This is a genomic window from Hymenobacter jeollabukensis (genome assembly GCF_005771675.1).
Taxonomy (GTDB): domain Bacteria; phylum Bacteroidota; class Bacteroidia; order Cytophagales; family Hymenobacteraceae; genus Solirubrum; species Solirubrum jeollabukense.
In genome coordinates, this window is the sequence record NZ_VAJM01000004.1 from 283661 (window position 1) to 498286 (window position 214626).

Sequence of the window (214626 nt, forward strand, 5' to 3'; positions counted from 1 at the left end):
CCGCCAGGAAGAAGGTAATCCAGTGCGCGGCCACCAGCGCGCCCACGCCCAGCAGCCGCAGGGCCTGCCCTGTGGGCACGCGCCAAGGCAGCCCGCGCAGCACCAGCAGCCCGATCAGCCCCACCGAGGCAATGAGCGTGCGGTAAAACACCAGCTCCACCGGCGGCAGCGAAATCAGCTTGCCCAGAATGGCCGTGAAGCCCCACAAAAACACAATGAAGTGGAGGCGGAGGTAGTCTTTGAGCATGTGGTGAGATGGTAAAGTGGTGAACTGGTGAGTTTGATGTTCGGGAGGCCGGAACTGCGCATTTCGCGCAATCAGAACGACGCTCACCAGTTCACCACCTCATCATCTCACCACTTAGCGCGGAACGAAGCGGTAGAGGATCAGCCCGATGGTGCTGAAGACGATGTTGGGCACCCAGGCGGCCAGCATGGGGTTCATGTCGCCCACCAGGGCCAGGTTGCGGCTCAGGATGACGAAGCCGATGTAGATAAACGCCAGCACGAAGCCCAGCGCAATTTGCCCGCCCACGCCGTTGCGCGACTTGCGGGCACTCATAATCACCCCGATGACGGTGAGAATGACGATGGCGAAAGGGTAGGCGTACCGCTCGTACTTCTCCACCAGGTAGATTTCGGTGTCGTCGGCGCCGCGGTTGATTTTCTCCCGGATGAACGCGTTCAGCTCGGGCATGGTCATCGTCTCCTGCAGCTTGAAGGTGCTGGCGAAATCCTTGGGGTAGAGGTTCAGGGTGGTGTCGCGGGCGGGGTAGGTGCGCAGCGTCTCCTTGCCGTTGCGGATGGTACGCACCGTCTGCTGCGTCAGGCGCCACACCTTCCGGGTGGTGTCCCAGCTGATGGCCTCGGCCTGCATGCGCCGCTTCAGCAAGGTGCCCTCGATGGTTTCGATGGCGAAGCGGTAGCCGATGTTGGCCGTGTTGTCGTAGCTCTCCAGGTAGGCGTAGCTGTTCGGCCCGATGCGGATGTGCACGTTGCGCCCCTGAAAGTGGTAGGGGTTCTTCACGTACTTCCGCTCGAAGGCCACGCGCGGCTTGTTGGCCAGCGGAATCACCCAGCCGATCAGCCCGAAAATGGCCCCGCCGATGAGCACGCCGCCCATCACGTAGGGCAGCAGAAAGCGCCGGAAGCTCACCCCGCTGGCCAGAATGGCCACAATTTCGGTGCGCGCCGCCAGCCGGGCCGTCACCAGCACCGTGGCAATGAACACGGTGATGGGGCTGAGCAGGTTGGCGTAGTAGGGGAAGAGGTTCAGGTAGTACTCCGAAATAATCTTCCACGCGCCCAGGTCGTGCTTGATGAAGTCGTCGTTTTTCTCCGTGAAGTCAATCACGCAGATAACCATCACCAGCACCACCACCGTGAAAAAAAAGGTGGTGAGCAGCTTGCCGAGGACGTATTTATCGAGGAGCCGAAGCATCGGGTGGGTTGTCAGTTGATAGTTGTTCGTTGTCAGTAGCAGGTGCCAGAACGTACTGACAACTCAAAACTGACAACCGGCAACTTATAATCGTACCATCAGCTGCTTCACCATCTTTTCTTTCCACTCGCGGAAGGTACCGGCCAGGATTTGCTCCCGGGCGTTGCGCACCAGCCAGAGGTAGAAGGTGAGGTTGTGCACCGAGGCCGCCATGCCCGCCAGGTACTCGCTGGCGTGAAACAGGTGGCGCAGGTAGGACTTGGAGTAGAACGTGCTGGCGTAGCCACCTAGTTCGGCGTCAATGGGCGAAAAGTCCTGCTCCCACTTCTTGTTCTTGATGTTGATGATGCCCTGGGTGGTGAAGAGCATCCCGTTGCGGGCGTTGCGGGTGGGCAGCACGCAGTCGAACATGTCCACGCCCAGCGCAATGTTCTCCAGGATGTTGGCCGGCGTGCCCACGCCCATCAGGTAGCGCGGCTTATCGGCGGGCAGGATGTCGCAGCAGATTTCGGTCATTTCGTACATCAACTCGGCCGGCTCGCCCACGCTCAGGCCCCCGATGGCGTTGCCGGCCCGGCCCTGCTCGGCAATAAACTCCGCCGACTTCACCCGCAGGTCCTTGAAGGTCGAGCCCTGCACGATGGGAAACAGCTGCTGCTCGTAGCCGTAGAGCGGCTCCGTCTCGTCGATGCGCTGAATGCAGCGCTTCAGCCAGCGGTGCGTCATGTCCAAGGACTTGCGGGCGTACTCGTACTCGCAGGGCCAGGGCGTGCACTCGTCGAAGGCCATGATGATGTCGGCCCCGATGACGCGCTGAATGTCCATCACGCCCTCGGGCGTAAACAAATGCTGCGAGCCGTCGATGTGGGAGCGGAACTTGACGCCCTCCTCCTTGATCTTGCGCGTATTGCTCAGCGAGTACACCTGGTAGCCGCCCGAGTCGGTGAGAATGGGCCGGTCCCAGCCGTTGAACTTGTGCAGGCCGCCGGCCTTGCGCAGCGTGTCGAGGCCGGGGCGCAGGTACAGGTGGTAGGTGTTGCCGAGGATGATCTGAGCCTGCACGTCGTCCGTCAGCTCGCGCTGGTGCACGGCCTTTACCGAGCCCGCCGTGCCCACCGGCATAAAGATGGGCGTCTGAATAGTGCCGTGGTCGGTGGTGAGCACGCCCGCGCGGGCTTTGCTCTGCGGGTCGTGGGCGACGAGGTCGAATTTCATCGGGAAAGTAACGTAGCGGCCGCGGCCGCCCCTGAAGCTCAGGAACCGGGCCGCCAAAGAAGCCGCAAAGGTAACTCGCCGCCGCTCACTAGCAGTCATTGCGAGCGAACCGAAGGTCGACGTAGTCAAGCGCGGCAATCCTTCCTCTAGTAGCACCGCCGCTTCAACTGGCAGAAGCCAAAAAACGGCGCCGCCCGAACCGGCAGCTCCGGGTTTCGGGCGGGGCTCATGTTACGGTTAGCCCATTGGCCAGGACCGATTGACTCTCCTTCCTACGGTTGCCGCGCTTGACTACGTCGACCTTCGGTTCGCTCGCAATGACGGACAACGGGGCCGCTAGCATCATATTTCTTCCCGTACCAGTCATACCCAATCCACCGCGGGCTACCTTTGCGGGCTGATAAACAGTTGTACCCGCCTTGCCCTTCCACCTCTCGCCCGTTTCCTGGCTGCTCGTGCTCAGCGTGCTGGTGCAGCTGGTATACGCCGCGTATTACTTCTGGCCCTTCGCCCTGCGCCGCCCGGCCGAAACCGCCGAGCCGGCCCCGCAACACGAGCAGGCGCACCCGGTATCCATCATCGTAGCCGCCCGCAACGCCCTGGAGCAGCTGCGCTACCTCATGCCCGAGTTGCTGCAGCAGGACTACGCCCAGTTCGAAGTCGTGCTCATCGATGACCGCTCCGACGATGACACCGGCCTCTACACCCAGCAGCTGACCCAGTACTACCCCAACGTGCGCCTGGTCACCATCGGCAGCACGCCCGAGGGCATTGCGCCCAAGAAATACGCCCTCACGCTCGGTATTAAAGTCGCCCGCTACCCCTACCTGCTCTTCACCGACGCCGACTGCCAGCCCAGCAGCAACCAGTGGCTGCGCCACATGGCCCGCGGCTTCGACGGCGGGGCGGATATCGTGCTCGGCTACGGCCCCTACGCCGAGGCCGAGGGCCTGCTGAACAAGCTCGTACGCTTCGAAACGCTGCTCACCGGCCTGCAGTACCTCAGCTTCGCCGAGCGCGGTCAGCCTTACATGGGCGTGGGCCGCAACCTGGCCTACACCAAGGCCACGTTCATGGCCACCAAGGGCTTCGCCTCCCACATCCGCCGCCTCAGCGGCGACGACGACCTGCTGGTGCAGGACGCGGTGCAACTGGGCCGCCGGGCCAGCGTCGTTACCGCGGCCGAGGCCCAGACCATCAGCCAGGCCCCCGACAGCTGGGGCCAGTGGTGGCGGCAGAAGCGCCGCCACATGTCGGCCGGCTCGCGCTACCGATTTTCCGACCGGGTTCGGATTGGAACCTTTATCTTAGCTAACGGCTTGTTTTATGTTGGAACTCTGGTGGCATTTGTAGTGCCTGAGCCTGAGTGGGTAGCATTGGCAGCGGTATGGGGCCTCCGAACCTCGACCGTAGTTGCTACGTACGCGCAGGCCAGCCGCCGCCTCCACGACCGGCAACCTTTATGGTTGTTCCCAGTTCTGGATGCGGGGTATTTTTTTGCCTACTCTCTCCTGACAGCCTCGTTAGTGCTTAACCGCAACCCCTCCCGATGGAAGTAAATAATCAGGACCTCCAGAAGCAGTTCTCGGCCAAGGCCAAGCACGACTTCAAGCTTATTCGCTCGGCCGTAGAAAAGGGCGACGAAAAGGCGTACGCCGAACTGATGCAGATCTACAAGAAGCCCGTGTACCACGTGGTGCTGAAGATGGTGCGCAACCCCGACGATGCCGAAGACCTCACCATCGAGGCCTTCGCCAAGGCGTTCCGCAACCTGCACAAGTTCAACCCCGAGTACGCCTTCAGCACCTGGCTGTTCCGCATCGCCACCAACAACTGCATTGACTTTATTCGCAAGAATAAAATCAAGACGATGTCCATCGACTCGGCCATCAAGATTGACAACGGCGACGAAATCACCATTGATTTCCGCGACAACAACCTGAACCCGGCCGAGTCGGCCATCAAAAACCAGAAAATCGAAATCATGCAGCACGTCGTGTCGCGGCTGCCCGATAAGTACCAGCGTCTAGTCACCCTGCGCTACTTCGATGAGCTCAGCTACGAGGAAATTGCCCAGGAGCTGAAAGCCCCACTCGGCACCGTGAAAGCCCAACTGCACCGCGCCCGCGAGCTGCTCTATGACATGGTGAAAAACAAAAAGGAAATCATCTAGTGAATTGCTGAATGGCCAAATTGCTAGATGGCTGCTTACCAACGACGACGCCCCGCCGAACCCGGCGGGGCGTCGTCGTTGGTAGCGCGAAGTTTTACTTCGCGTATCGTTGCTGACGTCCAAGCGGCATCGTTCAGCAATACGCGAAGTAAAACTTCGCGCTACAGTACCTTTGCCCGACGATGGAAATCCTCTTCCGCTACTTCCCTGACCTCACGCCGCGCCAGCGCGAGCAGTTTCAGCAGCTCGACCACGAGTTCCGCGGCTGGAATGAGCGCATCAACCTCATTGCCCGCTCCGACGTCGACAACCTGGCCGAGCGCCACTTCCTGCACTCGGCCGCCATTGCCAAGGTGGTGCAGTTTCCCGCCGGCAGCTCGGTGCTCGACGTAGGTACCGGCGGTGGCCTGCCCGGTTTGCCGCTGGCCATCCTGTTCCCGGAGGTGGAGTTTCACCTCATCGACAGCATCGGCAAGAAGATCAAGGCCGTGCAGGACATGGCGCACGCCCTGAAGCTGCACAACGTGACGGCCGAGCAGATTCGGGCCGAGCAGGTGCGGCAGAAGTTCGACTTCGTGGTAAGCCGCGCCGTGACGCGCCTGGCCAACTTCCACCCCTGGATTGCCCAGCGCTACACCGCCACCGCCTCGGCCAGCCCCACCCACGGCCTCTACTACCTCAAGGGCGGCGACCTGACCGAGGAAATTGCCGAATCCGGCCTCGTGGCCACCGTCACCAACCTCAGCGACTTTTTCAGCGAGGAGTTCTTCGAAACGAAAAAGGTGGTCTTCGTGCCCGCCAACAACGCCCTGGCCCGCGGCAAGCGTACCGGCAACGTATAAAACGACCAACCCGGTCCTAAAACGAGTCCGCCCGCGCAGCACTGCGCGGGCGGACTCGTTTCGGGCTGTTCAGCGCTGCCTCAGGCCGGTACCGACGCTGTCAGAAAGTCCACCGCCCGCCGCTCCGAGTAGTACTGCCCGTCGGAAGGCAGGCCCTCGGCGAAGCCCACGTGGCCGCCTTCCTCGGGCGTTTCCAGAAACACGTAGGGGCTACGCTCGGCTGCCGCGCGCGGAAAGCAGGCCGGCGGCAGAAACGGGTCGTTCTGGGCATTCACGATGAGCGTCGGGATGCGGATGCCGTCGAGGTAGCGGCCGGAGCTGCTGCGCTCGTAGTACTCGTCGGCCGACTTGAAGCCGTGCAGCGGAGCCGTATACCGGTCGTCGAACTGCGGAAAGTCGCTGAGGTCTTCCAAGCCTTCCACGCTCAGCTGCCCGGGCAGCAGTTCGGCCTTCTGGCGGATTTTCTCGCGCAGCGTCTTCAGAAAGCGGTTCAGGTAGATGCGGTTTTCCAGCCGCGAAATGTGCATGGAGCCAGCTTTCAGGTCCGTCGGCACCGAAAACACGGCGGCACGCTCCACTTCCTGCGGCACGCGCTGGGCATCCTCGCCAAGGTACTTCAGCGTCATGTTGCCGCCAGCTGAGAAGCCCGTCAGAAACACCCGGCGGTAGCGGCCGGTGCGCAATGCCTCCTGCACCACGAAGTGCAAATCGTCGGTGTCGCCGAGGTGGTAGGCGCGCAGCAGACGGTTGGGCTCCCCGCTGCAGCTGCGGTAGTTCCAGGCTAGTGCATCGATGCCGGCTTTGTTCAGCGCCCGGGCCATGCCGCGCACGTAGGGGCGCCCGGCGTCGCCTTCCAGCCCGTGCGAGATGATGGCCAGCGTGTCGGTGACGTGCTCGGTGCGGGCCCAGTCGAGGTCGAGGAAGTCACCGTCAGCAGTTTCCACGCGCTGGCGGTGGTAGTGCACCTCGGGCACCTCGCGCAGCAGGCTGGGCACGATGGTTTGCAGGTGGCCGTTGAAGAGGTAGAAGGGCGGCCGGTAGCGGGAGTCGGTGACGAGCGGCATAGCGGCGGAGGGGTTAGGCGGAAGCGAAACGAAGCTAGGAGAAGATACGCATTGTTTTCGGCATGCATACTATCTGCCGAAAAGTACGGGCTCCATTGATAGAACCCGCCCGGAGTGGGCAAAGTTGCCGGGCAGAACGCTTTGGGCGGGCAAATAAATGGCGGGGCACTCGACCCGCTAACAAGCCCGGCCGGAACGGCGTATGTAGCAGCTGACCAACGTCATTGCCACCATGAAAAGGGCCTTCCTCGGACTCCTGACCACCAGCCTGCTGCTCAGCGCCGCCTGCACCAGCACCAACCCCGAAACCGAACAGGCCTCCGCCGCCCGGGCCGAAGCCGCCGTCAACCGCCCGCCCGGCAGCTCCGAGGTGCTCGGCGCCTACGACCCCGGTACGTCCGAAACCATGAGCCCCACCACCGCCGACGCCCTGCGCGGCTTCTCCGACGCGGAATTCCTGCTCACCGTCGCCAGCAGCAACGAGATGGAAGTGCAGCTCGGCACCCTGGCCGCCCAGCAGGGCAGCACCGACGCCGTGAAGCAGTACGGGCAGATGATGGTGGACCAGCACACGGCCGCCGGGCAGGAGCTGAGCGCCGTTAATGCCCAGCTCGACGTGAAGCCCTCGGTGGCCATTATGCCCATGCACCAGCAGCTGATTGATCGGCTCAAGAACCAATCGGGCCGCGCCTTCGACGAGCGGTACTTGGACGTGATGGAAACGGCCCACAAGCTCGACATCGTCATGTTTGAGGCCAAGGAAAAGAAGGCCGAGAATCCGGCGGTGCAGGCCTTCGCCGCCAAAATGCTGCCCGTGCTGCGTACCCACCTTGCTGAGGCCAACGCCTTGGAAAAGCAGGTGGATTAGCGCCGTCGGCGCGGGCAAGGCAATTCTTCGTCAACGGGTTTGCTATTTTCGGAGTGAGTCACTACCTTTGCCAACCCAATTGACTAGGAACCTCGACAGAACCTCTGTTTTCCCGCTTTTCATAACATGGCAAATCATAAGTCGGCTCTGAAGCGCATCCGCTCGAACGAAGCCAAGCGCGTGTTGAACCGTTACCAGCACAAATCGACCCGCACGGCCGTTAAGAAGCTGCGCGCTACCACCGAGGCATCGGAAGCCCAGGAGCTGCTGAAGAAAGTATCTTCGATGCTCGACCGTCTGGCCAAGAAGAACATCATCCACAAGAACAAGGCTGCCAACAACAAGTCCAGCCTGACCAAGTACGTAAACTCGCTGGCCGCCTAAGCAGCCGAGAGTTTAGTCGAGTTCTTGATGAAGGCCCCGCGCTACCGGCGCGGGGCCTTCATGCGTTTGTATCGGGTTGCGGTTTAAGTCTATAGGTATATATTGCTGCCGAATTATTGCTATTGCATCCGATGAAACACCTCTACCGCTTACTGGCCCTGGCGGGCCTTGCTGCCCTTGCCCATTCCGCCGCGCACGGCCAGGATTGGCGCCCCTTCCGCCCAGGATTGATTTACTCCTACAACTGGAGCACCACCAACGCCACGCATACCCTGCGGCTGGATTCGGCCTACGTGGCCGGCACCGACTCGGTGTACACTTTCAACCGGGTGATGCGGCCCACGGGCGTAAATACCTTCCAGTTCAGGCCTTCGCGCAACAACATTCTGGGGGGCCGCCTGATCTGCCGGCCGGCCCAGCGGGAGTACGCACTGGAAACCGTGGCTGAAATCGGCATGGCCGCGCAGACGCTGATACTCCGGCCGCGGGCGGCCGTCGGCAGCAGCTGGGCCGCCACGCCCTTGCTCACTGCTACGCTCACCAGCCGCGGGCAGCGCACCTGGGGAGTGGCGCCGGCCACGTTCACCGATTCGGTGGCCACCATTACGCTCAGCAACGGCCGCGTCTTCGAGCTGAGCCGCTCGTACGGCCTGCTGCGCGGCCCTTCCAACTGGACTTCTACTGCCGTCGACCTGCTGCAAGGTAACACCGTGCCGGTACCGTATCAGCAGTCAATCTACAGCCCGCTGGTACAGCTCGATTTTCAGCCCGGCGACGAGCTTGGGTACGCCGCCGAAGATTATGGGGCTTTCCCGTGTTACCGGGACTATGAGCTGCGGCGTATCCTGACGCGGCAGCAGACAGCGGATAGCTTGATTTATACCTATTTGACACAAACGGAATATAACCGGGCTGGAGGTCCTAACAATAATCCTTGTGGACCCACGGCGTACTACAACCTGACTTCGCCGCGCGTGGAACGCTTGGCCGTGCCGCTGCGCCGCCCGGCTCTCACCCGTCAATCCGACTATTTAAGCCATGCCAGCCTGAGCCTGCTCACGTACGAATATGCCTGGACGACAAATGCGTTGCTGATGGGTGAGGCTGTGCGCAGCGGCAGTGGTTCATGTCAGCTAAATGGCCGGCTGCTGGTAGCATATGCGCGCATGTACGGCGCCGGTGCGGGCATCTATACCTACGGCGTGGATGCTGCCGGCGGTACCCACGAATATGCTGTCGGCGTGGGTGAAACCCGGCGTTTCTACTGGCTGCTGCAATATTACCGCAAATTGCTGCCCAACGGCAGCTACGCCACCTGCGGCACGCGCACCAATTTCAATACCCTGCTGCCCAGCCGCGAAGCCCGGAGTGCCGCCCGACTGCAGCTCTACCCCAATCCTGCCACCCACGAAGCCACGCTGCGCCTGCAGCAGCCCACGCCGGCCGAAACCAGCCTAACGCTGCTCGACGCCCTCGGGCGACAAGTGCGGCAACAGCGCCTTGACCGCGGCGCAACGCAGGCCACGGTGCCGCTGACCGGCTTGTCCGCAGGCCTCTACGTGGTGCAGTTGCAGCTGCCCGGCGAAGCGCCGCTGGTATTGCGCCTGCAACACGTGGAATAGACGAGCAGGAACACAAAAAAGCCCGCGCTGCCGTTGCAGCGCGGGCTTTTTGCTTGGCAAGTCGAGCCGCTTACGCCACGCTCAGCTTGATCATGTTAGTTTTGCCTTTCTCCCCGATGGGCATGGAAGCGGTGTTGATGAACACGTCGCCCTTCTCCAGGTTGCCGGTGGTCGAAAGGATATACTTGATGTCCGACACCGAGCTGTCGGTGCTCACCATGCGGTCGTAGTAGAAGCCGCGCACGCCCCAGATCAGGCTCAGCGTCGTGAGCAGGTTGCGGTTGTCGGTGAAGATGAAGATGTTAGCCTTGGGGCGGTACTTGGCAATCTGGAAGGCCGTGTAGCCGCGGTGCGTCATGCCGGTAATGGCCTTGGCGCCGGTGTTTTTGGCCATGTGGCAGGCCGCCGACAGCACGCTGTCGACCATGAAGGTGGGCGACTCCGGCGTGATGGCGTGCCAGCGGTGGTAGAGCGACTCGCGGCGCGACTCCACGCTCTGAATCGTGCCCACCATCGAGCGAATCACCTCCGCGGGGTAGGCCCCCACGGCGGTTTCGGCCGAGAGCATCACCGCGTCGGCCCCGTCGATGACGGCGTTGGCCACGTCGCTGGTTTCGGCACGCGTCGGGCGTGGGGCCGTAATCATGCTCTCCATCATCTGGGTGGCCACAATCACCGGCTTGCCGGCCTTGTTGCACTTCTCGATGATCATCTTCTGCGCCATCGGCACCTCTTCCATCTTCACCTCCACGCCCAGGTCGCCGCGGGCCACCATGATGGCGTCGGTGAGGGCAATGATGTCGTCGAGGTTCTTCAGGCCTTCCGGCGTCTCGATTTTGGCCACCACCTTGGCGTGCTTACCGCTTTCGGCAATGATCTGCTTGATAAAGCGGATGTCCTCGCCGCGGCGGGCAAACGACAGCGCAATCCAGTCCACGTCGTTTTCCAGGCCGAACTTCAGGTCCTCAATGTCCTTTTCAGTCATCGATGGGGCCGACACGTCCGAGTCGGGCAGGTTGATGCCCTTACGCGGCTTCACCAGCCCGCCGTAAATCACCTCGCACAGCACTTCTTTCTCGCGGTCGGTGCTGATGACGCGCAGCTCGATTTTGCCGTCGTCGATCAGAATCATGTCGCCGGCTTTCACGTCGCGAGCCAGGCCCAGGTAGATGGTGCTGATGCGGCCGGGGCGGCTGATTTCCTTTTCGCCGCATACGAGCAGGAGCTGCTCCCCGGCTTTGATTTCAAACGAGCCGCCTTCCACCTCGCCGAGGCGGATTTTGGGGCCCTGCAAGTCCTGCAGCAGGCCCACGTGGGTGCGCAGGTCCTTGTTGAGGCGGCGCACCAGGTTAATCACGTTCAGGTGTTCTTCGTGGGCGCCGTGGGAGAAGTTGAGGCGAAACACGTCCACGCCTTCGCGGATGAGCATGCCCAGCTTCTCGTACGTGTTGGAAGCCGGCCCGACGGTGGCGACAATCTTGGTTTTGTTGAAAGAGGGACGATTTTCCATGTATTCGATGGGGAATTGTGCTGCGCAGCGGCAAGCAACAAAATTAGTTGCGGAGTTTTTTTATGGGATTGGGCGAGGCGCAGCCGAAGGACCTTATTACGCGGAACGGGCAGTTCCAGCCGTCAATGCGGAGCAGGCAAGGCTTCATCGGCACCACGCGCTTCCCAGCCCAGGTCGGCTCCGTGGGGGAGAAGCCAGCTTGCGCTGATACTGAAGCAGGTACGCGAGAGGCCCCGGCTGCGCGCGAGATGACGGTGGGAAGCGTCGTTCGAGCGTGATAAGGTCCTTCGGCTAAGCCGCGGCCGGAGCCACGGAGGGTTTGCGGCCCTAAAAGAGCAAGTTTTCTTTGAACTTAAGCGTATTTGGGTCGAAGCGGCAGGCGTACTGCACCTCCGGCAGGGCCGTGAGCTGCTCCAGGAGCTGGTCGGCGTCGAGCGCGCCGGTGCCGTTTTGCACCTGAATCAGGTAGTCGTACTCCTTGATATCGGGCGCCAGAAAAGGTTTTTTCAGCGGCGAGGGGTCCACCGAGCGGTTGCGCAGCAGGCGCAGCGTGGCCGTTTCGGTGGCGTGCAGATAGTTGCTGATGACCAGCCGGCCCCGGGTGAGCAAATCGTAAATCAGGTCCTGCTGCTTCACCAAACGCAGGCGCAGGGCCCGATTCAGCGTCCAGGCCAGCTTATGGTCCCGGCTCGACGACACTACGCCGAACAGGTCGAAGTCACAATCGTAGTCGCAATCGAGGGTCAGGGTTTTCATAGCGCAGCACAGAATCAGGTCCAACGGGCGTAAAACTACAGGTTTGCGGGGGCGAAACCAGCGCCCGCGGCAGGGCAAATGCTACCGTCCGGTTTGATAATGTTGAGGAAGATGGTGTTATTTGTGGCCGAGTTTTCTTTAAACCCCACGGAAATGTCTGAAATCGCAGAAAAAGTAAAAAGCATCATCGTTGACAAGCTGGGCGTAGAGCCGTCGGAAGTGACCCCGGAGGCCAGCTTCACCAACGACCTCGGCGCTGACTCGCTGGACACGGTTGAGCTGATTATGGAGTTCGAAAAAGAGTTCAACGTGAGCATCCCCGACGACCAGGCTGAGAACATCGGCACCGTGGGCCAGGCCATTGCTTACCTCGAAGAGCACGCCAAATAAGGCATCTTTACTTAGCTAAAGCAGAACCGCTTTGCCGGCCGGCTCGTGCCGGCCGTTTTCTTTTTCCCCGTTTTTACCCCTTCGCACCTCTTTTATGGCGCTACGGAGAGTTGTTGTTACTGGTCTCGGAGCCATCACCCCGCTCGGCAAAACGGTTGCCGAATACTGGGACGGTTTGTCACGCGGCGTGAGTGGGGCCGCCCCCATCACCCGTTTCGACGCCAGCAAGTTCAAAACCCGCTTTGCCTGCGAAGTGAAGGGCTACAATCCCGACGACTACTTCGAACGCAAGGAAGGCCGCAAGATGGACCTGTTCACGCAGTTCGCCGTCATTGCCAGCGACCAGGCCATTGCCGACGCCGGCCTGCTGGAAGGCGTCGACAAAGACCGCGTGGGCGTTATCTGGGGCTCGGGCATCGGCGGGCTGCGCACCTTCCAGGAGGAGTGCGTGGCCTTCGGGCGGGGCGACGGTACGCCGCGCTTCAACCCGTTCTTCATTCCGAAGATGATTGCCGACTCCTCGTCGGGCAACATCTCGATCAAGCACGGCTTCCGCGGCCCGAACTTCGTCACGACCTCGGCCTGCGCCTCGTCGTCCGACTCCATTATCGCCGCTTTCAACTACATCCGCCTGAACATGGCGGATGTGATTGTGACCGGCGGCTCGGAGGCGGCCATTACCGAAGCGGGCGTGGGTGGCTTCAACGCCATCAAGGCCATGAGCGAGCGGAACGACGCGCCCGAAATGGCCTCGCGCCCCTACGATAAGGAGCGGGACGGTTTCGTGCTGGGGGAAGGCGCTGGCGCGCTGATCCTGGAGGAATACGAGCACGCCAAAGCCCGCGGCGCCAAGATTTACGCCGAGCTGCTCGGCGGCGGTCTGTCGTCGGATGCCTACCATATCACTGCCCCGGACCCCGATGGTAACGGGGTGGTGCTGGTGATGAAGAACGCCCTGCGCGACGCGGGCATTACGCCGGCCGACGTGGACTACATCAACACCCACGGCACCAGCACTCCGCTGGGCGACGGGGCCGAGGTGAAGGCCATTCAGAAGGTGTTCGGCGAGGATGCGTACCGGCTCAACATCAGTTCCACCAAGAGCATGACCGGCCACCTGCTGGGCGGCGCCGGGGCCATCGAAGCCCTGGCCAGCATCCTGGCCATTCAGCACGGCGTGGTGCCCCCGACTATCAACCACTTCACCGACGACCCGGAGCTGGATTCGCGGCTGAACTTCACGTTCAACCAAGCCCAGAAGAGGGAGGTGAACATTGCCATCAGCAATACCTTCGGCTTTGGCGGGCACAACACTTCGGTGGTGTTCGGCAAATTCCGCGACTAACGGCTGGCGCACCGGGCCGGCTGATGAAAACAGAACGTCATGCTGAACCCGGGAGTGTCATTCGAAAAACCAACGTCATGCTGAGCTTGTCGAAGCATCTCTGCCGCTTCGTTTACCCGAAGACGCCCGGTAGAGATGCTTCGACAGGCTCAGCATGACGTTCTTTAAGCCACCTGCCCACGCCCGGGGCTACGTCGGCCGCTTTATTTAGTACCAACTCTTTCGCTTATGCCAACCCGTAGCGGACGTACGCTTCCGCTGTTCGGAATTTTCCGCCGCCTGCTCGGTCACGACCGGCAGTTCCGGCAGGCTATTGCCTCCGTGACGGGCAAGACGCCGGACAACGTGCGCCTGTACCGGCTGGCTTTCACGCACGCCTCCCTGGTGCGTCAGCAGGGCCAGACGCGTCACCTGTCGAACGAGCGGCTGGAGTTTCTGGGCGACGCCGTGCTGGGCGCGGTGGTGGCCGAGTACCTGTTCTTGAAATACCCCTACGAGCCGGAGGGCTTCCTGACGGAAATCCGCTCGCGCATCGTGAACCGGGAAAGCATGAACCAACTGGCCCTGAAGCTGGGGCTCGACGCGCTGGTGCAGCTCGACCCGGGCCAGAGCCGCTCGGCTCGCTCCCGCTCCGTCAACGGCAACGCCCTGGAAGCCCTGGTGGGCGCCATCTACCTCGACCACGGCTACGAGCAGGCCCGGCAGTTCGTGCTCAAGCGCCTGATCCGGCCCTACGTGGACGTGAAGGCGCTGACCTCGACCACGGCCAACTTCAAGAGCAAGCTCATCGAGTGGGCGCAACGCCACGGCAAGGCGGTGCGCTACGAGCTGAACGGGGAGCAGCGCACTGGCGGCGTGATGGAGTTTTCGGCTACGGTGATGATTGATGAGGAGGCCGTGGCCACGGGCATGGGCCTCTCCAAGAAGCAGGCCGAGCAGATGGCCGCGGAGCGGGCACTGGCGGCGCTGGGGGTGTAGCAACTTTCTCGCAGTTGCATGAAATTATAGTTTATTCGAAATTAGAATATGGGTAGATACACTATTTTAAAGATATGCTCTATAATATTAGGTGCCTGTAGCCCTTCAGGTGAAAGGGCTGGTGGCCTTAATATAGTTGAAAAACAAGGTTACTTGGTTACGCATTCGTTGAGGGCTGAAACGATGTACTTTATAGAGTCGTCGTCACCTCTAACGGCGCCGTTGACTCTGCACAACATTGAAGTTGAAAATGCCTTCGCTTTTTCAACCAACGAGCGACTATTCAGTGACTTACTGCGCATTAGTGTTTTGCCAGATACATTCACCTTAAGTTTAAAAGATAAGGGGCTAAGCAAATTCGGTTGGGGTAAACTAATGGTTGTTCCAATTAAAATTATTTATGAGTTAGATTCCACTAACTGCAATTATGCATCACCTTCCTCCGCGAAGAGAAGGTTTTATATTGCTGGCAAACAAGACTCACTAGTATTTGATTATGATAATCCATGTGTTGATGTATTGAAACTGCATCAATAAGTTTGGCCGCGGCCGGCACAACCCGAATCCGCCGTTTGGAGTTACTTGCAGGACGATTTCCAACCACCCCGCTTCCTGCTTATGCGACTTGCCGGCGCCGCCCTCAATCAAACGCCCATCGACTGGGAAAACAACCTGCGCAACATCCGCGAGGCCATCGAGCAGGCCCGCGCCGCGCGGGTGGAGCTGCTGTGCCTGCCCGAGCTGTGCCTGACAGGCTACGGCTGCGAGGACTTGTTTTTGCACGACTGGCTGAGCGAAACCGCCCTGCAGCACTTGCAAACCGTGCGTGGCTACTGCACCGACCCCGGCATGGTGGTGTGTGTGGGCCTGCCCGTGCGCCTCGACGGGCGCACCTACAACACGGCCTGCGTCATCCGCAACCAGCAGATTCTGGGCTTCGCGGCCAAGCAGTGGCTGGCCAACGACGGGGTGCATTACGAGCCGCGCTTTTTCACCTCCTGGAAGGCCGGCAACATCCAGGACTTCAGCTTCGGCGGCGAGGAGTTTATCATCGGCGACCTGACCTTTGAGCATCAGGGCATCACCTTCGGCTTTGAAATCTGCGAGGATGCCTGGCGCTCGGCCCAGGACCGGCCGGCCGGCCGGCTGAAGGCCCGGGGCGTGCAGCTCATCGTGAATCCCTCGGCCTCGCACTTCGCCATGAGCAAGACCGACGTGCGCTACCAACTGGTGCTCAAGGCCTCCCGCGACTACGCGGTGACCTATCTGTACGCCAACCTGCTCGGCAACGAGGCCGGCCGCATCACCTACGACGGCGAAATCCTGATTGCCCGCAACGGGGAGCTGATTAAGCGCAACCAGCTGCTCAGCTACAAGGACGTGGACCTGGAATTCGCCGACGTGGATTTCGCTCAGGAGCCGCCCGTCACCGAGCACATCACGCCGCTGCCCACGCCCGACGAGTACCGCGAGCTGAACCAGGCGTTGAGCCTCGCGCTGTTCGACTACCTGCGCAAAGCCCGCAGCAAAGGCTTCGTGCTCAGCCTGAGCGGCGGGGCCGATTCGTGCATGTGCGCCGTGGGCGTGGCCGAGCTGGTGCGCCTGGGCGTGGCCGAGCTGGGCGTGGAGGGTTTCATGCGCAAGGCCGGGGCCTACTCGGAAGATGAAATTCACTTCGCCCGCGACTACCGGCAGCTGCCCGGCGGCCCGTTGGTGGAGCCGCGCAAGGAAACCGATGCTGGCCGCGTGCAGGGTGCTTCGCACTCGGCCGAGCAAACCACCGGCAACGAGCAGCTCAGCCTGAATCAGCAGCTGACCCGCCGCCTGCTCACCTGCGCCTACCAGGGCACCGTCAACTCCTCCGACGACACGTACCTCTCGGCCAAGGAAGTGGCCGAAAGCATCGGCGCGGTGTTTTTCAGCTGGGACATCGACCAGGAGGTGCAGGGCTACACCGGCAAGATCGAGCACGCGCTGGGCCGGGCGCTCAGCTGGCAGACCGACGACTTGACGCTGCAGAACATCCAGGCCCGGGTGCGCGCGCCCAGCATCTGGATGCTGGCCAACGTGCTCAACTGCCTGCTCATCACCACCTCCAACCGGAGCGAGGCCGCCGTGGGCTACTGCACCATGGACGGCGACACGGCGGGCAGCATTTCGCCCATTGCCGGCGTCGACAAGGCTTTCGTGAAGCAGTGGCTGGTGTGGGCCGAGACGGAGCTGAGCTACCCCGGCCTGCACCGCGTCAACAACCTGCAGCCTACGGCCGAGCTGCGCCCGCTGGAAGACATGCAGACCGACGAGCGGGATTTGATGCCCTACCCGCTGCTCAACCGCATCGAGCGGCTGGCTTTTTACGAGCGGCTGAGCCCGCAGCAGGTGCTGGCCCGGCTGGAAGGCGAGTTAGTCGACGCCGACGCGGAGCAGCTGAAAGTATACGTGAAGCGCTTCTACTCGCTCTGGAGCCGCAACCAGTGGAAGCGCGAGCGGTACGCGCCCTCGTTCCACCTCGACGACTACAACCTCGACCCGCGCTCCTGGCTGCGCTTCCCCATCCTGAGCGGGGGCTTCGCGGCCGAGCTGGCGGCGCTGTAGGCGCGTAAGCTACCTCTTGTTGATGCCGCCCGGTCTGCTGTTTTGTAAATAATTGCGCTGTAAGCCAGTTGTTTGTAGAATGGCCGGCCGGGCGGCGCAAGTTTTGGGCCCGAACGGAGCCTAAGTCACTGCCAGCCCGGTAAGCGCAACCCAGCCCGCCGGCTGCGGCCCTACTTTCACCGCCCTTCAGCCTCTTCGCCCCTTGGTGTGTTCCCTGCCCGTATCCGTTGTTTCGGAGCCCCAGGCCGCTGCCCGTCCCACGTTAGCTACGGCCGAGGCCGAGCTGGTGGCGCAGTTGCAGCAGGGCAGCGAGGCGGCGTTTCGCACCCTGGTCGAGCGGTACCAAAACCGGGTGTACCGCACGGTGCTGGCCTTGCTGCGCTCCGCCGAAGAAGCGGAGGACGTGGCGCAGGAGGTCTTCGTGGAGGTATACCAAACCATCGGGCGCTTTCGGGGCGACGCGGCGCTGAGCACCTGGCTGTACCGGCTGGCTACCTCGCGGGCCCTGAAGCACCGCCGGAGGGCCCGGGCGAAAAAGCGCTTCGCCTACTTCACCAGCTTGCTCGGCTTCGACAACCACGTGCTGCACCACCCGCCCGACCACGCGCACCCGCAGGCCCAGCTGGAAGGGACGCAGCAGCTGCGACTGTTGCTCGACCACATTGCCCGCCTGCCCGACCAGCAGCAGGTGGCCTTTACGCTGCGCCACGAGCAGGAGCTGAGCTACGAGGAAATAGCCGCCGTCCTGCAGACCACCGTCCCGGCCGTGGAATCCCTGCTGTTTCGGGCCCGCCAAACCCTGCGCAAACACCTTCAACCTTCGCTCCTCCATGTCTGATTCGTCACTTCGCCCCGGCGCCGATGAGCAGTGGGAAGACCTGCTGCGGCAGTGGCGCGCCCAACCGTCCGCCCAGCCCCGCCCGTTCTTCTACGGCCGGGTGCGGGCCCGGCTCGACGACGCGGCGGCCGCGCGGCCCCTGCTGCCGGCCGGGCTGCGCCGGCCCGCCTACGCCCTCATGCTGGCCTTGCTGGGCATGGCGCTCAGCGGCGACTGCGCCGCCCTGCCTTCGGCCGCTGGTGCTGCGCCGCCAAGCGAAGCCCCCGGCACTCCGCTGCCGTCGGCGGGGCCCCAGGCCTGAGCCACCCGTGCCGCTGACCTCTGCCGGGCTGATTCCGCCCAAGAACGAGCCCGCCACCCCTGGGCATTCGGCAAGCCGAATGTCTGAGTACCTTTGATTCCTCTCTTAGCGCCCTCGCTTCTATGCTCGCTTACATCACCTGGGACGTTTCGCCCATTCTCGCCCAACTCGGCCCGCTGACGCTGCGCTGGTACGGTCTGCTGTTCGCGGCCGGCTTCATCATCGGTTCGTTTATTCTCACCCACATCTACAAGTCGGAGAAAGTGTCGCCGCGCTGGGTCGATGTGATTACCGTGTACATGCTCATCGGCACGGTGCTGGGCGCCCGCCTGGGCCACGTGCTCTTCTACGACCCGGACTACTACCTCACCTCCGAGCACTTCATCGACATCTTCAAGATCTGGGAGGGCGGCCTGGCCAGCCACGGCGCCACGCTGGGCATCTTGCTGGCCACCTGGCTGTTTGCGCGCAACAACAAGTTCGACTACCTCTGGGTGCTCGACCGCATTGTCATCGTGGTGGCCACCGGGGGCATGTGCATCCGCCTGGGCAACCTGATGAACTCGGAAATCATCGGCAAGCAGACGGACGTGCCGTGGGCGTTCAAATTCGTGCGTTACAACGAGATTCACCACGAAATGACCAACGTGCCCAACGAGCTGCACCACCCCACGCAGATCTACGAGGCGCTGTTTTGCGTGTTCCTGTTCGTGCTGCTATACGGCCTTTGGAACCGCTGGAAGGCCAGCACGCCCCGCGGCTACCTCTTCGGCCTGTTCGTCACCTTGCTCTTCACCTTCCGCTTCCTGGTGGAGTTCCTGAAGGAAAACCAGGAGGGTTTCGAAAGCACCTGGGCGCTGGCCCCGCTGAACATGGGCCAGGTGCTCAGCATTCCGCTGGTGTTCGTAGGCATCTGGGTGCTGCTGACCGCCGGCCGCCGCCCCGGCCGCCCCGAGGATGCCCCCCGCGACCTGGGCCTGGAAGCCACGCCCAAGCAGCCGCTGCCGGTGCAGATGAAACGCTAAGCGTTAGACCACAAAAAAGCCCGCTGGAGTAATCCAGCGGGCTTTTTTGTGGATTTATCAGAACGTCATGTCGAGCGAAGTCGAGACATCTCGCTCGATAGTAATTTCCTCGTTAGACGAGAAGAATACTATCAGAAGTCAGCACGCGAGATTCCTCGGCTTCGCTCGGAATGACGTTCTTTTTGCGTCGGTCCGACTACTCGGCCGAGGGGCGGCGGTTCACGGCGTTCAGGTCTTCGAAGGCCTGCTTCAGGCGCGTGACGAAGGTCTTTTCACCTTCGCGCAGCCACACGCGCGGGTCGTAGTACTTCTTGTTGGGCGAGTCTTCACCGGTGGGGTTGCCGATCTGGCCCTGCAGGAAGCCTTCGTTCTTCTTGTAGAAGTTCTTGATGCCGTCCCAGAACGCCCACTGCAGGTCGGTGTCGATGTTCATCTTGATGGCGCCGTAGCTGATGGCCTCGCGGATTTCCTCCTGCGACGAGCCCGAGCCGCCGTGGAACACGAAGTTGATCGGGCGCTCCGCCTCCAGGTTGTACTTCTCGCGCACGTACTCCTGCGAGTTTTTCAGGATGACGGGCTGCAGCTTCACGTTGCCGGGCTTGTACACGCCGTGCACGTTGCCGAAAGCAGCCGCGATGGTGAAGCGCGGGCTGATCTTCAACAGCTCTTCGTAGGCGTAGGCCACTTCCGAAGGCTGGGTGTAGAGGCGCGAAGAATCCACGTCGGAGTTGTCGACGCCGTCTTCCTCGCCGCCGGTCACGCCCAGCTCGATTTCCAGCGTCATGCCGATTTTGTCCATGCGCGCCAGGTACTCCTTGCAGATTTCGATGTTCTCCTCGATGGGCTCCTCGGAGAGGTCAATCATGTGCGAGCTGTAGAGCGGGCGGCCGTACTGGGCGAAGTGCTTCTCGCCGGCTTCGAGCAGGCCGTCGATCCACGGGAGCAGCTTCTTGGCGGCGTGGTCGGTGTGCAGAATGACGGGCACGCCGTACAGCTCGGCCATCAGGTGCACGTGCTGGGCGCCCGAAATGGCGCCGGCAATGCTGGCCTGCTGCTTGTCGTTCGGCACGCCTTTGCCGGCGAAGAACTGGGCCCCACCGTTCGAGAACTGGATGATGACGGGCGAGTTCAGGTCGCGGGCGGCTTCGAGCACGCCGTTCACCGTGTCGGTGCCGGTGACGTTGACGGCGGGCAGGGCGAAGCCTTGCTCCTTGGCGTAGTCAAACAGTTGTTGTACCTCGTCGCCGAAAAGGACGCCGGCGCGCAGAGTGGAAACGGCAGTGCTGCTCATACTGTGAAAAATGGGGGAAGGACCGCCCGGGGGCGGCGGGGTCAAGGGATTAGCAAAAGTAAGCGGCGAACGGTGCCGGTCCCAATCATTTCGGGCTGCCGTACCATTCGCCGCTTGTAATAGGGGAGGCCGGTGCCAGGAACGGTCATCCTGAGCGTAGCGAAGACCTTTCTCTCACCCTGCACCGCTGCTGCCTACGGAGTGCAGACGCTTTTCTGGTAACGCCGAAGCGCAGCCACCGGGCCCGGACGACAGGGCGTTGGTGGCTGCGCTTTTTGGTTGGTGCGTGGTTCGAGGAAGGTCCTTCCTTCGTCAGGATGACGTTCTAATTACACCTTTTCTTACTGCCCCAGCTGGTAGCGGTACAGGTTGCCCTGCTCGGTGCTGATCATGAGCGTATTGTTATCCTGAAACACGGCACCTTCGGTCTGGCCCGCGCCGGGCAGGCGCACGGCGCGCGGGGTGGTCTGGGTGAAGTTGCCGCCCGACACGGGGCAGAGAAACAGCTCCTCGCGGCCCAGCAGGGCCAGCGTACGGCCGTCGGGGCTCAGCGCGGCGTCGGTGACTTCGCCGGCCACGGCAATCTTGCCCAGCAGCTGCGCCGTTTGCTTGGCCGGGCCGTCGGCCTGCAGGCGGTACACCTTGCAGGTGCTGCCCTGGCCGCGGTCCTTGGTGAATAGGTAAATGCCGCCGTTGTACCAGAGCGAGGCCTCGCAGTCGAAGTTGCGCTCCTTCTTGCCGGGCGGAAACTCCTGTTGGTCGGGGTAGGTGAAGCGGATGCTGCGCACGGCGGCATCGGGCTGGCGCGGGTCGAAGCGGTAGATGGTCAGGTCGCGGCGGTCGTTGTTGTTGTTGCCGCAGTCGCCGATGTAGAGCACGCCCTGGTTGTCCTGGGTCACCGATTCCCAGTCGACCTGATTCACGCCGGGCACGGGCAGGGACTTCACCAGGCTGCCGTCGGTGCGCACGAGGTAGAGCGTGGGCTCGGCCCCGTCGTCGCCGTGGGTGTAGAAGGTGCCGGCCTCGGGGCCCAGGGCTAGGCCCGAGCTTTCTTTGACCTCCGAGCCCATGTGGCCCACCTTAGTCAGGCCGGCAATGGGGTTCATCACCGAGGTTTTCTTTCCGCCTTTTTTGCCGCCGCCTTTCTTGCCCTTGCCGTCCTGGGCTTCGGAGCAGGCGGCCGATGTCAGCAGGGTCAGGCCCAGCAGGCCCGCAACGATTCGATTCATATCAGCCAATACTTCCGTGAACAAAGCCCCGCTGCCGAAACAGTCGAGGTGAACGACGGTATACGGAAGAAGCGGCAAGCGGGGCCGCCGTGCCGCGCGAATTGCGGAGCGGCGGGCGTCCGCAACCGGCCCGGTACCGTTCGGCACGCCGCCAGGCGCCTCCGCAAGCGCCCCGGGAGCGTCCGGCACCCGGCCACGAACGGCAGGAACGCCGCCACGAGCCTCCGACAGCGCCCCGGGTGCGTCCGGAACCTCCCCATGAGCGTCCGGAACGTTCCCAAGAGCAATGTTTGGCCCTGCGGAGGCTCCGGAGGTCGTTTCGGATGCGGGCGGGGGTTAGCCCGTCGAGGGGTGGGCGCTGGCGGCCGGGCAGCCGGCCGAACGGGACGGCCGCGCCGTGGTGGCGGCGCTACTTGTCCGGCACCGGGTCGTAGCCGAAGCCGCCCCAGGGGTGGCAGCGGCCGATGCGGCGCAGGGCCAGCCAGCCGCCGCGCCAGGGGCCGTGGCGGCGCAGGGCCTCGGTGGCGTAGGCCGAGCAGGTGGGCTGGTAGCGGCAGGTGGCCGGCTTGAGCGGCGAAATCAGGTGCCGGTACACCCACACCAGGGCCAGGAAAGAGTACTTGAACAGCGCGGACACGGCAGGCGGGCGGGTAACGACCAAGGGCACGCGCGGCCAGAAGCCGAACGGGCGTTAGGCAAACAACGCCGGCCTTCGTAAGTTTGGTTCGGCGTTGCCGCTGGCAAGTTGCGCCGTTTCACTCACTTATTTCCCCAATCGATGTTCAACCCCAACTGGCTGAAAGGCCTGCTGCTGGCGCTGCTGCTGCCGGTGGTGGCCCGCGCCGACGAAGGCATGTGGCTGCCGCTGCTCGTGAAGCGGCTCAACCAGGCCGACATGCAGAAAAAAGGCCTCAAGCTCACGGCCGAGGAAATCTACGACGTCAACAACGCCTCGCTCAAGGACGCCATCGTGCAGCTTGGCGGCTTCTGCACCGGCGAGTTCGTGTCGGGCCAGGGCCTGCTGCTCACCAACCACCACTGCGGCTACGACGCCATTCAGAGCCACAGCACCACCCAGAACAACATCCTGCAGAACGGCTTCTTCGCCGCCACCAAGACCGACGAGCTGAAGAACCCCGGTTTGTTCGTCGACATCCTGGTGCGCATGGAGGACGTGACGCCCAAGATGCTCGAAGGCATCACGCCCCAGACGCCCGAACTCACCCGCACGGCCACCATTCAGCAGCGGCAGCGCGAGCTGGCCAACGCGGCCAAGGAAAACGGCCAGTACGTGGCCTACGTGCGCGACTTTTTCGGCGGCAACGAGTACTACTTGTTCGTGTACCAGCGCTTCGGCGACGTGCGCCTGGTGGGCGCCCCGCCCGAGGCCGTGGGCAAGTTCGGCGGCGACACCGACAACTGGATGTGGCCCCGCCACACCGGCGACTTCTCGATGTTCCGGGTGTACGCCGATAAAAACAACAAGCCCACCGCCGGCTTTCAGGACGGCAACCAGCCCTACGTGCCCAAAAAGCACCTGCCCGTCAGCCTGCAGGGCGTGAGCGAGGGCGACTTCTCGATGGTGTTCGGCTTCCCCGGCCGCACCCAGCGCTTTTTGCCCGCCGCCGGCCTGCAGATGACCCTGGAGCAGAGCAACCCCGCCCGCATCAAGCTGCGTGACATGCGCCTTAAGCTCTGGAAAGAGGACATGGACCGCGACCCGGCCCTGCGCTTGCAATACGCCTCGAAGTACGCCAACATTGCCAACTACTGGAAGTACTTCATCGGCCAGAACGAGGGCATGAAGCGCCTGAAAACGGTGGACCAGAAGAAAGCCGAGGAAGCCGCCCTGCAGCAGTGGATTGCGGCTGATGCCACCCGCACCGAGCAGTACGGCAAGGTGCTGGAGGACATCAACAAAGCCTACGCCGGCCTGCGCGAGTACAACCTGAGCAGCCAGTACGTGAACGAGGCCGCCTTCGGCACCGAAATCGTGACGCTGGCCGCCCGCATGCAGCCGATTTACATGGCCTTCAAAGGCGCCGGACCCGTGGCTCCCGACCCGGCTGCCGCCAAGAAAGCCGCTGAGGACCTGAAGGAGCCGGTGGAGGAGTTCTTCAAGGACTACAGCGCCCCGACCGACAAGAAAGTGTTTGCCGCGCTGCTGAACCTCTACATGCAGGACGTGCCCAAGGACCAGCAGCCCGAGGTGTTCCAGACCATCCAGACCCAGTACGGCGGCTCGACCCAGAAGTACGCTGACTACGTGTTTGCCAACTCCTTCCTGACCTCGAAGGCCAAGGTTGACGCCTTCCTGGCCGCGCCCACGCAAGCCAAGCTGGAGGCCGACCCCGGCTTCAAGACCTACCTCTCGATCTACGCCAACTACCTGACCAAGATCCTGCCGAAAATGCAGGCCCTGCAGGCCGACCTGGTGCGCGCCAACCGCCTCTACGTGGCCGCGCTGCGCGAGAAAAACACCCAGAAAGTGTACTCGCCCGACGCCAACTCCACCCTGCGCCTGAGCTACGGTACCGTGCGCCCCTACAAGGGCCGCGACGCGGTGAACTACAGCTTCTTCACCACCGCCCAGGGCATTCTGGAAAAGCAGGACAACACGAACCCCGAGTTTGTGGTGCCCCAGAAGGAGGAGCAGCTGCTCACCGGCAAGGACTACGGCCGCTTCGCCGACAAGGACGGCACGCTGCACGTGGGCTTCATCACCGACAACGACATTACGGGCGGCAACAGCGGCTCGCCGGTCATCAACGGCCGCGGCGAGCTGATCGGCCTGGCCTTCGACGGCAACTGGGAAGCCATGACCGGCGACCTAGCCTACGACCCGGAGCTGAAGCGCTGCATCAACGCCGACATCCGCTACGTGCTCTGGTGCATCGAGAAGCTCGGCGGCGCCAAGCACATCGTCGACGAAATGACGCTGGTGAATAACGGCCCGAACCCCAACGCCAGCATGACTGCGGCCGCCCCGGCTGCTGACGGCAAGACGCAGAAAGTGAAGGTGAAAACCAAGAAGAAAGGCAAGGAAGCGGCCTCGGTGGGCCAGTAAGCCCGCCGCCCGTTCTCAGCTGATCAGAAAGCCCCGGTACCGCTTGGTGCCGGGGCTTTTTTGTGGTTCTGACCCGGAAATTCGACGGCCAGATTTTCCCGGCGGCGGGCAGTAGCTAATCCGTTGCGGGCCAATTATCTTGCACCGATTAGCCCGCGCCTATGCCCAAACTCTACGCTGCCCTTGGTTTCTTTCTTCTGGCTGCTTCGGCCGCCCACGCCCAGGGCAACGGCCCCGGCGTGCGCGGCGCCCGGGCCGCCGGCCTCGGCACCGCCGCCACTACGCTCAGCGACGTGTGGGCCATCGGCAACAACGTGGCCGGGCTGGGCCAGCTCACCCGCGCCGAAGTGGGCGTGTACGCCGGCAACCAGTTTTTCATCCGCGAGCTGAGCACCGCCGCCCTGGCCGCCGCCGTGCCGCTGGGCCCCCAGCCCGAGGGCGCCAAAGCGGCCCGCAACGGCGTGGTGGGAGTGGAGCTGCAGCGCTTCGGCGGCAAGCTCTACAGCGAGCAGCGCGTGGGCCTGGGCTACGGCTACCGGCTGGGCCTGGTGAGCATCGGCGCCCGCGCCGACGTGCTGCAGGTGAGCATCGAGGGGCTGGGCAGCCGCCGGGCGGTGGCCATGTCGCTGGGCGGGCAGGCCGAGGTGATTCCGCAGAAGCTGACCTTCGGGGCTTACCTCTACAACCTCAACCAGGCCAAGCTGGCCCGGTACCAGGACGAGCGGGTGCCCACCGTGCTCAAGGCCGGCCTGAGCTACCGCCCCAGCGCCAAGGTGCTGCTGGTGGTGGAAACCGAGAAGGACATCGAGCAATCGGCCGACTTCAAGGCCGGGCTGGAGTACCAGCTCATCGACGCGCTGACGGTGCGCGCCGGCTTTGCCACCCTGGCCGAGCAGGCTACCGGCGGGCTGGGCCTGCGCCTGGGCCGCCTGCGCCTCGACTACGCCGCTGGCTACCACAACGTGCTCGGCCTGAGCCAACACCTGAGCGCCGGCCTGCGCTTCGAGCCCAAAGCCCAACCGCAGCCCCCGACCCAGCCATGACGCCCCGCTTCGACCTTGCTACGCGGCGGCCGAGCGGTGGGGGAGGAGCCCGCGCCGCCGGGCTGCTGACGGCCGCCCTGCTGCTGGCCGGCACCGCCCACGCCCAGGTGCAGGACTACCCGCGCCCGCGCCCCGACCTCGACAAGCTGGTGCAGGAGCTGTTTGCCGAGCCCCAGAGCGACCAGGAAAACTACGAGGACCTCTACGAAAACCTGCTGCAGTACCTGCAGACGCCGCTGAACCTGAACACGGCCAACCGCGAGGAGCTCAGCAGCCTGCTGCTGCTCTCGGAGCCCCAGATTACGGCCCTGCTGGAGCACCGGCAGCTCTACGGCCAGCTGCTGGCGCTGTACGAGCTGCAGAGCATCCGCGGCTTCGATCTGCGCACCATCTACCGGGTGGCGCCCTTCGTGACGGTGGGCAATACCGACCCCAACGCGGCTCGCGGCCCGTTGTGGAAGCGCATCTGGCAGGAAGACAACAACGCGCTGTTCTTGCGCTACGAGCGGGTGCTGCAGGACCGCCGCGGCTACGGCCCCGTCACGGCCAACAGCAACGGCGAGCTGCCCGCGCATTACCTCGGCTCGGCCGACAAAATGCTCGTGCGCTTCCGCACCAGCCACGCCCGCGACTTTTCCATCGGCTTCGCGGCCGAAAAAGACGCCGGCGAGCAGTTCACCTGGGACGCCAAAACCCGCCGCTACGGCTTCGACTACTACTCGGCGCATTTCGCCCTGTTCGACCGCGGCCGGCTGAAGTCCGTGGTTATTGGCGACTACCAGCTGCAGTTCGGGCAGGGGCTGCTGCTGTCCTCGGGCCTGCAGGTGGGCAAGGGGGCCGAAACCATTACCACCCTGCGCCGCTCCAACGTGGGCGTGCGGCCCTACTCATCGGTGCTGGAAACGGCATTTTTCCGGGGTGCGGCGGCTACCGTGGCCCTCACGCCCGCCCTCAAGTTCACCGGCTTTGCCTCGCGCAAGCGCATCGACGCGACCCTGCGCACCAGCAGCGTGGTTGACTCCCTGCGCCAGGCCGACGACTTCAGCGACTTTGCCTCGGGGCTGATCATCACCGGCTTTCACCGCACGCCCTCGGAGCTGGCCAACCGCCAGGCTTTGCAGGAAACCGTCACCGGCGGCGACCTGAGCTTCGCGCCCGGCACCGGCCGGCTGAATGTGGGGCTGACGGCCGTCAACACCCTGTTCGACAAGCCCATTCAGAAGCGCAACGAGCCGTACAACTTCTACGAGTTCAGCGGGCGCCACAACCTGGCCGTGAGCACGCACTACAGCTACGGCTGGCGCAACGTGAGCTTGTTCGGCGAAACGGCCCGCAGCAGCAGCGGCGGCCTGGGCACCATCAACGGCCTGCTGGCCAGCCTGGGGCCGAGCGTCGACGCCTCGGTGCTCTTCCGCCGCTACGACAAGGATTTCCACACGCTCTACGGCAACGCGCTCAGCGAAAACACGCGCAACATCAACGAAAACGGCCTGTACATGGGCCTCAAGCTGCGCCCCATTGCCCGCTGGGAGTTGTCGGCCTACTACGACCAGTTCCGCTTTCCCTGGCTGCGTTACCAAGCTGGCGCCCCCGGCAGCGGCTACGACTGGCTGCTGCGCGTGAGCTTCGCCCCGACCAAAACCAGCCAGCTCTACGCCCAGATCCGCACCCGCGTGAAGGAGTACGACGACGCCAGCAGCACCCGGCCCATGCCCATGCCGGTGCCCGTGATGCGCCGCTCCCTGCTCCTGTTCTACGACACCAGCCCCACGCCCGCGCTCAGCCTGCGCACCCGCGTGCAGGGCGTGCGCTACCGCGAGGCCGACAGCCCCATCAAGACCGGCTACCTGCTGGCCCAGGACGTAACGGTGCAGCCCTGGCAACGCCTGCGCCTCACCGCCCGCTACGCCCTCTTCGACACCGACGACTACGACACCCGGCAGTACGTCTACGAGCAGGACGTGCTCTACGCCTTTTCCATCCCGGTGCTCTACGGCCGCGGCACGCGCTACTACCTGCTGGCCGAGTACAAAATCAACCGCCGCCTCACGCTCTGGCTGCGGTTCGCCAACACCCGCTACCGCCACCAGAGCACCGTCGGTTCCGGCCTCGACGAAATCCGCGGCAACGAGCGCAGCGACGTGAAAGCCCAGCTGCGGGTGGCGCTGTAGCTACTCGACACCAGCATAGGCCTAAGCCAAACAAGTCCACTGAAGCTTTCTGTACCAACCCCTATATCCGCATGAAAAGCGAACAGAACTGTGAGCTGATGAAGATGGTGCTGGCCAACGATAAACTGCCGACCAAGGAAAAGATGGACCTTATCGACGAGCTGCGCAAGAACAATCCCACCAGCAGTGACCGGTGGACCTACCGTTACGCTATCTAGATTTTAGGCGCCGTAGTGGTGGCCAGCATCCTCGCCATCTGTTTTATCAGCTGGCAGGCGCCTAAAGATGCCGCCGCTCCGCAGGCGCTTACCGCCATTGGCTCGGCCGCGCTGGGCGGACTAGCTGGTTTGCTCAGTCCCGGTCGTGGCGGAGACCGGTAAAAGGCGGAACCGCGAATTGCGCCAACAGCCCCATGGCTTTGGAGGGCGTTTAATTACACTGACAATAAAAAAGGCCGCCTTCGTGAGAAGGCGGCCTTTTTTATCTAGGCAGGAGCCGTTGAAGCTTACAGCTTCATCAGCTTTTCGACCGCCGTACCACCGCCGGGCAGCGAGAGGTGCAGCTGGTACATGCCGCGGCTGAGCTTGCTCATGTCGAGACGCTCGTTCAGCTGACCGGCCGTTTTGCGCAGCTCCTTGGTCAGCACCACGCGGCCCAGGGCATCGGTTACCGACACGCTCAGCTGGCCGCTCACGCCGTTGTCCACGTTCAGATAGAAGTCGCCGTTGCTCGGGTTCGGGTACACCGACACGCCTTGCAGCTGCTGGGCGCCTTTCTGGCTCAGCACGGCGTCGCGGGTGGTGCAGATTTCCAGGCCCCAGCCCGTCAGGGTGCCGCCGTTGCCGGGCACGATATCCTGCACCAGCAGTGCCCAGGTACCGAAGGGCGAAGTGCCCAGGTAGCTCGACAGCGGGTTGCTGGGTTGGTAGGAGGCTCCGCTGGTGGTCGGGCAGCTCAGGGCCACGCCGGCATCATCGAAGCTGGCGTTCAGGTTGGCCGAGCCGTAGCAGGGCGAGGTAGCCAGAGTGGCGTTGCGCCCGCTCGGACCGCGCAGCTGAATGATCAGCTCCCCGATATTGGGGTGGGTGATGGCTACGTTGCGCACCCGAATGCCGCTGATAACGTCGCCGGCCACCAGCTGCGTGCTCGGGTCGGTGCCCTGCGCGACGCTAATCGTGGAAAGCACCAGCGAGGAGCCCGTCGACGCCAGGGTCTGGGGGACATCGGTGGCGGTGAACAGGGCCGGAATGCAGAACTGACGACCTACGGCAAACATGCCTTGCGTCGACCACGGGCCGGTGCCGCATTCGGCAATGCCGCGCACGCGCCAGAAGTACTGCGTGTTCTGCGTCAGCGGGGCCGTAACGGCGTACGAGTTGGTCGTCAGGCCGGTCTGGTTGATAACCACGTTGGCGAAAGCCGCATCGGTAGCCACCTGCAGGTCGTAGGAGCTGGCCGAGGCAATAGCCGTCCACTGGAAGGTCGGCGTCGGCAGGGCGCGCAGCGAGCTGGCGGCCGGGGCCGTCAGCGTCGGCGGCACGTTGGCCGCGTTGCGCACCGTCAGGGTAATGTTCTGAGTTTCGCTCTGCGTACCGCTGGTGCCCGTGATGCTCACCGTGTAGGTGCCCGAAGGCGTGGTGCTCGACGACGTCAGCGTCACCGACGAAGCGCTACCGGCGGCCACCGGGTTGGCGCCGAAGCTGGCCGTCATGCCCGTGGGCAGGTTCGTGGCCGCCAGCGTTACCTGGCCCGTGAAGCCGAGCAGCTGGCCTACGCTTACGCTGCAGGTCGTCGCGCTGCCGGGGCAGAACGAGGGCGTCGCATCGGCGCAGCCGCTAGACAGGTAGTAGCCCGGGGTGGTGGGCTGCTGCACGGTGAAGTTGCTGTTCGAAATGTCGAAGAACACGTTGCCGCTGGCCTTGATCTTGATGCGGCACTGGGTGGAAGCCACCGTGGCCGGGATGGTCACCGTCTGGGTGCCATCGTTGGGCGTACCCGCCAGCAGGGTGGTCGGGAAGGTCAGGCCGCCGTCGGTCGAGAGCAGGATGTCCACGTTGGCGGCGCTGATGGGCGCGGCCGTGGTGTTGGCCACGTCCCAGGTCACTTGCTGGGGCACGCCGGCGCGCCACGTGATACCGGTGGCGTTGGGCATCGTCACCAGGAAGGGACCCGCCGTGCCTACTACCGGCACCGACACGGTGTCATAGCTCATGGCGCCGCCGCTCACGCGGTTGTCGCGCACGGTGAGGCGGAAGTGCAGCTGGCGACCGTAGCTGGGCAGGATTTCACCCATGGTCTGGGTGTTGGCCAGGATGTTGCTCAGGCGCGGGAAGGTGCGCGAAGGGCTGGTCGTGGGCGTAAACGAGCGGAAGATGGGCGCGTCGCCGCTGGGCGAGTTGGGCGCTCCGCCGGGGCCGAGGTCGTATTGCTCCCAGCAGTAGGTGAGGGCGTCGCCGTCGGCGTCGGTGCCGCTGCCGGTCAGCTCAAAGGGCGTGCCTTTGGGAATGATGCGGCGGGTGCCGGCGCTAACCGTGGGCGGGGTGTTGTTGGTCGGCGTGAGGGTGGCGCAGTTGCCGGTGCCGGTGATGTGGGCAACGATCTGCTCCAGGCTACGGGCGTGGAAATAAGGGTCGGAATGCGGCTGAACGTCGCTCGGCGAGCAGATGCCGGCGTAGGCCATGATGGTCGTGCCCGAGCCTGGCTCGTAGGCGGCCAGCGCGCTGCGGGTGCCGTTGGTATTAGGACCGGGGCCGGTGCAGTTGCCGTCGGCAATCGAGTTGAACGTGTGGGCGCCGCCGAACTGGTGGCCCACTTCGTGGGCCACGAAGTCGATGTCGAAAGCGTCGCCAACGGGGTTGCCCAGGCCCGTTACGCCGCGGGCCTTGTTGCCCGGTACGCACACCACGCCCAGGCCGGCAATACCGCCGCCACCCGTGCTGAACACGTGGCCGATGTCGTAGTTGTTGGCCCCGATGATGTTGGTCACCGTCGTCTGGTTTTGCGCCAGCATGGCCGCCCCGTCGTTGTTGGTATACGGGTCGGTGGTACCGTTGAGGTACACGAGCTGGTCGTTGTTGGCTACCAGCTGAAAGGCCACCGACAGCTCCGTGGTGTACACCCCGCTCACGCGGTTGACGGAGGTGGTGATGCCGGCCATGGCGCCCGCCACGGTCCCGCCTTTGGTCGTCGCGTACTCCCCGGTGCAGGCCATAGCCAGGCGGTAGAGGCGGCGCTGGGTGCCGTGCGCCCCGATGGCGGCCGGCGACGACGGTACGTTCGGATTAGCGGTAGGAGCCAGGCGCTGGGCAGCCCCGGCCGGCGTGGCTACGCCGCAAACCGAGCGGTTCAGCGCCGCTTGGTTGATGTCGCGCTTGTAGAACACCAGGTGGTTTACCCCGTCGGCCGTGGGGTCCATGTACACCGTGTTACCTGGCGAGAGGATCATGGTGTGCAGGCCGGCCGGCGAAACGTCGAAGTAGGCTACGGCCGTCGGGTCGTCGATGCCCTGGCCGGCGTAGGTCTTGATCAGCGGGAACTTGGCGGCCAGGTCGGGGTGCATCACCTGGGTTTCGACCACGCGGAAGCGGCCGGCCGTGCCGTCGGGCAGGGGCAGGGATACCACCGTGGCCGACTGGCGGGCCCCGGCGCCTTTCTCGGCCGGAGCAGTGGCCAGGGCAGTGCGCAGATTCGCAATCTGCACGCTGACCACCCGGTACCGGTCGAGGGCTTGGGTGGTGCCGCGGGCGGCGGTGGGCAGGCGCTCGGCTTTGGCGTCGGCCCAGAGCACGCGCTGCGCGGAGGCAGCAAAGGGCGAGGCCAGACCCAGCAGCAGCAGGCCCCCCAGCAGTGAGCTTCGCAGCGTACCGGTCGGGGTAGAAGATGTGCGCATAGGCATTAAAAAGGAGTGGGTGTTATGAGAAAGGGAAAAATCCGGTTTGGGAGCCCCAAGTTACAGTATTTCGGCCGCCGCCGGAAGCGGTTCGGGGCAGAATGTTCGCGCCCGTCAGCGCTTTATAGGCCCGGGCTCCGACCACTGCTTACTGCCCGGGGGCAGGGCGGCCTTGTCGAAGCAGATGTAGTGCTGGGTGTCGCCCTGGCGGTAAGGCTCGATGAGCTGGGTGCCGCCGTAGCCAATGATCTGGGCGCGCAGGCCGGCGGGCGTCAGCTCCAGGCGCAGCGAGGCGGTGGCGTCGGCCGCGTCCTGGCCGGCGAAGGTTTGCAGCTCGGGAAACTTGGCGGCCAGCTCGGGCGCCATCACCGAGCTGCGCCGCACCCGAAACTGGTGCTTCGAGCCGTCGGGCAGGGGCAGGGTGAGCAGGGTGGGGGCGTCGCCCTCGGCGGGCACGGCCCGGAGGTAGCGCTGGGCGGCCGGCAGGTTCAGCTTCAGGGTGCGGTAGCGGGTGGGCTGGATGCGCGGCGGTCCCAGCTTGCGCCCGGCCGCGGCCGGTACGTCGGTCCAGTAATCGGCGGGCGGCGGGGTGGCCGAGCCACCGGTGAAGGGCGCGAGCAGCAGGGGCAGCCAAAGGGCGGAAGCAAACATGGCGGTAAGGTAAGGCGGGGCAGCACGTCTCGGCGTGAAGACTGGATGAACCCTGGCAAAGAATAGACCAACGGCCCAGGGAAAGGTTGTTTCGGCCCGGGCGTCGCGGTGGCTGATTTGTCTGCAGGGGTTGGTTGAGATGCGTCATCCTGAGCAGGGCGAACCGAAGGTCGACGTAGTCAAGGACCTTTCTCGCACCCTGCACCGCCACTACCGACGAAGTGTGGGCGCTTTTCGAAGGAGCGTATTAAGATCGAAGCGCGGCCATCGAGCCCGGACGATTGGGCGTTGGTGGCTGCGCTTTTTAGTCAGTGCAGGGTGCGAGGAAGGTCCTTGACTACGTCGACCTTCCGTTCGCCCTGCTCAGGATGACGTTCTGGTTTGTCCGGCAGGCGTATTTTCCTAGCTCTTAACTCCTCCCAGACTCACGACTCCGGGTGGACGAGCACCAGCTGGGCGCGGTCGGCTTTGCTGATGTGCTGGCGGAAGTCCTCTTAGGCTTCATATTCCTTCGCTTCGAAGCGGCCGGCGGGCATCGGCAGGCGGCGGGTGTACTGCACGCTGCCGTCGGGCAGCACCTGGGTCTGGGCTTCGTAGCCGCCGAAGGCGGTGCGCAGCTGCACCGGAGCGGGCACGGCCTCGGGCTTGTAGCCGGCGGGCACGCGGTAGCGGTGGTGTCGGCGTCGACGAAGGGGGTGGCGAACTGCAGCGGGGCCTGCCGGGCGCCCACGCACGGGGCGGGCGGTTCAGGAGGTTGGGGGTCAGGAAGGGGCGGCGGCCGGTGCGCGAGGCGTAGCTGGGCAGGGCCAGGGTGAGGCGCTCCGTCACGGCGGGCTGGGCGCCGCGGTGGTCCTGCTGCCAGCTGCTCTGCTCGATGGTGACGGCCGGCAGGGCCAGGCGCTGGCAGGCCTGCTTGCGCTGCTCGTCGGCCGGCAGCTGGTGCATCGGGCTAGCTCGTCCTGCTGCTCGCCGGTGCTGGTGGTGCGCACGGTGGCGCGGCCGTGGCCCTGCTCGTCGATCTGCACCTCGGCGCGGCGGTACTGGCGGTTGTCGAGGGCGGCGTAGGCGGGCGTGCGCACCAGCTTGCCGCCCTAGGGCGTGAGCAGCAGAGCGTAGCGGGTGCCGGTAAACGAGCCCAGGTAGCCGGAGGACTCGGTCTGCGAGGTGCATTCCAGCCACACGGTATCGGCCTTAGTACCAAGTGGGCTGTATATTCTGAAGATAGGATGAAAAATTTTAATTCCCTTGCTTATCCTTCCACCGGCCGCCGCACCGGCTGCCGGTACAGAAACACCAGCGCCACGAGCACGCAGGCCGCGCTCAGGGCGTACACCCAGGGCAGGCGGGCAGCGTCGTTGGAGTACACCCAGCCGGCCAGCAGTGCCCCGAACATGATGCCCACTTCCAAGGCAATGTACATGGTGCCCACGGCCCGGCCCCGGTGCTCGGGCGAGCTGAGGTCCACCGTCCAGGCGTAGAGCGTGGGCGAGTTCAGCCCCGAGGCCAGCCCGAACAGCGCCGCCCCGCCCAGAAACACCAGCGGCGTGCGCGCCAGCGTGAGCACGGCCAGCGCCAGCACCAGGGCCAGCGTGGAGAGGCGCAGCACCGGCACCCGGCCGTACACGTCGGAGGCGCGGCCGGCCACCAGGCGTACCACCAGCGTGGACACGGTGTAGCAGATAAAGAACGAGCCTTTGGTGAGGCCCGTCAGGCCCAGCAGCTCGCTCTGGTCGGGCACGATGGTGATGATGGCCCCGTAGGGGAACAGGCAGAGCAGCGTCACCAGGGCCGGGCGCAGCACCCGGGGCTCCAGCACCTCGTGCCACTCGATGCGCAGCAGGCCCCAGTGAAACTTCTGCCGCTGGCTCGGGGCCAGGGTTTCCGTCATGGTGCCCTGCACCAGCACCGAGAGCAAAGCCAGTCCCGACGAGACGTAGAACAGCGTGTTGATGGAGAAATACTCGGTGATGGGGCCGCACAGGGCCGGGCCCACGGCCATGCCCAGCGTACCGCACACGCCCAGCAGGCCCATAGCCTCGCCGCGGCGCTCCACCGGGATGATGTCGGCAATGAAGGCGGCCGTGCCGGTGGGCTTGAAGCCGGTGCTGAAGCCGTGCAGCAGGCGTAGCGTCAGGAAGGTGGCTACGGTGGTGGCCCAGGCGTACAGAAAGCCGCACACGAAGCACACCAGCGTGCCGATGACCATCACCGGAATGCGCCCCACCGTATCGGCCAGCTTGCCGCTGAAGGGCCGCGAAATGGCCGCCGTGACGGTAAACAGGGCAATGATGTAGCCCTTGTACTCGCCGCCGCCCATGCGGGTGAGGTGGGCCGGCAGCTCGGGAATGAGCAGGTTGAAACTCAGGAAAAACAGGAAGGACGACAGGCACATCAACCAGAAACCGGTTGTGTAAACCTTCCCCGGGGAAGCAGCAGTGGACATGGGTAAGCGGTGGCGCGGGTGGCGCCACAAAGGTAGCCCGGTATTTCCGGCTGGCTCCGGCAACTGGCGCCGGTTTAGCAACGGAGTTGCGTAACCGGTGCCGGAAATAAAGCAGGTTTTCAACCTGCGTCGACTGCTGCGGTACCAGCCCGGTGGTTTTGTCCGGGCGCCTGACGCAGGCTGAAAGCCTGCCGGATTTTGGGCGCCGGTTACACCGTTGCGCGGCTAAACCGGCGCCAGCCGTGCTGCCTGCCAAAACGGCGCGCCTCGGCCGTTGGCGCGGCGTGTGCGTAAGCTCCTGCACCTATGAGTTTCTGGACCAATCTTTTCGAACGCGTATCGGCCAAGCGCCCGCGCCCCGACGGCAAGCCCGCCGTGAGCGTGCGGGAGCGGTTTTCGGCCCTGCGCAACCTGCCCGAGTTTCTGCGCCTGATCTGGCAGACCTCGCCCGGCCTCACCCTCGGCAACGTGGCCCTGCGCCTGCTGCGCGCCATGCTCCCGGTGGCCATGCTCTACGTCGGCCAGCTCATCCTCGACAGCGTGGTGGGCCTGAGCCGGCAGCCCGCCGCCGAGCGGGTGCTCACGCCGGTGCTGGAGCTGGTGGCCCTGGAGTTCGGCCTGGCCATTCTCTCCGATGCCCTCGGCCGCGGCGTGGCCCTGCTCGATTCCCTGCTCGGCGACCTGTTTGCCAACCAGACGTCCATCCGCCTGATGCAGCACGCGGCCGAGCTGGACCTCGACCAGTTCGAGGACAGCACCTTCTACGACAAGCTGGAGCGCGCCCGCCGCCAGACCCTTTCGCGCACCGTGCTCATGGCCCAGGTGCTTTCGCAGGCCCAGGACTTCATCACCATGGCCTTCCTGGCCGTGGGTTTGGCCGCCTTCAATCCCTGGCTGCTGCTGCTGCTGCTCGTGGCCGTGGTGCCCGCCTTCCTGGGCGAGTCGCACTTCAACGAGCGCAGCTACTCGCTGGTGCACGGCTGGACGCCCGAGCGGCGCGAGCTGGACTACCTGCGCCAGACCGGCGCCTCCGACGAAACGGCCAAGGAAGTGAAGATTTTCGGCCTGTCGGACTTTCTCATCGACCGGTTTCGCCTGCTCTCCGACCAGTTTTACCAGCAGAACCGCAGCCTCGTGATTCGGCGGGCGGGCTGGGGCACGTTCTTCGCTGCCGTGGGCGCGGCCGGCTACTACGCGGCTTACGTGTACATCATCAGCCAGGCCGTGCGCGGGCAAATCAGCATCGGCCAGCTCACGTTTCTGGCCGGCTCCTTCGCCCGGATGCGGGGCCTGCTCGAAGGCATCCTGAGCCGCTTCAGCTCGGTGGCCGACGGCGCCTTGTACCTGCAGGACTTCTTCGACTTCTTCCACCTGCAGCCGCGCATCCGCCGCCCCGAGGCGGGGCAGGCGGTGCGGCCCTTCCCGCGCCCGATTCGCGAAGGATTTACGTTCGATAACGTGGGCTTCAAGTACCGCAATGCCCAGAAATGGGCCCTGCGCAACCTGAGCTTCCACCTGCGCGCCGGCGAAAAGCTGGCCCTGGTGGGCGAAAACGGCGCCGGCAAAACCACCCTCGTCAAGCTGCTGGCCCGCCTCTACGACCCCACGGAAGGCCGCATCTTGCTCGACGGCCACGACTTGCGCGAGTATGATCCGGCCGAGCTGCGCCAGGAAATCGGGGTGATTTTCCAGGATTTCGTGCGCTTTCAGCTGCCGGCCGGCCAGAACCTGGCCGTGGGCCGCATCGAGGAGAAAAACAACCAGCCCCGCATCGAGCAGGCCGCCCAGCAAAGCCTGGCCGATTCCGTCATCAGCAAGCTGCCCCAGGGCTACGAGCAGATGATCGGGCGGCGCTTCAACGGCGGCGTGGACCTCTCGGGGGGCGAGTGGCAGAAAATTGCCCTCGGCCGCGCCTACATGCGCGACGCGCAGCTGCTCATCCTCGACGAGCCCACCGCCGCCCTCGACGCCCGCGCCGAGTACGAGGTATTTCAGCGCTTCAAAGAGCTGACCCAGGGCAAAACGGCCGTGCTCATCTCGCACCGCTTCAGCACCGTGCGCATGGCCGACCGCATCCTGGTTATCGAGCACGGGCAGTTCGTGGAGCTGGGCTCGCACGAGGAGCTGCTGGCCCGCGGCGGCCGCTACGCCGAGCTGTTCCGCCTGCAGGCCGCCGGCTACCAATAAGCTACTTGGGTATGGCCCATGCAACGAGTCCGGTTCTGCAATACTCCTGATCAGTACAAGGCCCGGCGCAGCCCGATGAGGCCGCAACCGCCACCTGCTTATGGACCATACGCCGATGAACCACACGCGCAAAATGCTGCTACTCGGTGGGCTGTTGCTTGGCCTGCCCGCCTGCAACGACTGCGGCCCGTTCAAACAGCAGTACATCGACGTGAACGAAGCCCGGGTCTTGACCGAACGTCACCGGCCGGGCACCAGCGTGGTGGTTGTCGGGGCCGGCGAAACGGTGGCGGCCACCGAACTGCGGCTGCAACTGCTGCTGCTCGGCCCGGCCTACAGCGCGGTTTCTGAGCGAGCGGGCGGGTTTGCTGCCGTAGCCTGCGAGCCAGCCGATCCGCAGTACACCGAAACCGTGGATTCGCTGCGCGTGAGCAGCCGGTATTCTTTCGATGCCACTCACCCCGCCGGGACTTCGCTGAACGACCTCATTCAGACCGATAACGGCATGAGCAGTCTGACCGATCTGCTCCGCACGCCGCAGCCAGTGGGAAGGATCCGTAACGAAAGGCTGCGGCTGGCCCAGGCACCCGCCAGCGCGGGCCCGCAGCAGTTTCGGGTGCGCGTCCACCTGACCAACGGCGAAGTATACATCGTCGAAACGCCAGTGCTAAACGTAACTCCTTGATGACCATGGGTGTGCAGGGGAGATGAGGAAAATTTACAGGTCATTGCAACCTGGCTGGGTAAAATAGGATCATAGGGGGCAGAGGCAGCAGCCACGGGCCATCATTGCCGGTGGCCCGGCCGCTGTCTTCAGCGCTACTATTCTTACCCACCGTGAAGTTGTTTATTACTGCCAGCCTGTTGGTCGTGCTGATCGGCACGAGCTGCCAGCACGATTCGGCCACCGCCCAGCCGGGCGGTGGCACCTATGCTACTGCCGCCAGCCTGACCATCGAGGCCGCTGATTTCGTCGACGAAAGCGCCCGCGAAGCCGCCCGCCTGGCCTACGCCGAAGAAGTGCTGCGGCGCAAAAGCACCCGGCAGCTGCCCAGCCACCTGCGCCGCCGCCGCTACCAGGCCCTGAAAGTGCTGCACAAGTACCGCACCACCGGGCAAGTGGTGGTGCCCGCCGCCGCCCCCGGCCTACTCGACCCGGAGGGCCGCCCCGCCGCCCTGGGCTACCTGATGCAGCAAACCGGCCGCCCCGACCTGCCCGCGCAGCTCGACCGCCAGTACCACGCACCCCTCAGCGCCATCGACGACGCGGCCCTGCGCCATTGGGTACGCATGTCGGGCCTGACGATGGAGGAATGCGCCATGATTCAGGGCGCGCGCTAGAAGTCAGCGGCGGACAGCCGCGCTCAACCTGCGCTGCTAAACCTTGGCAACGGCGGCCTAGCCCCGGGGCGCGTTGCGGGCTCGAATCAGCTCGGCGGCTACGCTGATGGCTATTTCCTCGGGCGTGCGGCTGTGAATGGGCAGGCCGATGGGCGCGTGCACCCGGGCCAGCTGCTCCTCCGAATAGCCTTCGGCCCGCAGCTCTTTGCGCATGGTCGCAATTTTGGCGGCGCTGCCCATCACGCCCAGGTAGGCAAACTGCCGCCCGAGCAGCTGCCGCAGCGCCACTCCATCGGTGCGGTAGCCGAAGATCATGATGACCACGTACTGGTGCAGGCCTTCGGCAATGACCTGATCAAGCGCGGCGTAGTCGACGGTGCGCTTTTCGTGGGCATAGGGATTGAGCTGCAAGGTGTTCAGACCGGTGCGGTCGTCGAGCACGGTGAGGCGGAAGTCGAGGTTGGCCACCACCTGCGACAGGGCTAGTCCCACGTGGCCGCCGCCCACGATGGTCAGCTGCTCGCGGAACCCGAGAATCTCGCGGTACTCCCACGCGTCGTCGGCGCTACGGTGCAGGCCGGCGGGCGTGGGCAGCGGGCCTGCTTCGGCGTGCAGTTCGCCCGCGGCCGTGCAGCGCAGCCAGGCGCGGCGGTTGTGCTGCAGAGCGTCGGCCACGAAGCGCAGCGTGGGCAGGTGGTCGTCGTGCAGCGGCAGCAGCAGCAGCGTCTGCTGCCCCGAGCAAATCATGCCCGAGCGGTTGTGCGGGGCCTCGCCGCGGTGAATCTGCTCGCGCAGCAACACCTCCCGGGGGCCTTCGGCAAGGCCGTGGCGGGCCAGCTCCACGAACTTGTGCTCCATGATGCCGCCCCCGATAGAGCCCACCATGCTGCCCGGCGCTACGCTCATCTTGAAGCCCTGCCGCCCCGGACTGGAGCCGCTGCTGCTCACCACCAGCAGCAAGCTCACCGGAATGCCCGCGCGCAGACACGCAATGGCGTGCTGCCATACCAGCAGGTCGCGTGGAACGGAGGGTGAGGCGTTAAAAAAGTCCAAGGTGGTGGGTGAATCCAACTGCAAGAAAGCATTTTAAAGGCAAAAAATAGGATATCGGCACGGGCATTTTCACATTGCTTAGATTAGTTCAACTCTTCGTGCTACCCATACTTCAGCTAAGACCGCGTTTTGAAGGCAAAAACGCCCGCCCGGTACGTTACCAGACGGGCGTTAGGCGCGTGGCAGTGGGCTGGGGCTACGAAGCCATAGTCGATGCGCGGGAGGCAGTAGCCACCGGCACCTTGGCCGGGGCGTAGAGGCTGGTCAGCACTTTCTCGGGGGTGATGGGGGCGGAGAAGGCCGGGCGCACGTCGGGGCGGAAGGCGCGCACGGCGTTGCGGATGGCGAAGTAGCCGCCCAGACCGTACATCAGCGGCGGCTCGCCCACGGCCTTGGCCCGCAGAATGGCGTTGGGGTGGCCGGGCGTTTCCAGAAATTCCACGTCGAGCACGACGGGCACGCTGTAAAGGTCCGGCACCTTGTAGGTGCTCAGGGCATTGCTGAGCAGGCGGCCGTCGGCGTTGTAAATCAGCTCCTCCATGGTCATCCAGCCCAGGCCCTGCACCAGCCCGCCCTCGATCTGCCCCCGGTCGATGCCCGGGGTGAAGCTCTGGCCGAAGTCGTGCACCAGGCGCACCGCGTCCACGTCGTAGGTGCCGCGCACGGCGTCGACGGTGGCCTGCACCACGGCCGTGCCGTAGACGTGGTAGGCGAAGGGGTGCCCCTTTTCCTGGGTCTGGTCGAACCACAGGTCGGGCGTGGCGTAGTGGGCGTTTTCCGTCAGGCTCACCCGCTTCCAGTAGGCCGTCGACACCAGCTTTTCCCAGTCGGTTTCGGCGGGCGTGCCGGCAGCCAGCACCTGCTCGTCGTGGATGTCGAGGCCCTCGTAGTTCATCTGCAGATCCTCGGCGGCGTGGCGCAGCAGGCGGGTGCGCAGCTCCCGGCAGGCCATTTCCACGGCCTTGCCGTTGAGGTCGGCCGTGGCCGAAGCGGCGGAAGGGGAGGTGTTGGCCACGCGGGTGGTGTTGGTGGCTTCCAGCCGCACACGGTTCGGGTTGATGCCCAGGGTGCGGGCAGCCACCTGAATCATCTTGGTATTCACGCCCTGGCCCATTTCCACCGCGCCGGTGCTGATGCCCACCGAGCCGTCGGTGTAGATGTGCACCAGCGCCCGGGCCTGGTTCATGGCCGTTTTGGTGAACGAAATGCCGAAGCAGATGGGCATCACCGCCAGCCCGCGCTTTTTCGTCGCGTTTTGGTTGTTAAAGGAATCGACTTCATCCTGCCAGCCGGCCAGGTCAAACTTCTGCTCGGCGGCCTGCCAACTCAGCCCGGCGTTGCAGGCTTCCACGCGCTGCCCGTAGGGGAACACCTGCCCGTCCTCGAGCAGGTTGCGGCGCTGAATCTCGTAGGCCGGCACGCCCAGCTGTTCGGCCGCCTGGGCAATGGCCGACTCGATGACGAACATGCCCTGCGGCCCGCCGAAGCCGCGGAAGGCGGTGTTGGGCGGCAGATTGGTGCGGCAGCTGTAGGCCGTGGCCCGCACGTTGGGGATGAAGTAGGTATTGCAGGCGTGAAACAGGGTGCGCTCCAGCACGGCCGGCGAAAGGTCGGCCGCCGCGCCGGCATTCTGGTAGAAGGTCACCTCGTAGGCCAGCAGCTTCAGATCGGCCGAGAGGCCCAGCTTGAAGTCGGAGGAGTACGGGTGGCGCTTGCCGGTCATGCGCAGGTCGTCGTGGCGGGGCAGCACCAGCTTCACGGGCTTCTTCAGCACGTAGGCGGCCAGCGCGGCCATGGCGCCCCAGGTGGTGGCCTGGTCTTCCTTGCCGCCGAAACCGCCGCCCAGGCGCACCACGTCCACTTCCACCTTGTGCATCCCGGTGCCGAGCACCCGCGCCGTGTGGCGCTGCACGGCCGTCGGGCCTTGGGTGGACGAATGCACCCGCACCCCGCCGCCGTCGGTGGGGTAGGCGTAGGCACCCTGCGTTTCGATGTAGAGGTGCTCCTGCCCGCCGTTTTCGGCCGTGCCCTCGATGATGTGGGCGCAGTCGGCCCAAGCGGTAGCCGGGTCGCCGAGGCGGAAGGTGCGCGGCGGCACAATCAGCTCGCCCTGGGCCTGCGCCACCCGCGGGTCGGTAATGACGGGCAGCGGCGTGATGTCGGCCTCGATGAGCCGGACGGCGGCGCGGGCCTGGGCCTCGGTTTCGGCCAGCACCAGAGCCACCGGCTGACTCTGAAAGTGCACGTGGCCCTCGGCCAGCAGCGGCTCGTCGGGCACGATGCCGCCAATCTGGTTTTCGCCCGGAATGTCCTCGGCCGTGAGGATGCGCACCACGCCCGGGGCGCGGCGGGCGGCCTGCAGGTTCAGCCCGTCGAGCACGCCGTGGGCCAGCGGGGAGCCGAACACGGCCGCGTGCAGCGTGCCGCGCTGCACCGGAATGTCGTCGAGGTATTGGGATTCGCCGCGCACGTGGCCGGCTGCATCGAGGTTGTGCATGGGAAGGGAAAGGCGAAAAGCTCCTCTCCTTCTTTGAAGGAGGGGACGCGGCAAGTTTACTGGCCGCTGGGGTGGTTCGGTCGTTGCTGACGTTGTTTAGACCACGGATGACAGTGATGATTCGCGGATGATACTGATTAGCGCTGATGCCAGAAATTGCTATCAGGCATCAGCAACGACCGAACCACCCCAGTCAACGCTAACGCGTTGACGTCCCCTCCTTCAAAAAGGAGGGGAGTTTGGTCGTTCTTAAACCAGCTCCTGCAGGGCCAGCTGCTGCGGGAAATGCTCCAGGAAGTGGGCGTAGAGCAGCTGGCGCAGCAGCAGGCGCTTGTACTCCGAGGTGCCGCGGGCGTCGCTGATGGGGCTGATTTCCTGCTGGGCCAGCTCGTTGGCGGCCCGCAGGGTATCGGGCGTCAGCGGCTGGCCGGCCAGCCACTCGGAGGTGCGGCGCAGGTACAGAGGCGTGGGGCCCACGCCGCCGGCGGCCAGGTGGGCCTCCTGAATCACGCCCTCGTGCACGCGCAGGCGGGCGGCCGAGTTCACGCTGGCAATGTCGAGGTGGGTGCGCTTGCTGACTTTTTCGAAGTTGAACACCTCCTCGGCCGTCGGCGGGCGGAAGCTAATGGCCACCAGCTGCTCGTCGGGCTGGCGGTTGAGCTGCTTGTAGCCGCGGTACAGCTCGCGCAGCGGCAACTGGCGCTGCTGGCCGGCGGCGTTCTGCAGGGTCAGCTCGGCGTCGAGGGCCAGGAAGAAGATGGTCAGGTCGCCGATGGGGGAGGCGTTGACGAAGTTGCCGGCCACGGTGGCCATGTTGCGAATCGGCGTGCTCGACACCAGCTTCAGGTGCCGGCGCAGGCGCGGGAAGCGGCTCAGCAGCAGCTCGGAGCTGCGCAGGTCTTCCACCGTGGTGGCCGCGCCCAGCATGATGCGCCCGTCGGCTTCTGCGCGGATAAAGCAGCGCTCCTGCTGGCCGTAGAGTAATTGCACTTCGGCGGCCAGCACCTCGTCGGCGCGCTGCACCAGCAGGTCGGTGCCGCCGCCGAGCAGGTAGCGGGCCGCGTCGGCGTCGAGCTGCCCGCCGGTGCGGGCGGCCACGTCGGCCACGGTGTCGACGCGCAGCTCGGCCAGGCGTTCGGGCATCCGCTCGAAATAAGCCGGCACGAAGCCCTGCTGCACCAGCCACTGCAGCCGCGCCGGGGCCGCGTCGCGCTCCAGCAGCTGGGCCGTGAGCCGGTCGGTGGCCCGTTCCAGGGACTTGTAGCCCGTGCAGCGGCAGATGTTGCCGTCGATACTGGCGCGGGCGTCCTCGGCGGTGGCCGCGCCGCCCAGGCAGTGCCCGGTCAAGGACATCACGAAGCCCGGCGTGCAGAAGCCGCACTGGGTGCCGCCCTCGGCCACGATGGCCTGCTGCACCGGCGTGAGACTCGGGGCCGCTTGGCTGATGCCCTCCACCGTGACGATGTGCCGGCCATGGGCATTGCCCAGGGGCGTGAGGCAGCTGGTCATGGACTGGTAGCGCACGACGGGTTGGCCGTTGGCATCCGGGCGCAGTTCGCCCACCAGCACGGTGCAGGCGCCGCAGTCGCCCTCGCGGCAGCCGATTTTGGTGCCGGTCAGGTGCTGCTGGTAGCGGATGTAGTCGAGCAGGGTGCTGCCAGCCCGGTGAGTGGGACGCACGAGCTGGTCGTTGAGGTAAAACTGGAGCATAGGGAAAGCGCCGCCGTGGGGCGGACCAGCAATATAGCAATTCCGGGAACGGGTAGTAAACTCGGTCGTTTAAACTTTGAGAATCAAGCGCTATATTTTTTGCGTAAACAGAAATATGCCTAACTTCTAAACCCTAACACCTCATTGCCCGCGCTGCCCCTATGAAACCTACCGCTACTGTTGCAACTGTTGTCCTGGCTCTGCTGCTGAGCAGCTGTTTTACCGCGCGCGAAGGGCGCATTGAGTCCGACTACAGCTACGCGGGCAACTTCCGCCATTACCGCACTTTCGCCTTTTTGCAGGGCGCCGATGGCACCACCCGCGACAGCGCCGCCGTGCTCGACGAAACCGTGCGCGACGCCATTCAGACCCACCTGCGCGCCCAGGGCTACAAGCTCAACCAGCGCCGGCCCGACCTGCTGATTTCCTACCGCGTGTTCGACGGGGCCATGCGCTTCACCGGCTACAACCAGCCCGACCTGATGCAGTGGGTGCGCAAGGAATCGGTGGAAGACGACGAGACGCCCACCGACGAGCGGCAGGGCTACGACCGGGTGCGCTACCTGCTCAACGACGGCACGCTGCTCATTACCCTCATCGACCACAAAAACGGCCGGGCCGTGTGGCAGGGCTACGCCTCCAACGTGACGGCCCGGCAGGGCACCCAGGCCAGCATCATCATGCGCCGCGCCGTGCGCTCCATCTTCGACCGTTACCGCGTGTTGTCGGAAGACTACCAGAACGAGCCGCAGATGCGGTAGGGGCCTCCCCCCCGGCCCCCTCTCCAAGGGGAGAAGGGGAGCCTGGCATCAGTAACGCAAGCGGGAGCCATAAGTATCTTGCTCATGGCTCCCGCTTTTTTACGTCCTATTCAAAATCGTCCCTGATGAGCAGCGTAGGCTGTCTGTAGCTGTCCGATCCGTCTGCTGACGTCAAGCTCCCCCTCTCTTTTGGAGAGGGGGCCGAGGGGTGAGGCCCCTACCGGTTCTTACCGGCCGGAATGCGGAACTGTATGCCCAGCGTTGGCAGGACGGTGAGGCCCTTGAGCTTGGTTTCCTTGTTGTTGAGAATCTTGTAAGTGCCGAAGTTCTGGTAGTAAATGGCCAGCGCGGGCAGGAAATAGGCGTAGCGGTAGCCCACTTTCAGGTTGACGAAGCCGCCAATGGCCCCGTAGCTGCGCCGTTCCAGCAGGTTCGGAATGCGGTCGGTGACGCGGTTGGAGCCGGGAATGTAGTTGAAGATTTTGCCGGGCTGGAAGCCGTATTTCAGGAAGGTGCGGCTGTAAACCAGGCCGTACGACACGTTACCGATCTGCTCCTCGGGCCCAAACGAGTTGCTGAACACCAGCGGCACCAGCAGATCGACGCGGCGGGCGGTGAAGCCCAGCAGCTTCTCGGTGTCTTCGAGGAAGGGAATGTTGGGCAGCTTGGCTTTTTGGGTGGAGAATTGCAGCCCCACGCTGCCGTACATGTCGCCCGACTGGCCCTGCGGTTTTTCGGGCGTACCCAGCGGCCCCATAAACTGGTACATGGCATCGAGGCTGTGCGCCCCGAAGGAGTACTTGTAGCCCACGTCGACGCGGTTGAGCAGGCCGTAGCGCACGTAGAGGTCGGAGGTAGCCACGGTGGGGTCGAGCACGTAGGCCAGCGCGGCGGCCTGCACCCGGTCGAGGCCCTGCTCGTAGCGGATGGTGTCGCGGTTGATGGCCTGCTTCACCACATCTTTGGCCGCCCCGGTGATTTTGCCGATGGAGGCCGTGCCGATGTTGAAGCCCAGGTTGCCGCCGGCCTTGAACTGGCCTTTGGGCGTCACTTTGCCCGACGAAATAATGGAGCGCGGCGCCGAGCAGGCCCCGACGGCCAGCAGCAGCGCGAAGGGCAGCAGGCGGCGAAGAGAAGAAAGCAGCATAGAGAGGGGAGAAAGTCAGCCAGAAGCAAAGCGCGAATATCCAAAAAGCGGGCCGGTCTTGGTGGCGCGTTGGCCCGCGGCGCCGTTTTCGGCACCTTTGCGCCCAATGATACTCGTTGTGCTCGTTTGGTTGGTTGCGGCCGCAATTACCACCGCGCTGGGCGTGGGCGCCTGGCGGCTGGCCGCCCGCCTGGGCTTGCGCGGAGCCGCGCAACTGCCCACGCCCGAGTGGCTGAGCCTGACGGGCTGGGCCCTGCTGACGGCCGCCCTGCAGGTCTGGTCCTTGGCTGCCCCCATTGATGGACGCGCGCAGCTGTTCTTTGGCCTTGGCCTGGCGGCGGTGCTGCTGCTGAACCATCGCACCTGGTGGCAGGCCGTGCGCCGGCCGTGGCCCGCCCGCTGGGGCGCCCCCGAGCGTCTGGGCGCGCTGCTGCTCCTGCTGCTGCTCGGCTGGCTGCTGACCTTCGCCGCCCAGGTACCCATCAACTACGACGTGGGCCTGTACCAGCTGCAGACGCTGCAGTGGGCCGAGCAATTTGCCGCCGTGCCCGGCCTGGGCAACCTGCACGGGCGCCTGGCCTTCAACTCCAGCCTATACCTGCCGCTGGCCTTGTTTCGAGTGCCGACGCCCACTGGCCCGGCCTACGCGCTCAGCGCCTACAGCTACGCCCTGCTGGCCGTGGCGGCGGTGCGGCCCCTGGTGGCCGGCCTGCGCGCTCCGCAGCCCGATGCCCGCCGGGTGTGGGCGCCCCTGCTGCTGCTCTTGCTGCTGGTGTATTCGTTTCAGGTCTGGCTCTCGTCGGTTACCTCCGACTGCACCACGGCCGCGCTACTGGTGCTGCTGTTCTATTATTTCGCCCAGCACCCGCCGCTGCGCGCCACCGAGGCCCAGCGCCTGCTGCTGACCTTGCTGGCCGCCTGGGCCGTCACGCTGAAGCTCTCGGCGGCACCGGTGCTGCTGCTGCCGCTCTACGCCGCCTGGGCCGCGCCGGAGTCGCTGAGCATCGGCCGCCGCTGGGGCGGGCCGCTGGCGCTGGGGCTGCTGCTGGCCCTACCCTGGCTGGCGCGCAACGTGGTCTTGTCGGGCTACTTGATTTACCCGCTGCCGGCCGTCGATTTGTTCAATGTCGACTGGAAGCTGCCGCTGGCCTACGCCCGCATGGAGCACAACATGATTGTGAACCTGGCCCGCAACTCGGCCGAAAGCCCCTACGCCGCGCCCCACCAGACGCTGTGGCAGTGGTGGCCGAACTGGTGGGCCCCGATGGTGGGTTTCCCCGGCGCCGTAGTGGTGGCCGCGCTGGCCTCGCCGCTGGTGGCCGCCTGGCGCTGGCGCCACCCGCGCAGCGCCGCCGAGCAGGGCTGGGCCGGCGGCTGGCTGGTGGCCTGGGTGGGCAGCGTGTTCTGGTTCGTAGCCGCCCCCGACTACCGCTTCGGGGCGGGCTTTCTGCTAGTGGCGGCCCTGTGGCCCTGGCTGGGCCCGCGCTGGCCCGGCCCCGCCCAATCGGACCGCCTGCGCTACCTGCCGGGCCTGCTGCTGTTGCTCTGGGTGCTGCACAACCTGCGCGACCCGCTCTACCAGCTGCGCCACGAGCCGGCGCGCTTTGCCCGGCGCGTGGTGTGGCCCGAGCTGCCCGCCGTGCCCGCCACCGTGGCCGTGCCCGTCGCGCCCGGCCTGTTCGTGCGCGTGCCGCGCGAGGGGTTTCAGTGCTGGGGCGCGCCCCTGCCCTGCGCCCACTGCGCCGAAGCCGGCCTGCGCCTGCGCGGCCGCACGCTAAGCGAAGGTTTTCGCCGCACGGAGTAGGGGGAGCGGTTCACCCCAATGTCATTGCGAGCGAAGCGCGGCAATCGTTCCTCTCGCGGTACAGCGGTACAAATAGCACAAACTGAAAACGGCACCGCCCGAAACCCTACGTCTGCCGGGGCGGGCAGTGCCGTTTTCGTTTTCTGCCAGTTGTGGCGGCGGTGCTACTATAGGAACGATTGCCGCGCTTCGCTCGCAATGACTATAGAGTGCAGCCGTCTGCTGGCTCCGCCATTTCCTTGTTACTTGCTCGTCGTTACCTGATAATTGCCCGCATGAACATCCTCTACGGCGTGCCCGGCGAAGGGCTCGGCCACGCCACCCGCAGCAAAGTCGTCATCCGCCACCTGCTCGACGCCGGCCACGAGGTGCAGGTGGTCAGCAGCAGCCGGGCCTACAAGCTGCTGGCCGACAACTTCCCCGGCCGGGTGCGCGAAATCAAGGGCTTCCACCTCGCCTACAAGGAGCTGACCGTGTCGAAAAGCCGCACGGCCGCCCTCACGCTGCGCGCGGCCCCGGACAACCTGCAGCTGAACTTCCGCCGCTACCGCGACCTGCTGGCCGACTGCTGCCGCTTCGACCTGGTTGTTTCCGACTTCGAGTCGTTCAGCTACTTCTTCGCCAAAACCCAGCGCCTGCCGGTCATCAGCATCGACAACATGCAGATTATCAGTCGCACCCAGCTCGACGTGCCGATTCCGCGGGAGGAACGCGGCAACTTCGAGCTGGCCCGGGGCATCGTGCGCGCCAAGCTGCCCCGCGCGCGGCACTACTTCGTCACCACCTTCTTCCGCCCGCCCGTGGCAAAGCCCGATACCACGCTGGTGCCGCCCATCATCCGCCCCGAAATCGTGGCCCAGCGGCCTACGCGCGGGCAGCACGTGCTGGTGTACCAGTCGAGCACCAACCAGCGCGACCTAGTGAGCCTGCTGCAGCAGCTGCCCGGGCAGCAGTTCCGCGTCTACGGCTTCAACCGCGACGAGGAGCACGGCAACGTGCAGCTGCGCTCCTTCTCCGAAGCGGGCTTCATCGACGACCTGGCCTCGGCCCGCGCCGTGGTGACCAACGGCGGCTTTTCGCTGATTTCCGAAGCGGTGTACCTGCACAAGCCCGTCTGCGCCATTCCGATTCCGGCCCAGTTCGAGCAGTGGCTGAACGCGGCCGAAATCGAGCGGCTGGGCTACGGCCGCCACTTCCCGGCGCTGACGCCGGACAACCTGAAGGCGTTTTTGTACGACCTGACGCCATTTGAGCAGGCGCTGAGCCAGTACCGGCAGGAGGGCAACCAGGAGCTGTTCCGGGCGCTGGATGCGGTGCTGGTGCGGGTGCTGTCGGACCATTAGGTTGCGCCAATGGGAGTCGACATTCGGGTGCTGATACCCTACACGACCGCGCAGCACGAAACCATCCGGCAGTGGGCGGCTGCCGTTGAGCGGGACGAGGTGCCTGCTTTGCAAGAGTATTACCGTCGCCACTTGGCGCTGGGTGGCCCCGACTTCGAACTGGCAGGCAACAACTGGTTTGATGAGCACCAGCAGGTACCCCGCCCCGCCACCCTGCCCGACAACTACGCCTGGCTGGTGTCGCGCAACGGCCTTCGGTTCCGGTTCTGGGACGACTGCCTGGAGCTGACCAACGACTACCGGGTGCTGGCCCTGATTCGCCAGCCCGGGCGGCGGCAGCTCCTGTATTGGTTTATCGGCTCCTTGTTCGAGCTGCTCGGCGCCCGCGAAGCATATCTGCTGGGCGACGACAACGCCGCGTACAACTTCTTTCTCCGGGTCGGTACGCTGGTGGAGGCGCGTCGGCTGATGCCGGCTCCCACCGCCACGCTGGAAGAACTGTACGTCGACCTGGGGCACGACCAGGACCTGAGCTTTGGCGAGGGTTCGGCCGTTGGGGTGTACGACGTGGTGGGCGTCATGCGGCTCACGTCCACCGCCGTGGCCGCTCTGCCGGCTTGGGTGGAGCCGCCGGCGCGGCCAGCCGGGAAAGAGGAGGCGCTGGTGCAGCAAGTGCTATTCAAGCACCGCCGCCGTGGCAAGCGACGACGCGGCGAAACCCCAGGGTAAATCAGCCGCGCTGCTTCACGAACTTGGTAAGTGCTAATGCCAGCCCGTCACAGCTGCGCTACCACCTGCACGGCATCCCGCCCGGTTTGCCTAATTTCCGGGCCTGATGACGCCCCGCCCCGCCACCGCCCTCGCGGCCCTCGGCCTGCTGCTCGCGGCCTGCTCCACCGGCCGCACCCCGCAAGCCGCCGCCCCGCTCAACCAATTCGCCGCCGACAGCACCCTGCGCCGCATCGCCACGGCCCAGGACCAGCGCCAGACCCAGGCGCTGCGCCCCTTCCTGCACCACCCCAAGGCCCGCTACCGGCAAGCCGCCGCAATGGCCTTTGCCTCGGTGCAGGACCGCGCCGCGCTGCCCGACCTGCTCGGCGCCCTTTCCGATGCCAACGTGGAGGTGCGCCAGGCTGCGGCCTTCGCCCTGGGCCAGACGGCCGATAGCGCCGCCGCCGCGCCCCTGGCCAGCCAGCTCGGCACCGAAACCGATGCCCGCGCCCGCCGCTACGAGCTGGAAGCCCTGGGCCGCTGCGTGGGCCGGGGCGGGCTGCCCCTGCTGCTGCAGCTGCCCCGCACCGCCGCGCCTACCGATACCCTGCTCACCATCGGGCAGGCCTGGGGGCTGTACCGCGCCGGCCTGCGTGGGCTGACCTCCGAGGCCGCCGTGCGCCGCACCGTGAGCTTGCTCAGCCGGCAGCAGCCGTTTTCGGCCCGGCTGGCCGCCGCCCACACCCTGGCCCGCACCCCGCGCCTCGACCTGACGACCTATCAGGAGCCAATTACCGCCGCCGCTGTCAACGACCTGAGCTACGCCGTGCGCTCGGCCGCCACCAGTGCCCTGGGCAAGGTGAAGGCCGCGACGCTGGCGCCCGTGCTGGCCGGCATTCTGCGCCGCGACGCCGATTACCGCGTGCGCGTGGCCGCCCTGCGCGCCATGAATGCTGCCATGTACGCCCCGGTGAAGGAAGCCGCCTGGGCCGCCCTCGACGATGCGCAGAACCAGGTGGCCGTCACCGCCGCCGAGTTCTTTCTCGCCCACGCCACCGGCGAAACCGGCCGCCTCTTCCTCGACAAAGCCGCCCGCATGACCGCCTGGCGGCCCCGCGCCGTGGTGCTGGCCGCCGCGCTGCACCACGCCTCCGCCGCCGAGAAGGAGTCCATCCGCACCGCCATTCAGCAGCGCTACACCGCCGCCACCGATGCCTACGAGCGGGCCTTTTTGCTGAAAGCCCTGGGCGAAGACCCGGCCGCGTTTGCCTTCGTCGAGCAAGCTACGTTTGCGCCAAACCAGCCGCCGGTGGTCAGCACCTACGGCATCGAGGCGCTGGTGGCCCTGCGCAGCCGCCCCGACTTTCCCGAAGGGCAGCAGCCGCTGTTCGTGCAAACCCTGGAGCGCGCCATCGGCAGCGACGACGTGGCCCTGATCGGGACGGCGGCCGGGGCGCTGAAGGAGGACAAGCTGAATCTGCGCCGCGACTTCCGCAACCTGGCGCTGCTGCGCACGGCCCAGCAGCGCATCCGCCTGCCCCGCGATGTGGAAGCCTGGCAGGCCCTGCAGCAGGCCCTCGATTACCTGGAAAGCAAAACTGCCCCGACGCCCACGCCCAGCGCCGCCGCCCAGCACCCCATCGACTGGGCGCTGGTGCAGACGATTCCGGCCGGGCAGCGCGTGCGCGTAAGCACGGCGCGCGGGCCGGTGGTGCTGCGCCTGCTGGTGGAAGAGGCGCCCGGCTCGGTGGCCAGCTTCGTGCAGCTCATCCGCCAGGGCTTCTACGACGGCAAGAACTTCCACCGCGTGGTGCCCAATTTCGTGGCCCAGGGCGGCTGCCCCCGCGGCGACGGGTGGGGCGGCACCGATTACACCCTGCGCTCCGAATTTGCGGATCGGGGCTACCTCGAAGGCGCCGTGGGCCTGGCCTCCGCTGGCAAGGACACCGAGAGCTGCCAGTGGTTTATCACCCACAGCCCCACGCCCCACCTCGACGGCCGCTACACCATTTTCGCCGTCGTGGAAAGCGGCATGGACGCGGTGCACCGCCTCGACATCGGGGACCGAATCGACAAGGTGGAGCTGCTGCCCACGGCCGCCGGCGTCCGATAGCGCGGCCCACAAGTAAACGCCTAACGGCCCGCCGAAACACGTTTCGGCGGGCCGTTAGGCGTTGTTGGAGAGTCCGGCGGCTATTCCACCCGCAGCTGCCGGGCGCTGTTCGGCAGGCCTCGGCCGCTCACGCGCACCACGTACAGGCCGGGCTTCACGTGGCCAGCCAGCTGCAGCTCCAGGCGCTGGCCCACCACGGGCGCCGTGGTCGTCCACACCGTGCGGCCCACGGCGTCGAGCACCTGCACCGTGGCCTGCGTGGCGCTGGTAGCGGGCAGCTGAATGGTCAGCTCGTTGCGCGCCGGGTTGGGGTACAGGGCCAACTGGCCCTTGCCGCCGGTCAGCTGCACGGCCACCACCGATGAATATTTCGCTTGGCCGTCGAAGTCGACCTGGCGCAGGCGGTAGTACACCACATCGCTCAGGCCCGAGGCGTCGAGGAAGCTGTACTGCTGGGCGCTGGTGGTGGTGCCGTGCCCGGCCACGAAGCCTACCCGCTGCCACTCGCGGCCGTTGAGGGCGCGCTCCACGTCGAAGCCGCGGTTGTCTTTCTCCTGCGCCGTGGTCCAGTACAGGCGGGCGCGGCCTTCGCCGGCGGCTTCCGCCCGGAACGAGGTCAGCTCCACCGGCAGCGGGTTGATGGGCGAGATGGAGCCGAATGTGAACGGCCCGAAGCCGCTAACCGGCCCGGCCGAGGCTACGGAGCCCGCGGCGGCGCTGCCCGTGGTGCCGCCGTTGCCCTCGTTCTGCCACTGGCTGCCGTCGAAGCGGGCCACGCGCAGCTCAGGCAGGGAGTTGATGCCGCTGCGGCTGCCGTTTTCCCAGTACAGGCGTACGGCCACCGCGCCGCTGCCGGCGGGGCGCTCCAGGTTCCAGTATTCCACCCGGCTGATGTTGGTCAGGCTCGGGTCGGCCGCTTGGGAGCTGTAAGCCTGCGCGAAGTACTCGGCCGTGAAGGTGCTGCTGGCCGTGGGCGCCGAAATACCCAGGCGGGCCCATACGCCGCTCTTGCCCAGCGGAAACACAAAGGCCGTGCTGCCCACCTTGCTCACCGGCCCTTGCACGTAGCTGCCGGCGTTGCCCTCGGTGCTGCTGCTGCCATCGGCCAGGGTGAGCAGGTTTGCGGCCGAGCTGTTGATGAAGCCGGCCGTGAGCGTGAGGCTGCCGCTGAGCGTGAGCGGGGCGCCCAGCGTGAGGGCCTTGCCGCTGCCGTTCAGCGTCAGGTCGCGCAGGGTTAGGGCGGCGTTGGTTTGCAGCAAGGTAATGTTCTTGGTCACCGTCACCGATTCGTTGTAAGTACCGCCCTCGGCCTCGATGGTGCCGCCATCAAGAATAGCCACGGCGGCCTCCTGCATGTTGCCGGCAGGCAGGGCGTCGGGCACGTTGGCGGCCACGCGCAGGTAGCTCAGGTCCGGCTGAAAGCCCGCTTCGGCGGATACGTCGGTCTTGCTGTTGAGGAAGGGGCTGAACTGCAGTCGGCCCGTCGGCGCCAGCGACGATACTTCGGTGAAGCTGCCGGTGAGCGTGCGCACCAGCCCCCCGGTGCCGCTGGCCCCGCGGATGTCGCTGATGACGTTGCTGCCCAGCCAGTTTAGGGCCGCGTTGGCCGGGTTGGTGAGGTTGATGGCCCGGATGCTGACCACGTCGCAGGTATCCACCAGGTTTTCCTGCACCATCACCCCGCTCGATACCAGCAGCTGGTTGCGCGGAATGTCGAAGTAGGGCGTGGCCTGCTCGGAAGTAGTGGCGGGGCGGTCCTGCACCTGAATGCCCAGCTGGCAGCGCGTCACCACGTTGTGGCGCACCTGGTGGTTGCTGCCCTCCAGCACGATGCCGAAGCCGTTGCGGTTCAGCAGCGCAAACGCCGTGGAGCGGTAGCCGCGAATGGTGTTGCTTTCAATCCAAAGGCCGCTGGTGGTCAGATCGTCGTTGTAGCTGGGGCGTCCGGCAATCAGCCGGTCCCGGTCCACCACGGCAATGGCCGCGTTATCCGCCACTAGGTTGGTGGGCTGCGCCAAACCCCGTGTAATGCGGTTGCGCCGCACCACGAAGCTGCCCGGGCCGCTGGCCAGCCCGGTGCCCGTGCACGACTTCAGCTCCAGCCCGTTGTCGGCGTTGTCCTGGATGACGTTGTCTTCGATCAGGGCCCCGATGCTGGTGTAGTTGCCGCCCGCGTCGCGCTGCCCGGCCACTTTCAGCAAGGCCAGAGCCGGGCCCAGGTTGCCGTAGAAGCGGCAGCCGCGCACGATCAGGCCGGAGGTGGCGCGCTCGTTCACGTCGATGCCGGCGCGGCGGTTCTGCTCGAAGGCCGAGTTTTCGATGAGCAGGTTGTTCTTGTCGGCGCCAGCGTCGGCGCCGTTGAAGAACAGGCCCCGGCCGTAGATATTGCCGCTAACGGAAGGCGCCCCGCCCCCGGCCGTCGCGCTCTGAATGCGCGTAAACCGAATGCTTACCCGCCGGAAGGTCAGGTTGCTCACGTTGCCGCCCAGCTCGATGCCCTGGCGGTAGCACTTGAACACGTCCAGGTCCTCAAACACCACGTTGCTGATCTGGCTGCCGGTCAGGTTGCCGTAGATGCCGTAGTCGTAGCGGCGTAAACTCAGGCGGCTGATGCGGATGGGTTGGGCCGTGGTGCCGCTGGCCGCCACCGAAATGGCCGGCACCACGTCGTACACGTTGTCGGCCGTGCGCGGCCCGTCGCTGAAAATGGTGGCGCTGGCCGGGCTGCTGAGCGAGTCACCCGCGCCCTGCAGGCTCACCGGTTTGTCGATGATGACGAGCTGCTGGTAGCGCCCCGCGTCGACAAAGATGGTGGCCCCGGCGGTGGCTGCCGCCACGGCCCGGTTGACGGTGGCAAAAGGCGCCGCTGCCGAGCCGGTGCCGGTGGCGTCGCTGCCGGGGGCCGAGGTATATACGTCGCCGGTGGTGGCCGCGTCGTTGACGTAAAGCGAAGTTTGGGCTACGGTGCTGGTCGATGTCAGGCCCGCCAGCAGCGCCGTTCCCAAGGCAAGTATGATTGGTTTCATAGCGGGAAAGAGTCAGGTTTTGCCCTCCCAAAACGTAACTGCCTATTTCCGGGTTGGTGCCGGAACGGACCGCCGCCGCGGCCGGCGCGCCGATGTAGCCCCTGCGTCCCGCAAAGGGCGTTTTTGCGCGGCCATGCTTCGAAAATTTATTTCTAATAAGTTGATATTAATATAGTTACAGATTTTAATAAACAAAGAAAAAGCTGCCTGTTTTTTCGACGGGCAGCTTCTCAATGGGAATTCCCGGACGCCTTATTCGTCGCGGTGGTGGGCGTGGGCCGGGGGCGTGGTGGCCTCTACGGCCGTAAACGGCTCCAGCACCCGGTAGCGGTGGCTGGCGCCCTTGGGCACCACCCAGGAGTTGCCGGGCTCCAGCAGCACCATCTGGCCTTCCAGATGCAGCTCGGCCCGGCCGCTGATGACGAAGCCCACCGTTTCGTAAGGGCGGCTGACAGCTTCTTTCTGCTCACCGGGCTGCTCGTTTTCCCAGAGGCGCATGGCCACGTGAGTGCCCGAGGCGAGGTATTTCTGGCCTTCCGGGCCGTGCGGCGAAAAGCGCGAGTCTACTTTGGTGATGGTCGTGTCGGGCATGGGATGGGTGTTTGGGGAGGTGAATGCTGCGGACGTACCTTGCCCTAACGCAGCCGGCCCCGCGGCGGTTGTGCCCCGCCCGGGCCAACATTTCGGCCCCGCTGCCGGTTGAATTCCGCTCACCGGGCGCCCCGCCCACTGCCGCCCGCCATGACCGACGCGTTTTTTCGCTCCCTGGCCGATGCCCACCGCACGGCCCCGCCGCCCCTGCCCGGGCCCGCGCTCTGCCAGCTGGCCGAAGACCTGCTCGACCTGCTCTTCCCCGAGCGTACCGGCCAGCGCCTGCCCGAGCCCGCCGCCGTGGCCGCCCGTCTGCACGCCCGGCAGCAGCAGCTCGAAGGTTTGCTGACCACCGTATCGGGCCTGCCGGTGCCGCCCGCCGCCCTGGCTGCCGACCTGTTCGACCGCCTGCCGCTGCTCCACGAGCTGCTGCTGCTCGACGCCCGCGCCATCCTGGCCGCCGACCCCGCCGCTCAGGACCTGGCCGAAGTCATCTGCACCTACCCCGGCTTCTACGCCCTCGGCCTGCACCGCTTCGCCCACGCCCTCTACCAGCGCCGGGTGCCGCTGCTGCCGCGCCTGCTCAGCGAATACGCCCACCAGCGCACCGGCATCGACATTCACCCCGGGGCCCGCATCGGCCGCAGCTGCAGCATCGACCACGGCACGGGCATCGTCATCGGCGAAACGGCCGTGCTCGGCGACCATGTGCGCCTGTTCCAGGGCGTCACGCTGGGGGCGCTGAGCGTGGCCAAGGAGCTGGCCCACCAGAAGCGCCACCCCACCATCGAAGACCACGTGGTCATCTACGCCGGGGCCACTATCTTGGGCGGCAGCACCGTGGTAGGGCGCCACAGCCTCATCGGCGGCAACGTGTGGCTCACCGAGAGCGTGCCCTCGCACTCCCGCGTGTACCACCGCGCCCAGATCCACGTCACCCGCGTCGAAGACCCCTCGGCCGACCTCACGTTTTCCATTTAGTGAGTTGGTGAGATGGTGAAATAGTGAGTGTCGTTCCACTTGCGCATTATGCGCAGTTCGCGCCTCATGATCATCAAACTCGCCATTTCACCACCTCACCAGTTCACCTTTTACATGAAAGCCAACACCATTCTCGACACCATCGGCAACACGCCGCTCGTTCGCATCAACCGCCTGTTTCAGGACACCCGCCCCGACGTGGAGGTGTGGGTGAAGCTGGAGCGCGCCAACCCCGGGGGCAGCATCAAGGACCGCATTGCCCTCTCGATGATCGAGCAGGCCGAAAAGGACGGCCTGCTGACTCCCGACAGCCTTATCGTGGAGCCGACCTCCGGCAACACCGGCGTGGGCCTGGCCATGGTGGCCGCCGTGAAGGGCTACAAGCTCACCCTGGTCATGCCCGAGTCCATGTCCATCGAGCGGCGGCGGCTGATGGCCGCCTACGGCGCCAACCTGGAGCTGACCCCGCGCGAGAAAGGTATGAAGGGCGCCATCGAAAAGGCCCACGAGCTGGTGCAGAACACGCCCGGCGCCTGGATGCCCATGCAGTTCGACAACCCGGCCAACATCCGCGTGCACGCCGAAACCACCGCCCGTGAAATCCAGCAGGACGCGCCCGAGGGCTTCGACTTCCTGATTACCGGCGTGGGCACCGGCGGCCACATCACCGGCGTGGCCGAGGTGCTCAAGCCGCAACAGCCGAACCTGAAAGTCTTCGCCGTGGAGCCCGAACTCTCGCCCGTCATCAGCGGCGGCGCGCCCGGTCCGCATCCCATCCAGGGCATCGGCGCCGGCTTCATCCCCACCAACCTGCACCAGGCCGTGCTCGACGGCGTCATTCAGGTCAGCCAGGCCGAAGCATTCGACTATGCCCGCCGCGCCGCCAAGGAGGAAGGCATCTTCCTCGGCGTATCGTCGGGGGCCTCGCTGGCGGCCGTGGCCAAGAAGCTGGCCGAAGTGCCCCAGGGCGGCCGGGTGCTCACTTTCTGCTACGACACCGGCGAGCGGTACCTCTCCGTCGACGGCCTGTTTGTCTAGCGCCGAGCGTTGATCAGCGGTCCATCATTCATTCGTCCAACAAAAAAGCCCCTGCCAGGTAGCAGGGGCTTTTTCATAACAGTTGAAGCACCAACTGCTACCAAACCTGAATCAAGTAGGTAGCAACAAAAAACCCGACCTGGTGGGTCGGGCTTCTTGGGGCATTTGAAAACAGGAGTGGAGAATATCGGAGTCGAACCGATGACCTCTTGCATGCCATGCAAGCGCTCTAGCCAGCTGAGCTAATCCCCCGTTTTCTTAGAGCCATTCGCCGGTTGCGTTTGGTGATGCAAAAGTACAGCGCGTTTTTGATTGTGCAAGAGCTGAACGAAAAAAAATTGCGAAAAAAAGCAAAAAAAAGTGGGCTGACGAAACGCCAGCCCACTTTTTAAGCGCTAAGCTCTTGGCTTAGTTGAAGATGTAGCGCAGGCCAAGCTGCATGTAGTAGGTCGAGGCCGTCGACAGGGTGTTACGATAGGTGCTGGTAGCGAGGTTGCCCCGATCCAGCTGCAGCTGGAAGGTCGGCTTCGTCGTGCCACCCGGGGTCAGGCTCGATACGTTCGTGGGTACCAGAATCGAGGCGGCGTTGGTTTGCTGCACCAGGCCCCAGTCTTTGTTGAGCAGGTTGCCAACGTTGAACACGTCGAAGCTCAGCTGCAGCGAATTGCGCTTGTCCCCGATGTTAACAAACAGGTCCTGCAGCAAACGTACGTCAATCTGGTTGCGCCAGGGCAGCAGAGCGCCGTTACGCTGAGCGTACTCACCGCGGTGCTTGCGCAGGTATTTGTCCTGCTCGATGAAGGCGAAGAAGGCGTCGCTCTGCTCCTGTGCCGATACCGTACGGGCCGGGTTGCCGCCGCTAGCCGCAATGGTGCGCTGCACGAAGGTGATTTCCGACGGGTTGTTCGGAATGTAGATCAGGTCAGCGTTGGAGCCGTCGCGGTTGATATCAGCCGAGTAGGTGTACGAGAAGCGGCCCTGCTGGCTGCCTTCATAGAACACTGACACCGTGGTACCCAGATGGCCCAGGTACTCTTTCCGGTATGACAGCGAACCAATCACGCGGTCGGGTACGACGTAGCTGGCGTAGCTGAGCGGGGCCGTGTTCGGCCCGTCAACCGTTGCCGTGAGCTGCCAGGCCGACAGAGGCTGGTCGCCACTGCCATCGAAGCGGTTCTTGGCTTCGCTACGCACGTAAGCCGCCGAAGCGCTCAGGCCGTTGCTGAACTGCTTTTCCAGCTTGGTCGTTACCGACCAGTAGTAACCCTTCTTGGCATTATCCAGTACGATAGTGTTGAATGCCGTGGCGCGGGTGTTTACTACGCCGTTCGGAATCGGCTGGCTGTTGGCCTGCGGATTAACGAACTTGTCGTAGATGGCGTTCGGGTAGATCAGGCGGTTATCCGGGTAGCCGGCCACGTTGAGCGGCTGCGGATTCACGAGGTTGGCGTTGCGGAAAACCGTCGTGTTCAGGTCGCGGCTGTAGATGCCTTCCACCGAGCCAATGATGCCCAGGGGCAGTTTCACGTCAACACCCAGGCTGCTTTTCCAGGTCTGCGGGAATTTGAAGTCCTTGTCCAGCGCGGTGAGCTGCGAAGGCAGGCTGGTGCCAGCAGCGGGCGGGGTAGCCGGGCGATAGAAACCCGGGTCTTTCTGGAAGCCCTGGTAGGATACTCCGTTGATGGTGCGGATGGCCGCCGGGGTCTGGAATTGCTGCGTCGTCTGCAGCAGGCCCGCGTCGCTGGCCTGGCTTACAATGTACACGAACGGTACGCGGCCCGAGAAGATACCCGTACCACCACGTACTTGCAGCGTGCTGTTACCCAGCACGTCGTAGTTGAAACCAACGCGTGGCGACCAGAGGATCTTCGGGTCGGGCAGATGGCCGACGTTAATCTTTTCGCCGTTGGCGAAGGTCAGCGAGTTGACGATGGGGTGCTCCGGCAGCGAACCGGGGTAGGTCGTCAGGTCGGCGCGCAGGCCCAGGGTTACGCGCAGGTTGGAGTTAACGGCGTATTCATCCTGGCCGTACAGCGAGTACTGGCTGAACTTAAAGCTGGGGAAGGCCTGCTCGAAGCCCGGCGACAGCGAATACGTGAAGCCGAACTCGGTGGGCAGCGCGTTGTTGCGTACCTGCGGGTCCGTGCTGTTCGCATTCACGAAATCCTGCCACGAGTTGAAGCGGTAGTAGCTGGTGGCGTAGCGCTGGAAGCCGTTGCGGGTGGTGCTGAAGTCCATCTGGCCCCCAACGGTGATGTTGTGCTTGCCCAGCAGCCAAGTGAAGTCGTCGCGCAGCGAGTAGCTTTTCACGTCGCGCACGTTGCCGAGCGTAAACGGCTCGTACCCGAAGGAGGTGAGCGGCGTGGGGGCGGCGCTGCCGTCCGCCTGCAGGATGTCCACAAACGGGAAGATGTCGCTGTCCGAGCTGCGCGAGTCGTCCTGCTTGGTGTAAGTCGCGCGGAACGTGTTACCCATGTTGGAACCGAACGTCGAGTTCAGTTCGGCCGCCAGGGAGTAGAAGTTCGCGTCGGTGTAGTAGTTCGAGTTTTTGAAGGCCAGGGCATTCAAATCCGTACGACCAGCACCCGTCGGGAAAGCCGTGAAGGGCGTGGTCGAGCCGCTCATGAAGCTCGGCGTTTTGCCAGTCGTCTGGCTGTAGCGCACGTTGAAGCGGTGGTTCTGGCTGATGTTCCAGTCGATGCGGCCCAGCAGCTTGGTACGGTCGCTGTCGAAGTTGTAGCCCTGGTAAGGTCCCGGGTCGTAGCCCAGGTTGTTCTGCAGGTAGCTGCGAATATCGTCGAGCTGGGTCGCGGTGGGGCGGGTAACGTTGGTAGCCCCGGCCGTGCCGTAGGGCAGCGCGTCCGTCGAGGCCACGCGGGTCTGGCCCTGCGCGGTGCTCTTTTCCGTCTCGGCGTTGACGAAGAAGAACAGCTTATTCTTGATGATCGGGCCGCCCAGACGGAAGCCGTACTGGTTGAACTTGGTGTCCGAAAGATTCAGCTTCTCGCCAGCAACCTTGGTGCCGGTCAGATCATTGTTCCGGTAAAAGGTGTAGACCGAACCGCTGAAGTTGTTGGTACCCGCACGCGTAACAGCGTTGATGGAGCTACCAATAAAGCCCGATTGACGCACGTCGTAAGGCGTTACGCTAACCGAAATCTGCTCGATTGCGTCCAGCGAGATAGGCGAACCGTTGGCGGGCAGGTTGCTGCCGATACCGAAGTTGTTGTTGAAGTCCGAACCGTCGACCGAGAAGTAGTTCTGGCGCAGGTTGCCGCCGCCGATGGCAGTACCGCTCGACTGGGGCGTCAGGCGGGTGAAGTCGTTCAGGCTACGGTTGATGGTGGGCAGACGCTCAATCTGCTCACGCTGAATGTTAGTTACCGAGCCGGTGCGGTCGGAGTTGATGAGCGCATCGCGGCGGCCCGAAACCTCCACTGTTGCCAGCGTCTGCGTCTGTTCGCTGAGGTTGATGTCCAGGCGCAGGTTCTGCCCCAGGTTCAGGAACACCCCTTCGCGAGTGGTTTCCTGGTAGCCCACAAACGTTACCCGAACCGTGTACGGACCGCCTACACGCATAGCCTGCAGGTTGTAACGCCCTTCGGCGTTGGTAGGCGCTACGTACTGCGTACCAGTAGGCGTATGCACCGCAATAACCGTAGCACCCGGCAGGCCTTGACCAGTTTTGTCGGTAATGATACCGCTCATTGCTGACGTAGACACGCCTTGGCTCCAACCCGGCGTGGCGGCAGCTACCAGCAGCGTCGGGGCGAGGAGATGGTGAATAAACTTGTGTTTCATGAGTGAGTGTGAGAAACGGTGAGCAAGCTATTTTATTCGTTCCAGGAAAGCAGCTGCCCGGGCAAAGCCAGCAGGCCAGGCAACAAAGGCAATTGTAGGGGGCGAGTCCTCAGAAAGGAGGACAGTTCCGGCGGTGCTCAGCATTCAGCCAGCAACATCTTCAGGAGCACGGCGGAGGGGAAGGAGTAAGCGGCAAAAACGCGGCAAAATTACGGCTTCGGGGCGGCAAGTCGGTGTTACAGAATTATTACATTTCAGGAGAGAAGTTAATCCACCAGATAGGGGGGATGCTTCCGACCAAAAACACCGCAAAGCTACGAGGGGATTTCACAACTTCGGCCGCACTGCCTTAATAAATCGGCTTAAGTAATAATCACTTTCCAAAGCGTTTTCTACCACGCCCAGCGAGGTGGAGGAGTGGATAAACTGCACGCCCTCGGAACTTACGTCGGTGACCAGACCCACGTGGGTAATGCTGGTGCTGCCAGGTGAAGCCCCGAAAAATACCAAATCCCCGGTTTGCAGATCCTGCGGCCGTACCGGGTCGCCCCAGGCTGCCTGCTCGTTCGACGACCTTGGAATCTGAATGCCGACGGCCCCGAACGACACGCTCAGCAGCCCCGAGCAGTCCATGCCCAGGCGCGTGGTGCCGCCGAATCGGTAGGGGGTGCCCTGGTACGAGCGGGCTTCCTCGATGACGCTGGCAATCTGCCGGTTGGCCGTGGCCGGGCTGCTGGCCCGCTTGGGGCCTTTGGCCACGATTTTGCGGCCGCCGGGGCTCATGCCGGCCGTTTTGGTTTTCACTTTGGTCTTGCTCGACCCCGCGCCGCGCCGCTCGGCGGCCTTCATGCGGGCTATTTCGGAGGCAGAATAGTAGCGCCCGTTGCGGTAGTTCAGCTTTTTGGTGCCGCCGCAGCTGGCCAGCAGGAGCAACCCGGCAAACAGGGAGGGCGCCAACCAGCGGGTGGGCCACAGTGAATGCCGTACCTTTGGGAACGTTTTCCGCATCGGCTACAAAGATACGTGAATGAGTCATTTACTGGAAGAAACCCACTTCGGGCAGCTCACCGAGGCCCTGGTGGCTGCTTTTGAGGCCCTTATCGGCCCCGAGCACGTGCTCACGCCCGGCCGCCTCGACGACGACGAATACGCCCGCTACGGGCAGGACCACACCGAGGACTTCGTGTTTCGGCCCGACGTGGTGCTGCGCCCCGCTAACGCTGAGCAGATCAGCGGTATTATGCGGCTATGCCACGAGCACCGGCTGCCCGTCACGCCCCGGGGGGCGGGTACGGGCCTGAGCGGCGGCGCGCTGCCCATTCACCACGGCGTGGTGCTAAGTACCGAGCGGCTCAACAAGATTCTGCAGATCGATGAGCGCAACCTGCAGGCCACGGTGGAGCCGGGCGTCGTCAACGAGACGTTTCAGAATGCGGTGAAGGAAGTCGGGCTGTTCTACCCGCCCGACCCGGCCAGCAAGGGCAGCTGCTCATTGGGCGGCAACCTGGCCCACAGCAGCGGCGGCCCCAAAGCTGTGAAATACGGCACTACCAAAGACTACGTGCTGAACCTGGAGGTGGTGCTGCCCAACGGCGACATCATCTGGACGGCCGCCAACACCCTGAAAAACTCCACCGGCTACAACCTCACCCAGCTGATGGTGGGCTCGGAGGGCACGCTGGGCATCATCACCAAAGTGGTGTTCCGCCTTTTGCCCTATCCGCAGCAGAACATCCTGATGCTGGTGCCCTTCCGGCAGGAAGCCCAGGCCGCCGAGGCCGTGGCGGCCGTGTTCCGGGCCGGCATCATTCCCTCGGGCATGGAATTCATGGAGCGCGAGGCCATTGCCTGGTCGTCGGACTACCTGAAGATTCCGCTCACGCTGCCCGAGGACATCCGCGCCCACCTGCTCATCGAGCTGGATGGCAACGACCTGGACCAGCTCTACAAGGAAGCCGAGCAGGTGTACGCCGTGCTGGAAAGCTACGACGTGGGCGAAATCCTGCTGGCCGACAACGCCACCCAGAAAGACGAGCTGTGGAAGATTCGCCGCAACATTGGCAATTCGGTGCGCTACAACTCCGTATATAAGGAGGAAGACACCGTGGTGCCCCGCGCCGAGCTACCCACCCTACTCAAGGGGGTGAAGGAAATCGGGGTGCGCTACGGCTTCAAGAGCGTGTGCTACGGCCACGCTGGCGACGGGAACCTGCACGTGAACATCATCCGCGGCGAGCTGACCGACGAGCAGTGGAACGTGGGCTTGCGCCAGCCGATTACCGAAATCTTCGAGCTGTGCGTCAAGCTCGGCGGCACCATCAGCGGGGAGCACGGCATCGGGCTGGTGCAGAAAGGCTACATCGGCATCGCGCTGAAGGAAGCCAACCTGAACCTGATGCGCGGCATCAAGCAGGTGTTCGACCCGCACGGCATTCTGAACCCGGGCAAGATTTTCTAGACCACGGATTCGACGGATTGTTCGGATTACACGGATTTTGTGGACGATTGTCTACTTGCCAAACCAGCCCGACCGCAAGGTCGGGCTGGTTGCTTTTGGGCTTATTCTCGTCACAGTCGGGCTATAACGAAAAGAACGGAAGCACTCGGGCTTCGGCTCCGTAATCGTCCACGAAATCCGCGTAATCCGAACCGAAGGTCGGCGTAGCCAAAAATCCGTCGAATCCGTGGTCCTTATTGCTCGGTCTTCAGCTTGTCCTCGCCGCCGTAGGGGGCGCCGGCGTTAATGTCGCCGCGCAGGCCACCCATCGACTCGCCCGCGACGGGGCCGGAAGCCGCTTTGGCCGTACCTGGGGCTTCGGAATTCACCTGCGAGGCCGTGGCGGGCTGGCCGTTGCCGGTAATCACCGTCGCCGCTTCGTCCAACGGGCCGGCCAGTTCCCCGACTTTGCTGATATACTGGCGCTTGGCATCGTCCTGGGTCACGCCCTTGAATTTGCTCCACGAGTCCCACTGCGCCTGCGACATACCCTGCGGGCCGTCGGGGTTGTCGGGCTCGTCGTCGCCGATTTCGTCGGGGCGCTGGGTGTCATGGTCGCCTTGGGTAGCCTGTTTGTAGAGGCCGTAGAGGTCGTTCATGTGGGCCGCAGCCGTGTCGCCGGGCAGGCCGTCGACGCGCGATACGGCCGCTTCAAATTGTTCTTGCAGGTTAAGCTGGTCTTGCAGGCTCATCGGAAGGGTAGGGGTTAGTAGAAAAAGAGGATTGACCGTATCGACGGCGCCGATAGGAACTCTACTGCCGCGGGCGGGCTTTGGTTGCGCGGGCCGGCTTGGCCGCCGCGGTGCTATTTTGTCGGCCGCAAGTCCTCAACCTTCGTACCTTTGCCCACCAATTATGTGTGGAATCACCGGACTCTTCGCCTTTTCTGATCAAGGACGTTCCTCGCTGGCGGGGCTGCAAGCGTCCACCGACGCCATTGTGAGCCGCGGGCCGGACTCGCAGGGGCACTTCGTGTACGACCAGTGCGGGCTGGGCTTCCGCCGCCTCGCCATCCTCGACCTCTCGGCCGACGGCAACCAGCCGATGACCGACGAGTCGGGGCGCTACACCATCGTCTTCAACGGGGAAATCTTCAACTTCCGCGAGCTGCGCGCCAAGCTGCAGAAGAAGGGCTACACCTTTAAGTCGCACACCGACACGGAGGTCATTCTGAAGCTCTACATCACCGAAGGCCGCGGCTTTCTGAAAAAGCTCAACGGCTTTTTCGGCCTGGCCATCTTCGACAAGGAGGAAAATACGCTGTTCATCGCGCGGGACCGGATGGGCGTGAAGCCCCTGCTGGTGTACCGCGACGAGGACAAGCTGATGTTTGCCTCGGAGATGAAGTCGCTGCTGGCCCTGGGCGTGCCGCGCAAGCTCGACTACGCCGCGCTCAGTCATTACCTGCAGCTGAACTACATTCCCGGCCCGGCCACCATCTTCAAGGGCGTGAAGAAATTGCTGCCCGGCCATTACCTTTTCATTAAGGCCGATGGCAAGGTGGTGCGCAAGCGCTGGTACAAGATTCCGTACGACCCGAAGAAAGTTGCCAAAAACCGGCTGACCTACGAGCAGCAGCAGGCCAAGCTGGTGGAGTTGATGGACGCCTCCGTGGCGCGCCGCCTCGTGGCCGACGTGCCACTGGGCTCCTTCCTGAGCGGGGGCATCGACTCCTCGGTGGTGACGGCGCTGGCCGCCAAGCACACCCCGCACCTGAACACGTTCAGCATCGGCTTCAAGGACGAGCCCTTCTTCGACGAGACGAAGTACGCCAACCTGGTGGCCAAGATGCACAAGACCGAGCACACGGTCTTCTCGCTGACCAACAACGACATCTACGAGCACCTCTTCGACGTGCTCGACTACCTCGACGAGCCGTTTGCTGACTCCTCGGCCCTGGCCGTGTACATCCTCAGCAAGCGTACCCGCGAGAAAGTCACCGTGGCCCTTTCGGGCGACGGGGCCGACGAGATGTTCGCGGGCTACAACAAGCACATGGGCGAGTGGCAGGTGCGCCACCCCGACTGGAAAGCCGAAGCCGTGACCGGCCTGAACCTGCTGTGGGACGCGCTGCCGAAGTCGCGCAACTCCTTCTTTGGCAACAAGGTGCGGCAGTTTCAGCGCTTCTCGCGCGGGATGCTGGCCGGGCCGAAAGACCGGTACTGGGACTGGGCCACCTTCGTCAACGAGAAGGACGCCCGCAACCTGCTCAGCCCCGATGCCCGCCGCAAGGTGAACAAGAAGCTGGCCGACAAGCGCCGCAAGGACATCTTGGACGACATCCACGCCGATGGCGACCTGAACGAGGTGCTGCTCACGGACATGCACCTGGTACTGCCCTACGACATGAACGCCAAGGTGGACCTGATGAGCATGGCCAACTCCCTGGAGGTGCGCAGCCCGTTCCTGGACTACAACGTGGTGAACTTCGCCTTCTCGCTGCCCGTCGAAAGCAAAGTCAACGGGCAAATCAAGAAGCGCATCGTGCAGGACGCCTTCCGGCCCATGCTGCCCGAGGAGCTGTACAAGCGCCCCAAGCACGGCTTCGAGGTGCCGCTGCTGAAGTGGTTCCGCAACGAGCTGCGACCGCTCATCGAGGACGACCTGCTCTCCGACGGCTTCGTGGAAGCGCAGGGTATCTTCTCCGTCGATGCCGTGCGGGCGCTCAAGCAGCAGCTGTTTTCGCGCAACCCCGGCGACGTGCACGCCCGCATCTGGGCCCTCATCGTGTTCCAGCACTGGTGGAAGCGCCACATGATGCCCGTCAAAACCCCGCTGCACGCCCAGACGGCGCTGTAGTTTGTCCTCCGCTCACTTACTCCCTACCGCCGACCTCATGGCCGCTCCGGTACAATTTCCGCCGCGCAAGCTCAGCATTGTCGTTCCGGCGTACAACGAAGGCCGTACCATTCACCTGATCCTGGATCAGGTGAAAGCCGTGCGGCTGGACGGCAACCTGGAAAAGGAAGTCATCATCGTGAATGACTGCTCCAAGGACGACACGGAGGCCGCGGTGCAGCGCTACATGGCCGCCAACCCCGACCTGCCGATTCAGTACCTGGCTCATCCGGTCAACCAAGGCAAAGGCGCCGCCCTGCACACGGGCATCCGCCACGCCACCGGCGACTACGTCATCATTCAGGACGCCGACCTGGAGTACGACCCGGAGGAATACAACGTGCTGCTGCGCCCCGTGCTGCGCGGCGTGGCCGACGTGGTGTACGGCTCGCGCTTCATGGGCGGGCGGCCCCACCGTATCCTGTTCTTCTGGCACAGCATCGGCAACAAGTGGCTGACCATGGCCTCCAACATGTTCACCAACCTGAACCTGACCGACATGGAAACCTGCTACAAGCTGTTCCGGCGCGACATCATTCAGGGCCTGCAGCTGGAGGAAAAGCGCTTCGGCTTCGAGCCGGAGGTGACGGCTAAGATGGCCCGCTTCCCCGACGTGCGGGTGTACGAGGTGGGCATCAGCTACTACGGCCGCACTTACGCCGAAGGCAAGAAAATCGGGTGGCGCGACGGATTCCGCGCCATTTACTGCATCATCAAATACGGCCTCTTCAGCTAGGGGCAAGCGGGGTGCGCGCTATGTGCCCGCAAACTCCGACCTTTGCAGCCCTTGAAGGCACGCCATTTACTAAGCTCCTCACTCTATGAAAATTGCAGTCGTTGGCACGGGATACGTCGGGTTGGTAACCGGAACCTGCTTCGCCGAAGTCGGTATTGATGTAACCTGCATCGACATCGACCAGCGCAAGATTGACAACCTCAAGCAGGGCATCCTGCCCATCTACGAGCCGGGCCTGGAGGAAATGGTGACGCGCAACGTGGAAGCGGGGCGCCTGCACTTCTCCACCTCGCTGGCCGAAGGCATCGTGGACGCCGACGTGGCGTTCATCGCCGTGGGCACCCCTCCCGGCGAAGACGGCTCGGCCGACCTGAAGTACGTGCTGGCCGTGGCCCGCGGCATCGGGGAGCATATGAACAGCTACGGCGTCATCGTGACCAAGAGCACCGTGCCGGTGGGCACCGCCGCCAAGGTGCGCAAGGAGCTGGCCGACGCGCTGGCCAAGCGCGGCGCCGCCATCGACTTCGACGTGGCTTCCAACCCCGAGTTCCTGAAGGAAGGCGCCGCTATCGACGACTTCCTGAAGCCCGACCGCATCGTGGTGGGCGTGGCCTCGGAGCGCGCCGAGGAGGTGATGCGCCGCCTCTACAAGCCCTTTTTGATGAACGGTCACCCGATCATCTTCATGGACATTCCGTCGGCTGAAATGACGAAATACGCCGCCAACTCCATGCTGGCGACCAAGATTTCGTTTATGAACGACATTGCCAACCTCTGCGAAATCATGGGTGCCGACGTGAACAAGGTGCGCCTGGGCATCGGCTCCGACGCCCGCATCGGCAACAAGTTCATCTACCCCGGCATCGGCTACGGCGGCTCCTGCTTCCCCAAGGATGTGAAGGCGCTCATCAAAACGGCCGCCGAAAACGGCTACGACATGCAGGTGCTCAAGGCCGTGGAAAGCGTGAACGAGGACCAGAAGTCGGTGCTCTTCAACAAGGTGCAGCAGCACTTCGGCGGCGACCTGCAGGGCAAGAAATTCGCCGTGTGGGGCCTCTCCTTCAAGCCCAAGACCGACGACATGCGCGAGGCCCCCTCGCTGGTCATCATCGACAAGCTGCTCGACGCGGGCTGCACGGTGACGGCCTACGACCCGGTGGCCATGACCGAAGCCAAGCACACGCTCGGGGACCGAATCAGCTACGCCAAGGACCAGTTCGAGGCCCTCATCGACGCCGACGCCCTGCTCATCGTGACGGAGTGGCCGCAGTTCCGCGCCCCCAACTTCGAGGTGGTGGCCCGCCTGCTCAAGCAGCGCGTGGTGTTCGATGGCCGCAACATCTACGACGCGAAGGAAATGGAAGCCGCCGGCTTCGCCTACCACTGCATCGGCATCCGCACGCGTCACCCCGAGCCGGCAGTGCAATAACAACCGGGCCGCTCATTCATCCTACACTTCGCTGACCGTCAATGGCTACCAGCTCCGATAAGAAACGCATCCTGATTACCGGCGGCGCCGGTTTCCTCGGCTCGCACCTGTGCGACCGGTTCCTGGCCGAAGGCTACCACGTCATTGCCATGGACAACCTGGTGACGGGCAACCTGGCCAACATCGAGCACCTGTTCGGCAAAAAGGACTTCGAGTTCTACCACCACGACGTGTCGAAGTTCGTGCACGTGCCCGGCGAGCTGGACTACATCCTGCACTTCGCCTCGCCGGCCTCGCCCATCGACTACCTCAAGATTCCGATTCAGACCCTGAAAGTGGGCGCCCTGGGCACCCACAACCTGCTGGGCCTGGCCCGGGTGAAAAAGGCCCGCGTGCTGATTGCCAGCACCTCGGAGGTGTACGGCGACCCGGACATTCACCCGCAGGTGGAGGAGTACCACGGCAACGTGAACCCGGTGGGCCCGCGCGGCTGTTACGACGAGGCCAAGCGTTTCCAGGAAGCCATGACCATGGCCTACCACAACGTGCACAACGTGGAGACGCGCATCATCCGCATCTTCAACACCTACGGCCCGCGCATGCGCCTCGACGACGGCCGCGTGCTGCCGGCCTTCCTGAGCCAGGCCCTGAAAGGGGAGTCGCTGACGGTATTCGGCGACGGGTCGCAGACGCGCTCCTTCTGCTACGTCGACGACCTGGTGGAGGGCATTTACCGCCTGCTGCTGTCGGATTACCACATGCCGGTCAACATCGGCAACCCGGCCGAAATTACCATCCGCGAGTTCGGCGAGGAAATTGCCCGCCTGACCGGCGTGGAATTTAAGCCCTCGTACCACCCGCTGCCGGAAAACGACCCGATGAAGCGCCGCCCGGACATCACCAAGGCCCGCGAAATCCTGGGCTGGGAGCCGAAAGTGGACCGCGCCGAAGGCCTGCGCCGCACGCTGGAGTACTTCAAGGAGCACGTAAGCCGAGCTGAATAAGGATGGGTTGAAAAGCAGGTTGACCGGGCCCTATTGTATTGGCCTCTAGCGAGAAACTTCCGCCTGTACGCAAGCGGATAGTTGCGCAAAGCACAGGCATAGAGCTTGTCCACCTCGATTTCAGACTACGGTACATTGCCTGTAAAGGCATAAATTTGTTCGGCCCCACCCTTGGGGACCCATTCCAATGAAGTCGCGCCTGCTTTTCGGGCGCGCAAGCATTTCACTCCTCTGAGAATCCGGAACTTGGCGCCCGTGACGAATCCTTTTCTGATTGAATTTCCCAAGCTCGGCGCACCAGGCATCGGCTACATTTCAGTGTCCGAACAGCAAAAGCTGGTCCCCTTTGAGGTGCAGCGCGTGTTTTGGACGTACTACACGCCCGAAAGCATCGTGCGTGGCCGGCATGCGCACCACCGTACTGAACAGGTGCTTGTTGCTGCGGCCGGCCGCATCATCGTCACCACCGAGTTGCCCGACGGCACCATTCAGACGTTCCGATTGGAAGACCCACACGTAGGGCTGTATGTGCCGCCGCACGCGTGGCATACCATGCAGTACTCGCACTCGGCAGTACAACTAGTGCTGGCATCGGCGCCCTACGACGAACAAGACTACATTCGCGACTACGAGCAGTTCCGGCATATATGGCAAGCCCAACCGTGAGCGACGTAACTGGTTTGGTTGATGCCGGGCTGGTAGCCGCGCGCGCCACCGCTCTGGCGCTGCATTCCCCTTATTCCTTTTTACGGGAGCTGCCGCTGGTGGCGCAGCAGGAGCAATTTGGTACTGGCGTCGCCTTACGCTTCGGCTCGGGGGCCAATGACGAGGTAATGCCGATGGAAGGCGCCGCTGGCCAGTGGCTGTTGCAGCGCCTGCCGTGGGATTCTGATTATTTCGGCACGCCTACCTACCGGCTGTTCAGCGGCCTGTTTAGGCCCGAGGCCGCGCCGGGCGGTCTGCGCGCCGCAGCCGCCAAGCTGCGCGACAAGCTGCATGCCCGTGGGGACTACTACGCTTTCAGCGTGGTGCCGGCAGAAGATACGGCTCTATTGCAGGCCTTGACGGGCGGCGGCTGGCAGCTCATCGAAACGCGCCTCAACTTTTACTGCCCGGTGGCCGAGGCCCGGTTGCCGGCGCCGGCGCCGGTGCGGTTGGCCCGGCCTGAAGAGGCGGAACACATTGGCCGCATTTCGGCTGCAGCCCGCAATGTGTACGACCGGTTTCATGCCGACCCGTGGTTTGGCGACGACAAAGCCGATGCCTTTCTGGCCCGTTACGCGGAAGCCGCCACCGTCGGCACCTACGCCGACGCCGTGCTGGTGCCTGACGCACTGGATTTGCCCGTCGATTCATTTCTCGCCATCGGCGACACCCCCGCTACCGACGCATTGCCCGGTAGCGGTAACTCGCGCGTGCTACTGACGGCGGTAGGCCCGGCCAACCGTGGCTGGCATATGAAATTGGTAGCCGAAACGGTACGTCGCGCGGCGAACTTGTCGTTGCCCTATGTGCTGATGACCACCCAAGCTACCAACCGCGCCGTGTTTCGCACTTGCGAAAAACTAGGTTTTCGCCTGGGCAGCACCACGCATGTGCTGGCCTGCCACAACCGCTGGTAGTCCTTTTTACTTTTTTTTCCTTCAGCATTCGATATCCGCGCATGAGCACCCCCGTCGTTCCTTTCCTCTCGTTTCAACCCCAGCACGCGCCCATTCGCGAAGAAGTACTGGCCGCCGTGGCCCGCGTGTACGACTCCTACTGGTACGTTCTGGGTGAGGAAGTGAAGCAGTTTGAGCAGGAGTACGCTGCCTTTAATGAGGTGGCCCACGTAGTCGGTGTGGCCAACGGCCTCGACGCGTTGGTGCTGGCCCTGCGTGCCCTCGGCATCGGCCCCGGCGACGAGGTTATCGTGCCTTCGAACACGTACATTGCCACGTGGCTGGCCGTCACGCAAGTGGGCGCCACGCCGGTGCCCGTGGAACCTGACCCGGCTACCAGCAACATCGACCCGGCACTGATTCCGGCCGCTCTTACCCCGCGCACCAAGGCCATTATGCCGGTGCACCTCTACGGGCAGGCTTGCCGCATGACGGAAATCATGGCCTTGGCTCAACAGCACAACCTCTACATCGTGGAAGATAACGCCCAGTCGCAAGGTGCTACCTTCGACGGTAAGCAGACGGGCAGCTTCGGCCACATCAACGGCACAAGCTTCTACCCGGGCAAGAACGTGGGGGCCCTTGGCGACGCTGGCGCGGTGACGACCAACGACGAGCAGCTGGCCCACAAAATCCGGGTGCTGCGCAACTACGGCTCGCAGCAGAAATACTACAACGAGGTAGTCGGCTACAACTCCCGCCTCGACGAGCTACAGGCCGCTGTGCTGCGCGCCAAGCTGCCTTACCTGCCCGAGTGGACTCGGCAGCGCCAGCAAGTGGCCGCTTGGTACGACCAGCACCTGGCGGGCATTGCCGACCTGCGCCTTCCCCACACCGCGCCCGGCGCCACCCACGTGTACCACCTCTACGTGGTGCAGCACCCGCGCCGCGACGCTCTGCAGCAGCACCTCACTGCCCAAGGCATCGGCACGCTGATTCATTATCCGGTGCCGCCGCACCGCCAGCAGGCTTACGCTGACCTGCAGATGCCGGTGGGGTCGTTCCCGATAGCCGAAGAACTGGCTACCACCTGCCTGAGCCTGCCCATGTGGCCGGGGATGACCGAGGAGCAGGTCAAAGCCGTTGCCGAGGGAATCAAAAGCTTCAAATAAAGTAATTGTCGTTGCCGGGACCTGTCTATCTAGGGTCTCGGCAATATCTTTTACACAACCTTGGCGGCAGTTTGTCCTGCCGCTACCTGTGAGCACCTGCGCCATTTATGCCCAAGCTTTCCGTCATCATTCCTTGTTACTTCAACGAGGATAATATCCCCGTAACATCCCGCGAATTGGTCGCCAACGAAGTGAACTTCCCGCCGGAAGTAACCTTCGAGTATGTGTTCGTGAACGACGGATCGGGCGATGATACGCTGGGGGCACTGCAGCGTGCGCAGCAAGCTTATCCGGGCAAAGTGCGCATCGTCGACTTGGCGGCTAACGTGGGTTCGTACAACGCTATTGTGGCCGGAATGGCCCACGCAACCGGGGACTGCATGGCCATCATCACGGCCGACATGCAGGATCCGCCCGAGCTGATGGTGCAGATGTACGAGTACTGGAAGAAGGGCTTCAAACTGGTTATCGGCAACCGGAAAGACCGCGAAGAAAAGGGCCTCTCGGAAGTATTTGCCAAAACGTTTCACTGGCTGATGAAGCACCTGGCGTTGCGCAATATTCCCGAAGGCGGCTTCGACTTCGTGTTCTTCGATCAGCAGGTGGCCAAGGAAGTGTTGAAGCTGCACGAACGCAACTCCAACGTGTTTTACCTGATGGTATGGCTGGGGTTTGCCTACGTGAACATTCCCTACGTGCGGCGCAAGCGCGAAATCGGAAAGTCGCGCTGGACGTTGAGCAAAAAGATCAAGCTGCTGATTGATTCGCTTCTGGCGTTTTCCTTTGTCCCGATCCGTGCTATATCGGTGGTGGGACTGGGGCTGGGGCTAATTGCCCTGCTCTACGGCCTGTACATCATCGTCCTGAAATTTGTCAGCCCCTCAGAACCCGCCGGCTGGACCGCGCTGATGGTGGTGTTGCTGTTCGTGTCGGCTTTCCAGATGGTCGCCTTGGGCATCATCGGCGAATACGTGTGGCGCGGCCTCGACGCGGCCCGTTCGCGGCCGCTTTACGTGGTGCGGCAGGTATACGAATAGCCCGCGTGCTTCAGTCCGGCAGGCGGTGCCGTTTAGGCCGCCCCGAGGCCACGTTGCTCAGTGCAAGCCCCTACATCTACCCCGTCACTTCCCTGCATGGCTTCGATCAGTACCCGTTCCGGCTCCCCTTCCTACTTCACGCTGGTCTACCAAAATCCGCTGTGGGTTTTCTTGGGCTTGTCGGTTACGCTGTCGATTTGGTACATCCTGTTTCCCGACGTTGTACCGCTGCACAACGGGTTTGCCTGGGAAGGTGACACCTACTACAAGCCGGTGGCCATTAACCTGCCGCACGAGCTGCTGGAAACGCACATCAACAGCTACACCATCCAGCGCATCTTTCCATTCGTTCTGCTACACGGCTTTTTCCGTCTGTTTGACATACCGTTTCGCGACGAATACCTGATCCTGTGGATGCAGATATTCAACCTGGGCGTGGGCGTATTGATGATTGTGCTCTGGCATAAAACGGCCAAGCTGCTGAACCTCTCCCTGGAGGCGGCCTGGGTTGGCTTCCTGGCCTTCTTCGTCAACTTTTCCTTTCTCAAGTACGACCTCTACATCCCGTTCACCACCGACCGGCTGGCCGCCGCTGCTGGGCTGATGAGCTTGTATTTCTACTTGCGCCGCAGCACTCTGGGGCTCTGGCTTACGGCCTTGGTATCGTTGAATATCTGGCCAACCGCGCTGGCGTATAATCTGTTGCTGCTGCTCATTCCCGCCGACGAGCCGCTGCCCAAGACCTCGAACCGGCCACTAAGCCTGCTCTGGGCGGCAGGCGTCAGCTTGCTGATAATGCTGCTGTTCGTCGGCGTGCTGTACGTGCGCGACGTGCCCTTGCCTCCGCGTATGGCTCCCGAAGTGCGGCCCTTGCTGCCACTGGGAATCGTGCTTACCGGGATTTACGTGTTTTATACGCAATGGACGCTGGGGCGGCGGCTGATTCCAGGATGGGCTGAGCTGGGGAATTTGCTATTGCGCACCTTGCGCCCGAGCATCAAGTGGCTGTATATCCTGGCCTTGCTGGCCGCTTATATCGAGCTAACCCGAGTCATCGGTGACCCGTCGCGCTCCTACCTGCCCTTCAAGACGTTCCTGATCAACACCACCTACGCCGTACTGCAGCGGCCGCTGCAGTTTGTCGTGGCGCACGGAGTCTACTATGGTCTGGCCGCGCTGATACCGATGCTGTTCTGGCGTCGGCTGCTGGCCGTGCTCGACCGGTTGGGGCTGGGGCTGGGCCTGATGCTGATGGTCGTGATGCTGCAGGCCATCAACAGTGAAACGCGGCAGCTAGCCAACGTGCTGCCGTTGCTGGCCCTGATAGCCGCGCTGGTAGCCGATACGTTTTCGCTGAACCGGGCCGCCGTGTGGACCGTCGCCGTGCTGCTGGTGCTCATCTCCAAAGCTTGGCTGCCTTTCAACTGGTTCGATCCAACGTTTGGGCAGCCCGCCGACCGGTTCCCGTCTTTTTCCTTTGTCCACAACGGCATCATGCTGGAATGGCCGTTCCAGGTGTATTTCATGAACCAGGGTCCTTGGATCAGTAATTTTTACCTGCTTCTGCAGGGAGGCATTCTGGCCGTGGTAGGATTCGTTGTGTACAAAGCCTTCACCAGAAGCCGGCTCGGTGATAACGCCGCCGCTGGCCGCTCACATTAGCGGCGAAGCAGCTGCGTCATTATCCCTCTATGAGCTTGTCGAAGACAGATCTGCCCCAAAAAAACACTCTGTTCACTCCTCATTCCTGGTCGTTGGAACGTCCTTGGCCAGTGCTGCGGTGCGTGTTACTGGTATTTGGGCTGTACCTAGTGTATCTACCGTTCAGCGGCTATGATGTGCTGCCCTGGGACGCCGAGCAGTACTGGCAACTGGTGTCGCGGTTCTTCATCAAGAAGAAGAACTTCTCGCTGCTTAACTACGACGCAAACCTGCGTGGCTACGTGGGCCCGCTGTTGATCCTGCCCGTGCGGGCGGTTTGCATGATCATGGGGTGGGCGCCTCTCCACGGGTCCCGCTTTATCGGCATGGTATGGGCGGCCCTTCTGTTCGGGTACACGCTGCCCGAATTCTGGAAGCGCGTCACGGGACACGCCTTGTTAGGTAAGCATTGGCTGTTGTTGGTGGCGCTGAGCTTCGTGTTCTGGAGGGATTATTTCAATTTCTGCATCCAGGATTTTCCCGCCCTTACGGTGCTGCTCCTGGCGCTTATTGCTTTTTCGCAGCCGGGCTGGCAGTGGGTAGCGGTTGGCGGTGCCCTGCTGGCTGTAGCGCTCAATATGCGTCCTATTTATCTGGCCAGCCTGCCGGGTGCTCTGGGCTGGCTATGGTGGCAGCACGGGCAAATGGCCCGCCGCGCCAACCAGCGCCTTGGCCTAGGTAGAGCCACGCTGGCGCTGCTGCCGCTAGCCGGTGGCGCGGCGCTGGTACTTCTGCCGCAAGTGCTGATCAACCTGCGCCATTTCGGGCAGTTGTCGCCTCTGGTACTAGCTACCGATAACGGGCACATGCCATTCTACCTGAAACAGCTCAACTGGGGCACGGCCTACCCGCGCTACGATTCCAGCATCGATCCGAGCCACTACGGCGGTGTGTTGTACGCTGACCGCAGCGGCCTGCAGGTGTTGGCGGCGCAAGCCAAAGGGTATTTTGAGAGCTATCAGGCGCTGCTGCAGTATTATCTGCTGCACCCGCTGGAAGGCATCGGCCGCTACCTGCGCCACCTCTTCAACGGGCTAGACCTGTGGTACGCCACGCCTTACCCAATGCAGGTCAGCAAGAGCGGCCTTACGGGGCTGCAATTGCTCAACTACGTGGTGCTGGGCTTAGGGCTCAGTTATATCGGGTTTTCGCTGAAAAACGCAGCAACGAAGCCCCACCCGTCTATTTATGGGATTGGCTGGGCGCTGTTAGCCGTGATGCTGCCCGTCTGCGTAGCCATTCCGACTGCCGTAGAGTGTCGCTTCCTGCTGCCCTTGCACCTGCTGCTGCTGAGCATGGTGGCCTATTACAGCCCGAACCGTCTGACAAATTTAGGGTTGAAGAAATCCTTGCTTGCCGCGGCGGTAGTGGTCTTGACGGTGTGGGGCGGCGTTACGCTGTCAGCAGAACTGAAGCCAAACCTGTTGCCGGTCGGGACGCTGCCGCCGGGCTACTAAGGTCGGTGGACAGCAACCGGACAAGCGAGCTTTGCTGCTTTTCGGCCATTATGCGTCCGCTTGGCGAAGCATGACGTTTCGTTTTGCTGTTCGCACAGCCCGGCACCCTGACCCCGCTGCTAAAACTCGTGTGAACGGGGCTCCTCAAGCGGCGCGCAAGAGGTGATTTTAGCCGCGGCGCGTCAGCCTGCGCTTGGTGTGGTAGAGCACGTCCTTTAGGAATTTTCGGTCGGCGGGCACTTTCAGCAGGTAGGCCAGGGCGGCGCGGTAGGCCGGCCAGAAGTGGTCGGCGTTGAAAGCCGTAATGGCGTCCTGCTTCAGCCCGATTTCGCGGTGCGCGGCCAGGTAAGCCGGAATGGCCGCGGGCAGGCGCCCCACCAGCTGCCGCACCTGGGCCAGCTTTTCGGGGTAGGGCAGGGCGGCGAAACGGGCGTCGATGACCTCGGTGAGCAGCGCGTCGGCGGCTACTTTCTTGTCGCCTTCCCAGTAGTGGTACACGTAGTCGATGGCCGGCAGAATCTGGTCGCGCGTCTGGAGCACCAGCGAAAAGGCAATCTGCTCGATGATGTGCCAGTGCGAGTGGGCGTAGAGGTGGTCGATGAGCTGGTACACATCGGGCAGGTAGGCCGCCACCGAGGGCGCGAGGCCCAGCACGCCCGAGTTCCAGCACTGCTGGGTGCCGGAGAACCGCTCGGCGCCGCGCGTGGTCTGAAACGGCTCCTGCTCCATCATCCGCACGAAGTCGGCCACCGTCTTGTCGTGGGGCAGGGGCTGGGTGGCAATGTCGTTGAAGGTAAACTCCACGGTGTGCATCACGTCGACGCCGGGGCGGATGCTGGCCAGCAGCGGGCCGGGGTGCTTGATAAAGAACGTGTCGGAGTCGAAAAACAGCAGGTTGTCCTGCGGGTGCTGCACCAGGGTGTCGCCCACTACCACGGCCTTGATGCGGTGCCGGTAGCCCACGGTGCCCATCATGGCCGTTTGCTGCTCGGGGGTGAGGATGACGTACTGCACCGGCACGTCGCCCAGGAACTGCTCGAAGTAATCCGAACGGTCGGTGTAGATGATGACCTTGACCTCGGGCCGGGCGGCTTGGGCGTCGTAGAAGCTGAAAAAGCTGAGCACGGCCAGTACTGCGCGTCGGTACTCTTTCGGGCTGCCGTAGGAAAGCACTACGAGGTTCGTCATGGCAAGGCGAAGGCGCTACCGCACCGGCGGCAGCGGAAAATGGGTGGACCCGGCAAAAGTACCCGTCTTTCGGCAGACTCGCCGACGGGACCCAACCCCGGGAGCCGTGCGCAACCGTTTGTTTCACTGGTTCAGGGCATAATTTGGGGACGGGGCGGGGCCGTACCTTGGTCGGCCACTGAAAAAGGCAGAACTTTGTCACCATTTGCCGGCTGCCTGCTAGGGCGTCGGCTGCGCATCGCGCGCGGCCGGTAGCCCCCTGGCTGCCCGGTAATTATATTCATTCAGCCCAACGCCCGACGTTTTGAGCACCGTAAGCACCCCGGAAATCCGCCTCTCCTATTACATCACGACCTTCAACAAGCTGCCCTACCTGAAAGTGGCGCTGCAGGACCTGATCGACAACCGAAAGCCCGACGAGGAAATCGTGGTGGCCGACGGCGGGAGCAAGGACGGAACGCCCGAGTGGCTGGCCGAGCTGCTGGCCGCCGGCAAGATTCAGCACTTCATCACCGCTCCCGACCGCGGCGAAGCCCACGGCGTGAACCGCGCCCTGATGGCCTGCCGCGGCACCGTGCTGAAGTGGATCAACGACGACGACGTGTTCTGCTACCCGGCCATCGAGGAGTGCAAGCAGTTTCTGCTCGACAACCCCGAGTACGACGTTATCGGCGCCGACGGCTACGACAACTACACCGGCCAGGAGCTGGAGCTGGTGACCCACCTGCCGCACTTCAACAAGTGGAAGGCTGACAAGGAGCCCTTCGGCTTCTACGGCCCGGGCCTGATGCTGCGCCGCTCGGCCCTCACGCTCATCGGCCTCACGCACGCCCTGAGCCGCTTCGTCGACAACGAGTACACCTACCGCATCACCTCGCTGCCCATCAAGATGGCCTGGTACCGCAAGCCGGTGTTCGTGCGCATCATCAACCCCGACAGCAACACGTTGAAGTTCCTCAACATCAAGCGCGTGGAGCAGGGCCTCAACGACGTGTACCGCGAAATTGCCACCGGCCGCCCCGTGTCGCAGGCCAAGCGCGAGCGGATGATCAACGCCGTGAAGCGCAAGGTATACGATTTGCTGTACCGCCGCTCGTCCACCATCGCGCCGGAGAAGTACGAAATGACGGCCGACAGCTTCGCCAAGCTCTACCAGCAGCACCGCGACACGCTCTACAAGGGCTTTGCCGACGCCAAAGGCGAATCGTTCCTCCGCTAATCTAAACGGCCCGCGCCGCGTGGTCTGCTTCGGCGGGCCGGGCGGCGCGGCTGCTTACTGCCCGTGAAAACCACTTCTATTATCAACGTTGGCCTGCTGGGTTTCGGCAGCGCCGGCCGGATCTATCATGCCCCCTTCCTGAACGCCTACGCTGGCTACCGGCTCAGCAAGGTGCGCACGGCCCAGACCAGCCCCGAAATCTGCGCCCGGGAGCTGAAAGGCCATACCCAGGTAGTGTCGACCAGCGAATCTATCTTCGAAGACCCCGCCATCGACCTAGTGGTGGTGGCCGCGCCCAATCACCTGCACCACTCCCTGGCCAAGCAGGCCCTGGAAGCCGGCAAGCACGTGGTGGTCGACAAGCCCTTCACGCTGACCACGGCCGAGGCCGACGAGCTGATCGAAGTGGCCCGGCAGCAGCAGCGCGTGCTGACGGTGTACCACAACCGCCGCTTCACCAGCGACTTCCGCACCGTGAAGAAAGTGTGCCAAAGCGGCCTGCTGGGGCGCATCGTGGAATATGAAGCCCACTTCGACCGGTTCCGCAACAGCATCCGCGCCGGCTCGTGGAAGGAAGACAACGGCCCCGGCGGCGGCATCTTCTACGACATGGGCACCCACCTCATCGACCAGGCCCTGGAGCTGTTTGGCCTGCCCGAGGCCGTGCGCGCCGATCTGCGCATTCAGCGCACCGGCGGGCAGTCCATCGACAGCTTCGAGGTGGTGCTGGAATATCCGAACCTGAAGGCCACGCTCAAGGGCAGCATGCTGGCCAAGGAGCCGTTTCCGCAGTTCACCGTGTTCGGGGACCACGGCACCTTCATGAAGTACGGCCGCGACGTGCAGGACGACGCGCTGCGCATCGGCACGGTGCCCCACAACGGCCCCGACTGGGGCCTGGAGCCGGAGAACTTCTGGGGCCGCCTGCATACCGCGCACCAAGGGCTGGAAATCAACGGCATCGTGCGCAGCGAGCTGGGCAACTTCGGCGAGTTCTACCACAACCTGCACGACGTTATTACGGCCGGTAAGGAGTTGATTGTGAAGCCCGAGGAAGCGCGAAACGTCATCCGCGTCATCGAGCTGGCCGAACAGAGCAGCCGCGAAAAGCGCACCATTCCCTTCACGCTGTAGCCCGGCTGCCTTCCCCGCGCACGCCGTATCTTCGCGTGTCCTCACTTCGCGCAACCTGAGCCGCATGGCCACCGACTCTTCGGCCCCGCATTCCGCCGGCCGGCCCTCCGCCGGCATTCCGCTGTTTTCGACCTACGTGCACCCGCGCGCGGCCGAGCAGGTGGCGGCGGTGCTGGCCACGACCATGCTCAGCGAAGGCCGGCTGGTGAAGCAGTTCGAGCAGCAGCTCACGGCCGAGTGTGGGCTGCGGCACCCGGCGGCCGTCAACAGCGGCACCAGTGCCTTGCACCTGGCCCTGGAAGTGGCCGGCGTGGGCCCCGGCGACGAGGTGATTCTGCCCGCGCAGACCTTTGTGGCCTCGGGCACCAGCATCCTGCAGACCGGCGCCGTGCCCATTTTCGCCGACATCTGCTACTCGGATGGCAACCTCGACCCGGCCGATATCGAACACCGCATCACCCGACGCACCAAGGCCATCATGCCGGTGCACTGGGGCGGCTACCCCTGCGACCTGGCCGAAATCGGGGCCGTGGCCGCGCGGCATGGGTTGGTGGTGGTGGAAGACGCGGCCCACGCCCTCGGGGCCACGTACCGCGGGCAGCCCATCGGCGCCATTTCCGATTACACCTGCTTCAGCTTTCAGGCCATCAAGCACCTGACCACCGGCGACGGCGGCGCCGTGTGCGCGCTGGACCCGGCCAAAGCCGAAGAAGTGCTGCACCGCCGCTGGTTTGGCATCGACCGGGCCCACTCGCCCATGTCGGAGCTGGGCGAGCGGGAATACGACCTGCGCCAGCTGGGCTACAAGTACCACCTCTCGGACTACGCCGCCGCCCTCGGCTTGGCCAACATGGCCGGCCTCCACGAGCGGATGCAGCGCCGCCGCGCCATTGCCCGGCGCTACCGGGCGGAGCTGCGGGACGTGCCCGGTCTAACGCATTTTGAGTACCGGGCCGACCGTGAAAGCGCCTACTGGCTGTTCGGCTTCCACGTGGAGCGGCGGCTCGATTTTATCCGAAGCCTGAAGGCGGCCGGCATTACGGCCTCCGTCGTGCACGTGGGCATCGACCACAACACCCTCTTCGGCGGCAGGCGCCCGGCCCTGAGCAACCAGCGCCGCTTCGACGACACCCAGGTTCACATTCCCCTCCACGATGCCCTGACCGATGGCGACGTGGACCACATCATAGCCGTTATTAAACAAGGATGGTAACTCCCAAAATGAAGATTGTCCTGTTCGGCGCCACCGGCTTTGCCGGCCGCAACGTCGCCGACGAGCTGCGCAGCCACGGCGTGGAGCCCGTAGAAGCCTCGCTGAGCACCGGCCTCGACCTGCGCGACGCCGCCGCCACCGAGGCCTTCCTGCGCCAGCACCGCCCCACGCACATCATCAACTGCGCCGCCCACGTGGGCAGCCTGAACTACGTGACCGAGCAGGCCGCCACCGTGGTGGCCGACAACATGCGCATGATTGTGGGCATGTACGAGGCCATTGCCAAGGCCTGCCCGCGCGCGTTGGTTATCAACCCCATTGCCAACTGCGCCTACCCGGCCAAGGCCGACATGTTCCGCGAGGAAGAGTGGTGGGACGGCCACCTGCACCGCTCGGTGCTCAGCTACGGCGCTACCCGCCGCCTGCTGTGGGTGACGGCCGAGTGCTTTCAGATGCAGCACGCCGTGCACAGCATCAACCTGCTCACGCCCAACATGTACGGCCCCTACGACTCGACCGATCCGAACAAGGCGCACGCCCTGAACGCATTGATTTCCAAGTTTGTGAAGGCCGAGCAGATCAACCAGACCGAGCTGCCCATCTGGGGTACCGGCGTGGCCATCCGCGAGTGGCTCTACGCCCCCGACTTCGCCCGCATCGTGTGGCAGGTGCTGCTGCAACCCGACCGCCACGGCCTGGAGCAGCCCCTGAACCTGGCCCAGAACGACGGCCTGAGCGTGAAGGAGCTGGTCGACATCATTCAATCGAAGTTCGACTACAAGGGCAAAGTGGTGTGGGACCACACCAAGCCCGACGGCGCGCCCAAGAAGGTGATGGACGACAAGCACTTCCGCGAGGTATTCCCGGAGTTCCAGTTCACCGACTTCCAGGAAGGCATTGCCAAGACCATCGAGTACTACGAATCGGTATTCCCTTACTAAGCTGCCGGCCGCGCGAGCGGGGGCTCGGGCTGCTGCGGCGGCTCCGGGCCCCCGCTCCGTTGCGTCTGGCGGCATAGTCGGCTGAATTTGTACCTTCCCGCCATGGCTTCTCCCGCGTTGTCTTCGGCCCAATACGACTACTCCCTGCTCCAAAGCTGCGGCGAGGACGTGTTCATCAGCGCCAACGTCGAAATCCGCCGGCCCCACCTCGTCACGGTGGGCAGCCATGTGGCCATCGACTCGGGCGTGTACCTGACCACCGCCGCCCGCATCGGCGACTACATTCACCTCTCGCCTTACCTGACCATCATCGGCGGGGCCCAGAGCACGCTCCTCGTGGAGGACTTCGTGACCATTGCCGCCGGCAGCCGCCTGATTTGCGGCTCCGACCGGTTTATGGGTGACGGCTTCACCAGCGTGACGGTGCCCGAGGAGTTCCGCGACACGGTGGATTTCGGCACCATCCGCTGCCAGCGCTTCGCCGGCATCGGCACCAACGCCGTCATCATGCCCGACGTGACCATCGCCGAGGGCAGCGTGGTGGGGGCCTGCGCCCTCGTCACGCACGACACCGAACCCTGGACGGTGTACGTGGGTATACCGGCGCGGCCGGTGAAGGTGCGCCCCCGCGAGAAAATGCTGGAATACGCCAAACGCCTCGGCTACGAATAACTTCGCGCCTCACCTGCCGGCCGCATGTACACGCTGTCCTACGTTCTGACCACCTACAACAAGCTGCCCTACCTGAAGCAGGTGGTGGAGCGCCTCGTGGCCGCCCGGCAGCCCGACGAGGAAATCGTGGTGTGCGACGGGGGCAGCAAGGACGGCACGCCCGAGTACCTGCGCGGGCTCTACGAAGCCGGCCAGATTCAGCAGTTCGTCTCGGAGCGCGACAAGGGCGAGGCCCACGGCTTCAACAAGGCCATGCTGCGGGCCCGCGGCGAGCTGATCAAGCTCATCACCGACGACGACGCGTTCTGCTACTCGGCCATCCGCGAAGCCAAGGACTTTATGCTGGCCAACCCCGACATCGAGGTGCTGACCGGCAACACCGGCCTGATTCACCTGGAGCACCTCGAATCGGTGAGCTTCTACGACGACGTGGCCGACAACTTCCGCCGCTGGCTCGACAAAAAGGAAGTGGTCTGGATGATCGGGCTGCCGCTCCTCATCCGCCGCGAAGCCCTAGCCCTGACCGGCCTGCTGCACACCGGCGCCGTGCAGGTAGATACCGAATTCACCTACCGCATCACCAGCCTGAACGTGAACCTGGCCTGGAGCACCGCCGTGATGAGCGTGCGCCTGGAAAACCCGCAGAGCAACTTCCGGGTGATGAACCAAGGCCCGAAGTGGCGCCGCGCCAGCGACGAGGAGGCCGACCGCATGCGCTACTACTACGACAAGCGCTACGGCAGCTTCAAGAATATGCTGAGCCAGCGCCTGCCCTTCGAGTGGGTGAAAAAGCCCCTGCGTCCGCTCAAACGGGCCGTGTTTCAGCTGCTCAAGCGCCCCATGTACGAAGGCAATACCGCCCAGCCTAGCGGATACGTGGCTGATGGACAGGTGATTGACGATGTCGAGCGGCTCAATACGGCTTTTCGGGTGGCCGACGAGTTCATGCGCACGTATAACGCCGCGCACCCAACCGAATTCCTCTTCAAGGGCAACCCGCTGACCAAGGTCGGACTCGCCCCATAGCGCGGCTGGTATGGCCGACTGCTACCTCCTGGTTGGAATTTAGCAGGGGCTAGTTTGCAATATGGCGGGAGCAAGTAGTAGCAGACGGTAGGCAGTTGGTGTCCAAGCCCCTGATTTGAGTTACCTTTGCTGCGCCTGCTCCCACCGGATTTTAAAAGCGCCCATGGCCAACCCGTTTCCTAGACTGTTTTGGCTGACCACCGCTGGCTTTCGGGGCAAGCCGGGCCCACTGCTTCCGAACTTGGCTCTGGGTACCTGCCGGCCCGAATAGGCGCACTGGCTATTACTCCTCTTCTTCTACGACACCTCAACCTTGGCCACTTCCGGCCACTAACGCGTTTCGCAATTTGCACCACATGAAAGTAGCTCTTATCACTGGAATCACCGGTCAGGACGGGGCTTATTTGGCCGAGTTGCTACTAGAAAAAGGCTACGAAGTCCATGGAATCAAGCGTCGTACGTCGCTGTTCAACACCGACCGTATCGACCACCTCATTACGGACGACCGCGGCGCGAAAAACCCGCGGTTTACCAACCACTACGGTGACCTGACGGACTCGACCAACCTGATCCGCATCATTCAGGAGGTGCAGCCCGACGAGATTTACAACCTCGGCGCCATGTCGCACGTGAAAGTTTCCTTCGATTCGCCCGAGTACGTGGCCGACGTCGACGGCATCGGCACGCTGCGTATTCTGGAAGCCGTGCGCATCCTGGGCCTGACCCAGAAAACCCGCATCTACCAGGCGTCGACGTCGGAGCTGTACGGGCTGGTGCAGGAAGTGCCGCAATCGGAGACGACGCCGTTCTATCCCCGTTCGCCCTACGCCGTGGCCAAAATGTACGGCTACTGGATTACGGTGAACTACCGCGAGGCCTACGGCATGTACGCCTGCAACGGCATTCTGTTCAACCACGAAAGCCCGCTGCGCGGCGAAACCTTCGTGACCCGCAAAATCACCCGCGGCGTCGCGCAGATTGCCCTGGGCATGCGCGAGAATATCAAGCTGGGCAACCTGGACGCCAAGCGCGACTGGGGCCACGCCAAGGACTACGTGGAAGCCATGTGGCGCATCCTGCAGCAGGACACGCCCGAGGACTTCGTCATTGCCACCGGCGTGACGACCACCGTGCGCGACTTCGTGAAAATGGCCTTTGCCGAAGTCGGCGTGGAGGTAGCTTTCGAAGGCGAGGGCGTAGAGGAAATCGGCCGGGTAGTGGCTTCCAATGGGGAGTACGACCTGCCGGTAGGCCAAGTGGTGGTGAAGGTCGACCCGACCTACTTCCGCCCGACCGAAGTAGATCTGCTGATCGGCGACCCGACCAAATCGAAGACCAAGCTCGGCTGGGAGCCCAAGTACGACCTGGCCGCCCTGGTGAAAGACATGATGGAAGCCGACGTGTCGCTGTTCAAGCGCGACGCGTACCTGCTGAAGGGAGGCCACAAAGTATTGTGGCAGCACGAGTAAGCTTTACCGGCAACAACTTGGAAGCCTTCCCGCTGCCGCCCTGGCAGTGGGAAGGCTTTTTGAAATCACCAAACACGCGGGGTATTCCGTTCGCTTTTGATTAACCGGTTACGCAGCACTGTGCGCACCAGTGCCCAGGCCATGCGGCAGCGTGGGTCGTTTGCCCAGAACTTTGCCGTTACTCTTTCGGGAACCACCATCGTGGCGGCCATCGGCTTTGCCCTTACGCCGATCATGTCCCGCATCTACCCGCCTGCCAGCTACGGGCAGTTTGCAGTGTTCGGCTCGGTGGTGGGCAACCTGAACCTGCTCACTACCCTGGGCTACCCCGGTGCCATGCTGATGCCCAAGCTGCGCGAACGGTTTCTGGCGCTGGTGCACCTGAGCCTGCTGCTGACCATGACGGCCATTGTGGTGCTAAGCGGCCTGCTGGTGTTTGCGGCCGAACCCTTGCGGCAGCTGCTGCATTTGGAGGGCGTGGGCGGCTGGCTGTACACGGTGCCGCTGCTGCTATTGCTCTTCAACCTGAACGCCATCATGTTTACTTGGTACACGCGCGACAAGGCGTTTACCAAGCGTGCCGGCGTCGACATAGCCACCACGCTCTCCGGCCGAGCCTTTACCATTGGCTATGGCTGGTGGTTCGGGGGGCCGGTAACGGGGCTGATTCTGGGCGAGTTCTTCAACCGCATCACGGCCATGACCGGACTGCTGGTCGGCGGTATCTGGCGGCAGACGGGCGAGCTGTGGCGTAGCTTCAACTGGCAGACCATCAAGAGCGTAGCCCGCGAATACAAGGACTTTCCGCTCTACATTCTGCCGGCGGGCTACGTGAACACCGTTTCCTCGCAGCTGCCCATTTTTGCGCTGACCACGGGCTTCGGTTCAACGGTTGTGGGGCTCTACTCATTTTCCGTTAGCCTGCTCGAAATACCGATCAACCTGATTGGCAATGCCATTTCGCCGGTATTCGCCCAGAAGGCCATCGAAACGCACCAAAACCAGCCGGAGCGCCTGCCGGTCATCACGCTGGACCTGTACTACAAGCTGCTCTACCTCGGCATCCTGCCTTTCGGAGGCATTACCGTATTTGGCGACTGGATTTTCAAGATTGTGTTTGGGGCCCGCTGGGAGGCGGCGGGCATGTTCACGGCCTTTTTGGGGTATTACTACGTGTTCAAGCTCACCTCCCTGGCCACTTCGGGCATTTACACCGTGTACGAAAAGCAGCGCTACCAGCTGATTGCCAACGCCGGTATCCTGGTCGCCCGGGCGGTGGGGCTGGGCATCGGCTTGTACTTGCACAACGTCAAACTGGCAATGCTGCTCTTTGGCCTGGCCAGCATGCTCGGCAGCTTTATCACCGACCTGCACATTCTGTCGCTGCTGCGCCTGCCGGTGGGCCGCATTGCGCTGCGCTCCATCGCGCTGACGGTGGGCGTGACGGCGGTGCTCTACGTGCTGCGCCTCGGCATCGAGAGCCTGCACTTGTCTTTCCTGCAATAGGGCCGGCGCCGGGCCGCGCCCGGTTTGCCTTTTTTCTCGATACATAGGGGCTCCGGCCCGTAGCCACACTTCATATGCCAACCATCAAAGGGGCGCGGTACCGGCTATCGGAACTGCTCAAAAAGGCGGCTGACGTTACGTTTCGGCCGCCCGGCGGCGAAATCCACGACATTGGCCTGGACCGTCTGGGGCCCAAGGCCAAGCGGGCATTTATCAAGTATTCGATTTACTCGATTCCCTATTACATCAAGGGGGACCCCATGCAGTGCCCGCAGATCAACGAGCACACCATGTACTGGGAATCGGCCGAGATGGTGCGCCAGCTCAACGAGCGGGGCTACGTGGTGGACTACCACCACGTGCATAGCCGGGTGCCCATCGACTGGGAAAAATACGACCTGATCATCGACGAGGGCGGCAGCCTCATCAACATGCCCGCGCACCTGCGCGCTGGCCGCACAACGGTGTTTTATGCCTCGAGCAACTACTGGCTGTTTCAGAACATGGCCGAGCTCAAGCGCATCGAGGACTTCCACCGGCGTCATGGCCTCTTCATCTCGCCGGAGCGGCAGGCCCCGCCCAACTACGCCAACGAGGCCGCCGACTACATGACCTACCTCGGGACCGACTTCCAGCTGCGCCTCTTCGACCGGCCAGCCCTGAAACACCAGCTGAATATTTCGGCGGTGTACGAGCCCGACTACCAGCGCCGCAACATGGACGAGGCCCGCACCAAGTTTGTGTGGCTGGGCAGCGGGGGCTTGCTGTTGAAGGGGCTCGACCTGGTAGTGGAAGCCTTTGCACAAATGCCCGAGCTGACGCTCTACATCGGCGGGCACGCCGAGCGGGAGCCGCGGTTCTGGTCGTGGCTGCAGCCCATGCTGGCCAAGCACCCCAACCTGAAATATATGGGTTGGGTGGACGTGGGCAGCCGCAAGTTTGCCGACCTGGCCCAGCAGTGCATTGGCACGGTGTACCTGAGCGGCAGCGAGGGCGGCGGCGGCGCCGTGGTGCAGCTGGCGCACTTTGGCCTGATTCCCATCACCACCGAAACCAGCACCGTGCGCGAGGAGCTGACCACCGTCATTCGCTCGCAGGAGCCCAGCGAGATTATTGCCCAGACCATCAAGGCCGTGCGCGAACTGGTGGCCCTGCCCGAGGCCGACCTGCACGCCCGCTCGGAAGCGGCCTTCGCGTTTGCGCGGGAACACCACACCCGTACGGCCTACGCCCGCTCCTTCGCCGCGCTGCTCGACCGCATCGAGCAGGGGCGCTAGCCGCGGCGGGGCCGTGGCCGTACCGGTGGTAGCGGGCAGAAACCGGGTCTGGGCTAGAGCTGCCCCGCGCCATTCGTCCCCCAGTGGTATGAGTCAATCTGTACTTCTGCGCTTACGTCGTGCCTGGGAAGGCGTGCGCCGGCCCGGGTCGTTTGCTCGGAACTTGGTCATCATGCTCTCGGGCTCGACGCTGAGCACCCTGGTGGGGGTACTGCTCACGCCGGTGGTGTCGCGCATTTATCCGCCGGCGGCGTACGGGCAGTTTGCCGTCTACAACGCCCTGATCAGCAACCTGAACTTGCTCAGCACGCTGGCCTACCCGGGCGCGCTGCTGCTGGCGCGGCGCCGCTCGCAGTTTCTGGCCCTGGTGCAGCTCTCGGTGCTGGTGTCGGTGGCGTCGAGCGCGCTGCTGGTCCTGGTCCTGGTGTGGCTCGGGCCCTGGCTGATGCGGCACCTGCACGTGGAGGCGCTGGGCAACTGGCTCTACACCCTGCCGGTAATGCTGCTGGTGTTCAACCTGAACCACGTAATGAGCACCTGGTACATGCGCGACAAGCTCTTTGGCAAGCGCGTGGGCGTGGAAATGGCCACCAACCTGGGCGGGCGGGCCTTCACCATCGGGTACGGCCTGCTCAGCAACGGACACGTAGCGGGCCTGCTGCTGGCAGACTTTCTCAACCGGGTAGTGGCTACGGTAACGTTGATGGCCGGTAGCATCCGGCACGAGTTTGGGGCGTTGCGGCGGCAGTTTTCCGGGCGTTGGCTGCGGCTGGTAGCGCACCGCTACCGCAATTTTCCATTGCTGTACCTGCCCGGGGGCTACGTCTACATTCTGTCCACCCAGTTGCCCGTGTTTTTGCTGGCGCCGGCCTTCGGCACTACCGCCGTCGGCCTGTATTCTTTTTCCTTGGGCCTGCTGGAAATGCCCGTCAACGTGCTCGGCGCCGCCATTGCGCCGGTGTTTCAGCAGAAGGCGGCCGAAACCTACCAGACCGAGCCGGAGCGTCTGCCGGGCATCACCCTGCGCCTGTACAACCAGCTGCTCTACCTCGGTGTACTGCCCTTCAGCATCGTCACGGTGTACGGCGACGTGCTGTTTCGCGTGGCGTTTGGCGCACGCTGGGAGCCGGCGGGCGTTTTTACGGGCTACTTGGGCTTTTACGCCCTCTTCAAGCTCCTCTCGTTGGCCACCACGGGCATTTACACCGTTACCGGGCGGCAGAAGTATTACCTCTACGCCAATTTGCTGCTGCTGCTCGTGCGCACCCTGTGCCTGGGCGTCGGCATTAGCCAGCACAACCTCGACCTGACCCTGCTGCTGTTCGGCGTTGGCTCGTTGCTGGCCACGTTCGCCGTCGATTTGCACGTGCTGCACCTGCTGCGGCTGCCGGTGTTGCGCATTGCCCTGCGCATGCTGGGCCTGATCGGGCTAGCCTGGCTGCTGACCTGGCTGTCCCGCCTGGGGCTGGCGCATTACCTGCCGTTTTTTCGCTAGCCCGCCCGGCTGGCGCTGACTCACAGCGTGGCGCGGGCCCGGCGCCGGCATTTGTACTAATTTCGCGGCTGCTTCCGCCGGGGCCCTGGCCGCCGGTTTCACTGCCCAGCCCGCTCCGTGGCGCCGGGCGCAAGTTATTCGGCCTCCATGCCCACCGACGTTTCCATCCTGGTCAAGTCATTCAACCGCCCGTACTACCTGGACCGCTGCCTGCGCAGCATCTACGACCACGTGACGGGCAGCTATACCATCACGGTGCTCGACGACGGCACCCCCGGCCGCTACCTCGACGAAATCCAGCGCCGCTACCCCGAGGTGCGTATCGTGCGCTCGGAGCTCTACGACGCCAAAGTAGCCCAGCTCGACGCCCACGCGGCGGGCGGCGCGCCCTTCTCGCTGCGCATCATCCCCACCAAGCTCTGGATTGAGGGCGTGGAGCAGGCCACCCCGAAGTTCTGCCTGCTCGAAGACGACATCTGGATGACCCGGCCCGTGAATTTGAGCCAGATGGCCGACTACATGCAGGAGCGGCAGGTGGTGATGACCAAGTTCTACTGGGGCGGCAACATCAACACCTTCGAGGCGCGCATGGGCGGGCGCGGGCCGCAGGTGCAGGAATACGAGCTGGCCCTGCCCGCCGGCCCCGAGTGGTGGCTGCGCATGCTGCTGCTCAACAAGTTCAAGTCGCACTCCATCCTGCACCGCCTCGGGCTGGCCAAGGAGGGCATCTACTTCCAGCTGCCGTTCTACAGCATGTACTCGGTGGCCTCGGCCGTGTTCGACAAGGCCTACTGGCTGCACCTCTGGCAGGCCGGGCAGAAGCAGGCCGATGAAGTGCACCAACTCTCGCGGGCCCTGCACTGGACCAAAAGCCAGCCTACGCGCTTCGCCAAAACCGAGCAGGAAGTGACGCAGACCTCGTTCACGTCGTCGGCCACCAACATGTTCAAGGGCGTGGAATTCGACGTGGTGGCGGCCAACTACCACCTCAACGAAGCCTGGCTGCAGGGCCGCCTCGACGCCATGCACGACTACCCGCTGGACTTCTCGACCGAGTACCTGAAGCCCATCTTCGACCAGGCCAACGACCCGCGCTGCACCTACCCGAACTGGCTGCGCTGGATTGAGCGCTTCAAGGGCGTGTACGCCAGCATGGGCGTGGTCGTCGACTAACCCCGGCGGCCCCGGTCCGTACTCAGTCCGCCGCTGCGGCGGCTCACCTTTTTCCGCTTTTCCGTGGCTGTCTACTTCAGCATCGTCATTCCGACCTACAACCGCGCCGGCTTCATCAAGGCCACGCTGCAGTCCGTGCTAGCCCAGCAGTTCACCGACTGGGAAGTGCTGGTGGTGGACGACGGCAGCACCGACAACACGGCCGAAGTCGTGGCCTCGCTGCCCGACGCGCGCATTCAGTACCTGCCCAAGGTCAACGGAGAGCGGGGCGCGGCCCGCAACTACGGCCTGGCCCGCGCCCAAGGGGAGTACGTGCTGTTTCTGGACTCCGACGACCTGTTTCACCCCAACCACCTTTCGGGGCTCTACGCCAAGATTCAGGAACTGAAGCAGCCCAACTTCATTGCCGCCAAGTACGACTTCGACCGCGACGGAGTGCGCGCCGACAGCGACATGGCCGGGCTGGCCGAGGGCTGGTACGGGCTCGACACCTTCGTGCGCGGCAATGCCCTGGCCTGCAACATCTGCGTGCGCCGCCAGAACCCCGGACTGCATCCTTTCGAGGAGGACCGCCGCTACTCGGCCGTGGAAGACTGGATGTTCATGCTCGAAAACACCCAGCAGGACCGCATTTACGTGGTTGATCAGGTGAGCATCACCATGAACGACCACGACACCCGCTCCATGCGCTCCGACAACTCGGCCCTGGTGCGCCGCCTGCAGCTGGCTTTGGAGTGGATGCTGGCCCGCCTTCAGCTCACCCCCGAGCAGCGCCGGACGCTGACCGGGCGGGTGTATTACCTTTGCGCTATCCACGCCTACGCCGACGACCACCGCGCCGAGGCCGTGCGCTACGCCCAGCTGGCCCGCCCGCACCTGCCCACGGCCCAGGGCCTCATTTTGCTGGTGCGCTGCCTGCTCGGCGTGCAGTTCGTGGACCGACTCAAGAAAATCCGGGGCTAAGGCACCGTCCGGCCGCCTCTCGTTGTTATTGCCATCATGCGCATTCTGTTTCTGAGCTACTGGGGGCTGGACGACCCGCTGACCGTCTCCACCGTTTTCCCGCACCTGCAGCTGCTGCAGCAGCGCCCCGACGTGGAGAGCGTGCTGCTCGTCACCATCGAGCGTAACGGCAAGGCGCCGGCTTTCCGGCTGCCCTTCGCGGCCGATAAAGTCGAGTTTGCCCCGCTGATTTCCGAGCCGGGCCGCAACGTGCTCGTCACCAAGACCGACGACTTCCTGCGCTTCCCGAAGCAGCTGGTGCAGCTGGCCGCCGCCCACCGCAGCGACTTTCTGCTGGCCCGTGGCGCCCCGGCCGGGGCGCTGGCCTACCTGGTGTGGAAGCAGAACAAGCTGCCCTTCTACGTGGAGTCCTTCGAGCCGCACGCCGACTACATGCTCGAATCGGGCGTGTGGCGGCGCTACGACCCGCGCTACCTCTTTCAGCGCCACTGGGAGCGGAAGCAGAAGCAGCTGGCCCGTGGCCTGATGCCGGTGGCCGAAAACTACCGCCGCCAGCTCATCAGCGAAGGCGTGCCCGCCGACCAGATTGTGACGGTGCCCTGCTCGGTGAACCTGGCCGCCTTCGGCTACGACGCGGCCCGCGGCGCCGACGTGCGCCAGCGGCTCGGCCTGCCCGCCGACGCCATCGTGGGCATCTACGTGGGCAAGTTCGGCGACATCTATTACGACCAGGAAGCCTACGACCTGTTTGCCGCCACGGCTCAGCACTTCGGGGAGAAATTCCGGCTGATCGTGCTGACGCCCAACGCTATTCCGGAGGTGCAGGCCCGCCTGGCCGCCGTGGGGCTGGGCCCGGAGCGCAGCTTCGTGACCAGGGCCCAGCACCACGAGGTGCCCGGCTACCTCTCGGCCGCCGATTTTGCCTTCGCGCCCATCAAGCCCGCCGACTGCCGGCAGTTCTGCTCGCCCATCAAGGTGGGGGAGTACTGGGCCAACGGCCTGCCCGTCATCCTCACCGAAGGCGTGGGCGACGACAGCGACATCATCAAGGCCGAGGGTGGGGGAGCGGTGTTCAACCTCGACCACCCCGAAACCGTGCCCGCCGCCGTGCGGCGCATTGCCGAGCTGGTGCAGCAGCCCGATTACCGCCAGCAGACCCGCCAGCTGGCCGAGCGGTACCGCTCGCCCGAGCGCGCCCGCCAGGCCTACGCCACCTTCTTCGGCGCCTAATTACTGCCTGATCGAGCCGCGCGTTATGCCCGTCGTCACCCGCCACCGCCCCGCCCGTGCTGCCCGCCGCTGATTCCGGCGCGCCGCTGCTGTCGGTGGTGAGCCCGGTGTACGGGGCCGCCGCGCTGCTGCCCGAGCTGGTGCGGCGCATCGTGGCGGCCGTCGACGGGCCGACGGGCGGGCGCTTTGAAATCATCCTCGTCGATGACCGCAGCCCCGACCAGGCCTGGCCCCGCATCGAAGCGGCCAGCCGGGCCGATGCGCGGGTGCGCGGGGTGCGCCTTTCGCGCAATTTCGGGCAGCACCGGGCCCTGGCCGCCGGCCTGGCCCAGAGCCGCGGCACCTGGGTGGCGGTGCTCGACTGCGACCTGGAAGACGCCCCCGAAGCCATTCCGGCGCTCTGGGCCGCCGCGCAGCAGCCCGGCTGCGACTACGCCGTGGCCCGCCGCGAAGCCCGGCAGCACGGTTGGGGCGTTCGGCTGACCTCGAAAGTGTTCTACCGCGTGCTGTCGACCCTCACCGGCGTGCCGCAGGACGACGCGGTGGCCAATTTCGGGGTGTACCACCGGCGCGTCATCGAGGCGGTGGGGCAGCTGCCCGAGCGCGGGCGGTTTTTCCCGGTTCTGGTGCGCTGGGTGGGCTTCGAGGGCACGACGCTGGCAGTGCCTCATGGCACCCGGCCGGCGGGTGGCAGCAGCTACTCCTTCGGGCGGCGCCTGCAGCTGGCGCTGGACGTGCTGCTGGCCTGGTCCGATAAGCCCTTGCGGCTGGCTATTCTGTTCGGCGCGTTCATCTCGGCCGCCGCCACCGCGCTGGGGCTGATTACGCTGGTGCGCTACTTCATCGGCAGCATCACCGTGCCCGGCTACACCAGCCTGACGCTGCTGCTGTGCTTCTTTTTCGGCCTCGTCATTGCCCTGATCGGGCTGGTGGGCCTCTACGTGGGCCGCACCTTCGAGGAAGCCCGGCAGCGCCCGCTCTACCTCATCGACCAGCTGACCCCGCCGGCGCCCCCGACCGGCCCGCCGCATGAGCAGTCCTGATTCAGCCCTGGAAAAGCTGGCCTGGGACAGCGCCTTTTTCGGTTTCCCAGTCGGCCGCCTGCAAACTCCCGTAGCCGATGCCGCCGGGCTGCGGCGCTGGCTGGCCGCAGCCCGGCAGCAGGGCTACCGCCTGCTTTATTGGTTTGTCGAACCCGCCAACATGGCCGCTCAGCAAGCTGCTGCCGCGCTTGCCTTGCGCCCTATCGACCACCGCATCAGCCTCGGGCTGCCGCTGGCCGGGCAGACTATCCTCGCCCCGGTGCCGGACGTGCGGCCGGTATTCACGGCTACGCCGGCCCTGCGGGCGCTGGCGCAGGCTAGCAGCGGCTGGTCGCGCTTCCGCCGCGACGCGCATTTCGCGCCGGGCAGCTGGCAGCGGCTCTACAACCAATGGCTGCAGGAGTCGCTGCGCGGGCGGCTGGCGCGGGAAGTGCTGGTACACGACGACGCGGCGGGGCAGCCGCTCGGGCTGCTGACGTTGGCGCACCAGGGCACCGAGGCCACCATCGGACTGCTGGCGGTGGCCCCCACGGCCCGGCGCCAAGGCGTGGGCGGCAGTCTGCTCGACGCGGCCGCGCAACGGGCCCAAGCCTGGGGCTGCCAACGCCTGACGGTGGTAACGCAACGCGAAAATCAGCCCGCTGTGGCGTTGTACCAGGCCCGCGGCTTCCGCGTCAAAAGCGAGGCGCTGATTTACCACCTGTGGCTGTAAGCTGACGGGAATGCGGCGGTAAGCCAAGCTGGCGGCCGTCGGCTATCTTTGCCGCACCGTTTTTTCTCCTGACTGTCGCCGCTTGATACCCTACAACAAGCCTTTTCTGGCCGGACCCGAGCTGGGCTGCATCGAGCAGGCCATTCGGGCGGGGCATTTGTCCGGCGACGGGGAGTTTACGCGGCGCTGCCACCGGTTTTTCGCCGACACCTTCGGCTTCGGCCACCCGCTGCTGACGACCTCCTGCACGGCGGCGCTGGAAATGGCGGCCCTGCTGCTCGACATCGGGCCCGGCGACGAGGTCATCATGCCCAGCTACACCTTCGTGTCGACGGCCAATGCCTTCGTGCTGCGCGGCGCCCGCGTCGTGTTTGCCGACAGCAACCCGCTCAACCCCAACCTCGATACCACGCAGCTGGAGGCCCTGGTGACGCCGCGCACCCGCGCCATCGTGCCCATTCACTACGCCGGCATTGCCTGCGACCTGGACCCGCTGCTGGCCACCGCCCAACGGCACAACCTGGTGGTGGTGGAAGACGGCGCCCCGGCCTTCGACAGCTACTACCGCGGCCGGGCGCTGGGCTCGTTCGGACAGCTGGCCGCGTTCTCCTTCCACGAGACGAAGAACATCCAGGCCGGGGAGGGCGGCATGCTTGTCATCAACGACGCGCAGTACGCGCTGCGGGCCGAAATCATTCGCGAGAAGGGCACCAACCGCACCGCCTTCTTCCGCGGCGACGTGGCCCGCTACAGCTGGGTCGACGTGGGCTCGTCGTACCTGCCCTCCGAACTGACGGCGGCCTTCCTGTGGGGGCAGCTGGAGCACTGGCAGTCGATTCAGCACGCGCGCCGCCGCCTGTGGCACACCTACAACGACGCGCTGGCCGGCCTCCGGGCGCTGGGCGTGGGCCTGCCCGTGGTGCCCGACTACGCCACCGTCAACGGTCATCTGTTCTACCTCGTGTGCCGCGACGAGGCCGAGCGCACCGCGCTGATTGCCCGGCTGCGGGAGCGGGGCATCATGGCCGTATTTCACTACCTGCCCCTGCACGCCAGCCCCTACTACACCCCCCAGCACGACGGCCGCGCCCTGCCCTGGGCCGAGCACTACGGCGCCCGCCTCGTGCGCCTGCCGCTGTTCTGCGAGCTGACCGCCGAGCAGCAGCAGTACATCATCGACGAGGTCCTGACCTTTTACCAAACCCGCTGAGCCGGCTTCCGAACCGGCCTCTTTCCTGTGCGCATCCTCTTTATCATTCCGTATCCGCCCGGCAAGGCGCCCTCGCAGCGCTTCCGCTTCGAGCAGTACCTGCCGCTGCTGGCCGAGCACGGCCACCAGTACCAGCTGGCCCCCTTCCTCGACGATGCCACCTGGGCCATTCTCTACAAACCCGGCCTGGCCGCAAAGAAGGCGTTGGGCATCCTGGCGGGCTTTCTGCGCCGCCTGCTGCTGGTGCTGACGGCCGTGGGCAAGTACGACTTCGTGTTTATTCACCGCGAGGCGGCGCCCATCGGCCCGCCGGTGTTCGAGTGGATGATTGCCAAGCTGCTGCGCAAGCCCATCATCTACGACTTTGACGACGCCATCTGGATTCCGAACACCTCGGAGGCCAACAAAATCGTGGCGGGGGTGAAGTGGCACCACAAAGTGGACAGCATCTGCCGCTGGGCCTACAAGGTGAGCTGCGGCAATAGCTACCTACGCAACTACGCGGCGCAGTTCAACCCGCGCGCCGTCGTCAACCCCACCACCATCGACACCGAGCACCTGCACAACCAGGTGCGCGACCAGGCCGTGCCGGGGCCGCTGGTCATCGGCTGGACGGGCACGCACTCCACCCTGAAGTACATCGAGCAGGTGGTGCCGGTGCTGGCCGAGCTGGAGCAGCGCTACGACTTCGAGTTCCGCGTTATTTCCAACCAGCCGCCCGAGCTGCCGCTGCGCTCCTTGCGCTACCAGCCCTGGCGCAAAGACACCGAAATTGCTGACCTGCTGCAGTTTCACGTGGGCCTGATGCCGCTGGAAGATGACCCCTGGGCCAAGGGCAAGTGCGCCTTCAAAGCCCTGCAGTACATGGCCCTGGGCGAGCCGGCCCTGGTGTCGCCGGTGGGCATGAACACCGAGGTGGTGGAAGACGGCGTGAACGGCTACGTGTGCGCCACGCCCGAGGAATGGCGCACCGCCCTGGAGCGGCTGCTGCAGAACCCCGGCCTGCGCCAGACGCTGGGCAAGGCCGCCCGCGCCACCGTCGTCGACCGGTACTCGGTGGTGTCGAACACGCAGAACTTCCTGAATCTGTTCACGCGCTAGCCCGCCGCCCGACTCCCGGACGTTCATCAAAAAAGCCCCGACCTGCAGCAGGTCGGGGCTTTTTTGATAAGTCACCGTTAGGCGCTGAGGGCGGTGCGCCGGGTGCGGGTCGGGCGCTTGAGCTTGTTGGCTTCGGCCTGGAGCACGTAAAGGCCGGCGGCGTAGAAGGGCATTAGCGGAATCTTGTAGCGCACCAGCGTGCCGAAGTTGCCGCTGTTGGTGCCCACCCCGATGGCGAAGATGATGCTGAAGATAAAGCACAGCGTGACCAGGGGCTGACTGGCAATGAGCCGCAGCGTGCGGATAAACCCAGTGCGCGCGAAAATGCGCACCGTCACGACGGTAAACCACAGCGCCTCCAGGGCCGACAGCATCATCACCGGGTTGCGCGCTTCCCACAGAAACGGCCGGTACAGCGACACGACCACCGCCTGCGGGGCCACGCGCAGAATGCTGCCCACGCTGCCGTCGATGGTGCCGACATTGTACCCCGAGCCTTTGTCGCGGGCCCGCTCGTACAGGGCCGTCTGGTTGATTTTGGTCCGTTCACCGATGTTTTCCACGTCGAACCGCTCGTCGCCGGCCGTCAGGTTGGTGGCGCCCACCACGCCCACCACCACGCCAATGCCCAGAAAAATCGGCTTGAGCAGCATGCGCGTGGTGGCATTCTTGATGCGGCGGTTGTTTTCGTTGAACACCCACAAAAGCCCCGGCGCCAGAAACGACATCAGGATATACACCTTCACCATCACCAGCAGGTACATGCCCAGCCCGCCCATCACCACCGACAGCACTATGCTGCGCCGCTCGATGAAAAGGTGGTAGAAGCCGTAAAAAACCCAGCCCAACGCGCCCATGCACAGGGAGTCCTTCATCAGCCCCGAACCCCAGAAAAACACCGAGGGCAGGAAAAATACCGCAATGGCCAGCTCCTTATAAGCCGCCGGGTAGATGCGCGCGAACGTGATGTACATGGCCCAGATGCCGCTGAAGCTGATCAGCGCGAAGGTCAGGGCCATCACGGAGTAGTTGTTGAAGCAAAACAGGCCGATAAAGGCCGCAATGCGCACTACGAAGTACTCCGTCTTGGCGTAGAACCAGAACATGCGCGCGATGTAGCGCCCAACGGCCGGGTCGTAATCGGTGGCGGTGAGGAGCTTCCAGCCCAGCGAGGGCGACTCCGAAAAGGCCTGGTTGATGACCTTCGTGTGCACGAAGTAGTTGAACGTGTCGCCGCCGCCGTAGTAGAACTGGTAGATCAGCCCCAGGGAAATGGCGCCGACAAACTTCAGCGTCAGGGCCGGGATAAAGTAGGGCTTGGTGTAGACGTTGGTGACCATCGGGCGCACCCACAGCGCCAGCCCGTAGTACAGGGCCAGGTACAGCGGGGCGAGAAAAAGGTCGGTTAATTCCATGGAAAACGGGTTAGGCAAACGGGCTGCCGGGCCCGGGCCGCCTTAGCGAAAGGCTAAAATACGCCATTTAGGTCGGATATTGGGCCCGATACCCCTTCTGCCTATGCACCTGCTGCGCACCCTCTGCGAAATTGCCGCCCCCTCGGGCCACGAAGCCCCGCTCACCGAATTCCTCCTCAACTACATTCACCAGCACGCCCCGGCGTGGCGGGCGCAGCCCCAGGTGCTGGCCGGCGACGACCTGCAGGACTGCATCATGCTGGTGTTCGGGCAGCCGCGCACGGCCGTCTTCGCGCATATCGATTCCATTGGGTACACGGTGCGCTACGGCCGGCAGCTGGTGCGCATCGGCGGGCCGGCGGCCGAGCATGGGGCCCGCCTCGTCGGCCGCGACGGGCAGGGCAACATCGAATGCACCCTCACCGTCGACGAGGAAACCGGCGCGCTGGGCTACGAGTTTACCCGCGAAATCGAGCGGGGCACCGAGCTGACCTACCAGTGCGACTTCCGCGAGACGGACGAGTCGGTGCAGAGCTGCTACCTCGACAACCGCCTGGGCGTGTGGACGGCCCTGCGCCTGTGCGAAACCTTGGAGCACGGCATCGTGGTGTTCAGCTGCTGGGAAGAGCACGGCGGCGGCTCGGTGAAGTACCTGGCCAAGCGCATCTACGAGCAGTACCAGGTGCGCCAGGCCCTGGTCTGCGACATCACCTGGGTTACGGAGGGCGTACACGCCGGCCAGGGCTGCGCCATTTCCCTGCGCGACTCGCTTATCCCGCGCCGCAGCTACGTGGAGCGCATCCGCCGCATTGCCGCGGCCTCGGGCATTCCGCACCAGCTGGAAGTGGAGGGCAGCGGCGGCTCCGACGGCAAGGAGCTGCAGCACGGCGCCCAGCCCTGGGACTGGTGCTTCGTGGGCGCCCCCGAAGACCACGTGCACACCCCCGACGAGCTGGTGCACAAGGCCGACATCGACAGCATGTTGCGGCTCTATGAGGTGCTGATGCGGGAGCTGTAAGCGAGCAGGAGGCAGAGAATAGTCGGCAAGGCGAGTAAAAAGCTTGGCGCCGCGTGTAAAACCTCTATTTTACACGCACCAAACTGCGTCTACTCTCCCCAAAAACTTTCCTCAACCTCCTAACACCGCTTTATGACCATTCTCTACCTCGCGCCCGGGCTGGGCGTGCTGGCCCTGCTCTACACGGCCTTGCGCGCTGGCTGGGTTTCCCGCCAGGACGCCGGTGACGACCGTATGCGCACCATCGCCGGCCACATTGCCGACGGGGCCATTGCCTTCCTGAAGGCCGAATACCGCGTGCTGACCATTTTTGCCCTCATTGCCTGCGCCTTTCTGGGCTTCCTGAGCTACGGCAACGAGCGGTCCAGCCCCGTTATCATCGTGGCCTTCCTCATCGGCGCCGTCTTCTCAGCCGTGGCCGGGTTTATCGGGATGAAAATTGCCACCAAGGCCAACGTGCGCACGGCCCAGGCCGCCCGCACCAGCCTCTCGAAGGCCCTGAACGTGTCCTTCGCCGGCGGCTCGGTGATGGGCATGGGCGTAGCCGGCCTGGCCGTGCTCGGCCTCGGCGGCCTCTTCATCGTGTTCTATAATATGTTCGTGGGCGGCGCCTCGGCCAACGGCCCCGAAATGGAGCGCGCCCTGGAAGTGCTGACGGGCTTCTCGCTCGGCGCCGAAAGCATTGCCCTCTTCGCCCGCGTGGGCGGCGGCATCTACACCAAAGCCGCCGACGTGGGCGCCGACCTCGTGGGCAAGGTGGAAGCCGGCATCCCCGAGGACGACCCCCGCAACCCCGCCACCATTGCCGACAACGTGGGCGACAACGTGGGCGACGTAGCCGGCATGGGCGCCGACCTCTTCGGCTCCTACGTGGCCACCATCCTGGCGACCATGGTGCTCGGCCGCGAAGTCATTGCCGCCGGCGACGCTTACAACGGCATGTCGCCCATCATTCTGCCCATGGTCATTGCCGGCCTGGGCATCGTGTTTTCGCTGATCGGCATTATGGCCGTGCGCGTGAAGGAGGGCGGCAACGTGCAGGCCGCGCTGAACATCGGCAACTGGATTTCGGTGGCCCTGACGGCCGTGGCTTCCTGGTTTATCATTCACTACATCCTGCCCTCGGGCACGCTGAGCATGGCCCGCCTGGGCTCGGCACCCTTCACCGCCACCGACGTGTTTTGGGCCGTGGCCGTGGGCCTGGTGGTGGGCACCCTGATGAGCATCATCACCGAGTACTACACGGCCATGGGCAAGCGCCCGGTGCTTAGCATCGTGCGCCAGAGCAGCACCGGCCACGCCACCACCGTCATCGGCGGGCTGGCCGTGGGCATGGAAAGCACCGTGCTGCCCATCATCGTGCTGGCGGCCGGCATCGTGCTCAGCTACGAGTTTGCGGGCCTCTACGGCGTGGCTATTGCCGCCGCCGGCATGATGGCCACCACCGCCATGCAACTGGCCATCGATGCCTTCGGCCCCATTGCCGACAACGCCGGCGGCATTGCTGAAATGAGCAACCTGCCCAAGGAAGTGCGCGAGCGGACCGACATTCTCGACGCGGTGGGCAACACCACCGCCGCCACCGGCAAAGGCTTCGCCATTGCCTCGGCCGCCCTCACTTCACTGGCGCTGTTTGCCGCCTTCATGGGCACGGCCGGTATTTCGGCCATCGACATCAGCAACGCCCGCGTGCTGGCCGGCCTGTTCATCGGCGCCATGATTCCGTTCATCTTCTCGGCCCTGGCTATTTCGGCCGTGGGCCGCGCGGCCATGGCCATGGTGCAGGAAGTGCGCCGGCAGTTCCGCGAAATTCCGGGCATCATGGAGGGCACCGGTCAGCCCGAGTACGAGAAGTGCGTGGCTATTTCGACGCAGGCCGCCATCCGTGAGATGCTGCTGCCCGGCGCCATTGCCCTGATTACGCCCATCATCATCGGCTACGCCTTCGGGCCCGAGGTGCTGGGCGGCACGCTGGCCGGCGTCACCGTGTCGGGCGTGCTGATGGCTATGTTCCAGAGCAACGCCGGCGGCGCCTGGGACAACGCCAAGAAGTCGTTCGAGAAAGGCGTGATGGTCAATGGCAAGATGGAGTACAAAGGCTCGGAGGCCCACAAGGCGTCCGTCACCGGCGACACCGTGGGCGACCCGTTCAAGGACACCTCCGGCCCGTCGATGAACATCCTCATCAAGCTGATGAGCATCGTCTCGCTGGTCATTGCCCCGCACATTGCCCGCCAGGGCGCGGTTATCGACCGCGGCGTGGCCCCGCTGCCCCAGCGCCCGGCCGTGGAACAGGTACTGCCAAAAGCAGAACCCAAGGTGCGCTACGCCGAGTTGGGCTCCGAAGCCGCCCGCATCGTGCTGACTACCTTGCTGAAGCACGCCGACTAAACGCGCACGGGACGCGTTGCCGGAGGCTGAGGTTGCTACATTTAAGCTGCAAATATTGGCACTTTAACGTGCTGTTAGTCAGCCCGGCACTCAGCCACGTTACCACCCGAGCCCGACTGTTCGCCACGAGCAGCCCTTCCGCCCGCCGGGAGGGCTGCTCTTTTTTGTCGTACCTTCGCCGCACTTTCGCCCCGGTCCACCTTTTCCCGGCATGTCTCAGGCTACTATCTCGCTTCACCACAAAGAGTTTACTCCTTACCTGACCGAAGCCGAGCTGGCCGCCGCCGTGCGCCGCGTGGCCCAGCAGCTCAGCGCCGACTACGCCGGCAAAATCCCGCTCTTCGTGGCCGTGCTCAACGGCTCCTTCATGTTCGCTTCGGACCTGATGAAGGAAGTCAGCATCGACTGCGAAATCAGCTTTATCCGGGTGGCCTCGTACCAGGGCAGCAGCAGCACCGGGCAGGTCAAGGAAATCCTGGGGCTGCAGGACGCCGTAGAAGGACGCCACGTGGTTATTGTGGAGGATATCGTCGACACGGGCCACACCATGCAGATGCTGCTCCAGCAGCTCGGCGCCCGGAATCCGGCTTCGCTGGAAGTGGCCACGTTCTTGATTAAGCCCGATGCCCTGGAAGTGCCCCTGAGCATCAAATACCAGGGCATAGCCATTCCCAACAAGTTCGTGGTGGGCTACGGCCTCGACTACGACGGCCTCGGCCGCAACTACCGCGACCTGTACCAGGCCGTGTAAGAACGGAATGCGGCTTGTCCGATTCTTTCTTACCTTTCTACAGTTCCCCCCGCTTCACTCACTCCCCGCTTACCTCTCCTCATGCTGAATATCGTGTTGTTCGGCCCGCCCGGCGCCGGCAAAGGAACCCAAAGCCAAAAGCTGATCCAGCGCTACGGGCTGGTGCACCTGTCGACGGGCGACCTGCTCCGCTCGCAGATTGCCCAGGGCACCGAGCTGGGCCTGAAAGCCAAAAAACTCATGGATGCCGGCGAGCTGGTGCCCGATGCCGTGGTTATCGGCATGATTGAGTCGCAGCTGGCCGGCAACAAGCAGGCCGCCGGCTTCATCTTCGACGGCTTCCCGCGCACCATTCCGCAGGCCCAGGCCCTCGACGAGCTGATGCAGCGCTACGACACGGGTATCTCGTGCATGATTGCCCTGGAAGTAACCGAGGACGAGCTGGTGACCCGCCTGCTGGAGCGCGGCAAAACCTCCGGCCGCCCCGATGACCAGAACGAGGAGAAAATCCGCAAGCGCGTGACGGTGTACAACACCGAAACCGCCCAGGTGGCCGGCTACTACGCTCAGCAGGACAAGTTCCACTCCATCTACGGCATCGGCCCCATCGACGACATCTTCGGCCAGCTCTGCGGCATCATCGACCGGCACCAGCCCGCCACCGTCATCGACGGCTCCAAAGCCGCTGACGAAGTAAAAGCGTAACTTTGCAGAGTCAGCGGGTTTGAGCTGCTGGCATCTGACATTGACTGTCATCCTGAGCGAAGCGAAGGACCTTATCAATTTTGAACGAATCGTTCAGGCGTGATGAGGTCCTTCGCTTCGCTCAGGATGACGGCTTTTTTCGGGATGAGTGGATTAGCAGATGAGTAAATGAGCGGATAAGCCGCCGGTTACTCATCCTGTCATCTGCTCATCTACTAATCCACTCATTCACACCCCTCGTGGCTTCCAATAACTTCATCGACTACGTCAAAATCTGCTGCCGCTCGGGCCGGGGCGGGGCTGGTTCGCACCACATGTTCCGCGCCAAGGGCCGGCCGATGGGCGGCCCCGACGGCGGCGACGGCGGCCGCGGCGGCCACGTCATCCTGCGCGGCAACAAGCAGCTCTGGACCTTGCTGCACCTGCGGTACCAGAAGCACATCATTGCCGGGCACGGCGAAGGCGGCGGCGAAAACCTGCGCTCCGGGGCTCAGGGCGAAGACATCATCATCGACGTACCGCTGGGCACCATCGCCCGCGACGCCGAGACGGGCGAAATTCGGGCGGAAATCACCGAGGACGGCCAGAAAATCATCCTGACGCCCGGCGGCCGCGGCGGCTGGGGCAACGACCACTTCAAGTCCAGCACCAACCAGGCCCCGACCTACGCCCAGCCCGGCGAGCCGGGCCAGGAAGTGTGGAACGTGCTGGAGCTGAAGCTGCTGGCCGACGTGGGCCTCGTGGGCTTCCCCAACGCGGGCAAGAGCACCTTGCTGTCGGTAGTATCGGCCGCGACGCCCAAGATTGCCGACTACGCCTTCACCACCCTGGTGCCGCACCTGGGCGTGGTGGGCTACCGCGACTACCAGAGCTTCGTGATGGCCGACATTCCGGGCATCATCGAGGGCGCAGCCGAGGGCAAGGGCCTGGGGCTGCGCTTTTTGCGCCACATCGAGCGCAACGCCACGCTGCTGTTCATGATTGCCGCCGACTCGCCCGACATTGCCGCCGAGTATCAGGTGCTGCTGAGCGAGCTGGAGCAGTTCAACCCCGACCTGCTCGATAAGCGCCGGGTGCTGGCCATTACCAAGTCGGACATGCTGGACGAGGAGCTGGAAGCGGAAATCACCGCCACGCTGCCGGCCGACGTGCCGCACGTGTTCATTTCCAGCATCACCCAGAAGAACATCCAGAAGCTGAAAGACCTGCTCTGGCAGCAGATCCAGGACGCCCGCCGCGACGACCCCAAGCCCCTGCGCCACAGCATCTGGGTGCAGAAAGGCAGCCACGACGAAGTAGACGAGGAGGAGTTCGACGGTGAGGAACCGTCGGAGGATCAGTTCGACTAAGCACGATTGTCATCGAACGTCATTCTGAGCGAAGCGAAGAATCTCGCGTGCTGACGTCGGATAGTAACTTTTTCTTCCAACGAGAAGAATGCTATCTGGCTAAACACGTGAGATTCTTCGCTTCGCTCTGAATGACGTTCTGCTTCATGTTCAGCGGCACATTCTATTTTTGTCATTCGACCCGGCCGTTACTTCTGCCTAAGCGGCTGAACTAAACGGCTCATTGCGGCGGTTTTCGTGCCACTGTGTCACCCCGCAAGGCTTTGGCAGAACCTTTGAGTTGCCCGAGTTTCCGAATCTGAACTTCCATACCCTGAAATACTTACCGCTTAGGAATGGCTGACGCGACTTTCCCGAACCCCGACGAGCTGCAGGACCCGAACACTGCCGCCACCAACAATAGCGCCGACCACGTAGCCGGCGAAATGTTTGACGAGCAAGGCGCTACGAGCTCCGCCCCCGACGGCGGCGCCCCCCGGGCCGAAGCCTCCCGCACCGACCAGGAAGTGGCTGATCTGAAAGATAAATACCTGCGCCTCGCCGCCGAGTTTGAGAACTACAAGCGCCGCACCACCAAGGAGCGCGCCGACCTCTTCAAAACCGCCAACCAGGAGCTGATGACCGTGCTGCTGCCCGTGCTCGACGACTTCGAGCGCGCCCGCCAGCACACCCAGAACTCCGATGATGCCAACGTGGTGCGCGAGAGCATCGACATCGTGTACAACAAGCTCGCCAAGGCCCTGCAGCAGAAAGGCCTGCAGACCATGGATGCCAAGGGCGGCGCCTTCGACCCGGAGCTGCACGAGGCCATTGCCCAGATTCCGGCCCCCTCGGAAGACCTGAAGGGCAAGGTGGTGGACGAAGTGGAGAAAGGCTACTACCTCGGCGACAAGGTAATCCGCCACGCCAAGGTGGTGCTGGGCCAGTAGGGAAGAACGAACACAACAGAACGAACGTCATGCTGAGCCCCGCGAAGCATCTCTACCGCTTCGTCTGATTACTAATCTCAAGAGTAGGTTACTATCAGTAGAGATGCTTCGACTTCGCTCAGCCTGACGGCCAAGTACAGTACCGACCATGTCGACCAAGCGAGATTATTACGAAATCCTGGGCGTAGCTAAAAACGCGTCGGGTGACGAGATTAAGAAGGCTTACCGCAAGGTGGCCATCAAGTTTCACCCCGATAAAAACCCCGACGACCCCACGGCCGAGGACAAGTTCAAGGAAGCCGCCGAGGCCTACGAAGTGCTGTCGGACGAGCAGAAGCGCGCCCGCTACGACCGGTTTGGCCACCAGGGCGTGGGCGGTGCCGGCGGCAACGGCCACGGCCCGAGCATGGAGGACATCTTCTCGCAGTTCGGCGACATCTTCGGCGGCGGGGGCGGCGGCTTCGAAAGCTTCTTCGGGGGTGGGGCCCGCAGCCAGGGCCGGCGCGTACGCAAGGGCTCCAACCTGCGCATCAAGCTCAAGCTCGACCTGGAGGAAGTGGCCAACGGCGTCGAGAAGAAAATCAAGGTGAAGCGCTACACGGCCTGCAACACCTGCTCGGGCACCGGCGCCAAAAACGGCACCGAACAGCGCGACTGCGCCACCTGCCACGGCCAGGGCCAGGTGAAGCGCGTGGTGCAGACCATGCTCGGCCAGATGGTCAGCTCCTCGACCTGCCCCACCTGCCACGGCGAGGGCAAAGTGGTGACCAGCAAGTGCGACGTGTGCCACGGCGAAGGCCGCCAGCTGACCGAGGAAATCATTCCGATCAACATTCCGGCCGGCGTGGCCGAGGGCATGCAACTCTCCATGTCGGGCAAGGGCAACTACCCCGAGCGCGGCGGCGTGCCCGGCGACCTGCTCATCCAGATCGAGGAGGAGCCGCACGAGGTGCTCAAGCGCGACGGCAACAACGTGGTGCTCGACCAGTACATTTCCATCGTCGACGCCGCTTTGGGGGCCTCGCTGGAAGTACCGACGATTGAGGGCAAGGTGAAGGTGAAAATCGACCCGGGCACCCAGGCCGGCAAGATTCTGCGCCTGCGCGGCAAGGGTATTCCGGACCTGAACGGCTACGGCAAGGGCGACCAGCTCATCCACATCAACGTGTGGACGCCGAAGAACGTGACCTCGGAAGAACGCGCCGCGCTGGAGAAGCTGCGCACTTCGCCCAACTTCACGCCCAGCCCCGGCAAGAACGAGAAGGGCTTCTTCGAGAAAGTGAAGGAGTACTTCCAATAAGCGCCGCGGAGCCGTTTCACTGCGCGGCGTTTTCGCCGGATTCGCAGATTTTCTGAACAAGAGAAAAGCCCTTTCCAGCCTTTGGAAAGGGTTTTTTTGTGGCCGTCAATGCGCGTTTGAAAAAACTTTGCGGCCGGCTGTAATGCGGCGCCGGGTTCGGCGATTAATTCGCTGACTCCACCACCATGAGCCCTGCCACCGCCCCGCTGTCCGCCGATTTTACCGCCCTCATCGGCGACAACCAGCCCCTGCTGCAGCGCGTGTGCCGCATGTACTGCGCCGATGCCGACGACCGGCAGGACCTCTACCAGGAAATCGTGCTGCAGCTGTGGCGGGCCTGGCCGCAGTACCGGCCGGGCGCGGCCAAGGTGAGTACCTGGTTGTACCGAGTGGCGCTGAACGTGGCCGTGTCGGACCTGCGGCGGCGCACCCGGCACCCCGCGCCCGGCGCCCTCGACCCGGAGGCGCCCTACGCCGCCCCGCCGCCCGAGGGCCCCGATGCCGACGACCTGGCCCAGCTCTACCGGGCCATCGAGCAGCTCAGCAGCGTGGAAAAGGCCTTCGTGCTGCTCTACCTCGAAGACCGCAGCTACGAGGAAATGGCCGACATCCTAGGCCTCACCCAAAACAACGTGCGCGTGAAAATGCACCGCGTGCAAGACAAGCTTCGCCAACTACTGACCCAGCCCGCCTGATGGAACTCGACGACCTCCGCCGCCAGTGGCAGACGCAGCCCGTCGGCCCCGCTACTTCTCCTGAATCCACCGAACAAACCCTCCGAGCCATGCTTGCCCAAACCCCCGATACCCCGCTGAGCCACCTGAAACGCAACGCCCGCCGCAACCTGAGCGTGGCCGTGCTGATCCTGGTCATCAACCTGCGCGCCGTGCTGGGGCAGGGCAGCGCCCACGGCGTGATGAACGAGCCGCTGATGCGCGGCCTGCTGCTGACGGGCTTCCTGCTCCTGTTTGCTTCGCTCATCTGGCAGCTGTGGCTGTTTCGGCAGATGGAGCGCACCGGCGACAACCTGCGCCAGCAGCTCAGCCGCCTCACCGGGCAGGTAAAGCAGGTGCTGCAGCTGCGCCAGGTCTACGGCGTGGGCTGGTACGGGCTGATGCTGCTGGCCGCGCTCTACCTGAAGCGCCACGCGCTGCTCAGCTACCTGCAGGCCGACGGGCAGCAGCTCAACCACGCCCTGATAGTGGGGGCGGGGCTACTGGCTGCGGTAGGAATGGGCGCGTGGCTGTACCGGGCCGGCCAAAAGCAGCGCCAGCGCCGCTACGGGCAGTATCTGGATCAGTTGGAAGCTACGCTGCGCGAACTGGAGTAAAACAAGAGGCGCCGGCCCGGCCGTTGGGGCCACGTTTTCGCCGGTTCAGGCCCTTGGAACGACCGTTGGTCTAAGATTAGCCGCGGGCCTGAACCGGCGTGCCCCGGAACTCTCTACCTTGGCAGCCACAATCAGCTCTTCGACAGCTATGAAACCAATCTTACAGGCCATTGACGTACGCAAGCAGTACGCCAACCATACCGCCCTCGACGGGGTGAGCCTGGAGGTACCCGAAGGCTCCATCTTCGGGCTGCTGGGCCCCAACGGCGCCGGCAAAACCTCGCTCATCCGCATCATCACCCAGATTACCGGCGCCGATTCGGGCCAGATTCTGTTTCGCGGCGAGAAGCTGAACCCCTCGCACATCGGGCAGATCGGCTACCTGCCCGAGGAGCGCGGCCTCTACAAAAAGATGAAAGTGGGCGAGCAGCTCATGTACCTGGCTCAGCTCAAAGGCATCAAGAAGGAGGTGGCCCGCCAGAAAATCAAGCACTGGCTGGAGCGCTTCGACATCAAAAGCTGGGCCGATAAGAACATCGAGGACCTCTCGAAAGGCATGCAGCAGAAGGTGCAGTTCATTGCCACCGTGGTGCACGACCCGCAGCTGGTCATCCTCGATGAGCCGTTCTCGGGCTTCGACCCCATCAACGCCAACCTGCTCAAGGACGAAATCCTGGCCATGCGCGACCGGGGCGCCAGCATCATCTTCTCGACGCACCGCATGGAGTCGGTGGAGGAAATGTGCGACTACATTGCCCTGATCAACCGCTCGAAGAAGGTACTCGACGGCCCGGTGCGCCAGGTGCGCGACGCTTACCGCTCACAGACCTACGAGGTGGAAGGCCGGGGCCAGCTGATGGTGATGCACCCCGATTTTGAGGTGGTGGAGCACAAGGAGCGCGAAAATGGCCACTTCTACGACCGGATTCGCATCATCCACGGCACGCCCAACGACCTGCTGCGCTACCTCATCGGGCCGGCCAACGTGGAGGTGCACACCTTCCGCGAGCGGGTGCCGAGCATCAACGAAATCTTCATTCAGCGCGTGCGCGAAACCCAGCCCGACTACGTGCCCGATACCGACTCGGTATTGGCCTAGCGGCAGCGGAATTGCCTGACCACCGAGAACTGACAACTGTCAACCCACACCATGTCTAAAATCTGGCTTATCGCGCAGCGCGAATATCTCACGCGGGTACGCAAGAAGAGCTTTATCATTATGTCGCTGATCGGGCCGCTGCTGACGGTGGCCTTGTTCGCGGTACCCGTGCTCATCGCCAAAATGTCGGACAACGGCAAGGTGGTGGCCGTGGCCGACGCCGGCGGCCTCTTCACCGACAAGCTGCCCGAGCCCAAGGACGACATCAGCTTCACCCGCGTGTCGCCCGACCTGGCTACGGCCAAAACCGAGTTCAAAAAGAGCAAGTACGACGCGCTGCTCTACGTGCCCAAGCTCGACATCAGCAACCCCGCCGGCTTCCAGGTCTTCTCGCGCAAGGGCCTGGGCATGTCGCTGGAAAACGACATCAACCGGGCCGTCAACAACGCCATTGAAAGCCAGCGCATGCAGAAGGCCGGCATCGACCGCGCCCTGCTCGACAACATGAAGGTCGACGTGGACCTGCAGACGGTGAGCCTGAGCGACGACGGCGAGAAAAGCTCGAGCACCGGCATCAGCACGGTGGTGGCCTACGTGTTTGGCTTCCTGATCTACATTTTCATCTTCATCTACGGCGTGCAGATCATGCGCGGGGTGATGGAGGAAAAGACCAACCGCATCGTGGAAGTGGTCATTTCCTCGGTCAAGCCCTTCCAGCTGATGATGGGCAAGGTGCTCGGCATTGCGGGCGTGGGCTTCACGCAGCTGGCCCTCTGGGTCATCCTCTCGATGGGCATCAGCTCGGTCATGGCCGGCTCCATCAGCCCCGATAAGATTGCCGAGGACCGCGCCGCCCGCACCACCGCCGTGATGCGCCCGACGACCGGCAAGGACGAAGCCGCCAAAAAGGAAAACGTGGCCGTCAAGTTCACCCAGGCCCTGAAAAGCGCCGACCTGAACGTGCCGCTGCTCGTCGGCTGCTTCCTGTTCTACTTCCTCGGCGGCTACCTGTTCTACGGCGCCCTGTTCGGGGCCATCGGCTCGGCCGTCGACAGCGAAACCGACACCCAGCAGTTTATGATGCCCGTCACGATGCCGCTGGTGCTGACGTTTGTGGTGTCGCAGGCCATCCTGACCACCAACCCCAACGGGCAGGTGGCCTTCTGGATGTCCATCTTCCCGCTAACCTCGCCCATTGCCATGATGATGCGCCTGCCCTTCGGCGGGGTGCCGATGTGGCAGCTCGGCCTCTCGATGTTCCTGCTCATTGCCGGCTTCGTGGGCGCCATCTGGATTGCCGGCCGCATCTACCGCGTGGGCATCCTGATGTACGGCAAGAAAGTCACCTACGGTGAGCTGTCGAAGTGGCTGTTTTACAAAGGCTAAGCGCCTGACGGCAGCGCCGGCCGTCATTGCGAGGCGCAGCCGAAGCAATCGGTCCTGGCCAGTGTGCAGCCGGCAAAATGAGCACCGCCCGAAACTAGCATCTGCAGTTTCGGGCGGTGCTGTTTTCGGTTAGCAAGTATTGATGCGGCAGTGTCGCGAAAGATTGGCTACGCCTTCCTGCGGTTGCTTTGTCCTTCGTCCTCGCAATGACGGCGGGGTGAACCGTTTTACCTTTACCGCCATGCGCCTCCTGCTTTCCGCCCTGCTTGTCCTGCTGCTGACCATGACCACCCAAGCTGCTTCACCCCCCGACGACCGGCCGGCCTACCGGCTGTTCACCGCCGAGGGCAAGCCCGTGAGCTTCGGCAAGATGGCCAAGGCGCTGGCGGCGGCCGACGTGGTCTTGTTCGGGGAGCAGCACAACGACCCGCTGGCGCACTGGCTGGAGCTGCAGGTGGCGCGGGAGCTGGCCGAGCGCAAAGCCGGACAGCTGGTGCTCGGCCTGGAAATGTTTGAGCGCGACGTGCAGCCCCTGGTGGAGCAGTACAACGTGGGCGAGCTGGACGCCAAAGCCTTCGAAGAGCAAAGCCGCCCCTGGCCCAACTACCAAACCGACTACAAGCCCCTGCTCGAGCTGGCCCGGCAGCAGAAGCTGCGCGTGGTGGGCACCAACGTGCCGCGCCGCTACGCCCAGCAGGTCGCCAAAGGCAGCCTGACCGCCCTCGATGCGCTGCCCGCCGAGGAAAAAAACTGGCTGGCCCCACTGCCCATCCGGGTCGACTACACGCTGCCCGGCTATCAAGGCATGGCCCAGATGTTCGGCGGTGACGCCGCGCACGCGGCCGGGGTGCAGAATATTATTCAGGCCCAGGCCCTCAAGGACGCCACCATGGCCCACTTCATCCGCCAGAGCCGGCAGCCCGGCCAGCTGCTGCTGCACGTCAACGGTGCCTACCACTCCGACAACCACGACGGCATCGTCTGGTACCTGCGCCAGGCCGAGCCCCAGCTGCGCATCCTCACTATCAGCACCGTCACGCAGGCGCAGCTTGGCAAGCTGGACAAGGAGAACCTGAAGAAGGCCGACTACATGCTGGTGGTGCCGGAGGACATGACCAAGACGTACTGATCTGGGCTTCCTGATAACGTCGACCGCGCTGTTGGTAAGCTGCGGTCAGACTGGCTGATAATCTTCCCCACAAATATGATTTCCACGAAAAACTACGCCGCCCTTCCCGAGCCCGCCACCCTGCAGCCGATCTGCCGGGCCATGGCCGTGCTCGACGCCATCAACTCGCCGGATTGGGAGTACCGCTACCACTCCTACGACCCGGCCTGGGGCGAGAACGAAGCCGTGTTTCAGCTCAACACCGGCGAAGGCGACGAAATGCTGATTCTGTTCCGTCCCGAGGGCTGCTGCATCAACGGCTACGTGGACACCTACGCCCAGCCCGACAAGGCGCAGGTGACGCAGGGCCTGCCCGCCGTCTTCGAGGAATTCGTGTTCGGCGAGCCGGTGTCGTCCATTGGCACCACGTTCTGCCTGTGGTACACGCCCGCGCAGGGCTGGCAGACGGGCGCCATCGACCAGGCCGCCGACGACGGCTCGGAGGAAATGCTCTACCTGCTCGACGCCCGCCCCGAATCCTACGCCGAGTGGGCCAACGAGTACTTCGTGGAGGACACCGGCCGCCCACTCCTCAGCGTAGCCGACGTGACCCGCGTGTACCAGGGCGAAGCACTGACCCGCGACGTGGTGCAGCGCCTCAACCCGGAGCTGGAGCAGGAAGACCTGGAGGCACTGGCCGCGGAGCTGCAGGAAATCGGCTACCCGTACAGCTTCAGCGCGTAAAGCTTTCTATTGTCAGGCCGCGGGCGCAAAAGCCGGCGGGTAGTAACTGATTCGTATTCGTTGCCGCTATGCCCACTACCTTCCTCACGGCCGAATGGCGCAACCTGCTCATGGCCAACTACGCCGTGGACCCCGCCATCCTGCAACCGTATCTGCCCTTCGGCACCGAGCTGGACGACTGGCAGGGCACGCATTACGTGAGCATGGTGGGCTTCATGTTCGAGCACACGCGGGTGCGGGGCTTTAGTGTGCCCTGGCACCGGCACTTCGAGGAGGTGAACCTGCGCTTCTACGTGCGCCACCGCCACCCCGAGCACGGCTGGCGGCGCGGGGTAGTGTTCGTCCGGGAAATTGTGCCGCGTGCCATGATTGCGGCCGTGGCCAACACCTTCTACGGCGAGAAATACCTGGCCCTGCCCATGCGCCACCACTGGAGGCCGGCAGGGGAGGGCCAGCTCGAAATCGGCTACGGCTGGCAGGTAGACGGACAATGGAACGAGCTGCGGGCCACCGTCGAAAAAGCCAACGCGCCCATTGCCGAGGGCAGCGAAGCCGAATTCATCACCGAGCACTACTGGGGCTACACCCGCCTCGGGGAGCGGCGCGCCGGGCAGTACGAAGTGGTGCACCCGCGCTGGAACGCCCACCGGGTGCTCGACTACCAGATGCAGTGCAGCGTGGCCCGGCTCTACGGCCCGGCCTTCGTGGAGGCGCTCAGCCAGCCACCCCGCTCCGTGTTCATGGCCGACGGCTCGGCGGTGAAAGTGATGGGCGGGGAGCGAATCGGGTAGCCGAAAGTCAACCTGAGCGCCGCCCGCTTACCCGCCGGAAACCGCCCGGACGCAAAAAGCCCCGGTAACTTCGGAGTTACCGGGGCTTTTTTTATGCTGAAAAGGAGCCGGCGCTACGCCGAGAACGAGGAGCCGCAGCCGCAGGTGCTCTTGGCCTGGGGGTTGTTGAAGATGAAGCCGCGGGCGTTCAGACCGTCCTGGAAGTCGACTTCCATGCCCATTACGTACATCGCGTGCTTCTTGTCCATGATCAGCTTCACCCCGTCGAGGTCGAAGGTTTCGTCCTGATCCTTGGCCTTGTCGAAGCCGAGCAGGTAGCTCAGGCCCGAACAGCCGCCGCCCTGCACGCCCACGCGCAGGCCGTATTCGGCCGGCACGTTCTTCTCGCGCAGGATATTTCTTACTTCCTCCAGGGCACGGGGCGTAAGTGCGATGGGGGCCAGTTTGGTGGAAGCCGTGGCAGTTGCCATAGTTGAAAAAGAGGTTGCGTAGAGACTCCGAAAGGAAGGGCTTGGCGGCCCGGACGACAAAGATACTGCCCGGTTGCCATTCGCCGTATCATTCGCGTAACAGTAGCCCGGCGCGTCCGGTTCACGTATATCTTTGCCGGCCGCGCGGCGTTGGGTGTACTACCCGCCGGCGCCGCTTTTGTTTTACTGCCGCGCGCCGATTGTTGCGGCGCGCCCTAGCCCGCTGCATGGATTCTGCCCTGCTCATCGACCTGCTCAAAATCACCCTGCCCGCCCTCATCGTGGCCGGCACCGTCTACTACCTCATCCAGCAGTATTTGGAAAAAGACCGGCAGCGCCGCCTGATCGAGCTGCGCCTGGAAAGCTCCAAAACCACCCTGCCGCTGCGCCTGCAGGCCTACGAGCGGATTATTCTGCTGCTGGAGCGCATCACGCCCAACAATCTGCTCGTGCGCCTCAGCTCCGCCGGCCAGACCGCCCCCGAGTACCACCGCCTGCTCATCCAGGAAATCCGGGCTGAGTACGAGCACAACCTTTCCCAGCAGCTTTACATGAGTCCCGAAGCCTGGGCCCAGGTGCGCCAGGCCAAGGAAGGCATCGTCACGCTCATCAATAAGGCTTACCAGAGCCTGCCCAACCAGCAGCAGGCCCGCGGCACCGAGCTGGCCAAGCGCGTGCTCGAAGCCCTGCTCACCGACGAAGCCGACCCGACCACCGCCGCCATCGACGCCGTGAAGCGCGAAGCCGTGGGGCTATTCTAGGGCGGTTCACCCCGCTGTCATTGCGAGCGAAGCGAAGCAATCTTTCCCCTCGCGGCACGACGGTAACACAAGCGCCGCCCGAACCTGTTGTCTGCAGATTCGGGCGGCGCTGTTTTCGGTATGTGGGTATTGGATCGGCGGTGCTCCTGGAGGAACGATTGCTTCGTCGTGCCTCCTCGCAATGACAGCGGGTGCTACCGCTGTTTCCAGTAATTATACCCCTGCCATGACCGCCTCAATGGCGCGCTGGTAGCAGGCTTCGTAGAGCGGCACGATCTTGTCGACGGCAAACTCTTCGGCGCGGGCGCGGGCTGCGGCTTTGAAGCGCGGCAGGTTCGCGTCGTCGAGCACGGTGAGGGCATTCTTGACCATTTCCTCCACGTCGCCCACGTTGCTCACAAAGCCGGTGACGCCGTCCACGTTCAGCTCCGGAATGCCGCCAGCGTTGGTGCTGATGACGGGCACCTCGCAGGACATGGCCTCCAGCGCCGCCAGGCCGAAGCTTTCCTTCTCGGAAGGCATCAGGAACAGGTCCGATACGCTCAGCACTTCTTCCACGGCTTCCAGCTTGCCCAGGAAGCGCACGTCGTGGCTAAGCAAGCCCAGCTCCCGGCACAGCTTCTCGATGCGCGGGCGGTCGGGTCCGTCGCCGACGAGCAGCAGCTTGGCCGGCATCTGCTTGCGCACCCCGTCGAAGATGTGCACCACGTCGTCGACGCGCTTGACGGAGCGAAAGTTGGAGGTGTGGATGAGCAGCTTCTCGCCGTCCGGGGCAATGGCGGCCCGGAAATGCTCCTTGGGCTGCTTTTTGAAGCGCTCCAGGTTGATGAAGTTCGGAATGACTTCGATGTCCTTTTCGACGGCGAAGTACTCGTAGGTTTCCTTTTTCAGATCGGCCGACACGGAGGTAACCGCGTCCGACTGGTTGATGCTGAACGTCACGACCGGCTCAAACGAGGCGTCCTTGCCCACCAGCGTGATGTCGGTGCCGTGCAGGGTGGTGATGACCGGGATGTTGATGCCCTTGGTGCGCAGAATCTGTTTGGCCATGTAGGCCGCCGAGGCGTGCGGAATGGCGTAGTGTACGTGCAGCACGTCGAGCTTCTCGTTCTGCACGATGTCGACCATTTTCGAGGCCAGCGCCAGCTCGTAGGGCGGAAACTGGAACAGCGGGTAGGAGGGCACGAACACCTCGTGGTAGAAGAGGTTTTCGTTGACGAAGCTGAGCCGCACCGGCTGGCTGTAGGTGATGAAGTGGACGCGGTGGCCCTTCTCGGCCAGGGCTTTGCCGAGCTCGGTGGCCACGACGCCCGAGCCGCCGAAGGTGGGGTAACAGACAATACCGATGTTCATACGGGTGGGGCGGCTGGGAGAGGAGAGAGGAGGATTTGCAGCTAAACCGGACAAGGGGCGGCAAGTTGGGGAAAGCCGCAAAAAATATATCAGGCTTAATGGATACGTAATCCGGCGGCTGTGCGGGTAGGAGTTGGTGGCTTGGCCGATTCGCCGAGGCCCAGGAAGCCGCCCTTTTTTCCAGCCGACACCAAAAAAGAACGCCCCGTCCGGGTCAGGGACGGGGCGTCGGTCAAGGGGTTGCTTGTTCCACACCACATAGAAATGCTTCCCCTCAAGTCAACCCAAGGGCTTGGGCGCTATTCCTGGTTTTTCGCCTGGGCGTCGGTCTGGATGGCTTTGTAGATAACGTCGTGGATGCGCGTGCGGATGTTGTACTGGCGCAGCTTGTTGTTGCCGGCATCCGGGTACACGCGGTTGGAGAGGAACACGTAGAGAATCTTGTTGTCCGGGTCCATCCACACGCAGGTGCCGGTGAAGCCGGTATGGCCGAAGGTCGCGGCCGGCGAGAGGTTGCTGGTCGGTCCTTCGGGCTTGCTCGGGTCGCCGTGGTCCCAGCCGAGGCCGCGGCGGTTGGTGGCGCTCTGCTGGCGGGCAAACTCGGCCACCACCGGCGTGGTGAAGAAGCGCCGCCCGCCGTAGCGGCCGTTCTGCAGGTTCATCTGCATCAGCACGGCCAAGTCGTTGGCGTTCGAAAACAGCCCGGCGTGGCCGGCAATACCGCCCATCAGTGCCGCCGCCTGATCGTGCACGGTGCCCTGCAGCTGCGCGTGGCGGAAGTAGGTGTCATTCTCGGTGGGCGCGATGCACGACTTCGGGAACCGCTGCAGCGGGTTGTAGGTCATCGTGTTCAGGCCCAGCGGCGCGTAGAAATTCTGCTGCAAAAAGGCTTCCAGCGGCTGGTTCAGCGTCTTTTCCGCCAGGCGCTTCAGGATGATGAAGCTCAGGTCGGAGTACTCGGTAGGGTAGCCGCTCTTGGTCTTGGGCAGCAGGCTGCTGCGCTTGATCCAGGTCCACACCGAGTCTTCGGCGGTGCGGGCCACGTAAGTGCCGGGAATGACCTCGCGCTGGAAGTCGTCGGTCTGGGTGCTGGCGTAGAAGGTGGGCTTCAGGCCGCCGGTGCGCGTCACCGTCCGCTCCCAGGTCGGGATGCCCGCTTTCAGCCCGGCCTGGTGCAGCAGCACGTCGCGCACGGTCATGTCCTTCTTGTTGGTCGTCTTCAGGTCGGTCAGGTAGTCCGATACCTTGCTGTCGAGGTTGATTTTGCCCTCATCCTTCAGCCACATGATGGCCTGCAGCGTGCCGGCCACCTTCGACACCGACGCCAGGTCGTAAATCGTCTCGTCCGTTATCGGCTGCGACTTGTCGTAGGTGGCATAGCCGTAGCTCTTGTCGAAAATCACGGCGCCGTCCTTGGCCACCAGCACCTGGCAGCCGGGCGTAGCCGCGTAGGCAATGGCCTCGGTGGCAATGTTGTCGATCTGGGCCAGCACCTTGGAGTCCATGCCCACAGCTTCGGGCGTGGCGTAGCGCAGGCGGCGGAAATCCGGCGTGGGCAGGCCGGTGCCGGCCACCATTTTCTCCGACACGGTAATGGGCAGGCGGCCCTTGGCGGGCAAGGCGCCGAAGAGCACCTGCGGCACCACGGCCTGCGAGGCGTAGTTGTCCTCGTAGCCGCACACCAGGGTGCGGGCGTCCTCCACGTACTTCAGGGCGTAGGCGTTGCCCATCACCACCACCACGGTCTTCAGGCGGGTGTTGGCCTGCAGCTGCTTGATAAACTTCAGCGCCCCGTCGCCGATACCGTAGTTGTGGGCGGGGGTGTTATTCATGTTGTGCAGGCTCACCACCACCGTGTTGTAGCCGTCGAGCTTGGTCAGCAGGCGGGTGAAAGTAGAGTCCGGCGCGTAGCGGTTCGTGACGGCGTAGGTGGAGCAGGGCATGTAGCGCTGCATGGTGCCCGCAAACTCGTTGTCGTTGGGCGCGCCGATGGTAATCGAGGCCAGCTTGAGCGTGTCGAGGTGGGCGAAGGGCAGCAGGTCGTCCTCGTTGCGCACGACGGTGGTAGCGTGCTCGTAGATGCCCTGCTGCACCACCCGGCTCAGCGGGCGGTTCAGGTTGGCCATCAGGTTGGGCACGTCCACCGGCTTCAGGTGGTTCAGGCCCGCCCAGTACTTGGCGCGCAGAATCTTGCGCACCCGGTAGTCGATGTCTTCCTGGGCAATCTTGTTGTCGGCAATCAGCTGCTTGATTTTCTGGATGGCCATGGGCACATCCTCCGAAAATAGCAGCACGTCGTTGCCGGCCAGCAGCGCCAGCGCGTCTAGCTCCCCGGGCTTGTAGAGGTTCGACACGCTCTTCATGTTGAGCGCATCGGTGAACACGAGGCCGCGGTAGTCCATCTTCTCCTTCAGCAGCCCCGTCACGAGGTTGCGCGAGATGGTGGCCGACTGCGTGCGCACCGTGTCGAACAGCGGCATGTAGAGGTGGCCCACCATCACGCCCATCACCCCGGCCTCGAAGGACTTCTGGAAGGGGTAGAGGTCCACGTTGGTGAGCCGGGCCATGTCGGTGTTGATGACCGGCAGGGCAATGTGCGAGTCGATGTCGGTGTCGCCGTGGCCGGGGAAGTGCTTGGCTACGGCCACCACGCCGTGGTCCTGCAGACCGCGGATGTAGTTGAGGCCGAACTTGGTAACCTGCTCCTTGTTCTCGCCGAACGAGCGGTTGCCGATAACCGGGTTGTTGGGGTTGGAGTTGACGTCCATCACCGGCGAAAAGCTGACCTGCACGCCCAGGGTGCGCAGCTTCAGGGCAATTTCGCGGCCCATCTGGTACACCAGCTGCGGGTCGTCCATGGCGCCCAGCGTCATCTGCTTGGCGAAGTGCATGCTGGAGTCGAGGCGCATGTTCAGGCCCCACTCGGCGTCCATGGCCACCAGCAGCGGGGTGCGGGCGGCGGCCTGATAGCGGTTGGTCAGAATGGCCTGGCGGCGCGGACCGCCCTGCAAGAACATCAGCCCGCCGATGTTGTACTCGCGAACGAGAAACTCGGTGTAGTTGACGTGCTTCTGCGTTTTGTTGGAGTAGGCGGCCACCATGAACAGCTGCCCCAGCCGGTGGTCCGGCGAGAGGGAGTTGAACACCGAGTCGACCCAGTGCTGCTCGGCCACGGTGGCCGGGCGCAGGCCGTCCTTGGAGGGCGCCGACGATGACACGATCAGACCCGTAATGGCCACTATCAGCAGTACCAGTCCAATCCGAATATCCTTGCCCATTGGCCTCTGAGTCGTGTCGCGTATGAGTGATTTGGTCAGGTCCGCTTTCTGCGCCGACGCCCTTCGGCGGGGCCGAAGCCACGGGGAAGGGCGCTGACACGCGGGGCGGAAATAACCGGCCGAAGCCCGGAAGACGGCGGCCGGCTCAGCCACGGGCAACAGCCCGCAAGCAAAAGCTGACCACAAACTTACGCATTATTTCGCGCGCAGGATTAGCGTCAAGCTCATTCCAACTACAGTCGGCGCCGTGGATGGGTTCCGCCCGCGGGCAGGTTCCGGAAATGTTTGAAGCTGGTTATAGGCAAAGTGCTATGTAGCGCAGGGCTTTTGAATCCCGAACGTCATGTCGAGCTGATCCGCGCGTCATGTCGAGCGAAGTCGAGACATCTCGCGTGCTGACTTCCACAAGTAACTTCGGTTCAACGAGTGAAATTGCTATCGAGCGAGATGTCTCGGCTGCGCTCGACATGACGTTCAATATTTGCGCAGCTTGAAGACCGGCATCCGGCGCCTATATAGCAGCAAGGCCCGGCCGGCTGCTGTACCTTTGCGGGGCTTGAAAACAAACGCCGCTACCCACGCGGTTCGTGTGCTGCTATGGCCGATATTATTCAACTGCTGCCCGAATACCTCGCCAACCAGATTGCCGCCGGCGAGGTCGTCCAACGCCCGGCTTCGGTGGTGAAGGAGCTGCTGGAAAACGCCGTCGACGCGGGCGCCACCCAGATTCAGCTGATTGTGAAGGACGCCGGCAAGCAGCTCGTGCAGGTCGTCGACAATGGCTCGGGCATGTCGGCCACCGACGCGCGCATGAGCCTGGAGCGCCACGCCACCAGCAAAATCCGCACGACCGAAGACCTGTTCCGGATTCGCACCCTGGGCTTCCGCGGCGAGGCGCTGGCCAGCATTGCGGCCGTGGCCCAGGTGGAAATACGCACCAAGCTGCGCCAGCAGGACACCGGCACGCAGATTCTGGTGGAAGGCTCGCAGGTGGTGAAGCAGCAGCCCACCGCCGCCCCCGACGGCACCAGCATCAGCGTCAAGAACCTGTTCTACAATGTGCCCGCTCGCCGCAACTTCCTCAAGAGCAACGCGGTGGAAATGCGCCACATCCTCGACGAGTTTCAGCACGTAGCGTTGTCGAAGTCGAACGTGAGCTTCTCGCTGTACCAGAACGATTTGGAGGTGTTCAACCTGCCCGCCGGCAAGCTCAGCCAGCGGGTGGTGCAACTGCTCGGCAACTCCTACAAGGAGCAGCTGGCCCTGGTGGAGGAAGTCACGCCGTTCATTTCGGTGAAGGGCTACATCGGCAAGCCCGCTTCGGCCAAGAAAAGCCGGGGCGACCAGTTTTTCTTCGTCAACGGCCGCTTTATCCGCTCGGCTTACCTCAACCACGCCGTGCTGGCGGCCTACGAGGGACTGCTGCCCAAGGAGACGCACCCGTTCTACGTGCTCTTCCTGGAGCTGGACCCCAAGACCATCGACATCAACGTGCACCCGACGAAGACGGAAATCAAGTTTGAGGACGAGAAAACCGTGTACGCCATCATGCGCGCCGCCGTGAAGCAGGCGCTGGGGCTGCACAACATGGCGCCCTCGCTGGATTTTGAAAGCGACGTGAACTTCGCCCCGCTGGCCGGCCTGCGCACCAGCGCCCGCTCCGACTTCGACGACGACCCCAACAGCAGCCGCGCTGATCAGCTGGACCGCGGCCGGGAAGGTGGGGCTCTGGCCGCCGCTATGGCCGCTGCCGCCACGCCCGCCCGCCCGTCTCGCACCGGCGACTCCAGCCGCCTGCCAGCCGACGAAAAGCCCCTCACGCCACGCCCCACCGAGCAGGCCCGCCGTGCTCTGGAGGATTTCTACCGCACGCTCAGCCAGCCCGGCGCCCTCGACGACCTCGAAGCCGAAGCCCCCGACGCCAGGCCCGAGCCGCTGCCCGCGCTGCCGGAGCTGCCCGCCGCTACGGCCGGCTTCGAAATCGACCTGAGCGGAATAACCGGGGCCGTGCCGGCCCTGCCCACGCCGCCTCCGGTAGCCGCGGCCCCGGCGCCCGCGCCGGAGCTGCCGCTCACCCACGCCGGTTCCGCCGCGTCGGCCGGGGCCGAGGCCGCTGTGCCGGGCCGCCGCGCCGTGCAGGTGCAGCAGTTCGTGCTGGTGCCGGTGAAGTCGGGCCTGATGCTCATCGACCACGTGGCGGCCCGGGAGCGGATTCTCTACGAGCAGTATCAGCGCACCGGCAGCCAGGAAATCAGCACCGCGCAGACGCTATTGTTTCCGCGCACCGTGTCGTTCACGCCCGCCGATTTTGCGGTGCTGCGCGAAGTCACCGCCGAGCTGCACGCGCTGGGCTTCCACTTCGAGGAATTCGGGCCGAACACCATCGTGGTGCAGGGCCTGCCCGCCGACGTGCCGCACCGCAGCAACGAAAAAGAGCTGCTGGAGGGCCTGTTGGAGCAGTTTCGCGTGCCCGGTGGCCGCGCCCGCCTCGACCGCCGCGAGCAGCTGGCCCGGGCCCTGGCCCGGCGCGTGGCCGCCGGCGTGCCCGCCCGCCTCAGCGAACTGGAAATGACGGCGCTGGTTGACCGGCTCTTCGCCTGCCAGACGCCCGGCTACACCCCCGACGGCCAGCGCACCCTGGTGATGCTGGAGCTGGATCAGCTGCAGGCCTTCTTCCGCTAGGGGCTGCTCACGCGGCTTATGTTCCCGGGCCGTGGGCGCCGCCCGATTCGCGGGCGGCGTTTACCTTCGTTGCCGCGTACACGGTAGCATTTGCCGTGACGGGCGGCTCAAGCGTTGCCCACGGCGGCCAGGGCAGACTGTTTTCCGCGCAAGCCGTAGCGGGCTACGGCGGGTTTGCCGAACCCGCTCAGCCAACCCGACGCAATTCACGAAATCCGCTTAATCCGAGACCTATGCTCAATGTCACCCCGATGGTGCGCAACCTGCTGCTCATCAACGTTGCCCTGCTGCTGCTGGAAGCCACGGGCGCGTTGGGCAACGTGGCGCGGCTGTTGGCCCTACACCCCTGGACGTCGGCGCTGTTTCTGCCCACTCAGCACCTGACGTATATGTTCATGCACGCCGGCTTGGGGCACCTGTTTGGCAACATGTTCGGTCTGTTTTCCTTCGGGCCGATGCTGGAAATGCGTTGGGGCCCGCAGCGGTTTCTGGCGTTCTGGCTGATTTGCGGCGTCGGGGCGGGGCTGCTCTACTCGGGCATCCGGCAGTACGAGCTGACCAAGATGCGCGCCGACCGCAACGCCTTCGTGGAGCACCCGACGGGCGTGGCTTACAGCGACTATTTTCGCGACTATTTTCCGAACGCTCGGGGCTACGAAATGGTAGCCAGTGCTTTGCAGAAAGACCCCGGCAACACTCAGCTGGTGCAGGGAGCCGTTCGCACCGTCGATGATATCTACGACGGGGCCAACAACGCGCCGATGGTGGGCGCCTCGGGCGCGCTGTTCGGGATTCTATTGGCTTTTGCCTATCTTTTCCCCAATACCGAGCTGATGCTGCTCTTCTTCCCGGTTCCCATCAAGGCGAAGTACTTTGTCGCCTTATATGGGCTGTATGAACTGTATGCTGGCGTTCAGCGTGCCCCCGGCGACACGGTGGCCCACTTTGCCCACCTCGGCGGAATGTTGTTCGGGTTCCTGCTGTTGAAATACTGGGAGCGAAACAGCTCGCGTTTCTATTAAGTCCACCCGCCCCCATGAGCATTTTCGCCGATATCCAGGCCACCTTCAGCCGCCGCGACAACGTCCTGAACCAGCTGCTGGTCATCAACGTGCTGGTGTTCGTGGTGCTGCTGGTGGTGGAGGCCATCCTGACGTTCACCGGCGCCGGCGTCGCCTACGAGGTGCTGATGCGGCAGCTGGCCCTGCCCTCGGATTTGCCCGGCCTGCTGCGCCACCCCTGGACGCTGCTGACCTACGCCTTTACCCACCAGCAATTTCTGCACATTCTCTTCAACATGCTGAACCTGTACTGGTTCGGTATGCTGGTGCGCGAGTACCTCGGCGACCGGCGCCTCGTGAGCATCTACATCCTCGGCGCCCTGGCCGGCGCGCTGTTGTTCGTGCTCAGCTACAACCTGCTGCCCCGCCTGCAAGTGCACCTGGGCATCCCGATGGTGGGCGCCTCGGCGGCCGTCACGGCGGCCATCGTGGCGGCGGCCACCCTGCTGCCCGACTACACCTTCAGCCTGTTCCTGATCGGGCCGGTGCGCATCAAGTACATAGCGGCGGCCGTGGTGCTGATTTCCATTGCCGGCATCAACGGCGCTAACCCCGGCGGGCAGATTGCCCACCTGGGCGGCGCCCTGCTCGGCTTTGTCTACATCCGCCAGCTGCAGCGTGGCCGCGACCTGGGCCGCCCCGTGGTGGCCACGGGCGAGTGGATCAGCGCGCTGCTGCACGGCCGGCCGCGGCTGCGCGTGTCGCACCGCAGCCCGCAGGCCACGCCGGCCGGCGGCAAGCGCGGCCCGCTGGCCCAGCCCGCCCAGGAGGAAATCGACCGGATTCTGGAGAAGATTTCGCGCTCGGGCTACGAAAGCCTCTCGAAAGAGGAAAAGCAGAAGCTGTTCAAGGCCAGCCAGCAGTAAGCCAGAACGACCAAGCAAAACGGCCCGCCGGAGCAATCCGGCGGGCCGTTGTCATTTCTGCAGGTAGGCCTGGCGCTGGGCCGGGGCAAATTTCTCGATGGCGTAGCGCAGGGTGGTGCGGGGCATGTGCGCGGCGTGGTCGGCCAGAAATTCTTCCAAGGCTTCCTTGTTGCGCTTGCCCACTTCCCGTAGCATCCAGCCCACGGCCTTATGGATCAAATCGTGGCGGTGGGGGAGGAGCAGCTCGGCCAGGGCGAAGGTGTCGGCAAACTGGTTTTTGCGGATAAACGTCAGCGTACTCACGATGCTCATGCGCTGGCTCCAGAGGTGGTCCGCAGCGGCCAGCTCGTAGAGCAAGCTTCGGTCACGTTTCAGCAAATAGCCGCCCACGATGGCCGGGCAGGTCACGTCCACCAGGTCCCAGTTGTTGACGTAGGCGCGGTTGGCCAGATACCGCTCGTAGATTTCCTGCTGCCCGGCGGGGCCGGCCTTGGCAAACTGCAGCGTCCAGATGATGAGGCCGATGGAGCGGCAGTCGTGCCAGGGGCTGCGCACCAGCTGCTGCTCCACCTCGTCGAGGGGCAGCTGACGAAACTCGCGGGCCAGCTCCCGCTGCCGGGGCATGGGCAGGCCCAGGAACTGGTCCCCTTCGCCGTACTGGCCGGGGCCGGTTTTGAAGAAGCGCGCCACCAGCACGGCCCGCTCGGGGTCGGCCAAGGCGTGGATGCGGGCCAGCAAGTCGGTAGCAGTAGGGGCGGCAGCGGGCATGGCTAGGGAATGTCGTAGGTAATGTGCTGCGGGTCGTGGGTGTAGAAGTAGGCGTAGTTGGAGCGCAACTCTTCCCAGCCCTGCTTGGTGGCGTGCTGCTCCCGCGTCACGTCTTCCCAGGCTAGGCGCATCTGCCGGGCGCACACCAGCGGCGCCACCTGTCCCACGCCGGTACCCAGGCCCGGAATGGCCACCGTCCGCACTTTTTCGGCCACTGGCTCGCCGGTGCTCAGGCGGCCGTGGCGCAGCAGCAGCAGGATGGCTTTCATGGCCAGGTACACGTTCGGCCCGCGCGTAATGGTCATGGGCGTGCGCATGGTGGGGGCCGAAATCAGGTAGGGAAACAGCGTGCTGCCGGTTTCGATGATTTCGGCCTGGCCGACCAGCAGCTCCCCGTAGTATTTCGCGCGGATGACACGCTGCAGGTCTTTTTCGAGGTGCCAGCCCAGGTGCTTGGAAATGGCGAAGTCGATACCGCCGTTCATGAAGCCGAAGCTGTTGGCGGGGCTGACAAGGGCGTCGGCCGGGTGCTCGAAGATGGAGGCGTGCAGAACGCTGACCTGCGGCACATCGGCAAACACGCGTTGCCAGGCGGCCACCACCTCGGGGTTGGTGTCGATTAAGGTTAAGTGCATGAAATGGGTTTCGGCGGCAAGGTACTGTCTTTCAGCTTACGCCAAAACAAACCGGGCCGCCCCGCGAAGGTGCGGAGCGGCCCGGTTTCAGGCAGTTGCAAACGGAAATTAAGCGTTGGCGGGCTGGGCCATCTTGTCCAGCGCGTCCATCACTTCTTTCACGTGGCCGCGCGAGGTTTCCAGCAGGGCCTTCTCCTCGTCGTTGAGCTGCAGCTCGATAACCTTCTCGATGCCGTTCTTGCCCAGGATAACCGGAGCGCCCAGGTACACGCCGTCGATGCCGTACTCGCCTTCCAGCTTCAGGCAGACGGGGAACACGCGGCGCTGGTCGCGCACGATGGCTTCCACCATCTGGGCCGCAGCGGCGCCGGGGGCGTACCAGGCCGAGGTGCCCATCAGCTTCACCAGCTCGCCGCCGCCTACGGCGGTGCGCTGCACGATGGCGTCCAGCTCCTCTTTACCAATCAGCTCGGTGACGGGGATGCCGCCCACGGTGGTATAGCGGGGCAGCGGCACCATCGTGTCGCCGTGGCCGCCCATCAGCACCGCCTGGATGTCCTTGGGGCTCACGTTTAGGGCCTCGGCCAGGAAGGCGCGGTAACGGGCCGTATCGAGGATACCGGCCATGCCGAATACCTTGGTGCGGTCCAGGCCCGAGGTCAGGTGCGCCTGGTAGGTCATCACGTCGAGCGGGTTCGACACGACGATGATGATGGCGTTGGGCGAGTGTTTTACCACGTTTTCGGTCACCGATTTCACGATGCCGGCGTTGGTGGCGATAAGGTCGTCGCGGCTCATGCCGGGCTTGCGGGGCAGGCCCGAGGTGATGACCACCACGTCGGAGCCGGCGGTGCGGGCGTAGTCGTTGGTGACGCCCACCGTGCGCGTGTCGTAGCCGATGATGGGAGCCTTCTGCCAGATGTCGAGGGCTTTGCCTTCGGCAATACCTTCCTTGATGTCAACCAGGACTACTTCGTTGGCAATTTCGCGGGTGGCGAGTACGTCGGCGCAAGTGGCGCCCACGTTACCGGCCCCTACTACGGTTACTTTCATGGGGTGGTCGTTGGGAATTGATGATGGGGTTCTGGCCCGCAAGGTAAGCACGAGTGCTTAGAGGGTGGTGCTTAGCGGGTAGTTTTTAGCGTGGGCAGCGGCTGGGCGCCGGGAAAGCCGATTCGGGGGGCGCGCCATGACACCGGAAGGTTTGCGTGACAACGCTAGGTTCGCGTGACAATGGTCGGTTGGCCCTTACAACGGAGCGGGCACGGCTCACAACGCCGACGATACGCCTCACAATGTGCCGCGCACGACTGACAATGCGGTCCGCAGGCCTTACAATGGCACCGGCACGGCTCACAACGCCCAGGTTACCCGTCACAACGCGGCAGGTAGGGCTCACAACGCGGCGGCCATGCTTTGCAATGCGGCGCGCATGCCCAACAACCCGTCGAACAGGAGGCAAAACACCGTCGGCCACGTGGTCGGTGGCCTACCGCTTCCGGAATTGCAGCGTGCCGATGTTCACCCCACGCGGCCCGCTGAACAGGTCGCGGCCGTTGAAGAAGATGCGGATGCCGTCCAGGTCGGGATTCTGGCAGTCGTCCTTGAACAGGCGGTAGCGAAACGTAATCGTGTCCTGGTCGGCGCGGTTCAGGTACAGCAGGTAGGTGTCTTCGTGGTCGACGTCGTACACCGGCGGCCCGTCGCGGCGGATAACCGGAATCTGGCTGCTGAACGGCTGCGCCACCCGGCCCGTGGGGCCGAGGTAGTACAGCTTCACCGTATCGGGGTGGTAGCGGGGCGGCGTCAGCGGAATCAGGGCGCCGCTGACATCCACCAGCTCGAAGCTGGCAATGCGGCCGCTGCCGTTGTCGCCCTCGCACTCGTCGAACATGCCCGACCAGCTCCCGCAGCCGGTCAATAGCAGCGCGCACAGCGCGCCGCTTAGCGAGGCAACAAGTTTCGGCATAGCATCGAGGTAGATAAGGCGTTAGGTGTAGTAGAGTGAGTGGTCTTAGCCCGGTTTGGTTGCCAGCTGCCGGCGCAGCTGCAGTACCCGCTGGGTTTCCTCGGTCACCTTGAACCGGTCGTCGGGGCGCATGCCCACCACCCACACCACCTTGCCGTCGGCGGCGGTGAGCAGCAGCACCTGGTCCTTGAGGTTGAGCGGCACTTTCTGGTCGATGAGGAAGTCGCTGATTTTCTTCTTGCCCTTCAGGCCGATGGGCATAAACCAGTCGCCCTCGCGCCAGCGCCGCAGCGTCAGGGGAAATTTCAGCTTGTCGAGGTCCAGCGCCGCCACGTCCTTGGCCTTGGGCACCTGGAAGCCCTCGGCGGCGTGCTCCTTGGCCGTCAGCCGCAGCCCGTCGACCACCAGCTCGCTTTGCCCCTCCGGCCACGAGTAGGTGCCGAAGCCGCTCAGGTTCTTCGGCGTGATGACCAGCTGGTCGCGGTCCTTCACCAGCCGGTGCGTGGGCGACTCGAACTGCTTGCCCGACACGGCCCGGAACGACTCCACGATGTCCTTGGTCACCAGCCAGCTGAAGTGGAAGGGGCGTAGCAGCTCGTGCAGCATCACGGCCGTGGCGGGTGTGGCCTGCAGCACGCCGATATTGATATAGGTGGCCTCGGCCTCGTCGCGGCGGGCCTGCTGGGCGGTTTGGTCGACCAAGTGCTGCACCAGCAGCTCGGCCCCGCGCACCCGCTCGGCGGTGTGCTGCAGGGTCTGGTCGAGGGCGGGGTTCAGCTCGCGCAGCACCGGCAGCACGTCGTGGCGCAGGCGGTTGCGCTGGTAGAGGGTGCTGTCGTTCGAGGAATCCTCGCGCCAGACGAGGTGCTTTTCCACCACGTAGTCGTACAAATCGTCTTTGGCCGCGCCCAGCAGCGGGCGCACCACCCGGCCCTGGCGCACCGGAATGCCGTGCAGGCCCGAGAGGCCGGTGCCGTGGGTGAGGTTGAGCAGCATGGTTTCGGCCGCGTCGCGCTGGTGGTGGGCGGTGGCCACGTAATCGAGCCCCTGGCTGCGGCGCACTTGCTCAAACCACTGGTAGCGCAGCACCCGGGCGGCCATCTGCGTGGAGAGGCCCTCCTGCTCGGCGAAGCCCTTGGTGTCGAAGAACTCGGCGAAGTAGGGCACCGCATACTTCTTGGCCAGCTTGCGCACGAACTCCTCGTCGGCATCCGACTCCTCGCCGCGCAGCCCGAAGTGGCAGTGCGCCACCGCTACCTGCACATCCAGCTTATGCAGCACGTCGAGCAGCACCACCGAATCGAGCCCGCCGCTGACGGCGACGAGCACCTGGGCGGTAGCCGGGTCGAAGAGTTGATGATCGAGGATAAAGCGGCGGACGAGGTCGGGGAGCATAGTAGGAAAGCACAAAAAGCACCGCAAAGGTAGGAGGGAAGCGTCCGCAATGCTGGTGCCGATTTGGCCGCCGCGTAGCTATGCCGACGCCAGCCGCGCCCCGCTGCTTTCCCACCGGAAACCTCATTGCCCAAACCCGCGGCCCCCGTAGGGAGTATTAGACCGGAGCAGCGGTTGATGCTGCGGTTGAGGGTTTTTTTCGCAGGGAGGACAATGCACAAAACCATACTCCGAGGGTGTTACCTGCTGGTGCTGCTGATTCTGGCTGCCTGTGCGCGCCCGGCCGTACCCGATTCTGCGCTGGGCGTCCGGCGCGGGCCGCAGGTTATCGGCCACGCAGGCTCTGGTTTTTTTACGCCCATCAGTCCCTTCAATGCCCTGCCGCCGAGCAGCCTGGGCGGCATCCGGCAGGCCCTGAGCCGCGGGGCCGACGGCGTCGAAATCGACCTGCAGCTCAGCCGGGACAGCGTGCCCATCCTTTTTCACGACGAGGACCTGACCAACCGTACCCGCGCTCAGGGCTACATCAGCCAGCACACCGCCGCCGAGCTGACGCGGCTGGAATACACCGGCGGCTGGCCCTACGACTGGCTGCAGCACGAGCGGGTGGCCACCCTCGACGAGCTGCTGACCGAGCTGGCCGAGCGCCCCAGCTTCCCCTACCTGCACCTCGACCTGCACGAGCACGACGACGCCAACTTTGCCCAGCCCTACGTCCGCTCCCCCGCGCTGGTACGAGCCATCGGGCGGGTGATGCGTCGCCACCAGGTGCCGCCCGAGCGCCTGCTCATCCTCACCCAGTACGAGCCTTCGCTGCGCCAGCTGCGGCGCGAGTTGCCCGGGGCCGCTCTGGGCCTGGAAATCACCGATCAGTTTGAGGAGCGGCTGCAGCAGGCCGTGGCGGCGCAGGTCGAGGCCGTGGTGCTGTCGAAGTACGTCATCACGCCCGAGCGGGTGGCCCGGGCCCACGCCCGGGGGCTGCAGGTGGTGGTGTTCGGCGGGCGCTCCAAAAAGGCCATTCAGCGCCTGCTCGGCTGCCGCCCCGATGGCATTGAGGTCGACAACGTGCCCCAGCTGCTGAGCCTGCTGGGCCGGCGCGGCCGCCCGGCCGAAGCGGTGCCGCAGGCCCACGCGGGCGCACCAAAAGGCGGACCGCTGCGTTAGGGCTGCGGGTTCCGTACTTTTGCGCCGCATGCGCCTCCGACTACTCGTCTGTTTCTTCTTTCTGCTGCTGACCGCGCCGCTGGCGTGGGCCCAGCGCCCGGGTGCCCAGCCGGCGCGCCCCGCCCCCAAAGGCCAGCCCACGCCCAAAGGCTCGAAGGTGGAGCTGCTGCCCGGGGCCCGCGAGCTGGTGGGCGGCTCGTTCAACGGCCAGCAGATCCGCAAAATCATCGGCAACGTTAGCTTCCGGCAGGACGACGCGCTGCTGTTCTGCGACTCGGCCTACCAGTACGTCGACCGCAACGCCATTGAGGCCTTCAGCAACGTGCGCGTGGTGCAGAACGACACCATCACCATCACCGGCGACCGGGGCACCTACAACGGCGACACCCGCACGGCCCGCATGACCGGCAACGTGGTGATGCGCGACCCGCGCATGACGCTGACCACCCAGACGCTGGACTACGACCTGAACCGCAAAACCGCCTTCTACAGCACCGGCGGCCACCTCACTGACCCCGAAAACACGCTGGACTCGCAGCGCGGCTACTACAACACGGAGACGCAGGTGTTCAGCTTCCGCACCAACGTGAAGCTGGTCACCCGCGACTACACCATCACCAACGACACGCTGCAGTACAACACGCAGACGAAGGTGGCCTACTTCTTCGGCCCGACGCGCATCGTGGGCAAGCAGGGCAACATCTACGCCGAGAAGGGCACCTACAACACCCGGACGCGGGTATCGGACTTCCAGCGCAACGCCAAGATCGAGACGCCCAACTACCTGCTCGGCGGCGACAAGCTGGTGTACGACGAGACGCGGCAGTACGGCGTGGCCACCGGCAACGTGTCGATGACGGCCAAGAAGGACAACGTGGTCATCCGCGGCGACGTGGGACGCTACTGGCGCGGCACCGGCCGGGCCAAGGTGTACGGCTCGCCGGTGATGCGCAACATCACCGACCGCGACACGATGTACCTGGCCGCCGATACGCTGGTGAACGTGGAAAGCAAGTCGGAAACCGACCCAGGCATCGTGTACGCCTACCGCAAAGTGAAGATATGGCGCGGCGACCTGCAGGGCCGCTGCGATTCGCTGACCTACAACCGCCGCGACTCCATCATCTACCTGAACCGGAGCCCGGTGCTCTGGAGCAAGCAGAACCAGCTCACCGCCGACTCGATGGAAATCCGGCTGCGGCGCCAGAAGATTGACCAGATGCGGCTCTACGCCAACTCGTTTATCATCGGGCAGGACACCTTGCTGAACTTCAACCAGGTGAAAGGCCGCAACATGGTGGCTTACTTCGTCGACAGCAAGCTGCGCAAGGTGAACGTGCTCGGCAACGCCGAAAGTCTCTATTACGCCCTCGACAACGACACGGCCACCACTGGCCTGAACAAGGCCGTGTCGGCCAACATGGTCATGCGCTTCGCCGACAACAAGCTGCAAACCATCAGCTTCCTCAACGAGCCCGACGCCAGCTTCATTCCGCCCCACGAGTTCAAGCCCGAGGACGAGAAGCTCAAGGGCTTTCAGTGGCTGATCGAGCAGAAGCCCACCCGTCGGCAGGTGCTCGGCAAGCACTTCGCGCCGGTGAAGAAAGCCGCGCCGAAGAAGAAGCCAGTGAAGACCAAGGGCAAAACCACCAAGCCCGCCCCGAAGAAAGCCGCGCCGAAAAAGCCAATGCCGGCCAAGCCCGCGCCCAAACCCGCCGCCAAGCCGGTGGCCGGCGCGACGAAGAAGTAAAAGCGGGCATCTGATTGGCCCATTTGCCGAGGTAAAACCTGCCTCACTGAATAGCTTTGAGCCGCTGCTTCTGCTTGGTTTTTAGGTAGGTAGCGGCCGGCGTCAGCTGATAGGCCGGATTGGCGGCCAGTAGCTCCTGCAGCACGCCCACGTGGGCCACACCGAATATCACCAGCACGCGCTTGGCCTGGGTTTGCTGCTGCGCCCGCAGGATGTTGGAATAGATTTTCAGGTTCCGATTGTAGAACAGGCTGATGTAGTGCGCCCCGATGTAGGCCGTATCCACCGGGCCCAGGTCGACGGTATTCTTGCCCTGGGGCGAAAAGGAGCCGTTCGTCACCATGGCCGGCGTATTGAAGATGGTGCGGTGTACCAGGTTGATCATGGCTGGCTGATTGGCCAGGGCTATGTAGTCGTACACCGAAAGGCTGTCGTGCTGCACCAGGGCCTTCAGCGGCCGGGCAGTGGTCTGCAGCAGGCGCAGGTCCCGGGCAAAGGCCTCGTAGTTGGTGCCCGACTGCAGCAGCGACTGCGACGTGGACGCGTAGTAGTCCACGGCCCGCACGCCGGGCAGCTGCAGCTCCCTGGCCAGCGCAAACCCAATCTGATACTGCTCGCTGCGCCCGTCGGGCAGGGTTGCCAGATCGAGCTGACTGGCCTGGTAGCGCGCAAACAGGCTGTCCAGCTGCCCCTGCTCCGCAAGCGAAGCCTCTACCATGATGGCATCGGGCCGAAAGCGGCGCAGCTGCTGCCGCAGCTTGGCCAGCTCGGCTTGCTTTTTGGCGCCGAGCACGTCGGATTGGGGCTGTTTGTTGTAAAGCTGGGCCAGATGATCGAAGCCCACCACCATGACGGCGGTACGGCCGGCCGGCTGCGCCCGACTGATTTGGGCGCTGCCGACGAAAGTCAGCGCAAACAGGAGAAGCGCGCGTTGCGCAGCGCGGAGGCCGTCGAGTGAAATCATACGCAGCAATGATAAGCGGGGGAAAGATAGCGGCAGCGTCCACATTCGGGCAGGAGCCGATGGGCGCTGGCGGTAACGGGTCAATCGACGTGCCGGTTTTTATATCTGCTGATTGCCAGGTTGTTGCTTGGATATGGCGCGTGGTGGTTGCCACGGAAAGCGTCCGATAATGAACGGGTGTCCGGTTTTCGGCTGAGCACCGTGCCTGGCGACAACAGTGCCTTGCCGGAGGTAGTGGCCGATTGGTTAGCGGCCGGCGCGTTACTTTGTCAACGGACCCCGGCCGCGAGTGGGCGCACTAAACGGCGCGTTTCCGTGTTAGCGGGTCCGGGCGCAACCTTTCCACCGGCCCCGGCCTCTCTGACGATGAGCGGCTTTGCGCCGCCCGCGCCAAATCCTTACCTTTGCCCCCCTTATGCCCGCATTCCGTCTCCGCATCGTTGCCCTGCTTGTCTGCATCCTATCGTTGGGTGCGTGCAGCCCCTACCAGAAGCTGCTCAAGAGCACCGATGTCACCAAGAAGTACAACGCGGCCATCGACTACTACGAGAACAAGCACGACTACTACCGGGCCGGCACCCTGCTGGAACCGCTGATTCCGTTGCTGAAGGGCCGCCCCGAGGCGGAAAAGGCCGAATTCTACTTCGCTCACACCAACTTTCGCCAGCGCAACTATACCCTCGCGGCCTACTACTTCGACCAGTTTGCCACCACCTACGGCGCCTCGCCGCTGGTAGAAGAGGCCGAGTTCATGCACGCCAAGTCGCTGTTTAAGGACTCGCCCGAGTTCGAGCTGGACCAGACCAACACGGTGCAGGCCATTGCCGCCATTCAGGACTTTCTGAACCGCCACCCCGAAAGCAAGTTCCGGGCGGAAACGGAGAGCATGTCGAACGAGCTGCAGAAGAAAATGGAGGTGAAGGCCTTCGAAGGCGCCAAGCTCTACTACTCGTTGCGCTATTACCAGTCGGCCGTGGTGGCCCTGCAGACCTTCCAGCAGCAGTACCCGGCCTCGGTGTACGGTGAGGAAGCGGCTTACCTGCGCATCGTGTCGCAGTACGAACTGGCCCGCGAATCGGTGGAGGAAAAGCAGCGCGACCGGTACCTGGAAACCGTAGCCATCTACCAGAACTTCGTCGACACCTTTCCGCAGAGCAAGAGCCTGAAGCAGGCCGAAACGTACTACGACGGCGCGCAGAAATTCCTGAAAGACCACCCGGCCCCGACCGGCGCCCCCAACGCCGCCGCGGCCACGAACTGAAATTGAATGGCTAAATTGCTGAATTGCTAAATTGTTGGTCGTTCGACGAAACGCCACCAGAACATTCAACAATTTAACCATTTAGCCATTTAACAATTTGACCTTTTAAGCCATGAAAGTACCGAGCAACGTTCCTGCTTCCATCGTTACGCGCAACCTGTCGGATTTCGTGAAGGAAACCGGCAACGTGTACGAGTCGATTGCCATCATTTCGAAGCGCGCCAACCAGATTTCGGTGAAGCTCAAGGAAGAGCTGAACGGCAAGCTGTCGGAGTTTGCCACCACCGTCGACAACCTCGAAGAGGTGTTCGAAAACCGCGAGCAGATCGAAATCAGCAAGCACTACGAGCGCCTGCCCAAGCCCACGAACCTGGCTATCGAGGAGTTTCTGGAAGGCAAAGTGACCTTCCGCACGCCCGAGCCGGAGGAGCCCACGGCCGAGAAAGCCGAGTAGTCAGTTCGAGCCCGTTATGCTGGCTTCCCGCCGCATCGTGTTGGGCGTAAGCGGCAGCATTGCCGCCTACAAGTCGGCCGCCCTGGTGCGGCTGCTCATCAAAGCCGAAGCCGAGGTGCAGGTTATCCTGACGCCCTCGGCTTCGGCTTTTGTGACGCCCCTGACCCTGGCCACGCTCTCCAAACGGGCGGTGCTGCAGGGCTTCATCAAGGACGAAGCCGGCGGCGTGTGGCACAACCACGTCGACCTCGGCCTCTGGGCCGACGCGCTGCTCATCGCGCCGGCCAGCGCCAATACGCTGGCCAGTCTGGCGCAGGGCCTGTGCCCCAACCTGCTCACGGCCGTCTACCTCTCGGCCCGCTGCCCCACGCTGGTGGCCCCGGCTATGGACCTGGATATGTACCAGCATCCGGCCACCCAGCGCAACCTGCAGCAGCTGCGCCACGACGGCGTGCGCGTGCTCGACTCGCCCGCCGGCGAGCTGGCCAGCGGCCTGACGGGACCGGGCCGGATGCTGGAGCCGGAAGACATTGTACAGGAATTGGAGCAGTTTTTTGCTGACGTTCCGCCGCGGTCAAGTTAAACGCTATGCATAGCGCAGCGAAGCATCTCGCGTGCTGGTGCCCGATAATAATTCCTTCGTTTAACGAAGCGGTTACTATCAAGCGAGATGCTTCGCTGCGCTCTGCATGACATTCTTGCTTCCTTAACCCTCCTTCTTCCTTCCGAAAGAATGCATGTTCTGCTCACGGCCGGCCCCACCTACGAGCCCATCGACCCGGTGCGCTTTATCGGCAACCACTCCACCGGCAAGATGGGCTACGCGCTGGCGGCCGAGTTTGCCGCCCAGGGCTGGCAGGTGACGTTGGTGAGCGGGCCCACCAGCCAGACCATCACGCACCCGCTGGTGACGGTGGTGCCAGTGCAGACGGCCCAACAGATGTACGAAGCCGCCGCCGCCGTGGCGCCGCGGGCCGACGTGTGGGTGTTTGCCGCCGCCGTAGCCGATTACCGCCCGCGCACCGTGGCCGCCGAGAAAATCAAGAAGCGCGACGACGGCTCGGACGAAACGCTGACCATCGAGCTGGTGAAGAACGTGGACATTGCCGCTACGCTGAGCCAGACCAAGCGGCCTGAACAATTTTCGGTGGGTTTTGCGTTGGAGACGCATGACGAGCTGCTGAACGCCCAGTCCAAGCTGCGGCGCAAGGGCTTCGACATGGTGGTGCTGAATTCCCTGCGCGACGCCGGGGCCGGCTTCCGCCACGACACCAACAAGATTACCCTCGTGGAAGCCTCCGGCGTGACTACCTTTGAGTTGAAGCCCAAAACCGACGTGGCCCGCGACATTGTTTCTGCCATTCTTGCCCGCCTCCAGCCCCATGTTGCGTAACTACTCCGCCCTCTGCCTCAGCCTGCTGCTCACCGCGCTGCTGGCCCTGCCGGCCCGCCGCGCGGCGGCCCAGGAGCTATTGGCCGAGGTGACGGTGAAGGCCGAAAACGTGACCATCACCGATCCGCAGCTGCTGAACTCGATGAAAAACGACGTGACGCAGTTTCTCAACAACCGGCGCTGGACCAACGACGTGTACAAGCCGGATGAGCGCATCAAGTGCAGCGTATACATTGGCATCACCAGCATTCCGTCGAACGGCCAGTACATTGCCACGGCCCGCATCTTCAGCCGCCGCCCGGTGTACGGCACCAGCTACGAAACCACGCTGATGAGCTACGCCGAGTCGTGGAAGTTCAACTACCTGCCCGGCCAGCCGCTCGACTTTTCCGAGAACAGCTACGTCAACAACCTCTCCTCGCTGCTGAGCTTCTACGCCCTGACCATCATCGGCATGGACCAGGACAGCTTCGCCCCGCTGGGCGGCTCGCGCACCTTTGACCGCGCCCGCAACATCCTGCAGACGGCCGCCTCGCAAAACCAAGACGGCGACGAAGGCTGGAAGGATACTGGCAAGCGCGACCAGCGCAGCCGCTACTGGCTGCTCTCGGGCCTGCAGGATCCGCAGCTGCAGTCCCTGCGCTCGGCCTCGTACTCCTACTACCGCCAGGGCCTCGACATCTTCATTCAGAAGCCCGACGATGCCCGTACGTCCATTTTTACGGCCTTGCAGGGCGTGAAGGAATCGGCGGAGCGCCGGCCCGGCTCCACGCTGATCAAGGCATTCTTCGAAACCAAGGCCGACGAAATTGCCAACCTCTACCGCAGCAGCACCTCGGCCGAGCTCAAGCAGAGCGTGGTGGCCCTGCTGCAGGAAGTCGACCCGACCAGCTCCGCCAAGTACCAGGCGATTCTGCAGCCGAAATAGACGGCGGGCTCTTTCGGATTTGGCTACGCCTTCCCGCGGTTCACGAATTTACTAGCTGCCTGACGTTCTGGTGGTGCCCCGACTCGGCCGAATCGGGGCACCATTATTTTTAGCCGAAGGCGTGGTAGCGGCTTGCCGGGTCGCTGGAATGGCGCGCGGGAAGCAGTTGATTGAAAAAAGTGCCTGAACTGAAATTTTTATTAGCGCAGCACGGCGTTGGAATGCGGTTTTACTTAGCAAGCTGCTAAGTTGGTTGGATGGTGGGCTTGCGCGGGTGCTAACTCATTTAGTAGGTTTGCAACCCGCCCTTGCCGCCGCCAGCCCTTGGCGCGCGGATACGGCTTCTTGTCCAAGTATCACGCAACCAAGGCGTTTTATGCTGGTTGACCTTCGTATTCAAAACTACGCCCTGATTGAGTCGCTGGAGCTTCGGCCCTCGGCTCAGCTCAACATCATCACGGGCGAAACCGGCGCCGGCAAGTCCATCATGCTGGGCGCCATCGGGCTGCTGCTCGGCAACCGCGCCGACTCCAAGCTGCTCTTCAACACCACCAAAAAGTGCGTGATTGAGGGGCAGTTCGACATTTCAAGCTATCAACTGCAGGATATCTTCGAGGCCGAAGACCTGGACTACGACGCGCAGTGCATCCTGCGCCGCGAAATAGCGCCGACGGGCAAGTCCCGGGCCTTCGTCAACGACACGCCGGTGACGGTGGAGACGCTGCGCAAGATAGGGGCGAACCTGATGGACATCCACTCCCAGCACGACACGCTGCTGCTCGGCGACCCGGTGTTTCAGCTCAACCTCATCGACCTCTACGCCGGCCTGGTGCCCACGCGCACGCAGTATGGCACGGCTTTCCGCCAGTACCGCAAGCTGGCCGCCGACCTCAAAACGCTGGAAGACCAGGTGGTGCAGGCCAACAAGGAGCTGGATTACCACAGCTTTCTGCTCAATGAACTGGAAGAAGCCCGCCTCGACGGCGAAGACCAGGAAACGCTGGAGCAGGAGCTGAAGGAGCTGGAGCACGCCGAAGAAATCAAGCTCAAGCTCGGCTACGCCCTGCAAAGCCTCTCGGAAGGGGAGTACTGCGCCACCGCCGCGCTCAAGGAAACCAGCATCATGCTGGGCCAGATTGCGGCCTACTCCGAAGGCGCGCGCCAGCTCAAGGAGCGCGTCGACAGCTGCCTGATCGAGCTGCGCGACGTGGCCGACGAGGCCGAGCAGGCCCAGCAGCGCACCGAAGCCGACCCCTTGCGCCTCGACGAAATCCAGCAGCGCCTGACCTTGCTCTACAACCTGCAGCGCAAGCATCAGGTGCGCGACCTGCCGGCCCTGCTGCTGGTGCGCGAGGAGCTGCGCCAGAAAGTGGGCTCGGTGCTGAACCTCGACAAGGAAATCAGTCGCCTGCGCCGCGACGCGGAAGGCGCTCTGGCCACCGTGAACAAGCGCGCCGCCCACCTCTCGGAGCAGCGCCGCCGGGCCTTCCCGCAGTTCGAGAAGGAGCTGGCCGGCCTGCTCTTCGACCTGGGCATGCCCAATGCCCGCCTGCTGGTGCAGCACAGCACCGGCCAGCCCGCCACCTCCGGCACCGACGTCATCAGCCTGCTCTTCACGGCCAACCGCGGCGCCCAGCCGCAGACGCTGAGCAAGGCCGCTTCGGGCGGGGAATTCTCGCGCCTGATGCTGTGCGTGAAGTACCTGCTGGCCGACAAAACCGCCCTGCCCACGATAGTCTTCGACGAAATCGACACGGGCATCAGTGGCGAAATAGCGGTGAAGGTGGGCCGCATGATGCAGCAGATGGCCAAAAAACACCAGCTGGTGGCCATTTCGCACCTGCCGCAGATGGCCGCCGCTGGCGACGCGCACTTCTACGTGTTCAAGGAAGACCGCGCCGACCGCACCATCAGCCGCATCCGCCGCCTGACGGAGGAGGAGCGCATCCGCGAAATTGCCCAGATGATTTCGGGCGCCCGCGTGAGCGAAAACGCGGTGCAGAGTGCCCGCGAGCTGCTGGCCCTGCGCGGCGAAAGTGACCTGGTGGCGGCGTAAAAGCTAGTTCCGCTGATACAGAACGTCATTCCGAGCGAAGTCGAGGAATCTCGCGTGTTTAGCCAGATAGTAGAATCCTCGTTGAACGAGAAGAATTCTATCCAGCGTCAGCACGCGAGATTCCTCGACTTCGCTCGAAATGACGTTCTTTTTATTTCCTCAGCCTCGCCGACCGCCGCACTTCCGCCCGAACCCCTATTTTTGCCCGTCCCTTTTTCCCGACTTCGACTCAACTCCGTTTTTATGGCCAACAACCTCCTTGCCGGCAAGCGCGGCATCATCTTCGGCGCCCTCAACGAGCAATCCATTGCCTGGAAAGTGGCGCAACGCTGCCACGAAGAAGGCGCCACGTTTGTGCTGAGCAACGCCCCGCTGGCCATGCGCATGGGCGAAATCAACAAGCTGTCGGAAGAGTGCAACGCCCCGATCATCGCGGCTGATGCCACGGTGGTGGAAGACCTGGAAAAGGTGTTCAGCGGCGCCGTGGAGCAGCTTGGCGGCAAGATTGATTTCGTGCTGCACAGCATCGGCATGAGCCCCAACATCCGCAAGGGCAAGGGCTACGGCGAGCTGAACTACGACTGGTTCCAGAAGACGCTCGACATCTCGGCCCTGTCGTTCCACAAGATGCTGCACGTGGCCGAAAAGCAGGACGCGCTCAACGAGTGGGGCTCGGTGGTAGCCCTGTCGTACATCGCCGCCCAGCGCGCCTTCCTCGACTACACCGACATGTCGCAGGCCAAGGCCGTGCTCGAAAGCATTGCCCGCAGCTACGGCCAGCGCCTGGGCCACCTGAAAAAAGTGCGCGTGAACACCGTGTCGCAGTCGCCCACCAAGACCACGGCCGGCGCCGGCATCACGGGCTTCAACGCCTTCTACGAGTACGCCGAGCGCATGTCGCCCCTGGGCAATGCCCCGGCCGAGGCCTGCGCCGACTACTGCGTGTCGCTGTTCTCGGACCTGACGCGCTACGTGACCATGCAGAACCTGATGCACGACGGCGGCTTCAGCACCACGGGCATTTCGGAGGGCATCGTCGACGCCATTACCAAGGCTTCGCAGGAAGCTTAATAAGCAGACACCACTAATGAAAAGCCCGGTCTGGTTAACCAAACCGGGCTTTTTTGTTGCAATAGGAGTGAAGGAGCCGGGGCTAGATGTCGCCGCCCCCGCCGCCGCAGGCGCCACGGGTGTAGCTGGTCACGCCGGCCCGCTGGGCGTAGCAGGCGTTGCTGTAGGTTTGGCCGTCGCTACCACAGACCGGGTCGTACACGTCGAGGCACTCGTAGCCGGGGCCTTTGGCGTTGCTGGTGGTGGTAACGGCGGTCGGCTTCGCGGCGGGAACCGCCTGCTCTTTGCCGCAGGCCGTGGCCAGGGCCAGCACCGCCAGCAGGGCGAAGGATTTCAGTGTTTTCATAGGGCTTTGGTTGGAAGAGGTGAAAAATGTGACGTTGACAAGGTAATAGGAATTTGATCGGGAATATTGCAAAATATCAATTTTCATTCCCTCGCTCAATCCCGCCCGCTTCGCGCAGGTTCCTCGCGCCTGAGCCGGACGATGAGCATGATTACGTGATGGATGCGGCGCGGCGTGCTATTTAGCTTTGCCGCGGCGAAGCTGCTGGGAAGACTTGGGGCCATTGTTTATTTTCCGCTGATGATTGCAGTAACGGACTACCTCACGCGCATCGGCTTGCCCATGCCGGCACCCCGACCCGGCGCGGCGTTGCTGCGGGCGGTACACGCGGCCCATGCCCGCACCATCCCGTTCGAAAACCTGGACATTCACCTGGGGCGGCCCATCAGCAACGACCCCGATGCCATTTTCGAGAAGCTGGTGCGGCGGCGGCGCGGCGGCTACTGCTTCGAGCAGAATGCCCTGCTGGCGGCCATGCTCACCGAATTGGGGTTTCGGACGCGGCTGGTGCTGGGCCGGGTGACCTTCGGTGCCAAAACGCCCCGGCCGCGCGGCCACCTGGCGGTGCTGGTGGAGCAGGGCGGGCAGCGCTGGCTGGCCGACGTGGGTTTCGGCGGCTACGGCCTGATCGAGCCGGTGCCGTTCGTGCCGGAGCAGGCGCAGCACGTCGGCGGCGAAGCCTACCGGCTGAGCGCCGGTCCGGCGGACGGCTGGGAGCTGCACATGCGGGCCAGCGCCGACTGGAAGTCGCTGTATTGTTTCGACGAAGCGCCCTGCTACCCCGTCGACATTGCGGTGCTGAACTTCTACCACGGGCACTGCCGGGAATCGGTGTTCAACCAGAACCGCATCGTGGCCTTGGCCGAGCTGGGCTGCCGGCGGCTGCTGACCAACGAGGAATTCAAGACCATCCGCCCCGGCGGGGTGACCACCCGGCGCCTGGCCGACGAGGACGAGTACCGGCTGGTGCTGCGCCAGGAGTTTGGCATTGCGCTGACGGCTGACGAGCAGCTGCGGCCCCGGCTGGTGCTGGCGGAATAGGGGGCTACGTCCGGGCTTCCTGCTGCCGGATCAGTTCCAGGTTGCGCTTCTCGATTTCGGTGAGAAACCCGCTTATGTCGCGGTGTTGCGGGCGGTACCAGTCGAAGCGGCGGAAGTGCTGGTCCATGGCCCCGCCCTTGGCGAAGATAAAGCCGTAGCGGGCAAACAGTTCGTTGCGCATCAGCGCAAGCTCGGCCGGGCTGCGGGCCTGTAGCTCTGCGGGCTTAAGCAGGCGGTACGAAACGAACCCAAACGGGTAGTCGAAATAGGTGGGCAGATCGGACGAGCGGCTGCCGACTTCCCACTGGCCCTTCCCGACGGAGCCGCTCCACGGCTGCCGTATCCGCAGCCCGAACGTCCGTTGACCCTCTTCGTCGACGTAGCTGATGAACTCGCCGCTGAGGCCCTCCGCCGCGAATTTGTTGCCCGTCACGCGCACGTTGCGCAGGTTTTGGTAGTCGGCAATCCACTGGCTCTTGGCCGACCAATGGCCCGAAACAATCTGGGCCGTGATTAGCCCGGCGTCCACACACAGAATCAGGTTGGATTCGGCTTCGGAAACCCCGAAGTGATACACGCCCGCGTAGCTCCCGGCATCCTTGACCGTCCAGGCGCGGACGGTTTTAGCGTCGACCAATTCGGTGGCGGCAACGGTGGATTGGGCCGAGCCGGGGCGCCACGCAAGGCCAAGCAACAGCAACAGGCAGAAAAACGGCCGCATAGAGGGTGGGAGTACGGAGCGGCAATATAAAGCTGACAGCCGCTAATACCCCCGCGCCAGCTCCACCAGATTCTCGGGCTGCTCGCCGCGCTGCAGCCGCGCTAGGTTGCTGAGCAGGATGTCGACCTTACCTTCGTCCTCGTGGGGCTGGCCGCCGGCGGTGTGCTGGGTGAGCAACACCTGGGGCAGAGCCCAGAGCGGGTGCTCGGGCGGCAGCGGCTCCTGGGCCGTCACGTCGAGCACGGCGCCGCCGAGCTGGCCCGCCTGCAGGGCCCGGATCAGCGCGGGCTCGTCGGTGGTGGTGCCGCGGCCCACGCTGGCGTACACGCTGCCGGGGCGCATGGCCTGTATGAGGTCGGCCGAAAAAAAGCGCTTGGCGCTGCCGGGCAGGCAGTTTATCACCAGGTCGGTATCGGGCAAAGCCGCGCGCAGCTCGTCTTTGGAGTGGAGCTGAGCCCGCGCATCGGTGCGGGCCAGCAGCCGCACCTGGCACCGAAAGCCGCTGAGCTGCTCCTGCACCGCCAGGCCGATGGCGCCGGCCCCGAGGATGATGACGCGCTGCCCGCGCAGCAGCCGCAGCTGCCGGCGCAGCGGTGCGCCCACCCATTTTTTCTGGTGCTGCAATACGGCCAGCTCATCGAGGTGGCGGTAATGCGCCAAAATGCCGGCCACGATGGTTTCGGCGCAGGGCCAGGCAAAAAAGTCGCCGACGTTGGCCACCGGAAACGGCACCTGCAAGCCGGCATATTGGTCGAAGCCGGCCGAATCAATCTGCCAGAAGCGCAGGCCGGGCGGCGGACCCGGGGCCAGCCAGGCCGGCGGCGGATTGCCCATCAGCAGCTCGGCCGACTGGAAAGCGGCTCCCTGCTCGGCGGCGGACAGCTCGGTGCGAAACAGGACTTCGGTAGCCGGCGGCAGTTGCTGTCGCAGGTAGGTGCGGGCCGAGTCGCTGAGGGTGGAGTAAACAAACAGGCGCATAAGCGGAACGGAAGAAAAACGAGCAACGGGCGGCGGGCGACACCACGGCCTCCAGCGGCCGGGAAGGCCATGGCAAGGCTACTACGGCAGAAACCGGCCCGCCGCCATTGGAAGCGCCCACAAAGGCCCCGGCCAGGTATACGCGCCTGGATCTACGGCCTGCCGCACAAGGTCTTATATAGAATGCTTGTTATTGCCTAATTTTCAAGCATGAAGTGTTGCCGCGCGCTGTTACTTGGGTTACTGTTCTGGGGTGGTCTGATGCTCTCGGGCCACGCCCAAAGCCCGCAGACGCCTGCCCTGCGCCGCGCCCTGGCCCGCACCACGGCCGATACTACCCGGGTGCTGCTGCTGGCCGACCTGAGCGCCACCTTCCGCTACTCGCGCTACGATTCGGTGCGCTACTACGCCAGCCAGGGCCTGGCGCTGGCCCGGCGCATTGGCTACGCCAAGGGAGAAGGGCGCTGCCTCTCGCGCCTGGCTTTGCTGCAGGCCGAGCGCGGCAACCTGCCCCAGGCCCTGCGCACCGACCTGCGGGCCCTGGACCTGCACCAGCTGGCCCGCGACGCCGACGGCACGGCCCGCACCCTCAACCAGGCCGGCCTGCTCTACCAGGCCCTCGACGATTACCGCCCCGCGCTGGCTTACTACTTCCGCGCCAAGGCCATTTACGACCACAGCCCTCACCTCGACGACTCGCAACTGGTGAGCGTACTCACCAACTTGGGCTCCACCTACGTCGGCCGCGGGCAGCTCGATTCGGCCGCGTATTTCCTGAACCAAGCCTACGCGCTGACCACCCGCTCGCGCACCATTGCCCAAAGCTACTGGGGTAACCCGCTGCCCTACGTGCTGCGCGAAATGGGGCTGTTGGAGGCTGCCGAAGGCCGCATCAGCTCCGCCATCGACTATTACCGGCGCAGCGCCCGCGCCGCCCTGCCCGAAAATGACCGGCGCAGCGCCTGCCGGGCCTACCAGTACCTGGCCGAGCTGTACCACGAGCGGGGGCAGGCCGATTCGAGCATCTTTTACGCCCGCCGGGCCCTGCAAACCGGCCAGACCTTGCCCTACGTGGTGGGCGTGGTGCGCACCAGCCGCCTGCTGGCCGATGTCTTTGCCACCCGCCGCCAGCGCGACAGTACGCTCAAGTACCTGCTGATTCGCCAAACCGCCGAGGACAGCCTCTACAACCCCCAGCGCATCAAGCAGCTCGACGCCATCGGCTTTGCCGAGCAGCAGCGCCTGCAGCAACTGGAGAATGAGCGGGCCGACTACGCCGCCCGCCTGCGCAACTACGCCCTGTGGGGCGGCCTGGGGGTGCTGGTGCTGCTGGTGCTCGGCCTGAGCTACCACAACCGCCGTCAGCGCCTGGCCAACGCCGAGCTGCAGCGCCTCAACGCCCAGGTGACCCACCAGAGCCAGGAGCTGACCGCCCAGCGCGACCGGCTGGCCGAAATGCTGCAGGGGCTGCGCACCGCCCAGCAGCAGCTGATGCTGCGCGAAAAAATGGCGTCCCTGGGCGAGCTGATGGCCGGCGTGGCCCACGAGATTCAGCAGCCCGCGCAGGCTATCCGCAACCTGGCCGGCGTGAGCGAGCAGCTGTGCCAGGAGCTGCGGCAGGAGCTGGTGAAGGGCGAAGAGCTGCAGCCCGCCGACCTGGAGCTGCTCGATGAAATGCTGCTGACTCTGGCCCGGCACCAGGCCAAAATCAGCCAGCACAGCCAGCGGGCGGGCAGCATCGTGCGCGGCATGCTGGAGTACGGCGGCTCGCAGCCGGCCGCCAGGCAGCCCACCGACCTCAACGCCCTGGCCGAAGACTACCTGCGCCTGACCTACCACGACATGCGCGCCAAGCAGCGCAACTTCCACGCGGCCCTGTTGCCCCGCCTCGATCCGGCCGTGGGCACCGTGGAAGTGGTGCGCCACGACCTGGGGCGCGTGCTCATCAGCCTGTTCGCCAACGCCTTCTACGCCGTGCAGGAGCGCCGCCAGCAGACCGACGCCGCCACCGACGACGCCTCGGAATACGTGCCGCAGGTGATGCTGACCACCGAGCGTACCGGCCCGCAGCAGGTGCGTATCTGTGTGCGCGACAACGGCCTGGGCATCCCGGCCGAAGCCCAGCCACATGTGTTTGAGCGGTTTTTCAGCACCAAGCCCGCCGACGAAGGCCCCGGCCTGGGCCTGCCCCTGAGCCGCGACATCGTGCACAGCCTCGGCGGCACGCTCACCTTGCACACCGAGCCCGGCGCTTTCACCGAGCTGGTGGTGACGCTGCCCGTGCCCGCCGTAGCGCCGATAATGGCGTAAGGCCGCGGCCGTAGCTGGCCCAGGCAGCCAGATAGGTCGGATTAACTGGCGCCGCCCGCCGCCCGGCCGGCCGCACGGCCCGAGAAGATGCAGCCGCCCAGGAAGGTGCCTTCCAGCGCCCGGTAGCCGTGCATGCCGCCGCCGCCAAAGCCGGCCACTTCGCCGGCGGCGTAGAGGCCCGGCACCGGCTGACCATCGAGGCCGAGCACGCGGCTACTGAGGTCGGTTTGCAGGCCGCCGAGGGTTTTGCGCGTGAGAATGTTCAGGCGCACGGCAATGAGCGGGCCCGCTTTGGGGTCGAGCAGGCGGTGAGGCGGGGCGGTGCGGACGAGCCGGTCGCCGAGGTAGGCACGGGCCCCGCGGATGGCCGTAATCTGCCCGTCTTTGCCGAATGGGTTGGTCAGCTGCGAGTCGCGGCCGCGAATTTCCCGCTCCAGCGCGGCCAGCTCAATCAGCGGCTCGCCGCCTGTCAGCGCGTTCATACCCTCGACCAGCGCCGGCAGGGTGTCGCGCACCACAAAATCGGCGCCGTGCTGCATGAAGGAGGCTACCGGCCCGGGCACCCCGCCGCGCACCCGCCCGAAGGTCTGCAGCACGCTCTTGTTGGTCAGGTCGGGGTTTTGCTCCGAGCCCGAAAGGGCAAACTCTTTGCGGATAATCTTCTGCGTCAGCACAAACCACGAGTAGTCGTAGCCAGTGTGCATGAGGTGCTGTAGGGTGCCCAGCGTGTCGAAGCCGGGGTAGAGCGGGCCGGGCAGGCGGCGGCCCCGTGCATCGAGCCAAAGCGAGGAGGGTCCGGGCAGGATGCGGATGCCGTGTTGCGGCCAGATCGGTGCCCAGTTCGCTATGCCCTCGGTGTAGTGCCACATCCGGTCGGGGTTGATGATGCGCCCGCCGGCCCGCTCGGTGATGCCGAGCATGCGCCCATCCACGTGCGCGGGCACGCCCGAGAGCAGGCGGCGCGGCGGCTCGCCGAGGCGGGCGGGCCAATTCTGGCGCACCAGCTCGTGGTTGGCCCCGATGCCCCCGGCCGTGACGATAACCGCCTGCGCCCGAAACGTGAAGTCGCCCACCACTTCGCGCGAGGTGGGCTGCCCGCGCTCCGCCTCGCTGGGGGCCAGCACTTCGCCGCCGGCGCCCACCACCGCGCCGCCCTGCACCAGCAACTCACTCACGCGGTGCCGAAATTTGAAGGTGAGCAGGCCGCGCCGGGCCGCTTCGCGCACGCGCTCCGCGAAGGGCGCCACCACGGCCGGGCCGGTGCCCCAGGTCACGTGGAAGCGCGGCACCGAGTTGCCGGGGCCCAGGGCGCCGTAGCCGCCGCGCTCGGCCCAGCCCACCACCGGAAAGAAGCGGATGCCGCGCTGCCGCAGCCAGCTGCGCTTTTCGCCGGCCGCAAATTGCACGTAGGCCTCGGCCCAGCGCCGCGGCCAATGGTCCTCTTCCCGGTCGAAGCCGGCGGTGCCCAGCCAGTCCTGCCAAGCCAGCTCGTAGGAGTCGCGGATGCCAAGGCGGCGCTGCTCGGGCGAGTCGACCAGCAGCAGGCCGCCGAACGACCAGAACGCCTGCCCGCCGAGGTTTTGCTCGGGTTCCTGGTCGAGCAGCAGCACGCGGCGGCCGGCGTCGGTCAGCTCGCAGGCAGCCACTAGGCCCGCCAGCCCGGCCCCGATGATGAGCACGTCGGCTTCGGCGGTAGAAGTGGGGGAAGTCATGGGAATGCGCGGTAGGAGTGAGGCCGCCAACTTACACACTTCTCCGCACCGACGCTTCAGTAAAGCGAGTAGCCCAGACTGGCGCTTAGCTGCGCGTATTGGTCCACCGCGTTAAGCAGTAGCGCAACGCGCAGCCGCTGGACGTTGCGACTAATTTCGCCCTGCCATTGCCAGTAGCCCGGCCACCGCGTAGCCGTAAGCTGCAACGTGAGACGGGAAGGTTGAAAATAATGCCGGATACCACCTTCATAACCGAAACCCGTGCTCCGTTCATCGATGATCCGGGCACGTCCGACGCCCAGCAGCAATACGGGTAGACGGTGGTAGAAATCGGCCTCCACCGTTAGGCTATGGCTTCTGAATTGGAGCGCTGAGGGGGTATTGCGCACAGCTTGCTGACGGATGCCTATATCGAAAGTACCTAAGCGGCTAACGTGCAGACCGAGCCATTCAAGCTGGAGGTGCTGTTGGAAATTACGCCGAAAATCAGTCTGATAGCCAATGGTAGCCCGCATCGGCAAAGAAAACCGGTAGCCATATACTTGGAGCCGTCCGCCAAACGGTGTGTGACGTAATCCGCTGACCAACTCAATAATTGCATCGGGAGCTAGGTTGCACCGTGTGCCGCCGCTGAGAGCTACACGGACTGAATCAGTAGTGACTACCAGCTGCTCGGCGGTTATGTAGCCGATAGATGAGAAACTCAATGAAATGCTCGTACTGTCAGCGGGCATGCACTTTAGTGAAAACGTGCCGTCGGTAGCAGTGCTGGTGGCGTTGTCACTGCGGCACTGCATCACCGTAACGCCAGGTATTCCTTCACCAGTAAAACGGTCCGTCACCCGCCCGACGATGGTGCGTTGCGCTAGCAGGGGCATACTCAGCAGTAAGCTGAGGCATAAGACAAAAAGCAGCTGCATGGGAATAGCCAACAAGGTTCGGCTATTGGATGCCGCCATCTACGCAATTACACAAGCCAGTACTCCCGAAAACGGTCGGCAAGGCAAATAACGAACGGCCCTGGCGCCCAAAACGCTCCGTGAGCAAACCTGTAAGGCTGCACAATCTACGGCGGCGCCTCCCGGCTACTCATGAAGCCCTTTGTGCGCCGTAGTTGGGTGTCACGAGTACTCACGAGACATATTTCCAATCAGCAAAAGCTGTCACGAGTACTCATGACAGTCTAATCAAATCAACAAACCCCTCCACGAGTACTCATGAAGCCCTTGGCAATCTGCAAGAGCCCGTCGTGAGTAGGCGGGGCGGGGTTGCGGCTAATGCAACAACGGCCCGCGAGTACTCGCGGGCCGCTACGCACAACCAAACAAGAGCTCCAGCTTAGGCGGCCGAGGCGCGGGCTACCGGGGCAGAGGACTTGAGGCTGTACTTGCGCACCTTGCCGAAGTCGAAAAAGCGGTACACGGCGGCCGGCTCGTCGAAGTGCAGCTCCAGTTGGGCCTTCACGCGGCGCAGGGCGCGGGCCAGCCGCAGCCAGTCGCCCGAAATGGACACGCGGGCCGCGTCGATGATGGCCTCGGTGATGGTGCGGGCGTTGTCGGCCTGGGTTAGCTGCTGGTACACGGCGCGGGCGTCGGCGGGCAGGGCGGGGTAGTGCAGAGCCTCGTAGTGGGCTTCGTAGAGGGCCAGCAGGCTTTTCGACTGCTGCAGCAGGTTGACCTGATCGAGCCGGGCCAAGCGGCTCTTCTGGTACTGCCGAAAGTCGGCGTACACCGGCAGCTTGCGCAGGCGGGGCGTCACGTAGTCCTTCATCGTGTCGTCGACGAAGGTGAGCCAGTCTTTGCGGGCTGCCCGGAAGGCCTCGGTGCTACCGGCCGTGGCCCCACCGGCCTCGGTCAGGCTCACCTCGAAGGCATCGAGGGCGGCGGCCAGCTCCGTGAGGTGGGGGGCGAAAACGGCCGGCAGCTCGGCCTCGCGCAGGGCCGTGAGCACTGCCGTGCCCAGGGCCTTGAAGTTGACGCGGGAGATGGGCAGCGTCGTGAAGAAATTGTCGAAATACAGCTGGTAGGCAGGCATATGCAATAACCTTAACCGGTGAACAAACAGGCCCGACCAAGGGCGGGGCCAACCGGGTGCAAGGTATCAGCCCGCCCAACGCGGGGGTACCCGTGCCAGCGCGGTATTTATACTAGTGCCAGCCCGGATTTTTAGGCCTCAAGGCTGGTTCTCCGCGCGGCCAGGCGCTGCCGGTACAGCGCCGCGGCCAGCAGCGCCAGCACCGGCAGCGTCAGCAGCCATTGCCCGCCGAGGGTGAGCAGCACGCGGCGCCGGTGCCCGCCGGCTGGCTCGTGCACCAGCTGATAAAACAGATAAAGGTGAAAAACCGAGTAGGCCAGGTTGGCCACCAGCAGCAACACCGTACTGCTGCGCACCGCCCAGCCGGGGCGGGGCAGGTCCTTCGGGCGGGGCCGCAGCAGCCCCAGCGCGACGACAAACAGGTAGGCTGCGTTCAGGCCGTGCAGCGCCAACAACGCCCGCTCGCTGGGCTCGGGGCGGGAAAGCCCGGCGGCCTCGCCGAAGGTGTGCGACACGAGGTAGTGCAGCAGGGCCAGCACGGCCTGCACAAAGGCCAGCGCGACGACGCCCAGGAGTCGGAGCAGCCGCATCTTAGGCGCCGAGCTGCTTGCGCACCTTCAGGGGCAGCTTTTCCACCACCAGCCGGTACGATTCGCGGATGAGCTGCGCCCAGCGCGTCGGGTTCAGGCGGGCTACGTCGTCGAGGTGCACCCAGTGGTAGCGGGCCAGGTGCGAGGCCGGCGCAAACCCGGGCTGCCCGATCAGCTGCTCGAACTGCTCGGGCGTGGCCTTGAACGAGGCCGTGGGCGGCACCTCGTCGGGGGAGGTGATAAGGAACATCTTCCCGCCCACGTTGAAGCACAGGTGATGGTCCCACTTGATGTCTTCGGTGACGCCGGGCAGCTGGTGGCAGAGGGTTTGCAGGTCTTCGATGGTCATGAGCAGGCACGAAAGTTCAAAGCTACCTCGCACCGCCCAATCAGTAGGCAGCGCTACCGGCCCTGAATGCCGGGGTAGAGCTCCGGCACCGGGTCGCTCTGCACGTACTGCTTGGTGCGCACGTTGAGCAGGGTGAGGCGGCCACCGTAGCCCGCGCCCTGGTCCACGTTCCACACGTTCTGGTGCTGCTCGGGCGCGGGGTGGGCGGGCCAGGTGGGCGTGTGGCCGATAAAGCACTCGTGGTAGGCCGCGGCGCGCTGGTGCTGCTGCCACAGCTCGCGCGTCCAGAACAAATCGAAGGGGTCCTGCTCGGCTATGGGTAGGGTGGGGTCGTAGCCGGCGTGCACGTAGAGGTTGCCCAGCTCGTCCTCGTGGTAGGTTTGCTGCTGGCCGAAAAACGCGTTGAAGTGGCGGTCGAGGCGTTCGGGCGGGCCGGTGCGGTAGGCGTCGTAGGTGGCGCGCCCGCCCTGGCTGAGCCAGCTCGGGCTGACGTCTGCGGCGGCGGGCTGGGTGGCCATCCACGCGGCCGTCCACCAGTCGTGGTTGCCGGCCAGCCAGATGCTGTTCGGAATGGCCAGCAGCAGCTCTACGCAGCGCGGCGTTTCGGGCCAGCCGTCGGCCACGTCGCCGAGCTGAATAAGCCGGTCGAGGCCCGGGCGGAAGGGGCTGCGCTCCAGCACCTGCGCCAGGGCGCGGGCCGCGCCGTGGATGTCGCCGAGGACGTAGGTTTCCATGGGTGGCTTTTACGCGGCTTCAGCAGCCGGGGCTGAGGCGGATGGTGCGCAGCAGGCGTAACGGCAAAAGCATCAGATGCGGCCCAATTGAAAGTCCTGGATCAGGCGCTGGGTTACGGCATGCAAGTGCGCCCGCCCGAGTTGCTCGTAAGGCAGCAGCATGGCTTGCAAAAGCTCGACGGCTCGTTCGTGGCTCGTGGCCCAGGTGTGCCAGAATGCCTCTTTCAGGTAATACAACTGCGAGCCATACAAGGCCTCGTTGCGGCAGTCATCGGCGAGTTGTTGAAAATCGGCGGCTTCATCAGCAGCACTCGGATTGTAAGAGCGGTGCCGGGTCCTGAAGTATTGGTCGGGCGCAAATACGCCGACGCCATCCGAAGTCGGTTGCCAGTGCCAGCCCGCGCGAGCCGCTGGCTGCGCACGAAACTTAGCCTCAAAATACCGCCAGCGCTGCTTTTGAGTGGCAATGGCTTCGAGCCCGAGCGTTTGCAGCAAACCAGCATACCGGGCACGAACGTCTGCATCTTCCTCAAGCAAATTTTGCCACAGCTCCTGTGGGTTGTGGGCTAGCAAGATGGCGCCGTCGCTATCCATTGGGCAGATTTCCGCAGCCGGGTAGGATGGGTGGCCTTCCTCGTGCATCACGAAACCGTAGTGAATTCCGTCGCCACCGGTGCGGGCGAAAGGAAACAGCTCCGGCGGCGTCTGCGAGTACCGTAGCGAGTAACCACCAAGCTCTACTACGCCAAACAGGTCCCAGGCAATATCCTCCAGTGTGGTGCCGTACGTGGATGCAGCAGCCTGAAGCTGGTACACGCCCGCCAGGAATTGGGCCGGCATTTCAGCGCCGAAATACGAGCGGGCATTTTGGGGAGTAATAAACATAGAGCGGAAAAATAGCCGGTAAGAATTACGCGCCGAAGCCACGGCAGCAACTGCCGCGCCGCCCGCGCCCGGCAGCTCAGCCAGAAACCGAGCAGAACACCTATAACATGATCATGCGAGGGGTGCAACCCGCTCCTGCAACGCGTGTCTAGATGAAGTGAGTTATATTGGAGCTAAGTTGCGCCACTCCGGGCCGGCCGGTTTGCCTCCGGCCCGCGCATACTTACGGTTCTCCCGCCCGCATCCTCGTTTCCGCTTTTTCCCGCCCACCGCATGGCGCCTTTTCGCTCTTCCCTCGGTTTCTTCTCGGTGCTGCTGCCGGGCTTTCTGCTGACCATTCCCGGCTCCTTCACCCCGCACGCGGCAGCCCCGGCCGACGGCGTGCCGCCCCAAAAAAAGCAGGTGCTGCTCGGCACCGTGGCCCAGGGCATGACGGTGGCCCACGTACAGCCCGAGCAAATCGACGACGCCTTCTCGCGCCGCGTGTACGCGCTCTACCTCAAGCGCCTCGACGCGGGCAAGAAATTCCTGCTGCAGAGCGACATCAAGCAGCTGCAGCGCTACGAAACCGGCATCGACAACGAGGTGAAGCAGGGCAAGAGCGAGTTTCTGGACCTGAGCACCAAGCTCATCAACCAGCGCCAGCGCGAGGCCCAGACCATCTACCGCGAGCTGCTGGCCCAGCCCTTCGACTTCACGGTCCAGGAAACCTTCGAAACCGACACCGACAAGCTCAGCTACCCCGCCGACGAGGCCGGACGCCGTGACCTGTGGCGCCGCCTGCTCAAGTACCAGACCATGACGCGCCTCTCGGAGCTGATGGACGAGCAGGAGCGGCAGCAGACCAAGGCCCTGGCCGCCGCCGGCGCCAAGCCCTCCGACGCCACCATGTCGGCCCCGGTGCGCACCGCCGCCCAGCTGGAGGTCGATGCCCGCAAGCAGGTGCTGAAGTACTACGACGAGTACTTCAACGACCTGCTGCAGACCGACGAGGCCGACCGCCTGACCGCCTTTGCCAACACCATTGCTAATACCTTCGACCCGCACTCGGAGTACTTCGCGCCCAAGGACAAAACCAACTTCGACATTGCCGTGACCGGCCGCCTCGAGGGCACCGGCGCCCAGATGGGGGAGAAGGACGGCCAGATCCTCGTCACCTACATCGTGCCGGGCTCGGCCTCGCACCGCCAGGGCGAGCTGAAGGCCGGCGACGTGGTGCAGCGCGTGGGCCAGGGCGCCGCCGAGCCGGTAGCCGTGGAGGGCATGCGCCTCGATAAAGTGGTGCAGATGATCCGGGGCAAGAAGGGCACGGAGGTGCGCCTGACGGTGAAAAAGCCCGACGGCAGCGTCAAGGTCATTCCCATTATCCGCGACATCGTGGTCATCGAGGAAACCTACGCGCAGTCGGCCGTCATCAACGAGGGCGGCAAGAAAATCGGTTACATCCTGCTGCCCAGCTTCTACGCCGACTTCAACCGCAACGGCGGGCGCAACTCGGCCCAGGACGTGCGCCAGGAGCTGGAAAAGCTCAAGGCCCAGAACGTGCAGGGCGTGGTGCTCGATCTGCGCTTCAACGGCGGCGGCTCCCTCTACGACGCGGCCGAAATGGCCGGCCTCTTCGTGCCCGGCGGGCCCATGGTGCAGGTGAAAAGCCGGCAGCGCGCCGCCGAACTGGTGAGCGACCCGGACGGCAGCACCCAGTACGACGGCCCGCTGGTGGTGCTGGTGAACCGCTACAGCGCCTCGGCCTCCGAAATCCTGGCCGGGGCCATTCAGGACTACCAGCGCGGCGTCATCATGGGCAACACCACTTACGGCAAGGCCACGGTGCAGCGCGTGTTCGAGCTCGACGACATGATGAACCCCGAGCTGGCGGCCTACAAGCCCTTCGGCTCGCTGAAAATGACCATCCAGAAGTACTACCGCGTGACGGGCTCCAGCCCCCAGTTCAAGGGCGTCACGCCCGACATCATGGTGCCCGACGCCTACAGCACCCTGGCCGACGGCGAGCAGGACACCGACTACCCGCTGCCCTGGGACGAAATCACGCCGGCCAAGTTCCAGCCCTGGACCGCCGCCCCGCCTGTGGCCAAGCTCAAAGCCGCCAGCAACGCCCGCGTGGCCGCCAACCCCTCGTTCCGCCTGCTCACCGACGCGGTGCAGACCATGGCCAAGCGCCGCGAGGAAACCCGCGAGTCGCTGAGCCTAGCCAGCTACCGCGCCCAGCAGAAGGAAGGCCGCGCCCTGAACGAGAAGTTCAAAACCATTCAGCAGCAGACCGCCGCCCTGAACGTGACGGCCCTGACCGCCGCCCCGGCCGATAGTGTGCAGAATGGCCGCTCCCAGCGCTTCATCGCCCCGCTGCGCAAGGACCTGACGCTGCGCGAAGCCGTAGCCGTGCTGCAGGACGAGTTGTAGCCGCTGCTACCCATTCATGAAAAACGCCCCGCCGCGAAGCTTCGCGGCGGGGCGTTTGACGTTTGTGGGAAAGCGAATCGACTACGCCTCCTGCTCCACACGCGGGCGTTCCTCCACGCGGCGCGGCTCCTTGTCGTCGCCGGGGCGGTGGTTGTCGCGGGTGTTTTTCTGCACGGCAATGGCGGCAAACAAACTCAGGGTAAACGACATGGCGTAGAAGCCCTTTTCGCTGAGCGTGAGGGTGGCATTCCACAGGCCTACTATCAGCAGCACCACGCACAGCACCGTGGAAAACCAGCTGATGGCGTAGTACAGGTTGGTCACCGGAATGCCTTCCAGCCGGTCGCGCACGCTCTTCTGCACCGAAATGGCGGCGAACAGCCCGTACATGAGCACGGCGAAGTAGTAGCCCTTCTCATTCAGAGCCATCTGGGCATTCCACAGCCCGACGATGTAGGCCAGCATACCGATGAGCAGGGCGGCCCAGGAGGCACCGACGAAAGCGGAAGAGGGTTGTTGGTTCATGGCAGCGCAGTTGCGGCGGAAACAGGATTACGTCCGCCAGTTGACATTAGTACGGGCTAATATACTGGCTCAGACGCGCCGACGCTTCGCCAAAAGCCCGGTGTATCTGACTTTTGGCGAGGCGCCTACGAGGACTGCCGCCTGCTAGCGCAGCAGCGGAATTTCGCGCTCCTGCACCACCACCGTGTCGCCGGTGCCGAGCAGGCTTGGCAGGGTTTCGCTCAGCATATTCCACTCGCCCGTGTAGGCCGTCTGGCAGCCGCCCGACTGCACCAGGTAGCTGAACAGCGGAATCGACAGATCCTTCGCCCGGGCCTTGAGCACGCGCACGCGGCGCACCTGGCAGTACTGCGAATAGCCCGTCACCGGCGGCATGGCCTGGCAGGTTTTGTCGTGGCGGGCCTGGAGCACCGCCTCGGCCAGCTGGTTGACGCGCGTCATGCAGCCCGTGGTGATAGGCATCATCACGCGGGCCGTGTCCAGCTGCCTGAGCAGGAGGGCACCGGGCGTCCGGTCGGTTATTTCGGTGCGGATGCTGTCGACGGAGGTGGGCGTGGTGGTGGTGAGCGTGGCGCGGTTGGCGCTGCGGAACGTCAGCGTGAGCGTGGTGTTGCCGACGGGCACGTCGGTGTGCGAGAAGTAGCCGGCCGCCCAGGGCCGGCGGGCCAGGAATCGGTCCACCTGAGCCTTGTTGTTGATGACCCCGTTCTGGGTATATATCAGGATGGGGCTGGAGGCATAGATGGTGGGCCCGGTGTGGTAGCGGCCCGTCGCGTCGTACCGGATTACCAGGTCATCGAAGCTCTCGTTGGGAACGTCGTGGCAGTTGGTCAGCAGCAGGGCCGTGGCCGCCAGGGTGAGGGAGGTGAGTAAGCGCATTTCGCGGATAGTAATGAGTACGGCAGCAATGGAGGCTGTAAAGATAGCACCGCCCGCGCCCGGGCAACGCCTGGTAAGTCGGTTGGATCGGTAGGCGCTTTTGAGGGTGGAGCCGCTAAAAAAGCCCGCCCGTATCGTACGGGCGGGCTTTTCTGTATGAGTTGCGTGCCGCCTACTTGGCGCTTTCGTCGCCGTCGACGGGCTTGCTCTCGGTGTGCACCTTGGCCGCCACCAGCTCGTCGGGAATCACGTTGCTGGCCGTCACCTGCACCTTGTTCATCAGGCCCGAAATGACGCGGTTCTGGCCGGCCATCAGGGCCTTGTAGCCGTCCTTGGCCACGTCGGCGGGCTGCATCATGCCTTTCTTCTCGGCCACGTTTTCGGCGCGGGTCATGTCGGCCTTGTTGAAGAAGTCGGTGTCGGTCAGGCCGGGCAGCAGGTTGGTGATGGTGACCTTGCTGTCCTTGTTTTCCTCCTGGATAGAAGTCGCGAAGGAGTTGACGAAGGCCTTGGTGGCGTGGTAGACGGCCTGCAGCGGGCCGGGCAGCTGCCCGGCAATGCTGCCCACCAGCAAAATCTTGCCCTCCTGGCGAGCCAGCATTTCCTGCAGGTAGAGCTTGGTCAGGGCCACGTAGGCGCCGCAGTTGAGCTGAATGATGTCCAGCTCGCGCTGAATGTCGGTGGTGTCGAAGGTGCCGTACTGGCCCTGCCCGGCGTCGTTCACCAGGATGTCGACCCGCAGGCCCTGGCCCTTGACTTCGTCGTAGAGCTCGAACGGGGCCTCGCGCCGGAACAGGTCCTTGGCAATGGTGGTGACCTGCACGCCGTACTGCTGCTTGATTTCCTGGGCCGTCTGGGCCAGCTCCTGCTCGTTGCGGGCGACCAGGATGAGGTTGTGCTTGTCCTGCGCGAAGCAGTTGGCCAGCTCGCGGCCGATGCCGCTGGTGCCGCCCGTAATCAGGGCCGTTTGGGTGGTTGCCATGATGGAATAAGGACGTTTGGTTGTAGCTACAGCCTAACGCACCAGTTCGCACCCCGGTTATGGTCGGGCTTGGCCGAAGTTCAGCCCGCTGCTACTTCTTCTGCAGGTACACCAGCGTCGACTGGTTGGAGGGGCCGTATTTGTCGTTGATCAGGAAGTAGCCCTCCTTGTAGCCCGCCAGGCCTTCCCAGTTGTAGGTCATGTATTCGGCGGGCAGCTCCATCAGCGGCTTCCAGCTCAGCTTGCCGCCCTTGTAGCGCACGCTGATGAGGCGGCAGTAGTTTTTGTAGCCGCTGCCTTCCTGCACGAGGCGGGCGTTGGCATCCCCGGCGGCGGGGCGGTACACGGCGTCGTCGTCGCCCTTGTAGAAGTAGTTGATGGCCGTGAAGCGGTCCGGGCCCACGCTCACCATGTCCGTCACGCGGAAGGGCAGGCGGGCCACCGGCACGTAGCGCGGCACCTCGCCCGAGGCCGTGGTGGGCACCTCGAAGGCGTAGTTGTCGCGGGCGAAGTAGTTGTACTCAAATAGGGCCAGCACCTGCTGGTGGTAGCCGACCAGCGACTCGAAGCCCGCGTTGTGCACGTGGGTGCCGTTGGTGGGCGCGGGCTTGGGCAGCGGCACCAGGTAGCCCGGGTCGAGGCTGATGCGGGTGGCGGCGTCGTCCACCGTGCCCCGGATCAGGTAGCAGTAGGCCGAGGGCGTGGTGGTTTCGATGGACATGTAGGCCACGTCGCCGAGCATAGTCAGGCCCTCCAGCCCCTCGTAGGTTTGCCCGGCGCTGTCGAGTCGGGCGCGCACCTGCTCCAGGCCCTGAATGGCGTACTTCTTATAGGCCAGCTCCCGGGTCTTGTCGGTGAGCTGCTGGTCGACGCTGGCCAGGTCCACGGCGTACACCTTGGCCTCGGCCCGCTCCTGCAGTCGGCTTTCGGAGAGTAGCAGCAGCTGCGCGCCGCGCAGGTACAGGCCCGAAAACTGGTTGTTCTTGTCGGCCAGCTCGCGGGGCAGCGTGAGGGTGCGGAGGTTGAACGGGGTCTTCTGGGCCAGGGCCAGGGTGGCGGGCAAGCTCAGAAGGAGGAGAAGAACGAGGCGCTTCAGGGGCGACATACGGCAAACGGATAGGTAACACGCCCGCGACGAGGGGCGGCGCAACACAAAGATGGGCAGGGAAGGGCGTTGTCGAGTGCGGCAACGGTCCTTGTCTCGCCTAACCGCCCCGCCGGCCATGCGAAGGCGGCATCTGCGTGGCTGGTGGTTGCTCGGCCCCGGTTGGTACGGAATCAGACCGGCCCGCTGGGGTGCTTTCTGGCCGGTAAGACGTGGGACCGGCTAAAAATAAACGCCGCTCCTGACTGCTCGCGCAGGAGCACTCAGGAGCGGCGCACGGGCAGCCGAGCAGTCGGCTACGGAATCAGGCGGTCGGCGCGCAGCTGCTCGAACAGGTCGAAAAACGAGTCCTCCGTGGACTGGTACAACAGGAAGCCCCGCTTCCGGCTTTTCGTCATGTCGGTCATCACCTCCAGCGGCCGGCCCAGGTCCAGGTCGGTGTGCCAGGGCGAGGTCAGGCGGTTCAGGTCGGGCTCGGCCAGGCCGTGGCGCTCGGCAATGGCGCGCCACAAATCGGCGTCATTGGCCAGCTCGGCTTCCAGGGGGCGCACGGCGCCGTCGAAGCCCGCCGCCTCCACGCCGAACCAGGCGGCCAGCCGCGGCCACAGCCAGCTCCAGCGGAACACGTCCCCGTTGACGATGTTGAAGGCTTCGTTGCGAGCGGCGTCGGTGGTGGCGGCCCACACCAGCTGCTTGGCCAGCACGCGGGCGTCGGTCACGTCGGAGAGGCCGTTCCACTGGGCTTCGGAGCCCGGAAACTGAAACTTGCGCCCAGTCTCCTTGCAGATGGTGGCGTACACGGCCAGCGTGGTGCCCATGTTCATCTGGTTGCCCACGGCCTTGCCGATGACGGTGTGCGGGCGGTGGATGCTCCACGTAAACCCGTCGCGGGCCGCCGCGGCGTACACCTCGTCTTCCTGGGCGTAGTAGAAGTTGTCGAGGGCCAGGCGGGGCTGCTCCTCGCGCAGGGGCGTGAGCGGCAGCGTGCCGCTTTTGGCGTAGGCATCGAAGGGCCCGAGGTAGTGCTTCAGCCCGGTCACCAGCGCCACGTGCTGCACCGTGCCCTTCGGCGAGAGGGCCGCGAGCAGGTTGCGCACCATGCCGGCGTTGACGCGGATGTTCTCGGCCTCCGTGTCCTGGCGCAGCCAGCTGGTGATAAACACGTGGGTGGGCTGCACCTCGGCCAGGGCCGCGGCCAGGCCGGCCGGGTCCAGCAAATCGGCCGCTACCGGGCGCAGGCCGGCCACGTCGGTGCCGGGGTTGCGGGCCAGGCCGTAGGTAATCCAGCCGCCCCGCAGCAGCTCCTGGGCCAGGTTGCTGCCGATGATGCCGCTTGCGCCCACGACCAAGGCAATATTATTGGAGTCAGAAGTCATGATGCTGTTCGAGGCTGTACCGGCACGGAATTGCGCGGTAGAAGCCTTGGGAACAGCTGAAGCCGGGAATGGTTGCCGGTGGGTGGCTACCGAACGCCGCTCAACGGGCCATCGAAGGCCGGTACGCCGCGGGCCGCCGCCTGCGGATTGCCCGGCATGTCAGGCCAGCACGATGCGCTTCGGGGCCATTTCCACCGCGTAATCCTGGATTACCTGCCGCAGAATCTGCATGTCGCGGGGGCAGCAGCGGGCAAACTCCTCCCAGTTGGTCAGGGTAAGCTGCTCCGGCATTTCCACGATGGCCACAACGGAGTCCCAGAAAGCGTCCCAGCTCGGGCCGTACCAGTCTTCAAAGCCCAGCTGCTCCTTGAACAGTTGGTGAATGGCGGCTTTGCTGGTGATGCCGGTCAGGTCGAGAGTCATGGCAGATGAAGGAACATTGGGTCAGCTAGTACGGTTGCAGCCGCTTCGGAGTCGGGTGCCGCCCCCGTTTCGGCGGCGTACCGGATGCAACGCCCCCTGCGCCGCCTGGGCGGCAAGGCCGGCAGCCTTGCCAATAGCCGCTCCCGCCTGGGCGGCAGGCGCTGAGGCAGTACAAAAAACCAGTCCCGCCTAGGCGGAATGCCCTTTCAAGCGCTAAAAACATCTTGCCGCCTAGGCGGCGACAATTCTTTATCCGCTGAAAGCTGCCCCCGCCTAGGCGGGGGGGCATTTCGGCCCTTTGGGAAGACCCCTCCGCCTAGGCGGGGGCACTACCATAAACGGAATCAGCCGCCCCCGCCTAGGCGGAAACGGCTGATAGTACTGTGGAACGGGCGTGGCGGCTTACCCGGCCATCGGAGCGGCTGCTTGTTTGGCAGCTTTGCGAACGGAAGCGCCCTTGTTCACCCGCCCGAAATCAAAGAACCGGTACACCTCGGCCGGCTCCTCGAAGCGCAGCTCCAGCTGGGCCTTGAGGCGGCGCAGCGCCCGGGCCAGGGCCAGCCAGTCGCCCGACAAGGCCACGCGGGCCTTGCCGATGGTGGCCTCGTTGGTGTCGCGCTCCGCGTGGGCCTGGGCTAGCTGCTGATACACGGCGTCGGCCTCGGCGGGCAGCTCGGGATACTTCATGGTGGCGGCATACGCCTGGTATAGCTCCAGCAGCTGCTTGGATTGCTGCAGCAGCTCCACCTGCGGCAGCTGGCTGAGCTTGGTCTTCTGGTATTTCTTGAAATCAGCGTACACCGGCAGCTTGCGCAGCTTCGGCGTCACGTAGTCCTTCATGGTATCGTCCACGAACGTGAGCCACTGCCGGCGCGCCGTCCGGAAGGCCTCCGTGTCGCCCGTAGTCGATTCGTCGGCGTCGAGCAGGCTCCCGTCGAAGCCGTTGAGGGCCGCCTGCAGCGCGTCTTCGTGCGGGTCAAAGGCGGCACCCAACTTGGCCTCGCGCAGGGTGCGCAGGGTGGAGGCGCCCAGCTCCTTGAAGTTGGCCCGCGAAATGGGCAGCGAGGCAAAAAAATTGTCGAAATAACTCTGGTAAGCAGGCATGCGGGTAACGGATTGATGTGGAAAACATAGCCCGACCCGGCGAGGCCGGACCGGGCGTAAGTTATTGGGTTTTAGAAGTTGGGCAAATGGGCCGGGCAGGAATATTTTTAGTGGTTAGCTGGCGCGCGTTTAGGGCAGCGTAACTCGTGCCGGAATAGGCCGCGAGTTTCCAACTCGCCCGCCAGCACGATGACGCCCGTCCGGAACGGTACCGGCTTGCCGCTGGCGCGGCAGGGGAGGCGCAGCCTCCCCGTCAAGGCTGGTCACGAATTATACTGTGCTAAACGCGCGTTAAGTGGGGAGTAAACTACTTTTTTTCTTGTAAATTGCCTATATATAGATATAGGTTGTTTAAATCTTTGGATATGTTTTTTATACTATCGCGGAGGATGGTTATTCTCTTGTCTTTGTAATGCATGTCAATGGTATTCTTTGATATAATTTTGTTTAGTCCCTTTTGATTTGCCTTTAAATTTTTTATTTCATCATAATAGTCGCTCTTTTCCTTGTCGAATTTGGCGCCTCCAAAAAGCTGTCCTATAAAGAAAGCTGCTACAATACAACCAGAAAATAGTGTCCAAAACAGCTCTGCAGACATTCCCAAAGGCAACTGAGTTTTAGTTACAGTGTTAGTTGTTGTTTTTATATCAGGAATATTTGTGGGTTTTACCTTAGAATTTGCTTCTGTGTTTTTTATATAAAGTAGTTTTTCTCGTTCGCGCTGTTTTGCTTCATTTAAGTAACTGATGTTATTTTCTATATACTCTAGTGCTTTATTTTTGAATATAACAATATCTTTTGGTTCTATGCCTGTTATTTTTTTGATTTGATAGTCATGGACTAGATCTGCGAAATTACGAGCTCTAGGTGCTAATGGGCCGAAGTGTTCAATGATAAAAGAGTGTGTAGTTTTTAACCACACCTCAGTGTCTCCATTGTCTACATTCCTGTATTGTTGTTCAAGTTTTCTGACTGTATAATCAAAATCCATTACTTCCTTCCGGTAAGATGAGGGTTGGTGAAGAATAATACGAAGTTAATTGATAGTCATTGATAAGGTTCCTAGGTTCTCACGCCGCCGTATCCTCCACCTCGTCCCCGTCATCCACCAGCACCCGGGCCAGCTTCTCGATGTTGAGGCTGCGCGCCGAGGCGTCGAATATCTCGCGGTAGGTGCCGCGCATATCGTAGAGCTGCTCGTGGGTGCCGCTTTCCACCATGCGGCCCTGCTTCATCACGTAGATGACGTCGGAGTCGACAATCTGGGCCAGCGAGTGGGAGATGATGACCACCGTGCGGCCCTTTTTAATAGCGTCGAGCGAGTTTTTGATCTGCTCGGTGGCAATGGCGTCGAGGGAGGCGGTGGGCTCGTCGAGGAAGATGATGGGCGGGTTTTTCAGGAACAGCCGGGCAATGGCAATGCGCTGCTGCTGCCCGCCCGAGAGTTGCTGGGCGTCCGACTGGTAGCCCTTGGGTAGGTCCATGATCTGCTCGTGCAGATACGCCTGCCGGGCCGCGTGCTGAATCTGCTCCAGCGTCGCATCCATCAGCCCGTAGCGGATGTTTTCCTCGATGGTACCCTTGAAAATGTGGTTTTTCTGCAGCACCAGCCCGATTTGCTGGCGCAGGGCGTGGGTATCGTAGTCGGCCAGGGGCTGGCCGTCGAGCAGCATCTGGCCGCGCTGGGGCTCGTAGAACTTGCAGAGCAGATTGATGATGGTGCTCTTTCCTGCTCCCGATAGCCCCACCAGCGCAGTGGTTTTGCCCGCTTCGATGCGCAGGCACACGTCGTGCAGGGCCTGGGTGCCGCTGGGGTAGGTGAAGTCCACGTTGCAGATGTCGAAGGTGCCTTGCAGGTGCGTGGGCTGCAGCGGGCCGGTGGGCTCCTGGGCGTCCTGGGCGTCGAGGATGTCGAAGAAGCCCTCGGAGTAGGTCAGCGCGTCGTTCATCTCGTCGTAGATGCGGTGCAGCTGCCGGATCGGGGCCGACACGTTGTTGAACAGCAGGATGTGGAACATGATGGCCCCGATGCTGATCTGCCGGTCGAGCACCAGGTAGGCCGTCAGGATGATGATGAGCACCACCCCGATCTGCTCGGTAAAGGTTTTGAGGCCGTCGTAGAGGAAGTTGGTTTTGCGCGTCTGCAGCTGGGCTTCCTGCAGGGCGTCCTGCTGCCGGTTTTGCTTCTCGGCCTCGTAGTCCTCGCGCACGAAGCTCTTGATGACCACGGCCGAATCGATGAGGTTCACGAGGCCCTGGCTGCGGGCCTCGCGCAGGCCGCGCAGGGCCCGGCGGGTGCCGTTGAGCTTGTCGGCCTGCCGGTAGCTGAGCCAGAAGTACACCGGCAGCACCGCCACGGCCACCAGCCCCACGTACACGTTGGCCATAAACATGACTACCAAGGCCACGATGGAATTGGCGAACAAGGGCAGAATGTCGATAAAGAAGTTCTGCACCAGCTTCATCAGGCTTTCCACGCCCCGGTCGATGCGGGTCTGCAGCTTGCCAGTCTGGTTGCCGGTGTCGGCGTAGAAGCCGAGCTGGTAGTTCACCACCCGCGCCACCGCGTCGTGCATCAGGTTGCTCGACACGTTGATGCGGATTTTCTCGCCGTAGAACTTCTGCCCGAACTGGATCAGGGTGTTGATGATTTCCTTGCCCAGCAGCAGCCCGCTCACCGCCAGCAGCAGGGGCATGCCCTGGGCCAGCGTGGCGTTCTGGCCGAGCAGCCGCTGCACCGTATCCACCGTGTAGCGCAGCACGAAAGGATTCACCTGCGCCGCCAACGAGCCCACCAGCGTGAGCAGCAAAGTGGCAATGATGAGCCCGCGGTAGGGCCGCACGTACGGAAACAGGCGCTTGATAATTTCCCAGAGACTCATAAAACGGCTACGCGGTAGGTGGTGTAGCCGGTTTAGACGAGTGGTAGGGGAGTGGGGTTATGATAGCAGTTTCTCTGCACGCATGATTGATACGGCCTTTTCAGTTTCAGCTTTGCCGTCAGACAAAGAGCCAGGTAACATGATGAGCCGCTTTTTCTGCTTGCCCCGCGCATCCAAAAAGGTCACTTCAAAGTGCGCTCTGGTCAGGCCAGGCAGCCCGGGGCGAAAGGAAACTCTCTGGATATGTTTCCGATCCAGTACTGGCTGCGCAGAATTATTCAGGCTGCGTAGAATCCCGTAAGCAAGCAGTACTACCAGCAAACTGAAGAAGCCGGTAAGCCCATAGTTGGCTTGTAAGTAGTAGTCATAAGCTAAGTATGCCAAGCCCGCAGTGAACAAGCCATACAAGGCGAGTGGACGAGCTATGTTATTTCCAGCAACAGCCTCAGCGGCTTGGCCGATGGCGCCTTCCCGGGTCAGTACAATATTGTCGGGCAGGACGTGGCAGTAACCCGTTTTGGTTTTAAAAACGCTGTTGTCTTCCATAAGAATACTCTATCAAACATGGCCCGCAGATGTAATGGGGCTAATTGCTCACGCCACCACCGCGTAGTGCTGCATCTCCTCAATACCCTCGTAAAACGGCTTCACCAGCTGAAAAAACGCCGGGAACTCCGCACTCTTTCGGAAGCCCTGCAGGTGCCGCTCCACCGAAATCCACTCGATGCGCCAGACAAACCGCGCAGGGTCTTCCTCGCAGTGGGTCAGCTCGTAGCGCAGGCAATCGGGCGCGGCGTCCAGCATTTCGTTGGCGGCGCGGATGGCTTCGACAAAGGCCGGCTGCTGCTCGGCGCTGATGCGGTAGCGGATGTATTCGACGGTCATGGCGCGGGCGGGAATGGATGCGGCAAAGTAGGCTTTTCCGCGCTGGTTCAGGCCGCCATGTACGCCTCCATAGCGGCCAGCGTCTCGCGCGGGGCACTCACGTGCGGGCAGTGCCCGCTCACCGGCAGCGTCACCAGCTTGGAGTCGGGAAGGACCGTGTGCAGGTAGTCACCGACTTCCAGCGGGGCAATCAGGTCTTCGGCGCACTGCACCAGCAGGCAGGGCGTGTGCAGCCGGGCCAGGTCGGAGCGGTTGTCGGAGAGAAAGGTGACGCGGGCAAACTGCTTGGCAATGACCGGGTCGTTCTGGCAGAAGCTGTGGATGAGCTCAGCCGAGAGGGTAGGGCGGTCGGGGTTGCCCATGATGAGCGGGGCAAACGTATCGGCCCACTCCACGAAGTCGCGCTCCATGAAGCTGAGCATGTTGTCGATATCGACCCGGTCGAAGCCGCCGTGGTAATCGGCCTCGTTGAGGTAGCAGGGCGAGGGGCAGAGCAGCAGCAGGCGCTGAAATCGGGCGGGCTCCTGAATGGCCGCCAGCGCCCCGATCATGGCCCCGACGGAATGGCCCACCAGCGTCACGTCGGTCAGGGCCAGCTCGGCGCACACGTCGAGCACGTCCTGGGCGTAGCCCTGCAGCGAGGCGTACTTGGTCGGGTCATAAGCCTTGGCATCGGAAAGGCCCGCCCCCACGTGGTCGAAGAGCACCAAGCGGTACTGCTCGGCCAGCGCCGGCAGAATGTAGCGCCAGATGGTCTGGTCGCAGCCGAAGCCGTTGACGAACAGCAAGGTTTGCTGCCCCCGACCGGCTACGTGCACGTTGTTGCGTTTCAATACACTCATGGCCAGTTGCAGTTGACATCTCCTGCCTATGATATTAGGAAGCTTTGGTGGTTGATGCAAGTCAATTTCATATTGGGAAAGTATCAACTTGCCGCAATCCATTTGCTGCCCCTTGTCCGTTTTTTCGGCCCAAATCGGGAGAAGAGCACGCCGCGCAACGCCGCCGTGGAAACCTCGTCCCTTTCGCGTTTCTTCGGTCCTTACACGACCGAAACCCATTCGCTGCCCCCATGCAAAAACTCCTTTACCTGGCCGTCGCCTACGGCCTCAGCGCCACGGCGCCCGCGTTGGCCCAGCAGGCCGCCGAAAAAGTCGATGCGGCCACCCTGGCCAAAATCCGCGACGAGGGCCTGAACCGCTCCAAGGTCATGGAAACGGCCTTTTACCTGACCGACGTGTGCGGCCCGCGCCTCGCCAACTCCGAGGGCCTGAAGCGCGCCAACGAGTGGACGCAGAAGCAAATGGCGCTGTGGGGCCTTTCCAACGCGAAAATTGAGCCCTGGGGCGACTTCGGCCGCGGCTGGGACATCGAGAAGTCCTACGTGGCCATGACGGCGCCCTACTACCACGCCATGATCGGGGCGCCGAAAGCCTGGACGCCCGGCACCAACGGCGTGCTGAAAAAGCAGGTGGTGCTGGTGAAAGCCGCCACCGAGGCCGACCTCGACAAGTACAAAGGCCAGCTGCGCGACAAAATCGTGCTGACGGAAGTAGCCAACGAGCCCAAAACCACCTTCACGGCCGACGCCAAGCGCTATACCGACGAGGAGCTGCAGAAAATGACCGCGCCCGCCGAGCCTCGCCCCGCCCGCGAAGGCGGCGACGAGGCGGCCCGCACGGCCTTCCGCGCCCGCGCCGCCCTGCGCACCAAAATGACGGAAATGTTCATGCAGGAAGGCGCCGCGGCCGTGCTCAGCACCCGGGGTGGCTCGCACGGCACTTTCTTCACCAGCAACGGCGCCCCCTACGCCGCCGACGCCAAGCCCGTGCTGCCCGAAATCGAAATGGCGCCCGAAGACCAGCTGCGGCTGATTCGGCTGGTGGAAGCCGGCATCCCGGTGGAGCTGGAAATGGACACCAAAACCAAATTCCAGACCCAGGACCTGAAGGGCTACAACGTGGTGGCCGAAATTCCCGGCACCGACCGCAAACTCAAGAGCGAAGTAGTGATGCTCGGCGCCCACCTCGACTCCTGGCACGCCGCCACCGGCGCCACCGACAACGCCGCCGGCTGCGCCGTGATGATGGAAGCCGTACGCATTCTGAAGACCTTGAGCGTGAAGCCGCGCCGCACCATCCGCGTGGCCCTGTGGGGTGAGGAGGAGCAGGGCCTGCACGGCTCGCGCAACTACGTGAAGAACCACTTCGGCGACCCCGCCACCATGAAGCTGCTGCCCGAGCACGAAAAGCTGGCCGCCTACTTCAACCTCGACAACGGCTCGGGCAAAATCCGCGGCATCTACGCCCAGGGCAACGAGCAGGTGCAGCCCATCTTCGCCGAGTGGCTCCGGCCCTTCGCCGACCTCGGCGCCACCACCGTCACGCCCCGCACCACCGGCGGCACCGACCACCTCGCCTTCGACGCGGTGGGCCTGCCCGGCTTCCAGTTCATCCAGGACGGCCTCGACTACAACACCCGCACCCACCACACCAACATGGACACCTACGAGCGGCTGCAGCCCGATGACCTGAAGCAGGCGTCGGTGCTAGTAGCCTCGTTCGTGTATAACGCCGCCATGCGCGACCAGAAGCTGCCGCGCAAGCCGCTGCCCGCGGCGCCGACGGCGTCCCCAACCAAGTCATAAGGCTGATCAAACCTGCATGCGCAACGCCCCGCCGGTCAACGTGACTGGTGGGGCGTTGTTTATTGCATCTGACTGCGCAAAGCCTGTACAATGCGAATTCGGGCTTGTGCGCGACTTTCCGGTTCGGGCCCGAATTGGATCTGGCTGCGGTCGATGCGCCGCAACAAGTCTAACGCTTCACCCTGCGTCGTGAACCAGAAAGGTGAGCAGCCGAGGGCCGCCTGTGTTCCGGGTTGGGCTGACCACCAAGTCAGGTCTACCTCTGTGGTTTCGGAAACCAGCGCCGCTTTAGCTGCTGGGAAATCCGTTTGTGCCAGCGCATGTGCGACGAAGCAGGCTGGTAGCCGCACATGATGATGCTCCACGTAATGCGTCAGTCCTGCGGGCCAGCAGTAAGTGCCATCGGTCATGTCCGCCGCCCCTATGTTGCTGTCGGGTATTCCGCAGTGAAAACGACACCAGCTATAACCCATCCAGCAGCGCAACTCCTGGCCCTGGCGTAGGTAATCCACAACCCCTTGCCGTTCGGCAGCATCCCATTGCTGGTCGATAAAAGCCGAGGGAGCCGGTAGCTCTGGCTCGTAAAAGCTGTACCAGAAACCCAGGCCGATTAGTACAGATGCTGGAGAATCAGCCACGCTTAGCCCAGTTGCTCCCTGAACAGTCGCAGCGTCCGCTCCCAGGCCAGCTTAGCCGCCGCCTCGTTGTAGCGCGCCGGCGAGGAGTCGTTGTTGAAGGCGTGCTGCACGTCGGGGTACACGAACTGCTCGTACTTCACCCCGTACTTTTTCAGGGCTTCCTCCCAGGCGGCCATACCGGCATTCACGCGCTCATCCAGCCCGGCGTAGTGCATCATCAGGTGGGCTTTGATGTTGGCTGCTTCCGCGGCTTCGGGCTGCCGGCCATAATACGCCACTGCGGCGTTTAGCCTGGCGTCGTGGGTTGCCAGCTGATTGGCCATGGCCCCGCCCCAGCAGAAGCCCACGCAGCCGGTTTTGCCGTTCGAGTCGGGGCGGCCGCGCTGGTAGTCCAGGGCGCTGAGGTAGTTGCGCAGGGTCTGCGGCGCCTCCAGCTTGCCAATCAGCTCCCGGCCTTTTTCCTCATCGGCCGGTGTGCCCCCGAACACCGACAGCGCGTCGACGCCCAGGGCCAGGTAGCCGGCTTTGGCTACGCGCCGCGTCACGTCCTTGATGTGGGGCGTCAGGCCGCGGTTTTCGTGAATGACCACCACGGCCCCGCGCTTCTTCTTGCCCTTCGGATGCACCAGGTAGCCCTTCATGGTGGTGCCGTCGCCGGGCCAGCTCACGTCCTCCGCCACCAGATCCTTGTCGTCCTCGGGCACGGTGGCGGCTTCGGCGTAGCCCGGGTCGAGCAGGCCCAGGGCAGTGGTGGCCAGCGCGAGGCTGCCGGTGAGCTGCACCAGCCGCCGCATAAACTCCTGGCGGGTGAGCGGGCGGTGGGTATACTCGTCGAAGAGGTTGATGATGCGCTGATCCACGGGGAAGCAGGGAATAGGTGACAACGAAAAAGGCGCCTGAATATAGGCGCCTTTGCCGGGCATTGAGCCGCCGCTTACTCGTCTTCGCGGTGCACCGTGGCCGGGCTGAACGCCGGCACGCACACCGACCAGTACTCGCACTCCTCTGCGAAGGGGTTGGAGTAGCGCACCCGCGCCCCGCCCTTGATGAGCAGGGCCTGCCCGGCCGCCAGCTCCACCACCTCCCCGTCGATTTCGAAGCGCTTCCGTCCGCGCACCACGATGGTAATTTCGTCGAATTCCGGGCGCTGGGGCGGTTCGCTCCACTCGGGCGGCGCCACCATGTGCGCCAGGCTGTACTGCCCGGTGCCGGTGCTGGCCAGCCCCACGTGCTCCTCGATGAGCTTGCCGTCGGTGGTGGGCACCACGAAGGGCGCCGGGTTCAGGATGTAGCGTTTCTCCGCCATGTCGTAGGGTTAGTTTTGGGTGCCGGGGCAGGCGCCCTGGGTGAAGCTGGTCACGCCGGCGTTGGTGGCCTGGCAGGGGTTGCTGTAGGTTTTGTTGTCGCAGCCGCACACCGGGTTGTACTCCATGGTGCACATGGCGTCCTTGCGAATCTTGCTCGGATCGATGCAGTCGGCAGCCGTTTCAGTAGGCGAGGCCGTGCGCTGGCAGGCGCCGGTCAGCAACAGGGCCAGTAGGGGCGCGGCCAGTAGCAGGCGGGTTGGCATGGGAAAAAGAGCTTGGTCAGCCGAAAAATACGTGGAAAGCCGGGCCTGCGGCCATATCCAGAGGTAAATGCCACGACCTCAGCGCGGAGCCGGCAAGGTGAATATATTTTTAAAACTATATTTTCGCCGCCCGGTATTGCTTTTCGCCAGGCCGCCTACAACCCGACGGTAGGCCTTTCGTATAGGCAGGTCAAATCGACTGTCGGATATATAGGCAGCGCGGTTTATCAACCCTGAACCTTTCTTTCAACCACATTCTCCTTCACCATGTCTTACAACGAAGACAACAACACGGGCAAAGTCCTGCTGGCCCTGCTGGCCGGCGCCAGCGCTGGTATCGTAGCCGGCCTGCTCATCGCTCCCGATAAAGGCAGCGCCACCCGCGACAGCCTGAAAAACTACGCCGGCAAATACGGCGACCAGCTCGGCGACCAGCTGTCGAAGTTCGGCACCCAGCTCGACGGCTCCTTCAAAAACCTCGTGGAGAAACTGGAAGACCTCGGCGTAACCGGCGCCGGCTCCAGCCTGAACCTGAAAGGCAACTGGGACGAAGCTAAAGGCAAGCTGAAGCAGCAGTATGCCCAGCTCACCGACGAAGACCTGGAGTACGCCGAAGGCAAGGGCGACGAGCTCGTGGGCCGTCTGCAGGACAAGCTCGGCAAAGGCAAGCGCGAAATCGTGAAGCTGCTCAACGACCTGTAGGCCGGAGCCCTTTCTGCTTCCCCAAACGCCCCGTACCAGCCCGGTACGGGGCGTTTTTTGTGATAACCTTCGCTGCACATTATCGTTAGCAACTACCGGCCCCGGCGGCCAGCTGCATTCTTCCCCCACATCCAAACTCATCTGGTTTTTTATGAAAGACAACGGCGGTAAAGTAATCCTCGCCCTGCTGGCCGGTGCCAGCGCCGGCATTGTGGCCGGCCTGCTGATGGCCCCCGAAACCGGCACGGCTACCCGCGAAAACTGGGGTAAGTCGCTCGGCAAATTCGGCGACGACCTCAACAAGCTCCTGCAGGATGGTTTGTCCAAGCTCGATGCCCTGAAAGGCGGCGCCAGCGACCAGGAAGGCGATGCGGACCGCTCCGGGGCCGAAGACGCACTGGCCGGCCTGGGCGACACCAGCAAGACCAGCGGCAGCAAGGTCGGCAACGGCCGCAAGCCTTCCGCTGGCTCAGGCACCGTCGACGGCCCCGACTCCGCTTCCACGGCTACCTACTCGCAGGGCGCCGGCGGCTCCAACGCGGGTGGTACCACCGGCGGCAGCGGCGTAGGCAGCTAACGAAAAAAATCTGTGGCCGTGTAACCTTTCGGTAACACGGCCGTTAGAGAAGGTAGAAATTGACTTAGAGAAGTCACTGCACTTACATTCTGAAGCAAAATTGCCAACAAGTTGAGCTTCTGCGCGGATTGGTCAAACAACCGTATCAGCAAAATCAGCCTGGATTTTACCGGTAAGCTTCTTCAGATCTTTTAAGCAGCTGAGTTAGCTACAGACAGTTTCAAAAAGAAAGGCCTCGTACCCGTTGAGACTGGTGCGAGGCCTTTCGATTTTTGGGCCGCTTCAAAAAAAGTGAACCTGTCGTAACCTTCTCGTAACGTAGTCGTTAAAGCTAGTGTAGTCAGTTTATTGAGAAGGTCGGATAAACCTTCGAAGTAAAATTGCCGACAGTGGAGCTTCTGCCAGGAGCTGGTCAAACAACCTCGCAGCAAAATCGCACTTGTCCATCGCACATTTCTTCGATGCGTACCGACTGGAATGGTTAACTGATTAACAAAAGAAAGCCCCCCGTGCACCTTACTAGCACGAGGGGCTTTCGACGTTTTACCGCTACTCGCCGCAGTACGTGTTGCACTGCTGCGTTTCATTTGGTTGGCGGTAGCCGTTATTCCACTGGCTTCTCCGATTTCTCGGTTTTCTTCTCGGCCTGCTCCGGCTTCATCTGCGGGAAGAACAGCACGTCCTGAATGGAGTTGGAGTTGGTCATAATCATCGAGAGGCGGTCGATGCCGATGCCCAGGCCGGCCGTGGGCGGCATGCCGTACTCCAGGGCGCGCAGGAAGTCCTCGTCGAGCACCATGGCCTCAGTGTCGCCGCGCTTGCCCAGCTCCAGCTGGTCCTCGAAGCGCTGGCGCTGGTCGATGGGGTCGTTTAGCTCGCTGAAGGCGTTGCAGATTTCCTTGCCGTTGCAGATGGCCTCGAACCGTTCTACCAGGCCCGGCTTCGAGCGGTGCTTCTTGGCCAGCGGCGACATTTCCACCGGGTAGTCGGTGATGAACGTGGGCTGAATCAGCTTCGGCTCCACGTGCTCCCCGAAGATTTCGTCGATGATCTTGGCCTTGCCCATGGTCGGGTCGAGGCCCACTTTCAGGTCCTTGGCGGCGGCGCGTAGCTCATCTTCGCTCTTGCCGTCGATGTTGAAGCCGGTGTAGTGCTCAATGGCTTCGGCCATCGTGAAGCGCTTCCAGGGGCGCTGGAAGTTGATGACGTTGGAGCCCACCTGCACTTCGGTCTGCCCGTGCAGGGCCAGAGCTACGCGCTCCACCATTTCCTCCACCAGGTCCATCATCCAGTAGTAGTCCTTATAGGCTACGTACAGCTCCATCTGGGTGAATTCCGGGTTGTGGAACCGGCTCATGCCCTCGTTGCGGAAGTCCTTGCTGAACTCGTACACCCCGTCGAAGCCGCCCACGATGAGGCGCTTTAGGTACAGCTCGTTGGCAATGCGCAGGTACAGCGTCATGTCCAGCGTGTTGTGGTGCGTTTTGAAGGGCCGGGCTGCCGCGCCACCGTACAAGGGCTGCAGGATGGGCGTTTCCACCTCCAGGTAGCCTTTGTCGTTGAGGTAGTTGCGCATGGCCTGCACCAGCTGGGTGCGCTTCACGAAAGCGTCGCGCACGTGCGGATTCACCACTAGGTCCACGTAGCGCTGCCGGTAGCGCAGTTCCGGGTCGGTGAGGCCGTCGTACACCACTTCTTCGCCCGTGGCTTCGTCGCGGCGCGTTTTCACCACCGGCAGGGGGCGCAGGCTCTTGCTCAGCAGCGTGAAACCGGTGACGTGGATGGACGTTTCGCCCACCTGCGTCTTGAACACGTGGCCTTTCACGCCCACGAAGTCTCCCAGGTCCACCAGTTTCTTGAACACGGTGTTGTAGAGCGTCTTGTCTTCGCCGGGGCAGATTTCGTCGCGGTTGATGTAGAGTTGAATCCGGCCCGAAGCGTCCATCAGTTCCGCAAACGAAGCCTTGCCCATCACCCGCACCGACATCAGTCGGCCGGCCAGGCTCACGTCCTGGAAGTTGTTCAGCTCGGGGTGGTAGTTGTCGTGAATTTCCTGGGCGTAGAAGTTCACGTCGAACAGCTCCGACGGATACGGCTCGATGCCGAGCTTCTGCAGCTCGTCGAGCTTGTTGCGGCGAATGATTTCCTGTTCGCTAAGGTGGTGCATGGCACGAGGCGTAAAAACAAGGCCCACAGCGGGCCGCGAAAGTCAAGCCGCAAAGATAGAATCCACGGACCACGGATTCGACGGATTTTTCGGATGACACGGATTTTGTGGACGGTTTGGGTATGTAGTGCGCATGTGCATACTTACTCGTAGGCTGGTTTTCTGGGTAAGCGCGGGGCGCACCCAAACAAGCATCAACAAGCTTTGGGTCTACCGTAAAAAAGAAAGGCCCAAAAACAAAACGGCCCGCCTAACTGGCGGGCCGTTGCTGCATAGTCAATCGTCCACAAAATCCGTGTCATCCGAAAAATCCGTCGAATCCGTGGTCCGTGGATTCTAGGCGGCCATTCCCATCTGCGGCTCCTGGCCCGTCAGCGTCGGGGCTACGCGGGTGCGCAGGCGGTCCTCCACGAAGCCGTGCTGCAGATGCTTGGGCAGGTTGTCCACTATTGCCTGGTACTGCTCCAGGCCCAGCGCCTTGGCCACGTAGGTTTCGTGGATGCCGTTGAGGTAGCTCACGATGTCGAGCAGGGACTGGTGAAACAGGCGGAAGTCGATTTCGGCTTCCACGTAGCGCTCAATCTCGCGGCTGGTCTGCGAGATGCGCAGGCGGCCCAGCAAGTCGAAGATGGTGGTGTAGCCCAGGCGCCAGGTAATCTGCTGCCAGTGCTGCGCCGTCCACTTCTCCAGCGGCTGGCCCGTCTTCTGACTGCGGATGGCGGTGGTGGGGTTGGCCTGCACCTGCTGCCGCACGCCCACGGCCTTCTGCTTGCGGGTCGTGCGCAGAAACTGCCCGATCTGGGCCTGCGCATCAATGGCCTTGCCGGCAATCTGCAGCCCGGCCTTGTAGCCGGCCAGCGGCAGGCGGTGGATGCTGAAGTCGCCGTAGGAGCCAGCGGCGTAGAAGGCCACCGGGCGCGGATAGGCGTTGCGCACCACCAGGCGGCCCACCTCCCGGCGAATCAGCGAGGGGTTGTTGCTGCGGACGCCGGCCGTGTGCAGAAAGGCCTGCAGCCCGGCCATAATGGCGTGGTAGGCCTGCGGGAAGGTCCAGTGCAGGGCGTTGCGCAGGTAGTCGTCGTCGCCCAGGTCGGCGGTGGCCCGCAGGGCGTACTCCGTGCTCCAGCAGCTGTGCAGGTACTTCTCCACGGCGGCGCGGTCGGCGTCGGTCAGCTCGGCCTGGTGGGCGCGGAAGAAGGGGAGATGCTGCAGCCCGCCCGTAGCATCATCCGCTTCGCGGATGTGGTAGCTTAGGGCGAAAAAGTAGTTCAGGAACACCTGCGCCGGGATGGACTTGCGCCATGCCTCATCATGCTGAAGCTGCGCGTCGTCGGACACCGGCAATTGCAGGACGTTGTCGGTCAGTTGTTCTTGGTTCGTCATCATATCTGCTCAACGCAAGTTAGCTGGATATGGTGCCTTTTTGCTAATAATTTTGGTAAAAATGATAGCAAATTTTATGGCTGATAATCAGGTGTTTGTATGGTTGATTGTCAAACGTGTTGGCTGTGATAATCGACACTGATTTCCTGCCGGTTCGTGCCAGCCGATGGGAGGCTGAACCGGCTACCCGCCGCAACGAAAAACGCCCCCGGCGCCTCGAAGGCACCGGGGGCGTTTGCTAAACTTCGTAGCAGGCAGCGCTTAACGCTTGGTCACCTGCGGGGCGTCGATCTGGTCTTTCACCACCGCTACGGCTTCGCGCAGGTTGATGTCTTTCACCAGATTCTTCGACATGCGGCTGCGGCGGTTCACCTGCACCGAGTCGTTCTGCACCGTGCGCAGGTCGGCGGCCAGCGGGGCGATGCTCAGGGCCGGAGCGGCCTTCTGCAGGTCGTCGTACTTCTTCGACTCGGCCTTGGCCTGCGCCTGCTCGGCGCGGTAGGTGGCCAGCTTCAGGGATACGTTGGTGTCGTCCTTGCGCTTGCGCATACGCTCCACCACGTCGGTAACCAGCTTGAAGCTCGGGCTGGCGGCCACGCGGGCCGTGCTGGCGGCTTTCAGCTTGTCGAGCTGCGGGGCCTGCTGCCAGGCGCGGTAGCGGGCCGGGTTGATTTCGTCCCACTTCAGCGGGTAGTCCGAGTCCTTCTCACCCTGATCAAGGTAGCTGTAAGCGTCGGGCAGGATGATGTCCGGCACCACGCCTTTGAACTGCGTCGAGCCACCGTTGATGCGGTAGAACTTCTGCGTGGTAAGCTTCAGCGAGCCGAAGGGCTTGATGGCGTTGAACTCAGCCGGCAGCGCGTCATCGAGGTTGAAGATGCGCTGCACCGTGCCTTTGCCGTAGGTGCTGGTCGAGCCCATAATCACGCCGCGCTTGTAGTCCTGAATGGCAGCGGCGAGGATTTCGGAGGCCGAGGCGCTGTACTTGTTCACCATCAGCACCAGCGGGCCGTCGTACTGCACGCGCGGGTCACGGTCGTTGAGCACCTGGGCCGAGCCCTGGCCCGAGCGCACCTGCACCACGGGGCCGCTGTCGATGAAGAGGCCGGCCATTTCCACCGCATCGGTGAGGGAGCCGCCGCCGTTGGTGCGCAGGTCAAACACGATGCCCTGCACGTTTTCGGCTTTCAGCTTCTCCAGCTCCTTCTTCACGTCTTCGGCCGAGCTGCGGCCGCCTTTCTCGTCGTTGAAGTTGGCGTAGAAGGTCGGCAGACGCAGGTAGCCGATTTTCTTGCCACCCTCGTTGATGACGGCCGACTGCGCGTAGGTTTCCTCCACAATAACCACGTCGCGGATGATCGGGATGATCTGGGTGCTGCCGTCGGGCTTTTTCACCGTCAAGCGCACCTCGGTGCCCTTGGCGCCGCGGATAAAGCTGATGGCTTTGTCGAGGCGCATGCCCTCAATGGTTACCGGTTCGGCCGGGCCCTGGGCTACGCGCTGAATGATGTCACCAGTTTTGAGCTGGCCCTGGCGGTACGAGGCCGAGCCCGGGATGATGTCGGCGACTTTGATCTGGCCGTCTTTTTCCGACAGCGTGGCGCCAATGCCTTCGAAACGGCCCGTCATGGCAATGTCAAACGACTCCTTGTCCTTCGGGGCGAAGTACTCGGTGTGCGGGTCGTAGGTGTTAGCAATAGTGTTGGCCCACAGCGCCAGCCGGTCGTTGGCGTCGTTCTGCATCATGTCGCTGAACTGCTCGTCGAAGTACTTCAGCACGCGCTTGCGGGCTTCGGCTTCCATTTGCGGCGCAGTCATAGCGGCTTCGGTAGCCTTTTTCGGGTCACGCTTGGCCTGCTCGTCCTGGATTTCGGCCAAGCGCGTCATGGTGTGGTACTTCACGTAGCGGCGCCACTCGTCGCGTTGCGCAGCTTTGTCGGCCGGAAACTGAGCCTTGTCGAAATCGGTCTGGAAGGTTTCTTCCGTAGTGAAATCGAGAGGCTTGCTCAGCAACTCGCGGTAGAGGCTTTGCACCTCTTTTGTGCGCTGATCCATCAGCTGTGTCGACAGCTCCAGGAACTCGTGCGACCCACGTTTTACCTCGTCGTCGATGTCGGTCTGGTACTTGCGCAGCTGGGCCACGTCCGACTGTAGCAAGAACTTCTTGGAGTAGTCGATGCGCTTCAGGTACAGGTCGAACACCCGCTTCGAGAAGTTGTCGTCGATTTGCTCGGGCTGGTAGTGGGCCTGGCTCAGGCCCTGCAGCATGGCCTTGATCAGGACTTCTTCTTTTTCGGGCGCCGGGGCGTCGTTGCCGCGGTAAAGCTTGTAGGAAGCCAGCACGAACACTGCCATCACGACAGCGGCGTACAGACCTATTTTCAGGCGGATGAATGACATGGGCAGGGACGCGGTAAAAAGTGGTGTTGAGATGTACGTAAGGCTGCACCGAATGGGTATGGTCAAAAACCGGCCCATTCATCTTGCTAAACCAGCCTCGCTGGGCAATAGTGCCCAAGGAATAGCTTCCGGACTATAGAAACAAAAAAGACCTCCCCGGTTGCGGGGAGGTCTTGATAGCCAGCCTTAAAAAGTTGGCTGGAGGTCGGTACTAGCTCCGGGGCTAGTAGTAGATACGGTCGCCGTTGTTACGACGGAACTCTTCCTGGAAGTGACGGGCGTCTTCATCGTTACGGGGTTTCACGCCCATCACGATGCCACCGTTCTTGATGTCGTGCTCATACTCAGCAGCACGCTCTTCGGGGATACCCGAGCCTACCAGGGCGCCTACCAGGCCACCCGTCAGGCCACCAGCACCGGCACCGGCCAGCGCCGCGGCCAGCGGACCGGCGATGATCAGGCCCAAGCCCGGCAGGGCTACCGAAGTGCCAATGGCGGCAATGGCGCCGATAACGGCACCAGCCGTGCCACCGATAGCCGAGCCTACGCCGGCACCTTCCATGGCTTTGCTGCCCAGTTCGGTATCGGCAGTGTTATCACCGAAGTGCGTCTTGCGGGTGTCGTCCGACATCAGCAGGTTCACGTCGTCCTTGGTATAGCCGCGCGAAGACAGCGAGTCGTAAGCGCGCTCGGCCGAGGCACGGTCGCGGAAGGTCGAAGTCAGGTAGCGGTTCGACGACTGATAGTTGTCGCCGTAGGTCTTGTTTTCACCGGATACGGCGCGGGCGGCGTCGCCGGCGGCGTTCTGCACGGCATCCACGCCACGGCCTACTACGGCCCCGGGGGTACCGGCGATGTTGGCGCCTTTTTCGGTGGCGCTGAAGTCGTGGTGCGGGTTAGAGCTAGTTTCGTCGATGCCGGCACGGTTTACCGGGGTGGTCGACGATACGTTGCTGCTGGCATTGATGTCCGAGGCGCCCATGGAGCTGCTGCCCGTGTGGCCGGTGGTACCGTAGCCGGCACCTGCGCCGGTGCCCGTGTTGGCAGGATTCTGGTCGTTATTCATCTTTGCTTAGGTTTTGGTTGGATGGTAGGGAAGGAGTTTAAGCGAGCTGCAAGTCGAGGGGTCGAGCTTACACTCGTTTGGCTACCTTAACGCGGGCCTTTCCATCCGGGTTACGTTGGCGCGCACAAAACGCCGCTTGGCTTAGCCACCGCCACGCCGGAAAATGCACCTGACACAGATAGTAGCGGGAATTAAAAAAGCGGAGCCGCATCCAGTGCGGCTCCGCTTCTACTTCTATATTATTCCGACCAGCCCAGGCGCGCTATTCCACCATTGCGCCCGAAAACTGCGCGTAGTTCTTTTCGTCGCGCCAAAACTCGCGGCATTCGGTACGCAGGCCCGAGAGGAAGTCGGGGTTTTGCTTCAGCTCGCGCCAGGGCCCCAGGCCCAGCCGTTCGCAGAGCTTGAAAAAGTTGTCCCCCTGGCCCTTCGAGCCTTCCACTTTCACCAGGCAGCTCAGGATGGGGCGGCCGGCCGTGTATTCGGTTTCCGAAATTTCGGCCAGCAACTCGTTCAGACGCGATTTTTCGTGTGAGATGTCGAGGTTGAGGCCCAGTTCCGCTTCTTGGACCACCGTCAGGTAGCTGACGGTGCCGGTCTGGTTCCGGGAGTAGTTGATGAGAAAGCGGCGGACGCGAGTTATCATGTGGGTGGTAAGGGGAGTTGAGAGGGGTTAAAATACAAAAAAAGCCCGTGGCGTAGGATAATTCCAACGCCGCGGGCCGCGTTTCAACAACTATGCCATTGATTGTTAGCGCACTTTATTTTTGCGCCGCTCCATTTCGCGCTTAATAAGGAGGAATTCCCGGCTGCTTTGGCCTGAAATAGCGGTGTTTTCGTCGGCGCGGCGCAGCAGGTAGGGCATCACCGCTTCCACCGGGCCGTAGGGCACGTACTTGGCCGTATTGTAGCCGGCGTGGGCGAGGTTGTAGCTTAGGTTGTCGCTCATGCCGTAGAGCTGGGCAAACCACACCCGTTCGTCGCCGGGGGCGAGGCCGGCATCGGCCAGTAGCTCGGTGAGCAGGCGCGAGGAGGCTTCGTTGTGGGTACCGGCGCAGATGGCGAGGCGGTCGAGATGGGCCACCGAAAAGCGCAGGGCTTCATCGTAGAGGTCATCGGTAGCCTGCTTCGTGGGGTTGATGGGGTTCCGGTACCCGCGCTGCTGGGCCACGCGGGCTTCTTTTTCCATATAGGCGCCGCGCACCAGCTTGGCCCCCACGAAGTAGCCCTCCTGGACGCCCCGCTCGTAGTCGGCCTGCAGGGCCTCCAGCCGGTCGTGGCGGTAGAGCTGGTAGGTATTCCACACGATGGGGCGCTGCTGGTTGTAGCGGCGCATCATGTCGCGGGCTAGATCATCGATAGTAGCCTGAAACCAGCTTTCCTCCGCATCAACGAAGATACGCACGCCCTTGTCGTGGGCGCGGCGGCAGAGCGCGTCGATGCGCTGCTGGGCGCGCTCGTAGGCCTGCTGCTCCAGAATAGTGAGCGACTGGCCGGCCTGCACTTTCTCCAGCAGGGCGCTGTCGGCCACGCCCGTCACCTTAAACACCGAAAACGGAATGTGCGGGTTGCCAGCGGCCAAATCAATAGTGCGCAGCAGCTCGTCGCGGGTCTTATCGAAGCTGGCTTCGCTGCCTTCGCCCTCCACCGAGTAATCGAGGATGGTGCCGATGTGGTATTTGCCCAGCTCGGCAATGACGGGCTTGCACTCGGCAATGGTTTCGCCGCCGCAGAACTGCTGGAAGATGGTGTGCTTGATAATGCCCTTGGTGCCCGGAATGCCCCAACTGAGCGCCTTCTTCATTACGCCGCCGCCGAAACTCACCAGGGAGTTGTTGTTCATGGCGGCGAACAGGGCGTACATCTGGCGCAGCTCCGCGTTGGATTTGCTGGCGAAGGCAACGGCCGTATTGTCGAAGGAAACAGCAGGGTGGGTTTGGGGCTCGGGCATGCGGGGCGGGGAAAGAGTGGGGGCGCGAAGATAGCCACGAAACATCGGACGAAGGGCCGTAGTTTAGCAGCTGAACGCGCCGGTGGCGCCCTTACAACGCTTACGCGCAAGCAGGAGTTCGGCCCCGGACGGGCGGCCCGGCTTGCCGCCGCTTTTCATGCAAATCGACACGTATTTCACCCGCCGCCTGGCCCAGAAAGGCCAGCCGCTGCTACTGGCCGGCCCCTGCTCGGCCGAAACCGAAGAACAGGTAATGGCCACGGCCCGCGGCCTGCAGGGCCTGGGCGTCGACCTGTTCCGGGCCGGCATCTGGAAGCCGCGTACCCGACCGGGCTCCTTCGAGGGCATTGGCACGGAGGGGCTGCGCTGGCTGCAGCGCGTGCAGCAGGAAACCGGCCTCGCGGTGACGGTGGAGGTAGCCACGCCGCGCCACGTGGAGGAAGCCCTGGCCCACGGCGTCGATGTGGTCTGGATCGGGGCGCGCACCACGGTGAACCCCTTCGCGGTGCAGGAACTGGCCGAGGCGCTGGGCGGCACGGGCGTGCCGGTGATGGTGAAAAACCCCGTCAACCCCGACCTAGCCCTGTGGGCCGGGGCCTTGGAGCGGCTGGACCGCGCCGGCGTCACGGACCTGGCGGCCATTCACCGGGGCTTCAGCACCGGCGCGCCCAGCAAGTACCGCAACGCGCCCACCTGGGGCATTGCCATCGAGTTGAAAACGCGCTTTCCGGAAATTCCGCTGATCTGCGACCCGAGCCACATCACCGGCCGCCGCGACCTGCTGCTGCCCGTGGCCCAGAAAGCCCTCGACCTCGACTACGACGGGCTGATGCTGGAAACCCACCCCGACCCCGACCACGCCTGGAGCGACGCCGCCCAGCAGGTAACGCCCGAACGCCTGGGCGAAATCCTGCGCGAGCTGAAGCACCGCTACCGCAGCACCGACAACGCCGACTACCTCAACAAAGCCGAGGAACTGCGCCAGAAAATGGACGTGGCCGACCAGGAAATCATCGAGGCCCTGGCCCGGCGCATGGCCCTGGTGGAAGAGCTAGCCGAGTATAAGAAGCAGAACAACGTGAAGATTCTGCAGCTGGACCGCTGGAACGATATCTTCAAAAGCCGCCCGGAATGGGCCGCCCGCCTCGGCGTGAACGATAAGTTCGTGGCCGAGCTCTACAAGCTCATCCACATCGAGAGCATCCGTAAGCAGACGGAAATCATGCAGCGGCCGGAGTAGCGGCTACTGGCCCGCGCGGCGCGGCGCGAGGGTGTAGGTCTTGCGCGGCGCGTCGTGGCACAGGCCCTGGTCGATGGTGAGCTTGCCGTCGACCAGGGTATAGGAGGCCGGCGAGTTATTGGACCAGCTGAAGGTCATCAGCTGCGCGTTGGCGGCGCAATCGGTCGAGCCGGAGCTGAGCTGGTAGGTGCCCGTCTGCACGGCTTGCCCGTTTTGGTACTCGGTCACGTTGCCGTTGCCGTCGAATTCAACCGCCTCGTCGGGCGTGGGCGTGCCGGGCGGACAGAAGCATTCCTGCCGGCTGAGCTGCCAGTATCCGGTCAGGCCGTTGGATTTGAGGGCGTCTTTATCGGTTTTGCAGCCGGTGAAAGCAGCTGTACTCAACAACAGGCAAAGCGTAGCGCGCAACAGCATGATCTGGAAAATATAGGTTTGAATAGGTGATACGCAGCGGGGCGGTTTAGTTGCAGGCGCCCGGCATTTCGCGTATACAGACTCCAACCCCCGAACTTAGCGCCCCATGACCGACTACCTCCACCTTGGCTCCGCGGCCCTGCCCGCCCTCACGGCCCTGCTCACGCGGCCCGGCACCACGCAGGTGGCCGTGCTGGCCGACGGCAACACCGCCCGCCTGTGCTACCCTGCCCTGCAACCGCACCTGCCCGCCGGCCACCGCCTCATCGAAATACCGGCCGGTGAAGACTACAAAACGCTGGAAACCTGCCAGCGGGTGTGGGACGAGCTGACCGAGCACGGCTTCGACCGGCACAGCGTGCTGGTGTGCCTGGGCGGCGGCGTCGTTACCGATCTGGGCGGCTTCTGCGCGGCCCTCTACAAGCGCGGCCTGCGCTGCGTACTGGTGCCTACTACCCTGCTGGCCCAGGTTGATGCGGCCATTGGTGGGAAGACGGGCGTGGATTACCACGGCTACAAAAACCACCTCGGCGTGTTTCAGCTGCCCGAAGCCGTGTGCATCGATACGCAGTTTCTGGCCACGCTGGATCCGCGCGAGTTGCGCGCCGGCTACGCCGAAATTGTGAAGCACTGGCTGATTGCCGACGCCGACGCGTTTGCCCAGGGGCGGCAGCAGGGTTTGTTTGTGGACGACTGGCTGCCGGTGGTGGAGCAGTCGGTGGCGGTGAAGCAGGGCATTGTGCGGCAGGACCCCACGGAGCGGGGGCCGCGCAAGCTGCTCAACTTCGGCCACACCGTGGGCCACGCCCTCGAAAGCTACCTGCTGCTGCAGGGCCGCGCCATTTTGCACGGCGAGGCCGTGGCGGCGGGCATGATCTGCGAGGCCTGGCTGTCGGTGCAGAAAGGCCTGCTCGACGCCGAGGCGCTGGACAAAATCGAAACCTTCCTCTTCACCGTGTTCGAGAAGGTGCAGTTCGTCTTGCTCGAAACCGAAGCCATTGCCGAGCTGGCCCGCCAGGACAAGAAAAACCAGGGCGAAATCATCAACTGCACCCTGCTGCGCGGCATTGGAGAGGGCGTGTACGACCAGCCCGTGACCCTGGCCGAGCTGGCGGCTAGCCTGCGCTACTACCACCGGTTGTAAGTTCGCCGGCTCAACATCCATCACCCGCGCGGCTCCGTGCTGCGCTACCCGTTGCCTACGTGCTGTCCCCTCAGTTTCCCGATTCCCTGACGCTGCACTGGTCCGGCGGCCCCCTGCGGGGCACGGCCCTGCTGCCCGCCTCCAAAAGTGAAAGCAACCGCGCCCTCATCATCCAGGCCCTGGCCGGCGCGGGCACGCTGCACAACCTCTCCGAAGCCAACGACACCCAGCTGATGCGCCGCCTGCTGGCGCACCCCGAGGCCCCCGAGTTCGACGCCGAGGATGCCGGCACCGTCATGCGCTTTCTGACCGCCTACCTCGCCGCCACCGACCGCCATGCCCTGCTCACCGGCACCGCCCGCATGCAGGAGCGTCCCATCGGCGTGCTGGTAGATGCCCTGCGCCAGCTCGGCGCCCATATCAGCTACGAGGCCCGCGAGGGATACCCGCCGCTGCGCCTGCGGGGCTGGCAGCCCACCAGCGGCGCCCCGCTGAGCGTGCGCGGCGACATCAGCAGTCAGTTTATTTCGGCCCTGATGATGATTGGCCCGCTGCTGCCCACGGGCCTGCACCTGCAGCTCACCGGCGCCATCGGCTCGCGGCCCTACATCCTGATGACGGCCGCGCTGATGCGCCATTTCGGCGCCGAAGTCGACGTGCAGGAGCGCGAGGTGCGCGTGGCCCCCAAGCCCTACCAGCCCGCCGACTACACCGTGGAAGCTGATTGGTCGGCGGCCAGTTACTGGTACAGCCTGGTGGCGCTGGCGCCCGAAGGCTCGCAGCTGCACCTGCCCGGCCTGCGCCGCCACTCCTGGCAGGGCGACCAAGCTATTGCCCGCCTGATGGAGCCGCTGGGCGTGCGCACCGAGTTCGTGGCCGACGGCGTGGTGCTGCGCCAGGTCCCTGAGCGTGCTGCCCGCGTGGCCATGAACTTTACCGACTGCCCCGATCTGGCCCAGACTATTGCCGTAGCAGCCGCTGCCACCGGCGTGGTGGTCGAGATGACCGGCCTGGAAAGCCTGCGCATCAAGGAAACCGACCGTATTACCGCCCTGCAGCGCGAACTGGCCAAGTTTGGCGCCCTGCTGGCCCCCGCCGGCCGCGACATATTTCAGGCCTCGGCTCCGAATCTGCACGTGGGCGGCCAGACCGTGCATACCTACCACGACCACCGCATGGCCATGGCCTTTGCCCCCCTGGCTCTGCGCGGCGCCGTAACCGTGGAAACGCCCGCCGTGGTGCGCAAATCCTACCCGTTTTTCTGGGAAGAGCTGCGACAGGCCGGCTTCGAGCTGGGAGAGTTGGGTGAAAAGTAGGACCCGGGCTACCGGGCCATTTGGCTGCGCAGCTCCTGGAAGTACGCCGCCGACTGCCGCAGCCGGCTGCCGTACCAGCTGAACAGCTCCCCGTCGACCACCAGCACCCGGGCCTGGGGGCACAGCGCCTGAAACTCGGCCACGTGCTTGTCCTGGAAGGGGTAGGGCTCGGAGGATAGCAGAATTACCGCCGGATTGGCCGCCGCCAGCTGTTCCGGGCTGATTTCGGGGTAGCGCGTCAGGTCGGCAAACACGTTGCGGAAACCCGCCAGCGGCAGCATTTCGTGGATGAACGTGCCCGCGGCGGCCACCATGTAGGGCTGGCGCCAGATAAAATAGGCCGCCGATACCAGCTCGTCGACCGGTGGCAGGGCGGCCAGTGAGGCGCTGATTTCGGCGGTCAGCTGCTCGGCGCGCGTTTTGGTGCCCGTTATCAGGCCCACGCGCCGCATCATGTCCAGCGCGTCGTCCAGGGTCACGATGTCGCTCATCCACACCGGGTACTGCGCGGCCAGCTGCTCGATGCCCTCCTGGTAGTTTTCCTCCTTGTTGCCGATGATGAGGTCGGGCTTCAGCGCGGCAATCCGGTCGAAATGGAAGTTTTTGGTGCCGCCGATGACGGTGGACTGCTGCCGCGCTTCGGCCGGGTGAAGGCAGAACTTCGTCACGCCCACCACCCGCGCGCCCAGGCCCAGATCAAACAGCAGCTCCGTCTGCGAGGGCACCAGCGACACGATGCGCTGCGGCGGAAACGGCACGGCCACGCGCCGGTTCATCTGGTCGGTGACGGTGAGGGGCGGAAAGATGGGTGGCAGGTTGAGCACGGATTCGGCGTAGGGCGGCAAGATACGGCAGCAGGGCGGAGCTCCTGGGGTTGTACCACCGGAGAGGCAGCCGGCGCGTTGGCGAAGCCCCAGCAACAGCCCGGCCGGCGCGGCAGAAGTATGAGCTTCTGCCGCGCCGGCCGGATGGTATCACGCAGGTAGCTGCTCAGCGGTTACGCAAGGCGCTGTTTCAGCGCGCCATTGGAGGTGTCGGCGCGCTGAAACAGCCAGGCCGAACCGAGCCAGAAGGCAGCGAATACCACGCTGATGCCCCATTCCTGCGGCTTTACCTCCAGGTGCGAAACGAGCAGCGCCAGCACCGGCACCAACAGTTGCAGCAGGGCTGCGGCTACCATGGCGTAGGCCATGCCGTGGGCCTGAAAACGCACCATAAACGCCCCGCCCAGGGCCAGCAGCGGCACGGCGCCGCAGAGCAGGTTGGCGGCGTTAGGCCCACTGCCGATAAAGCCCACGGCCAAGTTCGACCACACCAGCAGCAGCGTCGTCAGGATGGCCCCGGCGGCCGCCAGCCGGTACACCACCGGACCCCGCTGGCTGGCTACCAGCTCCAGCGCCATGCCCACACTAAACAGCAGCGCGCCCATCACCACGAAATCGAACGGGCTCCAGTTGACTTCGGCCGTGAACTGCATGGCCAGCAGGGGCACCAGCAGCAGGGCGCCGGTGATAAGCGAAACACGGGTCAGGCTTTTGGTCAGGTTCATGGCTTCGGGCGTTTTCTGAGGGCGGAAAGGGTGAATTTCTGAGCCCGGCGAACAGACGTATCGACAGGCGAGGCTACGGATAAGCGGCTGGTAACAAAGAGGAAATAGGCGCTTGGCCTGTTCCGGCGGCCGCTGACGAAGGCTAGCTGGCCAGCGACATTGTAAAGGAAATAAAGAACTTTGAAATTCAAAGTAAGCGGCGCCGATTTTATTTTCAGCCGGGGATTCCAGCCTCGCGGTGGTTTACACCAGCCGGTAGTTGCGGTACTCAAACAGCCGCTTGCCCGTCAGCTGTTCAATCCAGTGGAGCACGCGGTTTTTCAGCTTGAAGTGCTTGCGGGTCACGTCGATTTCGACCTGCCAGTTCTGACGGTGCACGCGCGCCTGCATCACCGCCGGGTGCGTGCCCTCGAAGCGGCGCAGCGAGTCGTAGTCGTCGAAGTTGAAGGCTTCAGCCGCCGCCAGCGGGTGCTGCTCGGGCGCCCGGCCCTCGTCCCAAAGCGAGTCGAGGTTTTTGATTTTGGTGAGCATCTGCTGCGGACTTTTCACCCAGCCGTAGTGGTACACGCTGGCGTGGGCCGGCTTCACGCGCAGCTTTTCGCCCTCGCGCCGGAAGCCCTGGGCGTCGCGGTAGGAGCGGATGGCCTTGTCATTCCGCACGATGCGCACCTCGCGCCGGTACCAGCGCCGACTGTCGCCCACGTAATCATAGGTACCATAGAAGTGGGTATAGTCGAACAGCAGCCCGTCCACTTCTGGGTCGTGCAGGTGCTGCTTGCAGGCCTTGCGGATGGCCGCGTGGTACTGCTCGTGCACCACCTCGTCGGCCTGGATGTAGAAGGCCCAATCGGCCTCGGGGCTGATCTGGGCAAAGGCTTTGTCCGTTTCGGCGGCCAGCACCGCGCCGCCCTTGCGCAGGGCCGGATCCCAGGTGGAATGCACGATGCGAATCTTGGGCGAGTCGATGCTGCGAATCAGCCCCTCGGTGTCGTCGTCGCTGTCGCCCACGCTTACCACCATCTCATCGACCACCGGCAGAATGGAACGAATAGCCTCCACGATGGGGTAGTCGTTGATGACCGCGTTGCGGATGATGGTGAAGCCGGAAATGAACATGCGGGCGGTGGTGAAATAGAACTGCGGGTAACAAAAGAACGTCATTCCGAGCGAAGCCGAGGAATCTCGCGTGCTGATGTCGGATAGCATTTTTCTCGTTCAACGAGGATTTTACTACCTGGAGTCAGCATGCGAGATTCCTCGACAAGCTCGGAATGACGTTCTACTTGTTCAGTGCCGGCTTACTTGAAGTACCGGAAGTCGTGGCCGTCCTCGATGCGCAGCAGCGACTCGTAGATCAGGTTGATGACGTTCTGCACGTCGTCGTGGCTGACGGTTTCGACGGTGGTGTGCATGTACTTCAGCGGCAGCGAAATCAGGGCCGAGGCCACGCCGGCGCCGGCGTAGGCAAAGGCGTCGGTATCGGTGCCGGTGGCGCGGGTGGCGGCGGCGCGCTGGAACGGAATTTCCTTTTGCTCAGCTGCCTCGATAATCAGGTCGCGCAGGTTGTTCTGCACCGCCGGGCCGTAGGTGATGACTGGGCCTTTGCCGCAGTGCAGGTCGCCAGAAGTCTTCTTCTCGTACATCGGCGACTGGGTATCGTGGGTCACGTCCGTCACGATGGCCACGTCGGGCATGATGCGATGGGCAATCATTTCGGCTCCGCGCAGCCCGATTTCCTCCTGTACCGCATTCACGATGTAGAGGCCGAAGGGCAGGGTATTGCCTTCTTCCTTGAGGCGGCGGGCCACCTCGGCAATCATAAAGCCGCCGATGCGGTTGTCCAGCGCCCGGCCCACCAGGTACTTGCCGTTCAGCTCCATCAGCTCGTCCTCGAAGGTGACGACCGAGCCGACGTGGATGCCCATTTCCTCCACTTCCTTCTGCGAGGCGGCGCCGCAGTCCAGGAAAATGGTTTCGATGGTCGGGGCCTTGTCCTGCTCCACCTTGCGCACGTGGATGGCCGGCCAGCCGAACACGGCCCGCACCGGCCCGTTCTTGGTGTGAATCAGCACCCGCTTGGAGGGCGCAATCAGCGCGTCGGAGCCGCCGTTGCGGCGCAGGTAGATGTAGCCCTCCTTCGTGATGTAGTTCACGAACCAGCTGATTTCGTCGGCGTGAGCTTCGATGACCACCTTGTACTTCGCCTCCGGATTCACGACGCCGACCACGGTGCCGTAAGTATCCACGAAGTACTCGTCGATGTAGGGCTTGATGTACTCCAGCCACACCTTTTGGCCTTCCTTTTCGAAGCCGGTGGGGGAGTGAGTGTTCAGATATTTCTGGAGGAAGTCGAAGCTTTCTGGGCGCATAGTTTGGAAAAGGAGCAATTAGCTCACGGGTTGGTTAAGACTGTAAATGAATAAGGAAAATACCAAAAAGCTACCTTGAATTGGTATTAAAAAGTGACTAAGCCGGGGAGCCGCAACCCGCCAATGGCCAGACGACACGTTCGGCCCATTGGCAGCAGGTGCTTTCATTCGCCAGCCGATTGACGCCTAACATCTTAGCTAACGGGTTGCGGCACTGATACCCCAGCCAATCAGCAGACAGAAGCCACCGATAATCAGAAACCAGCGGCTGGTCTTGAGCGGGTCGGAGTCGAGCCCGGAGCCGGGGTCCGACCAGTCGCCGCTGAACAGCGACGCCAGCGTGAAGACGACCAGCAGCGCCCCCAGAAACCAGCGCCCGACCTTGAACCGCAGCAGCAGCCCGATAACGACCAGCACGATGCCCAGGCCGCCAATGATACTCCCAGTCAGCTGCCAATCCATGCGGCCGTCGTCAGGTTACAGGGGAATATTCCCGTGCTTCTTACGCGGCAGCTGGTCTACTTTGTTTTCGAGCATCTTGAAAGCGCGCATCAGCTTCTGCCGGGTCTGCGAGGGTAGAATCACCTCGTCCACGAAGCCGCGGTGGGCGGCGCGGTAGGGGGTGGCAAACTTGCGCTGGTACTCGTCCACCTTCTCCTGCAGCTTGGCTTCGGGGTCATCGGCAGCGGCTATTTCACGCTTGAAGATGATTTCGGCCGCGCCCTTGGCGCCCATCACCGCAATTTCGGCCGTGGGCCAGGCGTAGTTCATGTCCGCCCCGATGTGCTTGCTGTTCATCACGTCGTAGGCCCCACCGTAGGCTTTACGGGTAATCACGGTGATGCGCGGCACGGTGGCTTCGCAGAAAGCGTAGAGCAGCTTGGCGCCGTTGGTGATGATGCCGCGCCACTCCTGGTCGGTGCCGGGCAGGAAGCCGGGCACGTCCTCCAGCACCAGCAGCGGGATGTTGAACGAGTCGCAGAAGCGCACGAAGCGGGCCGCCTTGGTCGAGGCGTTGATGTCGAGCACACCGGCCAGCACCGCCGGCTGGTTGCCCACGATGCCGATGCTGCGCCCGCCCAGCCGCGCGAAGCCCACCACGATGTTCTCGGCGAAGTTCTGGTGCACCTCCATAAACGAGTCCGCATCAATAATACCGCTGATGACCTCGCGGATGTCGTAGGGCTGGTTGGGGTTTTCGGGGATGATGCTGTCCAGTTCGGGGCGCAGCTCGTCGCCCTGGGCCTCGTAGGGGTACACCGGGGCGGTATCCTCGCAGTTCTGCGGCATGTAGCTCAGCAGCTGCTTGAGCTGCTGAATGATGGCCACCTCGTTGGGCGCCGTGAAGTGCGTCACGCCGCTCTTGCTGCTGTGGGTGCTGGCGCCGCCCAGTTCCTCGCTGGTCACCGTTTCGTGGGTAACCGTCTTCACCACGTTCGGGCCGGTCACGAACATGTAGCTCGTGTCCTCCACCATCAGGATGAAGTCGGTAATGGCCGGCGAGTACACCGCGCCGCCCGCGCACGGCCCCATGATGGCCGACAGCTGCGGCACTACGCCCGAGGCCAGGGTATTCTTGTAGAAGATATCGGCGTAGCCGCCCAGGCTCACCACGCCCTCCTGAATGCGGGCCCCGCCCGAGTCGTTCAGGCCAATGACCGGGGCCCCGTTCTTCATGGCCAGGTCCATGATCTTCACGATTTTCTCGGCGTGGGTTTCGCTCAGGGAGCCGCCCAGCACCGTGAAATCCTGCGAAAACACGTAGGTCAGGCGGCCGTTGATGGTGCCGTAGCCGGTCACCACGCCGTCGCCCAGGTAGTATTCCTTGTCGAGGCCGAAGTCCTTGGAGCGGTGCATCACAAACTTGCCGATTTCCTCGAAGGAGCCGGGGTCCATCAGCAGGTCCAGCCGTTCGCGGGCCGTCAGCTTGCCCTTCTTGTGTTGGGCCTCGATGCGGGCCTGGCCGCCGCCCAGCAGGGCCTCGGCGTTTTTCTTATCCAGGATTTCAAGGGCGCTCAGCGTCGGGTCGGCGTGCGGATCGGACATGGGGTGGGAGAGAGGATGCGGAAAGTCAGTGGGGAAAGGAGGCCAAAGGTAAGTTGTGGAGGCAAGATAGCCGAATGGGGAATCCATGAGAGGTTACTATATCGACCGGACGCTGACTAATCACCACGTCTCAGCTTTTCGATGGTGTACCACCAATCGGCTACGCGCAGGGTCCGTTTGTGCAGCAACACCATAATGGGCACGTTATCGGGGGTACTACAATGAGCGCTGCAGGCCACTACCAGGCCCACCAGCACGTAGCGCCGGCCGACCAGGGGCCGATGCACGGTCAGGTAGTAGGGGGGGGCGAGGGGGGGCCTTCGCGGGGCATGACCAGGGCGCGCTGGTACGCGGCGCTGGGCACGCGCCGCAGCGGGGCGCGCACGGGCAGGGCCTCGGCCGCCAGCGAGTCGCGCTGGCGCAGGTCGTGCCGCCTGTCGTCGCCGACATACGTGGCGGAATCGAAGTCTTGTCTGAGGGCGCTGGAACGGACCTTAACTCAGTTTGTGATTCGTATACGCCTAGCAACGGATCGATACACGCTGAAATCACGCATCTGCGGATGAAATCGGGACCGGCCCCGCACGTCCTTATACCAGGTCGGGTCGAGCCACCAGTCCCCGACGCACTGGGGGGCCACGGTGCCGTCGTAGCAAATCGGGGCCGCCCGGTGGTGGGGGTAGAAGTGCTCCGCGTTGACGTTGGGCAGGATGCGGTGGCAGAACACGCGCAGGGCCTTGCGCTCAGCCCGCCGTTGGGCGTGGGCGTTCTGACTCGCACTCCACAAGATGACAAGGATGATAAATAGCTTGCGTAACATGGCGGCATGATAACAAAAAAACGGCCGGCTCCCCTGTGGGAACCGGCCGTTCTTCATTTACTCCAGACTACTTACTCGCCTTTCTTGCCTTCCGGCGCAGCCAATCATAACTCCACATCCTCGTACAAATCCGTCACCTTTAGCGTCACGCCCAAGCTCGGCAACGTAACCGCGCCCTGAGCATCCAGAATTTCCGTCAGCGTCCACTGCCCGGTTTCGGTGCGCGAGTACAGTTCCACCCGCAAGCTGCGCGAGTCAATCAGCAGATAGTCCCGCACCGATTCGATGCTGCGGTAGCGCATGAATTTGCCGCTACGGTCGTAATCGGCCGTGGAATCCGAAAGTACTTCGATAATGACGACCGGGTTAGTCAGCAAATCCAGCTTGCCGTTTTGCTGAATTTCCGGCTTGCCGCATACCACCAGCGCGTCGGGGTACAGGTATGTGCCGGTCAGCGGCACGTACACCCGCATGTCGCTGCCGAAGGTTCGGCAGCCCTTGCCGCGCAGGGCATTCTGGAGTACGCCGGAAACGTTGCCCGTAATGATGTTGTGTGCCAACGACGCCCCCGACATAGCCTGCACGTCGTACATGCCCAGCATATCCGGGTGGCCCCACGGGTAAATCTGCCCGTCCACGAATTCGTGCTTGAACTCGGAGGCGTACTCCATAGCCGCGTATTCTTCCTCGGTGTAGCGACGCTTTCGGGGTGACTCCATAACGGTTTTGGCTCTAGCTCAAAGGTAAATACAAAAACGGCCGGCTCCCTCGCGGGAACCGGCCGTTCTTCATTTACTCCGGGCTACTTACTCGCCCTTCTTACCATCCGGCGACTCCGGCGCTTCGGCCGGCCGCTCGTCGCTGGCGAGGTTCGGGGCTTCGTCGCTCTTGTGCGAGCTGAACGTGAGTTCCTCCTTGCCTTCCTCGAAGTCGGCGGTGATGACGTCGCCCTGGGTCAGCTGGGCCTTCAGGATTTCCTCCGCAATCGGGTCTTCGATGTACTTCTGGATGGCCCGGTTCAGCGGACGCGCGCCGTACTTGGGGTCGTAGCCTTTCTCGGCCACGTAGGTCTTCGCGGCCTCGGTCAGCTCCAGGCGGTAGCCCAGGGCCTGTACGCGCTGGCGCAGCTTGGAGAGGGAGATGTCGATGATCTTGAAGATATCCTCCTTCTGCAGGCCGTTGAACACGATAACGTCGTCCAAGCGGTTCAGGAACTCCGGTGCGAAGGTCTTGCGCAGCGCGCTGGCAATGGTGCCCTTCATCATATCGTCCACGCCTTCCGTGCGGGCCTTCGTGCCAAACCCGATACCCACGCCGAAGTCGGCCAAATCACGCGCCCCGATGTTCGAGGTCATGATGATGATGGTGTTGCGGAAGTCCACCTTGCGGCCCAGGCCATCGGTCAGGATACCGTCGTCGAGCACCTGCAGCAGCAGGTTGTACACGTCCGGGTGCGCCTTTTCGATTTCGTCGAGCAGGATAACCGAGTACGGCTTGCGGCGGATTTTCTCCGTCAGCTGACCGCCCTCTTCGTAGCCCACGTAGCCGGGAGGGGCGCCCACCAGGCGCGACACGCTGAATTTCTCCATGTACTCCGACATGTCGATGCGCACCAGCGAATCTTCCTTGTCGAATAGGTAGGTAGCCAGCACCTTGGCCAGCTCCGTCTTACCCACGCCCGTCGGGCCGAGGAACACGAACGAGCCGATGGGCTTCTTCGGGTCTTTCAGGCCGACGCGGGTGCGCTGGATGGCCTTCACGAGCTGGGCAATGGCCTTGTCCTGGCCGATTACCTTGCCCTTCAGCTCCTCACCCATGTTGAGCAGCTTGGCGCTTTCGTTCTGGGCCACGCGGCTTACCGGGATGCCGGTCATCATGGCAATAACCTCGGCCACGTTTTCCTCCTTCACGGTGTAGCGCTTCTTCTTGGTCTCCTCTTCCCAGTTCTTCTTGGCCTGGTCGAGTTGCTCAATCAGCTTCTTCTCCGTGTCGCGCAGGCGGGCGGCTTCCTCGTATTTCTGCGACTTCACCACCGCGTTTTTCTCGCCCTTGATGTTCTCGATCTGCTCTTCGAGCTTCACGATATCGTCGGGCACCACGATGTTGTTGATGTGCACGCGGGCACCAGCCTCATCGAGGATGTCGATGGCCTTGTCCGGCAGGAAGCGGTCCGACATGTAGCGGTCCGACAGCTTCACGCACGCCTCAATGGCCTTATCGGTGTACACCACGTGGTGGTGGTCCTGATACTTGTCCTTGATGTTGTGCAGAATTTCGATGGTTTCCTCCGGCGTGGTCGGGTCCACCATCACCATCTGGAAACGACGGGCTAGGGCGCCGTCCTTCTCGATGTACTGGCGGTACTCATCCAGCGTGGTGGCGCCGATGCATTGAATTTCGCCGCGGGCCAGGGCCGGCTTGAACATGTTCGAAGCGTCGAGCGAACCGGAAGCGCCGCCGGCGCCTACGATGGTGTGCAGCTCGTCGATGAACAGAATCACGTCGGGCGACTTCTCCAGCTCGTTCATCACGGCCTTCATGCGCTCTTCGAACTGGCCGCGGTACTTGGTACCGGCTACCAGCGAGGCGAGGTCCAGCGTCACCACGCGCTTGTTGAAGAGCACGCGCGACACTTTCTTCTGTACGATGCGCAGGGCGAGGCCTTCGGCAATAGCCGTTTTGCCTACACCAGGCTCACCGATGAGAATCGGGTTGTTCTTTTTGCGACGCGACAGGATTTGGGCAACGCGCTCAATCTCCTTTTCGCGGCCCACGATGGGGTCGAGCTTGTCGTCTTCGGCCAGCTTGGTCAGGTCGCGGCCGAAGTTATCGAGCACCGGGGTGCGCGACTTTTCGCCGGGCTTCTTGGAAGCAGCGGCGCCGGAGCCTTTCGAGGAGCCAAACAACTTGTCGTTGTCGTCGTCGTCGGTATCGGAGGGGCCGGCGGTGGGGTTTTGGTTGGTATTACCAGTGCCGTGGTAATCCAGCGAGTCGCGTACGGATTCGTAGTTCACGTTGAACTTGCTCAGGATTTGGGAAGAAATGTTGTCTTCATCGCGCAGAATCGAGAGCAGCAGGTGTTCGGTGCCGATGATTTCGCTCTTGAAGATTTTGGCTTCGAGATACGTAATCTTCAGGACCTTTTCCGTCTGCTTCGTCAGCGGGATACTGCCCGTTATACTGATACCCTGGGTGGCAGTGTTACGGGTGGCTTGTTCGAGGGCGTATTTCAGCTCCTCCACGGAGACGCCGAGCTTCTTCAACAGAGCAATGGCCGTGCCTTCGCCCTCCCGAATCATGCCTAGCAACAGGTGCTCGGTGCCTATATAGTCATGGCCAAGTCGGATGGCTTCCTCCCGACTCAGGGAGATGACCTCCTTGACTCTATTTGAGAATTTCGCTTCCATGCAGATAAGGTGAGAAAGAATCCGGATACGCGCAAATCAGTGGCACCGGACATCAAATACTTAAACCGGGTCTGGGGGCAGAAGGTTCGCCGCCGGTTTGGGGGGCCGGGAGCAGCAGCTGGCCGGCCGCCGGACCCAGGGCAAACAGCAGGTCCAGCACGCTCAGCCCGGGTACAAACGCCGCGCCAAAGCACTGCCGGTACGCCCCGCGCAGCCCGGCACCTGACGCAGTGTCAGGCAGCTCTTTGGGACTGAGCCAGTCGCGCCGGTCGAGCAGCTGCGCGGCGGGGTAGTGCGCGTGCCACTCCGGGGTAAACTCCACCGGCAAGGTCAGGCGCAGGCAGCGCAGGATCAGTTGGAGCAGGGCCAGGTTCAGGTCGAAGAGACGGTCGGGCTTGCTAACGAAGACGTCGTGAAAATAGTCGGCGTAGTAGGCGAAAAAAGAGCTGTTGCCGTAGGCTGTCTGCAGGGTGCGCCAGTGGCGGTGCACCCAGTTCTGGCGGTAATCTATTTCCAGCGCGTCGATGCGCACCTTCTCGCTGCGGTTGCCGTCGATGACGGGCACGGTGAGGGGCTGCACGCCCTGGGCGGTTAGCACAAGGCAGCGGTTGCGGTAGGTTTGCTTGTGGTAATGCTCATGGCGCTCCAGCAGCAGGCGGTCGGCCGTCAGCAGCTCGGCGAAGAAAGCGGCTGGTGGGCAGTAGGGCAGCTCGAAGAGGACGGTGGACATTGTGGCAGGTTTGGCTACTCGGGCGGAAGTGGTTCTACGACGCAAAGTCGTAGGCCCCCTTCCGTAGAATGACGGCAAAGGTGGGAAATGCAGGGTGCTTATTGGATGGCGAATAGATGAGCCGCACCCATTGAGCGTTCAACTTCAGCAACGGCGGTAGTAGCACGACTTGGAGCCGTACTGCCATTTAGGGCACTTCGGCGGCATTTTTGCGTTGTAGGCGCAGTACCTTTCCGCACCACTGCATTTCTATGCCCATACGTCCGCGCTTCCTGCTGCCCCTGCTGCTGTTATTGCTGACTGCCCTGTCAGTTTCCGCCGCCACGCCCACGCTGTTGCTCGATGTGGCCCGCTTCCGTCCGCTGGCAGCTGGCAACAGCTACGAGGTGGAACTGTACGTGACCGTGCCGGGCAACGGCCTGACCTATATCAAGCGCACCCGCGACACCTACCAGGCCGGCGCCACCGTGGCGCTGCAGGTGCTCGGGGCTGATGGGCGGGCGGTGCATTCGGAGACGATTACGCTGAAGCCGCCGGTCATCAGCGACACCACTATCGGTATTAAGAACCCGCAGAGCTTTCTGCGCCGCCTGACCCTGCGCGGCGGGCAGTACACCATCAAGGCCGAGCTGAAGGACATGTACCGCAAAACGGCGGGCACCTTCAAGGTGGAGGAGCCGCTGGCGTTGGATATGTCGGCCACGGCGCCGGTGCTCAGCGACATCGTGTTTCTGGCCAAGGCAGCCGGCAAAACCACCGAACAGAACAACTTCACCCGCGGCGGCTACTCGTTGGTACGCACGCCGGCCGGCAACTACGGCCGCGGCGCCGACCAGCTCTACTTCTACCTGGAGCTGTACAACGCCCCGGCCGGGCAGCCCCTGACGCTGCACTACCACGTGGAGTCGGCCGAGGGCTTCGCGGCGGATGCCGACGCGCCGCTGGGCCAGGCCAAGGCCGGGCGGCCGACGACGGTGGCGGGCGAGCTGCCGCTGGGCGGGCTCAGCCAGCTGGGCGTGGAAACCGACGGCACCTACGCGCTGACGGTGGAGGTGCGCAGCGGCAAGAAAGTGCTGGCCTCGCGCAAGGGGCAGTTTGTGCGCACCCGGCAGGAGTACGCGCCGGCGGGTGCATCTTTGCCGCGATGAATACCGCCGCAAAACCGGCCGTAAGGCCTTTTTCCTGGTATTACCTGCCCTTGCAGTGGCTGCTGCTGGGGCTGGCCCGACTGCCGCTGCCGGTGCTGCACCGCCTGGCCGACGGGCTGTATCTGCTGATGCGCTTCGTGCTGAACTACCGGCAGCGGGTGGTGCTGGAAAACCTGCGCAACTCGTTTCCGGAAAAGCCAGAGGCCGAAATCCGGCGGCTGCAGCATGGCTTCTACCGCCACTTCGCCGACGTCATCGTGGAAATTCTAAAGCTGGCGGCCATCAGTCCGGCCGAGATGCGGCGGCGCGTGCAGATTCGCAACCTGGAGCTGTTTGAGCGGCATTTCGCGGCCGGGCGCACCGTATTGGCGCTGGGCTCGCACATCGGCAACTGGGAATGGATTCTGCCGGCAGGCGCGGTGTACTTCCCCGGCAAGGCCGACGGCGTGTACAAACCCCTGCACAACCCGTTTTTCGAGGACTTCATGCTGCGGCTGCGGACCCACACCGGCGCCCGGCTCATCCCCATGCGCGACACCCTGCGCGACATGCTGCGCCTGCGCGGGCAGCCCCGCAGCCTCTCCATGCTCTCGGACCAAAGCCCCGGCGGCCTGGAGCAAACCTACTGGACCGATTTCCTGCACCAGGACACGCCCTTCTACACCGGCGCCGATAAACTGGCGGCCCAATTCGGCTGCCCGGTGCTCTACGTGAACATCGTGCGCCTGCGCCGCGGCTACTACGAAATCGTGGTGGAGGAACTGCACGACGGGCAGACCCCGCTCGACAAGCAGGCCCACGTCGTCACCGAGCAGTTTGCCCGCCGCGTGGAGCGCGACATCCGCGCCCAGCCCGCCGACTACCTCTGGTCGCACCGGCGGTGGAAGCACAAGCGGTGAAATAGGGAGGTGGTGAACTGGTGAGTTTGACGTTCAGGCAATTCGAACGTCAAACTCACCAGTTCACCACCTCCCTATTTCACCAACTCACAGATACTGCTCGATGTCCCCGGCGCCCTGGCGGATGACTTCGAAGTCCTCGGTGGTGCAGTCGATGACGGTGCTGGCTACGTTGTTGCCGTAGCCGCCGTCGATGACCAGGTCCACGAGCGGGCGGTACTTCTCGAAAATCAGCTCCGGGTCGGTGCTGTACTCAATCAGCGTGTCGTCGTCGTGAATGGATGTGCTGACGATGGGGTTGCCCAGCTCCCGCACCAGGGCCAGGCTGATGGCGTTGTCGGGCACGCGGATGCCGACAGTTTTGCGCTTCACGCCGCCGTACTTGGGTGCCTTGGCGCTGGCTTCGAAGATGAAGGTGAAGGGCCCGGGCAGCGCCTTCTTGAGCAGCTTATACACCGGCGTGCTGATGCCGTGGGCGTAGTCGCTGATGTGGGAGAGGTCGGAGCAGATAAAGGACAGGTTGGCCTTTTCGGGCTTCAGGCCGCGGATGCGGCAGAGCTTTTCGACGGCGCGCTGGTTGGTGATGTCGCAGCCCAGGCCGTAAATCGTGTCGGTGGGGTAGATGATGATGCCACCTTGCCGCAGCACGTCCACGGCTTGCTGAATCTTGTTCTGGGGCGGATTGTCGGGGTGAATGCGCAGCAGGGTAGCGGCCATAGGATGTCGGCGGGCAAAGGTGAATGAAAGGGCGGCTTAGTTACACAATCTAGGTATGACGCGCAAGCGGGCCGCAGAGTTGCCAATGATTGACGGAGGGAACGAGCGAATGATTGAATCCAGACCGGAAATCAATCATTCGCTCGTTCCCTCCGTCAATCATTGCGGCGGGTTGTATTTTTGAGCGAACGAGCCAGCCAGATAAAGTCTGCCGCCCGCCCGTTTGTTTGTCATTCGCCCCATTTTATGCCAACTCCTGACGAGTACCGCGCCCGCGCCACCCGCCGCCGAAACCGCTTTGCCTACCCGCTGGGCATCTTCGGCATCCTGCTGATTACCTTTTCCTACTACGCCTACCAGATCATCTACACGCCGAACGTGGAAACCCACGGCCGGCCCACCTACGTGGTGGTGCGCCCCGGCGAGTCGGCCAAGGCCGTGCTCGACAGCCTCGACCATTCGGGTGCCATCATCGACAAGCTCAGCCTGCACTTCGTGGCCCGGCTGATGAAGTACGACAAGCTGGTGAAGCCCGGCCGCTACGAGCTGAAAGACGGCTACACCAACCGCCAGCTCATCAACGACCTGCGCCGCGGCATTCAGGCCCCAGTGAAGCTCACCTTCCAGAACATCCGCCTGCGTCAGGATTTGGCCCGCAAGCTCAGCCAGAGCTTCGCCGCCCGGCCCCAGGAATTTGACTCCCTGCTCCGCAGCAACGCCTACGCCGCATCCTTGGGCTTCAAGGACACCACCCAGCTGCTGACGATGTTCATCCCGAACACCTACGAGCTGTACTACACCACTGCCCCTCGGAAGGTGCTCAGCCGCATGAAGGAGGAGTACGAGAAGTTCTGGACGCCCGCCCGCGACGCCAAGGCCAAGGCCCAGGGTCTGAGCCGCGCCGAAGTGAGCACCCTGGCCAGCATCGTGGAGGCCGAGCAGCAGCAGCACCCCGACGAGCGGCCCCGCGTAGCCGGCGTGTACCTGAACCGCCTCAAGCGCGGCCAGAAGCTGCAGGCCGACCCGACGGTGGTGTACGCCAACGGGGACTTCGGCATCCGCCGGGTGCTCAACGTACATCTGCAGAAGGACTCGCCCTACAACACCTACAAGTACGCCGGCCTGCCGCCCGGCCCCATCAACCTGCCCAGCATTGCCAGCATCGACGCGGTGCTCAACCCCGAGCAGCACAACTACTACTACTTCTGCGCCCGCGAAGACTTCAGCGGCTACCACGCCTTTGCCAGCACCGAGCGAGAGCATATCCTGAACGCCCGTCGCTACCAGGCCGCCCTGAACCGTAGCGGAATCATGAAATAAATGTGCTTCGCTTCGCTAATGTGGGAAATGTGCTGATGTGCTAAGAGGTCAATGCACCTACTACCCCAGCCTCTGTTTCCCTGTTCATTAGCACATCAGCACATTCAACCACATCAGCACATTAATTAAAATGTATCAATCCGACGTCCACATCCGCGTCCGCTACGCCGAAACCGACCAGATGGGCTACGTGTACCACGGCAACTTTGCCGCGTACTTTGAAGTGGCCCGCACCGAAGCCTTCCGCCAGCTCGGCATCAGCTACAAGGAAATGGAGGCCGAAGGCGTGGGCATGCCGGTGGGCGAGCTGCGCATCAAGTTCAAGCGCCCCGCCCGCTACGACGACCTGCTGCGCGTGCGCATGATGCTGCGCGAAATGCCGCAGGGCTCCCGGGTGCTCTTCGAGTACGAAATCTACAACGAGGCTGACGAGCTGCTCACCGAAGGCAGCACGCTGATGGTGTTCGTGAACGGCGCCACCGGCCGGCCCACCGCCATTCCCGGCCACGTACTCGACAGCATCCGGCCGTATTTTGGTTGATAGTGTTTGAGTTGTCAGCTGTCAGTTACGAGTTGTTAGTTCGTGCTGACGTTGCTACCTGACAACTGATAACCTGCAACTGACAACTCGCTCCCATGGACCTGCCCGACCGTTACCGCAAAGCCCTGATTCTGCGGCGCCGCCGCACCTATCGCCGCTTCATTCAGTGGCTGGAAGGGTTCCGGCTGCGCGGCGGGGCGTCGGTGTACGATGTGGTCGACCGGGTGCTCTACGAGCTGCGCTTCGACTCGCTGACCAAGCGCAGCTCTTACATGGCCTTCAACTTCACGGTGGCCGTGTTTCCCACGATTATCTTCCTGTTCACGCTCATTCCGTACATCCCGGTGCCGGGCCTGAACATTGACATCCTGCAGTTTCTGGGCGACATCATGCCCCGGGAAATGTACGCCGCCACCCGCGACACCATCGACGACATCGTCAACATTCCGCACGGTGGGCTGCTCTCGTTCGGTTTTGCTACCGCCCTGGTGCTCAGCTCCAACGGCATCATGGCCCTGCTCGATGCCTTCGACAAAAAGCACGGCATCTTCAAGCGGCGTAGCTACCTGCACAAGCGCCTTATTGCCACGGTGCTGACGGTGGTGCTGTCCCTGGCCCTACTGGTGGCCGTGGCCAGCCTGTTCTTCGGTACTTACATCATCGACGCGCTGGTGTACTACGAAATCGTGCCCGAGCGCCTCACCGAATTCATGATTACGGTGCTGCGCTACGGCTCCGTCATCGGGCTGTTTCTGTTCGTCACCTGCCTGATTTATTACTACGTGCCGGCCGTGCAGGACCGGTGGCCCTTCCTCTCGGCCGGGGCCGTGGTGGCCACCATTCTCATCCTGCTGGTGTCCCTGCTGTTCGTGCTCTACATCAAGATTTTCGACAGCTACAACCACTTCTACGGCTCCATCGGCACGCTCGTGGGTTTCATGGTGTGGCTGGACTTCGTGTGCATGACGCTGATTCTGGGCTTCGAAGTCAACGTGAGCGTGGATGCCGTGACCGGGCGCGGCAAAATGCGGCCGGAAGAAGCCGCGGCCCCGAAATCCTGAAAAAAATAGTGGCCTGAAAGCCAAAGTGCTGCGCTCCTTGAGCGCCATGTCGCGAAAAAAAGTTGGGCGGCGGGCTTGCATCAGCTGATTCGGCCTTCTACTTTTGCCATCCCAAACCACTCGATTTGGGCTACAGAGAGGTGGCAGAGTGGTCGAATGCGACGGATTCGAAATCCGTTATACCTGCAAGGGTATCGGGGGTTCGAATCCCCCCCTCTCTGCGAAAAGGCTTTTCCGGGTCACCGAAAAAGCCTTTTTTTGTGAATACCGCCACAGAGGAGTGGCAGAGTGGTCGATTGCGGCGGTCTTGAAAACCGTTGAGGGTAACACCTCCGGGGGTTCGAATCCCTCCTCCTCTGCACCAAAAAAGCCCGTTCCTGCCGCAGGAACGGGCTTTTTATTTTGTCTATGGCGTCGATATTATTTATCTGCCCATAGGCTTTTCGGCTACTCCTGGGCTTCCGGATGTAGCTCCTCCCGGCCCCGGCGGCACCTGCTGATACATTGCGCGAGGCCGTCGGGGCGACTGGCGGATCAGGGCGGAACGGCCGCAAGCCCCGGCCGGCCAACCCGGAAAGCGGATTCAACGGTAAACAATGCGGCTATTCGCCAATTTCCTACTCCGATGAAGAACTTCCTGATGCTCCCGTTGGCCGCCAGCCTGCTCGTTGGCTGCCAGCAGACGCCCACTACCGAAAATCCGCCCGTGGTGCAGAACGCGCCCGCCCCGACCAGCACCGGCGCCGCCACCGAAGCCGACGCCCACGTGGCGCTGGCCCGCTACCTGCAGCAGCAGCCTGAAGCCAATCTGTACGTGGTCGACTCGGCCCGTTTCGTGGAAGTCGATGCGCTGTGGCAGGCCCTGGTACCGCGCACCGACTGGGCCAAGCGCATGCCCAACCGCGCCGCCTTCGAAATCGACAAGCTCACGGGCGAGGTGCGCCCGCTGCCGGTGCGCTAGCTGGTGGGGCCCGCGTCGGTGCGGGCTTCCAGGCTGGCCTGCACGCTGGCTTTCACGGCCGAGAGCAGGTCGAGGCCGGTAGCGGCTTCGATGGCGTCGACGGATGTGCGGTAAGTGCCCCAGCTGCTGCTCAGGCCGTTGTCGTTGGGCGTATCGATGGCAATGACGCGGGTGCCGGCCTCGACGCGGGCGGCGTCGTTGCTGCCTGCGGGCAGTACCACCACCACTTTCCAGAAGCGGGCGGGCACCGCCACGCGGCCCTGGTCGGTGGTGGTGGCGTAGCCGTTGGAGCCGGTGCCGCCCGCGCCGTAGGAGCCGCAGACGACGTACAACTCGTTGCCCTGCCCGACGAGCGTGCGGCAGTATTCCTCCAGCGCGGCCCAGGTGCGCTGGTTGTTGTTGGGGGCCTGCGGGGCCATGTTGGTCATCAGGAAAGTCACCGAGTTATCGGCCACCGACTTGGTGCGGTCGGCCGAGGGGCAGTGGTGGCCGCGGTCGAAGCCCGAGCCCTGGTAGCTGCTGGCCGTGGGCTGATACCAGCCGGCGGGCAGCGCGGCGTCGGCCCGAAAGTCGTCCTGCCGGGCGGCGGTGCCCAGCCAGTCGGCGCTCAGGTGCCAGCTCACCCAGTTCGGAATGCCCCGGTCGCGGTGGTAGCTGAGGGCGTACTGGGGCTTGTCGAGCAGGTAGTTGCGCGTATTCGCGGCGTCAGCGGTGGCGCCGCTGGGGTTGCCCAGGGTCAGATGCTCGCCAAACACCGGGGAGGGTGTGGGCTTGTCGTCGGCGCAGGCGCCGAGCAGTAGCAGCGGCAGGGCCGCGGCTGCGAAACGAGGAAAGGCAATAGGCATGAGGATGGTAGGAGCGGTGTGGCACAAAGGTCGACAGCCGGGCAGCAAGGCCGCCGCGCAACGGCGTGGTAAAGCGGCCAGTTACGGGTTTACCCGGATAGATTCCGTAGATGTACGGACAAGAATCGTCCCACTTTGAAACTTTCTGCGCCGCCGCGCGGTATCTTTGCCAGCCCATTTATTCCGCCGTCCACCGTTTGCGCATGTCCGATCTGCTCTTCGACGTCAACCTGCAGCAGTTGCCGGATGATTTCCTGACCGGCGCCTGGCACGTCGCCGATCGGGTGCTGAACCGCACGGACCCCGGCAGCGCGCTGGCCCAGGCCACCCAGCTGCGGCTGGAGCCCGGCCACCTGCAGGTGCAGACCCCCGACGCCTCGGCCCAGAACGGGCAGTGGTCGGTGCAGCGCGACGCGCTGCTGCAGCGGCCTTACCTGGAGATTCAACTGGCCGAAGAACGCACGCGTGCCCTGATTACGCGCCTGCGCCGCTCGGCCGACGGCCTCACCAGCCAGCTTAACCTATATTTCCTCTCGGGCATGGAAGTTCTCCTGACCCAGCCCTGAGCGTGCCCGTTTCTGCCTTACCACCCATGCTAACGCCCGACAACCCGACCCTCCCGACCAGCTATGAGCGCCTGCAAGCCGCCGTTGAAGCCGCCGGCGTGGGCACCTGGGACTTCAATCCCCTCACCGGCGAGCTGCTGTGGTCGGCCCGCTGCAAGGAGCTGTTTGGCCTGCCGGTTACCGAAGACGTGGATTACCCGCGCTTCCTGGCCGGCCTGCACCCCGACGACCGCGCCCGCACCGATGCCGTGGTGCAGCAGGCCCTGGACCCGCGCGGCTCGGGCGAGTATGACATCGAATACCGCACCGTGGCGCCCGACGGGCAGGTGCGCTGGCTGCGCGCCACCGGCCGCGCCTACTTCGACGCGAGCCGCACCCAGGCCGTGCGCTTTATCGGCACCATCAGCGACATCAGCCAGGCCAAGCGCCGCGACGAGGAGTACCGCTTCGTGGTGGAGTTTATTCCGCAGATGGTGTGGCTGACCGACCCGGCTGGTTTTCACACTTTCTTCAACCAGCGCTGGATCGACTACACGGGCTACACCGTGGAGCAGAGCCGGGGCACCGAAATGTGGAACAACCTGCTGCACCCCGACGACCAGGAGCGCGCCCGGCAGGTGTGGGGCCACTCGCTGGCCACCGGCGACGACTACGAAATCGAGTACCGCTTCAAAGGGCGCGACGGGCAGTACCGCTGGTTTCTGGGGCTAGCCAAGCCCATCCGCGACGAGCAAGGCCAGATTGTGCAGTGGTTTGGCACCTGCACCGACATTGCCGAGCAGAAAGAAATGCAGGAGCGCATCGAGCGCGCCTACGCCGACCTGGAAGCCAAAGTGACCTTCCGCACGCTGGACCTGGAGCATCAAGTGCAGGAGCTGAAGCAGCAGCTCGGTCAGGCCTGAGCACTGCCATTTAATAAGGATAACCAACCGGCCGGCGCCTCACCTGGGGCGCCGGCTTCGTTTTGTAGCTTGCCGCCGACCATTACGCGCCTTGCTATGACTACCCCCGACATTTCGACCCCGACCCCGCAGGATACGGCCGCGGCGCGGCAGCAGGAGCGGAAGTTTCTGGAAGGGCCGCGGGCGCGCACCAACGAGCTGAAGTTCCTGCTGGTGGTGCTCTGGGAGTTTTTCCGCGGCATCCGCACCCTGCACTTCGTCGGGCCGTGCGTGTCGGTGTTCGGCTCGGCGCGGGTGGCGCCGGGCACGCCCTTCTACGAGCAGGCCCGGGCGCTGGGCGCGGGTCTGAGCCGGCTGGGCTTCACCATCCTGACGGGCGGCGGGCCGGGGCTGATGGAAGCCGCCAACCGCGGCGCCCGCGAAGCCGGCGGCCTTTCGGTGGGCCTGAACATTCTGCTGCCCCAGGAACAGGCGCCCAATCCCTACCTCGATAAGTGGCTGACCTGCCGCTATTTTTTCGTGCGCAAGGTGCTGCTGGTCAAGTATTCCTACGCCTTCGTCATTATGCCCGGCGGCATCGGCACCATGGACGAGTTCTTCGAGGCGCTGACGCTGATTCAGACCGGCAAAATCCAGGACTTTCCGGTGGTGGTGGTAGGCCGGGCGTACTGGGCGCCGCTGACCGCGCTGCTCGAGCAAATGGCCCAGCACCACACCATCTCGGCCCGCGACCTGAACCTGCTCACCTACACCGACTCGGTGGAAGAGGCCCTGGCCCACATCGAACGGCACGCCGTGGAGCGGTACAAGCTGCGCACGCGCGCCAAGCCCCGGCGGCGCTGGTGGCTCGGCGAGTGAGGGCGCTTGCAGCCCCGGCGCGGCCGGCGGTGTCAGTAGCGCACTGAACCCTGCCGGCCTGGGCCGGTTTGCCAGGTATGAACAAGCTCCTCCGACTCCTCGCGTTGCTTCTGCTGCTGGCCGTGGCCCCCGTCGCCTGGGCCCAGCAGGTGCGCGTGGTGAAGCTGCCCGCCCTGCAACAGCTGCTGCAGCGCCCCACCGATACCACCTACGTGGTGAACTTCTGGGCCACCTGGTGCAAGCCCTGCATCGAGGAGCTGCCGCACTTCGAGCAGCTGCGCGCGAGGTACGCCCGCCAGAAGGTGCAGGTGCTGCTGGTGAGCCTGGATTTCCCCTCGAAGCTCGACGCCAAGGTGCGGCCCTTCGTGCAAAAGCAGGGGCTGAAGTCGCGGGTGTGGCTGCTGAATGAGACGGACCAGAACGCGTACATTGACGCCATCGACCGGCAGTGGTCGGGGGCCTTGCCCTTCACGCTGGTGCTGAATAACGCCCGGCAGCGGCGGCAGCGCTTCGAGCAGCCGCTCACCCTGGCCGAGCTGGAAAAGGCCGTCGTGGCCGCGCAGGCGCCATAGTGTTTCTGATGTTCACCTTTTTCCTCGTCTACGCATGAAAAAGTCCCTTTTCCTCCTGTTTGCGCTGCTGGCCGTGGTTCTCACCGTCGGCACCGCGTTCCGTTTCGCCCCGGCCGAGGGCGGCTACCAGGTCGGCGACAAAGTCGCGGACTTCAAGCTCAAGAACGTCGACGGCAAGCTGGTGTCGCTGAGCGGCAACGCGGCCGCGAAGGGCTACATCGTGGTGTTTACCTGCAACACCTGCCCCTACGCCAAGGCCTACGAGGACCGCGTCATGGCCCTGAACCAGAAGTACGCCGCCCAGGGTTACCCGGTGCTGGCCATCAACCCCAACGACCCGCAGGTGGCCCCCGGCGACTCCTACGCCGACATGCAGAAGCGCGCCAAGGACAAGCAGTACGCCTTCCCGTACCTGCTGGACGAAACGCAGGACGTGGCCCGCAGCTTCGGCGCCACCCGCACCCCGCACGTGTACGTGCTGCAGCGCGCCGGCCAGGACTTCAAGGTGGCCTACATCGGGGCCATCGACAACAACACCGAGGACGCCAAAGCCGCCACCCAGCGCTACGTGGAGGACGCCATGACCCAGCTGCTGGCCGGCCAGGCCGTGCAGACCAGCTCGACCAAGGCCATCGGCTGCACCATCAAGTGGAAGAAGAAGGCGTAACGGCCTGCACCCTGAAACGCAAAGAGGGGCCGATGAAGCAGTAGTTCGTCGGCCCCGCTTTTTTGCGTGCCAATCGGCTTATTTCACCACCAGCGCACCGCGCAGCATGCCCATTCCGCAGGTAAACTCGAAGCGGCCGGGCTGCCGGGGCAGCAGCTCGATGCGGGTGGTCTGGAAGGCCGGCAGCGCGCGGCGCAGGTTGAAATCGGGGAAGACGACCTCCTCGGAGCAGTCGGCGTCTTCGTCGCGGTAGAAGCTGAGCTGCACCGGCCGCCCGTGCTGCACCTCGATGACGGCCGGGGAGTAGCCGCCCTTCACCGTTACGGCCACTTCCTGCACCCCGCCCGCCGTGGCAACGGCGCTGACGGCGTCTTCGCGGGATGAAAAGAAGAAGTACCAGACGACCAGCGCGGCCAAGATCAGTCCGCCGGCGGTGACGATGATTTCGATGAAGTCCATAGAGCGGTGCGAAGGGCGCGGGATTGTCGAATGAGCAGCAAAGAACAACGCCGGCTTAGCGCGGCCGGAAGCTGCGCAGCCGCAGCGAGTTGGTGAGCACCGATACCGAGCTGAGGGCCATGGCCCCGGCGGCCAGCATCGGCGAGAGGGTGAGGCCGAAAAGCGGGTAGAGCAGCCCGGCCGCAATCGGAATGCCCAGGGTGTTGTAGACGAAGGCGAAAAACAGGTTCTGGCGGATGACGCCGATGGTGCGCCGCGACAGTTCGATGGCCGTAACTACGCCTTGCAGATCGGAACGCATGAGGGTGATGCCGGCGGCTTCCATAGCCACGTCGGTGCCCGAGCCGATGGCCAGGCCCAGGTCGGCCCGGGCCAGCGCGGGCGCGTCGTTAATACCGTCGCCGACCATGGCCACCACCCGGCCCTCGGCCTGTAGCTCCTGAACCTTGGCGGCTTTGTCCTGGGGCAGCACCTCGGCGAAAAAGCGCCGGATGCCCACCTGCGCGGCCACGCGGGCAGCCGTGTGCTGGTTGTCGCCGGTCAGCATCACCACTTCCAACCCCAGCTGCTGCAGCCGCCGCACCGCCGCCACCGATGACTCGCGCAGGGTATCGGCCACGGCCAGCAGCGCCACGGCCCGCCCGTCGACGGCGGCGTAGAGCACCGTGTTGGCCTCGGCCTGCAGCTGCTCGGCTTGCCGGCTCAGCTCCGGGCTCAGTTCGATTCCATGTTCCTGCAACAGGCGCCGATTGCCGATGAGCACCTGGGCCCCGGCCACCGTGGCGCCGGCCCCGCGGCCCTCGTAGGCCCGAAAATCGGTCACGGCCGGCAGGGGCTGCGCGTCGGTTTGCGCGGCGGCGTAGCGCACCACGGCGTCGGCCAGCGGGTGCTCCGACTGCCGCTCCACGGCGGCCAGCTGCCGGAGCAGGGCGGTTGGATCCGCTACGTCGGCAGCGGGCAGGTAGGTCGTTACGCTGGGCTCCCCGCGGGTGAGGGTGCCGGTTTTGTCGAGCAGCACGGTGGTGACCTGGTGGGCTTTTTCTAGGGCTTCGGCGTTGCGCACCAGCACGCCGTATTCGGCGCCCTTGCCGGTGCCCACCATAATGGCCGTGGGCGTGGCCAGGCCCAGCGCGCAGGGGCAGGCAATGATGAGCACGGCCACGAAATTGCTCAGGGCCAGCGGCAGGCGGGTGGCCACCGGCGCCAGATCAAACCAGAGCACGAAGGTGAGCAGGGCAATGACCACCACCGTGGGCACGAAGATGGCGCTGACGCGGTCGGCCAGGCGTTGAATGGGGGCGCGGGAGCCCTGCGCGTCCTCCACCAGCCGGATGATGTGGGCCAGCATGGTATCGGCGCCTACCTGCGTGACGCGGAAGCGGAAGGCGCCGGTTTTGTTGAGCGTGGCCCCGTACACCGCCGCGCCGGCTCGTTTTTCCACCGGCAGACTCTCGCCCGTCAGCATGCTTTCGTCGACGGCGGAATGACCGTCGACGACCACACCGTCGGTGGCCACTTTCTCGCCGGGGCGCACCAGCACTACGTCGCCAGGCTGCACCTGCTCGATGGGCACGTCGGCCTCGGTGCCGTCGGGGCGGAGCAGGCGGGCGGTGCGGGCCTGCAGGCCGATGAGCTGGCGAATGGCGGCCGAGGTGCGCGTTTTGGCGCGCTGCTCCAGCACCTTGCCCAGCAAAATCAGCGTGATGATGGTGGCGGTGGTGTCGTAGTAGACCTCGGCCGCGAGGCCCCGGGCGGTGAACAGGCCCGGCGCCACGGTGGCGGCCAGGCTGTAGAGAAAGGCCGCGCCGGTGCCCACGGCCACCAGCGTATCCATGTTGGCGGCGCGGTGGCGGAAGGCGTTCCAGGCCGAGGTGTAAAACTCCCGCCCGCTGTAGAGGAGCACCGGCAGGGTGAGCAGCAGCAGCGCGTAGTTGGCCGCCGTCATGGGCACGCGCATCATCACTGCCGGCAGCATCAGCAGCATGGAAGCGGGCATAATGACGAGCGTCAGGCCCAGCGCTACCTGAAAGCGGCGCTTCAGGCGGGCGTAAGCGGCGGCTTTCTGCGCATCCAGCTCGGCCGTGCGCTCAGCAGCCGATACCGTGGGCGCGGGCAGCGCGGCCACGCCGTAGCCGGCATTGACCACCGCGGCGGTGAGGCCGGCCCGGTCAACCTGCGCGGGCTGGTAGTCGACGGTGGCTTTTTCGGTGGCCAGATTCACCACGGCGCGCTGCACGCCGGGCGTACGCGTCAGGGCCTTTTCCACGAAACGGGCGCAGGAGGCGCAGGTCATGCCCTCGATGTCGAGGGTGGCGGTTTGGGTGGGCGAAGTGAGGGTGTGCGGTTCCATAAAATCAGGCGGGAAACCGGCCCGGTGGGGCGGGCAAGCAAAGCATCAGCGCGGCGGCGTGGAGAGCCGGCGGCGGACAATACAAAGTACGGCCCGATGTCAGCGGGCGGCGGTACGAAATCAGGCCCGGCGGCGTACGGGATTTGGCCCGCTGGGCGCCGTGGGTGCAGAATCCGGGCCCGGGCCGTACGCAATTCGGGGGCGCGGCGGTGCTGGGCCGGCGCGCCCTACCTTTGCCGGGCGGGAATCAACCGGCCCGCCGCATTGTCTCTGCCGATATGAACAAGCTCTTCACCCTGCTGGTTGCGGCCAGCCTGCTCACCGCCTGCAACAGCAAGCCCACCAACGAAGCCGAAACGCCCGCCGCGCCCACCGCTGCTACCGCCGATTCGGCCACCATCCAGCAGCCCACCGACGAAGTGGCCCGCCCCGAAACCGAAGGCGGCACCGGCGACCAGACCAACCTCGGCACCACCACCTACGTGTGCCCCATGGGCTGCGAGGGCAGCACCAGCACCAAGCCCGGCAAGTGCCCGGTGTGCGAAATGGACCTGGAAAAGAAAGGCTAAGCCGGCATCTGGCACGGGCTCGGGTTGAATCTTGTACCAACCCAAGGCGCGGTACGGGGGTAAAACGGGACAAGCGTCATTTTTCGCTTGCCTAACCCCCACAACCCATGCACCAGCAAAATCAAACCCTCCTGCAGGCCCTCAACGCCTGCGTGGCCGCCTGCGAACATTGCGCCTCCGCCTGCCTGCAGGAAGCCGACGTGCAGATGATGGTGCGCTGCATCTCGCTCGACCGCGACTGCAGCGACATCTGCGCCCTGACGGCCCGCCTCGTGGCCCGCGGCTCGGCGCACGCCGCCCACCTGCTGCGCGAGTGCGCCGAAGTGTGCCGCCTCTGCGCCGCGGAGTGCGGCCAGCACCAGCACGAGCACTGCCAGCAGTGCGCCGAGGCCTGCCGCCGCTGCGAAGAAGCCTGCCGCGCGGGCCTGGCCGCGTAAGCAGTAACGCCCGTCATCCTGAGCAACGCGAAGGACCTTCTTCGCACCCCGCACCGCCGCTGCCTACGAAGTGCAGATGCTTTCTGGGAAACGCAGCAACAGTAAAAGCGCAGCCACTTTGCCCTTACGATTGGGTGTTGGTGGCTGCGCTTCTTAGTTGGTGCAGGGTTCGAGCAAGGTCCTTCGCGTTGCTCAGGATGACAGTCCTTCCCGTTTAGCACCAGCCAAACCAACGCCGCCCGGCGCTACCGGAGTAACCAAGAAACTCTCTCACCAATATCCTGAACACTGCTGAGCGAGCCACCGGGCTGCGCGGTTTGAGGCGGGTTAGTTGAACGACACCTGGTACTGGGCCACCACGACGCCCCGGTCGCTGGTGCGGTTGAATTTTCCGTCGCCGGCGGGGGTGAAGATGGGGCGGTTCTGGTAGGCCACGGTGAGCTTGGAGGTGTGGCCGGCCAGCAGCCAGTTCACGCCCACGTCGTAGTAGTTCATCGGGTCGTGCAGGCGCTGGTAGCGGGCGTGCTCCAGGCTCAGGTAGGGCATGAAGGTGGTCGAGCCCAGCAGGTTGTCGGGCAGCTTGTAGCCGAGCTGCGCGTACACCACGTTGCCGGTGCCGTAGGCGGGCCAGCCGTTGCCACCGTTGTTGAGGGTGCTGGTGCCCGGGGCTATGCCGTTGGTCGGGCTCAGCGGGGCCGTGTTGCGGATGTAGTTCGGGCCGTAGTCGAGGTGGTAGAAGGCGGCGTAGGCGTTCAGGGCCTGCCCTTTATCAGCTGCCCCAATGGGCGCGTCGTAATAGGCATCGACGGCCCACTGCCTCATGGCCACCTGCACCGTGTCGGGGCCGGTGGCGGCGCCGCCAATGGCGCCCGGGCGGTACCACATGGCCCGGGGCTGCACGATAAAGCCGGCGCCGAGGTTGAGCACCCGCTTTTTGCCCAGGTAGGTGCCAGCGTTGTAAGGCGTCAGGTTGCTTTCTTGGTCCAGAAACTGCCACTGCAGGTAGCCCTGGTACTGGGCCCGCGGCGCGAGGCTGGAAAACGCGGCCACGCCCACGGCCGGAGCGTTGACGGGCACGATGAGCGGCTTGCTGATGGCCAGGCGGTAGTCCAGCTTGCTGAGCTTGCCCTTGGCGTAGATGCTCAGCTTGCGCCCGAACTGGTCGTTCACGTCGTTGGTGGTTTCGGCTACCAGCGGCAGGTCGAGGCCCATGATGGAGCCGGTGGACGAGGCCGTGAAACGCGACAAGCCGTTCCAGGCGCCCAGGCCGGTGCCCAGCACAAGCTTGGTTTTCACCACGGCGTACTCGCCCACCGCGTCGTGCAGGAAGAAGAACTGCTTCCGCTCGGAGAGGTAGCCGAAGTTGTTGATACCGATCTGCGAGTAGATGAACACGCGGTCGGTGAGCTGCCCGTAGAACTGGATGCGGAAGCGGCGGATGGCCGCGTCGAGGGTGTGCGGCTCGTTGCGGCCGTTGATGCGTGAGCCAGGGTTGTTCTGGTTGTAGCGCACCCAGGCCTGGTTGAGCAGGGTCAGCTTCACGTAGCGGCTGGCGTCCTCGTTCAGCGGCAGCTTGCCCTCCTTCAGCGGCACGATGGCGGGCGTGGTGGGGGCCTGCGGCGTGGGCGAGGCCTGGGCAGTTTGGGTATCGGAGGAGGGTGGGGGAGTGGTCTGGGCTTGGGCGCCAACCGGGCCGGCCAGCGAAACCGCGGCCAGGGCGGCGGCGCGCCACCAATTCTGCGACATGCAAAACGGGATAAGGTGAGAAGAATCAAACGCCGGCAGCGGCGTCGTCGAACGGGCGGGCAGGGCCCAAACCGGCCGCTGGGCACGCCCCGGCCGCGTGAGCGGCTGCTGAACGTACGGCGAAGCGGCCGTTGCCGCCACGAAAATATTGTAAGTAGCGCCCACGAATCCTGTACCGGCCGCCCGGCACCCGGCCGCTAGCTTTGTTGTTACCCCGGCAGCCCCGCGTTCGGGCTGATTTCAAGCGGATTCCCTTTTTTATGAAAACCCTGCGTTTTACCACCACCATCAACTGCCAGAACTGCGTGCGCGCCGTCACGCCCGTGCTCAACGAGCTGGCCGGCCCCGGCCACTGGCAGGTCGACACCGCCAACCCGGAGAAAGTCCTGACCGTGCAGTCCGACACGCTCACGCCCCGGCAGGTCGTGGCCGCCGTCGAGGAAGAAGGCTTCGAGATAAAGGAGGCGTAGGCTCGGACTCTGAGAAGTGACGTCAATCCAGAACGTCGACCTCCGGTTCGGCTGCGCCTCGGGATGACGGGCAACTTATCCCCTTTTACTTGTTGCCTGTCATCTCTTTCCGCCGGCTGGCCGGCCGCGGGTGGCGCTTGTTGTCCCACGAGATGTAACCGCCGAACCGCAGCGCGCCCGGCATACCCAGGGTGATGTAGCGTGGCAGGTGCGTGGCTTGGGGCGGGCAGTCAGGCGGGAGCGGGGAGGGTATTGCCCGGCGGTACGGCAACGCCCCGGCCCGGTTTGCCGTTTGGGCCCCTGAGGGCGCCGCTGCCGCCGCCCGTTCCGCCTATGTTGCTCCGCCTTCTGCTGGTGCTGCTGCTCGCCGCGCCGCTGCCCGCCACCGCCTATTCCGTGCTCACGCACCAGGCCAACGTCGATACCTGCTGGCGCCGCTGCCTGCGCCCGCTGCTCGATCAGCGCTACCCCGGCGCCACCCCCGAGCAGTGGAAGGAGGCCAAAAGCTACGCCTACGGCGGGGCCATCGTGCAGGATATGGGCTACTACCCCTTCGGCTCCAAGCTCTTCACCAACCTCACCCACTACGTGCGCTCCGGCGACTTCGTGCGCAACCTGCTGCTCGAAGCCAAGGACCGCAACGAGTACGCCTTTGCCCTCGGGGCCATGGCCCACTACGCGGCCGACATCAAGGGCCACTCCGAGGGCACCAACCGCGCCATGGCCTCGGTGTACCCCGAGCTGGGCGCCAAATTCGGCCCGTCCGTGACCTACTTCGAAGCGCCCATTCAGCACACCCAGCTGGAGTTTGCCTTCGACGTGGTGCAGCTGGCCGCCGGCCGCTACCGCTCCGATACCTACCACGACTTCATCGGCTTCCGCGTGAGCAAGGACGTGCTGGAGCGGGCCTTTCTCAAGACCTACGGCCTGGAGCTCAAGCAGATTGTGGTAAACCTGGACGTGAGCGTGGCCACCTTCCGCTTCGCCGTCAGCCAGCTGATTCCGACCGCTGCCCGCGCCGCCTGGCACGCCGAGCGCGACAACATTCGCAAGCTGGACCCGCGCGCCCGCCGCCGCGACTACCTCTACCGCCACAACGAGCACCGCTTCCGCCAGCAGTACGGTACCGGCTACGACAAGCCCGGCTTCGGGGCCCGCGTCATGGCCAAGTTCATCAAGGTGCTGCCCAAAATCGGCCCGCTGCGGCCCTTTGCCTTCAAGCTGCCCACGCCCGAGGCCCAGCGGCTCTTCAAGCAGAGCTTCAGCGACGTAATGACCGAGTACTGCCGCCTGCTCACCGAAACGCGCGCGGCCCAGGCCACGTACCCGGCCGCCCTGCCCAACTTCGACTTCGACACCGGCAAGCCCACCAAAGTGGGCGAATACGGCTTGGCCGACGAAACCTACGGCGAGTGGGTACGCAAGCTGGAAAAGGACAAGTTCTCGAACGTGACGGCCCCGGTGCAGGCCAACATCCTGGCCTTCTTCGGTGGGGCCGACAAACCTCCGCAGGCCGAGGAAGAAAAGGAGAAGAAAACCCTGAAGGAAACCCAGGACGCGCTGCAACAGCTGCGGACGCTGGCACCGCCGAAGCCGTAGCCGAAAGGGAACGGGCGGCTAAGCCAGCACAAGCGTGGGTAGCCATGAACCTGTCGCGCTGCATACGCCGCACAGCAGGCGTGTTTATCGGAGCGCTTCAGTCCTGCCGTAGCAGCCACTGCACGGCCGGGCCCTCGTCGATGAAGGTGCTGAGGCGGTAGGGCTGCGCGGGGGCCTGGGCCGCGGCGGTAGCGTCGCGCAGGCCCGCGTCGCGGCGCAGCTCGTGGGCCCGCATGGGCGAGAGCAGGTAGGCCACGTGCAGCGTAGCCGGCGCCAGGGCCGCGGCGGCTTCGGGCAGCAGGTGCTGCGCCACCCAGCCGGAAGAGGCCGCATCCAGCTCGGTGCGGCGGCGCACATCTACCAGCCAGCGGGTGGCCTGCCGGGCCACGCCCAGGGCCAGCGCCGCCCGGAAGCCCTGCTGCAGTTCCTCAAACGTGACGGCCCGCAGCCAGCGCACGGCCAGCGTCTGCAGGTCGGGGCGGTAGGAGAGGTCGAGGAAGTCGAAATCGGGGCTGGGCGCGACGGAGCTCATGCCACAAACTTACAACGTCGGGGGCCTTCGGGCCCGCCCCGGCCGCCGTGGCCTACCCGCCGCGCGACACCCGGGCGTCGCGCGGCCCAAAAAACGCGCGCAGCGGCGGATCAGGCTTGCATCGGCGCGCTTTTCTGCTAATATTTCTGCCCCTTACCCCGCTCTATCCGCTTGGCCCGAGCCCCTTTACACACCGCGCTTACCCCGCCCCGGCCGCCTGTCTTTTTCCCACCATTCTTACCCCTACTGCCGTGTACGACGAACGGTACGACAACCATTTCCGGCGCATTTAGGCCTCGCGCGACGCTTTCGCGGACTTCGCCGATTTCACTCTGGAGGCCCTGGTGCTCAGCGCCACGCCCAAGCTGCTGCGCGACGAGCGCGCCGCCCTGCAAGCCGCCCTCGACCGGTTTCGCGGCGGGCTGAGCGGGCGCGCCTCCGGCAGCGGCCAGCGCCAGAGCGGCACCCAAACCGAGGACCAGGCCTTTGCCGCCCTCAAAGCCCAGGTGCAGGCCACCGACCAGAAGCTGCTCGGGCCGCGCTTCTACGACCACCCGGCCGAGAAGGCCCGGTTCTACCCCGACAAGCTGAGCGGCCTCACCCAGGCCCCCAAGGCCAAGCGCCTCACCCGCTTCACCGCCTACGTGAAGCAGCTGGAGGGTCACGACGAGGCCGCCATCCAGGCCGCCGGGCAGCAGACCCGCGCCCTGCTCGCGGCCTACACCGCCGCCACTGCCGCCAAAAACCAGGGCGCCAAGGCCGTGAAGGACACCATCAGCGCCCTCGGCCCCGACGCGCTGGCCCTGGCCGACGCGCTGTGGAGCGTGCATTGCACCGCGCTGTACGTGCACCGCCAGGAGCCCGCCAAAGCCCCCACCTACTTCGACTACACCAAGCTGGGTAAGCGCAACGCACGGCGGCCCGCAAGCCCACGTCTCCCGCTAGGCCGCTGGCCAACTAGCCCCTGCACCGGTGCAGGATGCTTCGGAAGCCCTTCGGATACCTCTTGTACTGGTGCAGGACCAATTTAACCCTTCTAGGTGTATAGTCCCAGGGTGTCGTGGTGTACCTTTTGACGCTACTTACCGCACGGCCCTATGGGACAAATACTCCACGGC

The 214626-nt window shown here is 63.8% G+C and carries 192 protein-coding genes and 3 tRNA genes (1 of these 195 running past the window's edge); 110 read left to right on the forward strand and 85 right to left on the reverse strand.

Going from position 1 to position 214626, the window contains the following annotated elements:
* From FDY95_RS11260 to tgt, 3 genes are all read right to left on the reverse strand, one after another.
* Positions 1-247, reverse strand: the 5' portion of a protein-coding gene (locus tag FDY95_RS11260) for a DMT family transporter (protein ID WP_138077810.1). 689 nt of this gene lie to the left of the window's left edge; only the first 247 of its 936 coding nucleotides appear in the window; it begins with the start codon at positions 245-247; its stop codon lies beyond the left edge, outside the window.
* Between the two features lie 114 nt (positions 248-361).
* Positions 362-1441: an LptF/LptG family permease gene (locus tag FDY95_RS11265; protein ID WP_138077812.1), complete on the reverse strand. Its 1080-nt coding sequence runs from the start codon at positions 1439-1441 to the stop codon at positions 362-364.
* Positions 1442-1525: 84 nt separating this feature from the next.
* Positions 1526-2656: a tRNA guanosine(34) transglycosylase Tgt gene (gene tgt, locus FDY95_RS11270; protein WP_138077814.1), complete on the reverse strand. Its 1131-nt coding sequence runs from the start codon at positions 2654-2656 to the stop codon at positions 1526-1528.
* Positions 2657-3075: 419 nt separating this feature from the next.
* On the opposite strand from tgt, the gene FDY95_RS11275 reads away from it, so the two are divergent.
* The 3 genes from FDY95_RS11275 to rsmG all read left to right on the forward strand — a co-directional run bounded on the left by FDY95_RS11275 (position 3076) and on the right by rsmG (position 5671).
* The gene (locus tag FDY95_RS11275) at positions 3076-4215 is read left to right on the forward strand and encodes a glycosyltransferase (RefSeq protein ID WP_138077816.1); all 1140 of its coding nucleotides are present in this window, start codon (positions 3076-3078) and stop codon (positions 4213-4215) included.
* A complete protein-coding gene (locus tag FDY95_RS11280) occupies positions 4206-4829 on the forward strand; it encodes an RNA polymerase sigma factor (RefSeq protein WP_078013685.1) in 624 nt (207 codons plus the stop codon). The genes FDY95_RS11275 and FDY95_RS11280 overlap by 10 nt, the downstream gene beginning before the upstream one ends.
* Before the next feature lie 182 nt (positions 4830-5011).
* Positions 5012-5671, forward strand: a complete 660-nt coding sequence (gene rsmG / locus FDY95_RS11285; RefSeq protein ID WP_138077818.1) for a 16S rRNA (guanine(527)-N(7))-methyltransferase RsmG — start codon at positions 5012-5014, stop codon at positions 5669-5671.
* A gap of 80 nt (positions 5672-5751) precedes the next feature.
* Here the strand turns inward: rsmG and FDY95_RS11290 are convergent, their stop codons facing one another.
* Positions 5752-6735, reverse strand: a complete 984-nt coding sequence (locus FDY95_RS11290; protein ID WP_138077820.1) for a YheT family hydrolase — start codon at positions 6733-6735, stop codon at positions 5752-5754.
* Between the two features lie 232 nt (positions 6736-6967).
* Here FDY95_RS11290 and FDY95_RS11295 point away from each other — a divergent pair, with 232 nt between their 5' ends.
* The 3 genes from FDY95_RS11295 (at position 6968) to FDY95_RS11305 (ending at position 9609) form a co-directional block, all read left to right on the forward strand.
* A complete protein-coding gene (locus tag FDY95_RS11295; RefSeq protein ID WP_138077822.1) occupies positions 6968-7603 on the forward strand; it encodes a DUF4142 domain-containing protein in 636 nt (211 codons plus the stop codon).
* A 126-nt stretch (positions 7604-7729) separates the two neighbouring features.
* Positions 7730-7987 carry a 30S ribosomal protein S20 gene (gene rpsT / locus FDY95_RS11300; RefSeq protein WP_138077824.1) on the forward strand — a complete coding sequence of 86 codons (258 nt, stop codon included), beginning with the start codon at positions 7730-7732 and terminating at the stop codon, positions 7985-7987.
* A 131-nt stretch (positions 7988-8118) separates the two neighbouring features.
* Positions 8119-9609, forward strand: coding sequence for a T9SS type A sorting domain-containing protein (locus FDY95_RS11305; protein ID WP_138077826.1), 1491 nt, complete (start codon positions 8119-8121; stop codon positions 9607-9609).
* A gap of 70 nt (positions 9610-9679) precedes the next feature.
* On the opposite strand, the gene pyk is transcribed toward FDY95_RS11305, so the two are convergent.
* Positions 9680-11119 carry a pyruvate kinase gene (pyk, locus tag FDY95_RS11310; RefSeq protein WP_138077828.1) on the reverse strand — a complete coding sequence of 480 codons (1440 nt, stop codon included), beginning with the start codon at positions 11117-11119 and terminating at the stop codon, positions 9680-9682.
* 327 nt (positions 11120-11446) lie between these two features.
* Positions 11447-11875, reverse strand: coding sequence for an IPExxxVDY family protein (locus FDY95_RS11315; protein WP_111478636.1), 429 nt, complete (start codon positions 11873-11875; stop codon positions 11447-11449).
* A 153-nt stretch (positions 11876-12028) separates the two neighbouring features.
* Between FDY95_RS11315 and FDY95_RS11320 the strand changes: the two genes are divergently transcribed.
* The 8 genes from FDY95_RS11320 to lgt all read left to right on the forward strand — a co-directional run bounded on the left by FDY95_RS11320 (position 12029) and on the right by lgt (position 19347).
* On the forward strand, positions 12029-12265 hold the full coding sequence (locus tag FDY95_RS11320; RefSeq protein WP_059067513.1) for an acyl carrier protein: 237 nt from the start codon (positions 12029-12031) through the stop codon (positions 12263-12265).
* A gap of 94 nt (positions 12266-12359) precedes the next feature.
* A complete protein-coding gene (gene fabF, locus FDY95_RS11325; protein ID WP_138077830.1) occupies positions 12360-13610 on the forward strand; it encodes a beta-ketoacyl-ACP synthase II in 1251 nt (416 codons plus the stop codon).
* A 228-nt stretch (positions 13611-13838) separates the two neighbouring features.
* Complete coding sequence (rnc, locus tag FDY95_RS11330; protein ID WP_138077832.1) at positions 13839-14588, forward strand: ribonuclease III; 750 nt, start codon at positions 13839-13841, stop codon at positions 14586-14588.
* A 48-nt stretch (positions 14589-14636) separates the two neighbouring features.
* Entirely contained in the window at positions 14637-15125 is a 489-nt protein-coding gene (locus FDY95_RS11335) for a hypothetical protein (RefSeq protein WP_138077834.1), read from the forward strand.
* An 81-nt stretch (positions 15126-15206) separates the two neighbouring features.
* Positions 15207-17183 (forward strand): NAD(+) synthase, encoded by a 1977-nt coding sequence (gene nadE / locus FDY95_RS11340; protein WP_138077836.1) that lies wholly within the window; start codon positions 15207-15209, stop codon positions 17181-17183.
* A gap of 205 nt (positions 17184-17388) precedes the next feature.
* Complete coding sequence (locus tag FDY95_RS11345) at positions 17389-18021, forward strand: RNA polymerase sigma factor (RefSeq protein ID WP_246074010.1); 633 nt, start codon at positions 17389-17391, stop codon at positions 18019-18021.
* The gene (locus FDY95_RS11350) at positions 18014-18322 is read left to right on the forward strand and encodes a hypothetical protein (protein ID WP_138077838.1); all 309 of its coding nucleotides are present in this window, start codon (positions 18014-18016) and stop codon (positions 18320-18322) included. The genes FDY95_RS11345 and FDY95_RS11350 overlap by 8 nt, the downstream gene beginning before the upstream one ends.
* Positions 18323-18444: 122 nt before the next feature.
* On the forward strand, positions 18445-19347 hold the full coding sequence (gene lgt, locus FDY95_RS11355; RefSeq protein ID WP_138077840.1) for a prolipoprotein diacylglyceryl transferase: 903 nt from the start codon (positions 18445-18447) through the stop codon (positions 19345-19347).
* A 196-nt stretch (positions 19348-19543) separates the two neighbouring features.
* Here the strand turns inward: lgt and fbaA are convergent, their stop codons facing one another.
* From fbaA to yidD, 3 genes are all read right to left on the reverse strand, one after another.
* A complete protein-coding gene (gene fbaA, locus FDY95_RS11360) occupies positions 19544-20638 on the reverse strand; it encodes a class II fructose-bisphosphate aldolase (protein ID WP_138077842.1) in 1095 nt (364 codons plus the stop codon).
* Between the two features lie 341 nt (positions 20639-20979).
* Positions 20980-21867 (reverse strand): hypothetical protein, encoded by an 888-nt coding sequence (locus tag FDY95_RS11365; RefSeq protein WP_138077844.1) that lies wholly within the window; start codon positions 21865-21867, stop codon positions 20980-20982.
* 409 nt (positions 21868-22276) lie between these two features.
* A complete protein-coding gene (yidD, locus tag FDY95_RS11370; RefSeq protein WP_138077846.1) occupies positions 22277-22504 on the reverse strand; it encodes a membrane protein insertion efficiency factor YidD in 228 nt (75 codons plus the stop codon).
* 141 nt (positions 22505-22645) lie between these two features.
* On the opposite strand from yidD, the gene FDY95_RS11375 reads away from it, so the two are divergent.
* From FDY95_RS11375 to FDY95_RS26315, 4 genes are all read left to right on the forward strand, one after another.
* Positions 22646-24934 carry a S46 family peptidase gene (locus FDY95_RS11375; RefSeq protein ID WP_138077848.1) on the forward strand — a complete coding sequence of 763 codons (2289 nt, stop codon included), beginning with the start codon at positions 22646-22648 and terminating at the stop codon, positions 24932-24934.
* Between the two features lie 161 nt (positions 24935-25095).
* On the forward strand, positions 25096-25977 hold the full coding sequence (locus FDY95_RS11380) for a hypothetical protein (protein ID WP_138077850.1): 882 nt from the start codon (positions 25096-25098) through the stop codon (positions 25975-25977).
* Positions 25974-28148: a helix-hairpin-helix domain-containing protein gene (locus tag FDY95_RS11385; protein WP_138077852.1), complete on the forward strand. Its 2175-nt coding sequence runs from the start codon at positions 25974-25976 to the stop codon at positions 28146-28148. The genes FDY95_RS11380 and FDY95_RS11385 overlap by 4 nt, the downstream gene beginning before the upstream one ends.
* A gap of 71 nt (positions 28149-28219) precedes the next feature.
* Complete coding sequence (locus tag FDY95_RS26315) at positions 28220-28366, forward strand: hypothetical protein (protein WP_171025645.1); 147 nt, start codon at positions 28220-28222, stop codon at positions 28364-28366.
* 287 nt (positions 28367-28653) lie between these two features.
* On the opposite strand, the gene FDY95_RS11390 is transcribed toward FDY95_RS26315, so the two are convergent.
* From FDY95_RS11390 to FDY95_RS11405, 5 genes are all read right to left on the reverse strand, one after another.
* Positions 28654-32037, reverse strand: a complete 3384-nt coding sequence (locus FDY95_RS11390; protein WP_171025646.1) for a reprolysin-like metallopeptidase — start codon at positions 32035-32037, stop codon at positions 28654-28656.
* 114 nt (positions 32038-32151) lie between these two features.
* Entirely contained in the window at positions 32152-32688 is a 537-nt protein-coding gene (locus FDY95_RS11395; RefSeq protein ID WP_138077856.1) for a hypothetical protein, read from the reverse strand.
* 494 nt (positions 32689-33182) lie between these two features.
* Positions 33183-33350, reverse strand: coding sequence for a hypothetical protein (locus tag FDY95_RS26320; protein ID WP_171025647.1), 168 nt, complete (start codon positions 33348-33350; stop codon positions 33183-33185).
* 162 nt (positions 33351-33512) lie between these two features.
* The gene (locus FDY95_RS11400) at positions 33513-33767 is read right to left on the reverse strand and encodes a hypothetical protein (RefSeq protein WP_138077858.1); all 255 of its coding nucleotides are present in this window, start codon (positions 33765-33767) and stop codon (positions 33513-33515) included.
* Positions 33768-33937: 170 nt separating this feature from the next.
* Entirely contained in the window at positions 33938-35080 is a 1143-nt protein-coding gene (locus tag FDY95_RS11405; RefSeq protein WP_246074000.1) for an MFS transporter, read from the reverse strand.
* A 357-nt stretch (positions 35081-35437) separates the two neighbouring features.
* On the opposite strand from FDY95_RS11405, the gene FDY95_RS11410 reads away from it, so the two are divergent.
* The 3 genes from FDY95_RS11410 (at position 35438) to FDY95_RS11420 (ending at position 38659) form a co-directional block, all read left to right on the forward strand.
* A complete protein-coding gene (locus FDY95_RS11410) occupies positions 35438-37318 on the forward strand; it encodes an ABC transporter ATP-binding protein (protein ID WP_138077862.1) in 1881 nt (626 codons plus the stop codon).
* Positions 37319-37418: 100 nt separating this feature from the next.
* Positions 37419-38003, forward strand: a complete 585-nt coding sequence (locus FDY95_RS11415; RefSeq protein WP_138077864.1) for a hypothetical protein — start codon at positions 37419-37421, stop codon at positions 38001-38003.
* A gap of 152 nt (positions 38004-38155) precedes the next feature.
* Complete coding sequence (locus tag FDY95_RS11420) at positions 38156-38659, forward strand: hypothetical protein (protein ID WP_138077866.1); 504 nt, start codon at positions 38156-38158, stop codon at positions 38657-38659.
* A 57-nt stretch (positions 38660-38716) separates the two neighbouring features.
* Here FDY95_RS11420 and FDY95_RS11425 read toward each other — a convergent pair whose 3' ends face one another.
* The 3 genes from FDY95_RS11425 to FDY95_RS11435 all read right to left on the reverse strand — a co-directional run bounded on the left by FDY95_RS11425 (position 38717) and on the right by FDY95_RS11435 (position 43919).
* Entirely contained in the window at positions 38717-39712 is a 996-nt protein-coding gene (locus FDY95_RS11425) for an XdhC family protein (RefSeq protein ID WP_171025648.1), read from the reverse strand.
* 196 nt (positions 39713-39908) lie between these two features.
* Positions 39909-42209 (reverse strand): xanthine dehydrogenase molybdopterin binding subunit, encoded by a 2301-nt coding sequence (locus FDY95_RS11430; protein WP_138077870.1) that lies wholly within the window; start codon positions 42207-42209, stop codon positions 39909-39911.
* Between the two features lie 249 nt (positions 42210-42458).
* A complete protein-coding gene (locus FDY95_RS11435; protein ID WP_138077872.1) occupies positions 42459-43919 on the reverse strand; it encodes an FAD binding domain-containing protein in 1461 nt (486 codons plus the stop codon).
* Positions 43920-44080: 161 nt separating this feature from the next.
* On the opposite strand from FDY95_RS11435, the gene FDY95_RS11440 reads away from it, so the two are divergent.
* On the forward strand, positions 44081-44680 hold the full coding sequence (locus tag FDY95_RS11440; RefSeq protein ID WP_138077874.1) for a DUF4136 domain-containing protein: 600 nt from the start codon (positions 44081-44083) through the stop codon (positions 44678-44680).
* Between the two features lie 217 nt (positions 44681-44897).
* On the opposite strand, the gene FDY95_RS11445 is transcribed toward FDY95_RS11440, so the two are convergent.
* Positions 44898-45827: a hypothetical protein gene (locus FDY95_RS11445; RefSeq protein ID WP_138077876.1), complete on the reverse strand. Its 930-nt coding sequence runs from the start codon at positions 45825-45827 to the stop codon at positions 44898-44900.
* A gap of 106 nt (positions 45828-45933) precedes the next feature.
* On the opposite strand from FDY95_RS11445, the gene FDY95_RS11450 reads away from it, so the two are divergent.
* The 4 genes from FDY95_RS11450 (at position 45934) to FDY95_RS11465 (ending at position 51798) form a co-directional block, all read left to right on the forward strand.
* The gene (locus FDY95_RS11450) at positions 45934-47631 is read left to right on the forward strand and encodes an LIC_10190 family membrane protein (protein ID WP_138077878.1); all 1698 of its coding nucleotides are present in this window, start codon (positions 45934-45936) and stop codon (positions 47629-47631) included.
* Positions 47632-47906: 275 nt separating this feature from the next.
* Complete coding sequence (locus FDY95_RS11455) at positions 47907-48974, forward strand: MJ1255/VC2487 family glycosyltransferase (RefSeq protein WP_138077880.1); 1068 nt, start codon at positions 47907-47909, stop codon at positions 48972-48974.
* Positions 48975-48983: 9 nt separating this feature from the next.
* Positions 48984-49703 carry a hypothetical protein gene (locus FDY95_RS11460; RefSeq protein WP_138077882.1) on the forward strand — a complete coding sequence of 240 codons (720 nt, stop codon included), beginning with the start codon at positions 48984-48986 and terminating at the stop codon, positions 49701-49703.
* Positions 49704-49809: 106 nt separating this feature from the next.
* Positions 49810-51798, forward strand: coding sequence for a peptidylprolyl isomerase (locus FDY95_RS11465; protein WP_138077884.1), 1989 nt, complete (start codon positions 49810-49812; stop codon positions 51796-51798).
* 80 nt (positions 51799-51878) lie between these two features.
* On the opposite strand, the gene FDY95_RS11470 is transcribed toward FDY95_RS11465, so the two are convergent.
* Together FDY95_RS11470 and FDY95_RS11475 are read right to left on the reverse strand one after the other, a co-directional pair.
* Positions 51879-54824, reverse strand: a complete 2946-nt coding sequence (locus FDY95_RS11470) for a right-handed parallel beta-helix repeat-containing protein (protein WP_138077886.1) — start codon at positions 54822-54824, stop codon at positions 51879-51881.
* A gap of 252 nt (positions 54825-55076) precedes the next feature.
* Positions 55077-55415: a cupin domain-containing protein gene (locus tag FDY95_RS11475; RefSeq protein WP_138077888.1), complete on the reverse strand. Its 339-nt coding sequence runs from the start codon at positions 55413-55415 to the stop codon at positions 55077-55079.
* Between the two features lie 150 nt (positions 55416-55565).
* Here FDY95_RS11475 and epsC point away from each other — a divergent pair, with 150 nt between their 5' ends.
* Together epsC and cysK are read left to right on the forward strand one after the other, a co-directional pair.
* Positions 55566-56396 carry a serine O-acetyltransferase EpsC gene (epsC, locus tag FDY95_RS11480; RefSeq protein WP_138077890.1) on the forward strand — a complete coding sequence of 277 codons (831 nt, stop codon included), beginning with the start codon at positions 55566-55568 and terminating at the stop codon, positions 56394-56396.
* 114 nt (positions 56397-56510) lie between these two features.
* A complete protein-coding gene (cysK, locus tag FDY95_RS11485; protein WP_138077892.1) occupies positions 56511-57434 on the forward strand; it encodes a cysteine synthase A in 924 nt (307 codons plus the stop codon).
* Positions 57435-57612: 178 nt separating this feature from the next.
* On the opposite strand, the gene FDY95_RS11490 is transcribed toward cysK, so the two are convergent.
* The 3 genes from FDY95_RS11490 to FDY95_RS11500 all read right to left on the reverse strand — a co-directional run bounded on the left by FDY95_RS11490 (position 57613) and on the right by FDY95_RS11500 (position 62168).
* Positions 57613-57686: transfer RNA gene (locus FDY95_RS11490), tRNA-Ala, on the reverse strand.
* 156 nt (positions 57687-57842) lie between these two features.
* Complete coding sequence (locus FDY95_RS11495; protein WP_138077894.1) at positions 57843-61235, reverse strand: TonB-dependent receptor; 3393 nt, start codon at positions 61233-61235, stop codon at positions 57843-57845.
* Between the two features lie 327 nt (positions 61236-61562).
* Positions 61563-62168, reverse strand: coding sequence for a C40 family peptidase (locus tag FDY95_RS11500; RefSeq protein ID WP_246074001.1), 606 nt, complete (start codon positions 62166-62168; stop codon positions 61563-61565).
* 94 nt (positions 62169-62262) lie between these two features.
* On the opposite strand from FDY95_RS11500, the gene FDY95_RS11505 reads away from it, so the two are divergent.
* Complete coding sequence (locus FDY95_RS11505; protein WP_138077896.1) at positions 62263-63693, forward strand: FAD-binding oxidoreductase; 1431 nt, start codon at positions 62263-62265, stop codon at positions 63691-63693.
* A gap of 233 nt (positions 63694-63926) precedes the next feature.
* On the opposite strand, the gene FDY95_RS11510 is transcribed toward FDY95_RS11505, so the two are convergent.
* Positions 63927-64424 carry an acyl-CoA-binding protein gene (locus FDY95_RS11510; protein ID WP_138077898.1) on the reverse strand — a complete coding sequence of 166 codons (498 nt, stop codon included), beginning with the start codon at positions 64422-64424 and terminating at the stop codon, positions 63927-63929.
* Between the two features lie 163 nt (positions 64425-64587).
* On the opposite strand from FDY95_RS11510, the gene asnB reads away from it, so the two are divergent.
* The 10 genes from asnB (at position 64588) to FDY95_RS11560 (ending at position 76707) form a co-directional block, all read left to right on the forward strand.
* Positions 64588-66531: an asparagine synthase (glutamine-hydrolyzing) gene (gene asnB, locus FDY95_RS11515; protein ID WP_138077900.1), complete on the forward strand. Its 1944-nt coding sequence runs from the start codon at positions 64588-64590 to the stop codon at positions 66529-66531.
* A gap of 37 nt (positions 66532-66568) precedes the next feature.
* Entirely contained in the window at positions 66569-67306 is a 738-nt protein-coding gene (locus tag FDY95_RS11520) for a glycosyltransferase family 2 protein (RefSeq protein WP_138077902.1), read from the forward strand.
* 85 nt (positions 67307-67391) lie between these two features.
* Positions 67392-68735, forward strand: a complete 1344-nt coding sequence (locus tag FDY95_RS11525) for a UDP-glucose dehydrogenase family protein (RefSeq protein ID WP_138077904.1) — start codon at positions 67392-67394, stop codon at positions 68733-68735.
* A gap of 41 nt (positions 68736-68776) precedes the next feature.
* On the forward strand, positions 68777-69739 hold the full coding sequence (locus FDY95_RS11530; protein WP_138077906.1) for a UDP-glucuronic acid decarboxylase family protein: 963 nt from the start codon (positions 68777-68779) through the stop codon (positions 69737-69739).
* Positions 69740-69994: 255 nt separating this feature from the next.
* Positions 69995-70405, forward strand: coding sequence for a sugar 3,4-ketoisomerase (locus tag FDY95_RS11535; protein WP_212744890.1), 411 nt, complete (start codon positions 69995-69997; stop codon positions 70403-70405).
* 98 nt (positions 70406-70503) lie between these two features.
* Positions 70504-71361 (forward strand): GNAT family protein, encoded by an 858-nt coding sequence (locus tag FDY95_RS11540; RefSeq protein ID WP_138077908.1) that lies wholly within the window; start codon positions 70504-70506, stop codon positions 71359-71361.
* A gap of 41 nt (positions 71362-71402) precedes the next feature.
* Positions 71403-72512 (forward strand): DegT/DnrJ/EryC1/StrS family aminotransferase, encoded by a 1110-nt coding sequence (locus FDY95_RS11545; protein WP_138077910.1) that lies wholly within the window; start codon positions 71403-71405, stop codon positions 72510-72512.
* Between the two features lie 107 nt (positions 72513-72619).
* A complete protein-coding gene (locus tag FDY95_RS11550; protein WP_138077912.1) occupies positions 72620-73549 on the forward strand; it encodes a glycosyltransferase family 2 protein in 930 nt (309 codons plus the stop codon).
* A 96-nt stretch (positions 73550-73645) separates the two neighbouring features.
* Positions 73646-75211 carry a hypothetical protein gene (locus FDY95_RS11555; protein WP_138077914.1) on the forward strand — a complete coding sequence of 522 codons (1566 nt, stop codon included), beginning with the start codon at positions 73646-73648 and terminating at the stop codon, positions 75209-75211.
* 29 nt (positions 75212-75240) lie between these two features.
* Positions 75241-76707: a hypothetical protein gene (locus tag FDY95_RS11560; protein WP_138077916.1), complete on the forward strand. Its 1467-nt coding sequence runs from the start codon at positions 75241-75243 to the stop codon at positions 76705-76707.
* A 168-nt stretch (positions 76708-76875) separates the two neighbouring features.
* Here the strand turns inward: FDY95_RS11560 and FDY95_RS11565 are convergent, their stop codons facing one another.
* Positions 76876-77895 carry a hypothetical protein gene (locus FDY95_RS11565; protein WP_138077918.1) on the reverse strand — a complete coding sequence of 340 codons (1020 nt, stop codon included), beginning with the start codon at positions 77893-77895 and terminating at the stop codon, positions 76876-76878.
* Between the two features lie 304 nt (positions 77896-78199).
* On the opposite strand from FDY95_RS11565, the gene FDY95_RS11570 reads away from it, so the two are divergent.
* The 17 genes from FDY95_RS11570 (at position 78200) to FDY95_RS11650 (ending at position 97279) form a co-directional block, all read left to right on the forward strand.
* On the forward strand, positions 78200-79114 hold the full coding sequence (locus tag FDY95_RS11570; protein ID WP_138077920.1) for a glycosyltransferase family 2 protein: 915 nt from the start codon (positions 78200-78202) through the stop codon (positions 79112-79114).
* 63 nt (positions 79115-79177) lie between these two features.
* A complete protein-coding gene (locus tag FDY95_RS11575) occupies positions 79178-80248 on the forward strand; it encodes a Gfo/Idh/MocA family oxidoreductase (RefSeq protein WP_138077921.1) in 1071 nt (356 codons plus the stop codon).
* 64 nt (positions 80249-80312) lie between these two features.
* Positions 80313-81461: a DegT/DnrJ/EryC1/StrS family aminotransferase gene (locus FDY95_RS11580; RefSeq protein ID WP_138077922.1), complete on the forward strand. Its 1149-nt coding sequence runs from the start codon at positions 80313-80315 to the stop codon at positions 81459-81461.
* Between the two features lie 8 nt (positions 81462-81469).
* The gene (locus FDY95_RS11585) at positions 81470-82402 is read left to right on the forward strand and encodes an NAD-dependent epimerase/dehydratase family protein (RefSeq protein ID WP_171025649.1); all 933 of its coding nucleotides are present in this window, start codon (positions 81470-81472) and stop codon (positions 82400-82402) included.
* A 102-nt stretch (positions 82403-82504) separates the two neighbouring features.
* Entirely contained in the window at positions 82505-83074 is a 570-nt protein-coding gene (locus tag FDY95_RS11590; RefSeq protein ID WP_138077924.1) for an acyltransferase, read from the forward strand.
* A gap of 24 nt (positions 83075-83098) precedes the next feature.
* A complete protein-coding gene (locus tag FDY95_RS11595) occupies positions 83099-84100 on the forward strand; it encodes a glycosyltransferase family A protein (RefSeq protein ID WP_138077925.1) in 1002 nt (333 codons plus the stop codon).
* A gap of 356 nt (positions 84101-84456) precedes the next feature.
* A complete protein-coding gene (gmd, locus tag FDY95_RS11600) occupies positions 84457-85569 on the forward strand; it encodes a GDP-mannose 4,6-dehydratase (RefSeq protein ID WP_138077926.1) in 1113 nt (370 codons plus the stop codon).
* A gap of 96 nt (positions 85570-85665) precedes the next feature.
* Positions 85666-87075, forward strand: coding sequence for a lipopolysaccharide biosynthesis protein (locus FDY95_RS11605; protein ID WP_138077927.1), 1410 nt, complete (start codon positions 85666-85668; stop codon positions 87073-87075).
* A gap of 74 nt (positions 87076-87149) precedes the next feature.
* Complete coding sequence (locus FDY95_RS11610) at positions 87150-88352, forward strand: glycosyltransferase (RefSeq protein ID WP_138077928.1); 1203 nt, start codon at positions 87150-87152, stop codon at positions 88350-88352.
* An 88-nt stretch (positions 88353-88440) separates the two neighbouring features.
* Positions 88441-89847: a lipopolysaccharide biosynthesis protein gene (locus FDY95_RS11615; RefSeq protein WP_138077929.1), complete on the forward strand. Its 1407-nt coding sequence runs from the start codon at positions 88441-88443 to the stop codon at positions 89845-89847.
* A 147-nt stretch (positions 89848-89994) separates the two neighbouring features.
* Positions 89995-91020 carry a glycosyltransferase family 2 protein gene (locus FDY95_RS11620; RefSeq protein WP_138077930.1) on the forward strand — a complete coding sequence of 342 codons (1026 nt, stop codon included), beginning with the start codon at positions 89995-89997 and terminating at the stop codon, positions 91018-91020.
* Between the two features lie 63 nt (positions 91021-91083).
* The gene (locus FDY95_RS11625; RefSeq protein WP_171025650.1) at positions 91084-91983 is read left to right on the forward strand and encodes a glycosyltransferase family 2 protein; all 900 of its coding nucleotides are present in this window, start codon (positions 91084-91086) and stop codon (positions 91981-91983) included.
* Between the two features lie 36 nt (positions 91984-92019).
* Positions 92020-93213 (forward strand): glycosyltransferase, encoded by a 1194-nt coding sequence (locus FDY95_RS11630; RefSeq protein ID WP_138077932.1) that lies wholly within the window; start codon positions 92020-92022, stop codon positions 93211-93213.
* Between the two features lie 56 nt (positions 93214-93269).
* Positions 93270-94256 (forward strand): glycosyltransferase family 2 protein, encoded by a 987-nt coding sequence (locus tag FDY95_RS11635; protein WP_246074002.1) that lies wholly within the window; start codon positions 93270-93272, stop codon positions 94254-94256.
* Positions 94243-94968 carry a GNAT family N-acetyltransferase gene (locus FDY95_RS11640; RefSeq protein ID WP_138077933.1) on the forward strand — a complete coding sequence of 242 codons (726 nt, stop codon included), beginning with the start codon at positions 94243-94245 and terminating at the stop codon, positions 94966-94968. Before FDY95_RS11635 ends, FDY95_RS11640 begins: the two co-directional genes overlap by 14 nt.
* A gap of 82 nt (positions 94969-95050) precedes the next feature.
* Positions 95051-96178 (forward strand): dTDP-4-amino-4,6-dideoxygalactose transaminase, encoded by a 1128-nt coding sequence (gene rffA, locus FDY95_RS11645; RefSeq protein ID WP_138077934.1) that lies wholly within the window; start codon positions 95051-95053, stop codon positions 96176-96178.
* 27 nt (positions 96179-96205) lie between these two features.
* A complete protein-coding gene (locus tag FDY95_RS11650) occupies positions 96206-97279 on the forward strand; it encodes a glycosyltransferase family 4 protein (RefSeq protein ID WP_138077935.1) in 1074 nt (357 codons plus the stop codon).
* A 77-nt stretch (positions 97280-97356) separates the two neighbouring features.
* On the opposite strand, the gene FDY95_RS11655 is transcribed toward FDY95_RS11650, so the two are convergent.
* Positions 97357-98694, reverse strand: coding sequence for a hypothetical protein (locus FDY95_RS11655; protein WP_138077936.1), 1338 nt, complete (start codon positions 98692-98694; stop codon positions 97357-97359).
* 103 nt (positions 98695-98797) lie between these two features.
* On the opposite strand from FDY95_RS11655, the gene FDY95_RS11660 reads away from it, so the two are divergent.
* From FDY95_RS11660 to FDY95_RS11725, 14 genes are all read left to right on the forward strand, one after another.
* Positions 98798-99712: a M20/M25/M40 family metallo-hydrolase gene (locus FDY95_RS11660; protein ID WP_138077937.1), complete on the forward strand. Its 915-nt coding sequence runs from the start codon at positions 98798-98800 to the stop codon at positions 99710-99712.
* Between the two features lie 132 nt (positions 99713-99844).
* Positions 99845-102103, forward strand: coding sequence for a sodium-translocating pyrophosphatase (locus tag FDY95_RS11665; protein ID WP_138077938.1), 2259 nt, complete (start codon positions 99845-99847; stop codon positions 102101-102103).
* 211 nt (positions 102104-102314) lie between these two features.
* Positions 102315-102854: a hypoxanthine phosphoribosyltransferase gene (gene hpt / locus FDY95_RS11670; RefSeq protein ID WP_138077939.1), complete on the forward strand. Its 540-nt coding sequence runs from the start codon at positions 102315-102317 to the stop codon at positions 102852-102854.
* An 81-nt stretch (positions 102855-102935) separates the two neighbouring features.
* Positions 102936-103559 carry an adenylate kinase gene (locus FDY95_RS11675; RefSeq protein WP_138077940.1) on the forward strand — a complete coding sequence of 208 codons (624 nt, stop codon included), beginning with the start codon at positions 102936-102938 and terminating at the stop codon, positions 103557-103559.
* Between the two features lie 239 nt (positions 103560-103798).
* Positions 103799-104908, forward strand: a complete 1110-nt coding sequence (gene obgE / locus FDY95_RS11680; RefSeq protein ID WP_138077941.1) for a GTPase ObgE — start codon at positions 103799-103801, stop codon at positions 104906-104908.
* A gap of 335 nt (positions 104909-105243) precedes the next feature.
* Positions 105244-105837, forward strand: a complete 594-nt coding sequence (locus FDY95_RS11685; protein WP_212744891.1) for a nucleotide exchange factor GrpE — start codon at positions 105244-105246, stop codon at positions 105835-105837.
* Positions 105838-105985: 148 nt separating this feature from the next.
* Positions 105986-107137 carry a molecular chaperone DnaJ gene (dnaJ, locus tag FDY95_RS11690; protein WP_138077942.1) on the forward strand — a complete coding sequence of 384 codons (1152 nt, stop codon included), beginning with the start codon at positions 105986-105988 and terminating at the stop codon, positions 107135-107137.
* 185 nt (positions 107138-107322) lie between these two features.
* A complete protein-coding gene (locus FDY95_RS11695; RefSeq protein ID WP_138077943.1) occupies positions 107323-107832 on the forward strand; it encodes an RNA polymerase sigma factor in 510 nt (169 codons plus the stop codon).
* Complete coding sequence (locus FDY95_RS11700; protein ID WP_138077944.1) at positions 107832-108467, forward strand: hypothetical protein; 636 nt, start codon at positions 107832-107834, stop codon at positions 108465-108467. Before FDY95_RS11695 ends, FDY95_RS11700 begins: the two co-directional genes overlap by 1 nt.
* Before the next feature lie 148 nt (positions 108468-108615).
* Positions 108616-109566: an ABC transporter ATP-binding protein gene (locus tag FDY95_RS11705; RefSeq protein WP_138077945.1), complete on the forward strand. Its 951-nt coding sequence runs from the start codon at positions 108616-108618 to the stop codon at positions 109564-109566.
* 51 nt (positions 109567-109617) lie between these two features.
* Positions 109618-110952 (forward strand): ABC transporter permease, encoded by a 1335-nt coding sequence (locus FDY95_RS11710; protein WP_138077946.1) that lies wholly within the window; start codon positions 109618-109620, stop codon positions 110950-110952.
* Between the two features lie 241 nt (positions 110953-111193).
* The gene (locus tag FDY95_RS11715) at positions 111194-112081 is read left to right on the forward strand and encodes a ChaN family lipoprotein (protein WP_138077947.1); all 888 of its coding nucleotides are present in this window, start codon (positions 111194-111196) and stop codon (positions 112079-112081) included.
* A 75-nt stretch (positions 112082-112156) separates the two neighbouring features.
* Positions 112157-112804 (forward strand): hypothetical protein, encoded by a 648-nt coding sequence (locus FDY95_RS11720; RefSeq protein ID WP_138077948.1) that lies wholly within the window; start codon positions 112157-112159, stop codon positions 112802-112804.
* Between the two features lie 68 nt (positions 112805-112872).
* Entirely contained in the window at positions 112873-113595 is a 723-nt protein-coding gene (locus FDY95_RS11725) for a YqjF family protein (protein ID WP_138077949.1), read from the forward strand.
* Between the two features lie 113 nt (positions 113596-113708).
* Here FDY95_RS11725 and FDY95_RS11730 read toward each other — a convergent pair whose 3' ends face one another.
* Positions 113709-114065, reverse strand: a complete 357-nt coding sequence (locus FDY95_RS11730) for a HesB/IscA family protein (protein ID WP_138077950.1) — start codon at positions 114063-114065, stop codon at positions 113709-113711.
* A gap of 227 nt (positions 114066-114292) precedes the next feature.
* On the opposite strand from FDY95_RS11730, the gene FDY95_RS11735 reads away from it, so the two are divergent.
* Positions 114293-114826: a DUF7935 family protein gene (locus tag FDY95_RS11735; protein ID WP_138077951.1), complete on the forward strand. Its 534-nt coding sequence runs from the start codon at positions 114293-114295 to the stop codon at positions 114824-114826.
* A gap of 213 nt (positions 114827-115039) precedes the next feature.
* On the opposite strand, the gene bshA is transcribed toward FDY95_RS11735, so the two are convergent.
* Positions 115040-116179: an N-acetyl-alpha-D-glucosaminyl L-malate synthase BshA gene (gene bshA, locus FDY95_RS11740; RefSeq protein ID WP_138077952.1), complete on the reverse strand. Its 1140-nt coding sequence runs from the start codon at positions 116177-116179 to the stop codon at positions 115040-115042.
* Positions 116180-116478: 299 nt separating this feature from the next.
* Positions 116479-119457, reverse strand: a complete 2979-nt coding sequence (locus FDY95_RS11745; RefSeq protein WP_138077953.1) for a glycoside hydrolase family 3 N-terminal domain-containing protein — start codon at positions 119455-119457, stop codon at positions 116479-116481.
* A 597-nt stretch (positions 119458-120054) separates the two neighbouring features.
* On the opposite strand from FDY95_RS11745, the gene mutL reads away from it, so the two are divergent.
* From mutL to FDY95_RS11760, 3 genes are all read left to right on the forward strand, one after another.
* The gene (mutL, locus tag FDY95_RS11750) at positions 120055-122139 is read left to right on the forward strand and encodes a DNA mismatch repair endonuclease MutL (RefSeq protein ID WP_138077954.1); all 2085 of its coding nucleotides are present in this window, start codon (positions 120055-120057) and stop codon (positions 122137-122139) included.
* A 233-nt stretch (positions 122140-122372) separates the two neighbouring features.
* Positions 122373-123161, forward strand: a complete 789-nt coding sequence (locus FDY95_RS11755; RefSeq protein WP_138077955.1) for a rhomboid family intramembrane serine protease — start codon at positions 122373-122375, stop codon at positions 123159-123161.
* A 14-nt stretch (positions 123162-123175) separates the two neighbouring features.
* Complete coding sequence (locus FDY95_RS11760) at positions 123176-124066, forward strand: rhomboid family intramembrane serine protease (RefSeq protein ID WP_138077956.1); 891 nt, start codon at positions 123176-123178, stop codon at positions 124064-124066.
* Between the two features lie 51 nt (positions 124067-124117).
* Here the strand turns inward: FDY95_RS11760 and FDY95_RS11765 are convergent, their stop codons facing one another.
* The 5 genes from FDY95_RS11765 to tilS form a co-directional block, all read right to left on the reverse strand.
* Positions 124118-124834, reverse strand: a complete 717-nt coding sequence (locus FDY95_RS11765) for a DNA alkylation repair protein (protein WP_138077957.1) — start codon at positions 124832-124834, stop codon at positions 124118-124120.
* A gap of 2 nt (positions 124835-124836) precedes the next feature.
* Positions 124837-125469 carry a macro domain-containing protein gene (locus tag FDY95_RS11770; protein ID WP_138077958.1) on the reverse strand — a complete coding sequence of 211 codons (633 nt, stop codon included), beginning with the start codon at positions 125467-125469 and terminating at the stop codon, positions 124837-124839.
* A 108-nt stretch (positions 125470-125577) separates the two neighbouring features.
* Entirely contained in the window at positions 125578-126522 is a 945-nt protein-coding gene (gene mdh, locus FDY95_RS11775; protein WP_138077959.1) for a malate dehydrogenase, read from the reverse strand.
* A 436-nt stretch (positions 126523-126958) separates the two neighbouring features.
* Positions 126959-127438: a hypothetical protein gene (locus tag FDY95_RS11780; RefSeq protein ID WP_138077960.1), complete on the reverse strand. Its 480-nt coding sequence runs from the start codon at positions 127436-127438 to the stop codon at positions 126959-126961.
* 45 nt (positions 127439-127483) lie between these two features.
* Positions 127484-128833 (reverse strand): tRNA lysidine(34) synthetase TilS, encoded by a 1350-nt coding sequence (gene tilS / locus FDY95_RS11785; protein ID WP_138077961.1) that lies wholly within the window; start codon positions 128831-128833, stop codon positions 127484-127486.
* A 213-nt stretch (positions 128834-129046) separates the two neighbouring features.
* Between tilS and FDY95_RS11790 the strand changes: the two genes are divergently transcribed.
* Positions 129047-129997: a glycerophosphodiester phosphodiesterase gene (locus FDY95_RS11790; protein WP_171025651.1), complete on the forward strand. Its 951-nt coding sequence runs from the start codon at positions 129047-129049 to the stop codon at positions 129995-129997.
* 28 nt (positions 129998-130025) lie between these two features.
* On the forward strand, positions 130026-131747 hold the full coding sequence (locus tag FDY95_RS11795) for an OstA-like protein (protein WP_138077963.1): 1722 nt from the start codon (positions 130026-130028) through the stop codon (positions 131745-131747).
* A gap of 43 nt (positions 131748-131790) precedes the next feature.
* On the opposite strand, the gene FDY95_RS11800 is transcribed toward FDY95_RS11795, so the two are convergent.
* On the reverse strand, positions 131791-132711 hold the full coding sequence (locus FDY95_RS11800; protein ID WP_246074003.1) for a DUF5694 domain-containing protein: 921 nt from the start codon (positions 132709-132711) through the stop codon (positions 131791-131793).
* A 415-nt stretch (positions 132712-133126) separates the two neighbouring features.
* On the opposite strand from FDY95_RS11800, the gene FDY95_RS11805 reads away from it, so the two are divergent.
* The 7 genes from FDY95_RS11805 (at position 133127) to FDY95_RS11835 (ending at position 139874) form a co-directional block, all read left to right on the forward strand.
* Positions 133127-133972 carry an outer membrane protein assembly factor BamD gene (locus tag FDY95_RS11805; RefSeq protein WP_138077964.1) on the forward strand — a complete coding sequence of 282 codons (846 nt, stop codon included), beginning with the start codon at positions 133127-133129 and terminating at the stop codon, positions 133970-133972.
* A 112-nt stretch (positions 133973-134084) separates the two neighbouring features.
* The gene (locus tag FDY95_RS11810; RefSeq protein WP_138077965.1) at positions 134085-134426 is read left to right on the forward strand and encodes a DNA-directed RNA polymerase subunit omega; all 342 of its coding nucleotides are present in this window, start codon (positions 134085-134087) and stop codon (positions 134424-134426) included.
* A 16-nt stretch (positions 134427-134442) separates the two neighbouring features.
* The gene (locus FDY95_RS11815) at positions 134443-135009 is read left to right on the forward strand and encodes a flavoprotein (protein ID WP_138077966.1); all 567 of its coding nucleotides are present in this window, start codon (positions 134443-134445) and stop codon (positions 135007-135009) included.
* A 150-nt stretch (positions 135010-135159) separates the two neighbouring features.
* Positions 135160-135819 carry a phosphopantothenoylcysteine decarboxylase domain-containing protein gene (locus tag FDY95_RS11820; RefSeq protein WP_138077967.1) on the forward strand — a complete coding sequence of 220 codons (660 nt, stop codon included), beginning with the start codon at positions 135160-135162 and terminating at the stop codon, positions 135817-135819.
* Positions 135809-136747, forward strand: coding sequence for a type IX secretion system protein PorD (gene porD / locus FDY95_RS11825; protein ID WP_138077968.1), 939 nt, complete (start codon positions 135809-135811; stop codon positions 136745-136747). The genes FDY95_RS11820 and porD overlap by 11 nt, the downstream gene beginning before the upstream one ends.
* A gap of 376 nt (positions 136748-137123) precedes the next feature.
* Positions 137124-138803 (forward strand): DNA repair protein RecN, encoded by a 1680-nt coding sequence (gene recN / locus FDY95_RS11830; RefSeq protein WP_138077969.1) that lies wholly within the window; start codon positions 137124-137126, stop codon positions 138801-138803.
* 243 nt (positions 138804-139046) lie between these two features.
* Entirely contained in the window at positions 139047-139874 is an 828-nt protein-coding gene (locus FDY95_RS11835; protein WP_138077970.1) for an enoyl-ACP reductase FabI, read from the forward strand.
* Between the two features lie 82 nt (positions 139875-139956).
* Here FDY95_RS11835 and FDY95_RS11840 read toward each other — a convergent pair whose 3' ends face one another.
* Positions 139957-140220 (reverse strand): Kazal-type serine protease inhibitor family protein, encoded by a 264-nt coding sequence (locus FDY95_RS11840; RefSeq protein ID WP_138077971.1) that lies wholly within the window; start codon positions 140218-140220, stop codon positions 139957-139959.
* 240 nt (positions 140221-140460) lie between these two features.
* On the opposite strand from FDY95_RS11840, the gene FDY95_RS11845 reads away from it, so the two are divergent.
* Positions 140461-141261 carry an arylamine N-acetyltransferase family protein gene (locus FDY95_RS11845; protein WP_171025652.1) on the forward strand — a complete coding sequence of 267 codons (801 nt, stop codon included), beginning with the start codon at positions 140461-140463 and terminating at the stop codon, positions 141259-141261.
* 4 nt (positions 141262-141265) lie between these two features.
* On the opposite strand, the gene FDY95_RS11850 is transcribed toward FDY95_RS11845, so the two are convergent.
* Together FDY95_RS11850 and FDY95_RS11855 are read right to left on the reverse strand one after the other, a co-directional pair.
* Positions 141266-141982, reverse strand: a complete 717-nt coding sequence (locus tag FDY95_RS11850) for a YARHG domain-containing protein (protein WP_138077973.1) — start codon at positions 141980-141982, stop codon at positions 141266-141268.
* A 42-nt stretch (positions 141983-142024) separates the two neighbouring features.
* Positions 142025-142960, reverse strand: a complete 936-nt coding sequence (locus FDY95_RS11855; protein WP_138077974.1) for a D-2-hydroxyacid dehydrogenase — start codon at positions 142958-142960, stop codon at positions 142025-142027.
* A gap of 210 nt (positions 142961-143170) precedes the next feature.
* Between FDY95_RS11855 and FDY95_RS11860 the strand changes: the two genes are divergently transcribed.
* Entirely contained in the window at positions 143171-145270 is a 2100-nt protein-coding gene (locus FDY95_RS11860; RefSeq protein ID WP_138077975.1) for a tetratricopeptide repeat-containing sensor histidine kinase, read from the forward strand.
* Positions 145271-145311: 41 nt separating this feature from the next.
* Here the strand turns inward: FDY95_RS11860 and FDY95_RS11865 are convergent, their stop codons facing one another.
* The 7 genes from FDY95_RS11865 to FDY95_RS11895 form a co-directional block, all read right to left on the reverse strand.
* On the reverse strand, positions 145312-146982 hold the full coding sequence (locus tag FDY95_RS11865) for an FAD-binding dehydrogenase (protein ID WP_138077976.1): 1671 nt from the start codon (positions 146980-146982) through the stop codon (positions 145312-145314).
* A gap of 56 nt (positions 146983-147038) precedes the next feature.
* Positions 147039-147902, reverse strand: a complete 864-nt coding sequence (locus FDY95_RS11870; RefSeq protein ID WP_171025653.1) for a carboxypeptidase-like regulatory domain-containing protein — start codon at positions 147900-147902, stop codon at positions 147039-147041.
* Positions 147903-148320: 418 nt separating this feature from the next.
* Positions 148321-149016 carry a hypothetical protein gene (locus FDY95_RS11875; protein WP_138077978.1) on the reverse strand — a complete coding sequence of 232 codons (696 nt, stop codon included), beginning with the start codon at positions 149014-149016 and terminating at the stop codon, positions 148321-148323.
* Positions 149017-149147: 131 nt separating this feature from the next.
* Positions 149148-149606, reverse strand: coding sequence for a hypothetical protein (locus tag FDY95_RS11880; RefSeq protein ID WP_138077979.1), 459 nt, complete (start codon positions 149604-149606; stop codon positions 149148-149150).
* Between the two features lies 1 nt (position 149607).
* A complete protein-coding gene (locus tag FDY95_RS11885) occupies positions 149608-149955 on the reverse strand; it encodes an MmcQ/YjbR family DNA-binding protein (protein WP_138077980.1) in 348 nt (115 codons plus the stop codon).
* A gap of 53 nt (positions 149956-150008) precedes the next feature.
* Positions 150009-150689, reverse strand: a complete 681-nt coding sequence (locus tag FDY95_RS11890; RefSeq protein WP_138077981.1) for a metallophosphoesterase — start codon at positions 150687-150689, stop codon at positions 150009-150011.
* A gap of 72 nt (positions 150690-150761) precedes the next feature.
* Positions 150762-151574, reverse strand: coding sequence for a hypothetical protein (locus tag FDY95_RS11895; RefSeq protein ID WP_138077982.1), 813 nt, complete (start codon positions 151572-151574; stop codon positions 150762-150764).
* A 273-nt stretch (positions 151575-151847) separates the two neighbouring features.
* Between FDY95_RS11895 and FDY95_RS11900 the strand changes: the two genes are divergently transcribed.
* A complete protein-coding gene (locus tag FDY95_RS11900) occupies positions 151848-153992 on the forward strand; it encodes a carboxy terminal-processing peptidase (protein ID WP_138077983.1) in 2145 nt (714 codons plus the stop codon).
* Between the two features lie 81 nt (positions 153993-154073).
* Here the strand turns inward: FDY95_RS11900 and yiaA are convergent, their stop codons facing one another.
* From yiaA to FDY95_RS11960, 12 genes are all read right to left on the reverse strand, one after another.
* Positions 154074-154517, reverse strand: a complete 444-nt coding sequence (gene yiaA / locus FDY95_RS11905) for an inner membrane protein YiaA (protein ID WP_138077984.1) — start codon at positions 154515-154517, stop codon at positions 154074-154076.
* 144 nt (positions 154518-154661) lie between these two features.
* Positions 154662-155396: a hypothetical protein gene (locus tag FDY95_RS11910; protein WP_138077985.1), complete on the reverse strand. Its 735-nt coding sequence runs from the start codon at positions 155394-155396 to the stop codon at positions 154662-154664.
* 172 nt (positions 155397-155568) lie between these two features.
* Positions 155569-156378: an SDR family NAD(P)-dependent oxidoreductase gene (locus tag FDY95_RS11915; protein WP_138077986.1), complete on the reverse strand. Its 810-nt coding sequence runs from the start codon at positions 156376-156378 to the stop codon at positions 155569-155571.
* Positions 156379-156469: 91 nt separating this feature from the next.
* The gene (locus tag FDY95_RS11920; protein WP_138077987.1) at positions 156470-157441 is read right to left on the reverse strand and encodes a hypothetical protein; all 972 of its coding nucleotides are present in this window, start codon (positions 157439-157441) and stop codon (positions 156470-156472) included.
* 338 nt (positions 157442-157779) lie between these two features.
* Positions 157780-158859 (reverse strand): SDR family oxidoreductase, encoded by a 1080-nt coding sequence (locus tag FDY95_RS11925; protein ID WP_138077988.1) that lies wholly within the window; start codon positions 158857-158859, stop codon positions 157780-157782.
* Between the two features lie 159 nt (positions 158860-159018).
* Positions 159019-159282, reverse strand: a complete 264-nt coding sequence (locus FDY95_RS11930; RefSeq protein WP_138077989.1) for a barstar family protein — start codon at positions 159280-159282, stop codon at positions 159019-159021.
* A 402-nt stretch (positions 159283-159684) separates the two neighbouring features.
* Positions 159685-160386, reverse strand: a complete 702-nt coding sequence (locus tag FDY95_RS11935; protein ID WP_138077990.1) for a hypothetical protein — start codon at positions 160384-160386, stop codon at positions 159685-159687.
* A gap of 307 nt (positions 160387-160693) precedes the next feature.
* Positions 160694-161377 carry a hypothetical protein gene (locus tag FDY95_RS11940; protein WP_138077991.1) on the reverse strand — a complete coding sequence of 228 codons (684 nt, stop codon included), beginning with the start codon at positions 161375-161377 and terminating at the stop codon, positions 160694-160696.
* 79 nt (positions 161378-161456) lie between these two features.
* A complete protein-coding gene (locus tag FDY95_RS11945) occupies positions 161457-163268 on the reverse strand; it encodes an ABC transporter ATP-binding protein (RefSeq protein ID WP_138077992.1) in 1812 nt (603 codons plus the stop codon).
* Positions 163269-163325: 57 nt separating this feature from the next.
* Positions 163326-163814, reverse strand: coding sequence for a phosphoribosylaminoimidazolesuccinocarboxamide synthase (locus tag FDY95_RS11950; RefSeq protein ID WP_138077993.1), 489 nt, complete (start codon positions 163812-163814; stop codon positions 163326-163328).
* 48 nt (positions 163815-163862) lie between these two features.
* A complete protein-coding gene (locus FDY95_RS11955; protein WP_138077994.1) occupies positions 163863-164153 on the reverse strand; it encodes a putative quinol monooxygenase in 291 nt (96 codons plus the stop codon).
* Between the two features lie 47 nt (positions 164154-164200).
* Complete coding sequence (locus FDY95_RS11960; protein WP_138077995.1) at positions 164201-164995, reverse strand: alpha/beta fold hydrolase; 795 nt, start codon at positions 164993-164995, stop codon at positions 164201-164203.
* A gap of 230 nt (positions 164996-165225) precedes the next feature.
* Here FDY95_RS11960 and FDY95_RS11965 point away from each other — a divergent pair, with 230 nt between their 5' ends.
* Positions 165226-166800, forward strand: a complete 1575-nt coding sequence (locus tag FDY95_RS11965) for a M28 family metallopeptidase (protein WP_138077996.1) — start codon at positions 165226-165228, stop codon at positions 166798-166800.
* Between the two features lie 59 nt (positions 166801-166859).
* On the opposite strand, the gene FDY95_RS26585 is transcribed toward FDY95_RS11965, so the two are convergent.
* From FDY95_RS26585 to FDY95_RS11985, 4 genes are all read right to left on the reverse strand, one after another.
* Positions 166860-167438: a hypothetical protein gene (locus tag FDY95_RS26585; RefSeq protein ID WP_212744892.1), complete on the reverse strand. Its 579-nt coding sequence runs from the start codon at positions 167436-167438 to the stop codon at positions 166860-166862.
* Positions 167439-167440: 2 nt separating this feature from the next.
* Entirely contained in the window at positions 167441-168298 is an 858-nt protein-coding gene (locus tag FDY95_RS11975) for a dienelactone hydrolase family protein (protein ID WP_138077997.1), read from the reverse strand.
* A gap of 74 nt (positions 168299-168372) precedes the next feature.
* A complete protein-coding gene (locus FDY95_RS11980) occupies positions 168373-168744 on the reverse strand; it encodes a cupin domain-containing protein (protein ID WP_138077998.1) in 372 nt (123 codons plus the stop codon).
* Positions 168745-168753: 9 nt separating this feature from the next.
* Positions 168754-169008: a Kazal-type serine protease inhibitor domain-containing protein gene (locus FDY95_RS11985; RefSeq protein WP_138077999.1), complete on the reverse strand. Its 255-nt coding sequence runs from the start codon at positions 169006-169008 to the stop codon at positions 168754-168756.
* Between the two features lie 267 nt (positions 169009-169275).
* Here FDY95_RS11985 and FDY95_RS26955 point away from each other — a divergent pair, with 267 nt between their 5' ends.
* Entirely contained in the window at positions 169276-169710 is a 435-nt protein-coding gene (locus tag FDY95_RS26955) for a YtxH domain-containing protein (RefSeq protein WP_138078000.1), read from the forward strand.
* Between the two features lie 151 nt (positions 169711-169861).
* Positions 169862-170287 carry a YtxH domain-containing protein gene (locus FDY95_RS11995; protein ID WP_138078001.1) on the forward strand — a complete coding sequence of 142 codons (426 nt, stop codon included), beginning with the start codon at positions 169862-169864 and terminating at the stop codon, positions 170285-170287.
* 604 nt (positions 170288-170891) lie between these two features.
* Here FDY95_RS11995 and lysS read toward each other — a convergent pair.
* From lysS to FDY95_RS12025, 6 genes are all read right to left on the reverse strand, one after another.
* Positions 170892-172454: a lysine--tRNA ligase gene (gene lysS, locus FDY95_RS12000; protein ID WP_138078002.1), complete on the reverse strand. Its 1563-nt coding sequence runs from the start codon at positions 172452-172454 to the stop codon at positions 170892-170894.
* Between the two features lie 336 nt (positions 172455-172790).
* Complete coding sequence (locus tag FDY95_RS12005; protein ID WP_246074004.1) at positions 172791-173840, reverse strand: hypothetical protein; 1050 nt, start codon at positions 173838-173840, stop codon at positions 172791-172793.
* A gap of 258 nt (positions 173841-174098) precedes the next feature.
* Positions 174099-176237 (reverse strand): carboxy terminal-processing peptidase, encoded by a 2139-nt coding sequence (locus FDY95_RS12010; protein ID WP_138078003.1) that lies wholly within the window; start codon positions 176235-176237, stop codon positions 174099-174101.
* A 223-nt stretch (positions 176238-176460) separates the two neighbouring features.
* Positions 176461-177303 carry a hypothetical protein gene (locus FDY95_RS27075; protein ID WP_317129487.1) on the reverse strand — a complete coding sequence of 281 codons (843 nt, stop codon included), beginning with the start codon at positions 177301-177303 and terminating at the stop codon, positions 176461-176463.
* Positions 177304-177565: 262 nt separating this feature from the next.
* The gene (locus FDY95_RS12020; RefSeq protein ID WP_111478777.1) at positions 177566-177949 is read right to left on the reverse strand and encodes a hypothetical protein; all 384 of its coding nucleotides are present in this window, start codon (positions 177947-177949) and stop codon (positions 177566-177568) included.
* Between the two features lie 105 nt (positions 177950-178054).
* Entirely contained in the window at positions 178055-179254 is a 1200-nt protein-coding gene (locus FDY95_RS12025; protein WP_138078004.1) for a proline dehydrogenase family protein, read from the reverse strand.
* Between the two features lie 157 nt (positions 179255-179411).
* On the opposite strand from FDY95_RS12025, the gene FDY95_RS12030 reads away from it, so the two are divergent.
* Complete coding sequence (locus FDY95_RS12030) at positions 179412-180494, forward strand: bifunctional 3-deoxy-7-phosphoheptulonate synthase/chorismate mutase type II (RefSeq protein WP_138078005.1); 1083 nt, start codon at positions 179412-179414, stop codon at positions 180492-180494.
* 3 nt (positions 180495-180497) lie between these two features.
* On the opposite strand, the gene FDY95_RS12035 is transcribed toward FDY95_RS12030, so the two are convergent.
* The gene (locus tag FDY95_RS12035; protein ID WP_138078006.1) at positions 180498-180908 is read right to left on the reverse strand and encodes a hypothetical protein; all 411 of its coding nucleotides are present in this window, start codon (positions 180906-180908) and stop codon (positions 180498-180500) included.
* A gap of 106 nt (positions 180909-181014) precedes the next feature.
* On the opposite strand from FDY95_RS12035, the gene aroB reads away from it, so the two are divergent.
* Together aroB and FDY95_RS12045 are read left to right on the forward strand one after the other, a co-directional pair.
* Positions 181015-182052, forward strand: coding sequence for a 3-dehydroquinate synthase (gene aroB / locus FDY95_RS12040; protein WP_138078007.1), 1038 nt, complete (start codon positions 181015-181017; stop codon positions 182050-182052).
* Between the two features lie 59 nt (positions 182053-182111).
* A complete protein-coding gene (locus FDY95_RS12045) occupies positions 182112-183368 on the forward strand; it encodes a 3-phosphoshikimate 1-carboxyvinyltransferase (RefSeq protein ID WP_246074005.1) in 1257 nt (418 codons plus the stop codon).
* A gap of 8 nt (positions 183369-183376) precedes the next feature.
* Here FDY95_RS12045 and FDY95_RS12050 read toward each other — a convergent pair whose 3' ends face one another.
* The 11 genes from FDY95_RS12050 to FDY95_RS12095 form a co-directional block, all read right to left on the reverse strand.
* On the reverse strand, positions 183377-184192 hold the full coding sequence (locus FDY95_RS12050) for an ABC transporter substrate-binding protein (protein ID WP_246074006.1): 816 nt from the start codon (positions 184190-184192) through the stop codon (positions 183377-183379).
* Between the two features lie 173 nt (positions 184193-184365).
* Positions 184366-184917, reverse strand: coding sequence for a hypothetical protein (locus tag FDY95_RS12055; RefSeq protein ID WP_138078008.1), 552 nt, complete (start codon positions 184915-184917; stop codon positions 184366-184368).
* 243 nt (positions 184918-185160) lie between these two features.
* Positions 185161-186078: a glycosyltransferase family protein gene (locus FDY95_RS12060; RefSeq protein WP_246074007.1), complete on the reverse strand. Its 918-nt coding sequence runs from the start codon at positions 186076-186078 to the stop codon at positions 185161-185163.
* 137 nt (positions 186079-186215) lie between these two features.
* The gene (locus FDY95_RS12065) at positions 186216-187286 is read right to left on the reverse strand and encodes a M42 family metallopeptidase (RefSeq protein WP_138078009.1); all 1071 of its coding nucleotides are present in this window, start codon (positions 187284-187286) and stop codon (positions 186216-186218) included.
* 198 nt (positions 187287-187484) lie between these two features.
* A complete protein-coding gene (locus FDY95_RS12070; protein ID WP_138078010.1) occupies positions 187485-187748 on the reverse strand; it encodes a hypothetical protein in 264 nt (87 codons plus the stop codon).
* Between the two features lie 15 nt (positions 187749-187763).
* Positions 187764-189332 carry an acyl-CoA carboxylase subunit beta gene (locus tag FDY95_RS12075; RefSeq protein WP_138078011.1) on the reverse strand — a complete coding sequence of 523 codons (1569 nt, stop codon included), beginning with the start codon at positions 189330-189332 and terminating at the stop codon, positions 187764-187766.
* A 116-nt stretch (positions 189333-189448) separates the two neighbouring features.
* A complete protein-coding gene (locus tag FDY95_RS26325) occupies positions 189449-189619 on the reverse strand; it encodes a hypothetical protein (RefSeq protein ID WP_171025654.1) in 171 nt (56 codons plus the stop codon).
* 212 nt (positions 189620-189831) lie between these two features.
* A complete protein-coding gene (locus FDY95_RS12080) occupies positions 189832-190152 on the reverse strand; it encodes a hypothetical protein (protein WP_138078012.1) in 321 nt (106 codons plus the stop codon).
* A gap of 104 nt (positions 190153-190256) precedes the next feature.
* Positions 190257-190871 carry a Uma2 family endonuclease gene (locus FDY95_RS12085; protein ID WP_138078013.1) on the reverse strand — a complete coding sequence of 205 codons (615 nt, stop codon included), beginning with the start codon at positions 190869-190871 and terminating at the stop codon, positions 190257-190259.
* Between the two features lie 87 nt (positions 190872-190958).
* Complete coding sequence (locus FDY95_RS12090; RefSeq protein ID WP_138078014.1) at positions 190959-193559, reverse strand: ATP-dependent Clp protease ATP-binding subunit; 2601 nt, start codon at positions 193557-193559, stop codon at positions 190959-190961.
* 52 nt (positions 193560-193611) lie between these two features.
* Positions 193612-194289 (reverse strand): WbqC family protein, encoded by a 678-nt coding sequence (locus tag FDY95_RS12095; protein WP_138078015.1) that lies wholly within the window; start codon positions 194287-194289, stop codon positions 193612-193614.
* A gap of 251 nt (positions 194290-194540) precedes the next feature.
* Between FDY95_RS12095 and FDY95_RS12100 the strand changes: the two genes are divergently transcribed.
* Positions 194541-195437, forward strand: a complete 897-nt coding sequence (locus FDY95_RS12100; protein WP_138078016.1) for a hypothetical protein — start codon at positions 194541-194543, stop codon at positions 195435-195437.
* Between the two features lie 50 nt (positions 195438-195487).
* Complete coding sequence (locus tag FDY95_RS12105; RefSeq protein WP_246074008.1) at positions 195488-196336, forward strand: lysophospholipid acyltransferase family protein; 849 nt, start codon at positions 195488-195490, stop codon at positions 196334-196336.
* An 87-nt stretch (positions 196337-196423) separates the two neighbouring features.
* On the opposite strand, the gene FDY95_RS12110 is transcribed toward FDY95_RS12105, so the two are convergent.
* Positions 196424-197053, reverse strand: coding sequence for an L-threonylcarbamoyladenylate synthase (locus tag FDY95_RS12110; protein ID WP_111478793.1), 630 nt, complete (start codon positions 197051-197053; stop codon positions 196424-196426).
* Between the two features lie 246 nt (positions 197054-197299).
* Here FDY95_RS12110 and mltG point away from each other — a divergent pair, with 246 nt between their 5' ends.
* The 6 genes from mltG (at position 197300) to FDY95_RS12140 (ending at position 200936) form a co-directional block, all read left to right on the forward strand.
* Positions 197300-198373, forward strand: a complete 1074-nt coding sequence (mltG, locus tag FDY95_RS12115; protein ID WP_138078017.1) for an endolytic transglycosylase MltG — start codon at positions 197300-197302, stop codon at positions 198371-198373.
* 130 nt (positions 198374-198503) lie between these two features.
* Positions 198504-198914 (forward strand): acyl-CoA thioesterase, encoded by a 411-nt coding sequence (locus FDY95_RS12120; protein ID WP_138078018.1) that lies wholly within the window; start codon positions 198504-198506, stop codon positions 198912-198914.
* Between the two features lie 95 nt (positions 198915-199009).
* Entirely contained in the window at positions 199010-199975 is a 966-nt protein-coding gene (locus FDY95_RS12125) for a YihY/virulence factor BrkB family protein (RefSeq protein ID WP_138078019.1), read from the forward strand.
* 134 nt (positions 199976-200109) lie between these two features.
* Positions 200110-200196 (forward strand) — tRNA-Ser (locus FDY95_RS12130).
* Between the two features lie 53 nt (positions 200197-200249).
* Positions 200250-200334, forward strand: a tRNA-Ser gene (locus FDY95_RS12135).
* A gap of 266 nt (positions 200335-200600) precedes the next feature.
* Entirely contained in the window at positions 200601-200936 is a 336-nt protein-coding gene (locus tag FDY95_RS12140; RefSeq protein ID WP_138078020.1) for a hypothetical protein, read from the forward strand.
* Here the strand turns inward: FDY95_RS12140 and FDY95_RS12145 are convergent.
* Positions 200933-201781 carry a DNA/RNA non-specific endonuclease gene (locus tag FDY95_RS12145; RefSeq protein ID WP_138078021.1) on the reverse strand — a complete coding sequence of 283 codons (849 nt, stop codon included), beginning with the start codon at positions 201779-201781 and terminating at the stop codon, positions 200933-200935. The genes FDY95_RS12140 and FDY95_RS12145 overlap by 4 nt on opposite strands.
* Positions 201782-201984: 203 nt before the next feature.
* On the opposite strand from FDY95_RS12145, the gene FDY95_RS12150 reads away from it, so the two are divergent.
* The 5 genes from FDY95_RS12150 (at position 201985) to FDY95_RS12170 (ending at position 205346) form a co-directional block, all read left to right on the forward strand.
* Positions 201985-202347, forward strand: coding sequence for a hypothetical protein (locus tag FDY95_RS12150; protein ID WP_138078022.1), 363 nt, complete (start codon positions 201985-201987; stop codon positions 202345-202347).
* Between the two features lie 26 nt (positions 202348-202373).
* Positions 202374-203249, forward strand: a complete 876-nt coding sequence (locus tag FDY95_RS12155; protein WP_138078023.1) for a PAS domain-containing protein — start codon at positions 202374-202376, stop codon at positions 203247-203249.
* A gap of 96 nt (positions 203250-203345) precedes the next feature.
* Positions 203346-204107, forward strand: coding sequence for an LOG family protein (locus FDY95_RS12160; protein WP_138078024.1), 762 nt, complete (start codon positions 203346-203348; stop codon positions 204105-204107).
* A gap of 77 nt (positions 204108-204184) precedes the next feature.
* Positions 204185-204679, forward strand: coding sequence for a TlpA disulfide reductase family protein (locus FDY95_RS12165; protein ID WP_138078025.1), 495 nt, complete (start codon positions 204185-204187; stop codon positions 204677-204679).
* Between the two features lie 34 nt (positions 204680-204713).
* Positions 204714-205346 carry a thioredoxin family protein gene (locus tag FDY95_RS12170; RefSeq protein ID WP_138078026.1) on the forward strand — a complete coding sequence of 211 codons (633 nt, stop codon included), beginning with the start codon at positions 204714-204716 and terminating at the stop codon, positions 205344-205346.
* A 78-nt stretch (positions 205347-205424) separates the two neighbouring features.
* On the opposite strand, the gene FDY95_RS12175 is transcribed toward FDY95_RS12170, so the two are convergent.
* Complete coding sequence (locus FDY95_RS12175; protein ID WP_138078027.1) at positions 205425-205805, reverse strand: cupredoxin domain-containing protein; 381 nt, start codon at positions 205803-205805, stop codon at positions 205425-205427.
* Between the two features lie 55 nt (positions 205806-205860).
* The gene (locus FDY95_RS12180) at positions 205861-208155 is read right to left on the reverse strand and encodes a heavy metal translocating P-type ATPase (RefSeq protein WP_138078028.1); all 2295 of its coding nucleotides are present in this window, start codon (positions 208153-208155) and stop codon (positions 205861-205863) included.
* A 278-nt stretch (positions 208156-208433) separates the two neighbouring features.
* Here FDY95_RS12180 and FDY95_RS12185 point away from each other — a divergent pair, with 278 nt between their 5' ends.
* Both FDY95_RS12185 and FDY95_RS12190 read left to right on the forward strand, forming a co-directional pair.
* A complete protein-coding gene (locus FDY95_RS12185) occupies positions 208434-208724 on the forward strand; it encodes a heavy metal-binding domain-containing protein (protein WP_138078029.1) in 291 nt (96 codons plus the stop codon).
* A 107-nt stretch (positions 208725-208831) separates the two neighbouring features.
* A complete protein-coding gene (locus FDY95_RS12190) occupies positions 208832-209161 on the forward strand; it encodes a four-helix bundle copper-binding protein (protein WP_138078030.1) in 330 nt (109 codons plus the stop codon).
* Positions 209162-209488: 327 nt separating this feature from the next.
* Here the strand turns inward: FDY95_RS12190 and FDY95_RS12195 are convergent, their stop codons facing one another.
* Positions 209489-210907 (reverse strand): hypothetical protein, encoded by a 1419-nt coding sequence (locus FDY95_RS12195; protein WP_138078031.1) that lies wholly within the window; start codon positions 210905-210907, stop codon positions 209489-209491.
* 260 nt (positions 210908-211167) lie between these two features.
* Between FDY95_RS12195 and FDY95_RS12200 the strand changes: the two genes are divergently transcribed.
* On the forward strand, positions 211168-211377 hold the full coding sequence (locus FDY95_RS12200) for a heavy-metal-associated domain-containing protein (protein WP_138078032.1): 210 nt from the start codon (positions 211168-211170) through the stop codon (positions 211375-211377).
* 333 nt (positions 211378-211710) lie between these two features.
* Positions 211711-212976 (forward strand): zinc dependent phospholipase C family protein, encoded by a 1266-nt coding sequence (locus FDY95_RS12205; protein ID WP_138078033.1) that lies wholly within the window; start codon positions 211711-211713, stop codon positions 212974-212976.
* Between the two features lie 97 nt (positions 212977-213073).
* Here FDY95_RS12205 and FDY95_RS12210 read toward each other — a convergent pair whose 3' ends face one another.
* Positions 213074-213508, reverse strand: coding sequence for a hypothetical protein (locus FDY95_RS12210; RefSeq protein ID WP_138078034.1), 435 nt, complete (start codon positions 213506-213508; stop codon positions 213074-213076).
* 344 nt (positions 213509-213852) lie between these two features.
* On the opposite strand from FDY95_RS12210, the gene FDY95_RS12215 reads away from it, so the two are divergent.
* Entirely contained in the window at positions 213853-214539 is a 687-nt protein-coding gene (locus FDY95_RS12215) for a hypothetical protein (RefSeq protein ID WP_138078035.1), read from the forward strand.
* Positions 214540-214626 lie beyond the last annotated feature (87 nt).

Coding starts and splice junctions, on each gene's coding strand:
- FDY95_RS11265 (WP_138077812.1), bottom strand. CDS start 1,441: ATGCTTCGGCTCCTCGATAAATACGTCCTCGGCAAGCTGCTCACCACC.
- tgt (WP_138077814.1), bottom strand. CDS start 2,656: ATGAAATTCGACCTCGTCGCCCACGACCCGCAGAGCAAAGCCCGCGCG.
- FDY95_RS11280 (WP_078013685.1), top strand. CDS start 4,206: ATGGAAGTAAATAATCAGGACCTCCAGAAGCAGTTCTCGGCCAAGGCC.
- rsmG (WP_138077818.1), top strand. CDS start 5,012: ATGGAAATCCTCTTCCGCTACTTCCCTGACCTCACGCCGCGCCAGCGC.
- FDY95_RS11290 (WP_138077820.1), bottom strand. CDS start 6,735: ATGCCGCTCGTCACCGACTCCCGCTACCGGCCGCCCTTCTACCTCTTC.
- FDY95_RS11295 (WP_138077822.1), top strand. CDS start 6,968: ATGAAAAGGGCCTTCCTCGGACTCCTGACCACCAGCCTGCTGCTCAGC.
- rpsT (WP_138077824.1), top strand. CDS start 7,730: ATGGCAAATCATAAGTCGGCTCTGAAGCGCATCCGCTCGAACGAAGCC.
- FDY95_RS11305 (WP_138077826.1), top strand. CDS start 8,119: ATGAAACACCTCTACCGCTTACTGGCCCTGGCGGGCCTTGCTGCCCTT.
- pyk (WP_138077828.1), bottom strand. CDS start 11,119: ATGGAAAATCGTCCCTCTTTCAACAAAACCAAGATTGTCGCCACCGTC.
- FDY95_RS11315 (WP_111478636.1), bottom strand. CDS start 11,875: ATGAAAACCCTGACCCTCGATTGCGACTACGATTGTGACTTCGACCTG.
- FDY95_RS11320 (WP_059067513.1), top strand. CDS start 12,029: ATGTCTGAAATCGCAGAAAAAGTAAAAAGCATCATCGTTGACAAGCTG.
- fabF (WP_138077830.1), top strand. CDS start 12,360: ATGGCGCTACGGAGAGTTGTTGTTACTGGTCTCGGAGCCATCACCCCG.
- rnc (WP_138077832.1), top strand. CDS start 13,839: ATGCCAACCCGTAGCGGACGTACGCTTCCGCTGTTCGGAATTTTCCGC.
- FDY95_RS11335 (WP_138077834.1), top strand. CDS start 14,637: ATGGGTAGATACACTATTTTAAAGATATGCTCTATAATATTAGGTGCC.
- nadE (WP_138077836.1), top strand. CDS start 15,207: ATGCGACTTGCCGGCGCCGCCCTCAATCAAACGCCCATCGACTGGGAA.
- FDY95_RS11350 (WP_138077838.1), top strand. CDS start 18,014: ATGTCTGATTCGTCACTTCGCCCCGGCGCCGATGAGCAGTGGGAAGAC.
- lgt (WP_138077840.1), top strand. CDS start 18,445: ATGCTCGCTTACATCACCTGGGACGTTTCGCCCATTCTCGCCCAACTC.
- fbaA (WP_138077842.1), bottom strand. CDS start 20,638: ATGAGCAGCACTGCCGTTTCCACTCTGCGCGCCGGCGTCCTTTTCGGC.
- FDY95_RS11365 (WP_138077844.1), bottom strand. CDS start 21,867: ATGAATCGAATCGTTGCGGGCCTGCTGGGCCTGACCCTGCTGACATCG.
- FDY95_RS11375 (WP_138077848.1), top strand. CDS start 22,646: ATGTTCAACCCCAACTGGCTGAAAGGCCTGCTGCTGGCGCTGCTGCTG.
- FDY95_RS11380 (WP_138077850.1), top strand. CDS start 25,096: ATGCCCAAACTCTACGCTGCCCTTGGTTTCTTTCTTCTGGCTGCTTCG.
- FDY95_RS11385 (WP_138077852.1), top strand. CDS start 25,974: ATGACGCCCCGCTTCGACCTTGCTACGCGGCGGCCGAGCGGTGGGGGA.
- FDY95_RS26315 (WP_171025645.1), top strand. CDS start 28,220: ATGAAAAGCGAACAGAACTGTGAGCTGATGAAGATGGTGCTGGCCAAC.
- FDY95_RS11390 (WP_171025646.1), bottom strand. CDS start 32,037: ATGCGCACATCTTCTACCCCGACCGGTACGCTGCGAAGCTCACTGCTG.
- FDY95_RS11395 (WP_138077856.1), bottom strand. CDS start 32,688: ATGTTTGCTTCCGCCCTTTGGCTGCCCCTGCTGCTCGCGCCCTTCACC.
- FDY95_RS11405 (WP_246074000.1), bottom strand. CDS start 35,080: ATGTGCCTGTCGTCCTTCCTGTTTTTCCTGAGTTTCAACCTGCTCATT.
- FDY95_RS11410 (WP_138077862.1), top strand. CDS start 35,438: ATGAGTTTCTGGACCAATCTTTTCGAACGCGTATCGGCCAAGCGCCCG.
- FDY95_RS11415 (WP_138077864.1), top strand. CDS start 37,419: ATGGACCATACGCCGATGAACCACACGCGCAAAATGCTGCTACTCGGT.
- FDY95_RS11430 (WP_138077870.1), bottom strand. CDS start 42,209: ATGCACAACCTCGATGCAGCCGGCCACGTGCGCGGCGAATCCCAATAC.
- FDY95_RS11435 (WP_138077872.1), bottom strand. CDS start 43,919: ATGCTCCAGTTTTACCTCAACGACCAGCTCGTGCGTCCCACTCACCGG.
- FDY95_RS11440 (WP_138077874.1), top strand. CDS start 44,081: ATGAAACCTACCGCTACTGTTGCAACTGTTGTCCTGGCTCTGCTGCTG.
- FDY95_RS11445 (WP_138077876.1), bottom strand. CDS start 45,827: ATGCTGCTTTCTTCTCTTCGCCGCCTGCTGCCCTTCGCGCTGCTGCTG.
- FDY95_RS11450 (WP_138077878.1), top strand. CDS start 45,934: ATGATACTCGTTGTGCTCGTTTGGTTGGTTGCGGCCGCAATTACCACC.
- FDY95_RS11455 (WP_138077880.1), top strand. CDS start 47,907: ATGAACATCCTCTACGGCGTGCCCGGCGAAGGGCTCGGCCACGCCACC.
- FDY95_RS11460 (WP_138077882.1), top strand. CDS start 48,984: ATGGGAGTCGACATTCGGGTGCTGATACCCTACACGACCGCGCAGCAC.
- FDY95_RS11465 (WP_138077884.1), top strand. CDS start 49,810: ATGACGCCCCGCCCCGCCACCGCCCTCGCGGCCCTCGGCCTGCTGCTC.
- FDY95_RS11470 (WP_138077886.1), bottom strand. CDS start 54,824: ATGAAACCAATCATACTTGCCTTGGGAACGGCGCTGCTGGCGGGCCTG.
- FDY95_RS11475 (WP_138077888.1), bottom strand. CDS start 55,415: ATGCCCGACACGACCATCACCAAAGTAGACTCGCGCTTTTCGCCGCAC.
- epsC (WP_138077890.1), top strand. CDS start 55,566: ATGACCGACGCGTTTTTTCGCTCCCTGGCCGATGCCCACCGCACGGCC.
- cysK (WP_138077892.1), top strand. CDS start 56,511: ATGAAAGCCAACACCATTCTCGACACCATCGGCAACACGCCGCTCGTT.
- FDY95_RS11495 (WP_138077894.1), bottom strand. CDS start 61,235: ATGAAACACAAGTTTATTCACCATCTCCTCGCCCCGACGCTGCTGGTA.
- FDY95_RS11505 (WP_138077896.1), top strand. CDS start 62,263: ATGAGTCATTTACTGGAAGAAACCCACTTCGGGCAGCTCACCGAGGCC.
- FDY95_RS11510 (WP_138077898.1), bottom strand. CDS start 64,424: ATGAGCCTGCAAGACCAGCTTAACCTGCAAGAACAATTTGAAGCGGCC.
- asnB (WP_138077900.1), top strand. CDS start 64,588: ATGTGTGGAATCACCGGACTCTTCGCCTTTTCTGATCAAGGACGTTCC.
- FDY95_RS11520 (WP_138077902.1), top strand. CDS start 66,569: ATGGCCGCTCCGGTACAATTTCCGCCGCGCAAGCTCAGCATTGTCGTT.
- FDY95_RS11525 (WP_138077904.1), top strand. CDS start 67,392: ATGAAAATTGCAGTCGTTGGCACGGGATACGTCGGGTTGGTAACCGGA.
- FDY95_RS11530 (WP_138077906.1), top strand. CDS start 68,777: ATGGCTACCAGCTCCGATAAGAAACGCATCCTGATTACCGGCGGCGCC.
- FDY95_RS11545 (WP_138077910.1), top strand. CDS start 71,403: ATGAGCACCCCCGTCGTTCCTTTCCTCTCGTTTCAACCCCAGCACGCG.
- FDY95_RS11550 (WP_138077912.1), top strand. CDS start 72,620: ATGCCCAAGCTTTCCGTCATCATTCCTTGTTACTTCAACGAGGATAAT.
- FDY95_RS11555 (WP_138077914.1), top strand. CDS start 73,646: ATGGCTTCGATCAGTACCCGTTCCGGCTCCCCTTCCTACTTCACGCTG.
- FDY95_RS11560 (WP_138077916.1), top strand. CDS start 75,241: ATGAGCTTGTCGAAGACAGATCTGCCCCAAAAAAACACTCTGTTCACT.
- FDY95_RS11565 (WP_138077918.1), bottom strand. CDS start 77,895: ATGACGAACCTCGTAGTGCTTTCCTACGGCAGCCCGAAAGAGTACCGA.
- FDY95_RS11580 (WP_138077922.1), top strand. CDS start 80,313: ATGGCCACCGACTCTTCGGCCCCGCATTCCGCCGGCCGGCCCTCCGCC.
- FDY95_RS11585 (WP_171025649.1), top strand. CDS start 81,470: ATGAAGATTGTCCTGTTCGGCGCCACCGGCTTTGCCGGCCGCAACGTC.
- FDY95_RS11590 (WP_138077924.1), top strand. CDS start 82,505: ATGGCTTCTCCCGCGTTGTCTTCGGCCCAATACGACTACTCCCTGCTC.
- FDY95_RS11595 (WP_138077925.1), top strand. CDS start 83,099: ATGTACACGCTGTCCTACGTTCTGACCACCTACAACAAGCTGCCCTAC.
- gmd (WP_138077926.1), top strand. CDS start 84,457: ATGAAAGTAGCTCTTATCACTGGAATCACCGGTCAGGACGGGGCTTAT.
- FDY95_RS11610 (WP_138077928.1), top strand. CDS start 87,150: ATGCCAACCATCAAAGGGGCGCGGTACCGGCTATCGGAACTGCTCAAA.
- FDY95_RS11615 (WP_138077929.1), top strand. CDS start 88,441: ATGAGTCAATCTGTACTTCTGCGCTTACGTCGTGCCTGGGAAGGCGTG.
- FDY95_RS11620 (WP_138077930.1), top strand. CDS start 89,995: ATGCCCACCGACGTTTCCATCCTGGTCAAGTCATTCAACCGCCCGTAC.
- FDY95_RS11630 (WP_138077932.1), top strand. CDS start 92,020: ATGCGCATTCTGTTTCTGAGCTACTGGGGGCTGGACGACCCGCTGACC.
- FDY95_RS11640 (WP_138077933.1), top strand. CDS start 94,243: ATGAGCAGTCCTGATTCAGCCCTGGAAAAGCTGGCCTGGGACAGCGCC.
- FDY95_RS11655 (WP_138077936.1), bottom strand. CDS start 98,694: ATGGAATTAACCGACCTTTTTCTCGCCCCGCTGTACCTGGCCCTGTAC.
- FDY95_RS11660 (WP_138077937.1), top strand. CDS start 98,798: ATGCACCTGCTGCGCACCCTCTGCGAAATTGCCGCCCCCTCGGGCCAC.
- FDY95_RS11665 (WP_138077938.1), top strand. CDS start 99,845: ATGACCATTCTCTACCTCGCGCCCGGGCTGGGCGTGCTGGCCCTGCTC.
- hpt (WP_138077939.1), top strand. CDS start 102,315: ATGTCTCAGGCTACTATCTCGCTTCACCACAAAGAGTTTACTCCTTAC.
- FDY95_RS11675 (WP_138077940.1), top strand. CDS start 102,936: ATGCTGAATATCGTGTTGTTCGGCCCGCCCGGCGCCGGCAAAGGAACC.
- FDY95_RS11685 (WP_212744891.1), top strand. CDS start 105,244: ATGGCTGACGCGACTTTCCCGAACCCCGACGAGCTGCAGGACCCGAAC.
- dnaJ (WP_138077942.1), top strand. CDS start 105,986: ATGTCGACCAAGCGAGATTATTACGAAATCCTGGGCGTAGCTAAAAAC.
- FDY95_RS11695 (WP_138077943.1), top strand. CDS start 107,323: ATGAGCCCTGCCACCGCCCCGCTGTCCGCCGATTTTACCGCCCTCATC.
- FDY95_RS11700 (WP_138077944.1), top strand. CDS start 107,832: ATGGAACTCGACGACCTCCGCCGCCAGTGGCAGACGCAGCCCGTCGGC.
- FDY95_RS11705 (WP_138077945.1), top strand. CDS start 108,616: ATGAAACCAATCTTACAGGCCATTGACGTACGCAAGCAGTACGCCAAC.
- FDY95_RS11710 (WP_138077946.1), top strand. CDS start 109,618: ATGTCTAAAATCTGGCTTATCGCGCAGCGCGAATATCTCACGCGGGTA.
- FDY95_RS11715 (WP_138077947.1), top strand. CDS start 111,194: ATGCGCCTCCTGCTTTCCGCCCTGCTTGTCCTGCTGCTGACCATGACC.
- FDY95_RS11720 (WP_138077948.1), top strand. CDS start 112,157: ATGATTTCCACGAAAAACTACGCCGCCCTTCCCGAGCCCGCCACCCTG.
- FDY95_RS11725 (WP_138077949.1), top strand. CDS start 112,873: ATGCCCACTACCTTCCTCACGGCCGAATGGCGCAACCTGCTCATGGCC.
- FDY95_RS11730 (WP_138077950.1), bottom strand. CDS start 114,065: ATGGCAACTGCCACGGCTTCCACCAAACTGGCCCCCATCGCACTTACG.
- FDY95_RS11735 (WP_138077951.1), top strand. CDS start 114,293: ATGGATTCTGCCCTGCTCATCGACCTGCTCAAAATCACCCTGCCCGCC.
- bshA (WP_138077952.1), bottom strand. CDS start 116,179: ATGAACATCGGTATTGTCTGTTACCCCACCTTCGGCGGCTCGGGCGTC.
- FDY95_RS11745 (WP_138077953.1), bottom strand. CDS start 119,457: ATGGGCAAGGATATTCGGATTGGACTGGTACTGCTGATAGTGGCCATT.
- mutL (WP_138077954.1), top strand. CDS start 120,055: ATGGCCGATATTATTCAACTGCTGCCCGAATACCTCGCCAACCAGATT.
- FDY95_RS11755 (WP_138077955.1), top strand. CDS start 122,373: ATGCTCAATGTCACCCCGATGGTGCGCAACCTGCTGCTCATCAACGTT.
- FDY95_RS11760 (WP_138077956.1), top strand. CDS start 123,176: ATGAGCATTTTCGCCGATATCCAGGCCACCTTCAGCCGCCGCGACAAC.
- FDY95_RS11765 (WP_138077957.1), bottom strand. CDS start 124,834: ATGCCCGCTGCCGCCCCTACTGCTACCGACTTGCTGGCCCGCATCCAC.
- FDY95_RS11770 (WP_138077958.1), bottom strand. CDS start 125,469: ATGCACTTAACCTTAATCGACACCAACCCCGAGGTGGTGGCCGCCTGG.
- mdh (WP_138077959.1), bottom strand. CDS start 126,522: ATGAAAGTAACCGTAGTAGGGGCCGGTAACGTGGGCGCCACTTGCGCC.
- FDY95_RS11780 (WP_138077960.1), bottom strand. CDS start 127,438: ATGCCGAAACTTGTTGCCTCGCTAAGCGGCGCGCTGTGCGCGCTGCTA.
- tilS (WP_138077961.1), bottom strand. CDS start 128,833: ATGCTCCCCGACCTCGTCCGCCGCTTTATCCTCGATCATCAACTCTTC.
- FDY95_RS11790 (WP_171025651.1), top strand. CDS start 129,047: ATGCACAAAACCATACTCCGAGGGTGTTACCTGCTGGTGCTGCTGATT.
- FDY95_RS11795 (WP_138077963.1), top strand. CDS start 130,026: ATGCGCCTCCGACTACTCGTCTGTTTCTTCTTTCTGCTGCTGACCGCG.
- FDY95_RS11800 (WP_246074003.1), bottom strand. CDS start 132,711: ATGATTTCACTCGACGGCCTCCGCGCTGCGCAACGCGCGCTTCTCCTG.
- FDY95_RS11805 (WP_138077964.1), top strand. CDS start 133,127: ATGCCCGCATTCCGTCTCCGCATCGTTGCCCTGCTTGTCTGCATCCTA.
- FDY95_RS11810 (WP_138077965.1), top strand. CDS start 134,085: ATGAAAGTACCGAGCAACGTTCCTGCTTCCATCGTTACGCGCAACCTG.
- FDY95_RS11815 (WP_138077966.1), top strand. CDS start 134,443: ATGCTGGCTTCCCGCCGCATCGTGTTGGGCGTAAGCGGCAGCATTGCC.
- FDY95_RS11820 (WP_138077967.1), top strand. CDS start 135,160: ATGCATGTTCTGCTCACGGCCGGCCCCACCTACGAGCCCATCGACCCG.
- porD (WP_138077968.1), top strand. CDS start 135,809: ATGTTGCGTAACTACTCCGCCCTCTGCCTCAGCCTGCTGCTCACCGCG.
- recN (WP_138077969.1), top strand. CDS start 137,124: ATGCTGGTTGACCTTCGTATTCAAAACTACGCCCTGATTGAGTCGCTG.
- FDY95_RS11835 (WP_138077970.1), top strand. CDS start 139,047: ATGGCCAACAACCTCCTTGCCGGCAAGCGCGGCATCATCTTCGGCGCC.
- FDY95_RS11840 (WP_138077971.1), bottom strand. CDS start 140,220: ATGAAAACACTGAAATCCTTCGCCCTGCTGGCGGTGCTGGCCCTGGCC.
- FDY95_RS11845 (WP_171025652.1), top strand. CDS start 140,461: ATGATTGCAGTAACGGACTACCTCACGCGCATCGGCTTGCCCATGCCG.
- FDY95_RS11850 (WP_138077973.1), bottom strand. CDS start 141,982: ATGCGGCCGTTTTTCTGCCTGTTGCTGTTGCTTGGCCTTGCGTGGCGC.
- FDY95_RS11855 (WP_138077974.1), bottom strand. CDS start 142,960: ATGCGCCTGTTTGTTTACTCCACCCTCAGCGACTCGGCCCGCACCTAC.
- FDY95_RS11860 (WP_138077975.1), top strand. CDS start 143,171: ATGAAGTGTTGCCGCGCGCTGTTACTTGGGTTACTGTTCTGGGGTGGT.
- FDY95_RS11865 (WP_138077976.1), bottom strand. CDS start 146,982: ATGACTTCCCCCACTTCTACCGCCGAAGCCGACGTGCTCATCATCGGG.
- FDY95_RS11870 (WP_171025653.1), bottom strand. CDS start 147,902: ATGCAGCTGCTTTTTGTCTTATGCCTCAGCTTACTGCTGAGTATGCCC.
- FDY95_RS11875 (WP_138077978.1), bottom strand. CDS start 149,016: ATGCCTGCCTACCAGCTGTATTTCGACAATTTCTTCACGACGCTGCCC.
- FDY95_RS11880 (WP_138077979.1), bottom strand. CDS start 149,606: ATGCGGCTGCTCCGACTCCTGGGCGTCGTCGCGCTGGCCTTTGTGCAG.
- FDY95_RS11885 (WP_138077980.1), bottom strand. CDS start 149,955: ATGACCATCGAAGACCTGCAAACCCTCTGCCACCAGCTGCCCGGCGTC.
- FDY95_RS11890 (WP_138077981.1), bottom strand. CDS start 150,689: ATGGAAACCTACGTCCTCGGCGACATCCACGGCGCGGCCCGCGCCCTG.
- FDY95_RS11895 (WP_138077982.1), bottom strand. CDS start 151,574: ATGTTTATTACTCCCCAAAATGCCCGCTCGTATTTCGGCGCTGAAATG.
- FDY95_RS11900 (WP_138077983.1), top strand. CDS start 151,848: ATGGCGCCTTTTCGCTCTTCCCTCGGTTTCTTCTCGGTGCTGCTGCCG.
- yiaA (WP_138077984.1), bottom strand. CDS start 154,517: ATGAACCAACAACCCTCTTCCGCTTTCGTCGGTGCCTCCTGGGCCGCC.
- FDY95_RS11910 (WP_138077985.1), bottom strand. CDS start 155,396: ATGCGCTTACTCACCTCCCTCACCCTGGCGGCCACGGCCCTGCTGCTG.
- FDY95_RS11915 (WP_138077986.1), bottom strand. CDS start 156,378: ATGGCAACCACCCAAACGGCCCTGATTACGGGCGGCACCAGCGGCATC.
- FDY95_RS11925 (WP_138077988.1), bottom strand. CDS start 158,859: ATGACTTCTGACTCCAATAATATTGCCTTGGTCGTGGGCGCAAGCGGC.
- FDY95_RS11930 (WP_138077989.1), bottom strand. CDS start 159,282: ATGACTCTCGACCTGACCGGCATCACCAGCAAAGCCGCCATTCACCAA.
- FDY95_RS11935 (WP_138077990.1), bottom strand. CDS start 160,386: ATGCCTGCTTACCAGAGTTATTTCGACAATTTTTTTGCCTCGCTGCCC.
- FDY95_RS11940 (WP_138077991.1), bottom strand. CDS start 161,377: ATGGATTTTGATTATACAGTCAGAAAACTTGAACAACAATACAGGAAT.
- FDY95_RS11945 (WP_138077992.1), bottom strand. CDS start 163,268: ATGAGTCTCTGGGAAATTATCAAGCGCCTGTTTCCGTACGTGCGGCCC.
- FDY95_RS11950 (WP_138077993.1), bottom strand. CDS start 163,814: ATGGAAGACAACAGCGTTTTTAAAACCAAAACGGGTTACTGCCACGTC.
- FDY95_RS11955 (WP_138077994.1), bottom strand. CDS start 164,153: ATGACCGTCGAATACATCCGCTACCGCATCAGCGCCGAGCAGCAGCCG.
- FDY95_RS11960 (WP_138077995.1), bottom strand. CDS start 164,995: ATGAGTGTATTGAAACGCAACAACGTGCACGTAGCCGGTCGGGGGCAG.
- FDY95_RS11965 (WP_138077996.1), top strand. CDS start 165,226: ATGCAAAAACTCCTTTACCTGGCCGTCGCCTACGGCCTCAGCGCCACG.
- FDY95_RS11980 (WP_138077998.1), bottom strand. CDS start 168,744: ATGGCGGAGAAACGCTACATCCTGAACCCGGCGCCCTTCGTGGTGCCC.
- FDY95_RS11985 (WP_138077999.1), bottom strand. CDS start 169,008: ATGCCAACCCGCCTGCTACTGGCCGCGCCCCTACTGGCCCTGTTGCTG.
- FDY95_RS26955 (WP_138078000.1), top strand. CDS start 169,276: ATGTCTTACAACGAAGACAACAACACGGGCAAAGTCCTGCTGGCCCTG.
- FDY95_RS11995 (WP_138078001.1), top strand. CDS start 169,862: ATGAAAGACAACGGCGGTAAAGTAATCCTCGCCCTGCTGGCCGGTGCC.
- lysS (WP_138078002.1), bottom strand. CDS start 172,454: ATGCACCACCTTAGCGAACAGGAAATCATTCGCCGCAACAAGCTCGAC.
- FDY95_RS12005 (WP_246074004.1), bottom strand. CDS start 173,840: ATGATGACGAACCAAGAACAACTGACCGACAACGTCCTGCAATTGCCG.
- FDY95_RS12010 (WP_138078003.1), bottom strand. CDS start 176,237: ATGTCATTCATCCGCCTGAAAATAGGTCTGTACGCCGCTGTCGTGATG.
- FDY95_RS27075 (WP_317129487.1), bottom strand. CDS start 177,303: ATGAATAACGACCAGAATCCTGCCAACACGGGCACCGGCGCAGGTGCC.
- FDY95_RS12020 (WP_111478777.1), bottom strand. CDS start 177,949: ATGATAACTCGCGTCCGCCGCTTTCTCATCAACTACTCCCGGAACCAG.
- FDY95_RS12025 (WP_138078004.1), bottom strand. CDS start 179,254: ATGCCCGAGCCCCAAACCCACCCTGCTGTTTCCTTCGACAATACGGCC.
- FDY95_RS12030 (WP_138078005.1), top strand. CDS start 179,412: ATGCAAATCGACACGTATTTCACCCGCCGCCTGGCCCAGAAAGGCCAG.
- FDY95_RS12035 (WP_138078006.1), bottom strand. CDS start 180,908: ATGCTGTTGCGCGCTACGCTTTGCCTGTTGTTGAGTACAGCTGCTTTC.
- aroB (WP_138078007.1), top strand. CDS start 181,015: ATGACCGACTACCTCCACCTTGGCTCCGCGGCCCTGCCCGCCCTCACG.
- FDY95_RS12055 (WP_138078008.1), bottom strand. CDS start 184,917: ATGAACCTGACCAAAAGCCTGACCCGTGTTTCGCTTATCACCGGCGCC.
- FDY95_RS12060 (WP_246074007.1), bottom strand. CDS start 186,078: ATGACGTTCTTTTGTTACCCGCAGTTCTATTTCACCACCGCCCGCATG.
- FDY95_RS12065 (WP_138078009.1), bottom strand. CDS start 187,286: ATGCGCCCAGAAAGCTTCGACTTCCTCCAGAAATATCTGAACACTCAC.
- FDY95_RS12070 (WP_138078010.1), bottom strand. CDS start 187,748: ATGGATTGGCAGCTGACTGGGAGTATCATTGGCGGCCTGGGCATCGTG.
- FDY95_RS12075 (WP_138078011.1), bottom strand. CDS start 189,332: ATGTCCGATCCGCACGCCGACCCGACGCTGAGCGCCCTTGAAATCCTG.
- FDY95_RS12080 (WP_138078012.1), bottom strand. CDS start 190,152: ATGTTACGCAAGCTATTTATCATCCTTGTCATCTTGTGGAGTGCGAGT.
- FDY95_RS12085 (WP_138078013.1), bottom strand. CDS start 190,871: ATGGAGTCACCCCGAAAGCGTCGCTACACCGAGGAAGAATACGCGGCT.
- FDY95_RS12090 (WP_138078014.1), bottom strand. CDS start 193,559: ATGGAAGCGAAATTCTCAAATAGAGTCAAGGAGGTCATCTCCCTGAGT.
- FDY95_RS12095 (WP_138078015.1), bottom strand. CDS start 194,289: ATGTCCACCGTCCTCTTCGAGCTGCCCTACTGCCCACCAGCCGCTTTC.
- FDY95_RS12100 (WP_138078016.1), top strand. CDS start 194,541: ATGCCCATACGTCCGCGCTTCCTGCTGCCCCTGCTGCTGTTATTGCTG.
- FDY95_RS12110 (WP_111478793.1), bottom strand. CDS start 197,053: ATGGCCGCTACCCTGCTGCGCATTCACCCCGACAATCCGCCCCAGAAC.
- mltG (WP_138078017.1), top strand. CDS start 197,300: ATGCCAACTCCTGACGAGTACCGCGCCCGCGCCACCCGCCGCCGAAAC.
- FDY95_RS12120 (WP_138078018.1), top strand. CDS start 198,504: ATGTATCAATCCGACGTCCACATCCGCGTCCGCTACGCCGAAACCGAC.
- FDY95_RS12125 (WP_138078019.1), top strand. CDS start 199,010: ATGGACCTGCCCGACCGTTACCGCAAAGCCCTGATTCTGCGGCGCCGC.
- FDY95_RS12140 (WP_138078020.1), top strand. CDS start 200,601: ATGAAGAACTTCCTGATGCTCCCGTTGGCCGCCAGCCTGCTCGTTGGC.
- FDY95_RS12145 (WP_138078021.1), bottom strand. CDS start 201,781: ATGCCTATTGCCTTTCCTCGTTTCGCAGCCGCGGCCCTGCCGCTGCTA.
- FDY95_RS12150 (WP_138078022.1), top strand. CDS start 201,985: ATGTCCGATCTGCTCTTCGACGTCAACCTGCAGCAGTTGCCGGATGAT.
- FDY95_RS12155 (WP_138078023.1), top strand. CDS start 202,374: ATGCTAACGCCCGACAACCCGACCCTCCCGACCAGCTATGAGCGCCTG.
- FDY95_RS12160 (WP_138078024.1), top strand. CDS start 203,346: ATGACTACCCCCGACATTTCGACCCCGACCCCGCAGGATACGGCCGCG.
- FDY95_RS12165 (WP_138078025.1), top strand. CDS start 204,185: ATGAACAAGCTCCTCCGACTCCTCGCGTTGCTTCTGCTGCTGGCCGTG.
- FDY95_RS12170 (WP_138078026.1), top strand. CDS start 204,714: ATGAAAAAGTCCCTTTTCCTCCTGTTTGCGCTGCTGGCCGTGGTTCTC.
- FDY95_RS12175 (WP_138078027.1), bottom strand. CDS start 205,805: ATGGACTTCATCGAAATCATCGTCACCGCCGGCGGACTGATCTTGGCC.
- FDY95_RS12180 (WP_138078028.1), bottom strand. CDS start 208,155: ATGGAACCGCACACCCTCACTTCGCCCACCCAAACCGCCACCCTCGAC.
- FDY95_RS12185 (WP_138078029.1), top strand. CDS start 208,434: ATGAACAAGCTCTTCACCCTGCTGGTTGCGGCCAGCCTGCTCACCGCC.
- FDY95_RS12190 (WP_138078030.1), top strand. CDS start 208,832: ATGCACCAGCAAAATCAAACCCTCCTGCAGGCCCTCAACGCCTGCGTG.
- FDY95_RS12195 (WP_138078031.1), bottom strand. CDS start 210,907: ATGTCGCAGAATTGGTGGCGCGCCGCCGCCCTGGCCGCGGTTTCGCTG.
- FDY95_RS12200 (WP_138078032.1), top strand. CDS start 211,168: ATGAAAACCCTGCGTTTTACCACCACCATCAACTGCCAGAACTGCGTG.
- FDY95_RS12205 (WP_138078033.1), top strand. CDS start 211,711: ATGTTGCTCCGCCTTCTGCTGGTGCTGCTGCTCGCCGCGCCGCTGCCC.
- FDY95_RS12210 (WP_138078034.1), bottom strand. CDS start 213,508: ATGAGCTCCGTCGCGCCCAGCCCCGATTTCGACTTCCTCGACCTCTCC.